The following is a 230,686-nucleotide window of genomic DNA, read 5'->3' as shown; positions in this document are numbered from 1 at the left end:
ATACGGAGGCAGGTTCTTCTCAACCGCCCGGACATTGGTTCTGGCAAAGGTAGACGGGAAGAACTGTTCGATTGCCTTCGGCGTACTTTCCGCAACAAAGCCGTGCGCATGCGCTGCAACCGGCAGCTTGGCAGGATCATGGCCGGCTGCTGCTGCAGCTTCTTTATACAGCTTCACCTGTGAGGCAAAATCCAGCGGCCGGACCGGGCCGATCATTGCCAGTGCAAACGGCAGGCCCAGTGCACCGGAGCGTACTGCAGATTCCGGGCTTCCCGCACTGGCAATCCAGACCGGCAACGGGTCCTGTACCGGACGCGGATATATTCCTAAATTATGTATAGCGGGTCTGTGCCTGCCTTCCCAGGTCACCCGCTCAGACTGCTGAAGCTTCATCAGGAGATCCAGCTTTTCATCGAACAGGCTTTCATAATCCTGCAGATCGCAGCCGAACAGCGGAAATGATTCTATAAAAGAACCCCGGCCAACCATAATTTCGGCCCGTCCGTTACTCAGCCCGTCCAGAGTGGCAAAATCCTGATAGACCCGCACCGGATCAGCCGATGACAGAATCATCACTGCACTGGTCAGGCGGATTCTGCTCGTCAGGCTTGCTGCCGCCGCCATAACCACTGCAGGAGAGGATGCCGCAAAATCAGGCCGGTGATGCTCCCCGACACCATACACATCCAGACCGACCTGGTCGGCCAAAATGATTTCTTCTACTACTTCACGCAGCCGTTCTGCGTGGCTCATTGTTTTTCCTGTGACCACATCAGGTGTAGTTTCCACAAATGTACTAATACCAAGTTCCACGGTTCTGTTCCCCCAAGCTGTTGTTAATCACTTTTTTACACTATTGCTATCAACTTCACTATTTCATTCATTCTATCTCTAAATTGCTGAATATTCAAAATTAATATTTTCTAGGCTCCCGGCCGCAGCAAAAAGCAGGTCGGACAGCCGTATGGCCGCCGAGCCTGCTTTTCATAATAATATCCTTATTTCTGGTTAGCCAGAATATCGGACAGCAGCTTCTCAGCCCCGTCAAAGATAGAGTAGCTATAGCCCCAGAACTGGTTGAAATCGATCAGGTAGATCGCTTTATTCTTGATGGCATTCAGGCTTTGCAGCGACGGATCAGCATAGAAGGCCTTCAGCGTCGTCTGCGGATCAACACCGCCGGTGTATACGGAGAGGAGCAGTACATCAGGGTTCGTGGCAAGCAGCTGTTCTTTGCTGACATCGCCTGTAACGTCGCCGAAGCTGTTCTTAAGACCAAGCAAACCAAGCACATCACCGGCAAAAGTATCAATATTTCCGCTGTATACGGCAATTGCCCCGTTTCCGCCGTCAGATACATAAGCGAAGGTTTTGGCGTTGCTGGCCGCAGATCCATCTTTAATCGTCTGTGCACGTTGTTTAAGTTCCTCGATATAAGCAGCAGCGTTCTCCTGTACATCAAAGATTTGGCCAAGCTGCTCGATGTCCTTGTACAGGCTGTCCAGAGTAGCACCCTTCACGCTGGTGTTCTGCAGGTAGGTTTTGATACCCAGCCCGTTCAGGCCTTCCACGGTTCCAACACCCCAGTCAGCGTCCGCGAACAGATCGGCACGTCCCAAGACCAGGTCAGGGCTTGCTCCGACAACCAGCTCTTTACTGGCATAATTCTCAGAGATTACCGGGATTTTTTTGAATTCTTCCTGAACAGAAGGGTCCCCTGCACCATACAGCGCAGCCACGCCTACCATTTTATCAGTCAAACCCAGCTTGATCAGCAGCTCGGCGGCGCCTTGCGTATTAGCTACAACCTTCTCAGGCGCTTTGTCAAAGGTCACTGACTTGGCTGTCCATGCGGTACCTTCACCGTTATTGGTGTAATTCTCAATAGTCAGCGGATATACAGTGCTTGTACTCGGAGCAGCAGTCGGAGCCTCGGTTGCCTCCGCAGCAGCATTGGTTGGCGCTGCCGTAGCAGCAGAAGCATTCTCATTCTGTGTACTGGATGAACAGGCTGAAAGTATCCCTACCAGCAGCAAAACCGCCAGCAGCGGTGTAAATATTTTAAATACTTTTCTCATTATTCCTATCCCCTTTTCTATATTTCTGGTAAACAGCCTTGCTTGGATTAGCTTGGGTTGGTATAACCTTCCGTCCTGCAAGGAATACAATCGTAGAATATAGAAAGCAGCATGATCTGTCAATGATAATAATTCTCATTGACAACGATTCTCATTGTGCGATATATTTTAAATTAAAACGTTATTATGAAGGAGCCCCTATGAACGTTATGCAAACCGATATAGCCGCTAAGCCGGCATCTAAGCAATCGATCATCAGCAGCCGTTACGGATTCACCGCGGTTATTGTCGTTCTGCTGGTCATCACTGTTCTGTCCGCAGGTGCTGCCGTCTCCTTTGGACAAGTCGAAATTCCAGTCTCCCAATCCTACCGGATTCTGCTCCATCAGATTACCGGCATTCAGATTGGAAATGTGCAGGATCTGACTTCCGGATCGTTTGTAGACATCATCTGGAAAATCCGCTTCCCGCGTGTACTCATGGCCCTGTTCATCGGTGCAGGCCTTACACTGTGCGGTACCATTATGCAGGCTGCCGTTCAAAATCCGCTTGCTGATCCATACATACTAGGTATTTCCTCAGGCGGGTCGCTTGGTGCAACCTTCGCTATTCTGATCGGCTTCGGCACGATGGGTATTCTCGGACAGACCGGTGTAGCCTTCTGGGCCTTCGCCGGTGCTGTCGGGGCTTCATTGCTTGTAATGCTCCTGGCTAATGCAGGCGGCAAAATGACCTCCGTCAAGCTCGTACTGGCTGGTATGGTCATAAATGCGCTATGTACCGCCTTTGCCAACTTTATCGTCTATTTCGCCAACAATGCCGAAGGCATCAAGACCGTTACCTTCTGGACCATGGGCAGCCTAGCCGCTTCAAGCTGGGATAAGCTGCCGCTGATAGCGGTGTCCGTGACGCTGGCGGCCGCATTTTTCCTGATGCAGTTCCGTGCCTTGAATGCCATGCTGCTTGGTGATGAAGCGGCGGTCACGCTGGGGATTTCACTTGGCGCTTACCGCAAGGCCTATATGATTCTCACCGCCCTGATTACCGGTATCATGGTCGCCAGCTGCGGAATGATCGGTTTCGTCGGCCTGATTATCCCCCATCTGGTACGCGGGCTCGTCGGCTCTGATCACCGCAGGCTGCTCCCGGCTTCTATTCTGTTTGGTGCCATCTTCCTCATCTGGACGGACGTTATTGCCCGGACTATCGTGCCAAATGTAGAGCTGCCGATCGGGATCATCACAGCCCTGATAGGCGCACCAATGTTCATGTACATGCTGGTCAAAAAAGGCTACGCGTTTGGAGGCAAATCTTAATGAATTTAAACGTTGAACATCTGGCTGTCTCTTTTTCCAATGTCAATATTGTCAAGGATGTATCGCTCAAGGTCCGCAACAAGCAGTTCGTCGGCCTGATCGGGCCGAACGGCTGCGGCAAATCCACGCTGCTGAAGAGCATCTATAAAGTCATCAAGCCTAAGCAGGGAGATGTCTTTTTGTCTGACCTTGATGTAATCAAAGCAAGCCCCAAGGTGGTTGCGCAAAAGCTGGGCGTCGTGGGCCAGTTCAACGAACTGAGCTTTGATTTCAAAGTGCGCGAGATGGTTGCAATGGGCCGGACCCCGCATAAAGGCATGCTGGAAACGGACAATAAGCAGGATCACGATATTGTAACCGGTGCCCTGCGCAAGGTAAATCTGGAGGGTCACGCAGAACGCAGCTACAATTCATTGTCGGGCGGCGAGAAGCAGCGTGTCATTCTGGCCCGTGTGCTAGCCCAGCAGCCGGAATTCATGATTCTCGATGAGCCAACCAATCACCTGGATATCAAGTTCCAGCTGCAGATCCTGAACATTGTAAAAAAGCTGGACATCGGCATCCTCGCCGCACTCCATGACCTTACGCTCGCCGCCGAATACTGCGATTATCTGTATGTAATGAAGCAGGGGCAGGTTGCCGCAAGCGGCAAGCCTGAGGACATTCTGACCAAGGAGCTGATTGGCCAGGTGTTTGATGTGGCCTGTGAAACCTACCGCAATCCGGTTACCGGAGCGCTTGGTTTTGCTTATCTGGAGACTAGATGACCTGAATCTGTGTATAAAAAAGAGCGTCTCCCTTCGCCTGAACGGAGACGCTCTTTGAATATGTAAATGAACAGCAAAAAAACGGCATCGCTGCCGTTCTTTGTGTGATGGACTCTCAGGGGCTCGAACCCTGGACAAATAGATTAAGAGTCTACTGCTCTACCAACTGAGCTAAGAGTCCATATTATGTTGGTTGTTATGATCTTTGCTCTCAAAAGGAACTCTTATAATATACCTCGCAGGAGACACAATGTCAAATGTTTTTTTATTTTCTCCGGCTATAGTAAACTTGAAGTGTCATTTAGCTTGGGGAAAAGGGGCTGTTGTATATGCAATTACGCATGAACTGGATAACATTAAGAGTACGTGATCTTGAGGCTTCTTTGCAATTTTACCACCGGATTCTGGGTCTTCCGGTTGAACGCCAATTTGAAAGCAGAGGCAGGCAGATCGTTATGCTGGGCCGGCAGGGTCAGCCCAAAATTGAGCTGATTCAGGGGAGCGAAGCTGCGCTGAAGCCCGAATGCGGTGTATCTGTCGGCTTCGAAGTCGCATCGCTGGAGGATGCGATCGATGAATTAAATAGCCATGGCATCCCGGTAGCACGCGGGCCCGTCTCGCCGAATCCGCATCTGCGGTTCTTTTATGTGCTGGATCCGGACGGGTTTGAGGTGCAGCTTGCGCAGCACAGCTAGGTTTCGGTTCGGCTAGCAGCCCGAAGCCCTCAAGAGAATAACTGTCTGAAATGGCTGCCCTCCTTTTCAAGGAGCAGCCTTTTTGCATAAACTGTAACCTCCCGCTGTTACAGATCAGCTTATTTTTAACATATACAGCTCTTCACCATCCTGAATCTTACCTGTATTGAGAAATCCCGCACTCTCGTACACATGCTTCCCTTTTACATTCGCAGCTTCTGTAGACAAAAATATTTCCTTACAGCTGTATCGCCCCCGCATTTCTTCAACGATCAAAGACAGGGCCTGCTTTCCGTAGCCTTTCCCCTGAAACCTTCTGTCAATCATAAACCTGCGGAGCTCGTAAGCGTTACTGCCTTCCGGGAATCCATACATTGCGAATCCGATCATTGTCCCGTTTAGCTCGATCGCTCTCACGATCCAATTCTCTTCATAAAATGACTCCACCAGCGAGTACGCATTGGAGGCAACAAATTCCTCATCCAGCGTCAGCTGATTATGCTCGTTTGTGGAAAGAAGAATAACGTTCTCCCAGTTTTCTTTTGTTATATCTATAAGTTTCATGATATCATCCCTCTCCATTGGTCTTACCCGGCTTCTTCTACTATAGCACTTTTTTGGGTATTTATGGTATGAAAGGAGAGAATGCATAAAAAAACAGGGAGCATTCAGCCCGCCAGGCTGATACTCCCCGTTTGAGAAATTTACCGAAGATCCAAATCCGGAACCGGAACCTTGGACCAGTTCATATCCGTGCCCAGATAGAAACTCGTGTAGCAAGGCTGATTGTATACCACATTCTGCCAGGCGACCCCTGTCCGGTACTGGGGATCATGCATCAGCGTGTACAGTTTGCGGTCTGTTACCTCTGTGTTCATGTAGATGCGTATAGCCGAGCTGTCCGCCAGCCGGACGACCAGCTCCTCCCGCCAGTCACCGAACAGGTCTGCCACCAGACAGGGATTGCCCTTGGTGCCGTTGTTGGAACGTGTACCCTCCGCCATCAGGAGTGTGCCCTGCTTCCAGTCTTCAATGGTAACCGGTTCTTCAAATGTGCCGCTGATGAACTGGGTCGTCATGTCCGCCGCCCACTTGATATTCATATTCGTTCCCGGCGCCCGTTCATCCAGCTTCTCGCCCTTGGCTGAGCGAAGTCCCCGTGACGGCTCATGAGCCAGGTGGCTTTCGCTGCACCAGGTCTGCAGGCCGGGCACGGCCGGTTCTACTTTGCCGATCATGCCCCGCCCTACATCCTCCTTGGCAAAGCCGCCGTACAACACCTCTCCGGTCGCTGCATCCCGCAGCGAATATCCATATGGTCCATGGATGCCCTCTTCGTGAACCATATAAATCTGCAGGCCGTCCCGTTCAGGATCGACTACGGCTACATGCAAAGCGTCTCCATGGCCCAGCTTGGCGTATTCCCCCGGAGCTGCGCTTCCTTCCGGCAGGATTCCGCCTGAGCTGTACAGGAGACTGCCGTCATGGTCGATCGTAGCCGATCCGTAGATGATCTCCTGGCAGCCGTCTCCGTCCACATCAGCCGTGGACAGAGCATGGGCCCCCTGCTTGGCCAACCCGCCGAAGCCCGGATTCCGTCCGTCCTGCAGGTGCAAGGTGTCGGCAAAAGGATTGTTCATGGTAACCCATCCGCTGTCAATGTACCAGGTCTCTGTCAATTCCTGTCCGTTCCAGCTGTAGGCGGCCATGGTGGCACGGGTATAGTATCCGCGGGCAAACAGCGCATACGGCTTCTTTCCGTCCAGATAAGCGACTCCAGCCAGGAAGCGGTCAACCCGGTTGCCCGGCTCTATCCGGTTCCAGGAGTAATCCCCCCACATCAGCCCGTCGTCATGGCGGCCCGGCTTGTAGCGGACCGTCGCCAGCTCCTCTCCCGTTTCTCCGCGGAAGACGCTGAGGTACTCCGGCCCTTTCAGAATAAACCCTTCGAATTCACGCAGCTTGTTGCGTTCACTTCTGGATGGCGCATATACATCCAGAAAATAATCCGCAAGCCGGACCGCATCCTCCCTGGACAACGGGTAGGAATATTCGGAGGCAATTCCGAAGCACTCCTCCAGCGTAGCCGGCCAGTGTCCCGCCAGGACCTCCTCATGGCTGTGCCAGCCCTCGAACAGCTCTGCGACATGCTCCGCATACGCTTCACCGTTCATGCGGTAATCATCATTATGGCTGTACCCGGCAGCCTCATCTTCGGGCAGCAGCGTAATGAATGCTTCAGTTAACGGAGCACCTTTCTCGTAGCGAATCACCTTGGTACCCGGTGCCGTTTTAAACATCAGCTCCGCTTTGCCATCACCGTCAAAGTCATACACCAGGAACTGGGTGTAATGCGCTCCTGCCCGGATATTGACTCCCAGGTCGATCCGGTACAGAAGTGTGCCGTTTTGCTTGTAGCAATCCACATACACATTGCCCGTATAGCCTACATGGGAGACATCCTTGGCATTCAACGGGTCCCATTTGACGATATACTCATATTCCCCGTCACCGTCTACATCCCCTACACTCATGTCATTGGCGCTGTAAGTATAGGATTGACCTGCGGGTGTAATTCCGTCCGCCGGCTTCTGCAGCGGAATCTCCAGATAGGGAGTTTCCCAAGGCCGGGTTACAGCGCACTGCTCCTGTTCCTTCCCGTTAATCACTGCAGCTACCGCATATTCCGCTTCCAGGCTGCCGGACCGGTCCAGGTAATTGGTACTGTCTGTGACCTCCGCAATCATTACTCCGTTACGGTACAAACGAAAGTCTGCTGCCGTCAGGCCCTGCCCTGTAGATGCGGTCACTTCTTGCCCCAACAGCCGCCAGCTGATAAATATTCCTTCCGAAGTGCCGACTGCCGCCAGCCCCCGGTCCAAATGCTCCATTTGAATGCTCATTATCGGTTCTCCTCCAGTACATTCCAAATCCAGTACATTCCAAGTAAAATCAACAACTGTAGCATACTTATCCCCGGCTATTCCGGCAATAGGACATTTTTGCCCTGCCTGTTACGCGGTTTTGGACTATTTCGCCCGGATTGCACTATCTTGCAGCGCAGGCTGATTGTACGCAAAAAGACCACCCCTTTGCAGAAAGGAATGGTCTTATCAAGCAGATTACGATTTTTTACGCGACAAAATATAATACACCGGCAATCCGGCCAATGTAATCCCGATTCCGGTCAGCGAACGCAGCGGGTCACTGACAATGGTGCTGCCCAAAATGTAGAGTCCGCCAGCAACCCCGATTATAGGAGTAACCGGATAAAGCGGCACACGGTAGCGACCCTGCACAGGCGGTATTTTTTTGCGTAACAGAAAGACTCCAAACACACCCATCGTGAAAAAGATCCACAAGACAAACACCAGCAGATCCGTCAGCGTATTAAAGGTGCCAGAGAAAATGTAGATTACCGCCAGCACACTCTGAAAAATAAGTGCATTAGCCGGGGTCTGGAACTTGGGATGAATACTGCTCAGCACCCGTGAAAATGGAATCTGCTGCTTCTCCCCCATCGCCTGCGGCACCCGCGCTGCCGTCATCAGATAGCCGTTCAGCGCACCGAGCACGGATATAATAATGCCTGCCGTAATAAAAGCTCCGCCCCCGTTGCCGAACAGCGCTTCTGCCGCGTCCGCTCCCGGCGTCGGGGAACTGATAATCTGCTCATAAGGCAGCGCCTTGAACACAGCCACATTAAACAGCACATACACAGCGATCACAAAAATAACCCCGATCGAAATGACCTTGGGCAGGGTCTTCGCCGGATTGTTAATTTCACCTGCCATATTAGTTACACTGATCCAGCCGTCATAAGCCCATAGCGTACCCAGAACTGCCACTCCAAAGCCCGCGCCCGCCGCTGGTGCATCTATTCCCGAAAAGCCGGGAGCCAGATTCGAAAACAGGCCAACGCCGATGATGCCCGCAACCGGAATCAGCTTGCCCACCGTCGCAACCGTCTGGATAATCCCGCCGAATTTGGTGGCGATCACATTCATAATCAGAATAAACGCCAGAATGGCTACTGCCAGCAGCTTCTGCTGCCAGCCGTTCAGCGGCACGAAATACCCGGAATAGGTGGCAAAGGCAATCGCCAGCGCTGCTACAGACGCCGGATAAGAAATCACCGCCTGCACCCAGCCCAGCAGATAACCGAATACGCCGCCGTAAAGCTCACCGAGGTAAGTATACAATCCGCCGGATTTAGGAATCGCAGCAGCGATCTCCGCCACAGTCAGTGCTGACGCCAGCGTAATGATCCCGCCGACACTCCACGCCAGAATACTCATCCACGGCGTACCGGCATTGCTTAACACTATCCCCGGCTTCAAAAAGATCCCCGACCCGATAATCATCCCAACTACAATAGCCAGGGCCTGAGTGGCCGTTACTGTTTTGCCAAGTGATTTTGTTGTTGCCTTCTTTGTGCTCATAATGTATTTCTGACCCTTCCTGTCTCTGTACTTACGGTAATTTCCGCCTGATTATCTTACCACGTTGTGTGAGATTTGGAAGTGGGGAAATTCATTTCGTTAAGATCATTGTCATTGCTTCCATCTTTGATCAGGATATAATGGAGATATAAGCCGTGAAGCACACGCCGTTTTCATACAATCGCCTCCTAAAGTTAATTAGCTGGAGGAATTGTATGGGAGCGGCTTTTTTGTGCAAAAAAATCGTTGATGAGGAGTATGATGGGATGCCTAGATTCGACCAGCTGTTCGAGGAATGGTTACAAAACAGTATTAAAAACGAAAGTAACCACAGACGCAGAGAGTTGCTTGAGAAAGGACTAGGGCATGGGACAATCGAGTTTCTTCGCACCGTATGGTTCCCTGCAATCGGCAATTTAGATCATCTGCTTCCGGAATGGGAGGTGCGTGACTTCAATAACGGTTACCGCTATCTTGATTTGGCATATATGCCTGGAGGAGTGAAGGGCGGTATTGAGATTCAGGGCTACGGACCGCATGCCAGGGATCTAGATGTCCGGAGATTCAAGGATTTATGCCGGCGTCATTGTCTGCTGGCTCTCGATGGCTGGACTTTTCTTCCGGTTGCCTATCCTTCTATTGTAGAGGAACCTAAGCAGTGTCAGCAGCTGGTGCTTTCATTTATCGGCAAATTCGTAGCGACTGATGTTTCTTCTACACTGACTTGGCTCGAAGCGGAAACGATGCGGTTTGCCAGACGTCTGCTCAGGTCATTCACTCCTCAAGAGCTCGCAGGCCATCTACATGTAACGGACAGGCATGCCAGACGCATCCTGCATCAGTTAGCCGAACAAAAGCTGCTTGATATCTCAGGTGGCGGACCCCAGCGTTATCGTACGTATTGTTTAAAGGTGTAGCGACCCAAGCCGCATAAATGAATTGATACAAATCTCCCTATACTCTAACGGACCCAGGAGTCCTTATTTCCGCTAAAACGAGGGTTTTCCCAGGCTAACGGACTCAGATGACGTTATCTTCGTTCCAACTGCTGAAATGGGCAACATATGGAGGGAATAACGTCATTACAGTCCGTTAGCCTGTGCAGGTATACCGAATGGCAGAAATAACGGCGCTACGGTCCGTTAGAATTCGGGAGTCGAAGTATAGTTTGAGTAAAGGAGTATCCGCTATTCGTTGGTTTACGAGATGGGGTGAGAAGAGCTACTGGAGTTCTGGAGTTCTGGAGTTCTGGAGTTCTGGAGTTCTGGAGTTCTGGAGTTCTGGAGTTCTGGGGTTACTAGGATCGTCGGATAGTAAGTATAACTGGTGTCTTGGTGTCTTGGTGTCTTGGTGTCTTGGTATGTACAGGGTATTGGCACTGTTAGTATAGTTGGCGCAGCTCGGAAAATGTCATTAGTGAGCCAAAGGAATGTTTGATGCATTCGGTGTTAATCACATAACCTTGGCCCCCTCCCCTACTTTCAACACACAACAAAAAAACGGCATCTCTGCCGTTTCTTCTAAGATGGACTCTCAGGGGCTCGAACCCTGGACAAATAGATTAAGAGTCTACTGCTCTACCAACTGAGCTAAGAGTCCATGTTGGTATAAAATTATGGTGGAGCCAAGGGGGATCGAACCCCTGACCTCATCGCTGCCAGCGATGCGCTCTCCCAGCTGAGCTATGGCCCCATGTTACCGATTTAGAACTACAATATGTATTCTAAAATCATGTGTGAGCTGAAAGCTCACTCCGTCGTGTTATTTCGTATTTCGTAGCCGACTTCTATATAATACAGAAATCTATTCCTCATGTCAACACTTTTATAAAAAATGTTATTTGCTTTTTGTTTCCCTAAAGAAACGAGAAACGATACAGCACCTCTACAAAGCTCTACATCAAACGGAGCAATTTTTGCACAGGTGCTGCAGCTCATCTAAAGGCCCTCCAGCTCACCATCATTTTTAGACAGCAGCCCCTTCAGTTCCTTCATGAACATATTGATGTCTTTAAACTGCCGGTATACAGAGGCAAAACGAACGTAAGCCACCTCATCCACCGGATATAGCTGCTCCATCACGAGCTCGCCGATCTGCCGGCTCTCAATCTCCGCCAGTGCGATACCGCGCAGTGTCTTCTCCACCTCGGAGACGATGGATTCCAGGCGTTCCACGGACACCGGCCGCTTCTCACAGGCGCGGATGAGCCCGCGCAGGATTTTGTCACGGCTGAACTCCTCACGGCTTCCATCCTTCTTAATGACAATCAGCGGGGTTTCTTCAATCATCTCGAATGTAGTAAAGCGCTTGCTGCAGCGTTCACATTCACGCCTGCGCCTGATCGACTTGTTCTCATTGGCCGGACGCGAGTCAAGCACTTTGGTATTAGTGTGATCACAGTATGGGCATTTCATAAGCTTGGCCACTCCTTTTTGCTGTTATAGTAATTGCTGCTGCAGGCAGCACACCGTCTTGCCGGGCTCAATATTTTTTTCCAGAAAACACCGTTTTATTGTTGTTATGAATCTGGCGGGTCCGGCACATAATACAGTTACCAACCGATAGGAGGTGAACAGAAATGAGCCAAAACAGCAGCAATAACCTGGTAGCTCCAAATTCACGCGGTGCCTTGGAACAACTGAAATATGAGGTTGCCCAAGAATTAGGTATCACTCTTTCCCCGGACGGATACCAAGGCAATAAAACATCTTACGAAAACGGTTCGATCGGTGGTTACATCACTAAACGTCTTGTAACAATCGCTGAACAATCCCTGGCAGGTCAATACAAATAACCTGTCCCCATAAGCTTGCCGAAGAAGTATTAAACGGCTGTAAGCCGTTTAATGCTTCTTTTTTTACATACGATAACATTAGAACTCACTGTAAATCTCCGTATACTGATTATAGTAATAAATCACGCGCTGCACGTAGTGCCGGGTCTCGCCGAACGGTATATCCTTCACCGCAGCCTCTGTGCCATCCCAGTCCCCTCCATCAAGCCAGCTCTGTACTTTGCCCGGGCCCGCATTGTATGCGGCAATCACAGCTGTCCGGTTGCCGTCAAATTGGCGGGACAGCGAGGAAAGATACCAGGTGCCCAGCTCGATATTGGCCGACGGCTCCTCTTTAAGCTCATCCAGCGATACGTCAGGCAGCTTGGCCATTTCAAGCGCCCATTTGGCAGTATCCGGCATGAGCTGCATCAGTCCAAGCGCACCCTTTTTGGATTCACGGCCCGTCTTGAAGTTGGTCTCCACACGGATAATCGCCGCGACCAGAAACGGATCGGTCTTATACGTGCTGCTGTGTTTACGGATTTCGTCTTTATAATGGATTGGATAAAACCAGGACATCCAGTTAGTGCCGAGAAACAGAATGGCGGTAAAACCGATGAACAGCAGGAGCAGCACTCTTTTTTTACGCAGCCAGCTCATAATAACCCCAGCCTGTCCCACATAACGGCAACCTGCTGCTCAGTCCCGGCAAGCTCACCGCTGTTATCAATGATATAATCTGCTCTCTCACGTTTCTCTTCAATGTCCATCTGGGCGTCCAGCCTTGCTGCAGCCTGTTCAGGGCTAAGTCCGTTACGTTCCATCAAGCGGGCAAGCTGCACCTCCCGGGGTACATATACGACCATAACCTTATCGAACAGGCTGTCCAGCTTGGATTCATACAATAAAGGAATGTCTACAATAACCAGACGCTGCGAGTCTTCCTCTTCCAATGCATACATCTGATCCTTGATTTCCCGACGGATTGCCGGATGTGTCAGACTGTTCAATACCCGCAGGGCAGCGGGGTCGCTGAAGACAATCTCCCCCAGCGCAGCCCGGTTTAGGGTGCCGTCAGGCAGCAGGATTCCTTGGCCAAAATGTTCTACAGCAGCAGCCAGCACGGGATGTCCCGGGAGCATGACCCCTCTTGCGATGACATCGGCATCGACGAGTCGTGCTCCTTTTTGCACTAGCATTGCGGAGACGGTGCTTTTTCCGGATGCAATACCTCCGGTTAAGCCCATAATCATGTACTCACCTCATAACAGCTTCATTATTCCCATTGCAATTAATAATAACGCAGGCAGAGCGGCAGCATGCTTCATCCAGAAGCTTCCCGACAGCTTGAGGCCGGTCTTCATTCCAAGCAGCAAAAAGGTACCGCTGAACAGGGCAATCATCAGTGAGGTCCAGACCGGGCTGAAGCCAAGCAGCGCAGCACCAAGCCCTGCGCCGAAAGCGTCCAGCGACAGCGCAATCCCCAGGATCATCGCCTCCATTGAAGAGATGCTGCCGGAAGCATCCATGTCGGCAGACGACGGCGTCCGCAGAATCTGAATAACAACACCCAGATGCCGCAGCTCCAAGGAGAAAACGGCGGACTTCTGCGGGCCGGCTTCTCCGGCATCTGCCGGCAGCTCAGTTAAGACGCCTGCTTCAGTCACAAGGCCGGATGCCGTAATCCCTGCCGATCGCTCAAGTGCGGCTTCCCTCTCCTCATCCTGCGGGCTCCGCTCCTTCTGAGTCAGCATCTGAATCAGCGACCAGCAGCCCATTAAGACGAGAATAACCGCTCCAATAATGGAGGCGGCATCCGGAGAGACAACCTTGGCTAAGAGTACACCGACCTGCATCGAGACACCAATGACGATCCCGGAACAGAGCGAGATAATCAGGATGGAGAGCAGCGGTATTTTCATTTTGCGTAATCCATATGTAATGCCTACACCAAAACCGTCCAAACTAAGCGCAAAAGCCAGAAGCAGCAGTGAAAACAATGGGCTGATCACCCGCAATCCCTCCCGTGAAGAAACGGAAGCCTTGAGGATGAAACCCTCCGGCTCCGTTTGCTTGTTTCAGCATTCTTCACACAGTATATGGGCGGGACCGGCAGTCGGTTCCTGGGCTTTTGTGTCAGGCTGGACAGCTATGGTGCATTTAAACAACGAAACGGATAAATCTCATTTCTAACTTTTGCTTATAATAACGGTTAAAGGCTGGCAGTTCGGGCAGATATGCGTGCCCCGGCCGCCTACGACGCTTTTCTCGATCAGGGTGCCGCAGGTTCTGCAGGGCTGGTCCTTGCGGCCGTAAATGAGATGCTGCTGCTGGTAGCTGCCGCTCTCGCCCTGGCCGTTGACATACGATTTGACCGATGAGCCTCCGGCGTTAACCGCATCTGTCAGTGTCGCCACAATCGCTCTGTGCAGCCGGTTCAGCTGCTCGTCCGAAAGTGACTTCGCCGTCTCCTCCGGGTGAATCCCCGCACGGTGCAGCGCCTCATCTACATAGATATTGCCGATGCCGACAATAAATTCCTGATTAAGCAGCAGCGGCTTGATTTTGGTACTCCGGCCTCCGACAATTTCCTTAAACCGCTCCGGCGTAAAAGAAACATCCAGCGGCTCCTGACCCAGCTTGTTCAGCGGCTTCAGCAGCAGATCCTCACCCGGCTGAAACAGATGCATTGTACCGAACTGGCGCACATCCGTGTAACGCAGCTCTGTGCCATCGGTAAAATGGAAAATAACGTGAGTATGCTTGTCCAGCAGCTCATCCTGCCGGTACAGCCCGTAACGGCCCTCCATCCGTAGATGGGAGACCATCACGAGTCCGTCCAGCACAAACCGCAGGAACTTGCCTCTTCGCTCAACTGTAACAATGCTATGGCCCGCCAGCATGTTGGCAAAGGCCTGGGTATCGTCCGGTCGCTGGATAATCCGCGGCAGCCGGACGGTGACGTGCTCTATCTGCTTGCCTGTAATTAAATCGTTAAGGGTTCTTCTGACTGTTTCAACTTCCGGTAATTCCGGCATAATGACTCACCTCAACTCCATTATAACGGATATAGGCAAGCAGCGGGGAGCCTATTTCGCCTCGTACCAGTTACTTCCATAACTTACCTCTGCCTTGAGCGGTACAGACAGCTTGAGTGCACCAGCCATAACCTCAGGCACCAGCTGCTTCATCAGCTCCAGCTCATCCTCAGGCACCTCAAACACAAGCTCATCGTGCACCTGAAGCAGCATACGGCTCTTCAGCCCGCGATCAAACAGCGCTTTGTCCATATGCACCATAGCCAGCTTGATAATATCGGCTGCTGTTCCCTGAATCGGTGTATTCATCGCAGTACGTTCAGCAAAAGACCGCAGGTTGAAGTTGCTGGCATTAATCTCCGGCAGATAACGGCGGCGCTCCAGCAAGGTCGTAACATATCCCTGCTTGCGTGCTTCCACAACAATCTCGTCCATGTAACGGCGGACACCGTTGAAAACTTCCTTATATTGCTCAATGAACTGAGCCGCTTCCTTACGCGGAATGTTCAGGTTTTGGGACAGCCCGTAATCACTGATGCCATATACTATCCCGAAGTTAACCGCTTTGGCGGAACGCCGCATATTGCTGTCTACCTGATCAGCTGTTACGCCGAATACATCCATCGCTGTCTTGGTGTGAATATCCATATCCTCCAGAAAAGCTTCCTTCATCCGCTCATCGCCGGAGATGTGGGCCAGTACGCGCAGCTCAATCTGCGAATAGTCAGCCGCCAGGATCGACCAGCCGGGCTCAGACGGCACAAAAATCTTCCGCAGCTTGCGGCCTTCCTCCAACCGGATCGGAATGTTCTGCAGGTTCGGGAACTGGCTGCTGAGCCGTCCGGTTGCTGCAATCGTCTGCCGGTAGAAGGTATGCACCTTGCCGGTTTGTTCGGAAATTTCCTTGAGCAGTCCTTCCACATAGGTAGACTGGAGCTTGGCAATTGTGCGGTACTGCAGAATCAGGCGCACCACATCATGATAAGGAGCCAGTTTCTCCAATACTTCTGCATCTGTGGAGTAGCCTGTTTTGGTCTTCTTCACGACAGGCAACCCCAGCTTCACGAACAGAATTTCGCCGAGCTGCTTAGGAGAGTTAAGGTTAAATTCAGTGCCGCAAATTTCATAAATCTCTGCGACGAGCGACGCAATCTGCGCCTCGAATTCTTTGCCCAGCTCTTTAAGCTCCTCTTTGTTGACGGCAATGCCCTGCTTCTCCATATCAGCCAGAATGCGTGACAGCGGCATCTCCAGGTCCTCGAACAGCCCGGTCATTGCCGTCTCCTTCAGCTCCTGCTGCTGCTTCTCCACTATACCAAGCACCGTGGCGCTCTTGCGGGCTACGTGGTTGCCCAGGATTTCAAGCTCCGGAATTTTGTATTTGGCTCCTTTGCCGAATACCTCTTCATCCGGTGACAGGCGCGGCAGCCCGTATTTGGAAGTAAGATCATTCAGGTTCTGGTTCGCTTCCGTCGGGTCCAGCAGGTAGGCGGCAAGCTGCACATCATTGGCGGATCCGGCAAAAGCAATCCCCTGCCAGTGCAGGGCCAGGTCAGCACGGTGCAGGTCGTATCCGCTCTTAGACGCCTTGCTGTCGCCCAGCCAGTCCCGCAGCGGTGCCGCAGCCGGGCTCTGCAGCAGGGCAAACGGCACGTAGTAATGACGCTCCGGCGAGGAGAGGCCGAGGCCGATTACCACTGAGCGGTGCGGATTCTCGCCGTTCGTCTCCACATGCAGCGCCGAAATTCCCGGGAGTGCGGCAATCAGCGCTTCCAGGTCAGCTTCACCGACGATTGTAATATCCAGTTCAGCCGCTTCAACAGCTTCGGCTTCGGAACCTTCACCGTCAGAAGCGGAATACGCGCTCAGCGACAGCCGCTCCAGCAGCGATTTGAACTCCAGCTTCGCCAGTGCAGGCCCGGCCGTATCCCGGTTAATCCCCGTAAAGGACATATCCTCCCAGGCATGCTCCAGCGGAACCTCACGGTAGATCGTCGCCAGCTTTTTGCTCATAACCGCACTGTCCGCATGCTCTTCCAGCTTTTCTTTCATCTTGCCCTTGAGCTCACCGGTTCCGGCCAGCACGCCTTCTACTGAACCGAACTGGTGCAGCAGTTTAAGCGCGGTTTTCTCACCCACACCGGGTACACCCGGTATATTATCACTCGCATCGCCCATAAGTCCCTTCAGGTCGATAATCTGCTCAGGTGTCAGGTCGTATTTCTCACGGATCTGCTGCGGCCCGTACAGCTCCACCTCTGTTACGCCTTTACGCACAAGTGCAATGGTTGTATGCTCCGAGGCCAGCTGCAGCATATCCTTATCCCCGGATACGATCATCACTTCTCGCCCGGCCGCATCGGCCTCGCGGGAAATACTTCCGATAATATCGTCCGCCTCATAACCGTTGATCTCAAACTGCGGCACGCCCAGGTCACGCAGCAAGCCTTTCAGTAAAGGAAACTGTTCGGACAGCTCAGGCGGTGTTTTTTGCCGGCCGCCCTTATAGTCCTCATAGCCTTCATGCCGGAACGTAATTTTGCCTGCATCAAATGCCACAATCATATGGCTTGGTTTATGTTCTTCAATCAAACGAAGCAGCATGGTTGTAAAGCCGTATACGGCGTTTGTCTGCTGCCCGGCTGTATTCGTCAGCGGCGGCATCGCAAAAAACGCGCGGTAAATAATATTGTTTCCGTCTATAAGTATCAACTTGTCCACTGTAGCACCTCGCCTTTTCCTTGCTTACTTCTTACATCTTACCATATGCCCTGCACCAAAATGAACCAAAGCGCACGATTCGCGCTGTCGCAAGGCATATTCCCGCATGAAATGCAGGATTGCCAATCTTCACCTGCTTGAAACCGATCATATCTTATATTCCTATCAAAAAAACAGCAACCCGCCAAAGGGGGTTGCTGTTTGGGCATTGCTTCATCACTACTGATTCAAATCCGGACGCTTGCCGGTTACGAGATAGACTACGCTCTCACCGATGTTGGTAGCATGGTCGGCAATCCGCTCGATATAGCGGCCGACCAGAGTCAGCAGCATCGCTTGGTTCAGGGATTCCGGCTTCTCAACCATATAAGCGTACAGCTCATTAATGGTAGCGCTATACAGGCCATCAACCTGATCATCATCCTGGGCCATTTTGTAAGCCAGATCGGTATTTTCATCCAGGTAGGATTGAATCGCTTCGGTGATCATCACCGATACAATCTCAGCCATGCGCGGAATGTCAACCAGCGGCTTAATCAGTGTCTGCCCCTGAATACGCATCGTTACCTTTGCCACATCCAGTGCCAGATCGCCCATACGCTCAAGGTCACTGGAGATTTTGAAGGCTACAATAATACGGCGCAGGTCCTTGGCTACAGGCTGCTGGGTAATAATCAGCCGTGAACCTATTTCCATAATCCGGTCTTCCATTGCATTAAGGCGCAGATCCGCCTTTACGATTTCCTGTGCACGTACAGTGTCCAGCGTCTGAAGGGAAACAATTGCACCTTCAAGAGCATCAATTACGTGTTCGCCCATTTGCTGCAGCAGGCTGCGCAATTCTTCCAGATCTTTATCGAATTCTTTTCTGCGAATCATAAATAATGCGATCCTCCTCAAAAACGTATGGTCAGCCCTGATAATCCAGGAACGGGTCCCCTAAGGGTATTAGCCGAAACGTCCGGAGATGTAGTCTTCCGTCCGGGAGTCCTTCGGATTGGAGAACAGCATTTCTGTATCTGCAGCCTCTACGATTACACCATTCAGGAAAAATACAGTGCGGCCAGAAACACGTGCAGCCTGGTGCATGTTGTGTGTAACCATTACAATCGTATATTTGCTGCGGAGCTCCTGCACCAGCTCCTCAATCTTGAGGGTGGACACAGGGTCGAGGGCAGAGGTTGCCTCATCCATCAGCAGAATATCAGGCTGTACAGCAAGCGCTCTGGCAATACACAGACGCTGCTGCTGTCCGCCGGACAAGCTGAGTGCAGACTTCTTCAGGAAATCCTTGACTTCCTCCCAGAGGGCGGACTGGCGGAGACTCTGCTCCACAATCTCATCCAGCTCCTGCTTGGAGCGGGTGCCGTGCAGACGCGGGCCGTAAGCCACATTGTCATAGATCGACTTCGGAAACGGATTGGGCTGCTGGAACACCATGCCTACCTGCTTGCGCAGGCTTTCCACTTCCACTTCGTCGCTGTAAATATTTTTGCCGCCGATGTTCACTTTACCTTCAATGCGTGTTCCGGGAATCATGTCGTTCATACGGTTTAGGGTGCGCAGGAGGGTGGATTTACCACAGCCGGATGGACCGATAAAGGCGGTCACCTGTTTCTCCGGAATCTGCAGATCCACGTTCTTCAATGCGTGAAATGACTCATAGTAGAGATCAAGCTTCTCTATGTCAATGATGGATTTCATGTGTTTTGGCAGTCTCCTTCTCATCATCTTCGTTCCCAATGATAAGCTTTTAGTGTAAATAGAGTTGAAGAGAAATGTTAACGCAGTGTAAAATCACGGAGACCTATTATCGTTCATCTAACAAAACTGTAATTATATTGTTTATTTATCTTTCAATTTTTATGTACATTTTTCAATATGGAAAAGAACACCGTCATATTAAATGACCGGTGCTCTTTTTTTGTTGACGACCAGCTTGTAGCCTACGCCGCGGATTGAATCAATATGGACGGATTCCGGATCGAGCTCCAGCTTCTTGCGCAATGAGCTGACATGGACGTCCACCGTACGCTGCCCGCCGATATAATCAAACCCCCAGACGGCATTCATCAGGTCATCGCGGGTCAGCACGACTCCCGGCTTACGTGCCAGATACAGCAGCACCTCAAACTCCTTCGGCCGCAGGTTAATGCTGTGTCCGCCCAGTGAAACCTCATACCGTTCGGGATAAATTTCGAGCTGTCCCAAAATGATAGTCGATGCAGAAGCCGGTGTTTCCGTCTGAATCTCCTCCGTTACCCCGGAAATCCGGCGGAGTACAGCGCTGACTCTGGCGAGCAGCTCCGATACGCCAAATGGCTTCGTAATGTAGTCATCAGCACCGGATTTCAGGCCGCGGACAACATCCTCTTCGGCATTTTTGGCTGTCAGCACAATAACAGGCGTACGGATGCCCTGACCGCGAAGCTTGTCGAGGATATCGATCCCGTTCATACCGGGCAGCATCAGATCCAGTACGATCAGATCAAAAGGTTCTCTAGTCGCACGGTCGTATCCTGCCGTTCCATGATCCTCCACTGTCACTTCATAGCCTTCCTGCGTCAGATTATAGGACAGCAGACGGGCCAGCGTCGGTTCGTCTTCAATGACCAGCAATCGTTGTGCCATAGTTTCCCCCGTATTCACATGTTTTTAAAATTTACATAAAAGCAGCAAACCCATCATATCACCGGAATGTTAACTTGGTGTAAAATATCTACAAATTTCGCAGATGTCTTTACAGTTCAATATTATCGTCCGCAGCTGCCGCTTGCAAATCCATTATGCTGCTGAGCAGCCGGAATCCGGAAGACTTCCTGTTATTTGTCATGCTCCTGCAGCAGCGGCAGCTCCAGTATGAACGAGCTTCCGATACCAAGATCGCTCTCTACGGTAATGGTTCCCCGGTGGAGCTCTACCAGATGCTTCACGATGGACAGGCCCAGCCCCGTGCCGCCGGAGCTTCTGGAGCGGGCTTTATCCACCCGGTAGAAGCGTTCAAAAATCCGCGGAAGGTCTTTGCGGGGAATCCCCATGCCGGTGTCGCTGACTGTAAAAATAACCGTTTCCGTCCCATCCGGCTTATGTCCGTCGGCCACTGTGATTTTGACATTTCCCCCGTCATGGGTGTAATTAATCGCATTGGACAACAGATTCATAAAGATCTGCCGGAGCTTGTCCTCATCCCCTTCCATGAAGAGCTCATCAGGCACAATCGCGTTGAGTGTGATTTTTTTCTTTTCGGCCACCTTGCTGAGCGTCCCCAGAACAGAATCAAAGAATTCGCTCAGATAGACCGGTGAGCAGTCCAGCTGTACCCGCTTGGATTCGATTTTGGACAGCTCCAGAATATCTCCGATCAGCCGGTTCAGCCGCTCATTCTCATCGTAAATGATCTGCAGAAAGGACTTTGCCGTCTTCTCATCGTTTACACCGCCGCCGAGCAGAGTCTCGGCAAAACCTTTGACCGCCGCTACCGGAGTCTTTAGCTCATGCGAGACGTTCGCGACAAATTCGCTGCGCATTTTTTCCAGCCGGCGGATTTCGGTAACCTCCTGCAGCAGGAACAGCATGCCCCTGTGCGAGCTGTCCTGAGTCATCGGCACACCGTCCAGCCGGACAATCCGCTCCGCCGGAGTGTAGATACTGCGCTCCTCATGAATCGGCTCGCTCGAAAGCACACCCTCTTCAATCAGCCGGCTCAGCTCATAATGATGCTTCAGCTCTTTATAGGAGTGACCGGCCAGCTCGCTGTTCTTTACATCCAGCATACGCTCTGCTGCACGGTTAATCAGGGCAAATTCCCCGTCTGCATTAACCATGACAATTCCCCCGGTCATATTATCAAGCACGCTCTGCAGCAGATCTTCATTGTCCCGTATGGTCTTGAGCTGGGCCTGCAGGCTGTCCGCCATCGCATTGATCGCTTTAGCCAGCTGGCCGACCTCATCCTTACGCTGTATCGGCACTCTGGCATCATAATCCAGGTCGGTAATCCGGCGGGCAACCCTGGTAATCTGCTCTAGCGGCGAGGTCATGCTGGATGCCACTTTATAGCTCACGAAGGTAGCCGCCACAAACAGCAGCACCAGCCCCACAGCCATAATCATCCACGCTCTGCTCAGCCCCTCGGTTACTGCGTCCAGGCCCATCGACAGCCGGATATAGCCGTCGAAACCGTCATCTGAGGTTACGGCACCGGCGACATAGAGCATCTCGCGGTCCAGCGTATCGCTGTAGCGGATAGCCCGGCCGATCCCTTCTTTTGCCGCGAGCACTTCTTCTTCACGACCCAAGTGGTTGTCCATTTCGAGCGGATTCCGTTCAGAATCGCCGATTACCTTCCCTTCCTTCGTAATAAAGGTGATGCGGGAGTCTGTCAGACCGGCAATATGTTTAGCATGCTCTGTATAATAGCTGATTGCCTGCGGACTGTTCATATCCATAAATTGAAAGGTGCCGGAGAGCAATTTTATTTCCCGGGACATGTTTTCCTCCAGCGCCGAGATATGAGAATCCTTGAACAGCTTGGCCATTGTAAGGCCTGCCCCGATCATGGAGATTCCGACCAGGGCCATCAGGATGAAGGTGAGACGGATGCGAAACGGTTTCATAGCAGACTGTCCTCTTTCTTATCATATGTCTTTGGGTCTTTGAGAACATCCTAACTCCATTTTCGTGAAAATACCAGTTCCTCCGCCAATTATCAACGCAGTGTAAAATCTGCAGCAGGCCGCAGGCCGCTGGAATCAATGTTGACAGTCGAATAAGACGCCGCAAAATGATAAACTATTAGATAATACCTTTTACTCTAACTTTTTTGTGAGGGATCCCGATGAAAGTAACGATTTCGGATGTCGCAAGGGCAGCAAATGTGGCAAAGTCCACCGTATCCAAGGTGTTGAACGACTCTCCCAAAATATCTAACGATACCAAGCGGCGGGTCCGCGAGATTATGAAGCAGATGAATTACATACCAAGCAGCATTGCCACCGGTTTAGCCAGGCAAAGCAGCCAGACAGTAGGGCTGCTCGTTGACATGTCCAAAGAGAGCGAGTTCCTGAACCAGTTCTTCTACAATATTATCGGCGGGATCGAAAGTGTGATGGGTCCCCTTGGATATGAGCTGACTCTCTGCAACATCCAGCATCATGCTGCGGAGGATCATTTCCTGAACAGGCTGGTGCTGAACCAGCGGGTTGACGGAATCATTGCCAACAATTCGGTTCTGACAGAGGAGCTGGCCAAAGAGCTGGACCGGCTCAAGTTTCCTTATGTCTCCATTGGAGAGATGGAGCCTGCCGCGAGCTGGGTAGACTTTGACAATGAAGCAGGCGGAAGAATGCTGACCCGCCATCTGCTGGAGCAGGGGTACGGCAGCCCCGCTTTCATCGGCGGACAGCGGAATGAGCGCATTTTCAGCCGCCGTCTGAGCGGCTATCTGCAGGCGCTCAAGCAGTCCGGCATCATCGTCCGCCAGGATTGGATCATCAACGGCCAGGCCGATGAGCATGAGGGCTACCGCTCTGCCCTCCGGCTGCTGATGCATGAAGACCGTCCTGATTCAGTTGTATGTATGACCAATTACACGGCGTTCGGGGTTTTGAAGGCAGCCCGCGAGCTGGGGATAGATGTTCCCGGACAGCTGGGCATTGCTGCTTTTGATGAATACCCTTTGTCCCGCTATACCACACCGCCGCTAACCTCATTGAATATTGATACCTTCAAGCTGGGAGTCACCTCCGGCCAGTGGCTGATGGATCATATCCGGGAAAACTGTACGGCCTCCCGGCGTCTGCTGCTCGAACCCGAGCTGATTGTGCGCGAGTCTACAGCAGGCCCTGCACGCTGAAATCATCCATTTCGCAAAATAACAAAAAGAGGGGCTATCTGACTTGCAGATAACCCCTCTTCTTGTCTTGACTTCATCCATTAATATGGAAGTCCCAGGAAACAGAAACGAATGATGTCCACGATGCCATGTGCCAGCATGGCCGAAGTTATATCCCGCTTTTGCTGGAGGACAGCAAACGGCAGGCCAAATAGCAGAGCTAGCATTATAATGTAGATCATTCCCTGAACGATGCCTCCGTTAATAAAGCTCTCCGGAGTATTTATTAACACATGCGGGATAATCATCATAAACCATGCAGTAAATTTACGGGCCCTGGTATCGATCCTTCCCTTCAGCAGAGACAGACAGAAGGCGTAGAATAGTGCACGCAGTACGATCTCCTCAAAAATGGCCGGACTGAGTGCAATTTTGAAATACATAAATTCAATGCTGTAATGGCTCAAATCTTGGCCGCTAAGCATCAGGTTGACAATACCCAGAAAGGTGCCGACTACTGCTCCGGTAACGAGACTGATAGCGACCGCTTTCTTGCTGGCCGTATTCAGAAAAATAAGCTTTCCTTCACTGTACCTGTTGAACGTACTGAATAGGGCAAGCGAAGCCAGCAATGTTAAAGTGCTTGCTGTGATCATGGAGAAAAGCGAAACATTAATATAAGCGGCCGCAACAGCAGCTGCCAGCAGCGAAGAGATCAACATTTGCCGCTTTGCAGGCAGCTTATGCTTAACCAGGAGCATTACACTTATCAGCAAAGCCCATAAATCAATCAGATTCCACATTCTCTCTGTCGGTCCGGGACTGTTACTGTGACCGAACAAATTCAGCACAAAAAGCAACAGAAAAACAAAAAACATGATCCATACCATCTTCAGGTTAGTCTTGATAGCCACAACTTGACCCCTTCCAGCTGACAATCAGATTTGTAATTTAATCCAATAAGAGTACCACCCGCTACTTTGTGAATAAATGAGCTAAGTCACTACTGAACGGTTGGATTGCTAAAAATAAACAGCGCTGCCCCATCCGGAGCAGCGCTGTGAAGACATTCTGTAGTGTTATTGATCCTTCCAGCGCTGCACAGTCAGATTAACTGTCTGTGCTCCGCCGGCTGGTGTGAGGGTACGATTGGCAATCTCGGCGCCGCTTGAGCTTGTTTCAACCGTTGCCCAGCTGCCGCGTGTCACTTTATACTGCACTGCTGTTCCCGCTGGCAGGCTCAGGGTGATGGAATACACTCCGTCACTGCCTTTGGTCAGCTGATAGGCCGGGTCAGCCGCATTCCAGCTGTTGAAGGAGCCGCTGAGATACACTGGTCCGGAGGACGGAGTGGTGCTTGGGACAGTAACTCTGAAGGTTACGCTGTCAGCCTGAGGCACGCCGGATGTCAGACTGCCGTTCACCAGACTCCAGGTACCGGCTGTCAGGCGATAATTGCTGCCGCCGTTATTATCCCAGGTACCGCTGCCATTGTTGAACGCTGCCGTCAGACCGGCGGCTGTGCCAAGCTGGATGGTAGCTGTCTTGTATCCCGAGTATGACGAAGCCTGCAGCTGCTGTCCCGGTGAGGTGGTCCATACCCCTGAGCCGTCCACACTGTAATGAATATAAGAGTTCGTAAATGTTGTATTTTTATAATAAATGGTTACTGAATTGCCACCAGGAGTTGCGGTTGGTACAGGCGTAGCTGTCGGAGTAGCAGTAGGCGCGACGGTTGGTGTAACAGTCGGTGTTGGTGTCGCGGTTGGTGCTACTGTTGGTGTTGGCGTAGCGGTCGGTGCCACGGTAGGTGTAGGAGTGGCTGTAGGTGCTACCGTTGGTGTGGCTGTAGGACCTGCTGGTCCACCTGCCTGGATATTGCCGGTCGGTGTATAGGTCCAGGTGCCGGTACCGAACAGGTAATTGCTGCCGCCGTTGCTGTCCCAGGTGCCGCTGCCGTTATTGAAGCAGGCTTCAAGCTGGGTGGCGGAGCCGATATTAATTGTAATTTTGTTATAACCGGATACTTCCGCTGCCGGAATGGCTACACCCGGTGCTGTCGTCCAGGTACCGCCCGCAGGCCGGTAATGGATATATGGTGTAGTATAGCCCTGCTTGTAGTAGATCGTCACACTGTTGCCGGCCGGGGTGGTGATTAAAGCAGCCGCACTAAGGGCGGACAGGTTCCCGGCCGCATCAAAGGCTTTTACCGTATAGCTGTAGCTGGTCTGGGCTGCAAGCCCGCTGTCCGTATAAGAAGTGGTTGCAGAGGTGCCCACCTTGACTCCGTTACGGTAAATTTCATAGCCGGTTACTCCCACATTATCAGTGGACGCCGTCCAGTCGATCTTAGCACTGGAAGCATTCTGTACCGTTGCTGTAACGTTTCCTGGAACTGTTGGTGCTGTTGTATCGGATACCGGCTGCGTCTTGGCATAGATTTTTGCCGAGTTGGCACCGACGGATACAGTAATTTGCTTGCCTGTAACGCCCCCTGCCTGCACGGTCACCGTATCGGAAGTATTAAGCTGATTGATCAGAACAGTACCTGCAGTCAGTGTGCTTTCGCTGCGCAGCGGAATGGTTACAGTCTGCGTCCCGCCGGATGCGTTGCTGAATACCGAGATGGCTTCCTGTCCGATATTAGTGCCGCTGTCTATCCGCCGGGAGAACGCATAGAGGTTCTGCGCAGACCACATTTCACGCTGGGTTCCTGTGCGCAGGGCCGGATTGTTTTTGCGGATTTCGTTCAGCTTGGCTACATGCTTGTAGGTGCTGGTATTTTCGTTAAAATAATTTTCCAGCACATTGCCGTTTGCATCCCGCTTCACCATGGACCAGCGGTTCCAGGTATCGGCAATGCCTCCGGTCATGATCTGGCCGTTACCGTTGCCCTTGTTCTGTTCAGTCCCCTGGAAAACTACCGGAGTTCCGCGGACCGTAAAAATGAAGGACAGGGCATTCTGCAGCTTCTCAACACTGCCCCCGGCTTCTGTCAGGAAGCGGTTCCGGTCATGATTATCGATAAAGTTGACCATATGGTTCGCATTGCCGTTGTAATAGGAATCCTGGGCCAGTGTACTCTTAACATTTGCGTCAAAAGACTGCCCGTAAGCAAAGCTGTTCAGTACCGAGAAGAACAGCGGGAAGTCCAGCATCCCCCACTCCTTGTTCGCTCCGACCCAGCGGGAGACAAACTCGGCGTTGCCGTCAAAGTTCTCGCCAAAGGTATTAACCCCCAGCAGGTTCTGAAGCTCGCCGATGTCGGTCGGCTTCATCAGCTTGGCAGCATCCACGCGTGCGCCGTCTGCGCCTGTATAGTCAAACCAGGCTTTGATGGAGCTGAAAATGGCCTGCTTGGCGGCAGGTACATCAAAATCAATATCATCCAGGCCGCCCAGATCATGATTCTCAAGATAATCCTGTGCCCATTGGTCATATCGGCCGTCGGCCAGTGACCAGTTAATGTCCCCGTTGTGATGGTACCAGGCCGGATTATTGAACGGTGCAGCAGGCTGCAGACCCGGAATATCATAATAGGCCTGAGTTCCGAGCATATAGTCGCCGATATGATTCGGCACTACGTCAATAATGACCTTAATACCGAGTGCATGTGCGGAATCTACCAGCTCCTTCAGCTTCTCCTTGGTTCCAAAGTACGGGTTGGCCGCATTCGGGTCTTTTACATTGTAGCCGTGATAAGCCGTGTTCTTGCCCGTGCCGTTATTGTCACGGTTCGTCATCTGCGGCTCGGCTACCGGGGAGATCCAGATTGCTGTATAGCCCATATTGGCGATGTAAGGGAGCTTGCTGATAACCCCCTGCCAGTCTCCGCCCTTCATGTAGCGGAAATCCTCCTCAGAGGTTTCACCATAGCGGATTGCGGCACCGGTGGCATTGTTGGAGCTGTCCCCGTCATAAAAACGGTCGACCATAATCTGATAAATCGTGTCATTCTCAGTGATCGTTCCGATGCTGGCGGCCTCAACCTTGGTTGGTGCCACTACAAACAAATTCATCATAACGGACAGAACCATAGACATGATCAGAACCGGGACTAGCCACCCTTTACGTTTCATTCCTCATCTCCCTCTCCTTATTAAACACATAAGAAATCTGCTGCCTGTGAACCTGCATCACATCACTTGCAAATCTGAGGTGTATTCAAGGAAACCGGTTTCCCATGTAAAAATTACCATGTACATGTATGCGCTGTCAAGCTAAATTAATGTCAAAAAGCCTTCTTTCAGTAATTTGAAAGAAGGCTTCCCCTAACATCTTTATTGAGTTCCATACAGGCGATTTATTTGAACACGGGTTCCTTGAATTGGGCGAGCTTGGCGGCCGAATCTTTTTCTACATCCGCATGCAGGCTGTTGCCGTGTGAATCCATTGTCACGATAGCGGCAAAGCCCTCCACCTGCAGATGCCACATTGCTTCCGGAATTCCGAATTCCATGAAGTCAACCGCGTTAACCTTTTTGATGCACTCCGCATAATATTGTGCCGCTCCGCCAATCGCATTCAGGTAGACCCCGCCATGCTCCTGCAGCGCCTTAAGCGTTTTGGGACCCATTCCGCCTTTGCCGATTAAAGCGCGGATGCCGAATTTCTTGATGATGTCACCCTGGTAAGGCTCCTCCCGGATACTGGTTGTCGGGCCTGCGGCCTTGACGTGCCAGCCTTCGTCGTCCTTCAGCATAACCGGACCGCAGTGATAGATAACCGCACCGTTCAGATCGACCGGTGTATCATGATCCATCAGGTATTTATGCAGCGCATCACGGCCGGTATGCATTTCCCCGGAGAGAATAACAACATCGCCGACCCGCAGGCTGCGGATATCCTCCTCGCTGATCGGTGTAGTCAGCCGGATCTCCCGCGAACCTCCGGATGCTGCAGAATCAGATCCGGCCTGAGCCGCAGCATCAGCAGCTGCAATAGCAGGAGCGGACGGGATGACCGAATCTCCGGGAACAACCCCTGCTTCGGCAGCAGCAGGATGGTGGGCAGCTACAGCCACAGGAGCCGGCACATCTGCTTCCTCTACAGAAATGCCTGTACCGCGCTCATAGAGCCAGTCTCCGATATTGCCCGTTGCTGGCTCCACCAGAATGCCCTGGCGGCGGAAGGCCCAGCAATTATAGGCTACCGAGACGAAGAAGCTGGCCGGCAGCCGGTTCATCACACCCACCTTGCAGCCGAGCAGGGTAACTTCCCCGCCGAAGCCCATCGTGCCGATGCCCAGCTTGTTGGCGTTCTCCATAATGTAATCCTCCAGCTTGGCCAGATCGTCTACCGGATTAACATCCTGGGCCTTGCGGAACAGCTGTTTTTTGGCCAGCTCATAACCCGTTGTCCGGTCACCGCCGATGCCGACGCCGATAAAGCCGGCGCTGCAGCCCTGGCCCTGTGCCTGATACACGGCATGCAGAATGCATTTGCGGATGCCATCCAGATCACGGCCCGCCTTGCCCAGCCCTTCGAGCTCAGCCGGGAGGCTGTACTGGATGTTTTTGTTCTCGCAGCCGCCTCCCTTAAGGATCAGCCTTACATCTATATTGTCTTCTTCCCATTGTTCAAAATGTATAACCGGTGTGCCTGCCCCCAGATTATCGCCGCTGTTCTCTCCGGTCAGCGAATCGACTGAATTGGGCCGCAGCTTCCCGTTCTTCGTAGCCCGGATAACTGCACTGTGAATGTCCTTCTTCATCTCAATCTGATTAACACCGACAGGTGTATGAATGATAAAGGTCGGCATCCCCGTATCCTGGCAGATCGGTGATACCTGAAGCTCGGCCATGCCGATATTCTGTGCGATCGTCGTTAAGGCAAGACCCGAACGTGTGGCACGGTCTTCCAGCGCCCGGCCCTTGGCTATAGCCCTGCGCACATCACCAGGCAAATTGGTGGAGGTTTCTACGATCAGATTATAAATGCTTTCTTCAAAATTCCGCATCTTCATTCCGGCTCCTCTCATCAGTCCCAGGTTGTCTGAATTCTGCTACAATTAGTTATTATCATATCACACTCAGCCGTGCATGAAAGGGGTTACTTTAAAATTGAACTACCATTTTCCGGCCTATTTATACCGCCTGCAGTATATCCGCCGCTGGAGCCTGATGCGCATCACTGCTTCCGAGAGCGTTGCACAGCATTCCTTCCAGGTGGGCCTGCTGGCCCATCTCCTGTGCTCGATCGGCAACACCTGCTTTGCCCGGTCGCTGAATGCAGACAGGGCTGCGGCGATGGCGCTGTTCCATGACGCCACCGAGGTATTCACCGGCGATATCGCCACGCCGGTCAAACACAACAACCCGCGGCTGCTGTCCAGCTTCCGCGACATGGAGCGGGCCGCTGCGGAGCGCCTTGCGGCCATGATCCCGCCGGAGCTCGGCGATATATACGCCCCGCTCCTGCAGCCGCAGGACAGCCCTGCCGGCTCCGAAGACGCCGGCCTGCTCCTGTACGTGAAAGCGGCGGATGTACTCGACGCCTATCTGAAATGCGTCCTGGAAACCGCCGCCGGCAACCGCGAATTTGCCGCTGCCAAAGAGCAGACGCTTGCCAAGCTGCATGCACTCTCCCTCCCGGAGATCGGTTATTTCCTTGAGCATATGGCCCCGGGCTATGAAATGTCGCTGGATGAGCTGTCGGGTACAACCTGACCGCAAATGCGTAAGGCCGCTTATCCGTCGGCAGCATTACGCTGCTTCAGGCTAAGCGGCCTTACATACGTTCTCATCCGTTCTCTTCCGTTGTTTTCTTGCTCCTTTTAGACAGTCTCAAGAATTTCCCAATCCTTAAATACCGGCTGCAGGCTGTTTGCTCTAAGCATCCCGCTGATTTCCTGCACGCTCCGCCCGTCAGAGATTTCAAACTGCGGCGTACCGCCCTGCAGGGTATGGCCTCCAACCTCTGTGGATACTCCGGCAGACATTTTGGTTACCCCCAGATGGATAAGGCGGTCTCTTAAAGCAGACGGCTCGCGTGTCGACAGCGTAATCCCGGCCCGGGGCAGAAAGAGCCGGTAAGCCAGAATAATCTGCACCAGAGCCCGGTCGGTGACGATATGCTCCGGATTGTATTCTCCGAGAAAAGGCCGAAACCGCGGAGCAGACACGCCGATTTCACATTCCGGATACTTGTCCTGCAGGTATCTCGCATGCATAGCAGTAAAGAAAGCCTCCTGCCGCCAGTCATGCATCCCTAGCAGGGCCCCGATATTTACCGTCCTGAAGCCTGCCCGGCAGCCACGCTCTGGTGCGTCCAGCCGGTTGCGGTAGATTTTCTTAGGCCCCTTGATATGCAGCTTGCGGTAAGTCTCCTCATGATAGACTTCCTGGTACAGGGTGAGTCCGTCCACACCAGCTTCCTTAAGCTCCTTGTATTCGTCTTCAGACAACGGATTCACTTCAATGCTGACAGAAGAGAAAAACTCCTTCAGTATATTCACGCATTCCTTAACATAAGAAACAGGACTTTCTGTGCGGGATTCACCCGTCAGAATCAGAATGTGCCGGATTCCTGTAGCCGCTATCGCCTTGGCTTCCTGCCTTACCTCGTCCGGACTGAGCTTTTTTCTCGGGAAATCGTATATGGAGCTGAAGCTGCAGTACGTGCAGTGATTGATGCAGAAATCGGCAAGATACATCGGTGTAAAGAGCTGCATGACATGCCCGAAATGCGACCGGGTCAGCCTTTGGGCACACCGGGCCATCTCTTCCAGACAGTCTGCTGCTGCAGGAGACAGCAGAATCTGCAGATCATACTCATCCAGATGCTCTTTACGGAGCGTTCGCTTAACATCCTCTTTTGTATAGCGTCTCCAGCTTTCGGTATCCGCCTGCTGTCCGAGACGTTGTGCAGTCTCATAAAAACCCATATTACTCCTCCTTTTCCCCGCTCCCTGTCACTGTCAGCCTAGAAAACCCGTCAATGGCGAAGACGCCGATGCTGTCTCCTCTACGGGCCCAAGTCCCGCCAGGTAAGCCTTCCGGCCTGCAGCTACGGCATCACGGAATGCCGAGGCCATCAGCAACGGATTGTGTGCCGTAGCGATGGCCGTATTCAGCAGCACAGCCGCAGCGCCCAGCTCCATCGCTTCCGCTGCTTCAGACGGCCGGCCGATTCCGGCATCTACAATGACCGGAAGATCAACCTCCGAAATCAGAATACGCAGCAGCTCCCGGGTTCTCAACCCCCGGTTAGTGCCTATAGGCGATCCAAGCGGCATGACTGCCGCAGCTCCCGCTTCTTTCATGTGAAGGGCTGCTGACAGATCAGGGCTCATATAGGGGAGCACCACAAAGCCTTCGGAGGCCAGAATTTCTGTGGCACGGATCGTTTCCGCATTGTCGGGCAGCAGGTATTTCTGATCATTGATTACTTCAATTTTGACCCAGTTGCCAAGACCCGAAGCCTTGGCCAATCTGGCAATCCGGACAGCTTCCTCTGCGGTGCGTGCGCCGGAGGTATTGGGAAGCAGAGTCATACTGCTTGGGATATGGCTGATGATATTATCATTGCTGCCCGGGTCTACGCGGCGGAGCGCAACTGTAATGACCTGTGAGCCCGAAGCCTCCACTACCTCCGGAATAAGGGTATTGCGGCTGTATTTACCGGTTCCGATAAACAATCTGCTCGTTAAGGATCGGCCTCCAATTATTAATGGATCTGACATCTGATACGCCCCCTGCATTTATATTTGTAACCCTGGCGAAATAACTCCCGAAAGCGGTGCCTTAACATGAAGCTGACCCAGGTGCTTTGCGGGGACTCCGGAATCCGGCTGCGTTAATAACGCTTAATTCAGCCTCCTCCCACAAAATGCACGACCTCAATCCGGTCTCCATCGCCCAACAGAGCCGTAGTATAGTCCTCCCTGGCAACAATTTCGCCGTTCAGCTCCACAATAACCAGTCTCCTGTTCCATGCAGGCAGATTAAGCAAATCCGCCACGGTCCGGCAGTCCTCCTGGTATATTTCCGCCTTGCCGTTAACGATCAGATTCATGCTGTGTCACCTCCTTTGGCAGCAGCCCTCATCACTGCGTTTCTGTAGGCTTGTGCAGCAGAGAGCGGATCATCCGCACTGCATATGCCGGACATCACCGCTATTCCCCCTGCACCGGTCTGCAGCACTTGCGGTGTATTGTCCGGTGTGATGCCCCCGAGTGCAATGACTGGAACACTTCCGGTTAGCACTGCCTCTTGCAGCAGAGTCAAACCGCGCTCCTTCCGGCCGGGTTTGCAGACTGAAGGAAACACATGTCCAAACAGGCAAAAGTCTGCGCCCTGGCACCCTGCTTCCATGATCTCTGCAAGGGAGTGCACCGATGCGCCAAGCCGCAGGGAAGCGCCCGCTGCCAGCCGGGCGGCAGAGACCGGAAGACTGTTCCAGGCAAGCTGCACCCCTGCAGCTCCGGTAGCCATTGCAACATCCAGCCGGTCATTAATGATCAGCTTGGCGGCAGGTACACCCGCACGCAGCAGGACCAAAGTCATATTAAGCACCTCCCGCGCAGATAGCCTTTTTTCACGTATATGTATATAGTCAAGCTGCGGATGAACAGCAGCTGCAAGGACAGCGAACTGGTCCGCATCTAGCTTCCCGTCCGAGAGCAGATGTATTTCGGCCACTTTCGGCCACCTCCCTTTCCTTCTGATTTCATCTGCACAGAAATACGCAAAAAAACCGCCCCCAGCAAGGAGGCGGTTAAAAATAGTATACAGAAAACAGCCGGGTTTCCGGACCATTTGCGCTGCAATACAACGTTCATCCACTTTCCTACGCTGGTATAAACCAGATCAGGTTCAAAGGGTCCGAACCAAAGTTCGTCTCAGCCTTGCGGCACCCCTAGTGACAGTTCATATGCTGTTGCTAACGTCGTATATAATAACACTATTTTACATGGAAAATCCAGTTTAAAATATCAGCCGTTAATAATCTCGCCGCCGTTTACGTGAATGACCTGGCCGCTGACATAAGAAGAGTCACTGGAAGCCAGATATACATAGGCAGGCGCAAGCTCCTCGGGCTGTCCGGGACGTTTCATCGGCTGTGTGCCGCCGAACTCGCTGACCTTCTTCGCATCAAAGGTTGAAGGAATGAGCGGCGTCCAGATTGGACCTGGAGCTACCGCGTTAACCCGGATGCCTTTTTCGGCCAGATTCATCGACAGCGAGCGGGTGAAGCTGAGAATCGCACCTTTGGTAGACGAGTAATCCAGCAGCTGCGGGTTTCCGCGGTAGGCTGTAATCGAAGTTGTATTAATGATTGTTGATCCTTTTTTCAGATGCGGCATGGCCGCTTTGGTCAGATAGAACATCGAGAATATATTCGTACGGAACGTCCGCTCCAGCTGTTCAGAAGTAATGTCTTCAATTTTATCCTGCGGATGCTGCTCGGCCGCATTGTTGATCAAGATATCCAGCTTGCCGAGCCCCTCCACCGTCTTGTTGATCAGATCCTGGCAGAAAGCTTCGACACCGATATCTCCGGCAACCAGTATACATTTGCGCCCTTCCTGCTCCACCTGGCGTTTCGTTTCTTCAGCGTCACTGTGTTCATTCAGATAGGAAATGACAACGTCGGCACCCTCTTTGGCAAAATGTACCGCCACCGCCCGGCCGATGCCGCTGTCTCCCCCTGTAATAAGCGCTGCCTTCCCGAGCAGCTTGCCTGCCGCTTTGTAAGCAGAGGTTTCAAACTCTGGTAGCGGATTCATTTCACTCTCGATTCCGGGCTGCTGGTCCTGTACCTGCGGAGGCATTGTTTTCTTCGTTTGCTGATTGTCTGGCATGATCCATTTCTCCTTTCGCTTTCACACTTTTCGAAGATGTTCATCGTCTTAGGATGGCTAAGGATAGCTGGTTTATGCGCTGGTCTTTAGGCGCTTTTTCGCTTACGCTATGTTACTTACCACAGTTAAAAGCCCGCCAAACAAAAAATTCAGTCCTTGCCTGCCCGATCTGCGGATATAATGAATCAGGATGTATAAAGAACTGACGCAAGAAAGAGTAATAAGGAGGCGCATGAGTCATGACCAGAAATTCACGGAGCATTATCGTAGCTGTCAAGGGTGTCGTTCTGCATCAGGGAACAATCCTGATTGTCCAGCGTGCTGCGGCTGATGTGATCGGAGCGGGAAGCTGGGAATGCCCGGGAGGCAAAATTGAATTCGGAGAAGGGCTTGAGGCTGCGCTGGAGCGGGAGATCGCCGAGGAGACAGGGCTTAAAGTCACTGTAGGGGAGGTTTTGTATGCTGCCTCCTTTCTGACCGATCCCGGCAGACAGGTTGTGATTATCACTTACCTCTGCAGGAGCGGAGACAATGCCGTGCAGCTCTCTGAGGAGCATGCTGCCTATAAATGGTGTACCCGGACCGAGCTTCAGGAGCTGTTGCCTGCGGGAATTTTGGCTGAATTTGAACGGAGCGGCGTGTTGTCTCTGGCGGAGCTGACATGACTGTTCGCCGGCGGATTTTAAAGCAATAATTTTGGCAGCATCAGAATATTAGGATTAGTTAAATCGGGAGCCGGTTCTGCATTCCTGCTGAAATAGTAATCGGGACGATGAGTCACTATAGGTAGAGTCTCTATATGTACGCAAACACAAATAGCCCCGGCAGCCGCAGCCCCCGGAGCTATTTCCCGATTCTTCAATTAAATAATACGTCTGTAAACCATGAAAAAGATCATGGCAATCAGCACAACCATGAGCAGCAGGCTCATGGTCCGCAGCTTGGCAGTGTAGTTCGATACGTCACGGTTCTCGCGGATTCCCGCAGCCGCCAGACGCAGAGGCTTACCCATGATTCCACCGAGCGCAAACATGGCCAGGAGCAGCAGAACCACTACAATCATCCAGGCTACCGAGTAATCTCCCTGACTCATCATGTAGCCGCCTGTCAGCAGCTGAATGACCAGTCCGTATTGGGCGAAACGGTTGAAGCCGGTAATTGCGCTGAGCGTGCCTTCTTTGGCCGGAGCCGAGAGCTTCTGCGCTCCGCTCAGGATAAACGGCAGTACCAGATAGAAGCCAAGCGCCAGGGTCCCGATCATATGTAAGAAATACAGAAAACGGTCCATCCTTTACCTCCTCTGAAAATCGCTGTGATATAAGTTACACTTTAATTATAACTTACTCTGCCGCATAAGAAAAGAAAGCCCATTCTTTGGCACAAAATCAAACGGGTCTTGCCGGGTTATAAGGATCAGATATTCACTGCGGATGTAACTGCCCGTACGGAATCTGCCGACTTGTCCAGTGCCGCCTGCTCTTCTGCTGTGAGCTCCAGCTCATAGATCTTCTCAATGCCGTTTGCGCCCAGCAGCACAGGTACTCCCATGAAGAGGCTGTCATAGCCGTATTCACCTTCAAGCAGGGCAATAACCGGAATAATCCGCTTCTTATCCTTCAGAATAGCTTCAGTCATCTGCACCAGGGAAGCTGCCGGAGCATAGTAAGCGCTCCCGTTGCCGAGCAGACTGACGATCTCTCCGCCGCCTACACGGGTACGCTGCACGATCTCGGCAATGCGCTCCTCCGGAATCAGCTTGTCCACCGGAATGCCACCCACACTGGAATAACGTACAAGCGGAACCATATCGTCTCCGTGTCCGCCGAGAACGAAGCCTCGCACATCCTCTACGGAAACATTAAGCTCCTGGGCGATAAAGGTGCAGTAGCGGGCAGTATCCAGTACCCCGGATTGTCCGATCACACGGTTTTTCGGGAATTCCAGGGCATTATAAGCCACATAGGTCATCGCATCAACAGGATTGCTAAGGATAATGACAATAGACTCAGGAGCGACACGCTTGATGTTCTCGCATACAGACTTCACAATCGAAGCATTGGTATTGACCAGATCATCGCGGCTCATTCCAGGCTTCCGGGCAATACCTGCGGTAATAATGACGATATCCGAATCGGCCGCATCCTCGAAATCGGAGGTTCCGGTGATCTGGCTGTCAAACTTCTGGACCGGACCCGCTTCCAGCATGTCCAGCGCCTTCCCTTTGGTCGGGTTCTCCAGCTGCGGGATATCCAGCAGGACGACATTGCCGAGCTCCTTCTGGGCAAGCATTAACGCCGTAGTCGCACCAGTAAATCCGGCGCCCACGACCGTGATCTTATAACGTTTGATAGCCAATGGTAGACCTCCTGAATTTTATATTAATTTTTATTTATAGCCCTTCTCGCACAAAACGGGCCTCGGAAGCATGCAGCTTCCTCCGGCCCGAGTATTTCATCTTACAGCTTACAGGTTTTTGATAATTTCGTCAGCAAAGGCGGAGCATTTCAGCTCTGTTGCGCCTTCCATTTGACGGGCAAAGTCATAAGTTACCGTCTTGTTATTGATCGCGGTGCTCATGCCTTTGTAGATCAGATCCGCAGCTTCCTGCCAGCCGAGATGCTCAAGCAGCATAACCCCGGAAAGGATAACGGAACCCGGATTTACAACGTCCTTGTCAGCGTACTTAGGCGCCGTGCCGTGAGTCGCTTCAAAGATCGCATGTCCGGTCACATAGTTGATGTTCGCTCCCGGCGCGATGCCGATACCGCCAATCTGTGCAGCCAGGGCGTCAGACAGGTAGTCCCCGTTCAGATTCAGTGTAGCGATAACATCGAAGTCTGTCGGGCGTGTCAGCACCTGCTGCAGCGCGATATCTGCAATAGCGTCCTTGATGATGATTTTGCCGGCAGCAATTGCGTCATTCTGGGCTGCATTGGCCGCTGCTTCGCCATCCTTCTCTTTAATCAGATCGTACTGGTTCCAGGTGAATACCTTGTCGCCGAACTCCTGCTCAGCCACCTCGTATCCCCAGTTCTTAAATGCGCCTTCTGTAAATTTCATGATGTTGCCCTTATGCACCAGGGTAACGCTCTTGCGTCCGTGTTTGATTGCATATTCAACTGCAGAGCGCACCAGACGCTTCGAACCTTCTGAGGATACCGGCTTGATACCGATACCGGAGGTTTCCGGGAAGCGGATTTTGTTGACGCCCATTTCCTTCTGAAGGAATTCGATCACTTTCTTCACTTCTTCAGAGCCTTCTTTATACTCAATACCGGCATAAATATCCTCTGTGTTCTCACGGAAAATAACCATATCCACAAGCTCCGGATGCTTCACCGGTGAAGGCACACCGTCAAAATAACGTACAGGACGCAGACACACATACAGGTCCAGCTCCTGGCGCAGCGCCACGTTCAGGGAACGGATACCACCGCCGATCGGCGTTGTCAGCGGGCCCTTGATCGCTACGATATACTCACGGATTGCTTCCAGCGTATCATTCGGCAGCCATTCACCATATGTATTGAAGGCCTTCTCGCCGGCAAATACTTCGTACCAGGCTATTCTTTTCTCCCCGCCGTACGCTTTCTCAACAGCAGCATCCAGCACCCGCTTGGATGCTTTCCAAATATCGCGTCCTGTGCCGTCGCCTTCGATAAACGGAATAATCGGATTAGCAGGAACCACCAGTTTGCCATCTTCAATCGTAATTTGTTCGCCTTCAGTCGGCAGATCATATTTCTCCAGTTTCAACATGTGTGGGGATTCCTCCTAAAAAAGTATAGTAGCGGCAGACGCCTTCCGTAAAACCTTCGCCCATCCAAAAGACAGGGCGCTTCAGAATACGTCTGCCGGGTTCACCGGTACTGCAAAGTGCTAGCTCTAATTCTACTAAGGGGGGCTTCAGGCTGCAAGTCCCCTTATTATCTCTCGTCTACCGGCACATATTTCTGCTCAAGCATTCCTGTATATTCCGCACGCGGACGGATAATGCGGTTGTCCTCGTATTGCTCCAGGATATGTGCAGTCCAGCCCGAAGTGCGGCTGATCGCAAAGATCGGGGTGAACAGCTCGCGTTCGATACCCAGCTGTGTATACACAGAGGCCGAGTAGAAGTCTACGTTCGGCTTCAAACCTTTTTGCCCGGTGATCAGCTCTTCAATCTTCACAGACATATCATAGAGTGTAGTATCATTCTTCATGGTTCCAAGCTCCTGGGACATCTTCATCAGGTGCTTGGCGCGCGGATCGCCGTTCTTGTAAACGCGGTGTCCGAAGCCCATAATCTTCTCACGCCGCTCAAGCTTGCCGTTGATATACGGCTCCACAGCATCCAGACTGCCGATTTCCTCCAGCATCTTCATGACCGCTTCATTCGCACCGCCGTGCAGCGGGCCTTTCAGCGCACCGATGGCAGAGGTTACACCGGAATAAATATCCGATAGTGTAGCCACAGTCACCCGGCTGGCAAAAGTGGACGCATTCAGCTCGTGGTCGGCATGCAGCACAAGCGCCGCATCCAGTGCTTTGACGGACACAATATCAGGCTGTCTGCCCCAGAGCATATACAGGAAATTCTCGGCGATCGTAACGCCTTCTTTGGGGGCTACAGGCTCAAGGCCCTTGCGGATGCGCGCCAGCGCTGCTACAAGGGTAGGGATCTGCGCCTGCAGCTTCACTGCTTTTATCTCATTGGCTTCACGGCTCATATCATCGGCGGCTTCATCGTACAGCGCAAGGCTGGATACGGCGGTACGCAGCGCGGCCATCGTGTTCGTTTCCTTGGGATAAAGCTTCATCTGGGCAATGACCTCATCCGGAACCTGCGCAAAGGCGCTGAGGTCACGCTGCAGAGTCTGCAGCTCCGGAGTTGTCGGCAGATTGCCGAACCACAGCAAATAAGCAGTCTCTTCAAATGTCGCGTTTGCCGCCAGATCATCAATATCGTATCCGCGGTAAGTGAGTACGCCATCCACAATCGAGCTGATCGAGGAAGTCGTGGCGACGATGCCTTCCAGGCCTTTAGTAGCTGTCATAGTATATCTCTCCTTTGCCAACGAGGGTGTACAAGCCGTTCCTGACATCATGAAAACATTTACAATTTGAAGGATAATAATCATGAAAAAATAGGCGGTAATACCCCTTCCAGGGATTGCAACTAACTTTCGAAACAGAAGCTTTAATTATCATACCGGATTTTGACGGTTATGTGAACAACGTGGAAGCTTTGTTCGGCATCAAATGATTTTATCGGAGGGATAGAAAAAAACATTCCGCTTCATTGTTTCATGATTGCGCTTTCAGTGTATATGTAATGCCCTGTTTTGAGGGTTCCGTCTCATTTCTCCGCAATTCATAGTCTGCAAATCTGTCAGCTGAATATACATTAGACGAGCTGTTATTCAGCCTGAATTCAGCCTGACGGGAGGAAATGGACAATGGACTCACTGCTTGTCAAAAAGGTGCTGCGCGGCCTGTGGGTCATATTAGCCGGAGCAGGCCTGCTGCTGGCCGTATATATACTGCTGCCTCTGCTCTATCCGCTGCTGCTTGCCTGGCTGCTGGCCTATCTCATTCATCCGCTGGTGCTGATTCTCAAGGGCTTTAAGCTGCCTGGCTGGCTGGCTGTGGTGCTGTCTCTGCTCTTTTATATTGGGGGAACGGCACTGGTATTGACAGCACTGATTACCCGTCTTGTCAAAGAGCTTATCGTGCTGCTCCAGACCTTCGACCTCCATACGGATGAATGGCGTGAGCTGCTGCTGTCACTCAGCCGCAATGCCAGTATTCAGAATATTATTAACCAGATCAACCAGTTTTACCACGATAACCCCGGCTACCACGATACAATTGACAGCAATATTAACCGGACCACAGAAACCGTCGGCCAGTTTGTTACAGACCTGATAACCGGATTCTTCAATATGATTCTGAAGCTGGTGTCGGCGCTGCCGAGTCTCGGCACAATTCTGGTTGTCATTTTGCTGGCCGCCTTTTTCCTCAGTACCGGCTGGGAGCGCCATAATGCCAGGCTGACCGGACTGCTGCCCGCCCCCCTGCTCCGCCCGGTGACTAACATTTGGAATGATCTGCGCAAAGCGCTGGTCGGCTATATACGGGCCCAGGCAGTGCTTATATCCGTCACTGCATTTATTGTCATCATCGGACTCCTGCTGCTTGGCGTCAATTCTGCCTTTGTCATCGGACTCACCATCGGCCTGATCGATACAATCCCTTACCTTGGTGTAGGCATCATCATGCTGCCCTGGGCGCTGTACTCCTATATGACCGGCAATCTGGCGCTCGCAATCGGCCTGCTGGTGCTATACGGCATTATCCTCATCACCCGGCAGGTGCTGGAGCCGAAGGTGCTGGCCAGCAGCATCGGGGTAGACCCGCTCTCCATGCTGATCGGCGTGTTCGCCGGACTCCAGCTGTTCGGCATGCTCGGCATCCTGATCGGCCCGGTCGTGCTGGTTGTTCTGGGCGCTTTCAACCGCGCCGGCGTCTTCCGGGCGCTGCACAGCTACATCATGAGCGGCAAATTGCATTAGCCGGCTGTGGTGCGGCATACGCGGCAACAGGGGTGGTCGGCTGGAATGCCGCGTTGGGCCGGATCAGAGGCATTTCTGCCTCTGATTTATTCGTTCCGGCTGTTTGCGGCGGAATCAAGGGCATTTTTGCCTTTGATTGGTCCGTTCCAGCTGCTTGCGGCGGAATCAAGGGCATTTTTGCCTTTGATTGGTCCGTTCCGGCTGCTTGCGGCCAGATCAGAGGCATTTTTGCCTCTGATTTGTTCGTTCCGGCTGTTTGCAGCGGAATCAAGGGCATTTTTGCCTTTGATTGGTCCGTTCCGGCTGTTTGCAGCGGAATCAAGGGCATTTTTGCCTTTGATTGGTCCGTTCCAGCTGTTTGCAGCGGAATCAAGGGCATTTTTGCCTCCGAATGACTTAGTGTCTGCGACTAACGGACACAGATGACCTTATTTTCGCCATAATCGGGTCTTTATCAAGCTAACGGACTCCACAGCCTTTATTTGCAGATATTTGAAGCAAAATCAGCAATTTCAGAGGAAATAAGGGCTCTTCCTCCACAGCCCCCTAATGTAGTTGGAGTCCTCCCCCATAAAAATGTAGACTTTATACATGAGGAGGATGAGCACAATGGGGAAAATGTCCGAACAGAGAGAGAAGGCTGCACAGGAGGTCTTGTCTGGCATTAAGGCAGCGGTTGTTGCTAGAAAATATGGTGTTACCCCGGGTACGGTGAATCAGTGGGTAAGGGATTATCGGGAACAGCATGGCGAACAAGAGCATCCCTATCCCCAGGAGCAGGCAGAAGAGCTGAAGCGCCTTCTTGAGGTCGAGCAGAAATACGAGAAGGCCGTCAAAATGCTTGGAGAAAAAGATCTGGAGATCGAGATTCTACGTGAACTGCTAAAAAAGCCAACCCCTGCTTATCCGAGAAAATCAAGGTAGCCGAGCGGTTCATTAAGCAGGGGAATTCAGCAGTCCTGGTGCTGCGTATCATTGGGCTGGCGGAGTCCACATACTATGACCATATCAAGCGCAAGTTGCAATCCCCGCAAGCAGCTCAAGGTGGGCGCGGGAGACCTGTACCGGGTTATTCCCTTACGGAGTCAGGGGAGAAGATTAGCGACGAGCAAATTCAAGAGTGGCTTCTGGAATTGATTTCTGGAGAAGAGCACGTGTACGGGTACAAGCTGCTTGCGGAATGCTTGTGGAATCAGTACAGGTTAAAGCTGAACCATAAGAAGAGCTACCGGCTGTGTAAGGCACTAGATATCCTGCAGCCACAACGTCAGAAGCGCTTCAAGCATCCCCGGAAGCTGCCAGAGAACCGAGTCATCACCGGATGTAACCAGCTCTGGCAGATGGACATTAAATATGGTTACGTCGCGGGTCGCGACAGGCATTTTTTCGTCCTTAGCATTATCGATGTATTCACCCGTGTCATCGTCGGCTACTACAGAGGATCGTCGTGTGAGGCGAAGCATGTCTGTCAGACGCTTTGGAGAGCGATGGACTCTCACTGTACGAATCACAGCGAACGCCCAGTGATACGAACCGACAATGGACCACAGTTCGTGAGCCACCTTTTTGGAGATATGTGCGAAGGTTGGGAGATTACACACGAACGGATTCCGCCTCGAACGCCGGATCTCAATGCTTTTATTGAATCGTTCCACAGCAACATGGAGAGAGATCTATTTGGCAAGGAAGAATTCGCAACGTTTGAAGACGCCTATGAAGCCGTAGACGGGTACATGGACTTCTACAACAACCGCAGAATGCATACCAGTCTTCGCAGAATGCCACCGGCCAAATTTTCAGAGTGGGTCATGAGCCTAGAAGACCGATCCGCCTTCTTCTGGCCGAGGAAAAAGGCGAAATATAGAGTAAGCCTACGACAAGAGTCGATTTTAAATAGGAGACTCCGGAATTAGGGGGTCGCACCGCTTCGGTCCGTTAGTTTTGCACAGTGTCTCATACATATCAAATAAGGTCGCCTCGGTCCGCCAGCCTGCTGCCTGTGTTACTTTTTCAAACAGCAGTAAGCACTGGACATTTGCATACACTATTAATCCATCAGTCTCACAATTGTTTAGCCGGCGCTTTGTGACACTGTTCAGGTTTGTCCGGTGCTATTCAAGATTGTATGGTTCTGTTTAGTATTGGTCTGTGCTATTCTGTATTCTCGGTGCTCTTTAGCATTGACCTTGTACTATTCAGGATTGTCCAGTTGCTATTCAGCATTGGCCCCGGCGCCATTCAGGATTGTCCGTGCTCTTCAGCATGGTCTGGTATTGTCTGGTATAGGTGAAACGTCCATTGTTGATGTATTGTCGAGGTATTTGTCAAGGTATTTGTCAAGGTATTTGCTGAGGTTTTGCTGAGGTTTTGCTGAGGTTTTGCTGAGGTTTTGCTGAGGTTTTGCTGAGGTTTTGCTGAGGTTTTGTTGACGTAATATTTAGCTTTTTCCATACTGTCCACCAATGCCCCTGCTTACTCCACCCCGAGCATGTATTCCCGTTCTCCGGAACAAAAATGGCCAATCTGTTTTCAGAACTCACCCGCTCCTCGCCAGCTGCCCCACCCCCTACCCTTAACCAAACAAAAAGCGCCCCTGCCGCATTGCGGACAAAGACGCTACAATAATAACCCTCAACTAATTGCAACTAGGTTCAACTAACCCGGCTATCTATCCATTCCAAACGGCAGCTTCGCCCTTACCTCCGGTAAAAAGTGAAGGTGCCGTTTTTCATTTTTTTCTCAATCCATTTCAGCAGAAAAACCCGGTAAAGCGGCCGGGTCAGCGGAAACACCAGTGAAAAACCGATTATATCCGTAACGAAGCCGGGCAGGATCAGCATCAGGCCGCCGAAAAAGATACAAAGTCCGTCCAGCATTGTCCGTCCAGGCACCTTGCCTTCCTGCATTTGCACCTTACTGTCCTGCAGCACCTTTTTGCCTTCAAATTGCATCATCAGAAAACCGATTACCGATGTAACGACCATGATGAGCAGTGTTTTGGGCGCACCGATAAAACCCGCCACATAAATAAACCCGAATAATTCCACGGCCGGGATTACAAACATAGCAGCCCACAGCCATTTGCTTCTAATCATTATGTTCCTCCTTCTTCCCTCAGCGCCCCGGTAATGGCATTGTACAGCTCGGGCAGCGCCCGGTCCAGCCTTACCGGCTTCCAGTCCTTGTTCAGCCAGACATGAGAGGTTGAACCGCTGACCAGAAGCTCGCCCGCAAGCGGAGCATCCGCCGGACCAGACGCAGCACCTGATCCGGAACTATAGCCGGAACCGCTGCCAGTGAGGTCCGCCAGCCGGCGGATTTCGTATTCGTATACAACCCTCAGAGGCGAAAAGACGCTGAGCCGTGCATACACGGCGATAAGATCATCATAGCGTGCCGGACTTTTAAATTGCAAATCTGCAGCGGTCACGGGAAGCATTACACCCATTTCCTCAAGCGAACGATAGGCAAAGCCAAGCCCGCGGAACATTTCGGTCCGCCCGCTCTCAAACCAGCTCAGATAGTTGGCATGGTAAACCACGCCCATCTGGTCCGTCTCCTGATATCTTACGCGGAAAGCGGTGCTGTACCAGCGGCTGGCCGGCACCGGTTCACGTGATTTCATAACAAATCGCCCCTTTCAGTAGTCAATGGCAGACACAGCTGCAGCCTGAAGCCTGAACTCACAGGCTCAGGCCGTTCGAAGACGCCGGCAGCTGCACCTTGCGGCGCGAGCTTCTGGCCACATAGAGCAGCAGCACCGATCCGACAGCAGCACTCAGCATACAGGCCAGATTCATCAGCCCGACACCCCCGCTACTTAGCAGCAGGCCGTTCAGCAGATTTCCGAGAATTCCCGCAAACCCGGAGAAGACAATATTAAAGACGCTTTGGCCGGTCGCCTGAATTTCTGAGGATGTAATCTGGGATACATATTCAACCGCAGCAATATAGAAAAGTCCGAAGGATAGGCCATGCAGAACCTGTACTCCGACCATAACCGAAGGATACGGAAAAGCTACCTGTATGCCCCAGCGCAGCACATAAATAAGCGCTCCGATCAGCAGCGTGCGTTCACGCCCCAGCTTGCGGATAACCTTTGAGGCATAGAGCATGGAAGGCACATTGGTAAAAGAAGCGATAAACAGGGCAATCCCGGCGTAGCTCGCCGAACCCCCCACAGACTGAAAAGCCACTACAAAATAAGTGCCGAACGCAGCCATCGTCTGGTTCACCAGAAAGCATCCGCCGAGAAAAGCGAGAAAAATCCGGTTGCTGAGCAGCTGCTTCACACCCTGTGAAAAGGATTGGGTCATCATATGGTTTTCTTCCGCCTGTCTGGGCAGCGTCAACGCGAATATTACAGCTACTGAGCTCAGAAGCAGAAAGGGCAGCCAGATGGTCGATACCGAAAACAGCTCAATATACTGCCCGCCCGCATAGGCCCCTACGGCCGCCCCTATGCTCATCATCATCCGGATGCTGCCGTATGATGACCCGGCCTTGTTCGCGGCTGCAATGGCGTAAGAATCGGCGATAGGCGCCTGTGTAGCCGAGAAGATGGTAGACACCGTGTAGATCAGCAGCATAACGACAAAATAGTCGAACCGGTAAAAGCCTGCCAGCACTGCAGGTACAGCCACACTGAGGATCAGCACAAGACGCGCCTGGTTGTATCTGTCAGCAATCAAACCCCACACCGGTTGAATACAAATGGCAATCAGCGTACCGGCCGCCATCATCATACCGATCTGGCTGACAGCCATGCCGTTATTCTTCAGCAGCAGGGTCAGATATGAGCCGAAGGAGCCCCCGGCCAATCCCAAAAAAAGATAGAAGCCGCGCAGCTTCATTAGTTTGTTCATAGGTGCTAGTAGTCCTCTCCATTCCTTTTTAACAGATAACCCATACTTTACGAGACTCCACTGCATTAGATAGAGCAGAACCTTATAAAAGGCGGTGGACAAGTGAGCACAGTTCATAGATTTCAGCGCAGTCGGCCCTGTCTAGCTGACAAATCCAATACAGGCCGGACCCGGAATACCGGCTTCGGCTGGACGTCAAGCAACTGGAGCGGATATGCCATTACCGGCAAGAAAGGCGCCTTCCGGCGGATCTCGGCCGAGTGGACAGTCCCCTACGTAAAACCTACGGCTAAGCCTACTTATTCTTCGGCCTGGATCGGAATCGACGGTTTCAAAAACAGCAGTCTGATCCAGACAGGCACCGGCCATGAATCCATGAACGGAACCGTTCATTATTATGCCTGGTGGGAGATTCTCCCCGAGGCCGAGACCGTCATACCGCTTCCCGTGTCCCCAGGAGACCTTATCCGGGCCAGCATTGTAAAGCTCAGCCCAGGTAAATGGTGCATCCGGCTATGCAACCTGAGCAAGCACTGGACCTTCCGCATCATCCGGCGCTATAACGGCCCGCAGTCCTCTGCCGAATGGATCATGGAAGCGCCGCAGGTCGGGGGAACCGTTGCCAATCTCGCCAAAACCTCATCTGTGAACTTCCGCTGCTGCCAGGTCAACGGGATTAGCCCCAGGCTTAAGCCTGCAAACGGCGGCATCATGATCCAGAACAAGGTTACAGTCGCCGTACCCTCGAGTCCCAATGCCAAGGGTGATGCATTTACAGTAAAACGTCTATATCCAAAAGGCCTCTCGCAAGCGTACCTGAAAAGCCCTGTTTTTATCCGCACCAAAGCAACAAGCGCTCTCAAAAAACCCTCAATCAAATATAATCATTCAAAGCCGTGATATCAAGCAAAAAAGCAATGGCGAATTACACCATTGCTTTTTTGCTTATCTCTTTTATCCGTTATGGAAATGAAGCCTGTCTTAGTCGGCAGGAATCGTATCCACTTTCACGAGGTTAGTGGAACCGGAACGTCCCAGCGGGATACCGGCAGTGATCACAACGAGATCTCCTGCTTTTACCAGACCGGAAGCTTTACCGCCTTGCAGTGCAGTAGCCAGCAGTTCGTCAGTAGAGGTAGCTTCTTTGCCGAATACTGGAGTTACGCCCCATACCAGAGCCAGCTGACGCATAGTTCTTTCTTGAGTCGTAACAGCGATGATTTGGGATTTAGGACGGTATTTGGAAACCACGCGTGCAGTGTGGCCGGTTACAGTCGAAGAAAGAATAGCTTTAGCATTCAGGTCCAGAGCGGAGATCGCTACGGATTGGCTGATAGCTTCAGTAACAGTTGTTTCTTGCGCGATCTGCTGCTTCATGAAGATTTCACGGTGGTTCAGGGCAGATTCTGCTTTTTCGGCAATGCGGGACATGGTCAGTACGGATTCTACCGGATATTTCCCGGCAGCTGTTTCACCGGACAGCATGATTGCATCAGTACCGTCGAAGATAGCGTTAGCTACGTCACTCGCTTCAGCGCGGGTAGGACGCGGGTTGCGCTGCATGGAATCCAGCATTTGGGTAGCTGTGATTACCGGCTTGCCGGCAATGTTACATTTTTTGATCATCAGCTTTTGAGCCAAAGGTACATCTTCAGCAGGAATTTCTACGCCGAGGTCACCGCGGGCAACCATCAGACCGTCAGATACTGCCAGGATTTCATCAAGGTTGTCGACGCCTTCCTGGTTTTCGATCTTGGAGATGATTTGGATGTGGGAAGCATTGTGCTTCTCAAGCAGTGCACGGATTTCCAGAACGTCGCTGGCTTTGCGAACGAAGGAAGCGGCGATAAAATCGATGTCCTGTCCGATCCCGAAAACGATATCGTTGGTGTCTTTTTCCGTAATACCCGGCAGGGAGATGGAAACTCCTGGTACGTTAACGCCTTTTTTGCTCTTGATTGTACCGCCGTTAACAATACGGGTCTTGATTTCAGTGCCTTGAATGTCTACAACTGTAAGTCCGATAAGACCGTCATCGATCAGGATTGTTGATCCAACCGAAACGTCGTTAGGAAGGTCGCTGTAAGTGATAGAGATACGGTTTTGATCGCCAAGGATTTCTTCCGTAGTCAATGTCAGGTACTCGTCCTGAACCAGTTCAATCGGTTCTACTTCCAGCTTGCCTGTACGAATTTCTGGTCCTTTGGTGTCAAGCAGGATAGCAACGGTCTTGCCCAGTTCCTGGGAAGCCTGACGAATCGTTTTGATCCGGTTGCCGTGCTCTTCAAAATCGCCGTGGGAGAAGTTCAGACGGGCTACATTCATACCAGCCAAAATCAATTTTTTGATGTTCTCCAACGATTCACTTGCAGGTCCGATCGTACATACAATTTTACTTTTCCGCATTAGGTTTTCCTCCGTTTTTTCGTTCTCTCTGTCTCACTTTTTCCAACTACAAAATCTACTATAAGGCTTAATGTTTGTATAGGAACTATATCACATGCACCTTTTACTGCGCCCTAATGAATATTACTGCAACTTGGACACAAAATCAATGTTCCAGCGTGTTTACTCTGTAAATTTACGTCGAATTTACGCAATCTGTCACCAAAATAAAAATCATCCCGCGAGCGCTGCGGGATGATTCCTATGGAAACAAATGTATAATCCAGTCTTCCAGGGCTCCAGACCGGAAAGAACTTCCATATGTGTGAAAGTGCAAATGAAATTGTTACTCTACTCCACGTTCTGGACTTCTTCTTCAGGTAATAGAGACTCTTGGGTACCTTCGGCAAACTCGCCGATTTTGCGGAATTTGCGGTAACGGTCCTCCTTGAGCTCAGCGGCATCCAGACTGGACAGTTCCTGCAAATGGCGCCACACGGCTTCCTTGATGTTGGCCGCAGCATTCTCGTAATCCTGATGCGCGCCGCCCCGCGGTTCCGGGACGATCTCCTCGATGACTTCCATCCCAAGCAGATCCGCTGCGGTAATCTTCATCGCTTCGGCAGCCTGCTCCGCTTTGGAGGCATCCTTCCACAGAATGGAGGCTGCGCCGTTCGGCGAGATCGCCGAATAGATGGCATGCTCCAGCATCAGTACACGGTTGCCCACAGCCAAAGCCAGAGCCCCGCCGCTTCCGCCTTCGCCGATGACGACACAGATGACCGGCACAGCCAGCTGGGACATCTCATAGAGATTGCGTGCAATGGCTTCAGACTGCCCGCGTTCCTCCGCCGTATTCCCCGGGTAAGCTCCCTTGGTGTCGATAAAGGTAATGATCGGGCGGCGGAATTTCTCCGCCTGCTTCATCAGCCGCATGGCCTTGCGGAACCCCTCCGGGTGCGCGCTGCCGAAAAAGCGCTGGATGTTATCCTTCGTATCCTTGCCGCGCTGCTGTCCGATTACCGTAACCGGCACGCCGTTCAGCTTCGCAATGCCGCCGACAACGGCCAGATCATCCCCGAACAGGCGGTCGCCGTGCAGTTCCAGGAAATCCGTAAAAATCAGCCCGATCAGATCAAGCGAGGTCGGACGTCCGTGATGCCGGGCCAGATGCATCTTCTGGGAGGCGGAAATATTGCTGTAAATTTCATCCGCAAGCACGCGGTAACGTTCTTCAAGCCGGATAATTTCATCCGTAAAATCAATGCCCTTCTCTTCACCGAACTGCTTCAGCTCGGCAATCTTCTTGCGCATTTCTACCAGAGGCATTTCAAAAGGCAACTCTCCCGCCAACCTAAAATCCCCCTTTCACATCATGCAGCTCCAAAATCCGGGTCAGCGTAGACCGCATTTCCTTACGGTGCACCACCAGGTCGAGCTGGCCGTGCTGAAGGTTGAATTCAGCCGTCTGGAAATCATCCGGCAGCTTCTGGCGGATTGTCTGCTCAATAACGATTCTCCCGGCGAAGCCGAACACGGCACCGGGCTCGGCAATAATAATATCGCCAAGACTCGCAAAGCTCGCGGATACGCCGCCGGTAGTAGGGTCAGTAATGACCGAAATATATAATCCTCCGGACTCGCCAAAACGGGCCAGAGCCGCGCTTGTCTTGGCCATCTGCATCAGGCTGAGGATACTTTCCTGCATCCGTGCTCCGCCGGAGGTGGAGAAAATCAGCAGCGGGAGTCTCTTCTCCGTCGCTTCTTCCACCGCACGGGTAATCTTCTCCCCTACTGCGGAGCCCATGCTGCCTGAGAAAAATTCAAAATTCATCACCGCAACAATGACAGGATGGCCGCCGATGGCGCCCTGGCCGGTCACTACCGCCTCAACTTGTCCGCTTTTGGAGCGCTGCTGCTCAAGCTTCGAGGCATAACCCGGGAACTGCAGCGGGTCCACTGAAGACAGCTCGCTGTCAAACTCGATGAAGTTCTCCGGATCAAGGGTCATGGCGATCCGTTCCAGCGCATTCAGCCGCATATGGTGGCCGCAGGCCGGACATACCTTCAGGTTCTTCTCCAGCTCCTTGCTGTACTGGATCGTACCGCATTTACTGCACTTACTCATAAGCCCTTCGGGAATCTCCCGCTTCGGGCGTTCGCCTTCCGCCGGTCCGCCGCTCCGCTCCAGACGTTCTGAAGGAATAGTCGCGTACTTCCGTTTTTTCTGAAATAAATCTTTGAACAAGGGTCGCACCTCTTCAGCCGTTTATTTGCGCATTCAGCAGCTTGCCGCTGTCAACTACTGCACTTATACATATTTAATTAGGGATGTAAAATCAGATTCAGGGCTTCCTGTACTTCCTCAAGCTCCCCTGAAGGGACCAGAATCTCAAACTGCTGCTTGGACATATTAATCGGACGGCACTTTACCAGAAATCCTTCTTCCGTAAGCTTGCTCTGAATCATATCCGCCACTTTGGCGGTTGGCGCTATATAAATTACCGTCCACATGCCCTGCAAGGCCTCCCTGATCTCAATTCCCAGCCGTATCCCGCGTATAATGGAATCATGATAACACAGTTTTCTTTTTTCCCGCAACAGGAGTAAAACGGAGGAGGCGGGACCAGGAGGCCGCATTCACCAGCTATCAGGTGATCCCTTATGGCGTACCGGTGACATGGGGGTACACCTTTGCGCCTTCATGTCGGTGGGCGATCCGGGCAGAAGCGGCTGCGGCAATTCCGGCAACCAGGTCATCCAGGAATACATGGATTCTGCCCGGCTCATCATTGAGCGTGCCGATCACGCCAAGCTTGACTTTGTCCAGGTAGCCGAAGCTGGTCAGCCCGATCATCCCGTACACCCCGGTAATCCCCAGCGCCAGCGTCTCGTCCGCGCCGTACAGCGATTCATCCGCCTCCATCACCGCCTGCAGCGGCTGGGGAAGCGCCCCTTTCTCTGCCAGCTCATCCAGGGCAACGCCTGTCATGAGCGTGTACTGCACCTCTCTTTTGCCGAGCACCGACTTCACGCTGGACATACATTCTTCCTCTGTTAAATCCTGATAATATTTGGATTGCAAAATATATACGATCTCAGCAATGGACGATAACGTAACTCCCCTGCGTTCCAGCAGTTCTGTTGCCATTTGATAGGACATGTTGTCAATCCCCTTTCCGCACGGGACCATTCCCTGTGGTTTCCTAATGTATGCGGAAAAGGGCGAAAATGTTCTTATTTTATTCTTACTGTACCGGCTCCCAGCATGTCTTCGACCGCTGCGAACAGCTCCGGCGAGGGCTCAATCCGGTAGCTGTCGCTGAGCGCCAGCACCCGCTGCTCGCGCTCGTAGAACAGCAGGGTGGCTGCAGGCCCGGGATGGGTCTGCAGCAGTGCCTGCAGGCGCGAGAGCAGCGCCTGGTTCTCCGCGGCCGGCGTGATCTTGATAAAGACACGCTGGCCGCCTCCCGCCGCACCCGCAGGTGCGGCGGGAGGGGCTGCAGGCGCTGCTGCGCCGCCTGCGGCAGTGCGCGGTGCGCCGGTGCCCCCGGCGCCGCCCCGCGGGGCAGGAGCGCTGCGCGGCGCTCCTGCAGAGGCCGTCCGTCCGCCGGACGGACGGGAGGCAGCTGCGCTGCGGCGCTGCAGCAGGCCATGAAGAGCGTCCGCGCCAAGCGGCGCGACCTCCTCGGCCAGCAGCTTGAAGCCCTCGTCCTCCTGCTGCACCTTGGCGCGCAGGGCGAGCAGCGCACCCTTCTCGACCAGGCTGCGGCTGCGTTTCCACACCTCAGGGAACAGCACGACCTCGCAGCGCTCGATCTGGTCCTCCCACTGGATGAACGCCATCGCCTTGCCGGCCTTGGTCGTAATCTCCTTGATGGAGACGACCATTCCCGCCGTAACCGTCTGGCTCTCATCCGCAGCTTCGCCAAGGTCCATCAGCCGCTGGATGCCCGGCTCCTCAAGCAGGGCCGCACTGTCGTCCAGCGGATGGCCGGACAGGTACAGCCCGAGCAGCTCACGCTCCAGCTCCAGCTGCTGGGTTACACTGAACCTCGGGATATCCGGGTAGCGGATTTCCCAGTTCGGGGTTTCGATCAGATCGTCGAAGAGCTGAATCTGCAGCTCGTCCCGCTCCTTGCGCCATTTGGCGGCTGCATCCACGGTTTCATCGAGCATGGCCAGCAGCTGGGCCCGGTGGCCGGGCAGCCGGTCAAAGGCGCCTGCCTGGAGGAGCGATTCGATGACGCGCTTGTTGCAGACGCGCAAATCGACACGGCGGCAGAAATCGAGCAGGCTGTCGAACGGACGATCTTTACGGACAGCCATAATGTTCTCTACCGCCAGCGTTCCGACATTTTTCACGGCTCCCAGCCCGAAGCGGATATGGCCGCCGCCCCCTTCCCCGCCGGGAACCGGAGTAAACAGCACGCCGCTCTCGTTGACATCCGGCGGCAGAACACCGATGCCGGTGCGCCGGCATTCCAGCACATATTCAGCCACCTTGCGGTGGGTGCCCATGACGGCCGTCAGCATCGAGGCCATGAACTGCACCGGATAGTGAGCCTTCAGATAGGCGGTCTGGAAGGCCAGCACGCCGTAAGCGGCGGCATGGGCCCGCGGGAAGCCGTAATCGGCGAACCGGACGATCATATCATAAACGGCATTCGCATCCGCCTCCTGATAGCCCTGCTGCAGGCTGCCCTCCACGAAATGACTGCGTTCCTTGTCCAGTGTCTCGCGCTTCTTCTTTGACACTGCGCGGCGCAGCAGGTCGGCTTCACCAAGCGAGAAACCGGCCATCAGGGAAGCAATCTGCATAATCTGCTCCTGGTACACGATAATGCCGTACGTATCCGCCAGAATCGGCGTCAGGTCGGCATGCGGATAGTCCACCGCTATATCTCCGTGCTTACCGGCGATAAATTTTGGAATGAACTCCATCGGGCCCGGACGGTACAGCGCCAGTACCGAGATGACATCCTCGAAGCCGGAGGGCTTCAGGTCCTTCAGCACACGCCGGACGCCTGCAGACTCCAGCTGGAAGACGCCGGTCGTCTCGCCGGCCCCGAGCATTTCGTAGGTCAGCGGATCATCATCGGGAATGGTGCGGAAATCGGGAGCCGCCCCGTCCATCTCCCTGATCCAGCTCATGCAGCGTTCAATAATCGACAGCGTCCTTAGTCCCAGAAAGTCCATCTTGAGCAGTCCCACGCTCTCCAGATGCTCCATGGAATACTGGGTCAGTGCCGTGCTCTCATTGCCCGCCTGCAGCGGCACCGCATCGGTCAGCGGGCCTTTGGAAATGACAACACCGGCAGCATGTGTGGACGCATGGCGCGGCATGCCTTCAACCTTCATCGCCATGTCGAGCAGTTCCCTGGTCTTGCTGCTGGTCTCGTACAGCGCCTTCAGATCAGGGCTGCCCTCAAGTGCGCGTGCAATGCTGATCCCGAGCTGTCCGGGGATCAGCTTCGCTGCCTTGTCCACCTCATTGTAGGGCAGGTTCAGCACCCGGCCGACATCACGGACCGCCGCTCTGGCTGCCATTGTTCCAAAAGTAATAATTTGTGCCACATGCTCCCTGCCGTATTTCTCGACCACATAAGCGATAACCTCATCACGGCGCTCATCGCTGAAGTCAATATCAATATCCGGCATCGTAATCCGTTCAGGATTAAGAAAACGCTCAAAGAGCAGGTTATATTTCAGCGGATCCACATCGGTAATCCGCAGGGTATAAGCGGTCAGACTGCCTGCTGAAGAGCCGCGGCCCGGGCCGGTAGCGATGCCTTGGCGGTGGCAGTAGGCAATGAAATCCCAGACGATCAGGAAGTAATCGCTGAAGCCCATGCTCTCAATGACGCCCAGCTCATAGTCCAGCCGCTGCTCGGCAGCAGCCTTCCGCTCGGATGAATTCCACAGCGGTGTATTCTCATAACGCGCTTCCAGCCCGCTGCGGCAGAGCTGGCGCAGATAAGCTGCTGCATCCAGCCCTTCCGGCAGCGGGGAATATTCGGGGAGAATATGCTGCCCGAACGTCAATTCCAGATTGCATTTATCGGCAATCTCCTGCGTATTGGTGATCGCCTGCGGCACATGCGGAAACAGCGCCGCCATCTGCTCTCCGCTCTTCAGAAACAGCTGGTCCGTGCCGATCTTCAGCCGGTCCTCATCGTCCACCGTCTTGCCTGTGCCGATACAGATCAGCACATCCTGGACCTCGGCATCCTCCTTGGCCAGATAGTGCACATCATTCGTTGCTACAAGCGGAATGTCCAGCTCCGCTGCCAGAGCAATCAGCTGCGGATTAACCCGCTTCTGCTCGGGAATACCGTGATCCTGCAGCTCCAGATAGAAGTCGCCGCCAAAAATCTCCTTGTAGCGCAGCGCCGACCGGCAGGCCTCCTCCTCACGCCCGTGCAGCAGATGCTGCGGGACTTCCCCGCCCAGACAGGCGCTCAGACAGACAATACCCTCCGCATGGGCGGCCAGTGCCTCCATATCAATGCGCGGCTTATAATGCTGGCCCTCCAGATGGCCGATGGAGACAAGCTTCATCAGGTTTCTGTAGCCGGTTTCATTCTTCGCGAGCAGAATCAGGTGATAGATCGGCTGATCCTTGCGGCTGCCCCGCTCACGCCGCGAGCCTGCCGTCAGATAGGCTTCGCAGCCGATAATCGGCTTAATGCCGGCGGCTGTGCATGCTTTATAAAAGGGGATTGCCCCATACATCACTCCATGATCCGTCAGCGCCAGCGACTTCATGCCGTATTCGCCGGCCCGGCGCACGAGATCCGTAATGCGCGCGGCGCCGTCCAGTAAACTGTATTCGCTGTGCACATGCAAATGCACGAATGGGCTCATGATCCCCACATCCCTTCTACTCTTCAAATCAAAACATAAGATGAAACTATTTTATCATAATACCGGGGGAACCGCCCATAGAATGGATTAAGTGCACAGGGACAGGCGGGACTTGTCCGGAAAGGGGCCTTGTATGAGTATTTTTATGAGCAAAGCCGTTCTTGATTTCTTCATCGCCTTCGGCATTGTCCTGGGCGGCGCCATGCTTGGAGGGATCGGTGCGGTCGTCTCCCTGCAGCCGCCGACGCAGACGATGCTGGACATCGCCGACCGGATCAAAATCTGGGCGCTCGCCGCCGCAGTCGGAGGCACTATCGACCCTATGCGGGTCATTGAGAGCAATATGATCGGGGGCAATCTGTCTCCCGCCATCAAACAGATCCTATATCTGGTATTCGCCTTTTTAGGCGCCCATATGGGCAGCGAGCTGGTCAAATGGGTGTGCGGCAAGGGGTGAGCGGACCATGAGAATCCCCCCTTTTCAGCGCTACCGCCGCTTTTCACAAATTTCCGCTGTCTTTGTGCTAGGCATGGTGGTGGGGGCCGTTATGTACAACGCCATTTTTCATTTGAGCTATAATGTGCTCTGGCTTAACAATCAGGAAATGAGAGTGGAGATTGAGCAGTACCGGAACGATATTAAGACCCTGAAAAAATACAACAACACCTCGACCGTGATCCGGGAAATCAAGCTGCGCACTGAGGAGAACAAGACTAGCGGGGGTAGCGGCGTGCTGGATCAGGTAACCTTGAAGGAAATTATCAGCCGGATGAGCGAAGACCTGGAGCCGATGCGCGGCCGCAGCATGTTCGACATTGATACGGACGGCAAGCTGGCGCGGCTGCTGCTGGACGGAAAAATCTACATCGTCCGTGAAAAAGAATACTCCGTACGGATCCGGACCATGCTGGTCATGGAGGGCGTGCTGCAGATCTGGGTAGAGGTCAATCCTTATAAACGCAGCTGAGCCGCAGATTAGACGGGCGTGCCGGCGTAGGCCGTGCTACAATAATGGACAGGTATATAGGCAAACGGAATTCATGCAGAGGGCTTAACTTTTTTGAATGATCTTCTGATAAAGGAGCTGCCTGTCCATGATTATGCTCATCAAGTATCTGCTGTTCATCCTGCTCGTTGTTTTTATGATTGGTGCCGCCGCATACAGCCTCTCCGCTCGCCGGACCACTAATCCGCTTGAAAAAGGCAGACGGCGCTCCATCATGAACGTGCTGCTCGGGGCCATGCTGGTTACCCTGTCGCTGATGTCAATGTTTCTGTTCCGGGGCTCGACGCTCAGTGTGATTGTGGAGGCGGTGTTTCTCGTCATCGGGGCGTTTAATATTTTCTCCGGGCTGCGCAGCTACGGGTATTACAGCCGGAGCGGGGGCAGACGCAAGGCTTAGGCGATTGTTTTTACAGCCTCATTGAGCGGTATGCAACAGCCCTCTTCTCCGCCCGGTATTCCTGAGAAATGCTAAGTGGAAAAATGCCATCTATTTTTTATAAGGATAGGATTCTGGCCAATTTAAGTGTCAAAAATCCAACTATATGCTTAATGCGCATAGTCCTGTTGAACGGCAGCAGTGTGGTAGCGGATCATACCAGTATTCCCCAACTTTACTTCAATATAATAATAGTAAAAAAAGAGAGACTGCCCGTATAGAGCGGTCTCTCTTCATGTAGCTCAACTTGCGTCCGTGCACCTCACCCGTGATCAATCGACTGCAGCATCAGTACCGCTTTGGCGACCATCGTGTCATTGTGGCTGATCTCGATCTCCAGCTTGCAGGTTCTGCGGCTGATCTCCAGCAGCTTGGGCATCACGATAATCGAATGCTCAATCTGCACCGGACGGATAAAATAGGTGGACATGTTGTCCAGCACATAATCGTTGCCGGTAATATCCTTGGCCGCCTTGAAGGCGGACAGGGTCATCAATGTGGACAGGACACCTTCGGAAATGGTACCCAGATCCGTCGCCATCTGCGGGGTGATGAAGCCGTGGAAGAACAGCCTCCCCTCCTCGTCCCGTTCCTCGGCAAATCCGTTCCAGATCAAATGATCGAACGTTTCGCCCATCTGAGGCTGGTTACTGACATCCCGCAGGCTCTGCAGAACCTCACGGCGGGTCAGCGATCCGACCAGCTTGCGGTTGCGGTCCACAATCGGCAGGAAGTCGATCCCCTCCCACATCATGATCTGCGCCGCCGAAGCCAGCGAAGTCTGCAGGGCCGCTGTAACAGGGCTGCGGACCATCGCTTTTTCGATGCTCTGCCCCTCCTGCAGCTCCTCCACATCGCGCCGTCCGACAATTCCGATGACCCGGTTCCATTCATCCGTTACAGCAAAACGCTGTTCCCCGCTGGAGAGTGCCAGCTGGCGCAGTTCTCCGACCGTGCTGGACGTTTTCAGCGTGTGCAGCCGCGGCTTGCTCTCCAGTATGTCCTCTACCAGCATGATCTTTTTCTTGATCAGCCGGTCAAAGATCGCCCGGTTTATCATCGAGGCCACGGTAAACGTATCATGTCTTGAGGAAATCACCGGCAGGTCCAGCTCGTCCGCCAGCGCTTTAACCTCACGGCTCGTACCGAAGCCGCCCGTCACCAGTACCCCGGCCCCCTGCTCCAGTGCCAGTGAATGCACATCGTCGCGGTTCCCTACGATCAGCAGGCTGTCAGCGTCAATGTAACGGATCATGGCATCGACCTTCATCGCGCCGATTATATATTTATGCAGGTGCTTGTTCAAACCGTCAGCTCCGCCTAGCACATGACCTTCCACAATGTCCACGACATCCCCGAAGGTCAGCTGATCTGATATGTTCCGCGGCTTTTTTTCGACACGGACAGTGCCGATCCGCTCCTTCGTGATGACGATACCCAGGTTCTCGGCCTCCTTTACCGCCCGGTAAGCCGTCCCCTCACTCACTACCATTTCCTTAGCCAGCTTGCGTACAGAAATTTTGGTGCCCACCTTGAGACCTTCGATATGCTGCAGCAGTTGTTCATGCTTTGTAATGTTATCGCCTTGTCCTTCCAACTGTTACACCCCCATGCCCCAATCTGTACTATTCTGTACTCATTATACAGCCGGAAATTGCAGAGTACAACCGCCCGCAGGAGGTCAAATAAGTTAAGTCCGTGAATGACCGGACAGCTAAAATAACCCCGCAAAGCGGGGCATTTACAAGGATATTACCCGGTTATGTGAGGGGATACCGGAAAGTCTTCATCAGCCAAAAAGCCCGGACGCCGTTTCCGGCAGCCTGGCCCCTGGATCTTCTGTATCAGGTGTTGTTTGCAGAGGGACTGAACACCGGGCTCCTGTCCTCTGTTCATATCCCCCTATAAACGCTGCGACATTCTGGTTTCCTCGTTCCACTTGCCCTGCCACTGCTCCAGCTTGTGCTTGCGGACCGCATCCAGCCGTTTCTGCTTCTCCTCGTCCACTCCGATGATGAAATGCAGATGCGCCGCAATAATCAGGAAAGCAAATACGCACCAGACAACCCCAAAGCCCAGCACCCAGCTTGGCCCGTTCTGGAATGACAGCTGCGGGAGTGCATAGAGCAGCATGGCAAGTGCAATCAGCAGGTATAAGCTGTGCTTGAACTTGTTTCTTTTTTTCATCACAAACAGCTCCTTCAACTGAATCTATATCTCTACTCTATGAACCGCCTCCGGAAATTATGAGACAAGTCTGCAAAAAAATATGCCTGAGCACAAAATGATATAGCACTGCCCGCGGTCATATGAGATGATATATACAATTATTAGGAGGCGATTATTTGAATCAGGCTTACGGGTACACGGAATATACGATCCGCAAAAAGGTTTTTTCGATTATGAGCACCAAACTGCATATTTATAACAGCTCTGAGGAGCTGGTGCTTTATTCACAGATGAAGGCGTTTAAGCTAAAAGAGGACATTGCGCTCTACACGGATGAGTCGATGGAAAAGGAGCTTCTGCGGATTAAGGCACGGAGCATTATCGACTTCAGCGTCACTTTTGATGTGGTTGACTCTGAGACCGGAGAGCATGTGGGCGCGCTCCGCCGCAAGGGGCTCAAATCGATTTTGAAGGATGAGTGGCTGATTCTGGACAGTCATGACCAGGAAATCGGTCTGGTGAAGGAGGACAGCACCTTTATGGCACTGTTACGCCGGATAATCAGCTTTATTCCGCAAAAATACAGTGTCGAGCTGCAGGGGGACCCGATTCCGACCTACAGCCAGAACATCAACCCGTTCGTCACCAAAATTACCGCCGACTTCTCCGGCGACCGGACCGGCCGTCTCGACCGCAGGCTAGGGCTGGCCGCCGGCATTCTGCTCTGTGCCGTTGAAGGCAAGCAGGATTAGCCGGACCTCAAGTAGATACGGCGATGCCGTCCTTCAGATAAGGCGGTAACCGTTTCTGCGAAAAATATAAGGATTATTGATAGCGTAAAACATATGAATTCTTATATTTGAATACAACAAAAAGGGGATTCTCCAGCCGACCGGCCGGGGAGTCCCCTTTTTGTTAACCCTGCTCCTGCCGGAGCGGGAATAATTAGTGACCGCCGTACATCTGCGACAGGCTGTCCGTAATAATCTTGTTCACATCTTCAATAACTACACTTAGGCGGCGCTCTGCGTCGAACAGACGGCGGATGCCGAGATTCAGGTTCAGCACCTCGAACAGCTTCTCCATTTTTTCCATTTCCTCCTGCGGAGGCATTTCCCCGTTCATCATCCGCTGCTGCAGCTCAATCTGGTTCTGGCGGAAATTGTCCAGCATCTGCTTGCTCTCCGGATCGGCTTCAATCACCTTCATTGCACTGCTGATGTCGGAAAATTCAGTGCTTTCTTTAATGGCTCTGGCCAGCTCATGTGCCTTGTCGATTACGTTCATTTGTGTTACCTCCTGAAATTTGATGTTGGGTCTGCGGTCTGCCGCCTGCAGCAATAGCGATTTACGCCCGGCACGGCTTTTTACGGAATAGGTCAATCACCAAGGGTCAGATGTCTCCATATGATGAATGATATGTAACCCTTATGATTCATAATTGCCGGCATCATGCTGCCTACCGGAAGGAGATCCACGATGTCTAAGTTCAAGATCCCGGTCCAAACGGTCCACTCGGGCATCCTGCAGGAAAACGCGATCATGCTTGGCGACAAATCCATGAAAAGGCTCAAAATCCCGGCTCACGGCATCATCCATCTGAGCTTCGGCTCATTCAGGCAGGAGGTTACTGTCATTCCTGTCCCAAAAGCCGACAGCCTGCGCGTAAGCGAAGGGCTGGCACGGCGGCTCGGCTGGAGAGGCCGGCCTGTGCTGAATGCCTCCTACAGTACCGGCAGCCGCATTCTGCGGCTCGGTCCGCTGATCGGTGTGCTGGTGAGCCGGGACCATCCTGACCAGCCGGACCGGGTGTTCGGCCAGATCACGATGTTCTGCCGGGAACTTACCAACGCCTGCCAAGCACAAGGTGCCTATGTATATTTCTTTACCCCGGAAGCGCTGGAAACGCGCAGCTCTTCCATCCAGGGCTGGGTATACGACGAGGGCTGGCGGAAGCTGAGTCTTCCTGTCGCCGATGTAATCAACAATCGGCTTACTACGCGCAAGGTAGAGAACAAACCTAGCGTACAGCATTTTCTGGCGGATGTAAAATCCCGCTACGGAACCCATTTCTTCAATGAGAAGTTCCTTGACAAAACTGAGGTATTTGAGGCGCTGGCCCAGGATACCGCCCTGCAGCGGTATTTGCCGGAATCCCATGCACTGAACGGTTTTGCCGTCCTCAAAAAAATGTGCAACAGCTACTCCAGCGTTTTTCTGAAGCCCGTACGCGGCAGCCTTGGCAAAGGCATCCTTCGCATTTCACGGGAAGAAGGCGGAGGCTACCGGCTGCTGTCCACGACACCGATGGGCACGCGCAAGCAGAGCTATCCCAGTCTTGCAAAGCTGTTCCAGTCGATTTCACCCAAAATGAAAACCACCCGCTTCCAGATTCAGCAGGGGCTTAACCTGATGGAGCTCGGCAAACGGCCGGTTGATTTCCGGGCACTGGTGCAGAAGAACGGCACCGGCAAATGGGGTGTGACTTCGATTGTTGCCCGTACCGCGGGGAGCAACCACTTCGTCTCCAATCTGGCCCGGGGCGGCACGCTCAGCACGGTGAAGGAAGCCATCGGCAAAAGCAGCCTTCCCGCCGGAATGAAGGAAAGCTCGCAGGTTCAGCTGCCCCGGGCGGCACTGGCCATTGCCCGGGGGGTCGAAACCTTTATCCCCGCGCACTTCGGGGAGCTGGGCATTGACCTTGCACTGGACCAGTCGGGGCGGATCTGGCTGCTGGAGGTCAACTCCAAGCCGTCCAAGAACGACAACACCCCGCTGAATGACCAGAAGATCAGACCGTCCGTGAAACAAATGATTCTATATTGCCGCTACCTGGCCGGGTTATAAGGAGGACACCATGACAGAACCAGCACAGGGATTCCTGGGTATAATGACCGGCCGGCGCCAGGGACATCCGCCGATCGCAGAGCCGGAGTTCTGCAGCCAGCTAAGCGCAGCTGCCCCGCTGTTTGATCTGAAGGTGCTTGTGTTCCATCCCGAAGATGTCGCGGAGAACGGCGAATCCATAACCGGTTATGCCTGGAGGGAAGGCCGGTGGCAGCAGACAGTAGCCCCTGCACCTGACATCCTGTATAACCGCTGCCTCTATTCGAGCCGCCAGGAGAAAAAGTCGGCAGCGGCAGCGCTGGCGGCGCTGTCCCGCACCGTTCCCTGGTCGCGGGGACTGCCTGACAAATGGAGAGTATATGAAATACTCCGCCGCAGCCCGGCTGCTGCACCGCTGCTGCCGGAGACCAGACTCTATTCCGGTCCGGACGCGCTTGGCTTCATGCTTGCCGAGCGGGAATACGGCGTATTTCTTAAGCCCAGGGCAGGCTCCCACGGCAAACGCACGCTGCATGCAAGGCTTACCAGCACAAGGGAAGGCGGCGGACTAAGCATCCGCGGCCGGAGCGGAGCCAACGAAGCCTTCCGCCATCACTTCAGCACCTCCGATGAAGGGCTCCGCTGGATTGACCGGTTCATCGGCAAGCGCCGCTATATCATCCAGCCTTATCTGCAGTTAACCGGCAGCCAGGGCCGGCCCTTCGATGTCCGGGTGCTGATGCAGAAGAACGGACGCGGCGCCTGGACACTTACGGGCATGGCTGTGCGGCTCGGCGGTCAGGGCAGCCTCACCTCCAACCTTCACGGCGGGGGTACAGCAGCAGCCGTGCTGCCCTTCCTGCTTGCAGAGTATGGTCCAGCCGGGGCTGAGCTGCAGGATGAGCTTGCTGCTGCTGCAGCGCTCCTCCCTCCCCTGCTGGAGGAATCCTGCGGCAGGCTCGGAGAGCTGGGCCTTGACTTCGGCATCGACCCCGGAGGCAGAATCTGTCTGCTGGAGGCCAATTCCAAGCCGGGCCGCTCGGTATTCAGGCTGACGGGTGACATCCGGGCGGCAAGACTCGCCGCCGAGAACCCGCTGCGCTATGCACGGCATCTGCTTCAGCACTCGCCGGCCGGCCGCAGAATACCCGCCAAGATGCTCCGTTACAGACAGGAGAATGAAATCAATGGTTCCTAAGGAGGATTCATCAATGGGTCTCACTTTTTGCAATGTCCATTTCACCAAGCAGCCCCAAAGAGTTGTCTACGTCTCGGGTGAACTGATGAAAAGCCTGAAATTATCCGGTAAAAAAAATATCCGCCTGCGGCTCGGCAAGGATGCCATTCCGGCCATGATCAAGCCCATCAAACGGGCAGGAAAGCATCTGTTCCTGGCTTCAGGCGTAAAAAGCGCAATCAAGGTACCTAAGACGGGCGGCGTTTATCTGCGTAATCTGCAGAATGATGAGGTGCAGCTCGGGCCGCTGGTCGGCATTTTGTCCGACGGGCCTACCTCATCAAGCAATCCTTTCGGCTCCCGTACCGGCTTCATCAAGCAGCTGCTGCGCGAGGGCAGCAACAAATGTTATATTTTTGCCTTCACTCCGAAAGATATTGACTGGCAGAAGGAGCAGGTCAACGGCTTTTTTCTGAACGCAAGTGACAAGTTCGAACGCAAGCTGGTGCCGCTGCCGGACGTCGTATACAACAGGCTGCCAAGCCGCCGCGCCGAAACTTCCCCTTATATCAACCAGCTCCGCGAACGGTTCGGGCGGAAACGGATTCCCTATTTCAACTGGAGCTTTTTCAACAAGTCGGATGTCTACCGGCTGCTGGAGAACGACAGCGCAGCCTACCGCTATGTGCCTGAGACGGTCACCAATCCAAGCTCGGAAAAAATGCGTGAAATGCTGGACCGTCATCATTTCGTATACTACAAACCGTCTGCCGGCAGCCTGGGACACGGAATCTACCGGCTGACTTACCTGCCCAAGAAAGGGTACTTTGCCCGCTACCGCAAAAGCGGCAAAAACGTACTGCTGCGCTTCACCAGCTTCGACAGCCTGATGCGCATGCTCCGCTCCCGCCACGGCCAGCACCTGCAGAACTATGTGGTGCAGCAGGGCATCCGGCTGATCGAGATCGACGCCTGCCCGATTGACTTCCGCTTCCATATGCACAAGAACGGCAGCAATCAATGGGTAGTCGTCGGCATCGGAGCCAAAAAAGCCGGCCGGGGCAGCGTCACCACCCACCTGAAGAACGGCGGAGCCCTGCTCACTCCCCAGCAGGCACTCGGCCGGGTATTTGGCGCAAGGTCGGACGAAGTGCTGCAGCGGGCCAAAACGACTGCCGTCAAGCTGGCTGAAGCGCTGGAAGTCCAGCACCGCCACCTGCTCGGTGAAATCGGCTTTGACCTTGGCATTGACCAGGATGAAGATATCTGGATGTTCGAGGCGAATGCCAAACCGGGACGTTCCATCTTCCGCCATCCTTCCCTGCGTGCTGAGGGCAAAGCTTCCGTCGAGCATATTCTGGAGCACTGCCTGTACCTCAGCAAATTCCGCAGGAGGGATGAGCTGTGAATACCCGTTCCCCTGACTCCCTCAAACCGGTAATTGCCATATTGACAACCAGTGACAGGCTGAAGCAGTTCCGCGGCAACCGGAACAACTTCCGCGACATTATCCGCACCGGCAAGGAAATGGGTTATCTCGTCTATGTCGTCACCGTCCGCGACCTGAAGTTTGAGGAGCAGACGGTGAACGGCTTCATCCCTTCCCCCAGCGGAAAGCTCTGGTACAGCACCCCCATGCCCCTGCCGCAAGTGATCTACAACCGGATTCCGAACCGCCACGAGGAGGAAAAGGCTCCGGTCGCCCGCAAAATTGCCGAGTGCCTGGAGCATGAGACCATCCAAATGTATAACCCGGGCTTTTTCAACAAATGGAATCTGTTTGAGTGGCTGAAGGAATCGAAGGCTACTGTCCGGCATGTGCCCAAAACAAGACGCCTGAAAAGTGCAGCCACGCTGGCTGCCATGCTGAAGCACCATGACAGCCTCTACCTCAAACCGGAAAACGGCAAGGCCGGCAAAGGCATCATGCGGATCAAATACGCACCGGAGGCCAGCCTGCCCTTCCGGCTGCAGATCCAGGGCGGCAAAAAGAATGTAACCTACAAAGCCGCTTCGATCGACCGCCTGTGGGCCCGGCTCAGAAGAGAAAAGGGCATCTCCCAGTATATCGTGCAGCAGGCCATCGGGCTGGCCACCCACCGTGGCCGCCCCTTTGATCTGCGGGTGCTGCTGCAGAAGAACGGGCGGGGTGCCTGGGCCGTGACCGGCATCGGCGCAAGGCTGGCCGGTGTCCGCAGCATCACAACCCATGTCCCCCGCGGCGGCAGTGTGGAAGAGCCGGCGAGCATGCTGGAGGGAACCTTCGGCACGGAACGGGCGGCAGCCATCCTGAAAAATGTCCCGACCACCGCCCTGCTGATTGCCCGCCAGATCGAGCGGGCTTCGGGGGCTATGCTCGGTGAGATGTCGATGGATCTCGGCGTCGATGAGGAAGGCGGCCTCTGGTTCTTCGAGGCCAATTCGCGGCCGATGAAGTTCGATGAACCGGCCATCCGCAAGCTGTCGCTGGAGCGGATCTTTCAGTTCAGCCAGCATCTGGCCCGGCAGGGTAAGTAGAAACGGCTACGCCGTCCTAAACAGGACGGTATCCGTTTCTGCGAGAAAGATAAGGATAAAGGATAGCGTGAAATATATACTTTCTTATCTTTTAAGTAGAAACCTTCCAAGGAAGTGAACCCCATGCAGATCTCTTCTATATATGACAGCAATCCTGAGCGCTGGAAAGCCAGGATTGCCGGGCTGCTGGATTTCCTGCGGGAATACGGGGACCGGCGGATCACACTTCGCGGCTGCCGCCAGCTGGCCCGGCTCACGCCGGAGCAGCTGGCGGCGCCCGGTGTGTCTCTGCTCGTCGCTACGGTGCGCGGACAGAACGGCCGGCAGCTGGCAGGTGTAAGCTTTGTCTCCGGCTACGGCCAGGAAGCCTGCCTGGTCGCCGTTCATCCCTTGTACCGGGGCCGCCATACCGGAACGGCGCTGTTGTCAGCACAGCTGCAGCGCCTGGGCCGCCTGGAGTGTCAGGTGGCCTGTGACAATCCGGCCAGTCTCAAGATGTGCTTCAACAGCGGTCTTGCCGCTGTTGACCTGATAAGCGGACCGACAGGCAAGCCCACGCTGCAGCTCCGGTCGCAGCCGGACCGCAGCGCGGCAATTCTCCCACAAGAAGGTGAACTTTTGTGCCAGAACCCGTCTTAGGCATCCTGACGCTCTATCTGAACGACGCCAAGCAGCTCGAGGAAAGAAGCATCTACCGGAGGATGATCATTGAGGGCAAAAAAATCGGCCTGGATGTCTTTGTGTTTACCCGTTCATAATAGACATTACTTGGTTTTTATTGCATAGAGGGTTGAGCTATAATCTATATAGAAGCACCAATGGGATCGTCAAACCCCAACCTCCTCATTCGCCCTATTTTAGGAGATGTTTCCAAAACAGATATATGTAAACGTCAAATAGCCCCATCTTAGTCAAGGTGTGGGCTATTTGACGCTTACGTATATTTCAACTTCAAATAAAATATTACGCTTTAAACTTTAAGATACTTTACTGTATAAATACCGTCCTGTCTAATAGCCTACTCAGTTTCTGTAGCGAATTTCTTAAAAGCTTTATATGGCACTTTAATCAAATTAAAACTGTCTGTAGGTAGCTTATTAATAAGTTGCCGTGTATCACTGTCCCTTATCGTCATTCCAATGATAACCTGACAATTTTTAAGCTTAATGATGTGATTAAAAAACTCCTCTACGTCACTACTAACGATACTATGTTGTGCAGGTTCATCAAAGATAAGGGTTCCTGGATGATTTCCTGACTTTTCATTAGATGTTTCTAATAAGGATAGCACAAATGACCATATCGCTCTTATATTGTCACTCGCTGAGGAGTCAAACTTCATATCAAATTTCTCTATAACAGGGAGATATGAGTCCATTGAAATGTCAATTTGGTTTAAATTCGGGATACTTTTATAGCCAAATCGCGCAAGATTTCTGATAAAATTATTTCTTAAAATCTTAATTTTTTCTTCGTCTGAAGTAGAAAACTTCTTTTTGGGAAGGTCAGCTTTGTCTTTTAAATACTCTTTCCATTCATCAGATAGCTCTCGAAGCTTTTGCTTCTTCGTTTTAAAATAGTCGACTAATTGATACAGACTATTCATTTCAGCATCTAACTGTAACTTCTTATGAATAATGGATTCCGCTATATTTTCATTAATAGAATACAAGTCATTCCGTAAAGATTTCGCCAAACTCCGAAGTGTATGTAAGCTATTCTCTAGTTGTTTAATTCTCTCTTGTATCTTCCCCATATTTCTTGTATGACTACTCTGTGCAAATTCCAGCATCTCTTTTTGAGCATTCAAATGTCTTATGTTTTCATCAATGCTCATGACTTGCATATGACCAGCATGGGGTATTAGCGTATCCTGGATGGGTTGATTGCACACAGGACAAGTATCTTTTGAGGTTGCAAAATCCAGTTCCGAACCAAGGGTACGCAATCTCGCAGCGTCTTTATTATTTTTTATATCGGTCTCAATGATTTCAAGGTTATTCGTTAATTTGTCAATGCTACTCCTTTCTGAGTGAAGTAACCCTCTATTTTTATATAGTTCGCGTTCAAAATCTAAAATAGAGTTTTCAGTTGCATTAAGTTCTTCTTGAATGTCATCAAAATTATCTGCAACTCTAGGCTTTAGAAGCTTTAGATGACTATACTGTACTTGAAGCTCTTCAATATATTCCTCTATCTCCAACCCTTCTTTTTTAATCAGGAGGTTTGATAAATCTTCTTCTGACAGTATCTGTGGCGTCAATGGCAACCCATGGGGAGAGCAACCTTCTCTATACGCAAGAATATTTAATTCTTTTATTAAAGAGTCCCATTGAAACTTTATACTGCTATCTCTTGTTCTCAAAGAGTCTTTCTTCTTTTCATTTTCCAAAGTATCCAGGCGCAATAAAAACTCTAATACACGCTTCTTTGACTCTCTGATGCCCAAAAACGGCATCCCTGACATAATATTAGACCAACCATTCTTCTGCTCGATAAACATTGCAGAAAAGATCAACTGTAAATATAGTTTTCTTGTCCCATCATCGGCAGCTGGCACCAAGGGAAGCTCAATGTGTAAAAAGCGTTCTAAAAAAGTGTGAAATCCCTTTTCATTTACCGTTGAGTTAGGCATATGAACATACAAGTCTTCAATTAATACACCTGTTTTTTTGATATTATTCATTCCACTGTGGTAGACAGTAACGAGCCAACTATCTCTACCTTCCATCTTAGCAGCACGGTAAATTGTAATGGTTTCTTTTCCATTACAAATTTCAAGATAAGCTCCTGACTCTAGAACTGGCCAAACTTCTTCTCCCTCTTCAATAGCTGTCTTATAGACTGCTGTAAGAACTTTCTCACCCTTCCCACCAATAATTTCTTCGAAACCTAAACAATAATAAATAGCAGCAATAACGGAGCTTTTGCCACTCGTGTTGTCTTCGCTTGCTATTATATTTAATCCATCCGTAAATGTACCATCGTACCCGTATGCACCGTTACTTGTATTAATTTGAATTTTCAACCGATTAATTCTCAGCACTAGAATACCTCCACAAAGATGTAAGAGCTTTTATTTTATCTTCAGTTAGCATCGTCGATAACGAGGATAAATACCGTTTTTCATCCTTCATTAATTGCTTATCTTTAATGATTTTTTTCACGTAACTCTTTCCTGATTTAGTAAGTTTATATAAGCCATTTTGTTGTTGAATAATTATCCCATCAGCAACTGCAAATCGTATTGCATGATTAACTGCTGGGTCAAACCGAACTACTGTGTAACTTGCAAGTCGGTCGTATGCCAAATCCTTTAATTTTTCCATATCTTGCTTTGTACTAAGCCCAACTGAAATCATATGCAACTTTAATAAGGAAGACCCCCCACGACTACATGTCTCCAAAATTAAGCATAATTGAGCCATCTTATAGCTAATACGATAGTTATAAGGTACTGCGTCTGGTTTGGCTTCAAATACAATTTCGTCAGCAATGACATAGTTTTTATCATTCACCCTTGCTCACCTACTTCTAAATTGCATAGAACAATCAGCAAGCCAACCGCTGATAAGGTCTATTTTCAATTCCATGATGGAAGCCCTATTTAGATATTTAAACTGCTCCAAGTTTTTTTGGAAATCATCTAAAATTTCATTGAAAAGTTGTGCGTTAATAGAACTATTCGTATTCATCCTAGTTTTGGAAAACACTTGCTTTTTGTATGATTGCTCTAGCATAAATATTTCTTCATAAATTTCGGAATAGGAAACTCGAAGTACCTTCATAATTTCGATTCCATTGATGTACGAATTGACATACATATTAACTAGATCATTATAATCTTCATCCGAATCATCAACATCACCCATAACAGCCTTCACTTTTCTCTTGATGTTGTTAACTTTTTCTGAATCACATTGAGACCAATCCGGAGCAACGGTTGTATGGTGAATTGCAATGTTTAGCTGCATATCCGTCAAGGTTGTTCTAACAATCTTGGATATTTCAACCTTAAAATCTTCTGCCTGCTTGATCACAATAATAAAATTGTCATCTATGTATTTATAGGTGCTCGGATCGGCACTTTTTAAAGCGATAACTTCTTTACGCTTGGTTTCCGCATGAGAGATAATTCTCGAATCTCTATAGTGTGGAATAACAAAATGCCATTCTTTTATTACTGGAACACCTAATTCTTTTAATCTATTCGCATATTTAGGTGATGTTAGCTTACCGATATCTTTAGTCATTTTATCTCTTAAATGTCCATGTAACTCATCATCTGTATATTCACGCTCTGGGCAGTAACATTGATATACCCTTCCTTTACGTGTAAACCCTTCAATACCAGCATCGCCCCCATGAACAGCCGGTATTTCTGTGAAATGCTCATCTTGAAATTTCATTCTATAACATGAGTTCATCAATGTTTCCCAAGACTTTCCGTCTAACGGAGTGTCTATAAAATTCAAAATCATAAGACCCCACCTAATAATGATATAGATAATGAACTTCGTTCATCTGCGTATGGTTGCAGTACCTGGAAATCCACCATGAATGTTTCCAATGAACTAAGGTAACGAACTTTTGCCAATTGGAAACTTGGATATACTTTTATAATTATCACCTCTTTATCGATAAAGAAAAGCTGGTCATTTTCACGAGGCCCTGTAGTAGTCATTGTCTCAGCTCCTCACTCGAAAAATTACCTATAAATCCTCATATCACCATTTAGCAGATCATAAGCACATTGAACTATTAGTTTTTATTTTCCAAGACTTAATTTGATTAGGGACTTAGGGAAATCACCGAGCTCCAACTATGGTTCCGACTCTTATCAGCGTTCAACCACTACCTCAGTTCATAATATCTGTCTCCCTAATTAATTGATCATCTTTGCTTTCACCCTCACAAAAAAATCGCCCTGTCGACTTAAGCCTACAGGGCGATTTGCCGATTCTTTCGGACTACACGCCGGTACTTCCGGATCAGTGTAGTTCCACATTAACATGATTGTAACAAACTGTAAATCAACAATTTAAAGTTAAAGAACGACCATGATCACTAGTAGCCCCAAAGTTAGAAATGGTGCCAGCGGCACAGAACACTGAAACTTTAAAGACAGCAGCCGCCTCCTTCCCAAGTGAAGAAATACAAAAATACACATGAACAAAAGAGCTACTACCGCTCGTTCTAACCCGATGTCTATTCCAAGCAATGCTATCAGCTTCACATCACCAGCTCCCAGGGAACGAGGACTAATCATGAAGACCAGGAAGAGCAGCACACTCGGGATCAGCCCCCACAAGTACTCCGGACTAAACAGAATCCGAAAAACAAGCAGACACAAAATCGCAGGATAAATTAGCTTATTGGAGATTCGCCGCTCCGTAATATCAGTGTAACTGAACCAGCAGCAAAGGATCAGTACTCCCACAGTCAACACCATGTCTACAATGGCCATTTCTTTATCCCCCTAGTCCCGGGAATAACAGCTGCAATCCAAAGATAATGATTGCCTCCAAGAGTGTACATAAGTTAGATATCATGATTTCCTCCTTCAGTGAGCCCTCTCGGTGCTCATAAGCAAAACCCCACCGCAAACGATGGGGTTATCACCTTCTTTGTATTAGTTTGTCCGTCTCACATTCTGCACATCATCATACATACTGCCGTAGATTTCAACTTGCTTCGTAATACAGGTCACCAAGCCATTCATTCCTGCAGGATCGGTTGAGATTTTGATCCGGTAATAGCCATCGGAAGCATTTACTGAGGTCATGTATTTGCGGCTCTGATAGGCTTTGCCAGAGTCAGAAGTGATCTTGGTCAGCGGTAATTCCCAGGTGGCGTTATTACGATCACCGCTCGTCTTTTCGAGTTTGACCTGGCGCTCCATCTTCCAGTTTGGATCGTAGAACGTAGCGTATACCGTATCTGGTCCGTAGTAAACTCCTCCTAATGGATATGCCGTTCCTTCTAGTCCAGCAGGGATTTTGGTTTCCCAATTTGTCGTGTACGTTGTATTTACTTTCAGCTCGATGCCATAACCTGCCCGGGTGATTTCGTTGGCAGTCTTCCCGTTCTTTTTGGCATAGGGTATGATCTCCCAAGACCCACGGCTCTCTCTATCCGACTCTTTGGGGTGATTGAGATCTGTCGCTATGCCTTGTTTGGTGTTTACTTCGGCAGAGATTTTCAAATTCTCCTGGTACTTTACAGGAGTGCTGCTCCAGTTGGGATCACTATAATCCGTATAGGAATCTGTAAAAAAATGAGTTTTCCCATCTGCTGTAGTGTAACTTGAAGTGTAATATTTCGTTGGGTAGCCTGTGATTACCGGATAAGAGACTGACCACTCCCCTGCAGCTTCAGGTTGATTACACTCACTCCCACTACTAGCACCGCCGACCACACTACAGCCAGTCGTTACAATATTATTGCTCCGGTTCTGATCAGCGTTTTCTTTATCAGGATCTACGGAGAGCGTAAGATTATGAACACCTGTCGAGTTCCCAGTCCAATTAAAAGGACCCACGGTTACAGTCTGACCTGCTGCAAAAGATTTCCGCGTTTCATAAATCTTACTGGCGTTGTCATACAAGCGAATGAGCACATCATTCTGCCCTGCTTCACTATCATTCTTGACCTTTCCGGTGATGCTGGACTGACCACCTTTGGTTATAGAATCCGGCGTGGCTGTGATTGATACGGCAATCAGATCAGCTTTCGGAGCCACACGTTCGATCAACCATTCTCCATGTAGGGTATTGTTATTGTAAGCCACTGCCGGTGACTCCAGCGCCCGATCCTGATGGACCGGATTGTTAATCGTAGTGTCTACTTTGATGTAGTACTTCCCTGGATTATCACCAATCTCGATTTTGCCCAGCATGTAGTTGAATTCTTGACCATTCACTATCGTCGCTGGAAGAGAATCATACATCGAAGCCAGCGAAAACTCTGCGGTAAGTACTCCACCGATCTTAACTGCAGCATTCATCGGTATCCCCCGCGTATTCACATAGTCGGAGGCTATGATATCATCGCCGTCATATCTGAACTTCACCCAGAGCTGCCCACCATCCGTGAGCGTCAGCTTCGTAGGCACAAAATCCAGTGCCTGATCATCCGGGAGCGTAATGCTCTTAATCGCTGTCCGTCCATATCCATCATCCACGATGATATCTACGTCTCTACCAAGGACTTTGGAGATATCCTTCGCATTCACACTTACATTGCCGTTATATATCGGTTCGGCAGTATGGATTAGTTTTCCATCTGTAAGGCTGACCACCTTAGACAAATCCGGAAATGCTCCTTTGGGAGCTGCAATTACCCGAACGTCTCGTTCCGAATAACCATAGGAAGAAAAAGCGATATTAAGCGCATTTCCCTGGGATACAGTTAACTTAGGCCATGGGGAGACATCGTAGAGCGCACGGTAGGAGTCTTCATTTACCTTCTGAGTGCTATTGAACTTAATTCCCATGCGCGGAACTATGCCAGATGTACGGAGAAATTTATAAGCATATTGTATTGTGTAGAAATACTCATGACCTGTCGTAAATATAGGATCATTAGCCGTTTGAACAAACTGGTTACGAAAGTATAACCGCTGTATTTCTTGAATAGGCTGTCCTGACCAAATGGAGTCAAACAAATCACCCAATGCTGCCTCGCTTTTGTAGACCAAGCCAAAACCATTCTCTTTGTTAAAATTCTGATCAACTTGAGTTCTCTTTACGTTAAAAACATCATAGTTGGAAACTACTCTTGTCTGCCCATCTGCAAATGTGAACAAGCCAGCCCATTGATATAACTGCCAAGGGTTATTGTTTACTCGCTTATCAAGGGCCGGGATAAATCCTGCAAACCCTAAACTTTCTTGTTTTCCATAATTCCACTCGACATATTTGTGTAACATCGGAGTTCCCGCTGCCGACACTCCTTGAGAAAGCAGAAATATGCTAATCACAACTAATAGAAAAGCTTTGTTTATCCTAAGTGCTTTCAATTCGCTTTCACCCTTCCAAAAAATGTTAGACTCTGCATAAAAAAAGAGCCTGCCGCAATACGCGATCAGACCCTCAACAATTATGCTCCATTGCTCGATACTTCACTTGAGATTCGCTAATAAATACTACTTCAAGGCTTTTGACAACCGGATTACTTCTGATAGTGTGGAACCACTATTCCCTTCACCAAACACGATTACATCATTTTTAATACTACCAAATAATTTATCCATATCTTCATTAAAGCTCGTATCCAGAAATATACCATAACCTTCCCATCCACTTCCTCTTGACTCGGGTTTAGAAATCGTAATGAACCCTGCTCCCTTACCAATAGTATATGAATAAGTTTGACCAGGAACTAACTTTACAGAAGTACCATCTGAAGCATATTTACTCCCGCCTTCCGCGATCTTTGGCAATGTAAACGTTAGTTTTCCGTTTGCAATCTTCATATTATCAACAAAGAGCGCTTTGCCCAGTTCGGTTTCTCCCCCCCACTTAAGCCCTAAAGTATACATATTATTGCCACCCGCAACAGGCGTGGCCGAAGGAGACGGGCTCGCTACTGGTGTTGAAGACGCTCCTGTAGTAATTGTCACCAGACGCTTTTCTTGATTCCAGCCCACCTGTGCACCGAGCGCTTCCGAAACGAACCGCAAAGGCACAAAGGTACGGTTCTGCTGGAGACGAGCAGGTACATCCAGTTTCTGAATGACAGAATCAACCGTAACAGTATCGCTGTTAATCTTCATCAGAATTTTCTTTGCGCCTAACTCAATGGTTACCGATCGATCAAGGCCATAGCCTACCTTGGCTCCCAACGCTTCGCTTACGAACCGGATCGGTATCATCACCCGGTTATTCTCATAGTACGGCTTAGCGTCCGGGAACTTCACCGCTGTTCCATTGACTTGTACGGTAACGGTGAATTGAGCTGCGGAAGCAAAGCTTGCCATCAAGCCCAGCAAAACAATCATTGTTAAACACAAACTACCTATTTTCAATTTAATCCGATTCATTTGCTTCACTCCCCGTTTTGGTCTTCATTTGTTGTATTAGCTGCAGCAGCATATTTATCGTCCCTTGGAATTCTTCCGATATATTAGTGATGTTCTTCTCATTATCGGCTAGTAATTGTCTCCACTCCGGACTCCAGAAATAGCGTGTTTCATCTTCATTCAGACGATGTATCGCTTCACGAATAGCTTCCGCTCTGTTGGTGTTATGTTTATCGCAGTAGTCCTGCAGGATTTTCTCTGTGGCTTCATCGAGTCTAATAGGAATCGATTTGCTTTTTGGGTTTTTGGAGGGGGGTCTACCCATTCTTGAATGATTCAGAACAATCACCTCATTTAATGATATACGTATAGTTTAATATAACGAATACCATTTGTAAAGAAATATTTTCCATTTTGCATATTAATCCCCTCCCTCCTCTCCCCCACCGCGTCATATGACTGAAAAAAGACAAAATAAAAAGCCCCTCGTAGGCACTTGTGTCGTGATTCTATTCATATTTTATTTAGTACACTTGTTGTTGGACAAGGTATAGGTACCCGTATAATAAGATAGGCTGTGAATAGGTTTTACGACCGAAATAGACCGTATTCCTTGTCACGGGGAGCGGTCTATTTCTTTGTGTTTCGGTTGCTGAACGCTACAACGATAGTTACAACCAGCGTCAGAATGGCTACAATAAGCAAGCCAAAGCTGATCATAATCGTCTAACAAATGATTAGATCCCTGAAGCCAACGTGAACGTAAACTGTGAACGATACGTTCCTACCCTTAGCCCCGTTTTGCTTCCGGCTTGGTATTCACTACCGTTTCCTGCAGTAACGATCTCTACTTTGTCTGGTACCCGAAGTGTAAAACTCATCGGAATCTGATACTGGCCCATTCCATGAAATTCACTTGCGCTTGCCAATATCACTGGTTCCTGATTGAAAATATAATTGCCATTCAGGCTCAAATTACTATCCTGACCGGCTAGGGTAGAAGATTTGGTTACATCCACGCTTAGTGCAGTGGATGGCATTTTTACTACTAAATCATTAGTGCCCAGACTATTATCGACTACGGGATCACTAAAGAAGTCAGTTACTTTGAGAGAATAATTCCAACCGGCACCTGTTCCCCGGCTATCCTCGATCACAGAGTTTGTTACGGAGTTGAGTATCTGATATTGATTGGTTGTACTAATTGTAATTGTATCCAGCTTGAGTCCATTAAACTGAGAATTGAAGCCCCCGCTCAGCACTGTAAAGGACACATCTTCAGAGCCAATTGGACTGCCCCAACTCGGGTCCATCGTGGGTTGTGGCGTGGTGGTTGGCGTTGGCATACCTGTGGGGGCCACTGTTGGTAATGGTGTCGCTGTAGGTGCTACTGTCGGTGTTGGTGTAGCTGTAGGCGAAATTGTCGGTATTGGTGTTGGTACCGGTGTAGGCCCATTAATGGTTTTGTTGCCAGTTGCTAATTCTTCTCCTCCAGCATTGACGAGTCTCACATCCACCACATGGCTACCTTCAGGTAGAGTAACCGGCCCCTTATACTCGCCCCACGTCCCATTATCCATTCTAATCTCAGTTCGAATGATGGGATGTGTAGTTCCGGATTCCACAGAGTAACTTCCCTTACCGTTATCTATAATCTTCGGATATCCAGGTGTAATCAGGATCGGATCATTAGTCACCTCAATTTCCAGAATCTCACTGTAGATCCCACTCGCGCCGGAACGAGCTTTGAAAGACAAAGTTCCGGTTGTGGTCAACGCCACCGGTGCCGTGTAGGGCAGCCAAGTCGTACCGCCATCCAAAGAGTATTCCTTCGTGGTAATCATTGGCTCATTACCGAATTCAACCGTCACAATTGATCGATTATACTTATCCAATGTCAGAGTACTTGTAGGTTTATCAAGGGCTACATAATCCGCAGGAAATACAGTAGGGAAACCGGAAACTGCTGAACCGTATGGCAAGCTCTGGAACACTCCCGTCTCTGTAATCCCATATACCGTATATACACCGTATCGATCAGGCAACGAAAATAGAGAAAGATACTTCTGCGTTGATTTGGTAAATTGACTTGCGCTATTCCAGTAAATTAGTTCGTGCGTATCCTTCAGAGCGTACGTATAGCCACCTGAAGCAGAGAGCTGTTTCACATTAGCAATTTCATTGCTTGTCCCTGTTACTTGTACTGGAGTATTGAGTACACCACCAGATACTCCAGACCTTGAATTCAAGTTCGTCCCAAATGAATAAATCTTGCCAGCCTTCAGATACCAGAATGTGCCCTGGCCGTCGCCAACAACTGACTCAACATCCGCAGCAATGTCTGAAGTAGCCTGAATCGCACTGCTTCCACTGCTCCAGCCGCTGAATGGAGTACCCCAATACTTTAGAACCCCGTTCTTAATCGTTGTGTAACCATTCAACAGGTAGTCCGAGGCCGACACCCTTAAAGTTTTGGTATAGCGGTGCACGTTGTTTACATCAACATCTGAGGGTATAGGGATTAGAGCAGGTGCAGCACTATCAAGTTCAGTAGTTGTGGATAAAGGATCGCGATATGTTTTCCAGTTCGTCAAGGAATAGCTTTGACCATTAATAGTAAAGATACGTGAACCTATATCGGCTTTGACCTCACTCCAGTTTGCCCCCCCTGGTCGGGTTGCGATCAGACTGTGGTTGTTATCATTTAAGAAGCTCATTTGAAAGTTCTCTGCTGAAGTAAATGCAGGAAAAAGCGAGGTGACATCTACTGCCTTCGATGATGCACCTCTTGAAGTTAGTCCAAATGCTGAACCTATTAAGTAGACGGCATTATCACGTACAGCCAAGAATGCATTGGGGGATAAATAGTACAGCTTTTGTACTCCTGTAAGCACTGAGCCCGATGGATCAAGGACTTCTGTAGGAACCGACTTGTCTCCGCTTGGGCCAACGGCAAGTTGACCATATGCCCCTGCTCCCCAAGCCCACACACTTCCGTTTTGCTTCAGGATAAAATAACTGAATTTATCGATATTGCTGTACTCCGAATTTGTGAGCACTTGAAAGTCGATCACGTTATCCGCTTTTTGAATCGGGCTTGCGTCAATTTTCTGAGTGAATAGCTTACCGTTTGAAATGTACACATAACCAATTTTTGTACTTCCATAGGAATTATAGAACGGCCGATATTTCTCCGAAACGACAGGAGAGACGATAACCCCATATTGACTTAAGAGAGCTTTATAACCATTATCCAGACTGAGGGCGACTTGACTGGTGTCATACTCATCAAATGTCTCTTGTCCAACAATATGGGTATACGCAGCCCCTTCAACGATAGAAGACCCGCCTGAGATAAATAGTCCAGGAATCAGTAGCACTAACGATAGCGCTAAAGCTCCCCAGCGCTGATGTTTCTTGTAAATGGCTTGTTTAGGTACTGTTGTCATTCGTTTTCCTCCTTATAGTCCTGCTGTCGCGGTATAGGTGAATGTCGAGGTATATGTTCCCTGCAGCAGCCCGACCTGCTGGCCGTTGCTGCCGGTAATCAGCTTGGGAACGTTCAAAATATAGGAAACCTCAAATTGGTGCGTCCCCGCTCCTTCAGAAGGAATCACACCGACGATCCGGCTGTCCTCTGAGGAGAGAACCTGGTGACTTGCCAGTTCTCCCTTCGCTGCCTGGAAATCAATAGGTGTTCCCACGAGAGCACTCTTGTACTGCGCTGTGAACGATACCGATGAAGCCGGAATAACAAACTCAACAGTCTGTCCAGCAACTATTTTGGTCAATTTGAAATCAGAAGCCCTGAGGACGATCCCCCAGCCCGCAGCCGTTCCCCGTGCATCCATGACGTACAAGCTGCTGTCGGCGGCTGACGTTTGGCTTTGTTTTAAATCCAGTGTAATATCGCTAAAGGCCGGCTTTGTTTGTGTCATTTGCAGGCCTGCACCGGTGACCACCACTTCCGATTCATCGACTTCCGCTGCAAAGGCAGAAGAGACCGGAAGCATAAGAACAAGTGCGGCCCATAACGCGAATATCATTTTTCTCATTTCTTTTTATTCCTCCCTTATTTACTATTCATATGGATCGTGCATTGCTATGGCAGCTGCTGTACAGCCCGGCATCGCCTCCTCTCTGGCTCAACTGGCAACCCAAAATAAAAATGCAAACCCCATTGCTGGTGTCTGCATTTTGAGCTAATCATCTCGATGGCGAAGCAGTATTCCTCGGGAAGTAACCGGGACCTTCCCCTCTTTCTGCACTTTCTGCACTTTCTGCTCTTTCTGCTCTTCCGGATCTTTCTTCTCTTTTTTACGTCTCCATAGCAATAACAAAAGCCACAAGAACAACAAGAAGATCAGTACAATTAACACTACAATAAGCACCAGAACCCCCATATGTAGCTCTATCCACTCTCCAACGGTCTGGTTAACTTCAATCTTCCCCGCTTCGGTCAACGACTCCTTAGAAGCATTGGACTGCTCCGGAGTAACCTGGAATGTAAACGTCCGGCTAATGGTTTTACCCGAAAAGCTTGCGGTATAGGTCACTTCGTATGCATCCGGCAGCAGCAGCTTGTCATTTACAATGTAGACCATATCAGCGGTCGTCCCCGCATAGATGGAATCAGCGGTGTACTCTTGCTGATATATCACCTTTCCCTGGTTATCCCGGACCGCTATGGAGCCTTTTGGTTTCTCCAAAATCGTTCCTCGATCACTGAGCTTGATCGTCAGCCGGGAATGGCCTGTACTAACATAGTCATGCTTGAAGCCGTCGATGCTCATTTCATGAGTCGCCTGATCTGTCTGGTATTCCAGAACCATCTGAACGCCGCTGCGGTTAACCACATCAATAGCTACCGAAGCTTGCTGCCCTTGCGGACTAGTCTGATGATCTTCGGCCTGGATCAGTTCTTCGGCCGCGATCACACCCACATACTGACCAGGTGTAGTCTCGCTTGGAACTGTAACCCTATAGGTGAAGCTTCGCTCCTCTTTCGGCTTCAGCGTGACATTTTGAACACCTTGGGGTTCTACCCACGACCCTACCAAGGAGAGCTTCTGTTCCTTTTCCGAAAAGCTGCGCCCCCCATTTTGAGCAGGAAGTGCATCTGCAGGATACAATCTCAACTGTATAGGTGCGTCTTTCGTGTTCCTCACAATAAACGTATACTCATTGGAATCGCCAGGTTTCACCTCGTCCTTATAATATCCCCTTCCCTCCTCGACGGCCTTCACCGGGGACAGCACAAAAGAACTGTCCGCACTGGCTACACCGGTCAGCCACAAACAGCCTATCCATAACAAGCTCATTAAGCTCATTATCTTTCTAAAGTTTGGCCTCTCCATGCATCAACCTCTATTCTTTATTCTCATAGTCCTGTAACCAAGGTAAAGGTCAGGCTTGCCCGATACTCTCCAGCCAGCAGCCCTACCCTCTCACCAGGAGAAATCACATCTGTACCGCTCACTTCGGCTACCTCAATTAGTGAGGGCAGATCCACCTGCAGCAACAGATCAGCGCTATAGTTCCCACGCCCTGATCCTTCAGCAGCCTCCAGAACAACTTGAGGAGCTCCAGGAGCAAATACACCCGAACCTGTATTAATCCTTCCAGACGATTGCTCTGAGATTACATCAGATACCTGGTACGAAGCGTATCCTGCCGGAATTCTCGCCAGTATAATCCCTTCTTGTACCTTGTGCCGAATGGTGAAATCATTCAACGATACGGCATACTGCCATCCAGAGTCTCCTTGATGTTCAATCATAAGATTTAAGCACTGATTAAATTGAAGTTTCCCGGAGAGATCCAGCGTAAGCTGCGCCGAACCTCCGGCAAGACGCAGGCTGCCCATAGGTTCGGCATAGACAGCATAGGTGGCCGACATGACCGTTTCCCCGGGACTCTCCGTATCCGGTCCGGTGTTCTCGGCATGGGTCACCGGGGAGCTTCCTATACCGATAAGCCAAACTACACCTAACCACACCAATAATCGCTTCATAAGTTCCTCCTCTATGGCTGAAGCGTTCCTGCCGGTAACAGGTAAACCTTCCCCGTCTCTTGATATTCCATCAACAGCGCGGCTTGCTTCGGCGTCACTTCCAGTACAATAACCGCCGGGATGAGGCTGCCGCCAGATGCCGGATCAGGAACCTTCCCCTCCGAATTTAATCGTTTGACCACCTTCAGACTAGACAGCTCCGGTAAAACCATTTGTTTGGATTGGCCGGTTGCCGTATCGGACACGAATGCATACGCATCAACAAGGATACCTGGCTTGACTTCATCCCCGGAGGACAGGACCAAATCTGTCTTCACCCCGATCTGCCGCATGCCCTCTTTCAAAGAAACCGCTGTGCCTATGCCAGAAGCAGCTGCCGTGGTCACAAGTGACTGGCGGATCGGAGTTCCTTTAAGAAATCCATATTGGGATGCATAGGCATCGTTGAAGTCCAGTGTCTCTACCGAAGTGATCGCATCCCCAGGCACTTCACTAAGCACAATCTCCCGAAATTCAAGCTGTTCTTTGGACAGGGCAGTGAACGGGGGAATGTCTTCTTTCGCCACAATAATTTTTTCAGTCTGCACTTGCTCTGCAATGTTTTTACGATTGAGCTGAAACGCAACCAGCCCAAGAATCAGTCCGAGCACGATGATCAATGCGCTGCGAGTATATTTATTCCATAACTTTTTCAAAGGTATGATCCTCCTCCCTCTCTATTTATAAATACTTTCATAGGGAATATTGCGGTGAATGGTAACCGGATATTGGACACCCGGCAGAGCAAACGAGACATGTGTGCGAAAGACTACATCGATCCATGGAACGTCACTTGAGTCATAGATCAGCTTCAATTCAAAGCTACTGTCTTTCATGATTGGATTCTCCATTGCAGTACTCAAACGCTGTGACTGAATGAACGCTTGTATTGTTGCCGCACGCAGTGTGTTTTGCTCCAATTGAATCAGTCCTTGCTGTGCATCCGTTACGATACCAGACCGGATGATTCCCGAGTCAATAGCATGCTCGATGGCCCGGCCATTCGAGTCATACACACTGTCTAACACAAGTAAGTCCATTACAAGCACAATGAGAATTAGACCGAACAAAATAGCTCCGCATACCTTAATCCACATGCTATTCCCCCGTTCGGTAGAACTTATGAGCCAGTCCAGACACATGAACTTGAATGGGTACCGTATAGTTCACACCGACCACTTTCAGGGCAAACACGTTGTACTCCCGGATCGCAGTCACTTCCAGAAGATCACCGCGCTGGACAGGTTTCGGCGTAGCTGTAAAAGAAACCTTAGCCGGATTCATCCCCATACTTTGAAGCAGACCGTCAAATCTAGTACGTGTCGCTTGGTCTGCCCCATTCTCTACCTTCATGACCTGCAGCACCTCGTTAGCCGCTGTGCGGAGATTAGAGCGAATCATTACATACTGGATTATAGAGACTGTAATTAAAGAAATAATGAGCACAATGAGCAGCAGAAAGAAGATGGAAATAATCCCATCTCCCCTCTCGCTTTGGTAGAACTGTTGCCATCTGCGACGCATGATATTTCCCTTAATCAAGCGAATTCATTTTGCCGAAAATTTTATCCACGACAAAGGTGTTAATTTGTGCCTTGAACAGCAGATACACGGCGATGAACAGCAGTAGCGTGATCAGAATACCAATCACCCATTGCATCGCATCTCCACGTTCTTCTGTCCGGAACCGGTTCAGCCTTACCGCCAGGACGCCTGGAGCGTTCACCACTACCTGCTTTGTACCTTCAACCATTCTCTTCATTAGCTTCTTCATTCGTTAATCATCCTCTCATTTCATGTTTATAGGGAATTAAATGCACCGAACATTTTGATCAGCATCATAAAAAAGAACACCACCACATGGACAATGACCATTCCGTAGAATAGATTCATCTTTCCCGGCTTGCCCCGGGTGCGTTCGCGCAGGGCAAGCTTGCTCAGATTACGCAGATCGTTTTTGACACCATTCAGATCGTCCTCGGCTTCATGAAATCCTTTCTCCGCGACGACATTGACTACCGACACAAAATCATACACCACAGGCACATGGACCTCTTTAGCGAACCCTTGCAGGGCATCCTTCTGCGACATCGTCCCCATGTTGGCAACGAGACGCTTAAGTAGTGCTGAAAGCGTTGGGCCACAGCGGGTACTGACTTCCTGAAAAATCACGTTTAACGGCTTGCCAACCTCCAGCGCAGTGATCATTTTGCTAATTAAAAACGGCAAGTCCGCAATGAGCAGATTTTGCCGTTTTTGATACGCCTGGGGAATTTGCCGCATTTGAAGCCAAAAGAATAGAAAAGACAGAATTGGTCCGGCGATGGCAAAAAAGACTTGCTGCACCATACCCGCCAGCACGAGGGCAAATCCACCCGGCAAGAGGGCTTGGATGATCGCCTTGGCGAGATAGATTTCATAACTCACCGGGTATCCCAGCATGCCGTACATTTCACGCTGCTTACTACTCTGCCTTTTTCCTTGCCTAGCAGAGAGCCTGTCCGCTAGGGACCGGACCACGGCATTCTGCTGTAGCCGTAGCCGCTGCGCCTCGGACTGGTTGACCAGAGCCGCCAGATTCATGAGCTGCTGCTGCCGCCGGAAGCCAGGAATGGCGATCCGCAGAACAGGAATGACGATACAGAGTGCGGCAAATCCAAACAGTAGGGATGTAATCATGTTTCACCTTCCTTACAAATCATCTAGATTCAGGCGCAGCAGCGAATCCTTCTTCCAGAGTCCAATTATCACGCTGACAATCATGCTCGCCAGCAGCAGCTTGCCGAATCCTGTCTGCAGGGTCGTCGCTGCCTTGAATTCCTGCACCAATTGACTTTCTAGATAACCAAACAGGAACGGGAAGAGCAGACTGATGCCGAACACCACGAACGGTTCCATCCGCTTTTTCTCATTCTCAATATCAATTTCCTGCAGCAGATGCATGTCTGAAGCAATATCTGCGATACTTTCCCGAATCCCTTCGACCGAACGGGCATGGAATCCGTCCTTGTTCCCGGCCATCACTTTTTCGCAGAAATCATCGAACTTTTTAAATTGAACCGCTTGTTTCATCTGCTCCAGTACCGTGGGGACATCGATCCCGATCCGCAGCGAAGCGTACATCTGCTCAAACAACGGAACCGTCACACCGCTCATCACCGGCAAGGACATCTCTAGCGACTTCTGGAGCGATTTGCAATCCCGGAACTTGGAGGACAGCAGCCGAAGATTCCCGGGCAAGTTCAGGAGAACCTCTTTCCTGCGTTTGAACTTCACCGCTGAAATGATCATCCTGGGCACAATCACCCCCATCGCGCCCCCTACGCCGACAAACCAGATGTTCGCCGTCCAGTAAGCCACCCCCGCACCTATCGCAAGGGAGATGCCAAGGAGTTGCACATAGTTACGCCACTCCAGGTGAATACCTGCCGCCTTCGCTTCTGCTTGTGTTTGCTCAAATCCAAAGGCGATACGCAGCTGTCTGGAACGACTGCCGGCCGCTGGCAGCAACGAGAACACGCCAAAGGAGACCAGGAGTCCAGCAGCTAACAGAAGGATGGGTATCATATGGCCTTCAGCTCCTTCCCTTCACACCAGTGCCGGACTTCTTCCTGCGTTGGGTCTTTCAAATAAATTTTCTCCATCAATGACTCGGACTGGATCTTGCCGACCCGAATATGCCGTTTCCGGCTGTAATCATACTTGAAGATCGGATTGAGCACCGGCTCCTCGGTTCCCCGGTATCCAATGAGCTCCGACAGCTCGGTCACGACCCGGGCTCCATTCGGCAACTTCTTCTGAAACAGGATCAAGTCAATTGATCCTGAGATCTGACTGGCCGCAGCCATCGTGTTCCCGTTTAGTTGCAGGAATCGGGTCGCCGCCTCTTTCGCGCTGTTCGCGTGAATGGTCGTCCAGACGGTGTGCCCGGTGTTCATCCCGATCAGACTTTGCTGTGCTGCCGGTTCATCCCGGATTTCCCCGATGCACATCACTGTTGGCTTGAGCCGCAGACAGGCTTTGATCAGCTTGGCGATGCCATAGCTCTTCTTCTCATCCTCCACTTCCTTGACCAAAAGTGAAGGTAAATTCGGGTAGTCGAGATATTGCCGTTTGCTGGCCAGCATCATTTCCTCGGAATCCTCGATTGAGATAATGCGGGTAATCGGCTCCATGCACATCGGCAGGCGAATCAGCTGTGTGGTCTTACCACTGTTGGTTCCCCCGCCAATGACGAGATTGGCTCCCTTGGGGACAATGAAATGCAGGAACTCGGCAATCTCCGGCGAGATGTTCCCGTACTGGATACACTGCTCATCGGTGTACACATCCGGAGGGAACTTCCGGATACTGATCAGCGGTGCATTGGCGCTAATCCCTTGATACTCTTTCGTATCCGCGACTACACAAATCCGGAAGCCCCGGTAATTGGCATCCACAATCGGATCGGTACTGGAGATCGGTTTACCAATAGGCATGAGCATTTTGTTAATCACTTCATACAAGTGAGACACACTCTGAAACCGGATATCCGGCCGGTGAATGTCTTGCCCGCCCTGTTCAATGATCACTTGCTCCGGACCGTTGATCTCAATCGAACTGACCGTAGGATCATCCAAAATGCCCTGCAGCACCCCAAGCTCCGTGATTTCCTTCTGCACCCATTCCACCACTTCATTCAGGGGAATCGACAGGGCATATTCATTCTGTTCCCGGATCAAATCCGAGATGTAATAACGAATCTTTTGCCGTGAAGGTTCATGGGTTAGGGACTGTACATATTCGTCCAGGTGATCCTCCTGCAGCCTATAACGGACAAAGTTCAGCAGCCCCTCCAGCTTTTTGGCATCCCCCTCCGACCATTCACTGTTGACCGGCTGAATGGAAATCTGAACGTCCAAATATTCCAGCGGTTCAATAATTCCTACCGTTTCTTTGTCACGCCCGGCAGCTTGTCCTTCCCGCACCGGCATGTTGTTCGGTTCAAGTGCCTTCCAGCGCTTGATTAGGTCACTGAATTTGGTATACACAGGCGCTTCGTCTATTTTGACATAGGTATCCGCACTGAACAGATAAAGTCGCTCCCTCTTCACACTGAACACTTCAATCAGTCGGCGGTAATGCGTATAATTGCCGACAAAATCAATGGCATCTGCACTATACAGTACAGCAGCATCTGAAGTCCGGAGTGCGAAGTGAGTCGTTGGTTGAATCAGCGAGCCCTGTGTGAGCAGAATGATCACATCATAGTCAGCTTCGAGCTGTTGCCGCAGCACTATGGATGCCGAGATCAGTGTTTGATTTGAAGACAATTTACGAATCACGGGTGCTTCCGGCTGAGAACGCGGATTCACCAGCAAATAGTCCACTCCACTCCGCTGAACCATGTACTCCTGGATTGGCTTCAAGGCTTGCCGGTCCAGATCGAGCAGGAATTGATCCATAGTGCGCTCTTTGTGGAGTTCGGCAATTTGCTGATCGAAGGTATAGGCAATGCGAGGTAAACCGACACAAGGCAATTCAGCCACCGCCACGCGCTGATCTTTGGGATAGGCGCGGATCAGTTTCATGACCCCTTGAACCGCATCCCCGCCGCCCAGATTGGCGAAGGCGATCACCTGCGCTTTGCTGGTCATGATCTACCCTCCGTCTCGCCCCGGTGGCAATTGCCCCGGTACACCCAGCCTTGACTTGTTTTTTCTAGTGTGGCGTAGGTAGCTTTGCCTCCCACATGGCTATTCGGCTCTCCGATCTGGATGATCTTCGCCGTCCAACAGGCCGGAGGCAGCACATTCAGAAAGTGATCGGCCATCTCTTCATCTACCACATCACCGATCTGGAGGTAATCCTCCAAATCTCCTTCCCAGTTTGCATAGGTCTTTATCATTTCATGTTCACTCCTTATTGTGCCTGGTACGTATCTACGATGTTCCACTTACCATTCGAGAAAACTTCCACTGTGACCTGATTGTTGTAGGGCATACCATCCGCAACGGTCAATCGGGACAACCAGACCCGTTCATTTCCGGTGTCCTTCTTCAGATTATCCGTGTGTGATTGTTGTAGCGTAGGCATGGCCTTCAGCTCAGCAAGGCTGTACTTATTATCCAATGTTATTCCCTCCCCATCGTCTCCTTGAGTGCTCGCCAAGCCGTAAGTATAGTGCTCACTGCCTGTTCCTGACCGTGCCAAAACAAGTTTTCTGTCAGGCTACTTATTTGGGAGTCAAAGGCTTCCCATTCGCTTCCCTCGATCACAGGCTGTGATTCCTGTTGATCAGGTTCTTCCTGCGTAACCACAGATGAAGAGATAGCTTTCTGAATCGCCTCTTCCAGCGTCCCTTCCTGGAGCCTGAGCTTGACCTCCCGCAGCACACCTACATCCTGCCAATCCAGCTGCCTGCGCTTGCCGCCCCGGTTGAAGGTGTACCCTTGCTCCTCCAATAAGACGACCCAACGCCGCAATGTGCTGACCGCCGTATCCAACATTTCTCCTGCTTCTTTGAATCCAACTTCCTGCATAGCACTCTCCTCCCTCAACGCAAAGGCCGCCCCTTGGATTGCCTGGGCGGCCTCTTTTTTGTTTTCTTGCATGATATAAGATTAACTAAATTTTTCAAGGGAAACATGTTCGAAAAGTACGTAAAAAGTATGGGATTCAGGATTAACGAATGCGAGTCGCGCAAGCTGTTTTTAAAGATGGTAATGTTTTGAGAGTTATAATATCTGCTGCCAAGCTATTCCTGGATTCCTGGAGTCGTTCAGAGATACCTGCTCCAATTCCTCCTCGCCTGATATCTATAGTTTCCGCTTTTAGTTCCCGAACCTATGGAGGTATAGAAAACAAAAAAAAGCCTATAACCACGAGGGTTTTCGACTTTCGAACTTGGGAACTTTAAACGGGAACTATAATTAAAACGGATAATATTAAAGCGGAAATAAATCATTTTCACCAGCTTTCAGGTCATTCTAAAATCGTAACAAATAGTAAACATAAAGCGAGGAAATCTTTCGCCATAAAATTTATTCATACTTTGAAGAGTTAATAATAACATTATTGTTTTACTATATAAGCTGAACTTAAGAATAATGTCAGGATGATTGACGGTACCCTTGTTCTGCAAGGATACCGTCAATGCAACAGTTTAGATTCTTAAGTTTACTCTATATAGGTATTAATTAAGAGTTGTTAGGAAGGCTGCTATCTTTCCTTGTAAAACTGACGCAATCAAACTTCCTGTGACACCCTCAGCAATATTTCTTATTGATTTTAATGCTTCTTTAATAATACCTTGCTTCGGTTTTGGGGAATTAGATTGTAATTCTAGTACATCTATGTCTGCTTTCAGTTCCTCTTTAATATTCCTATCTTCTAATTCTTCATAAAACCTTTTTATATCATCAATAATAGAACTAAGTTCGAGTTGAACTGCCTCCGATTGAATAAGTTGAGATTGATTTGACTCAATCGCCTTTTGTTGAAGTTGAGAGTTCACCATACTCCCAATGTTATTAATGATAGTATCTCCAACTCTTGAAGCTTTTTCTTTTTCATCACTATTAAATGTCAACCCTTCACCCATAATTCCTGCCTCCTCAAGTTCAATTGTCCAATCTAATATAATATTTCTAACTTTATCTAGTATTTTCTGTAGCTGAGTAGTCGGAAAACGGAGGGAGACTTGAAAATCAAGTCCACTTAATTTCATTAGTTTTATTTGAACCTCCGTCGGAAAATTATAGGATAGGACCCCATCACTATTTTCACCTAATCTAATTTGATCTTCAACTTCTGTTATGGGACTGTAAATATCTCTCTTTGAAAGAGTTGCTCCCAATTCTCCGCCTAGGTATGCTGGTATTAGCCCATGATAAGGATTGAGAGCTTTTAATTCACCGTGTATGACCCTATAGTCAGGCGTAACGTTTGTTCCGAACTCATATCCATTTAATTCTAAATGGGACCACTTTTGAAATTCTGTAATCTGTAGTTTTCTAGATACAGTATAGGCTTTTCGCAGCAAGTCAGAAACAGATACATTTTGATTAAGTGCATCCCTCTGCAATTCAAGAATAATGGAACTCATTGTCATTCCCCCTAAATACTTTACTTCCTACTTATTGTAACACCACCAATACTAGGAATCACCATATGAATATTGCAGGGATATCCTATAAACTTCAAGTCATTCAATTCATTTTTTATTCAAAAACCTTTGAATTTGCGCTTCATTCCAAGCAATGGTATATCCTGCCTTAGGGCTTAAGGGAGGCAGCAAAAATCCTAGTGCTACCAATTGACTCATTAACTGCAACACCTTCTCTTTACGTATACCAAGTTCTTGCTGTAGTTCAGCAGATCTTGCGGTGCCTGTCTCGCAAATTATTCGTTGCATTCGTAGCAGTAATTCTTCACCACTCTGCCGGCTATCTGCCAGCCAGGGCTTCAACCCCGTTTCCGGATCATACTCAGGTTCGACCTTCCCTTCTTTGCTGAGTCGTTCCACATAAGTAGCTGCCGTCACATAATCAACATTAAGCGCATGCTGCAACAGTCTTCCAGATACACCATGATGCTCCCGTGCCAAGCGAATAACCTGATCGTACACACTCTCATTTATAGGTGGCACTTCCTCTTCCTCCAGATCAGTCCACTCCACTAATGGAGCCACGCTTAGTGGTGATGGTCCGATAGTCATCCTCACCACCAATTGACTCATGGACTTCCTTACCGGCTATTTCTCTAAGCAAAGAAGAATCCCCGTCCGCTACAGTTCCCGGCTCTACTTTTCGTAGCCGTAATCCATTTTTCCAATAACGCTTTAACTCCTCAATATACCGGGTCGTCTCATCATCATCTGCACTGATCGCTGCCGACTGGAATCTCTTCTGTCCACCACCATTCAACATGTAGATTCCATCCCCACCCCCAAGCAAATGCGGCCCACCTGAGTCCATGACGGTTTTGAAATCATAGACACTCAGCAAATGAAAAGCTACCCGGGACGGCAGATTCGACTTAATCACGCCAGTCACCACATCCACGCTGGGTCGCTGAGTCCCCAAGATCAGATGGAGACCCGCAGCTCGTCCCATTTGGGTCAGACGTTGCACGGTTTCCTCCACATCTGCACGGGCAATGACCATCAGATCGGCATATTCATCAATTACAGTGACGATATATGGTATCTGATCCTGCGGATGATTTCGGTTATATTGCAGCAAGTTACGTACACCTTCATCCGCAAAATGTTGATACCGGTTTTCCATTTCTACGACAAGCTTTTTGAGCGTTAGTGCCGCACGTTTCGGATCAGTGACTGGCGGCGAGATCAGATGCGGCAACCCGTTATACATCGTAAACTCGACCATTTTAGGATCGATGAGCAGAAACTGGACTTGCTGTGGTGAACGCGTGGAAGCTAATGAAGTCAGCAGCCCATTAATAAAAACAGACTTTCCAGAACCGGTTGCCCCAGCCACGAGCAAATGCGGTAATTTGGCTAAGTCCACGAGAATCGGTTTGCCCTCCATATCTTTCCCAAACACCATAGGCAGCTGAGCTGTTTGAGCAAACACCTTCAGGTCCTGGGCCATATCACTCATATATACAAATGCCCGTTCGGTATGAGGCAATATAAAGGCTGCTGCACTTGAAAACGGGGATGAAGTCACCGCAAAACTCCGGTCATGCCCGATATGGTTCGCCAGATCATCTCTCTTCTTGACCAGATCACTGAGCTGTAGCCGTGCCGGTAATCGAAAAGAAATGGTTTGTAGCGTTGGCCCGGCATCAATAGAAAGAATTTCTGGCGATTCCTCCATTTTCAGTCCCGCCAACTGGACCGTATTGAAGATGAGCTCCGATGCCTGTTCTGCCGATAATGTAGAAGAGGAAAACGGCCGAGGGTTCGGTGGAAAAAGCGCATAGGGTCCCGATTGAACACTCTGTTCGCTTGCAAGCACAACTGGCCTATGATTAGTTTCTCTCCGCTCAGGTGCGGAACACATAGTTTCCACACCCCCGGTATTCGGCAGCTTACTCTGCGAACTGTCTGCTGGCGATGGCCCCGGTCTCCATACTCGGTTTCGAATCTTTTGCCGCAACTGGATAAGCCATGGCCACATGCGTTCCCGATGCTTCCAAGCCACTCGTGCAATATGAGGTACACCCACAATGCATAGCCACAGCGTTACTGCATACCGGAGTACTAATTGTGCCAATTGGCTGAGTTCTGGCGCTGGCTCCAGAAACAATACGATTACACTCCCCATCGCAGCCATGACGGTCAGGCGATTCACGAATTGTCCAAAAGATTCCTTTGGCGGTGGATCTGGAGTGCTCACTATGGCCTCAACTTCCTTTCATCATAGATTGGATTAGATCTCTCAGCTGCTGATTAAACCGCGCCGCATTCTCTTTCACGAGAGGCCACCACGCATCCGACTCGTCGAACACAAAGTGATAGGCTTCATTCAAATTGCGCAGCAGCATAATCACCAAAAATACACCCAACGCTTTGACGAGCCAGGTCGGCAAACCATTGCTGCCTTTCTTGTAAAACACCCATAGCAATATGGCGATAATGACAACTGTTAAATTCATTTCAACCACTCCCCGCTACTAACAATTTGAAGTACTTGGATACCCCGATCCACCATCCGTTATCTGCAGCATAGTAACCACGCGGATTATCTTTAGCCGACAACCACTGGATCGGATCTCTTCCGGCAGGAAGATCCTGAGACAGCTTAACGATCGTGTTCGCCGCAATCTGCGCGGACTCTCCGGTCGAGAGCTGCGCACCTTTCCCCTTGCACCAGCAGCCAAATACATTCCAAGGGTTGCGGATAATCTCCGAGGCATGGTTATTGTTTCTCGGCACAAAAGACTGCTCTTGACCGGTAATGGCAATCAGCAGATAGGGAGAGACATTTTTGCTTCGCCCTGCGTCATCGATCATCTGCAGCAGGCTGCGATCTGCCAGCGCTGATTTCCGTTTCTCCAGAAACTGCAGCACATACTCAATATTTAAAGACTGGTATCCCAGCTCTCTTGGCAAAGTAGGCAGCTCCGTACCTGGAGCAAAGACATACTCCAATGGATCAACAGGCACCCCGTTCAGTTCCACTTGAAAATGTAAATGGGGTCCGGTAGAACGCCCGACAATGCCCTCCCCAATGGTTCCAATCAACTGCCCTTTGCTCACCACATCCCCCACCGTTACGTTCATCTGAACAGATAAATGTCCGTAAGTGGTCACCAGCCCATTACCATGATCGATCATAATCGCTTGACCATAACCACTGGCAGCTCCAGCCAGCGTCACTGTTCCTGCAGCCATGGAATAGACCGCCTGTAGCTCAGTATTCGCTTCACCATTCGCAATATCAATTCCCTTGTGCATTCGGGTGGTGCCAAACAGATCACGCAGTGCAAATGGGGATGAGACCCGGTCTATGGTCGGCACCGGCCAGATGTAAGCCGTTCCGTCCACGTCCAGCTGCACGGGAGCCATCCAGGCATACTGGCCTGTTGTTTGTGGCTTATAACTGTCGGTATCCGAAAAAATCATGAACGGCAAGAAGACAAACAACATGATCATTGCTGCCAATCCAACAAAAATCAGTACTAAACCTATTCCGGGAGAGCTCAGCGCCGAAATCAGCCCGATGATTTTCTTCATCTCTTTGGCCTTTTTAACAACTTCCACTTCTCCTCCTCCTCTAACCAGCGGTTTTCAGTCCTCGCGTTTTGTACAGGACATGTTCTTCCGGAGGGACATGCATAATCAGTTCATCGTAGCGTTTGTGGTTCTCCAAAATGTAGCGCTGCGTGCCTTCATTCTGAGTAATGAGCTCCTGAATTTCAGGTGGCAGATCCGCGTGAGAGGAAAGTAAACGTACCGCTGATTGCTCCATGTAAAAGTACACGCGCACGCTGGTGTTCTCCCACATGCCCACGCCAGCTGCGGTATCCAGCATAATGGCCGGGGAGTTGCCAGCCAGGATCATCATACCGTTCTGCTTGCGAATAGCCGTGTACCAGGTGAAGACATAACTGCGCAGCTCAGGATTTTGCAGCTGCCGCTGACCTTCATCCACCAGTACGGCAGAAAAGTCGGCACCGGCAATTTTGAGCAGATGAATGTTAGCATTGACCTGTTCAAAAGCCATCGACATCTTGATCTGTGCTTGCTTGGCCGATTCATCCTTCTTGGACTCATCCTCTTCACCGGAGCCGACCCGGTAGACAACCAGAGGCGCTTTGTGATCAAAACTGGAGGCCTCTTCGATTTGGAAAATATCATCGTAAATCCCGATGAAGTAGATCTTGATTTTGTCATACAGGCTTTTGGCATCGGCATTGCTGTGAGCCGCCTCTTCGATTTCACGAAATACCGCATGAATCGTCGGCTTCGGTCCGGTAGGTGCATTCCACGTTTCCGGCTGCTTCTTCTCAATCCCTGCCGCACGGTAGACTTTGCGAATGGCTTCGCCTACTTCAAAGATTTCCGGACGGGTTAAATTCTCACCGAGCAGCGAGAAGGTGCGCACGCCACTTTTCTCGGCCATTTTGTACCGAGCGCGGTTATACTGTGCACATTCCTCATCGATCTCGGTGATGGCTGGCATAATAGTCAGCGGTTCAAAATAGCGCCCTTCTTCGGTGGTGTGGTCAATATAGACACCGCCCACATACTCACAGAGCTTCCTCCATTCACCGTCCAGGTCAAAGACAAATACATGCACCCCCTCTTCCAGCAAGGAGACCACCAGCGCCTTCAGAAAGTAACTTTTCCCTTCGCCGGTCTTGCCAAATACAGTCACGTTCTGCGCCCGGGGATCATCCGGATCACACAAATTGACAAAACAAAAGCCGCCGTCCTCGGTCCGGCGACCAAAATAGAGTCCTTCGCTATCCGAGAACGAGCCTCGGGTCATGGGGTAGGTGCGTGCAGCGACAGAATCTGTCGTGACCCGCCCATAATGGGTCTTGTTGAAAAATTCACTGTGATCACTGTAGGGGTCAAAGGCCGGGGTTGTTTGCCGCATCGCCTCTTGCTGCTCACGCTTCAGTTCGTTAAGCTTCCCGGACATGTTATCGAACCACAGCTTCATCCCCGCCTCTGCCGCCTCAATCTGATGAAGCTTCGGCGCGGATATTGTTAAGAAGGTCTGCACTTCGACCAGCTTGTGATCACTGGATAACGTAGAATCTCGTAAGGCCAAGATGGTCTCTTTCGCAGCAATCTCTGCATTCCGCGCCGGATCGGTTTCACTCTGATCATTAATACTGGCCGTTAGCCGGTTCAGCTTGTACTTCATTCGGGTGTTGAATTTAATATCGCTTTGCGCATACCGGATCGTCTTACGCAAGGTGGCCCCGGCATGAGTCACGATGCCATCCAGCTGATCCAGATATCCGGCGATAATCTCCGGCGGATACTCCTGGACCATGAACACCCGCACATAATGGCCAGTCTTCCCATCCTTACCGTCCACCATGTTCACCACCAGTTGCCGGGGCTGCTTCTTCCACTGTTTAACTAACCGCTTCGTATGTTTGAGCAGGCTCATGGGTGGTCTCCTCTCTATTTATGTGTACGTTCAGTAAGCTGCGTTTGTCGGGATCAAGTGCCAGAGGCCGGCCCTGATACAAGCTGTAGGCCGCTGATGGAAAATACGGATAAACCGCTGTATACGCCTGCTGATACTGCTCCTTGAGCAGAGTGTCCATCCGGGGAGCCATGTCTGGAGTACTCTGATTCAGCCAGAACTCCCCTTCCCAGCGCGGGGCTGCTTCAACGAAACGCAGCCAATGGTGGTAATCACAATCGAGCACTGCAATGGAACGATATCGCTGCAGCAGCGTCTCCCGTTCAGGATAGTTCCAGGGGATTTCAGCAATAACGAGTCTATCTTCCGCCGCCCGGTGCTGAAGCAGCTGCTCCACTTCCTGCAAGGTGGTATAACGTGTAGGGGTAAATAGCATCCAGTCAGCTGCTTTCCCGGACCAGCCATTCCAGGCGTCCAGTTCCGAAGGTTGCTGCAGCGGATTCAGCACCGTACGGGCCCCCTGATCCGGCGATAGATCTACGATGCTCACGGTAGTACCGGATAGACTTGCCGCCACCCCAAGATTCGCAGCCAGAAAAGACTTGCCGCTGGGTATGGGTGAGGTCAGTAATATAATCCCTTGAAGCTGATTGGCTCCGTATGTTGGAAGCTTTGGCGGTAGAATCCCTTCTTCCGTTAGCTTATCCGGCGTGTACTCTAGCTTGGCTGCTGGAAGTTTAACCTTTCGGACTCTAACCTTCTGCCAGTCCACACGGCAATTCTGTATCCACCTGCCAAACCAAGGGAGAAACCTTGTACTCCCGGTTGTTCTAAGAAAGGAAATCCCATGTTTACCGCTTTGCATCCATCGTGCTATAGGCCATTTCCCGAGCTGCAATGCGCTTCTCCATGATGACTCGCGGACCACATCCTCGATCAGCAATGGTGTGGGGATCTTTTCCTTCTGAATGTCTTGCATGACTTCATTCTCAGCGTGGTCTTCCACCGGAGGACCGTCCTGAATGAACTTGACTAGCGATGGACTGAACAGCGAACGCCTTTCATCTCGTTCTTCGCCTTGCAGTTCTAATCCCTCCTGCTCATTTAGTGGGTCCGAGTCTTCGGACACTTCATATGGACCGGGTTCAGCCCATGAGTCTCCATTCATCTTCCAAGCCTCCCATGCGGTCCGGTCCCACCAACGCCCCACAATCTCCGGCAGTGAAAATCCGGATAATAACGATGTGCTATGCCCACCATGCGAAGTAAGTGTGTGGAGCACGCGATCCTTTTTCTCCTGCAGCTCACTCAGCAGGCGGAAACGTTTCAGCGCTTCCGGATTTAGATCTGATGGTTCATCTGCCCGTTCCCTGATCTTGATTTTCGATTCCGAGGTCGTGAGGGTCAGTGTATATTCACTGCGCAGCGTTTTTCCCTCTCTGGCCAGCCGCTCCCACATCTCGATGCGGTTCAACTTCATCGCTTGGATACCTGGACTCTTCGCCGGATGGTTTCGTTTCTGATTCCACAGCTCCAGGCGAACATCCGGGATCTGCTCCGCTGAGATTTGTGCCGAGAAGCCTTCCTGCACCATGGCACGAAGAAACTGTTCAAAGCCGCCAATCCGCGTCCGTTTCTGCGCATACACCGCTGTTTTCCACGGGAATGCCGATAACGAAGACACCACATGCAAGGTTTTCCCGCTGCGGTAGAGCCAGCCATCTTCCTCTACGCCAAGAAAGGAACCGAGGTCTTCCCCGGCTCCTTCCTTCTTTTGCTGTGCATCATGTATGTAGCGCTTCAGACGATACGGCCACTTGAGCCATTGCCCCAAAGTGCTACTCATGAAGATGGCTACAATCCAGGTCATTTTGAACAACACCGGGAACGGAAGCAAAAAGGGGAAGCCCCCGATCATGAGCGTGGTTCCTACGATCCAGCCAATATCTCTTAGCGACAATCCTAGAAACTCTACATCCTCACGGATATCGCCCATAAAGCTTGCACGCAGCAGCTCCTCTTCCCGTTCCTGCTGTTCCTGATTCATTTACTTCACCTGCCCTTTACCTTTCGTTTTTTCAGCATCTTGTGCTTTCGCCGTGCTCGCCTACTGAGTTACCTTGGTCCGCTGCTGTTCATGCCGATGGAGCATTTCCTTCTGCAACTGTTCAAAGCTGCCCATATCCAGACCATCCAGCGGCGGTTGTCCATAGTTGACCGGCACGCGGTCTTTAATGACATAGACTGCGCCATCTTTCGCACGCCAGTAGGGAATCCGGCCTTTTCGGTAGCTGTCATACGCCTTTTGGAATTCACTAAAATGTTCTTCGGGAATAAAGGCATGCGATTCATCTTTAGCCAGCTCCAGCACTTCCACCAGCGCCTCCGATGTACCGGTACGCTCCCAATCGGCGATCATACTGGCCGCAAATCGGGAGTGACGCGGGAAGTTCACCCGGATCTTCCGGGTCGTTTGGGTGAGCATTCCCTCCAGCACTTCAGTAGCCTCTTCCAGGTGATCATCCGGCAACCATAACACGCCCTGCTCCAGCAGCAGCTCCTTCACCCATGGGTATTCATCGGCCCGTTCCTGCAGCGCATGGTAAGCCGAAGATGCTTTGCCTTGGGGCAGCTTCGCCTGTGTGTAGAGGGGTAAGGCTTCTTTGATCTGTTCTGCCGCGTGCTCCGCTTCCGAGGATTCAGTCAGCAGTGAAATCTTCGGTGTACTATTCAGATCCACAAAGGCTCCATCCTTGTACATGCCCTCACGTACAGCAGAGATATCGAATCCTTCCTGCTCCAGCTGGGGCAGCATATCGAGGGTCGGCCCGGCCAGAATCAATTTACCGGTACGCTCATCCCACTGGACATCTTCCTGGTACTCTTTCCTCAGGGTACTAAGCTTCTTGGTCAGTTGTTTACGCTGGGCCGCAGGAGCCTTCAGCAAAGATACACTCCGGAACCCTTCGTCTCCCAGTACTTCTGAAATATACAGCGCCGAGGATTTGATTTCCGACTCTCCCAGCGCCAGCTCATGCGGAGCATCCACATGGATCTGACCGCCCTCTTGAAGCCATTCTTCCGGCTCATGGTATGCGATACCCTGCATCGATTCGGACAGCCCGCCACTAAGTGTTGAGACCAGCTTGTCTTTGCCTACACTGCGCTGGGTACGCATACGATCTGCTGCTTGTTGCATCCGTTTGCTGGCTTCCTGCATGCTCAGTGCCTTCTTCTGCACACCTTCCGAGCCCATCCGCTTGCCCATGGAATCCAGAGACGATGACGTTCGTTCTCCCCATTTCCCCATGGAATCGAGCACCTGTGCTCCATTTAGTGTCAATGGATGCTGCACAGCTCTCATCAGGGGCTTCAGCCATAAAAAGAAGAAGAACACGAGTAACGCCAGCGCACTGAGAATCGCAAAAATGATGGGTGGTATACCTATAGCAGCACAAAATCCTTCTCCCTCGCCGTAGTCCGTCTGCATTTTCACAAATATCGCCCAATGCAAACCACAGATCAGGCCAACGAGTAGCGTCCGCAGATACAGATTGGCAAACCCCAGCAGCGTCTCCATTTTTCCGGTATAGGCTGATTGCGTAATCCACAGATTGACCATGATAGTCATAAAGATGAGTACCAGGGTCTTGAGTACGGCAACCACATATAGTGGCAATACGACCAGTAGCAAATAACTGAGCAGATTAAAAATCCCGCCGCTAGTAGACACGGTCAGTTCACCGAGAGTTTGGGCAGCATACGCGGCATCTGTAATTCCATCAGCACCGACAATCATCGCTTTCAGAATCTGCTGCCCCTCTAAGCCTTCATAGGCAATGCCGCTGGTTCCAATAATCCCCTCAAACATCTTGCTGGCGATCCAGTTGATACCGACATTGGCGATATTTAGCGCGGTGAGCGAGAAATACGTGGCGACAAAGCACACTAAAAAGACCTTGAGCAAACTGCCCAGATCCTTTTTGCCTTGAATGATTTTAAAGGTTAACCACGAGATCCCGATAAAGAGCAGCACCAGGCCAATGATCATAAAGAGTGACCAACCTGACTGCACCATAGCGATTTCTGCAATTTGCGGCGTGAACAAGTAGCTTTTGGCAAAGGCATCATAGAGTGGGGACATGAGCTCATCCACCAGCAGGACGATGAGTCCTTCAATCGCATCCTTGATCAGCTTGCCGGACATTAGATCCTTGAAAGACTGGATCATGTCATCAACTTTTTGAATCATATCGTCTACCCAGCCGGGAATGTACCAGCTCGTTTCCCGTTCAGCAGGCACCTCTGTACTGGTCGGCACAGTGGTTGGTGTTGGCAATGCAGAGGCCATCTTCACATCCGCTTGTTTTGAAGTTACGATCCTGCTGGGGGAAGCCTGTACTGTTACGGTCAGAGGATTGTTTGTGAAACCTAGCAACAGTAGCAGCAGAACGGTCACCACCCGAATTCGTTGTCTCAACCTCCCCACCCCCATATCGCCATATAATCATAAAACTGTGACAGCAGGGTAAATACCGAGCCGGTCATGAATAACAGAATCAGCCCCAGCGCTACCGCCATCCGCTTCCAGAATTTTGTATCTTTCAGGCTTTTTACCCCACGGCTGGCGGATAACAGGAACGCAAAAAAACAAATCAGCCAGTACGCTAAAGCGAGCACACACAGTATTGTCCCTGCGGCACCTGCCAGGACTAAGAACCAGTTCAAATCATCCACTACCCCTGGATCAACGGTATACATTTTTTTCATTTTTGAGATATAATCGTTGTCCATACCTGTACTAGCCCCTTAACTTGCGAAAGTCCGGCTGGGTCCACAACGCTGACTTTTCACCTCCAAGATCCTGTGTGGATGTCCAGTTATAGATATTTTCCAGGAAGCTGAAGAAGGCTCCACTGATGAACAGGAACACGATAAATACAATGAGGCCTGCTTCAATCCAGAACCATTTATCCTTGATAGTGCCTTTCCCGGTACTGATCTTGACCAGCTTGATGATCACCCGGACGACCACAAACACCAGTGTAGCTATTGTCAGTAAAGAGATCACGAGGCCAATCGGGGTAAATACAAAATCCAGGCCGTCTAGCACCTTCCAGTTAAACTTCATTTTCTCCTTGATCTTGGTGATCGGATTATCATCGTCGGCATAGGCCAGCATAGGTAACATGAACATGCTAAACAGGACCATCATGATGAGGGTCCCGGTCTTTTTGATTTTCATTTTTCTCTTCCCTTCTGTTTTCAATAGAATGTCATCAGCCAAATTACGATACTGCAGAGCCAGCAGCTTCTTGCAATCCACCGCTCGGCAGCCCCGCCATTTCGCAGCAGATTCAACGCCACCTTAAGCCGTGGGAGAAGTACGGAACGAATGCCTTCCACCGTTACAGCATCCCCCACTAAATGCGACCACCAGCCCGTCATCAAGCCAAAACCGAGCGCCTGGAACAGAACCGGCTGTGTCGCGGTAAAAGAGACTACTCCAAGGCTCAAGGCACCGGCGAACTCCGGACTATGAATGATCCCGCGATGTTTAACGAAAGGCATTACCAGCAAGGCAACGCCAGCAAGCAGGGTAAGCCAGTGGAGGCTATATAGTTCATATCCAGCAAGCAGCAACAGTCCAAGTCCACTTAGGAGGAGCATGCGTAGTCGAGAGGCTAAGGCAAAGATTAGGCCTGCTGCTGCCCATAGCCAGGGCATTGGTTGCTGCAGGACAAACCACAAGATTCCCATCCCCAGCGATAGAACGGACAATCCTTTCAATTTCTTTCGTGTATTTGTCGAGAACTGGAGCTTATTACTGACTGTGCTGGTTTTATGGTCCAGATCCGGCAGCAGCCCGCCGATCCCCGCAGCGGCAATCAATGAGGCAGCAGGTACGATAGGCAGGGCTGGCGTAAAATAGAGCACTGCCGAACCTGCCAGAATCGCCATCCCTATATGTCCTTGTCGATTCACTTAGAATTTCACCCCCTTTCCGGACAGCACAAAATACCGCTTCAATGCTTGAAGCAGTTCAGGTCTTTGCAATGATTGAATTGTACCTTCTGTTAGAAAAAACGGCCAAGTCCCCGCTTTTTCTGTTTTTGCAAAATCGGAGATAGGAGGCCTTCAAGTAATTCATCGGTATCCGCCTGGGAATGAAAAGGATCTGGATGATTCGGAACCGCAAATACGGGCCTGCCGCTTAAGCATCCCGCCACCATCTCCCGATTCGGTTCGTTTGCCAATGGCAAAGCAATGCGCCAGTATTCCTGCGGCACTCGGCTATGCTCCCTGCAGAAGGAGATCAGTTCCTTCACCCGCCATTCACTGCCGGAACCCACCAGTACAGGAACGCTGGCTTGTACAAATAGGTCAGCCTGCTTGCTGTTCTGTAAACCCCCTAGATCCAGAACCGTATAGCGGTAGTCGCTCATCAGCGATCCGATCCAGTACTCGGATACCTCAGCCTTATAGAGAGCCACATTATTCAATTCATAACGGGGATGATTCGAGAAATCGCCTTCCTTAACGTATTCCAGGAAAGAGAAACACGGATGATTCCCACCTTCCCACACCGCTACTTTGGTTTTTGCATACCGGGCTAAATAGTGGGCGATGAGCAGCGCGGTATGCGTGCTGCCAGCCCCTTCATACACACTGCCTACAGCGATAACGATCCTTTCCCCTGTTCGACTGAAGTTCATTTCAGGCATTTCGGTTAGCTGCGGCTTCACCTCCACCAAATGATGGGCTTCGAGCAGCTTCTCTTGCCAGCTCCCGTTCAGCCATACGTCCGAAGCGCCCAATGCGGTCCAACTTCTTACCGCTGTTGATGATAGGCTGGTTGCCTCACTAATCACAACAAACTTCACGGGGATCTCTTCCGCTAAGGGTAAGAGGCTACGGGCCTGATCCTCGTGGATCAGGACGTATTCTGGCATGAGGATCAAGGAGCTTTCTTTGACCTCTTCAAACGTACCACATACATGAAATTTAAAATGGGGATCACTGATTTCTGGCTTTATGCCAACAAGTACAATATGCAATGATGTCCTACCTCCTCTGAGCAATATGTCTACTGTATGATCATAGCTCATGGAGGCAAGCCGAACGTGCGAAGAATGTTCTAAAAAAGTATGGGTTGTATAGCAAAATGAGGACAACTTAATCCATCAATGAACACTATTCATTATTAGAATAACCGCTCGCCTTCACAATCTTTCGACTGGATAGATTTGTAATAACACCTCACCTTTCGAGCTTATAGAGCGCCTCTTTACGGGTTCAAAAAAATAAAGCGTGCAGGAGATGGTCTCTACAGTTCAATGTATCCTCTTTCATACCATGGCCAATCCCCCATACGCCCGGAGGATTCCTCGCTGTCGCTCCAAGTTCAACACAGCTTCCTTGGCCTTCATCCATGTCTACGAGACTCGGCTTCCTCTCTTCCCTCTTGCGAGGCCTTTTTGACGACGCGGCAGGATTCACTTCATGTTACGGCCTGGAGTGTCGCTCTCCCTGTCTCTGACAGGTACTTTCGTTGATACGCTTTACGCACAGATTTCGCCATACGCAAGTATCCTAGCTACACGGGGGCTTGGCCCCTCACGTGACCAGCATTCACCGGTTAGAAAATGCGTGCTTAGCTGGGTACGCTGGACAGCAAAAAACCGCTATAGCAAGCTATAACGGATTTCTGCCAAATCTTTAAAAAAGAAAGTTCATGTGCGACCTGAATCGCCGCTAAAGGGAACGGGGTGGAAATCTTGTCCATTCAGAGGAATGAAAATCCCGAGAAACCCCTGGAGAATCAAGGGATTTCTGAGTTTCAGGCCTACTTTCCTAGCGCCATAAGGTGTCACCGTAAATCATCAAAAAGCACAAAAAATAGGACGTTTGAGAGAACTCGGAGAGAATTTAACCACACCCTCTGCCACACTGCCATCGACAAAATTTTGCGTAGCAGATAGTTCTTTTCAAAATTCTTTAGTACTTGGGGACCAAAACTATCTTATAGCAGTCTAACTTGCGAAACGTTCATACTACTCGGCGCTCGCTTCCGTCAACGAAAGTGAGCGCCAACAATTCCCCCCAAAGATTTTTCAAGAAATTCAAGAAAAAAATATACTTGCTACATAAACCTTTGAGATGTTGATGCTTTTTGCGAACTTTAATTGACACTAGCTAAAACATTTTCATAGCTTGAATCAAGAATTGTTTTGGGGTTTTGATTCCAATCATGTTTGTTTTTAGCATATTGGGATACATTAAGAGACAAGTAATCTCCCAGCTTTCTATCTGTAATATATTGATTGTTAAGAATTACTTCATCTACCGATTCAGTTATCGCTTTAGTTAAAAAATAAGTCCATATTCCATTTTTTAATTCATCACAAGAATATGAACTTTGTCCAGGATTACACGATAGAAATATTGAATAGCTCTCAAACTTACTTGAAATAATTTTAAACTCATCTTCATTAATATTGGCAATATGACTTCTTTCATTTTTATTATCAAAACTTTTAGCACATGCATCTATAAAAATAAATGCATTTTTACAACTAGATTGTTGCAAAGGATCTAAAAGTATTTTACGTAAAGAGATTGCTGTTTCAGCTATATTAAATGGATGTATATCATATGTTGACAAATAATTTGTCACACCATCATGAAAGCCATGCCCTACATAATAAAAAATCAACCTATCGTTTTCAGTTAAACTATAAAACAAACTTTTAAGCTCGTAATCAAGGTTACTTTTTAAAGCTTCTTCATTTTTCCATTCATAAATATTTTCTTCACTTATACCCATTGAGGATACTAGCATTTCCTTAAACCGTGAAGCATCTTTAATGGCAAACTTTACATTATCTACTTGATTATCTGTTCTTACTGCATAGTTCTCAATTGCTATAATAATTGCAAACGTTCTTTCAATTTTCGGATTATTTATGGTATGGCTTATCTTAGAATTAATTGATTCTAGCTTAGTTTTATTTGATTCTCTAATATATTTTTGATTATTTAAAAGTATATTCTCATTTGCCTTTTCTGTTTCAATAACAAAGACTAATTCTGAACCTCTTTTAAGCCAATCAAAACTTACAATAGGAATAGGATTAAGCATGGAGATTGCTTTGTTTGCTATATCAACCACATTAAAGTCTGTACTTAATCCAACAATTTCATTTTCTGTAGGGGATAATTCTTTTATACCAAATAGAATAGTGCCTCCTTTAGTGTTAGCAAACGATGAGATTATCTGAGCTGTTTTTTCAGGTGAAAATGGCACTGCATCAAAATCTAAAATTTCAGATTTAGGGTTGTTTACTTCAATATCTTTAATATCAATTTTTTTAATTGGTATTTTATTAATTTTTTTCATTTTTAGAAGCTGGCCAAGTGTAAATTGCTTAGGGGGTGTAACTCCATCCTCATACCAAAGTTCTGCATCTACATATTCAAGGACATCAAATTCGGAATCATAAAAAATTCGAATTTTATCATTATCTGATGGCCTAGCAACCACTTTTATATCATTTCCATTTTTAGTTATGCCACCTATAATACTTTCTGAAATCACATATGCAGATGTACAGTCATATTCAGATAATGTACTAAGATGTTTAACTACATTATCTACCGCTCTTGGAATAAGCGATTTTATGTACATTTTCTTATTCTGATCAGTAGATGAATCCTCAAAAAAGTCTTCGCCTAAATTCTTTTTTAGGGCATCATCATGTTGTAATGAGGTAGTTGTATCGGCATCTACTATTAAATACTCTTCTGGAATTGCAATATCTTCTTGGGAAAAATATTTTCGAATTTCAATATTTTCGGCCCGTAATAGAAAATCAAGTTTGTTACTATATCCTTCTAAACCAAAAAAGGTGCTAAGAACTTCCGCCAATCTTAATAGAACACTATTTGAATTCCATGGGTTAGTTACATAAAGTATATCATTATCAAAATGTAAATTAACATTTTTCACAAAGTTCATTTCATCATATGCTATTTTGAGTTCTCCTGATTGATAAATTTCTAAAACATTAATTTTATCTTGCATTTGCAATAATTTTTCTTCAATACTATCATCATTTTCATCATGTTCTATCCATATTTTCAAGTATGGAGCAATGTTATTCAACTTTATTTTTAATTCTTCACATTCCTCTTCAATATCACATACTAAATCAAACTGATTTTGACTTAATAATTTCACTTGGAAATAAGCTAACATTTTTTTGAGATTCGGATGACTTTTATTCTTTGCATTCAATTTTATAAAATCATATTGTCCCTGAAAAATGGATTCGTTCCCATCTAAAAAACAATGCAAAGCGTTACATTCCGTAAATGAATCTTTACTATTTAGTAGAGAGTTTTCATTTGACCAACTCTTAATTATTTCAATGTTATCTAAACTCCAATTAGTAGAGTTATCCAAAAAAATTGAATATATTAATTGTATTCTTTCATAGTTTTCGCTTGTTATATTATTATCATCATATTGATTTTTCAATGAAATTTGTGCGAGTATATTCAAATAATCTTCAAGTTCGAGTTGAGTTTTAAAGTTGAAAAAGGCTTTCCATTCTTGTGATAATTCCGGACCGCTAAATACAGGTAGATATTTTCCTGCGACAACCTTAATTTCATCTGTGTTTAAAAATACAGATGAAGAAACTAGTGTTTGTCCTGAAAGTGTTGGGATACAATCCATGTTCTTTATTAACCATGGTATATAATTACCAACTATATTACCACTGGTACGCCCAGCCATCCCATCATTGCCCCAATATGCAGTTGCACCAACCCCAATTTCATTAGGCTGATTGTTTTCAATATAATCACGCCAAAACATATTAGAGAACTTATAGTTTCCTAAAGCATGATTAATCAGTGATAAAGTATAAATATCTATAAACTCATCCGCCCTAAATGAACTCATATATGGTTTAAACACCATATCAGATGTTAAAAAATAATCTGAATTTAGCCCTGTATTCACCAATAAAGATTTATTGGTTCTCTTACTATAATGTATGTTATTTACACCATAATTTACTCCTAGTATCTTAAAAAAACGTCTCCATTCATCTTTATCATGTGTATTTATACAATATTTTTCACTAACAAATATATCTTCTCTAAGTATTTTTTCGATTTTTAATCTTGGATTATAAAAATCAGATAAATAGCATTTAGAGGCTTGTACCAATGTATTTTTTGTAGTCATAAGGTTTATCTCTGATAATTGATGAAGAAGGTTTTCTTGAAGATCACCTTTTCTATATAATGAGAATAATTTTTGAATTTCAGATATTGCGTTGCCTTTATTCACATAGGTACTTGCATAAGGTAAGATTTTTTGCGTTATGTAGGTTATATCAGTTTTTTCTTTTACTCCAAGGCTTTCTAACCAGTTTTTTATTTCCAAATTACGTAACAACCACTCCAGTATATCTTTATGCACAAATGATAATTCATTATCCACATTATCCCAATTGTCATCACTGGCTGCTGGATAACAAACTTGTTTGGGATAGTTAATTTGATTTTTATGATCCCAAATGAAAGGAAGATTACTTACAAATTCATCGGTAACATTTCTAAATTTTTCCGAATTACAACACAAGTTCAAGAATTTTATTAACTCAATATTTTTTTGAATGGAATGTGTCTCTTTAAAATATACAGATCTCAAAAAAGCCCCAAAATCCTTCCATTCGAAGCATGAAACATTATGTTTTTTTAACAAACCCCAAAATTCGCATTTCTTAGCATAAAATTTATTAGAAGCATTGGAATTTTGTTTTACAATAAATTTTTTAATAGGCTCTTCACCAATAAAGTCCTTTTCTGATAGGTTTGTAAAATCTATCAAGGCATCGCTAATCTTAATGATTGTATTGTTACGAGATAAAATGAAAGCAATGTCCTCTTTTGCTTTTTTAATTCCCTTATTATATGATTTCGCCAAATCATCACCATATAAGCAGTCATCTGGTATCAATTTATATGCCTCAAATGAAATATCAGAGGTCACTAGCTTAGATATCCATTTGAAAATTTCATAAGAAATGCATTCAAACAACCACTGGTTCCACTTTGAATCTTTGTGAACACTTTCTCTGTTAGCCGATATAAGAAAATTCGAGTTTACTAACACTGGAAATTCATATTTTGTTTCACCAGTAGGTAAATATGAATATAATACTCTATCCTTTTTTTCTAAAGCAACTATGCCAGTATTATCAATTTGTGCTGCAAAAGTCATCTCAATAAAGTTGGTATCTAATAATTTTGGAGGGATATGCCGTTCTCCTGCAAGAGTCTTTCTCAACTCATCTGATACATCTAAATTTATATTATTTACCAGCCATTCTTTTTGGGAATCTTCTCCTCTATTTAAAACTATTCTATTTATGCGACTCCTATCAATTGTAATAACTTTATCTTCAAAATGAATTTCTGTGATATTTTTTAAAAATATGAACATATTGATATTTTGAGATAAGTTTTTAATTGCATGTCTTGTTTCATCTATATGGTTTATTTTAAGTACTGTTGCAACACCCGCACCAATTTCAGAAATAAAATTTCTTATCTCTGCTCTAACCTCCACAACTTCTGTGTATATAGGGATTATTTGCCAAGGATATTGAAAATTTCTATTATTCTCCCTTTCCCACTCATCCCGGGTCATTTCCCATTTCCATTCAAAATCATAAGAACTATCGAACCTAAAAAAATCGCCGTTAGTATATATTAAAACATTATTTGATTGACCAAATACTGATTTAAATCCAATCCCCTTATATCCAGTCTTTTTTAAGTCAGATTTTTTTGTCCCGTTGTTAATATTACAAATACCGCGAATATCTTGTTCATCAAACTTTTTACCCGAATGTGCTACTACCAATTCATCATTAAATACTTTTATCCAAACTTTAACCCCTTCAGTGTCGCTAGATGAGTCATCAGCATTTTGTAGAAGCTCATATATAAATCTATTTGAATCTGTATAAAGATCTACCGATAAAGCAGCTATAGAATCAGCTTGATTTGCTGCTTGTGTTGGATTCATATAACTTGTATTATCATGGGAAATTCTTTGTATTGCTGTCATCAGTTTTCTACTATCCACAAAATCACCTCGAAATCGATATAAATATAGTCTTTATGATATATTCTTCTATTAAGAACCTGTTCAAAAAGTTTATACTAGAATGAATATATGAAAACACACCAAAAGCTATGCTCCATAAATACACAATTCGAGTTTTTTCACCCAACTCCTTCCAAACAAGCGTTCTATTCCTAGTTCATTCTACTTAAAGAAATTGCCTCTTAAGACTCATGAACAAATTATAGACCCATAAAGCGAGATTCTTAACAAGATTGACTCCAGTCACTTCAATGAAATAAAGGATCTAGTACGATGTGCCGATGAGTTTTTGGATGCCTTCTTGTTCTTCTTCACCAGCAACCGGTCACCACGGACAAAGTTTGCTTGTTCTACAAACGCGCCACTGACGATTTTCTCCTCGGAGATGACTTGATCCTATAAATTATAATTCACTTGGGTCTCTGTATTACCTTTCGTCTTCATGGACCGTAGGCTTTCGTGGCCAGATTGATGAGCTTCCAATGTTGAATTACTGGCACAAAAAATATTTCCTCAATCCATGTAGCCAGCTCCACCGAACTTAGCACCGGAAGTTCATGAAATTCATAACTCATTTAAACCTCTATCCAAACTAGACCCTAATATTAAGCATTACTTGTACTAAAGCGAAGGATTTCATGAGCTGAATAAGAGCTCCAGTATCTCCCTAATATCAGCTCAAGAATCTGCTTCCTAAATAGCCATTTTTCATAATAAAAAGGTATTACTAATACCTATATTCGGTTATAATGAGGGAGTAACGTTACTTTTACCAACTCTAACTGGTCGGTAATATGGTAATAGCAGGTATGAGACTACAAAAAACAGAACCCTAATCTCGCCAAAGATCAGGATTCTGTTCAGTTGAACGTTGGCCGGCTCAGCCGGGATTGCAAAAAACACATATTACGAAAAAAGCACTGTTGCTGTGGAGGTGATTAGTGCTTTTTTCGTTTATCTCGCATTAAACCTATGACTTCTCTTGCAAATTGGATAATAGCTGTAAGTAGCAAGATCAAGTTCATGAGCATCCCTCCTTCCATCAAGAGGGAGCCGGTCCAAGTTCTGAATTAAGAATACCACACATGCAACAGGCTGTAACTTACGTAGCACAGCGATTTCGGGGCCTTATTCGTATTTCGGTCTAGCCCGACTTTATAGATTCATAAAGAATTCACATTCCACTCCCATTTTTATAAGAACTAAGCCCTAAATTAAGCAGAATCCTACGTGGGCCTGATCGAATGAAACATATCCTCCTCCGCCGAATTTACCGCCTTGCATGCAGGACAGGCAATACAATATGTCTGTACGTTGCCCTCTGTGAGATGCAGTGATTGGCTGCTTTGAACTACTAAGATATGGTGATGGAGCAGCGCGGAATCTTGATGGCGACAGGATACAGCTATGCGTTAATGAGGACGGTTAGCACAAAGCGCCGGAGTCATGATTTACGTGATCCCCTCATGAACTGCGTTCAAACCACCACCCGCTGCAGCGGGTGGCAGACATAAAAGCTCTGCTTCAGATTGTCGGGAAATCCAGGTCATTTAAAGAACTTGGGTTTCTTTTGTGTTTCAATGTCGAACTGCGAACGTGAAAAAGAGGGGATTATCCCTGTTTTTCACGGCGATCCAGTGGGTCGCCGTCTTCTTCATGTTCTGCACGGTTGTTGTCATCAGCGCTTGTCCCCTGGCGTTTGGCAGCCCGCGCAAACGGCAATAGCGAAACTCATGGAGCTCTTTAACATCTGCGAAGCTTCGCTCAATCGTTTCTTTTCGTTTGCGGTACAGCTGTTTACCCGACTTGCTGAGTCGGTTGTTCCGGACCCATTCTTTGCTCTCCTCCCAGACATGCCGGGTTACCACTCTCCTGTGGTTTTTGGTCTGCGCACACTCGTTTAAGAGTATTTCGTTATCCAGGCAAACATGTCCGTGCCGATCTCTCGCGTAATATACCGCCACTCCGTTTTGATACCGTCATAGCCTCTACCTAGCCGATCCAGAGCACCTACGTAAACCAGATCACCTTTCCAAAGCATGAGCCGCATTGCCTGATAGCCCGGACGATCAAAATCTTTACCACTCTGCTTATCCACAAAAATAAATCGCTCTTCAATCCCTAATTCCCGGAACTTCAAAAGCTGTCGCTCTACATTTTGCTCCTTTGTAAAAACTCTCCCGTATGCAATCTTCAATGAGACCCCTCCTAATAGAAAAAACGTCTCAAATGATCCCTTGAATCACTGAGACGTTCCAAAACTGATTTTATGGCTTTTTGAAACGAACTATTGACCAGTCATTCGGCTGTCTCAAAAAGCATGCTTTTTGGAACTGTTCCTTCATCTAGTGTAGAAGGTGACCGAGGTCGTCTCAAATGAAAAATCATAAATGAAAAATTATTTATAACGTTTACCCACGAACTCTAATTGCTCAATTATGCGTATGAACTCTCTCTCCATTTTCTCGTAGAGCTCCAAATCTTCTTTCTTTATTGCTTCCTCCATAAGATCGCTATAATCTGTAAGTTGCTGCAATAAAGTGCGTCGCCGTTGCAGGTGTCCTTTCTGTAATTTAAAGTTCATCCAATCACGCTCCTCATTTATATATAGAAGTCCATTAGGATTCTGGAACCACTTCATAATAAACAGCTTCAATACTCCCCTTAATTGGAAGGACACTGGTTCCAGTTCTTTTTAGGCTTGAAATTATTTTTCTGGCCTTATCCTTGTTCTCGTACCCCTCTATTTCTTCAAGTGTTGTATAACATTCAAACCGTTTTCCCATACCCGTAATTCCGGTATACACAGCGATCTTCATTTCAATCACTCCTCGGTTATAATAATGTTGTCTTTGCCAGCGTAACTAACACGAGCGATTTTATTGTCCGCATCTTTTATCTTCACGGTGTAAGTATCAACTAGCTCGATTTCTAGCAACTCCGTTACGAAATTTGCTTCCAGCCATTTCAAAATATAAAACTGCTCTACGGTTTCAGCTTGATCATCTCAAATTCTCCCCTGGCTTTGTGCGGCTACCGACCAGTGTCTTCAAATTGCGTAATAAGCACTATGACTCTCGATGAAAAGCTTCTTTAAAGTAACGCAACTTCGCTACAATCCATTCGTCTTATAGTAAAGAGAAAAAGTTATAAGACTGGAGGTTTTTACATTGCTGAAAAGGATTATATTACTCATCCTCTCATCTATTTCATTATTTTTAACTGTCTCTTGCAGTCAGGAAACAAGCATAGACATAGATGATGCAGTCGCGAAATCCGAGAAGTATTTCAGGCAACTTGATGAAGTATCTACTACAGCATCTTCATACGATGGTAAAAAAGATCTTAAATTCAGGTTGATGGTTGAAGGGAATCCTACTGAAACTGAAGCAACTATTTTTTTCAATCGCATATTGGACGTTATTGCTAATTATTCAAATCATTCAGATGTCTGGGATTTTTACAATGGATATTTTGATATCACGAATTATGACCAGGGAGTTATTTATGAAGGTACGAAGTTAATTGGTGAAGATTTATTAGTCCAGACCAAGTGAATTTTTCATCCTAACTATCATAGAACATCAGTTAATAACACAGCTGCAGCCTATGACTTTATTTTCTCTTCAGACTGCCGCGATAGGCTGGTTTTCTCACTGTGCTATCCCTCCCTCATTGCGCAATATTCGTCAACGGTCCAGTACTCTCGTACTGTTCATTACCTATTGGGAACATTTATATATAATAATGTAAAAGAATAGTGCGCCCACATTAAGCTAACAGACAAAACCCTTCCAATATATGCTAATATAACGGCATGCTTAGAAAACAGAAATGGGGAAACGAAATGAAATTTTACATAGCATCCAGTCTCAATAATATAGAAAACGTGCGGCAAGTCGCTGAGAATTTGAAAGCGCGTGGTTTTCAACATACATACGACTGGACAACAAATTCGAACATAGACTCTATCACCAAACTTCGTAAAATTGGCGAGGAAGAGGTTTCAGGTGTTTTGGCTGCAGATGTAGTAATTGTAATGATCCCAGCTGGGAAAGGGAGTCATGTTGAGTTAGGAATTGCTCTGGGAGCAGGAAAGAAAATCTATTTATACTCCGCAACTAATGAACTAAATGAAATTGAAAACACATGTACGTTTTATCATGTAGACTCAGTAGAACAGAGGATTGGCTCCTTAGATGACTTGATATATTCAGTCTGTTTTGAATACAAGCATCATTAAGCTATCGGGACATGTTAGTCCAAAAACCAGCAGTAGTCTAGAATTCAGTTTTCCAGTTTAAGACAACTGTTGGTTTTTATATTTTGCCCCTTAAAACGTGCTCTTTTGGAAATGGCTAGTGAGCAGTTTGCGTAAACCGTGCATCAATCCGTCTCATCGAAACATCTGTTTATATTCTTTGGAATCAAATTTACCCGTTTCCCGATCTATAGCGACCAGACCGATATCCGTATGAAAAACATGGCATCTATCATTTGAATGTGCATAATGGACTTCTTTATAATCTGCTTCTGTTAATACACGACACAGAATCATTTGTTCAAACAGACCCAGCTGCATAATTCACTTCCTTATCAAATTGCCGAACTGCTGCTGTGATAACTGCACGAGTCGCGCTATCTTCCGGGAGCTCCCAGCCTCGATCATAGTTGGCTAGATGTTTGCTGAACTCTTTGGTTGATTCGGATATATAGGTCCTACTGATTCGACGCTCGGATATGCCATACGAGGATGGTTCTCAGAATACATGTGCATGTACATATAGACCTAGCACCTCGCCTTCAAATCTGTCCCCTGCGTACAGGGGACGTTTGTATTCCAGTGGCCTTAGTGTTTATCTCCCTTTTTGGCATATAACTCATACTCATCAGTCATGGCGGTATCCTCCAATACATTTCCGTTAAACAAGACTTCTAATGCTGTCTCAGAATCATGCCCTTTTTTCAAAAGATCGGCATACATCCATTTGAGATAAGCATCCTCATTTACAAATCTGAGCATGTGCGCTGCATTGAATACGGGATAATCTGATTCCATACGACTCATCCTTTCTGTCCTGAAGTTGAGATCTATTAGAGTCCTGAACGGTCTCTAGATAATTCGCAGGGACTGGGCCAGTAAAATAAGTGCGGTTTTCTTCACCTGATAATACTTCGCACGGTACCAGTTGAATTTGTTCATGAGGTACTCATCTAACTCTTCCTCCCGGCAAAAATACTTCGCTTCAATCAGCATGAGTTGATCAGGATCAAGGCTACGCAAGGCCTTTTCCATCGGATATATCTGATCCTCAACCTCCCATATTTCATCCTGGAGCCGTTCGGCTTTATCATACATACTCATGACGGCTTGCTCCGTTGATGAGTGAGGGATTCCTGATCGTCCACTGACTCCGGTAAGTTCCATACCCGCCGTGACCTTAGGCTCTTTCGGTTTCATCTGCATCAGCTGTGATTTCAACCAATTGATCCGTTTATTTGCCTGATAATATTGCTTCAAGCGGTACTCTACGATAGATACGTATTGCTGCCGGATAGCTACAGGAATATTCATTTCAATCTGTTCCACTTCTTCATCGTAAGCTCGGGCAGAAGATTTACCCGTTTTCTCCAAATGCTCCTTAATGATCAGCAGTTCTTGCTCCACCGCAGCTGTTATCTTTACTGACTTCTTCAACTTTTGGTACCTTGCAAATAACCAATCCACCGGTACCAATGAGATGTTGAGCTCCGTGACCTGAAAGTTCTTCAATCCCTCACACTCCCCCCTGGGTAAGCCCTCTGTCTCTTCCAACTCGAAATCCCAAGAGCTTTGTTCAAATCCCTTGTTACAGACAATGCACTGGAAGGCGTACTCTCCTACTTCCTGGCACCTATTGCCGCAATGAAGGCAGATCAATCACCTTCCCCCCCCTTCGCTTGCTTGGTACATGTTGACGATTAGACTCTCATCATTTCCCATGGCAGCAGCTTATCCTTAATCTCCTGGTAGGCATCGGTACGGTCGTACAGTGCAACATACCGGTGCTGCGTATCCGCTGTGCCTGCGCCAGCATTGGCGCTGTAGAGAAAAGCTGATGGAGCTTCAGCATGAGCTGTACCCAAGATAGGCACGCCAAGCTTTTGACAACGCGTCTTGGTTAGCAGGATGGCAAAAGAATAACCCTTGCCTTCCCAGCGCTTGGAACGCGGAATGTAGTACGGTAGACCGGATTCCAGCACTTCTTGTTTGGTATAGCGCCCCTGTGTATTTGGCATTGTGCTCCTCCTTCATTCTCGAATGGTTCAGCCTTGACGAGTCACCCAGGCAAAACCGATCTCGCCCCGTCCCGGATCTTCCACCACATAAGCCACACCTTTCGTGATGTACGGGTTGGTAGTGATCCGCAGTGATCCGAAAGAGGTCTTGACAGACTCATACTTAGCAATATCCGCATCCGGACACACACACATTTTCAGGCGGTCAATGCTGCACCCCTTACTTGGAGATAACAGTGGGCGGATTGCCCTGTTAATCATGTCCATGGCGCGAGGATGAATCGGCTTGGCGGAGAATTGACTCATAATCCCGCCCCTCCTTCCCACACATCAGAATAGTTGTAACTGACCCGCCTGCTCGGTAGTTGTAAACTGAGCACTTCCTATCTCAAAAGAGATCGTATGTTCTGATTAATATGCATGACTCTCCCTGTCGGAAGCCCCACACTCTTCCAACCTTCGCTCCGTCTATAGCTTTTTCTAGCAGTTCAACAAACGTGTCGTTCCCTTCTTTTTGTGCACAATCTCCATCTGCCCAGGAGTAGCACGTAATACCAGCCAGTTCTCTGGTGCCAACCGGTGTAGGCTGATCACTCCCTTTTGCTTCCGCGTGGGACGCACGGCTCTACTCTTCTTTTCCCGGGATTTCACATGAGTGCTCATCTGTTCCGTCCTTTCAATTCGTTGTTGGTATTTAAATTTTCATCGTTGACGCACTGCGGTTCGTTCCAGGGCTTTGGCTTCCTTGATCTCTTGTGCCTTACGCATCATCTCAGCCATTTCATTCGGGTTAGGCATCGTCCCACCGCCATCACCGGTCGAGATTGGGATCTGCGGCTTTCTGCTTCTTCCGCCCTGGCTGCGCGAACCTTCGTAGCTCCTTGAAACATGCTGCGTAACTGAAGGCCCTGCGGGTTTCCTGGTTTCCGGGTTGTCTATGCCACCCCGCTCACGATATCCCCGGAGGATGCCTTGTACATAAGCCAGGTTTCGCTTATCCGACCCGAGCCGGTAGGCCGCTCTCATGGCGGTATGCAGCCACTCTCCCCCGTAGGTGTCGTATAGGGACTCCAGGTCATTTTCATCAAAAGGGGTTAGCCTGCGACCTGCGATAAAGTTATTTTTGTAGTCCAGCAAGTTGTTCTGAAAAGAATAGGGCTCCTGATCCGTCTTCACCATGTCCGCGCTGGTTCTAGTTGTTATTGTTGTGGTAGTAGTTCTTTTAATTCTTTTAAATCTTTTAATAGCTTTAATACTAGCTTTAGAAACGCTGAAACCCTTGATACGACTAGAATAATTGCGTGTGACGGTTCCCTTTTTGGGAACTATGCGGTTCCCCTTTCGGGAACTGGCTAGTTCCCTTTTCAGGAACTCAATTCCCTTTTCAGGAACTCGGTCCCCTTTTGGGGAACTCGGTTCCACTTTCGGGAACTCAGTTCCTCTTTTGGGAACTCGGTCCCCTTTCGGGGAACTCGGCTCCTCTTCCGGGAACTCAGTTCCCTTTTCGGGAACGGTAAACTTCAGTAAATTAGCTGAAGGCCTCGCCAGATTGAGATTGATTAGCTCCTTGAACCTGTTGGGATTCGCACTGATGACTGACTCCATGGTCCAGAGATCGTAATGCTTATTCAGCTGAAAAGTATTCAACTCCTTATCCCAAAGAATGACATTCCCTTGAAGAAGCTCTTCTAAGACACCACGGATATGATTTTTACCTATCCCTGTTTCAGCAAAATCCTTCAATTCCGGAATGATCGCCGATGGCTTCCCGCACCCCCAGCTCAGCGTCAGGATAAAATCTATGACATTACGCTGGCGCTGAGAAAATTTCCGCCGGATCAGCTCTCGGTGTATTTCATGCGATATTCTGATGTGACCATCCGTTGGCTGAGGATTAACACTGGAATCCACGGCATCGCCTCCTGTATTCTGTCGGGCCTAGATCGCCCTGAATCGCTTGGTTCTCTCCTGCCATTCCCGGTTCAGACCGCAGCCCTTGGCGGGGAACTCATAATGCCTGCGTCCGCATACAAACGACACGAATAAGCCGGTTGCCTGCTCGTAGTACATCCCGTTCAAAACTTCTGGCGGCTGCTCGATCTCAACATCGATTAGATCAAACAGATCCATTTGCTCGACATGCTTCATCGCACGCCCCCCCCCTTGTCACTCCGGTCTACTGAACGCAAAATTGCGCTAAGTGAGGAAATTGCATTACTGAATGTTTTATGAGATAATAGCCGCGCGTGTTGGACCAGGTACGTAAGCATTTGCGGTGCTTATGTACCTTTTTTGTTGTTCACTCCGCATAATGTTCTTAACTAGCACATGATGCTGCAGCGGATTACGTTCAAACCATATGGTCGCGAGTAAGGGTAATGTCATCTCTTCCTGCAAAAGTTCCTCACCTCCCTCTAGTCTCCGGCACTGAGCGCAAAATTGCGTTCAGCCCCTCTGCAAAGCTCAGCGCAGAAATGCGTTCACTGACCTGTAGCTACTGAGCGCAATGCTGCGTTTATCCCAAAATGTACAAGAAACACTTAACGACAGACTGCGTTCAGTCCAATGGACGCATAGAATCGTTCATTAGATGGATTGAAACTCAACTGAGCACAGAACCGCGTTAAGTTAGCGGTCTCCAGCCTTCCACATATTGCAGTGCCTTCTCAAAGTCTTCTTTCCGGATATCCCTGTAGCTGGCAACCTCAAACTCGGCATAGATCGCCCGGTACAATTGCCGGTAGAATCCCGGCCTCCGGCTTGCCTGATTCGCCAACAAGATCACCCTGCGGCCTATAGCCGCATGCAGCTTCTTCTGCTCCACGGTCTTGAGTGTGACTTCCTTGACTACATCGCCCAGCCGTTGCTCTACTTCCTGTACGCGTTCCTTCATTTGAGTAAAAATCGCTTCACTAATGAGCAACGGATTGGGTGGTGCGGAAGCAAGCCGGCCTTGTTGTTGTAGCTGGTTCTCCATTTGATTGAAGGCCGCAATATAATCTTCCTTGAATCTCGCCGCTTCACGGCCGGTAAAACCCGTAATCAGGAACACAAAACCGTCCCGGGTCACCTTGTAATACGGATTTTTGCGTCCCGACCTATCCGAATATTCACTAAGCGCAAAATTGCGTTCAGTAAATTCGGGACTGCATTCCAGTGTCTTAATGCTTCTCAGAATATCCGCATGACGTTTGCCGAACTTGTCCGCAATGCTCCGGCTATCGGTCATGGCTTGTCCATTCTCCACGTAGACAAAATGGCCGTTCTCATCCTGGTTTGTTGCAAGCGATGGAACTGTAAGTCCGTTTGTCATTAACATCCACCCTTCGTTATGCCGTTCTGATGAATCAAATACATTACTGTACATAGGGGATGGAGTAGCCCTTCCTCTACGGCGGATTCCGCGACCTTCCCGGCACTGACCGGTAGGTTTCGGCTGGTATCCCTCCAGCCATCATCAGGCGGTTATTCATCATAAGAAGCTATAAGCGCAGCCATAATGCCTGGATCGGCTCCGTCAGCCCATCCTCCTTACTGAGATCGCATCGGCCCACTCCCACTCTTCCGGTTGCTCGGAATTTGAAGTCCGTTCATAAATGTTGTGATAATCAGCTTCAGCTACAGTCTCCACACGATATTCCATCCGTCTTCCGATCTGATCCTTGCCTCTGAAATAGAGATGCTTCCGGTCGTCTGACACTACCTTCACAATTGCAGAGATGTGCAACCAGTCCTGCAGATATTCTGCAGCAGCCCTGCCAGTGATCACCGGCAATGAGTTTGCATTCCCCACATACATTCACTCCTTTGGTTGTTATCTGATTTCTCTTATTTCATTTACGAGAAATCCCGTCGCTACTCTAATGTGCCAGTTAATCAAATGATCTTTCATACAGCTGGGCAGCTTCCTCTATGGTCTTGAAATCAAATTCATAATACACCGCACGAACGACTTCTCTAATCTGTTCCTCATCCCAGCCTTTGCGTGATAATGCCGCACGGATATACCCAAGGCAGGCATTATTGCTCCACTCTTGCATATGGTCTTCCTCCTTTGATTGGTGGGGCGTTCAGAATCAGCCTCTTGAATCCCACTGATAAACTCTAGCTGGCCTGCATCTACTTCGTTGTATTGGCATATCGTTTACTAGGGATTTCACCTCTCCCCCATTCTTATGATTGGACTTAACGCATTTTTGCGTTGAGTACTTAAGCACTCAGTAATCCTTCCTTTATATCGAGCTGAGCGCAAAATTGCGTTCAGTATACGGCCAGGGCTTGTCCTATTTCTCTACAAGGAAACATGCAGCCGCACTAAGCCCAGAATGTCTTCCGGAAGATCCAGAATAATGGTTCGCAAGAGGTGAAGTTCTTCACCTGCCTTTTGGCGATCCGATTCTGTGATTAAAGTGTTGTTAGCATCAGACAAAACGGCAAGCTGCATGTATCGGATGGAGAGTGCTTCGGCAAACTTCAATTTGTTCCACTCACTCATGGGGGATGCTCAATAAGAGAGAATTTTTGTGAACAATTTCACCTTGAATCACACATCCCTGAGGAGATGGTGGTGGACTTGCTTCTATGTAATCTTTAACAAGCCCCCGCCTTTTCAACTCTTGACCATAACCTCCTTCAAAGAGACGTTTGAGTATAGATGAGATACATCTTTCTGTTATGGCTTCCATACGCTTGAGTTGTTGCTGGTAGACCTGCGCGTCATAAACATCCGTATGATTCTTCCATTCCTTGATTTGCTCTAACTTCAAATACATGCATTCAAGCCTTTTAAACTCCATTTCGTAATGCGATTGTATGATTTGCTCTTCATTAGCCTCTATTTTTGAGAATAACGAATGTCTCTCTTCTTTAATTGCGTCAATCTCTTGTGTTCTCTTCACCAGCCGCTGGGCAATGCTTATTAATTTCCTCATTACACTTGCTCCTGTCTTCTTCCGAATGACTTCTAGGCTCTGCCCAGAATATTTGAAATTGAATGAGTTCAAATTATGAATTAGCTCCTTATATAAACGCTTTATAAAGGCTATAATGATTATGTTTGCTTCATTCCGGATCTGCTTTGTCTTGTAGGCATGCCCAAGCAGCATCAGCAATCGCAATCTCCACTCTCTCCCGTTCTTCCGGGTCTGTAACAAGATGGTCATCGCAGATATAAACCTTTGTCTCACCAAATGTATAGGTTGCAACAATCATGCCAGCATCCCCCCTGGCATTATGTGTATGCCGGGATGATCGAGGGACAACCATGATTTCTCACCTCATTTCTGTAAATGTTTTAATAAAATCAAGATCTAAACTTATGACTATCCACCGTTATTTGCCGAACTACCGTAACACACTTGAGACACTTTTTCTAAAAAAAATATGTCTTCAAATGATTTATCGGGGAAATTCTTAAGTATTTTTGCCATTACATCCTGTCCCAAAGAGAATCTACTATCATCTACCGGGAGCTTAGCTCTCCATAAAGAAGATCTTGATGCGCCTATGAAATCTGCAAATACCTGCTCAGTCATTTTTTTATCCTCTTGAAGTTGATTAAGAATTCCTGGCTTTGGAATGACTCTCAAATTTCTTCACCTCCTGTATCAACCTTGTTACAAAAACAATATACCACCGTTGTAACACGCTTGCAACAACAAATTTCAAGGATGATACATAATATTGTTTCATCCTTGAAACACTTTCTGTTAAAATGGGAATGGGTGATACAAAAATGAATTTAAAAGAGTTTGGGATCTATTTTGCAAAGTTAAGAGAACTGAGTGGATATAGGAGTCAAAGAGAGCTTGCTTTGAAATCTGGTGTTAGTCACTCCACTGTTAACCGAATAGAAGCAGGTACACACAAAGTTACTCCTGAGAATTTGAAGGCATTAGCACCATATTTAAAAGATGTGGACGCTGATGATTTAATGAGGGCTATGGGATATCTAGACAATGAAGAATCCGTAACTTCAAATGAATCAAAATATTACAATCTCACTGCCAAAGACGAAAAGGACATCGGCAAAGACCTGGAGCGCATGCTTGCTGATCTCCAATCAAACGAGGCATTAGCTTTTAATGGGGAACCCATGGATGAGGAAACCAAGCGGTTATTTGCTATTTCACTTGAAAATTCTTTGCGATTGGCCAGAGAACTGTCTAAACAAAAGTTCACTCCCAATAAGTACAGAGATTAATCAGGAAAGGGATACAGCATGATCAAATCCACTGTAGCCCAACTGATCAAGAAGCACAGAACCAATGCCCCATTTGAGATTGCATCCCAGAAAAACATCCTGGTTCTTTTTGAATTGTTGGGTGACATGTTAGGCTACTATAATTCCAGTCGTCGATTACAAATGATACATATTAATAACGCTGCCTCTGAGCAGGACCAACGTTTTACTTGCGCTCATGAATTAGGACATGTCATTTTGCACCCGAATGTGAACACCCCATTTCTACGAAGACACACTCTTTATTCTGTGGATCGGATTGAACGGGAAGCGAATCAATTTGCTGTGGAGCTTTTGATGCCTGATGAGTTGCTTTATGAATCTAAACATAAGAATTTGACTGTGCAAGAAGCTGCGGCAATTTACGGGGTTCCTTCTGGGTTTGAACGTTTAAAGAAAATTCCTGATTTTGAATTATAACTATGTCTGATTGTTATCACTAGGTTAGGCATATTTTTATAAAAAACAGGCTATGGTAGCGACTTCCGTCTCATACCATAGCCTGTTTTTCAAAAGAGATTGCCTAAAATCCAGAGTATTGAAGAACCTGGTATTGGGTTAGTGATCTGTTACACTACTTCAATTGTTTTAATATGCCGGCATTTGGGAAAGCTGCTGCAGCCATAGAATTGACCTTTAGAGCTATTTCTTAGGACAAGTTTGCTTCCACACTTTGGACAAGTGTATTCATCTACCGGCATCTCCGCAATAACTGCTTTGGGTGAAGGTGCTGCTCCCGGATTCATGGCAAGAATCATCTCAATTAGGGCTTCGCGGTTAATTAGCTTAACCCCGTTGGATTTCGCCAGATCATAGGCAGCCGTTGTATAATTACTGTTCGATACAACCCAAGCTTCTGACGCTCCATAGTGAGCAATAGATGCTTGCGCCTCCTGCACAGCCTTGATTCCAACATTTTTGCTATAGCGTTTGGCTTGAACAACAATCTTTTTATTATTCTTCTGAATAATGAGATCCGCCCCATAATCTCCAGCAGCCTTGGTTACTTCAGCCTTATACCCTTGTGCTCGGAAAAGATGCCCTAAATACTTCTCAAACTGAACACCTTCCATTTTGTCAATGTCAATAATCCCTGACTTCTTCAGGCGTTCAGCTCGTTTTTGTCCAATAATAATCATTATGACGATTACTATGGCAATCCCAATAATTGCTCCGACTACAGCACCTTGAATAGATTTTGTTACATAATATCCCCCAAATGCCAACCCCATTGCCGCCAAGCCAACCAATCCTTGAAAAAACTCTTCCTCCTGCTTTGCTTTACTTTTTCTTCTTGCCATTAGAATCCCCTCCGCTAACAAAAATGTCATAATTCAACATTCTCCGTCAAGGAAGGAATTCCCTCTTTTTCTATAGCACTTTAGACCCAGTGGTTAGAATCTCAAAACAAGGAATCCTGAATTTCCGGTGTCAGGAACATATCCAAATTCATTACACGAATCCGGCCAAACGGATCAATGAAATCTTTAAGATTATAAGTCACAATGATATCAGCGTTATGTATAATAGCGGCAGCCATCACAGGGTAATCATCCATATCTTTAAGCGGCTTTTTACGTCCCCGTTCCTTCTTCGCTTCCTCCTGTAACATAGCAATTGTCTTTCCCAAATACTTCTCTATCACATCCTGGCCTTTATTGCTCCATCCGTACTCCTTCTGTAAGATCTCTTCTACAATCAATTTATAATCATCTGAAAATTCAGGCCAAGCAATGTATGCCAATGAATCCAGAAATTCCACATTAAAAATTCCATCGAACATTTTGAAGAGCGGCATAAGTTTATCATGTTCAAAAGCCACCGGTCTCATCGGTCCATCCTTTTCCGTACGAATGGCTATACCTCCTGAGCGCAGCAAGCCATAGAATTCTGCCTGAACCGCTTTGGGCAGGCAGAATTCCACAAGACCGTTGATGTGCAAATCATATAACCGGTCGAATTCCTTACGAACCCTATGGTTACGGTAAATGAACCGATCAGCGAGTATGCAGCCATCCCAGATTACAATTTTAGTCTTCATCACGGTATAGATCCTTACGATTAACGAGTTCCATCTCAACAGCTTCATTGAAAATGGCTTTTTCAAGCACTGACACTTCCGCCTCTGCAGGAGGACTTTTAAATTGCTTCTTTGGAATTCGGATGTCCCTGCTATGTTGACTGGTACGTTCCCACTCAATTTTATTGTGCTTAATCCATTTATACACTGCTTTATCCGTCACATTAAAGCGATGAGCAACCTCTTGAACCGTATAGAAATCATCTGATTGGAAAGCATTACTCAAGGCCGGAGTGAATTTAATCTGGTGCCTTTTATGAAATCCCGGTTTACCCCTACGCAACACACTTCTTGAGGAAATGATTACAGAAGACTCTAAAATAGTCTGCGCATTGTGAATATCCTGAGCAGTAACACTGCCTGACTCAACCTTTTCCAGAAAATGAAGCAAATTCTCTTTAACCTTTGACATAAGTAGCACCTCCTTAGCTTTAGTATATCACAATAGAATATAATTCAACCATAATTCAACCTAACCGAACATAAAAAGAAATGGTTATTTGATGCGTCACCCATTATAATACATCCATAAATATTTCCTTATAACACAAAGGGGATGTACATAATGAATGTAGCTCTTTACTTGCGAAAGTCCAGAGCAGATGAAGATGCTGAGCGGCGTGGCGAAGGCGAGACTCTGGCCAAACACAAAACAGCGCTGCTCAAACTTGCTAAACAATTAAAATTAAATATCATTCGTATCCGCGAAGAGATTGTCAGTGGTGAAACCTTAGTACACCGTCCGGAAATGCTGCAGCTATTAAAAGAGGTCGAATCCGGTGAATATGATGCAGTTCTGGTTATGGATATTGACCGTTTTGGACGCGGCAATATGCAAGAGCAAGGGTTGATCCTGGAGACCTTCCGCTCAGCTAAGACTAAAATTATCACTCCACGAAAGACCTATGATTTGATGGATGAATTCGACGAAGAATATAGTGAATTTGAAGCTTTCATGGCCCGTAAGGAACTTAAAATCATTACCCGTCGTATGCAGGGAGGCCGGAAGCGCTCTGCAGAGGAGGGTAATTTTATTGGTACTCGTCCACCATTTGGTTACCAGATTGAGAATCTTCCAGATGGTCGCGGACGCACCTTAACCCCCCATCCAGAACAAGCTGAAATCGTAAAACAAATTTTCGCCTGGTATACCCATGAAGATCCTGAGCAACAAAAAGGCGGAAGCAAAATTGCCTCTGAATTAGAACGGCTTAAAATTCCATCCTACAGGGGCGGCAGTTGGTCTGCTTCCTCAGTCTTAACCATTCTCAGGAACGAAGTATACATCGGAAGAATTCAATGGGGTAAGAAAGAACTGAAGAAAAGCAAGGACGGAAGCAAACACCGTACCTCACGCCATAGGAGCCGCGAAGAGTGGGTTGATGTTCAAGGTAAGCATAAACCTATTATCGACAACGAAACCTTTCTGAAGGCGAACCGGAGGCTCTCAGAGCATCACCATTCTCCACACCAATTCAATTTAGACGGCAAACCACGAATGACTTCAGCACTAGCCGGTCTTGTAAAGTGCTCCGAGTGCGGACTGACCATGGTTTATCGTCCCTACGGCGAACGACCAGCTCACTTTCGTTGTAATACAATCGGTTGTCCTACCCGCAGCAGCCGATACGATGCTGTGGAGGCCAGGATCGTTGAAGGACTTGAAATTTGGCTAAACGATTATAAGATCAAATGGGGAAAACGAAATCAAATTACACCTCAGAGCGAACTCAAGCTAAAAGAACGAGCTCTGGCTTCACTGCAGAATGAACTAAAAGAACTTGAGAATCAAAGAGGAAAATTATTCGACTTCTTGGAACGAGGTATTTATACAGAAGAAGTGTTTATGGAACGATCCCAAGAAATCTCTAAACGAATAGCTGCAACAAACGAGGGGATCACCAGAGTACAAAAAGATCTAGATCTGGAACTAACCCGCAAAGAAGCCAAAAGCAAGATCATCCCCATTGCAGAATCTGTTGTGAAGTCATACTACCAGACCAACAACCCCATGAACAGGAATGCGTTATTGAAATCTGTGCTTAACAAAGTGGTTTATAAAAAAGGGCCTACCCAGTCTAAAGAACAGTTTGAGCTGTTCCTGCACCCACGTCTATGATGTGGGTGTTATTGTTCATGGAGACAAAATTAATATATGGAAAAGGTGGACATTCGATATAATAGACCCATACAACAAATCACTTCAAGATTCACTGTCTTTTGGAAGAATTATGTATATTACTGATGTTAACATGTCGAATATTAATCCATGGATACAGTGAACAAGTGACACCATATAGAATTAATTGCGAGTAGCCATTTTAGATCAAGGAGTTAAAGAAGATGAATAAGAAGCGTATTCCCCAGATGCATAATAACAATCTCTTTCCAAATGTTTCAACCGTAGCTATGTACAGCCCTTTTAATCAAATGATTGGATTTAATAATATGAGTCAACGAGCATACAATGAAATATTCAAGCAAAATCCTTATGATATTAAATGGCGTGAGGAGACGAAAACAATTATACATGAGGCATGTCATTATGTTGATCATCTAACAACTCTTAGGGGACAACAACTGTTGGCAACAGTGTATGACTCGATAAACGCCAGAGTATCCAACAACGAACAAAACTTCAATCGTATGATAAAATATCATAAAATTTCCAAAGAATGGCGCTACGGGGATTATTATAAAACATCCATTCCAGGTGACTACGAATCTAGTGTCGGAAAATGGTCTTGGAGTACATCCTGCGGTTGTAGATTCGATCAATATGGAAATATAGATGAATCTAAACCAATAATATTTATGCGATTCGACTATGAGAACAAAGGTAGTATTGCACGTATTCCATTATCAACTGAAGCATTGTGGGAAACAAGTACAACAGCTGAGGAAATCAAATATCATCTTTACTCAGTATTTAAACAAAATCCAGATCAATGGTCACTAGAATTAGCCCTTTGGAAAAAAGAACTATTAAATCAAACTTACAATTCAGAATTACTTGTTTATTCCGCTGCAGCACATTTAGTATCAAAATATACTGCTGGAGAAGTTTTTTTAACATTCTTGACTTCAAAAGTTTTAGCAAGACTAAGTTTGAATTTACCTATTAAATATTGCAAACATATAAAATTCCCTAATAATAATTTCTTTGCCAAACACAAAAAGAGAATTGAGGGTTTTAGGAGGAATGGAGAACCAAGTTTTATTTATTTTTTATTATCTGTAAATCTTGAAGAAGAACTATTGAAGCAAGGCAAAACTATTTTAGATATAACAAATCTGAATATAAAGGAAACAACCATTGAAGATTTAATGAAAGTTGAATTGGACATCGAGAAAATTTTATCGATTAATGGGTTGCCTTCAAAAAAGGTTCTTGAAAGTGAAATAGTGGATGAAATGCTTTCTTTTGAAAGAAAGGTCTTTGACGGTCCTTATAATCAGTACTATAAAGATCAAATGAAATTAGGAATCGAACTCTTTGATAATATAGGAATTGAAGGACCTCAAAACAATCCATTATTTTATTTGGATATTATGAAACAATATGGAATGCCAGTTTTTTTAAACGATGATAATGAACCAGCACTTGAAGATCGCTATTTGAATTTTTGGGATAGAGAAAGGGAAGTGGATGAGTTTATAAAAGCATGTAACTATTGAATAATTCTTCAAATAAAGCCAAGGAACTTGGACATGTCAGGATTTTTATTTTAGTTTCACCGGTATCATTTCTTTAATTTAGACTCATTAACGAAACGAAATTAAGTCAGTGACAATGAAGTTCAAAAGAGGGATACTCATATGAGATATCCCTTGTATGTAATTCATTACTGCTGTCGTACCAAAATAATCGATTGAGGCTGTATCATTGACCATCAAGATACTCTTCGCTCCTGTGACCTAAAGAATCGTAAACGATCAACATCAACCTCCTTACCCATCAACTTTTGCATTCATAGTCCAAACATTTCGAAATTAGTTAATATCATCCTACTTTCTTATGGGAGTGACAGGTGTATCTCATCAGAATAATTGACATGCGCCTCGGGCAATCCTAGATCGGCGGTTAAACGAACAGTTAACTACCTGCCTCATATTGAATGCCCAAAACATGCTCATCATTCAGACCGAAGCAACGCGGCTCACAGTAGACCTCATCAGATACTACAAACTTTTCATGAACTACCTTATGCATATAAGGACCGTTAAGGCTGCTGCTACTATAAACCCCATATTGATAAAGCTAAATTACTGCTCTCACTTTGTTAATATCCTTTCTACACCAACGTCGTCTATGATGTAGGTGTTATTGTGTTTACACCCATGGATGTCAATACGGGGAAAGAGCTGATCCATGCCATGATCTATGACCCGGTGAGCGGCAAATGGTCGCGCAAATGGCGGTCTTTCCCCAATATGATCTACGACCGCTGCCGGATTCAGCGCAGCTCCCGCTTCGAGCAGCTGCTGCGCTTCCGTTCACGCTACAATCACCTGACCTTTCTGAACCGTCCGCTGCGCAACAAATGGACGATCCACCAGACCTTTTCACAGAAGACCCGCTTCCGCCAGCATATGCCCGAGACGCTGCTCTATCAGTCTTCGTCCGACCTGCTGCGGATGCTCAAAACAAGTCCGGTGGTCTATGTGAAGCCGATTAACGGTACAGGCGGACGCGGCATTTTGCGGATCGAACGGCTCAAAGAGGGGCAGAGCCTCTACGATATTCAGGGCCGCCGCCAGAACCGGCAGATCATCTCCCCGAGGAAGGTGACGCTGTCGAAGCTGGAGGCCATTGTCCGCCAATGGTGCGCCGGCGGGCGTTTCCTCGTCCAGCAGGGCATCCCGCTGCGTCTGCCAGGCGGCCTCTTCCATGACTACCGCATGCTCGTACAAAAGAACGGGCAGGGCGTCTGGGAGCTGACCGGCATCGCCGGCCGCGTCGGTGCCGCCCGCAGCGTCACCTCGAACCTACACGGCGGCGGTCATGCCGTCCGTGCGGAGGTGCTGCTGAAGGAGTGGCTCGGCAGCGCGGAGAAGGCCGACAAAGCGATGAAGTCGGCTGAGAAGCTCGGCCTGGAGGCCGCCGCCTTCCTGGAGGAGAGCTTCGGCACGTTATGCGAGCTGGCACTCGATCTTGCGATCGACCGGCAGGGCCGGATCTTCGTGCTGGAGGTCAACCCCAAGCCGGCCCGCGAGGTGTTCGCCCGCACCGGCGACAGCAACACCTACCGCACAGCGCTGGTGCGCCCGCTGGAGTACGCGCTGTGGGTGCACAAGAACAAGAGCACGCCTGCGTCCGCTAAGGCGGCGGAGGAATAGCCATTACCACCCTGTACATGTACAGGGTGGTTCTCATGAGTGCCCGGTGAGCGGCTGATGTGCTGTGGTGCAGGGTGCAGATGTGCTGAGTGCTGATGTGCTGATGCGCAATTCGGCTGATCAGCTGCTCGACTGCCCGGCTACTCGATCGCCCAGTTCTCTGAATCAGCTGCTTATTACTAATTTAGTTGGATTTTCGGCACTTAATTCCATACTTTTCCGCAGATTGTCGCCACTAGTTGGAAAAATGACACCTATTTCAAATGAAAACTCTTCTTTGGTGCGAATCTGCTGGAATTAAGTGTCCTTTTTCCAACTAATATTGAAATACCGTTGTTTTACGAAGAAATAGATGACGATTTTCCACTTAGTTTGCTGAGAGTACGCTCTGAAGAGAAGATTTTTCAAAGAAAATAATCAGCAAGCTCCGACGACCAACCTATGATGTAAGGCGCCAAGAAAAAACATACAACTGTTAGGAAAAAACATGCAATTCTCAGTTTCGGCTTGTTAAATTTTACTGTAAACAGTATGAAAAGTACGTAACCCACCGCAATAGCCGCTAACACGCTTACAGGAATTGCCGGGTCATTGTAGCTGGGGTTTAACGTAAAAAATACAAATCCGTCCTCTTCTTCACCGCCATACTCCAGGCCCTGCAGCAATACTAAACAACACGAACAATATGCTCACCAGAAGTACCAGATGCGTCCCCCCTTACTATTTTGTATGAATAAAGCTTACCCTTAAGCTTATATAGCTGTGAAAGCAACAATCAGCGACTCCCGTATCATCCTTCTATTAAGCTGTAGAACCTGACTTCCCCATCAGCAGTTTCAGCAATTATAATATCATTCCGTTCTTTTGCACTGAATATTTTTGTACCTGCTTCCAGCTTATTTGCGGTTCCATTCTTGAATTCCTTTCCGTCCTTCCTCTGTTCTATTACCTCTGTTATTTCTTTATCTTTGGTAAGCATTAATTCGTCGACCCAGTCGATACCTGCGCTATAAATGATATCCTGGTACATAAAAATGTTGGCATCGGGATTCGCGTTTAAGACATCGTTGGCTGTTGGATTGCCGGTTGTGTCTGATTCTGAATTTAGAGCGCATCCGCAAAGGAACAATAACAACAGCAAGGCAGCTATCAAAATTTTACGCATTACACACGCTCCTTGATCATTTTTATAAGATTGCGGATCAACCTCGCCAGCCGTCTCATATAAAACGTTCGCGATATTCTGCAACTTTCCTGCCAATTGCTGCTTCTACTTTTTAAAGGAACCAGGCAAATTATCTGTAACGGACACAGATGACCTTACTTTCGCTAAAACCCGGTTTTTGAGACGCTAACGGACCCTAGTGATCTTATTTACCTCTATTTCTCCTCTAACAGACTATTTATAGGAAAATAACGGCGCTACAGTCCGTTAGCCTAGCGGATTGTCCTCTGCAGTCGAAATAAGGTCACTCAGGTCCGTTAAAAGTTAGTCGGTAACGTTTGGGAGTTGGCAATTGGCAGGGAACGTTTACAACAGGGAGCAGACAGTAGTGGGTAATTTATTGGCGGGTACGGGTTGGCTTCGTGGGGCGAAGGTTCTGTTGGCGGGTCAAACGTGGGGGGTTGGGGGTTGGGGGTTGGGGGTTGGGGGTTGGGGGTTGGGGGTTGGGGGTTGGGGGTTGGGGGTTGGGGGTTGGGGGTTGGGGGTTGGGGGTTGGGGGTTGGGGGTTGGGGGTTGGGGGTTGGGGGTTGGGGGTTGGGGGTTGTTTAGGGTCAGCGGGTCATAGGTACTTGTTGACGTTTGTGGTTAGCAGACGGTGGATAATAGCTTGGTGTTTGAATGATTAGCGTTTACAGTTGGGGGCCGGAAGGGCACGGATGGCGTTTACGGTCGGCGAGGCGGAAATGCGACATTCGGGGTCGGCAGTCGGTGGGTCCCGTGAGCGGCCTTTAGCGTTTTCGATCGGCGCGGGGAGGCGTAAGCACCTTGCCTAACTCAATAAAACAAACAGCCGCTCCGTTAGGAGAGGCTGATGCGCAGCGTATAATCCAGCGGCGTAATAAGCGTTACAATGACCTTCTGGCAGCCGTCCGGGTAGCCCATGCCCCGGATTTCAGCCAAATGATGCTCGTGGCTGCCATGCTCAAGCTCCATCCAGTCTCCGCCGGAGCTGTAGCGCAGCTTGCCGGATTTCCAGAAGGAGGCCTCCTTCAGTCCCGGAACCGGCGTCAGCGCCTCTCCCTCCAAGGTGCCTTCACTGCCGAAGAGCAGCACGATCTGGGTCAGCACATCCGCCGGTGACGGCGATGTGAAATGCAGATCCCAGCCTCCGCTGTGCTCGCTCACCTTGACGGAGACTTTACTGATCTGGGAATGGGTAAGCGGCCTTTCGCCGTGCGGAAGCAGATACCATGGACTGGCGGGCAGCCCTGAAAGCGGCGGCAGCTTGTCAGCGGGAATCGTGCCGTAATAGCCCTTCTCCCCGGCGGACTCCAGCAGGAAACCTGCTTCGGTCTCCACCAGGGACTCCATAGTGATCAGCCCCGGCTCGAAGCTGGAAGCCAACTGAACTCCTAACAGCCGCGCCTTTCCGTGCCTCAGCGAGAACAGGGAGGACGCCTCGGTCATCACGCTCACACTTGTGGAGCCGCTGCGGACCCGGGCTACCGGAGCCCCGAATTCGGTATGCTGCTTGCTGTGGCGGACAGGGCCGCCATAGCCATCGTGTCCCATCCGGTCCAGCAGCTCCCGGCGGTTAAATGCGCCGTTGATTACCTTGCGGTACTGGCCGGGCAGCTCTCCCGGCTGCACCGCAGCCGATTGCAGCTGCGGGTACAACAGGAAGCCAAGCATGATCTGATTCGGCAGCGAACCGGGGTGAGTAACAGATCGGCCGGCCAGCTCGGCCAGTGCAGCAAACTCGGCATCCCCGTCAAGCTCAGCCATCAGCTTATAACACAGATAGTAGTCCGCCAGCGAGAAGACACTGCCGAAGTCCTGGCGTCCCGAATAATCGGTCACTACCTCCCCGTCAGGGTGGACGAGATATTTCATCATCCGCAAATTCCGGCGGACGGGCTCAAGCAGCTCAGGCCGGTTCAAGTCCTGGGCGGCATAATAGAGCATGATGTCACTGACCGTGTTGTAGATTCCGTTGCTCCGCTCTGTCCACTCTCCGTCCGGGGTGATGTCCATCCCCTCCTGCAGCCATTCCTCCGCTCTGCGCTTCAGCCCATTTTCTCCGAAAATCCGGTACAGGGAACCGAGCGCAGCGGTCAGTACCCAGCGGTGGTTGGGCGTATGCACGCCGCCGGTCAGCATCGCCGGAAATGTCCGCTGCAGAAACATGCCGATCATCTCCTGAACCGTGCCGGCAGGCTCCCAGGCCTGCTGTTCCAGCAGTGTATAGATATTGGCTAGCCCTACTACCACAAAGGCCGTATCCGGCGGTGAATGGTAGTTGGTCCAGCCCGGAGAGATCGTGCCGTCCTCATGCTGGAACCGCAGCATGAAATCCGCCGCCTGGTGCAGCTGCTGAAGCAGCGCCGGATCGCGGTAATACTGCGACTGCGGATTACAGAGTGCGGCAGCCCAAGCCGCAATGTACTGGGCGGTGCCGGTATGATTCGGCCAGGCTACGCCGCTTAACGGATCACGCACGCCTCCGAAGTAGCGGCTATCCCGGTCAGCTATTTGCATTGCCAGCGACTCCTGTGCCCACTTGTCATTTATAGCCGTTATCCTGTTGAACATGTGCTATTCCCCTCCAACTGTCCGCGCAAGCCGTCCCCCGGTGCGCCGGGCTATCTTTGAAACAAGCATCTGATGACTCTGTTCAATATCCGCCGGGGTGCAGGCCGCTTTCAGCTCATACACCTTCACCGGAGCCTGCGCAATTATATCGAGGAAGGAATCGAAGCCTTCCGCATCCCCGCTGTGCACATATGGACACCAATGATCCGATAGTCCAATCGTTTCATGTATATGGACGCCTACAATATCTTCTATCATTGCATTCGCTTCGTTCACATTGTCATAAAGCCCCATCCGTCCCATCATCATGCCGTGGCCGATGTCGTACCACAGGCCGAGCGGTGCCCCCTTCAGGCCTGAGATAATGGTCCTGGCCTCCTCCAGTGTCGGCATCTGATTGCAGCGCGAACGGGTCTCAATCCCGAATTTTATTTTGTACCCGCGTCTTGCCGATTGCTCGCACACGTCGTCGAGGCTGCTTATAATGCGCTGAATATAGCCGTCGCTCAAGGCTTCCCGGCGCTCAATCATTTCAGCCCAAAGCCGCTGATACGCGGCGGACTCCCGTCCTTCTGTGCTGTAAATCTCTTTAAGCTGATGGTCAATATCCCGGTCAAAAGGCACCTCGCCGGGATGCACCACAACGGCCTCCGCCCCATAGCGGTGGGCGTATTCCGCCGACTGCAGCAGCAGCTCTACCGCCCTGTTCCGCCGCTCCTCGTCCTCAAAGCCAAGCAGGATTGAATCCGTACCGTAGTCGGGATCGGCTATATGCGGGAATGTATTGTGTACACTGGAGATGCCGATCTCGCCTCGCTCAATTAGCGGCTCAATCGTCTGCAGCATTTCACGGGTTACATTGTAGTTCAGTTCAACTCTGGAGAAGCCCAGCGAACGGATTTCCTCTATCATCCGGTCACCGGATTCATGCCTTCTGATATTCCAGCAGGTCGAGAAGGAGTATTGCTCTTTTGATGTGAATTCCACTCCGTTACACCTCCTCAATTTTGATTGTTAGCAGAAGTTTTCTTGCCATAAACTGTTTTGACTGCTTTAGAATACTTTAAATTTCCAAGATTTCTTAGATTCCTCCGATTCCTAAGGCCCCTTAGATTCCTTTGATCTCAGATCCCACAATCCCAAAGCTCCCCATACACCGTCTTATCCCTTAACAGCCCCGGTCATTACACCGGACACAAAATATCTCTGCAGCCAAGGATACACCAGCAGAATAGGCACTGTCGCGAACATTACCGTTGCAGCCTTCAGGCTTTCCGGCACTACTGTACTGATGGCGTTGCCCTCCATCCGCATCAGATCTGACACCTGGCTGTTCTGGATCATCTGGTACAGCTTAAGCTGCAGCGGGTACAGCTCCGGCTTGGTAATATACATCAGCGTATCCTGGAATCCGTTCCATCGGCCAACCGCATAGAACAGGCTTAAGGTGGCAAGCACCGGCATGGACAGCGGCAAAATAATCCGGAGCAGTGTGCCGAACTGGCTGCTGCCGTCAATCTCAGCGGACTCTTTTAACGCATCCGGAATACCGGCGAGAAAGGAGATCAGAATGATCATATAGAACGGGCTGATCAGCCCCGGCAGAATAAGTGCCCAGATCGTATTAAGCAGGTGCAATTCACGCGTAAGAATGTATTCGGGGATAATTCCGCCGCTGAAGAACATCGTTACTACAATGATGAACATAAAAACTTTGCGGCCCTTCAGGTCCTTTTTGGATAACGCATAGCCGGCGGCAACCGTCATCATCATGCAGAGGACCGTAAAAAGCACAGTCAGAAATACAGTGAACCCCAGCGAACGGATCATTGCAGCATCACTGAACACTTTTTTATAAGCCTCAACATTGAAATCCAACGGCAATAAAGTGACTTTCCCCGATGCGATCGGCACAGTTCCGCTGAAGGATACGGCCAGAATATGAATAAACGGAATCAGACATGCCAGCACCGATAGAGTCAGACAGACGATAATGACCACATCAAATGCATTGTTAGTTGCTCTTTTGTTTATTGTGTTAGTCGCTTTTCTGCTCATTATGTTAACTGCTCTTTCACTCATAATGCACACTCCCTGTCACAAGGTTGTTATAGGATACTCTCGTCCGTGAGCTTTTTGGAGATATAATTGGCCGCCAGCAGGAAGATCAGTCCGACCACCGCCTGGAACAGCCCGACTACTGTAGCCAGCGTATACTGCCCCGATTCCAGACCGATCCGGTATACGAAGGTACTCAGTACATCCGAGTATTCTCTTACAGCCAGGTTGCCGATAACAAACGGACGCTCAAAGCCGATCGAAATCATATTCCCCAGATTGATGATAAGCAGCGTAACAATCGTCGGTTTGATTCCCGGAATTGTTATATGCAGAATACGCTTCAGCCTGCCTGCCCCGTCCACTTCAGCCGCCTCGAATAACTCCTTATTGATGCCGGTAAGCGCCGCCAGATAGAGAATCGTCCCCCAGCCCGCACTTTGCCAGACCCCTGTCAGGAGATAGGTGATCAGCCAGTAATTTTTATCAGAAAGGAATGGAACAGCATCGAAGCCGAGGCTCATCAGCAGATTGTTGATCATACCGGACTGAGTGCCGAACAATTGATAGACGATTCCCCCGATGATTACCCAGGAAATAAAATGCGGAATGTACAGAATGGTCTGGGACAGCTTTTTGAACCAGGCCACTTTAAGCTCAAACAGCATGATAGCCAGAATTAACGGTGCCGGAAAAGATACGATAAGATCGAGAAAGTTCAGCATCAGCGTATTGCGCAGTGTCAAGAAGAAATCATGATTGGCAAAAACCTCGCGGAATCCGTCCAGGCCGATCCATTCACTGCCGCCGATTCCCCTGAAAAAGTTGAAATCCTTAAAAGCAATCTGCACACCGTACATAGGGCCATATTTAAAAATAATGAAAAAGGTTATAGGCAGCACCAGCAATGCGTACATCTGCCAGTTTCTGCGGAAATATCGGGCGTACCCCATGGGCGGCTCCTCCTTTGCTGTGCCTTGGATGTTAAGGGGAGCAGCACGGCGCCAAGCCGCACCGCTCCGTCAAGATCTGTTATTACTGCTCGCTATACGCCGCTTTGCGCTCATCCAGAATCGCCTGTCCGCCGCTTCCCATATAGTCCTTCAGCATGCTCTCATAGGTTGCGTCGAATTCTGCCGGCGACACCATCGCCGATTTAACAATCAGCTGCTTGGCCTTTTCACTGAGAGTGGTGCCGTATTTACTCTCTGCTTCAATCGGACGGCTGGTATACACTGGCTCAATGGCATCGATGTTTGAAATATCAAGTGATTTGGCAATGATATCCTGATACTCAGGCTTGAAGCTCTTCACAAAAGCCTCATTGTTCTTCTCCTGGCTCTCGAAAATCCGGCCGTTAGCGATAATCCCGATATCCCCGCCGCCCATCAGCTTGTTTGTGGACTCAGCTGACAAATTCGGAATGGCAACCGGCACGCCGTCTTCCAAGGTGTAGTGCTCGCCCTCAATCCCGTTCTGAATGTACATCAGATGGTCCTCAGAGGCCATCCAGTCGAGATATTTGATCGCTTCAACCGCATGCTTGCTGGATTTGGGAACCATGATATACATCCCGTTCGGGGCAGCCACCGGCTTGGCGTGCTTGCCTTCACTGTTCGTATAAGGATCAATCGCGGTCAGGACCGCATCCGGATGGTTCTGCAGCAGCAGATCATAAGCGCCGTCCGGATAAAAAATATTGTCATTGTCCTCACTAAACGCACCTACGAGTCCGGAGCCGACATTCTGCTTCAGCGTTTCTTTATTTTCATCCAGGGCAAAATCCTTGCTGATCAGCCCTTCGTTATACAGCTTGTTCATATATTGGACGGCATCCTTGAAGCCCGGCAGCAGAATCGGATAATCTCTGGAGCTCAGTGTCTGGGTCAGCTCGAATCGCTCCTGCTCAGTCACCGGCTGGATAAACGACCAGATCAGCGACTCATATTGTCCAGGGGCAATCGTCATACCGAGCGGAATAACCTTACCTCCGGTCTCACCCGGATCCTGTTCTTTGAATGCTACCAGGGTGTTATAAAGCTCCTCAGTTGTTGTTGGAACCGGCAGCCCCAGTTTATCCAGCCAGTCCTGGCGTACAAAGGAGGCGTATTTCCCGACGGTAGAGCGTTTGGCAGGGATGCTGTATTGGACGCCTTCATATTGGCCGTATTTCAGTGTATCTTCACCAAGGAAGGTTTTCAGGTTCGGCCCGTATTCATCCAGAAGCGGAGTCAGATCCGTTAAGCCGCCTTGCTCAGCATATTTATTGAAGGTACCGGAATCGTAGGTGAACACAATATCAGGGACATCTGTGCCGCTTGCCATCAATACGTTCAGCTTGGTTACTTCCTCCGAACGGGGAATAGGAACAAATTCAACATCGATGTTGTTCGGCTGGCCAAAGCTTTCTTTAACATAGTCGGTCAAAAAGTTATCCGATGCCGTAAGTCCTGCCGGTGCGTTGCCGCGGTCAAATACTTCGATCTTTAAGCTTCCGGCCTGTTCTGATCCGCCGTCACTCGCACTGGTACTGTTATTCTGCGAACACGCAGATAATAATACTGAAGAAGCAAGAACCGCCGAAAGACCCAAAGCCATTTTCCCTTTGCTGTGACCGTTTGCCATATTCCCTCACCTTACCCTTTCGAATGCTGGTATTAATCCAGTCGTCTCTGTCTCTGCTATGCTATCGACTTGATCATGGGATGAATTATTACATCGTTTTCGAGAATGTACAATATACATGTTTCTTTGCGTATTTTCATGAAAATCATAAGAGTTTACGTCATTTTTCATGACATAATATACAGTTTTCCAGTGAATTTAGGGTGTTAAATCGTTGAAAACCAAAATACATAACATATAAATAACATGAAATGTTCTAGAAGTGTTAGTTGTTTCCGATAAAAAAGCGTAAATTCCGGCAACATGGCTTCCGGAATTTACGCTTGCATTTGCTCTTCTGCATCTTACGGATGATTCAGCTTCCGGTAATCGCCGGGAGTCATTCCGGTAACCCGCTTGAAGACCCTTCCGAAGGTTATAGCGTTAGCATAACCAACCTGCAGGGCAATATCCTGAATGCTGACCTGCGTGTCGTCCAGCAGCTCCTTCGCCTTGTTTACCCGCAGTTCCGCCAGAAAGTCAACAAATTTCATATTGAACTCTTCCTTAAACAGATAGCTGGCATATTTGCCGGATATCTGGAACCGTTCGCTCAGATGATTTAAGGAGAGATCCGGATTGGCGTAATTATCCTCTATATAATGCTTAACTTCCTTGATCATGACACGGTGACTCTTGAGCTCATTCACCGAAACATAGACATGGTAGGTTTCATTCAGCCATCCGGTCAACAGCTCCCTGATCTCCTCGAGATCGGTACTTCTGCGGATTTGCTCCTGCAAACCTGCAGTGCCGGTTAATGCGAGCTGCCGGTCCAGTGTTTCCGAGATGCCTTTAAGCTCCTGCTCCAGTGCCTGCAGCATGACCTCCAGCAGCATGTAAATCTCTTCATCCTTCAAGCGGTCCTTACGGAAGGAAGCAAAAATCTCCTCCAGCCTGCTCCGCCAATTCTCCCCGGATAGCCGGAATTCACGGACAAGCTGGGTGAAATTCCCGAAATATTTATAGCTCTGCAGCCCGGGCTCCTCCTGCCGGTCCATATGAACCGCAGCAATCTCAGTTCCGAGCGCCAGCCTGTGGCTCAGCACACCGGCAGCTGCTGTATAGGACAAGTGAATATCCTGCAGTCGGTCAACTGTGTGACCGACACCAAAGGTAAGGGAGAGCCGCAGATTCTCCAGAATCCAGCTGTGACAGCCCCTGGCCAGCTCGAGCAGCAGCCGGGAATCATCATCTGAAGCACGGTGCCGGAGGCCGATCAGGACAGCAATCCTTTGTCCGCTTACCCATTCCGACCATGCCTGAAGCTGTTGCTCGGCCATCAGGTCACTGATTACACTCGTCAGGGCGAATTTAAGCAGATTCTGCTCCTGCCGGGAAAGAACCTTCAGCTCATCCGCGGCATTGATTTCCGCCGCAAATACAGCAAAGGCGGCAAACTCTCTTTTTCCCTCAAAAGGATCAAGCGCTGTTAGTCTTTCAGGTACATCCTTCAGACGTTCACCGCTGATGATATCCAGGAACAGCTGCCTGCGCCGGATCAGCAGATTTTCATAACGTTCCCGCTCATAGTCGGTTGTCAGCTGTACCAGACTGTCCAGGGCGGTGTGCATCAGGGCCAGCTCATCCGGGTTAGCAGCAGCGGCCGGCTCATTTTTGCCATGGGGCTGCATGGACTGAATCCGTACCATCAGCTGCTGGATCGGCCGGTAGTTGCGCCGGGTGATATAAATGATATACAGCACTCCCAGGGAAATCGTCACCAGCCCGATCACAATCCAGACATAGGAAATGACCGAAATCCAGTCGAACAGCCGCCCTGCCCGCAGTCCGCTCTCAAAGGTCCAGCCCAGCCTGTCCGCCTGAATGGTGGATAGCTTGCGGAGATTGTCATCATCTGAGGTCTGCGATGAATCATACAACAGGGTGCCTGCGGAATCTTTTATCCGGACAAAAGAAAGCTCGCCGTTCGTTAAACCGTCCACCAGACGCTCCAGTCGGTATACGCTGATATTGATCACGATGTAACCGTCTGAGCCCAGGGGAATCGGAAGCCTTCTGGCAAGACTGACCACCGGATAATCGGCCTTGGCATTTCTTGGATGGTACATCCGTACCGGACTCCATCCGGTCTGCACCTGCTGCTGTGAAATCTGATCGATGTATGCTCCCTCATGCGTTAAATCCAGGTCCACGTAGCCGCTTTGGCTGAGAATCTGCCTGTCCTTGCTGCGGTAAATGTAGATCGAGTCGATAAGGCTGATGCGTTCAGCCAGACGGTTCATGCTCTGGACAATCTCGTAGGAGCTGTCACCCGGGTAGGCTGCACCGGACTTATCAAAAAAATCGTTGTAGGAATAGTTATTCTCTATCTCATCCAGCACACTGAGCTGCACATCACTAAATGTCCGTTCCACGGTATCTACAATGTAGCTGGTTGAGATGTAATTCGCTTTTTGCGTCTCGCTGCGGGAGAGCTCTGTAATGATCATAAAGGCCAGAAAAATAAGTACAGACACGACAAGAAGAAAGACAGGGAAGTATGAAAATAGCATCCGACTGTACCAACTGCGCTTCATAGCTCCTCCCCTCCCTTTTTCGAAATGTTAACGACTTGAATGCGAGACAGCCTTAACCCTGTACAGTAATAAAGCACCGGCCGCAGCGCTGACCGTACAGGCAAAATACATCAGCCCCGGTCCGCCCGTCTCCAGCAGATAACCGTTCAGCAAATTCCCGGCGATTCCGCCGAGGCCTACAAACACCATATTGAACAAGCTTTGTCCTGTAGCCTGCAGCTCCTTGCCTGTTATCGAAGCTACATATTCCACAGCAGCAATATAGAAAAAGCCGAAGGAAAGTCCGTGCAGCGCCTGGACACCTATCATAACACCGGGAACCGGAATGAGCCATTGTATGGCCCAGCGGAGCATGTAAGCAACGGAAGCCAGCATCAGTGTTTTTTCATAGCCGTATTTGTTCAGCACTCTGGATGCGGCCAGCATTGCCGGAACACTGGTAATAGAAGCAATCAGCAGCGCAATGCCCGACAACGAGAAGCTGCCTCCGGCCATCTGAAAGGTCAGCACGAAAAAGGAATTGAACGCAGTCAGCGTCTGGTTGACCAGAAAACAGCCGGCCAGAAACAGCAGAAACACCTTGTTGCCCAGCAGCTTTCTGATCCCCTGTGAGAAGGTCACGCTGGTGCTTCTCCGCTCCACACTAGTTGGAATAGTGATTACCAGCGTAAGCGCGAGCAGGTTAAAGATCAGGAACGGTATCCAGAGCTCCGTTACTCCCAGCCAATTGAGATACATTCCGCCAAAATATCCGCCCAGCGCCGTCCCGGCACTGCCGAACAGCCGGATTGTGCCGAAGGAGGTGCCTGCCGCCTGGGCCGCCCTTACCGCATAGGAGTCGGCAATCGGCGTCTGTGTACTCTGAAATATAGTGTACAGGCTGTATACCAGTACTATAACCATCAGCCATCCCAAATTATAAAAATAAACGATGGTTCCGGGAATAATCAAGGTGAGCATGAGCACCAGCCTTGTCCGCTGATAGCGGTCTACCAGAATCCCCCACAAGGGCTGGAACAGAATCGCCAGCAGGGTGCCGAAGGCCATCATAACCCCGATTGCCTGGCTGCTCATGCCTTGATGAACCAGCAGTGAAGTGACGTACGGATTGAAGCTTCCCCCCGCCAGACCCGTGAACAGGTAGAGTCCGCGCATTTTCAGCAGTACCTCGGACTCCTTACTCTTGACCGAAAATCTTGTTATGCCCAGTTCACGTTTCATGATCTAACCCTCGTTTCTATTTAATTACCTGAAGTGATCCTGCTTCTTACAGCCGCCGCAGCTCCGATCGCCCCCGCCCGGTTGCCGAGCACCGCTTGCCTGATTACCGGCGGCTGATGCGGGGTATACCGGCTGACACGCTTGATAATTTCGTCTATATATCCGGGATTCTTCTCCACCACTCCGCCGCCGAGAATGACGAGCTCCAGATCGAGCGTGAGCACTATATTCTTGATAACAGCCGCCATGTGCTCGTATGCCTGATCCAAAAGCTGCAATGCCGCTTCATCCTCACGCCGGGCGGCTGCAAAAACATGCTCGGCCCGGACCGGTCCGCCCTGCGCCAGTTCGCGGATTAAAGATTGGCGGCCGCTGCTGTGCAGGTAATCCGCTGCCTTTGCTCCGATCCCTGTGCCGGACGCCTCCATTTCAAACGGGCCGAACTCGCTGTACTCCGGATCAGCTGCCGCAGTGTACTCGCCCGGCTTAACAATGAGATAGCCGATCTCGCCGGCGGCGAAGCCGGCTCCCCGGTACAGCCGCCCGTCCAGGAACAGGGCGCTCCCGACTCCGGTTCCAACCGTAATCATGATGAAATGCCCGGAGCCGGCAGCCGCTCCTGCCGCATGCTCGCCCAGTGCTGCCATATTGACATCGTTGTCGAGCACGACAGCTCCCGGATAACGTGCAGCTATGAGCGGACGGATATCAACGGCAGGCCAGTTCAGCGCTGGTGCACTGGTAAGGGTCCCTGTACGTTCATTCATCACTCCCGGAAAGCCGATGCCTACTCCCTTAAGCGATGATAGTGTACCGCCGTTTCGGATACAGCCTTGCTCCAGCTCATCGAACAACCAGTTGAAGAACCTTTCGGGATCACGGCTCAGCTGTGTCTCCAGCTTATGTTCCTCCAGAATATTGCCCTGCTCATCTGTCAGGCAGAGCAGTGTTTTGGTTCCGCCGACATCGATTCCTGCGCTAAATAGATTCATTGTGAATTCCTCCGCATGTTATGGTTTCTTATTCCGGCCTACTGTCCGCGAATACGGCGAAAAGCAGCCTGTAGGGCAATCTGCATGGCACCGAGCACAACATCCTTATCCCCGCGGCCGGATACGGACAGCTGCGGCTTGCGCTGCAGCTGCGCCAGCTCCGCTTCCAGCCTGTGCAGCAGCAGGTCCCCGTTTCCGCCGATCCCGCCTCCCAGCACTACCCGGTCCGGAGCGATTACTGCACAAATACTGCCAAGTGCTTCTGCCAGCAGGCGGCAGTATGCATCCAGAACGGATTCTGCGAGAACATTGCCGCTGCGGGCTTCATTAAATATCTGCTCTGCAGATACTCCCGGCACTGCCAGCAGTGGAGCTGCCGCCGCTGTTTGCTGTGCAGCGGCTATGCCGGAGGCGAGCTGCTTCAGTCCGCCCGCAGACAGAATATCCTCCAGCCTGCCCGCGCCAAGCACCACATTGGCTAATTCACCGGCACCGCCGCCCAGCCCGCGGTAAATCTCCCCGCCGATAATCAGCCCGCCCCCGGTTCCTTCACCGATGGAGAAGTACAGCAGGGAACGGTTTTTTTCCGCTCCGGACAGGGTATACTCGGCCAAAGCAGCCAGATTGACGTCATTCTCGGTGACCACGGGCACCGGGAACAGCTGCGCCAGATTCGCCAGCTTCAGCGCAGCTTCGCGGCCACGCAGCGGCAATACCAGCTCGGACACTTCGCCGTCTGCAGGATTGACAACACCGGGAATACCGAAAGCCGCCGCCTGGATGCTGTCCCAGTTTAACCCGGCTTCGGCAAGAAGCCCTTCAAGGCCCTGCACCAGAAAGTCCTGAAACTCCGGCTCTACCAGATGATCTGCCGGCATAGCCAGCTGCTTGTAATGGCAAATCTCTCCGCCCATATCCGCCAGAGCCATCCTGATCCGGGTCGCCCCCAGGTCCGCGCCGATGACATAATAGCATTTCCGGTTAAATTCAAGCAGAGTGGCCTTGCGGCCCTGGGCGTTCTCCGCCCGTCCTGTTTCTCTGACCAGTCCCCGTCCGATTAACTGGGTTACCGCCGAGGATACGGTCGGCTTGCTCAGTCCCGTTTCACGGCTAAGATCCGCTCTGGATTGCGGTCCGCCGGCAATAATCCGGTTCAGGATCAGCATTTCATTCATATTGCGCATCGCTTTCGGCGTTCCTGCAGATGACATGTTCATCGTTCGCCCTCTACTCTCATAATTTGCCTCATACTCTCTTATATTCCCCTGAACCTTATAATTAGTAAAGTTTCTTAACTTAATATACAGATTGCCTCAAGATTTTTCTAGTCTTTTGTAAGGTTTAATTACATCCTCAGGCAGAGAAAAATTTTATTAGTAATTGCGATAGTAAAACTATTATTAGGTAATACCCGGCTTTTAAAATCACCAGATATTCCGCCATGGTTCTGCTCCTGCGGTTCAAAATCCCCCTCTGCTTTGTCTGGTAACAATGGACCTTCTAGTATTATTATGTCCGTTCACCTGTCGGAGCGAGAGTTACCGTTTCCTTTTCCCCCTTACCTTGGGCTATAATTATAGGTAAATATGCTTACGGGGTGTACTAATGAACGAAGACAGGTATAACAAAGTAGACGGCCTTATGGGGGCTTTTCAGCAATTTTCCCGGCTGAACTGGCAAAAGACGACAATGTTCGGGCTAAAGCCGAGTGAAATCCGGGTACTGATTACGATTCGCATGGGCAAAAAAAGAACGGGAAAGGACACGCTTACCGTCTCGGAAGTCAGCAAACTGCTGCGTGTAACCTCTCCCACCATCACACAAATGGTGAACAGCCTGCTCAGCCAGGGACTGGTCGTGCGTACCAGCGACTCCCAGGACCGCAGGATCAGCGCGATCCAATTGACGGAGCAGGGCGAGCAGCTCGCCGACCAGGCTATTGCCAAAATCCGTGAGACGTTCAAGGGTATGATTGACCATCTGGGTGAGGACAAAAGCGCTCAGCTCATCGAGCTGCTGGATGAAGTCCACGCCTATTTCGAGCAGCTGAACGGACAGGCGGATTACTCTTAATTTGGTGTAATATCACTCACCGACGTCCGGCCGCACCTCTTCGTCACACTACCGGGGAGAATTAACGGGAATTTCACCTTTGATTCCGCCACTCCGCCCGTTTCTCGCCAAATCAAAGGCATTTTTGCCTTTGATTTCGCCACTCCGCCCCTTTCTCGCCAATTCAAAGGCATTTTTGCCTTTGATTCCGCCGCTCCGCCCGTTTCCCGCCAATTCAAAGGCATTTTTGCCTTTGATTTCGCCACTCCGCCCGTTTCCCGCCAATTCAAAGGCATTTTTGCCTTTGATTTCGCCGCTCCGCCCGTTTCTGCCCGCCCCGCCGTCTTCTAATAACTAAATACCTTCAGTCCCCCACTCATATCACCATCCCACCTATCTCCAACGCCAAGGCGTCCCCCAACATAAATAAAAAAACACCAAGTGCAGGATTTCACCCACACTTGGTGCTCATTCTACTCCTATTTCATTACTCCCGTTACTCCAGCCATGTCTATTTCTCCGTCTGATCCGCCCGGTCCGGCAGCTGCAGCAGGTAGCTGTTCGACAGGCTCAGCAGACGCTGGACTGCGGTGAACTGCGATTCCGTCGAGCCGCCGGCCAGACTGGAGTTATCCAGCAGGCTGTAGTTGGTACCGTCAGCATAGCCGTCACCAGTGACGTAAATGCTCTGGTTATTAATGAAGGAACCCGTCGGCAGGAAATGCCGCACCGGCAGCAGATTACTGTCCTGATTAAACAGGTCTTCGCCAAAATGCAGCTGCCCCGCTACGGAAACTCCCAGCAGATTAGCAACTGTCGGCAGAATATCAACCTGGCCGCCCGTTCCGCTCATGACAGCAGGCAAGCCGCCGCTTGGCGAATGGACAATGAACGGAATGTTGAACATATCCGTATAGCCGTAGTCATGACCGACCAGCCCGTTAATCAGCTCCTTCTCCCCGCTGTCCAGCGTATACATCGGCACCCCCTGGTGGTCCCCGTAGAAGACAACCAGGCTGTCATCCCACAGGCCGCCCGCCTTCAGCTCCTCCAGAAACTGCCCCATGGCATAATCGGCATAGTTCTGGGCCTGAATATAATCACCGAGCAGCGTTCCCTTGTAGCGGTCAGGCAGCACCATTTTGTATTTTTCCTCAGGAATCCTGTAAGGATGATGCGCACTCATAGAGATCACCATCGCGTAGAACGGCTGGTCTCCGGTATCCATTTTGACCAGCTCGGGTACAGTCTTCGCAAACAGCACCTCATCTGAAGAACCGAAGGCAATGTGATCGTCATCCCCGTAAAAGGCCTGATCATAATACTTGTCAAAGCCAATCGCTTTGTACAAGGCGGTGCGGTTCCAGAACTCCACGCTGTTCGTATGGAACGTCGCTGTCACATAACCATTGCTGCCAAGCAGCTTCGGCAGGCTCGGTACCGCTTTTCTCATATAGTCAGAGGAGGTCGCCGGTTCGTTCTTGGGCACATAAAAAGAGGTATTTACCGCAAACTCGGCATCCGAGGTTGTCCCCTGCCCTGCATTGGTGTAAAAGTTGTTGAAGTACGTATTTTCGCGTACCAGCCTGTTGAGGTTAGGTGTAATTTCCTGCCCGTCAATGCTCAGCCCGATCAGGAAATTCTGGAACGATTCCATCTGCACCACAATCAGATTCCGGCCTTTGTCGGCTCCGAAGTAGAGCGGCGCTGCCGGCTCCTTGATCCCTTTAACCTCATTCACCGCCTGCTGCGTGATGTCCTGAGGGGCAATCAGTGCCTCATCCTCTGTCGTGTCAGCAAACAACGTGTACAGCTCGTAGTTCAGGATCCCCATACTTTCCGCTTTTTTAATCTCGTTCATGCTTGCATGGTTAGGCCAGATGTTAAAGACACACAGGCCAATAGAAACCGCAGACAGGATCAGCAGCGCGGGCCGGCTCATCCGGATTGCCCCCCGTTCCTTCCACTTGGCAATATATTTGGGACGGAACATGAAGAACAGGAAGAAGATGATATCGACAAAAATAAACAGGTAATACGGTGTAATCAGCGAATACGTGCTTTCCCCGACCTTGGTCACTTTATCCGCCTGCTGAAGCGCGTGATAGGTAGCAATGACCCCGTAATATTTGTAATACATCAGCACAGCAAAATAGATAATGGTAATCAGCAGGTTTGTGATCATGTAATAAAGAATTTTCCGTTTAGAGGCCAGCCATTCAATCAGGCTGAACACAATCAGGAAAAAAGGAATCTCTGTGAATGCCATGCTCCAGCTCGGGCCTCCGCTGAAGACGACAAACCAGGCTACGGCACTTTTGATCAGCAGCACAATGCTGAATAGTATGATAGGTCTGCTGAACAAGCGTTTTATCGCAGATTTTTGGTACATTTTGACTCCCCCTAGATTTTCAGAAAAAAATCATTTTTATTTCAAATTTTGACAGCAGCATTCGTCACCAGCCCGATGATCCACTTTATATGTCTTACTTCAGATTTGGGGAGGATCTGATCCGGTAACGGACAACTCTGCGTTTCAGCATACAAATGACCACTACATCCAAAAGTTTGGTAACAAGCTGTTTGCCGGGCGGACGTTTGAAGCTTTTCCGTTTTCTTTTGCGATAGGTAACAGAGACCTCAATGACGGAAAAGCCGTTCATCCGCGCCAGTGTCGGCAGATAGCGGTGCATCCCGTTGTATAAATGAAAGCTGTCCGCCACCTCACGCGTCATCAGCTTGAGCGGGGATTCCGAATCACGGATCTGTTCTCCGGTAAGCCAGTTGCGGAGCCGGTTGCCTAGCCGGGCAGGAATCCTGGTTAGCAGGGATGCCTTGGAATCCGTCCGCCGCCCGTTCACGAAATCCACCTTGTTGATAAACGGCATCAGCCGGACAATATCCCGCGGATCGCCCTGCAGTCCGCCGTCCATCAGCACAATCAGCTCACCGCCGGACTGCTTCAGTCCTGCCGAGACCGCTGCCGTCTCACCGCAGTGACGCTCGAAATGGATGACCTTAACCGCCTTGTCCCCTGCGGCCAGCTCATCGAGAATAGCAGCGCTCCGGTCTCTGCTGCCGTCATCGACCATCACGATTTCATAGCTGCCCGCCTTGTCTTTAACTGCAGCTGTTATACTCCGGTACAGCTCTATAATCCGGTCTTCTTCATTGTAGACGGGTACGACAACAGACAAGTTGATCAAAGGGGGTCACCTCATGCCAAGTATTTATATTCACATCCGGGAGAAAGAGTTACACAAGCAGCAAGAAGAAACGGCTTACCGTCTTGCACCCAAGAACACCCGGACGGATTCCGTTTCTGCGGAGATATATTGAATTAAATCATAATTTAGATAGGTTATCAACCTATTTTTTTGAATGAAAGCCTCACACAACTTTACTCTATCCGCATCAGTCAAAAAAAGCCCTCTCTCCGCAAGCTGCGAAAAGAAGGCTAGTCTATTGATACTGGAGCTTACCCATTAACTATTCTGCACTGTCGTACAGTCCGATCAGTTCATCGAACGCAGAAATAATGACATCGGAGCCCTTCAGCTCCTCCTGGCGTCCGAATCCGGCATAACCGCAGCCGATCACGGTCTGTCCGTTGCCTTTGCCTGCCTCCACATCGGAAGACCGGTCGCCGACCATCCAGGCGCTGCTTACCCCATTGTCCTTCAGCAGGAGGCCCAGGAGCTCTGTCTTCGTTGCCGTTCCCTGGCCGCCTGCACTGTACAGCCCCTCGAACAAATCCTTGAGCTCATGCACAACGACTATGCTGTGTATGTAATCCGCCAGCCCGTTGCTGGCGACGAACAGCCTGACTCCCCGTTCATGCAGCGCGCGCAGCGTCTCCACGACCCCCGGGTACAGCAGTGTGCCGCCGGCCTCCAGCCCTTCGATCTCCAGCTGCAGCAGCAGCTCATCCGCTCTGCGGTGCACCGCTTCATCCGCTTCCGGCATCACGTTCTTCCAGATCTGCGCAAGCAGCATACCCAGACTGCCCAGAATACGCTCCTCCGGCGGTGTGGGACCGGCATACAGCCCTTCCTCGCGAAGGATATCGAACATTTTATGGTAAGCAGGCAATAACAGGCTTTCCGTCTGGAACAGCGTTCCGTCCATATCAAATACAATCGCTTCCGGTTTCTTCAGCTTCGTCATCAAAGCGGCCCTTCCCTTCATGTTGTTCTGCACGCCTTAATGATATAGGATTGCAGCACACATTGTCTACGCAACGGGGACCCGGGCATTAAAAAGACCGGAGCGTTCACTGTTAAAGTGTCTGCACTCCAGTCTTTCTGTCCAACTGAATTCTCAAATTAAAAATAAAGGATTAAATCCGGTCAAAGCTGGCGATCAGCTCATCAAGGACATCCTTGCTGACCATTTTGCCTCTGAAGTTAATCAGGTTTTCTGCGCTTCCGGAGAAGATGCAGGTAGGCTCATATTTTCTGAGAATGATTTTTTCTCCGTCAACAAAGATTTCAAGCGGGTCTTTTATGTCGATTCCCATTGTTCTGCGCAGTTCAATCGGAATTACAATACGTCCCAGTTCATCAACTTTTCTCACAATACCAGTTGCTTTCATTAATATGCATCCTCCCTTGAAATAAGCACTTTATATAATCATTTGTGTTAAAAGCTATCAAGGCTTCTAAATAGTAGTAATGATTACGCTCATATTTGCATTGTAAAGTGCTATTTCTTCCCTGTCAAATTTATTTCTACATCTTTTGATATTTATCGACATAATATTCGACAAAGTTTAGAGATGATTCGACAAAATATAAAAATTCTTTCAATTAGCAATATTATGATTTTTAGATAGTTTTACATGAATAATAATATTTTTTTGCGAAAATAGCAAAAACACCCTCCGCAAGCACTGGTCAATGATTTCCAGATTGCGAAGGATGTCTCTATTCGTACGGGGTCCTTAAGACCTTGTTTACCCTCTTAACTATGCAGTTCAAACAGTCTGGCCGTTCTTCCGGCGGGAACAGATACGGTCAGGCTGCCCTCCGCCTTGTTCCAGCTCCATTCGGAGTTATGCTGCTTGGGATAAGCGCAGCTGATCCGTACCTCCCGGCCGGCAAGCTCCGGCAGCGGCAGCGTTATTCCCTGCTCTTCCCCGGCAATCCGCCAGACTGCCAGATAGCGGATATTACCGTGCTGCAGACCATAGCTGACCCACTGTCCCCGGCTGTCCGGCAGGCCAAGCGGCCAGAACGGCATTGCCTGCGGGATTTGAGCGCGGACCGATTTATAGTAATCCAGCGCTTCACGCACCAGCTCCCTGCGGCCGGGCGCAAGCTCTGCCAGATGGCCGCTCTGATGCACACGCAGCAGGAGGGCGTTGATCATGTTAAAGATGACCTCTTCATCATCGCCTTCGCGCAGTGGATAAGACCAGACCGCCGATTGCTCCGGGGTCAGCGCCAGCGGGGAAGAGGCGGCAATCGCCGCATAGCTCACGTAGTCTTCCTGGTCACTCGTGGACTGGATACTGTGGCGGCTCAGCATGGCATAATCCATCCTCATGCCGCCGCTGGAGCAGTTCTCGATGACCAGCTCCGGATAACGCGCAAAGATGCTGTCGAGCCAGGCCAGATAGGCCCGGTTATGCTGCAGAAGCCCGTCTCCAAAGCTGTCTGCATCCGTCTCGGTGCCGATACCCGCATTAATGTTGTAGTCCATTTTGATATAGCCTACGCCATACTCCTCGACCAGACGGGCAATAACACCATCGGCATGTTCGATAACCTTGGGACTGCGGTAATCCAGCTGATAACGGCTGCGGTCCTTGACCCGCTTGCCGTGCCGCATGAAGAACCAGCTGTCGTCCGTTACGGCCAGCTTCGGGCTGTTGATCCCCATGACCTCCAGCTCCAGCCACAGTCCCGGAATCATGCCTTTGCTGCGGATGTAATCCAGCACATATTTGATCCCCTCCGGAAAACGCTCAGCCGAAGGCTCCCACTGGCCGACACCATCCCACCATTCTCCCGGCGCATACCAGCCGGCATCAATGCAGAAATATTCACAGCCGACATCTGCAGCTGCATCAATTAGCGGCAGCAGCTTCTCTGTTGTCGGGCTGCCCCACAAGCAGTTCATATAATCATTAAAAATAATCCGCAGCAGCTCATTGTCCTCATTCGGTCTGCGGATAATCCGGCGGTAGGCCGTCAGCTGCGCGGCCGCCGCTTCTATTCCCCCTTGCACGGAGCCGGCGCCAACCGGCACGGAGTTGAATTCTTCATCCGGCGCAAGCTTCAGCCACCAGTGGTTGTCATGCTCTGTCGGTCCGCTGACCAGGAGAGTTAGCTGATCGTACTGGTCGGTCAGCTCCCAGTGCCACGAGCCGTTATGCTCAATCTGCCAGAACAGGCTGCTTCCGCTCTCCTTGTTATGCAGCACCGCCATCGGCAGCAGCTCCGCCGCAGACCAGGAGCCGGTATTGCTGGCGGCAATCCGCTTCGAGCCCCTGTCAGCCAGATGATACATGCCCAGCTCCGGCAGGCTGTAGGTCCGCCACTGCAGCTCGCTCTGCCAGCCGCTGTGTCCCAGGGTAACTTCTATCTTGTCCCCCCTGTCACCGCTCCCCTCCTTGTCCACACCTGTGAGGGCAAAGGAAGAAACATATTCTACAGCAATATCACTGTCTCCTTCATTCTTCAGCACCGTCCAGGAACGGACGATCTGCACCCCGCGGTAAAACTGAAAATGCTGCACGGCCTTCAGCGCAGTGAGGGGATCTTTCAGAGTAAACTCAAGCTTACGCCCCAGCGCATTAACAGTATCGCTATGTCCGTCATATTCCATCCGCAGCCCCGGATAAGAGGCACGGTGCGTCCGGCCGTGATACTCTGCGCGGTCTTCACCGGACAGCTGCAGCTCCAGCAGCCGGAAGCCCGGCTTATGCTTGTCCGCAATCGCTCCCGGCTCAAGCGGCGCCGCCCCGAAATGCAGCAGCCGCACATCCAGCTCCTTTGTAATTTCGATCGTAAGATATAATCCGTTTTCATTTATCTCTAGCAGCTTGCTGGTCATAAGTGTTGAAGCCTCCTGACAAATGATGGTGTCTTCCTTCTCTCCTAATTATAAAGCCTGTCTTTGTATTCGTAACTTTTGATTTTTAGAGCATTTGCGTTAGCGGCGAAGCAACGGAGGGGAAGTTTGGAATTGGAGGAGCGGCAGCGTCCGCCTTTATGTTTTGGATTTCTACTGCGGCCAGCAGATATATTCAGGAAATCCAAACATTCCCCGCAGTTGCGGCTAGCCGCCGAGCAATCCGCTTTAAAAAACTCTGTTACATAACAAAGACGGCCCCGCCGGTAAGAACCTTACCTTCGAGACCGTCTCGGATTATCACTTTCTGTTATTCAGCCGAACCGAATTGAATCCATGCCTTCTGAATTTCGTCGATCGCCTGGTCTTTAGTCTTGCTGCCGCCGATGTAGGCCTGCATCAGCTCGCCGAATTTCTGGTGGAAGGTATCCAGCGAGTAGTTGACGGACAGGTCGCCGGATTTTTCGGTTTTGAGGATTTCATCCATTTCCTTCGGCATCTGCAGGTCAGGCATTGGAGCATCCTTGATTGGCGGAATGACTTTGGCTACAGTAGAGAACCAGCTTTTACCGTAGTCGGAAGTGTACAGCCAGTTGAAGAACTCGATGGTTTCGGCAGCTACTGCGGAATCCTTGTTAATGCGCAGCGCCTGGTCAGCACCGGTAATAATCTGGGATTGCTCAGCCTTGTCACTGACCGGGTAGCCTGCGATGCCAAGGTCGAAGTCTGGAGTGATCTTCTTGATCGCTTCTTCATCCCATGCGCCTTTACCGGTCATGAACGCTGCTTTGCCAAGTGCAAAATCGCTCACTTCAGCATTGCTGTCACGTTCCAGCGGCTTGTCTGTTCCGTGCTTAACGGTAGTATCGATAAAGTTGAAGAAATTATCGTACAGCACCGGATGATCCTTGAAGGTGGTCTCACCGGCGATGAAGTTGGCTACCAGTGTCTTCGCATCGATACCGGCATCCATAGCCGCTGCATCTACAAAGTGCTGGAAGATGTGCTTCCATACCCACCACTCTTTATAAGCATTGGCGAATGGCGTGATGCCTTTGGCTTCCAGCTTGGTGATGGCATCATCCAGCTCGGCGGTTGTTTTCGGAACATCAGTGATACCGGCATCGGCCAGCAGTTTTTTGTTATACATCAATACGAACAGGTTGCCTTTTACCGGAAGCCCCAGCACCTTGCCGTCAGTAGAGGTCATGTTGGCCCGTACGGCGTCTGTCATGGCTGCAGCCAGCGGTTCATTGGTCAGGTCAGCGCTGTATTCGGCAAAAGTATCGATATCCCCGCCGGCAGTTGTCTGGAAGACGTCAGGCGTGCTGCCTGCGGCAATTTTGGATTTCAGTACGGTATTATAGTCGGCTTGCATAATTTCCAGGTTGATGGTCACGTTCGGCTTCACTTTTTTGTACTCGGCAATGTATGCATTGAAGGCGTCCGTGTACTCCGGTGATGCGGTGAACATATTAATCGTTACAGGCTTGGAGGAGTCTGTTTCGGTTGCTGCGTTATCCCCGCCATTTGTTCCAGCTGTGTTGTTAGCGGCATTATTGTTATTGCCCCCGCAGCCGGCCAGCAATCCCCCTGCGAGCAGCAGGCTCGCTGAGACTGCCATGAATCTTTTTAACATGATGTTGCCCCCTTTTCCTCATGTATCTTGTGTTCTTGGTGTTTATTCTAAATAAAAAGAAAAAGGATAAGAATGTACATAAGTGAACTTCTAAGGGTAAAAAAGTGGGCTAATGTAACCGTTTCACTTTTCTGCCTCCAAGGCCCGGGCCCGGAATTCAGAAGGCGAGCATTCATAGTAATTGCGGAACGCCTTGCTGAAGTAATTCTTGTCCTTATAGCCCAGCATTTCGGAAATATCCTGAACCTTGAGCGCCGGGTCGGCCAGCAGATCCCTGGCTTTGTCCATTCTCACCTTTTGCACATACTCATGAATGCCGCAGCCGTATTTGCCCTTGAACAGCTTCATCAAGTATTCTCTGCTCAGGAAATACTTATCCGTGAACATCGATATTTTAATATTCTCAAAATAATGGTTATCAATGTATGCTTTAATATTTTCCAGCACACCGCTGCGGTTGCCGGCAAGCGATCTGCTGATTTCACCGGCATAGGCATCCAGAAGCTCATTGAGCAGTCCTTCAAACTGGCTGAACGAAGTATAATCGCCGCTGAGGCCAAGTGCAGCCAGCCCTTTATTCTTGACAGCACGCAGCGCAGCCGGCACCTCATCCAGCTCTCCGGCAATATCACCGAGCAGAATCAGGAGCTCGCGGAGTGTCCGGTCCGCATCTCCCAGGCTGAAATGGGCCGAGGACTGCCATCTCTGGGTGAATTCGTTCAGAATGCTTTTGGCATGGGCGGCATTCCCGCTCTCCAGGATGCTGCGGATCTGCGGCATCCGTCCGGTCAGGGAAGGGCTGTCCTTGAATTCCTGCACGGGGCCCCCCCCGCCGGAAACCACCGGCCCCTTCAGTTGCAGCAGGTCAATATCATCCAGCCTAGCTTTAGCCATATCATAAGAGTCCGCCAGCTCCAGATAATCACCGTATGTAGCGCCGAGCGCACCGGCACACAGTATGCCGAACAGCTCCTTCAGCGTCGCGGCCGCTTTTTTCAGCTGGTGCATGGAGTGGAAGACCGCATCCTCCTCATAGCCTTTTTTCATCGTAAAGATCGCAATCAGTTCCCGCTCATTCCTTGGGTTCACGAAGCTGAACGCTTCAAATGCTCCACCGCTGTTCTCATTAATCACATTTGTCACGGCAAAATGCATCAGATCACGGTCCTCATGGAACCGCCCCTTGCGTACCTGTTCCAGATTAAGCAGCCGCAGAATGCCGGCCGTAAACTGGTTGCCGGCTGTATCCCCGCCGATCAGCGGCAGAAAGGCCTCGTTCGACTGGTTCTTGAAGCTGCGGTCCAGAATGGACAGATACATCTTTTCCTTGAGCTTGGGCACAGACATATTGAGCGTGATGTTCTGCGCAATGAACTCGCTTCTCTTCCGCTTCCTGGCTTCAAGCAGATCTACAGCTTTGCGCAGCGCACTGTTAAGATCGCCGCGGTTCACCGGCTTCAGCAAATAATCGACCACCTTGGAGCGGATCGCCTGCCGGGTATATTCAAAATCATTATAGCCGCTGATCACAATCAGCAGCAGCTCCGGAAATTCCTGCTCCGCAATCTGCAGCAGCTGGCTGCCGCTGAGCTCCGGCATTTTCATGTCAACAAGGGCCAGATCGAATTTGTCCTTGCGCAGCATGTCCAGTCCGGTCTTGCCGTCGCTGGCTTCCAGCACCTCGCCGACACCCAGCCCCTTCCAGTCGCCCAGAATATGAATCGCTTCGCGCAGCGGCTCCTCATCATCAATGATCAGCACTCTATACATGTTGTTATTGGCCTCCCCGCGGTAAAAGAATATCCATTTGCGTTCCGTTTCCTTCACTTGTTATCAGCAGACCCGCTTCATCACCGTACAGCAGCTTCAGCCGGGTATTCAGGTTTTTGAGGCCTATGCTCTCGTGTCCTTCGTCCTCACCGGATGCTTCAGCACCGCCGGCCTCCTCATCCCACTGAATCTGCAGCGAGCCCAGCACCTCTTCCAGCCGCTCCGCCGTCATTCCGGGCCCGTCATCCATCACCGAAATCACACTGTAGGCCGGCGTCACATGCGCCTCAATCCGGATAGTCACGGTGGTCGACACCTTTTCCAGGGCATGCTTGATACAGTTCTCCACCAGCGTCTGCACGGACAGCTTCGGAATCCGCAGCGTAAGCAGGCTCTCATCCCATTCATAGACCACCTGCATCCGGCTGCCGAACCGGGCTTTCTGCAAGGCCATATAGCGTTCAATATGCCTAAGCTCCTCGCTCGCCTGGACAACATCACGTCCGCTGATGCAATACCTGAGGGTAAGCGCCAGATTGTCCACCATCTCGACGATATCATCATTGTTGTTCTTGAGCGCCTTGGTGGAGATTGCCTGAAGAGCGTTATACAGAAAATGCGGGTTAATCTCCGCTTCGAGTGCTTTGAGCACCGCGTTTTTCTCAACAATCTTCATCTTGTAGCGTTCATTGATCAGCTCGTTCGTCCGTTCCACCATTTTGTTAAAATGCCGTGACAGATAGGCAATCTCATCATTGCCCTCCACCCTCGCCTCCGCCTCAAAGCTGCCGGCGCTGAAGCGTTTCATCTGCAGGGACAGGTTTTTCAGCGGATGGGTAATCCGGTTGGACAGGAAGCCTACCAGAATAACCGAGGCAATCAGAAAGAGCAGCCCGATCGAATAGCTGAGCTTGCGCGTCGTGGTCGCCGCTTCATAAATCTGCTTGTAGGGAATCGGCTTGACCAGCTTCCAGCCCTCTTTTTGGCTGATATCGTAGATGACCAGGTATTTCTCCTGATCGTCTGACCAGGTCACCTGTCCGCCTTGCTCCGCTGTAAGCTTATTCAGCAGATCCGCCTCTTCTGTCCGTTCATAGAACGCCTGATCATCCACCACGTAAGGCTCATTGTCCGGGCTGATATACATCAGATGCTCCCCTTCCGCGAAGGGAATGTCCTTCATAATCTCATCCGCCACACTGGAGTTGAAATACAGCGACAGCACCGCCTGGGGCTCACGGGAAGCAATCGAGCGCAGCAGCCGGTGATAGCCCATAAAGCTTGCATCTGTATTGACCTTGTAGTCGCCCTTCTCCGCATGATCACTGACAAAAGACTGATAGGACCGGTTATTCGGGCTGGCCAGCGCGCGCTTATACCAGGTCAGATGATCAATCGGCGGATGCTCGGTGACCCGGACCGTAATATTATAGTTCTCCTTGGTCACGTAATAATATTTCTGCTCCTTGATGATATAGAGATAGATGGACTCCAGATCCTTGCGTGAAAAATAGAGATTTTTCAGATAATCCTCCACATACATCTTGGAAGCATAATCCTGTGATTCATGCGTAATGGCGTAAGCAAATTCATCATAGGAGATCTGCGGCAGGGACAGCTGCTCAATCCCGTCAAGATAGCTCTCCAGATTGCGGCCGACCAGCAGCAGATTGTTGCTTGTGCTCGCTATGCTGTTGTTCACCGATTCCTTGCGCAGCATCCCGTAGGAGATGAACGTCAGCGACGTGACCACGAGGATGATAATAATGGAGAACAGCAGGATCAGCTTGTTGGCCAGACGGCGGGAAACCCGCTCCAGGAGCGGCTCCAGAAGCTTTTGTATGTTGTTTTTTATGATGGCCGCAGCCTCCCCGCCTCTAATTTTGTTTCCGCTTTCAGTTCACTTTTTTACCCCTAACTGTCTTCTTAAATCCATTTCTGAGTATACGGCGCTGCCCTATAATACACAATATAGACTAACCGGAATGGTTAAGTGTGGCAAGCGGGGTCCTTAACTCCCACCCTATAAATAGCAGAAGAGGTGCATCCATGTTAAAATCACTCGGCAGAAAATGGCGCGAGAAAACGGAGTTCGGGCTCTTCACCCTCCCCGTTCTGATCTGTATCGCAGTAGCCTTCTATGTTCCGTTTATCATGACCATCCGTTATTCCATGACCAAATGGAACGGGATCTCCAAGCATCCGAAGTTCGTCGGGCTGGATAACTTCAAGCAGATTTTTACGGGAGATACCAATTTCTCCGATTCGGCCTGGTTTACGATCAAATATGCGGTTCTCTACATCGTTATCGTCAATGTGCTGGCTATTCTGCTGGCTGTGCTGCTCGATATGAAGCTGAAATCTACCTCCTGGCTGAGAGCGGCCTTCTTCATTCCTTACATTCTCAGTCTGGTTATCGTTGGTTTCATCTGGAAATTCATCTTTATGCAGGGCTTCAACTCACTTGGTGAAAGCACCGGCTGGGGCATTTTCGGCCTGAGCTGGCTGGGGACGCCGGGGCTGGCCTTCATATCCATATTAGGGGTATCCATCTGGCAATCCATCGGATTCTATCTCGTTATCTATATCGCCGGCCTGCAGTCCGTGCCTGAGGATCTTAAAGAAGCCGCAACAGTTGACGGTGCCGGAGCGCTGAGAAGGTTCTTCAGCATTACGCTGCCGCTGCTCGCACCATCTATTACCATCTCAGTCTTTATGGCGCTGACCAACTCCATTAAAGTATTCGACGTGATCCTGTCGCTGACCGGCGGCGGTCCGGGTGGAACCACCTATAGTATCGCCTATGACATTTACCGTGACACGTTCCAGAATAACCTGTACGGCTACGGTACGGCGAAAGCGCTTATCCTGTTCGTTGCGGTGCTGATCGTTACCGTGATCCAGCTTACATTCTTCAAGAAAAGAGAGGTGGAGGCATAATGAAAACCAACAACAAGACCGGCAAAATTATACTCGAGATTGTGCTTGTCCTCCTCTCCCTGCTGTTCCTGTATCCGCTGTTCCTGACCATTATCAACTCTTTCAAAAGCTTCAGCGAAGTCATGACCGACGTGATCGCCCTGCCGCAAAAGCTGACCTTTGCCAACTACTCTTATGTATGGGAATTCATCAACTATCCGCGGCTGTTCCTGAACAACTTCATCATTACCGGGCTCGGGCTGCTGGGGATTGTGTTCGTCTCCTCCATTGCCGCTTACAAGCTGGCCCGGACCAAAACAAAATGGAGCGGCGTCATCTACTTCCTCTGCATTATGCCGATGCTGATTCCGTTCCAGTCCATCATGCTGACCGTGCTGCAGACCGCCAAGAACCTGAACCTGTCCGAGAGCACCTGGGGCCTCGGCCTGCTCTACTGGGGCTTCGGCGCACCGCTTGCCGTCTTCATCTATCACGGCTTTGTTAAAGGGATTCCGCTGGAAATCGATGAAAGCGCCACGATCGACGGGGCTTCCGGCTTCCGCCTGTTCTTCAGCGTGATCTTCCCGCTGCTGAAATCGGTAACGACTACCATCGTTATCATCGACGTAATGTGGATCTGGAATGACTTCCTGCTCCCGCTCCTCATGGTCAACGGCTCACCGGATACCAAGACACTGACGCTGGCCGCCTACACCTTCGTCGGACAGTACACCTCCGACTGGCAGTATGCAATGACAGCTATGGTAATGGCCGTACTGCCGTCCATCATCGTGTTCATCTTCCTGCAAAAGTATATTGTTAAAGGTGTTGTCGCCGGGGCGGTTAAGGGCTGATCAGCTTGGTTGGCCGTAAGGGTTCAGTGTAATGAACACAGTGAAACACCTTATGCCGGATGACTGGTACAACGCAACACTACTATAGCCGTATGATAGACACAGCAAACACCCCATAGCCGCGATGGCTGTGGGGTGTTTGCTGTGCTTGCAGTGTTTGTATGCAAATTTGCTGCTGCCAATGTTAGAAAACCAGATGGCTGAATTTCCTGATGAGTGCACGTTTTACCTTAGGCTGCTCCATAGCGAGACGCTGATTAAACTAAGTTATGATGAACGAAAGGCAGCTCCTGTTCGCACACCGTAGGTTAAAATGGAAGTGAGAAACCACCATTTCAGAGCTACATGCGAAAGGAGCTGTTACTATGAAGAATACCATAAAATACGTCGGTTTGGATGTGTCTAAAGAAAAAATTGTGGTGGCGATTGCAGACGAGGGCCGGGAACCTGCCCGGTATCATAGTGCCATTGCCCACACGCCCGATGCGGTGGGACGTTTAATTCGCAAACTCCAAAGCCAAGAAGTCACGCTAGAGGTCTGCTATGAGGCGGGACCTACCGGGTATGACTTGTATCATTGGCTGACGAAAATGGGGATTTCCTGCACCGTTATCGCCCCTTCACGCATTCCACAGCGCCCAGGCGATGCGATAAAAACCGACCGGCGGGATGCCGAGCGATTGGCCCAGCTCCATCGTGCCGGGGAATTGACTGCGATCCATGTGCCAACTCCAGAAATCGAAGCCTTGCGAGACCTCATCCGGGCCCGGGAGGCTGCCCGTGGCGAGTTACACCGAACCCGGCAGCGGCTCATCCACTTCCTGCTCAGGCACCAGATTCACACACCGGAAGGAATGAAACGGCGCTGGACGAAGAGATACCGGCAGTGGCTAACCACCCTGACGTTTGCGTTTTCAGCTCAAGAACGGGTATTCGCCGAGCTTCTGCAGGAGCTGCGGGAAGTGGAGGAGCGAATCAAACGGTTTGAAGCCGCCATGCGGGAGGAAGCGGAAATCTGTCCGTACGCCCCCGTGATTCAAGCCCTCCAGGGCCTGCGGGGAATCGCGCTGCTTACCGCCATGACGCTGGTCGTCGAGATTGGGAATTTTGAGCGGTTCCGTTCGCCAGCTCAGCTTATGAGTTATTTAGGTCTGGTCCCAAGGGAATATTCCTCGGGAGCCAGCACGAAACGTGGACGTTTAACCAAAACCGGCAATGCAGCAGTACGGCGTACACTTGTCGAATCAGCCTGGAGTTACCGTCACCGGCCAGCCGTCAAAGGGGAGTTAGAAAAGCGTCTGGAAGGCCAGTGTGCGCATGTCCAGGAAACCTCGTGGAAAGCACAGGAACGGTTACACCGCAAATATCTGAAAATGGTCAAACGAGGGAAACACCGAAATCTGGCGATGGCAGCTGTAGGGCGGGAATTAGTGGGATTCATCTGGTCGATTGCCCGAAATGCAGAACAAAGAATGGCGTAGCGTAGAAAGGCAGGTTCCCGAAAATTGAATCCTTAGGGCGTGGAGACAAAGAGAAAGGTTCGAGGAGAAACCGTGATTTTCCACTGCACAGGATCTGCGGATCTGACGTGCGAAACTAAGTTTACGGCAGCTCCTTCGACGTAGGCATAACATGTGGTAACCAACCCACGGATAGCAGTGTGCCAGCCGACGACTCGCATTTTGTCTCTACGCCCAAGGGATTGAACCCCTTTGGTTTAAAGGGTGAAAACAGGAGAATTGACAAATTCGTTCATAGCAGTGGAAAAACGTCACCTAATTCCGGGCAGAACGCCTCTAAGCGCAGACTAAGTGGAAAAACGTTACTTATTATTGCCGGTTCTGCTTCCAACGTGGATTATGACCCAAAATAAGCTGCATTTTTCCACCTAATCGCTACATATTCCGGAAATTCAGAGATTTAAGTAGCGAAAATCCAACTAGTTGCTGGAGAACAGCAGAAGGAGTAATAGTACAAAGCCGTAACATGTGCTAAAGAATCAGACTGCGCAGACGGCCAGCATCAGCGGGCGATCTATTAAAGGACTCCTTCGCCTTCACCCTACAGTCAAATTCATTCCCTCCCCGCCGCCTGCTCCCGGCTCCCCGTTCACAGCTTCTCACTAACCGCTCCATCTGCAGCAATCTTCGCGTTGAACGACAGCTTGTTCAGCTTCATGATCGCTTCCTTATTATAGGCAGCGCCCATAAAGTTCGGCTGTCCGCCGATGATCTTGAGCGGAGTAATCCGGCTGGTGATGCCAGAATCCGTAATGGTGAAGTCGGCCAGCATCGTATGCACGGTCTTCTCTCCGCCGCGCGTGGATTTGTTGAACACAAAATTACCCAGCGAATAGTAGATCGGCTTATGCTTGTAATACTCGATCCCCATCAGACAGTGGCTGTGTGCACCGAGAATGATGTCCGCACCGCTGTCGATCATCTGCTTGGCCAGCGTACGGGCGTACTTCTGAGGATAATCCGCGAACTCTTCATTCCAGTGCAAATATACAATCGTATAGTCATTGTCTTTGGCGGATTTCTTGATGGCGCCGAGCAGCGGCTCCGCCGTGTAGGCTGAGGCAGCACCTGATGTAGTCTTCCCGGCATGCCAGGAAGGTCCGGACAGCACCCGGCTTGCCCCAAGCACGGCAATCCGCTTGCCTTTGACTGTTTTAACATACGGCTTGAAAGCCTGCTCGATATTGCTGCCGGCCCCGGTGTGGCCGATTTTGAACCTGTCCAGATGGACCAATGTGTCAAGCATCGCATTCTGGCCGTAATCGAGGATATGATTATTCGCCAGTGTTACGCCGTCAATGCCGGCATAGCTTAATCCGCCGAGCGTCTCCGGTTTGGAGCGGAAGGCAAAGGTCTTCTCTGCCGCCTGGCCGCGCACCGATACAGGCGTCTCCAGATTGGCGAAGGCCAGATCGGCTTTTTGCAGCACAGGAGCTACCTTCGCAAACGGGAAATTAACCCCGTACCTCGCTATTTGCTCCCCTACGAAGCCGTCCAGCAGAATATCGCCGGCAAATGTAAGAGTAATAGGGTCTGCCGGCTGCGCCTTGGACGCTCCGCCCCAAACCGCCGGGGCAGGAATCAGCAGAAAAAATAATAGAAGAAGTAGGACTGCTCTGCGCACTTATTTGACTCCTTTTGATAAGATATCTATCAACTATAACGGATAGCGTCGGTTATCTAAAAGAGTAAAAAGTCCCGGCTAAAGAAGGTGGAGATAAAATGGTTAACAGGCTGCTGCCGGGCCTGAACCTTCGGGTTCTACAGCAGCTCCACTATCCGATACTCAAGTTCAACTATAGCTTTGCGCTTTCTTCAGCACTGCCCGGAAGCAGCTCAGCCCGCCCCACTGCTCCGTCCGCAGCGCATCCTCCGGAAGATTGAAATCTGTCTCACCCCAGTACTGGAAGCCAGCCTGCAGCAGTACATCGTTCATCACCGGCAGATTGACGGTCGGATAGTCGAAGGTCAGCACCAGCAGCCCCTCACCGTTCAAAGTCCTGTGGAATTCCCGTATGGTCAGGATCGTATCATTCAGCGATAAATGCTCCAGTACCGAAATACAAAAAATCGTATCAAAGCTCTCATCCGCATACGGCAGCGAGGTTAGCTCCGCCTGGGCCAGATGCAGGCCTGTCGTTCTCCTGGCCATGACCTGACGGGCTGCCTCTATGCCAATGTCATCTTCAATATTCCGGATGATCGCTTCCTTTGATAGGATCCGGGCATCCCTGTCACAGGCATGCACCTCGGCGCTGAAGCCGGCAAGATAGAACTTGAGCGGATGGGAAATGCCGCAGGCGGCATCCAGCACTACATCATGGGGAGAGACAAAGTTGGTACACCATTCATATTCATAAGGCCGGCTCCACCAGGACTCCGGCAAGTCATAAATCAGCTTGTCACGGCGGGCATCGGAATGGACAAAAAAACGGGATACATAAGGATGTGTCGGCATGACCAGGACTCCTTTTTTACAGGTTTCGGTAGGTAGTGAGAGTATATTCACCATTCCCTGATTCATGCCACATCCGTGTTACACGTAGTATGAGAGCAGCTTGGCGTCAACGCCATGTCTGCTGATCAGCATGTCCAGCATTTTAGACCATTCTGTATCCACGGTGCAGAGCTGCGGCCGGGCTTCGAACCATTCAACCGACTGTCCGATTCCTTCGGCAAAAGGAACCTCAGCGCTGAACCCCGGCACCAGCCTTTTGAGCTTGCTGTTGTCGAACACACTGCTTACCCCCTGGTCGCCGATCAGGCCGTCGGCTGTTCCCGCCGGCGTATGGGCGGCGATGAAATCTGTCGAGATATGCACCACCTTGGGTTCTCTCCCCGCAGCTTCACCGATGGCCGCATAAATCTGGTTCCAGTTCAGCGACTCATCGGAGGTGATGTGGATCGCCTCACCAATCGCTTCGGGATTCCCGAGCAGGCCGATGAAGCCGTTGGCAAAGTCCGTATTGTGCGTCAACGTCCAGAGTGAAGTGCCATCACCATGAATGACCAGCGGCTGGCCCTTGCGGATGCGTTCCACCAGCGACCAGGGATGCTGCCAGCTGGTAAGCGCTGCCGGAATTGCCGTAACGCCGTAAGTGTGCGAAGGCCGGACAATGGTGACCGGGAAGGCACTGGTGCGGTGCACCTCCATCAGCAGCTCTTCACAGGCGATTTTGTCACGGGAATATTGCCAGTACGGATTGGCCAGCGGTGTTTCTTCCGTAATGAGGTAGCTCCGCTGCGGCTTCTGATAGGCCGAGGCAGAGCTGATGAAGATATACTGCTTCGTCTTGCCGGCGAACAGCTCAATGTCGGTCTGCACATGCTGCGGTGTAAAGGCAATCCAGTCTACAACAGCATCAAACTCGTAGCCTTTCAGTGCTTCTGCCGCCCCCGCCGCATCGCGGATATCTCCCCGGATTACCTCTGCCCCGTCAGGTACGAATTCACTGCGCTCCCCGCGGTTAAACAGATACAGCTCAATCCCCTGTTCGACTGCAAGCCTGGATACGGCCTGGCTGATTAATCCTGTGCCTCCGATAAAAAGTACCTTCATCTGTATCTGCTCCTCTCTCTTTAGGCAATAATTTCGTCAATCCGCGACAAGACTTCACCGCTCAGTTCGACACCTGCAGCCTTCACATTCTCCTCCACCTGCTCCGGCCGGCTTGCACCGACAAGCGCGCTTGCTACATTAGACTGCCGCAGGATCCAGGCGAGAGCCAGATTGCCGACCGAAAGATCCAGCTCTGCTGCAATTTTACCCAGCTGCTGCACCTTGGCGATCTTCTCTTCCGTGACCCCTTTGCGCATCCATTCCAGCCTGGAGGCCCGGCTGCCCTCAGGAATGTCCTCCGCCGAGCTGTATTTTCCGGTCAAGAGACCTTGAGCCAGCGGCGAGAATACAACCTGTCCGATTCCTTTGCGTTCGCCGAGCGGAATAATTTCTTTTTCTATATAACGTTCGAACATATTGTAAATCGGCTGATTGACCACAATGCGGTCCAGCAGATACCGGTCCGCAACAGCCAGCGCCTCAGTCATCTGGGCAGCCGTCCACTCGCTTACGCCTACGTAGAGCACCTTGCCCTGACGGACCAGATCATCCAGTGTGCGCAGCGTTTCCTCAATAGGTGTCTCCGGATCGTAACGGTGGCAATACATAATGTCCACATAATCTGCCCCCAGCCGCTTCAGGCTGGCATGGCACTGCTCTGTAATATGCTTGCGCGACAGGCCGCGGTCATTCGGACCGTCTCCCATAACGCCGTATACCTTGGTGGCCAGGACATAAGATTCGCGGGGAAATCCGCGCAGCGTCTCACCGAGCAGCTTCTCGGCCGCACCTTTTTCATACACATTGGCTGTATCAAAAAAATTCACGCCCAACCCGTAAGCGGTTTCAATAGCTCTGACAGCATTCTCCTGTTCCACATATCCGCCGTACGTCAACCAGCTTCCCAGACTGACTTCACTAACCTTCAGCCCCGATCCGCCTAATCTGCGGTACTTCATTCCACACTTCTCCTCCCAGTTCCTCTTTATCCGGCCCGAGTGTGAACCGGTATTTCAATTGCACATTGTTATTTTAGACCAGTTTGCTAGGAATTTCTATCTGTTTGAAAAAATAGCCCGCCCTATGATAGAGAATGTAATCTGCAGACGGGAAATCGGGCATAGCTATATATGAGAATAGCGGGTTAGCCGGAATTCAAAACCACTCTATACATCAGTCACTTAATCAGTTTCAAAATTACACTTGCTTTATAAAAGTAATATGCTATAATAATTTTCATAAAGGTCAACACGAAATCCAATACACTTACTTTAGGAGGAATTTCAAATGACAACATTGAACATCGGTATTATTCTGGGAAGCACACGCAAGGGCCGCGTAAGCCCGCAAGTCGGGGAATGGGTGAAAGGCATTGCAGATGCCCGCGGAGACGCCAACTATGAGATCGTAGACATTGCCGACTTTAAGCTTCCGCTGCTGGGCGAAAGCGATGATTATGGCCCTGCCGCAGCCTGGGCCGCCAAGCTGGCTACTCTGGACGGCTTTGTGTTTATCGCCCAGGAGTATAACCATAGCATTACAGGAGCACTCAAGAATGCGCTTGACTCCGCCCGGGAAGAATGGAACAACAAGGCTGCCGGGATTGTCAGCTACGGTTCGGCAGGCGGAGCACGCGCAGCTGAGCATCTGCGCGGAATCCTCGGTGAGCTTCAGGTAGCTGACGTCCGGGTACATCCGCTTCTCTCCCTCTTCACCGACTTTGAGAACGGCACAGTCTTCAAGCCGGCGGATCTGCACAAAGCGAACGTCAATGCGATGCTTGATCAGGTACTGGCCTGGAGCGGTGCCCTGAAGACACTGCGCCAGTAAGTAATATCATCGTAGCCCTAACAAATACAGCAAACAGCCGCTTCTCACCAGGAGCGGCTGTTTGCTGTTATTAACAACGTTAAATGAAAAAATTCTCATGAAACCTTAATCTAATCATGGCGTACTTAAGGGTAATAAAAGAGTAAGATTATATTATAAGCACAATATATCTTATAAGGAGGAAACATGATGCTTAGAAAACTTCTTGGCAAGGTACTGCATTCTGTAGAACATTCCAGGCCGGGCGGACACCGTAAATACTCAAGCAGTCACAAAGGGAGGTCATATTACGGCAGACATTCAAGCAGCAGCCGCGGATATAAGCGGTATTCGTCGTCCGATGCGCACCGCGGCGGAAGCGGTCATAAATATTATAAAAACCGTTACGGCAGTTCCAGCTGATAGCCGGCTGCCGGAATGGTCCAAGAGGCGCCTTCATGCTCAAGCTGAAGGCGCCTCTTTATTGTTATTTCAGCAGACTCTGATATATTGCCTTAGCATCCAGGACAAAGTCCGCAGTATCCGCATAAGGTTCGGCATGTTCTCCAAGCAGCCGGTTGAGGAGCCTCAGCATGTCCGGCGATACCTTCAGCTCCTCCCGCCAGCTCCGCTCTTGCTTCCCGCGTTCAGGCACATAAGCAGAATACAGCATAAACAGCATCAACTGGCCCATATCATACAGATCCGAAGCAATAACCGGCGGCATTCGTTCAGGCAGCACCACTGCCTGCAAGGCATCCTGACCACTCGAATCCTCCTGCTCCCCGATCCTTTTTGCCAGGCCGAAATCAATCAGATACAAGTCTTCCTCCTGTAAAATAACATTAGGAATCCGCAGGTCCAGGTGGACGTATCCCCGCGAATGGACATGCATGACCAGCTCTGCCAGCTTTAGAATGACAGCCAGGCTTTCCCGCTCCCCGTAGATACGCTTGTCGTCAAAGATCAGGTCCTCCAGCGTTTTCCCTGTAATGTAATCAATGGCCAGCCAGTTCGAGCCTTTAAACTCCAGATAATCCCGGCATGCGGGGATCCTGGGATGATCCATAGCCTTTAGGATCCTATACTCCTTCTCAAGCAGCATCCGTCCCGCGTCTTTTTTGCTCGGTCTGGACTGCTTCAGCGCATAAAGCTCCCCGTCTTCAGTATCACGGCAGCAATAGGTAAGCCCGTAGCTGCCCTCACCGAGCAGATGCTGTATTACGTAACGCCCGCCGATCAGCTTCCCCTCCGGGAGCGGGTAATCCTGCCAGGCCTTTATAAATCCGTTCAACCACTTAAATACCATAGCTTTGTTTTTCTCCCGTCCCTGAAGTTTTAATGCTATTATCACATAATTTGCTGCAGAGAGGAATGTCCCCACTTGTAGGAGATATGCAGGAAAACGAACATAACAAAAAACAGGTCAATTACGGTGGTATCTGACCATAATTGACCTGTTTGATGTAACGCAGTAGCACTTGAAATCAGCCATCCGACTCATTCGACACTAGTAGTAGGTCTTCTTCATCTTCCTCCCTGGTTTATCTCTTTGATATGAATCTTCCATAATTACTCTTAAACCACAAAATAAATAATGTAGCTATAGCAGTACACGCCAATGTTAGTTTTATTGGTCTTTGTTCCATATTGTTCATCTCACAATACCATTATTGGACAAAGGGTATGTTCAAAAGATACTTCGTCTCCCCGTTCCATTGGGTTGAGGGAGTTCTCATAAAGATCATAATTGAACTAGATCTTTTCCAGCCTGTTTTAGGAAAGATTAGCGCCGTGACATCCCCGATATTTTTTTGATACACATATCCAGTAGTCGCTAACCCACCGTTAGAAGTGATAGTTCCTTTAGCATCCAAACCGAGAATAGTAAAATCAGCATGTGCATCTTTGTGAAATTCAGTATGTACAAATATTGTCTTAAAATAGATCAGGTAACTGTTCATAGATTTTGTTACTGGGACACCATTCTGATATAAATAGTTTTGCCATTTTAATGTAGATACAGGAGGGATAACTTTTAAGTTCGGATCATTCTTATCCGATAAATCAATCACTATCACTTCCTCGACACGTTCAATGAATCTTTTATCTCTAGTAGAGATCTGATAATTCTCTTCCTTCCAGCGTTCTTCAATATTGAGATCTATTTTTGGATCACCGGATAATAAAATCTCCCCCATCATCGTAAAAATATTCGTCTTATGCCAAGCCAATTCCGCGCTGCTGACAGCATATTTATCTACCTTGAGCTTGCCTCCGCTGTTTACAGTCAGAACACGCTCTACGGCAGCTACAGATTGGGCTCTTGTGGTATGTTCCTGTTCGCCAAGCTTGCCTGCACCCAATCCGGAGATCAAGCCCGTTTTTGCAGCCAAATACATCCATTTATTGTCTTCTTTTGTTTCAAGTCCTGCGGCCCGGGCAACGATGCGCGCCATCTCCCGGCGGGTAATTTTCCGGTTCCATTCCAGCTCCGAATTGGCAAAATCACCTGCGGCATACAGGCCCGCCTGCTGCGCAGCACCTACATAGCTTTCGTACCACTTTCCTTCAGTCGCTTCTACCGGCTGCCCGGTTGCGGTCACAATCATTTTGATAAATTCAGCCCGGGATACACTTGCATCCGGCTTGAATAAGCCCCCCGGATACCCCTCCACATAACCTTTATTTACAGCGGTATCAATTCCTGATTTCGCCCAGTGGGCAGCGGGAACATCGTTAAATGAAGCAGTTGCCGCTTCAGCTTCAGGATGGGATGGAACGGCCAGGCTCACAGCAAACAACAAACACAATATAACTGCCCTCTTATTAAATTTTTTCTTGTAAGTCTGCACAAGTACACTTCCTCTCTTAGTTAATACAGATAAGTACAATCGGGTTCTTTGTACCTGATTGGTCAGCATTTCTTGTAAGCTCATTTTTTTCATCACCACTTGGATATTACTTATAATTGTTAGCAGCCTGTCCATCCATCAGGATGATAAAGGCAGCCTTCCCTTCCGCATCATAAGCTGTTGAAAGAAGTTGTGTGGCTATAAGTTCATCCCCGGAGAGCGAATTCAATTTTACTGCAGATCTTTCCAGCATCTTCCTGGTATTAGTATCGTAGTAATATTCCATAGATAAATCACTCTCTTCTATTGCATACTTTTCTCCATACAACGCTTTGATAGCCGATCTGGTCATGCCCGCTTCAGCTCCTCTTGCAGTTCTGTATATCCCCCTTGTATCACCCCGCAACGTTATTGCAACTACCTTATCTTCCCTATAGAGCACACTTAGTCCGGAATCATATGTATACGAATTGGGCAAACCTTCATTTCCAGTTCCCAACACCTTCTCCGCATCTTTACGGCTCATACCATAGCTGACCTGCTCTTTTCTGTTATCTGCTTTGTATATAGCCATATCCTGTTCGGAGAATGTGTCTGGCTCCATTTTGGCTGAACTGACAACTTCAGAACTGCTGCTGCAACCTGCCAGAATAAGAAGTAGAATGGCTGGCGCTAAGAAAATACAAATCCATTTAAATTTCAATGTTTTCCCTCCTGATATAGATTGAACTTATAGCTTTTTATTTGAATCTTTGCGGTGACTCCAGAGTTTGTTTGACCTTCCGGCCGCTGCCCTTCTGCAAAACACTTACTTTAGCACCCTCCTATGATGTAGTTAACCCAAACTTAAAATATGTATATTTTAAAAATAGGATTTATAATTAAATTTAGAATAATAAATCTTAATTGATTATAATAGTTTTAAAATATATTTTTTTCCTTTTTGATTGAATTATCGGATAACCACCACTTAATATGTATATTTTTTCAAAAATATTAAGGAAACTGTACTAAAAAAACACACCGTCGGTAACGACGATGTGTGAATACGTTATGATTCTAAAATTTAGTGTCGAATAAACATGCTTACTTTCTAGAAGACCCGCTTCTTGTCCTTCTCCTCCATCAGGATCTGCACAGACTCCTTGAACCGGATCGCGTGGATAATCTCCCGCTCGCGGAGGAATTTCAAGCTGTCCTGCAGGTCCACATCATCCGTCATGTCAATCAGCCACTGGTATGTAGCCCGGGCTTTTTCCTCGGCGGCAATGTCCTCATACAGATCCGCGATCGGATCACCTTATGTACTGTGAGACACAACTTTTCTTTAACTCCATTTAATCATATGTGTGGGCATATCATAAAGCTTAGCTAACTTTGCAGCTGCTTGAACCGGGACTGTTTCGGGGTTCTTCTCAAAGAATCTAAGCGAATCTTCGGCAATACCCAGCATAAAAGAGGATTCAGCTAGGCTGTATCCAATTTTCTCTCTTAACTCAGATAAGGTAAATTTATTTTTTGTATCAACTGTGTTCATATTTGTCACTCCTTGATTCACAATAGTAAGATAATTTTTTTCGAAAAATAAAGTTATAATTTTTCTGCATTGGATGTTAGACTAAAGACGGATAATTTCAAAAGTCATTATGTAGGGTGCGTCTGCCAGGACGCGCCCTTTTTCTGTGTTGTAAAACATGCTATAATTCAAAAAATATAATCACCTCTTTCCTAATACATTGTTATAGGGAGCGCATATGGGCACACTCATCTTAGGGGAGTGCCAACTACGTAAGATTCGCAAAGCCAATAAATTGACTCAAGTCGAGCTGTGCGAAGCTTTAAAAACAAAGTACGGAATCGTTGCTTCTGACACCTTGATCTCCGAATATGAAAAGGGATATAAAATACTGAATCCACTTATCAGTCGGGCCCTTTGTGAAATCTTAGGATGTACAGAATCCGATCTTTACGAGTTTATTACAACGTAGTGGCACGGAGTAGTTTTCTACTCCCCATAAGATAAAATCCCGCAAAGTGGTGGAACGTTTTTTTGTCAATAAAAATTCGCAGCGCGAACCCCGTATTACTATTTAATCCCATAATGGGCTGATTGTCTAACATCATTCAATAGACGAACAAATTGGTTCGACAGCAAAAAACGACACAAATATCATTCATTTCGTGTTATAATTTACAATTGAAGTAAAAAGGCCGCTCAAAAGAGCGACCTTTTTTTTGGGATTTGCAGCGCATATCGTTTCACCATTTCTGGATACTCACCGGCAAACATTTTGTACTTCGCTTCCGACATTAAGCACCTTATCGTCTTTTCATCATCAAAGTAGATAATCTTTAGCAACGTATCAATACTGTATATTTTATCAACATTAACGGAGTTACTTCTATCAACAATGCGGAACGTAAATCCACTGGCATTAAGGATGTGAGTTACATATTCCATGCTGCCCATCGTATAAAACATGCCTTTCCACGTTGTAAAAATAACCCGATTAATCTTCGAATAATAAGACAGGTACAGTATTTCGTTGATCGGGAGTTGTACAACTCCCGAGTTACCTTCAGGATCGGTGGTCGCCGATATATTCATTCAATCAACCCCGGAATTTATTGAGTAGGTTTTTTGGTGGTTCAGGATTGTTAACGAACACCAAACTTGCTGGAACTACGGAAATGACAGCCAGCATAGCCAAGCTACTTGCCAGCACGTAATAAATCTGTTTTTTCATAGGCTCTACACCTCCCTTCGTTGATTACCAAAGTCAAAGATTGCACTAAATAGGCAATCGCTGCGGTGGATGATGGGAACAGAAAATTCAACATGACTAAGAGCATTGCAGCTATTTTTAAAACAGGATAGTACTTTTTTGGAATGATCGTTTGCTTTTCAATCCCTGATGGCGCAAGAATGAAAACAATTACTATACTCACCACGGAAAGCGAAGAAACCCAAACATCAGGCAAATGTATAAATGATAGAGCAGATGCTGCAGAAGCCGTTAATAAAGCACAGCCCATGCTAGACTTTATGTGCAGGCCACCGGTGAGCTGTCGTAGTATCGCAAAAGACTTCAGCAGAAGCAGCGCTTCAATTGTATTGCCGGTAAAAAGAGATACAACTATAGTGAGTCCTAGAACAGTAAAGAAATTCAATATGATGATTAATGAATGCCGTAAATTTTCGACCGGCGCTGGATGATCCGGGACAACCGACTTGATGTGAAGAGCTATCTTAGTTGCAGCTGTTTCGATCATTTATTGGTTTTCGGCTCCTTTTTTAGAGAATAGTAAATGAATAACGCTGCTGCTGCTCCAAAGAAAACAATATTAATCCGAATGTCTCGCTGATACATAATGAAGGCCGTAAAAATGAAACTGCAGGCAATTGCCGACACTAAAAAGATATGTTCTTTTTGAAAGCGCAGCTTCTCAAACGGGGCACTAAATCCGTATCCAAATTTGTAAAGCAACCAAGAGAGCACAAATACTGTTATAGCCGTAATTAGCTGTAACTTTTCCCCGTTGCTTGTACCGCCTTGATAACCCTCCCCGTTCGAGTAAAGCGCAGTAATTAGTACTGCTTGTATAGCTGCATATACAAAGAATCCAGAGCAGGCAATAATCGCAGACCATAAAATGGGTATTCTCACCACTGCCGCCAATAAAAAAACAAAAAATAATATATTCACTACTGGAGCCAAGTAACCCAAATCTAGTTCATTGCGTAAGAAGAAGCTCTGTAAGCCCATGAGCAAAGCCGCCACGGATGCAGGCCAAACATATTCGAGAGCGTTTAGCCTAAAAATAGCCATCATAAAAACGAATGCAGCAAACATTTCAAGCGTAGAAAAAATTAAGAATGTAACAAAATTCCAGACTTCAAAATTGAGCACAACAACACCCCTGACATAATTTTCATCGAACGCAACCATTATACAACTCAAGCACTATTGGAGCATATCAAATTATGCAACATTTACTCCGACCATCGTCAGGCGGTGAAGTGGGCCGCATTACCCAGCGGCCCCGGGTAAACCATCAGCGCTTCTTTACTTTTACCAGTGCGGCGATTGACAGGACCAGCGCCGCCATACTGATAATCCAGGTGATAACATTAAGCATTCAATCCCTCCTACTGACTTATTGTTTCATTATTGCCTGTTATGGTAAGATTGGGTGGAGAGTAAGGGCGGCTACCCTTACCCTCCGGGAACCTATTTACGTTTGCCAGGGCGGCGGCGTTTTTTGGTTCCTTTTTTCTTTTCCTTTAGCAGCAGGTAAGCCGTATAACACTGAATGGCTGCTGTCAGGAGTTGCACCCAATCCTTCATCCAACCTCTCCTTTCCGGAAGTTTTTGTTTCACTTCCTGTATTTAATATATCACTTAATGTACTAATAGTCAAACGAAAAGTTTGACTTTCTGTATTTTATTTATTACTATAAGCACATAAGGATAAGGGAGGTGTAAGAATGCCGTTTTCTTATAAACCATTGAAGGTACTGCTGGCACAAAATGATCTAAAAAAAGGCGATTTAAAAACCCTCTTAGGCTTTGGCCCTTCAACAGTAGCAAAATTTGATAAAGGCGAGAATGTATCTATGGATGTAATTCATAAGCTTTGCACCTATTTCGATGTACAGCCTAACGATATTTTTGAATATGTAAAGGAACCCCCGCCCGAATGACGGCGGGTTGTTTATTTTAGATCATCCTTTAATGCAGAACCAAGTTCAGCCATATACTGAGTCAGCCTTTGGCTGATTTTTGTTCGAGTAATGTCCCTTGTCATACCGAATTCCTCTTGATAGCCGCGATAGTAAATCATGTAGTACAACAGAAAATCTTCTTGTCTGCCCGGCTCCACCCTTATGTTTCGCCGCTTAAACTCCATCTGGATTGTTTGTATGTCCTGAATAATTCGCTGCTGTATGTAGTGACCGGCTGTTAAGTACAGCTTTTTAAGCACATTGCCGGTATGCTCGATCTCCTCCACGCTCCGGTTAACCATCGCGTCTATATGCCTCAGCAGTATTAAATCCCGGGCCATTGTCCTTTCTTCAATAGACAGCATATTACTTGGTGCTTTATCCATGCTACCCCTCCGCGATATAAGAACATTTGTTTGTATTATAACCAGCAAAGGGATTTTTAAGCAATGTCTTAATTTGCCACACTCGCCATATTCGCATATTGTTCATAGTAAAATCTTCCTAATTCTGATAGACTAAATTTTGTTAATTATTATCAGATTTAGGGGGAACTTAATTGAAAAAGCCGCTTTATAAAAAATGGTGGTTCTGGGTGGTATTAATCCTTGTTATCGGTGCAATCGGTAGTATGGGCGATGACACAGAATCGGACGCTTCTGTCGAACCGCCAGTTGCAACCGAACAAGCTCAAGCCGTAATCGCAGAAAAGACCGAAGCTCCTGCTGCAACGCCATCCGCCGAAGAACTTAAAGCAATTGAAGAAGCAGCAAAAAAGGATGAAGCAGAGAAAAAGGCCCAGGATGAAGCCGATGCTAAGGCTGCTGCTGAAGAATTGGCCAAACAGGAAGCCGAAGCCAGTATTCCTCGTGAACATAAGGCAGCATTAAGAACTGCAGAGTCATATGCAGAATCCATGCACATGTCAAAGGCAGGCATATACGATCAGCTTACATCTGAATACGGTGAAAACTTCCCCAAAGAGGCAGCTAAATATGCTATCGACAACATCGTATATGACTGGAAGGAAAACGCACTTCTAACTGCACAATCATATGCTGAAATGAATATGTCAGATAAAGAGATTTACAATCAGCTAATTTCAGAATATGGGGAAAAGTTCACCAAAGAAGAAGCTCAGTATGCAGTAGATAACTTGAAATAAATAACCAAGCCCGTCAACCTTAACTGGTCGGCGGGCTTTTAAATTCCCATGCGTTTGGGATTTTACCTTTTGATTGCAGCCAGGCCCAGGCGATACAAAATCGTAATCAGCCGTGCCTCTGTATATGTCGCCTTATCCGGAGTATCGATAACCGGTTTACCATTAAGTACGGATGGAGTATTGGCCAAAGCCTTCAGCGCATCCTTGGCCCATTCCGGCGGTGTGGTATCTGTCAGCTCAAGCAATACCGTACCCAGCTCCTTGATATCGACGGCTTGCTGCAGGACCTGCTTTTTGAGTGTATCTTTACTGTTGACCAGGCTTTCCACGGCAAGCGCCAGCTCCTTCACCTCAGACCGCAACGTAACCAATTCTTGTTTTTCTGCTTGGGACAATTCGTCCGCCTCCTCTGCCTGCGCATCATATTGCGTCAGGTTATTTGATTGGATAATGCTCATAAGCTTGCTTGCATACGCCGGATCGGTAGCATAGCCGCAGGCGTATAACGCCGCTGTCTGCGCCTCCGGCGTGGTGGCGGCACATACACGGTCATAACGGGGCTTTGCAAATAACAAGTCCTGGTCCTTGTAAAAGTTGTATATGCTGCTGTACTTCCGCCAGTTCGCCGACGTATTAACCCGCACCCCGTTGTAAACCTCCCAAGTGCCGGTATTAATGCTACTGCCGTCCCAATAGGCGGTCGGCTTACCGCTGCCTACCTTATAACCGCCGAGGTTGTTCCAACTGTTAACCGTCCCGCCAGTCTCTAACCAGTTTTGAGCCAGCCGGACGCTGGGAAGCATTTTGCTCCCCTCTTTCCACACCTTAACGACAGTTGGAGCTAGCAGGGCAAAAAATGCCGCTTTGCTATATTTGGTCACTGTCCATCAACTCCCTTTCGTCCAGCTGCACGCTGAATCTTCTTCTCCAACTCGCTGCCGACCCATTTCAGCACTACCTCCATAACCGACAACGGCAACCAGTCACCCCAACCCGCACGAATCGAATTCGCCGTCATACTCTGCAGCACATGATAAAGGATACCTACCGCCAAAGCCCCGAAGATTACACCGGGCAGGCCGAACACCAAATCCAAGAAATGCCCGCCTGCTGGCAAGAGCAACATGAAGAACGTCCGAAAAATGCCATCAATGCCGTACTTGCTGGCATAGGTATTGTCTTTTTTAGCCGCCCTGATGCCAGACAGCCAATCCATTACGATAAAGAACACCAGCGCAATCATTGCGGTAAATACAGCGTCTGCCTCCCCATACATAAAATCAAACACCGGTAAAAGCAAAGCGCCTATCGTCGATGCTGCAAACTGCGGTTTTGTCAATTTCGTTCCCCCTCAAATTAAAAGCCCCCGGGTATCCGAGGGCAAAATAAAAACGCCTCAGTGGGCGCTTCCGGTTATCTATTCAACTTCCAGCAGAGCAGCTACTTCCGCCCGGATCACTTCCGGCACTTGGTCAATCGTCTTCAGGCCCTTTTTAATGAGGGATGCATATACCTTAGCCATTGTCTACTTCACCTCCCTCTGCAGCAGGCTGCTGCCCGGCCAGTACCAGCTCGTACAGCTCCGCGATTGCCAATTGAGTATCCAAGGTTTCGGATTGGGTAGCCTCCAGCGTCTGCTTGGTTGTCTGCAGTTCCTGCTTCGTGTCCTGCAGCTCATTCTTTGCCGCTTGCAGATCCTTTTGGCTGGCGCTAAGGGCTGACTTGGTATCGCCGAGCGCCGTCTCAGTCTCCAGCAGCCTGACCTGCGTGTCAGCGAGTACGGTTTGTGTATCGCTGAGCTGTGTGGTTGCTTCAGCCAGTTGATTTGCCGTATTCCGGCTGCTAAGTTCCACTTCGGACAGCCGCTGATCCAAGACGTTCATTTTGTCGTCAGCATACGTGAACTTCACTTCCCTGGTTGCCGGATCGACCCGGTAACTCTCACATTCTGCAAATTCTTTGCGGTATTGCCCATAATCCAGCTTGATCAGCCCGACCGTTTCCCGGACCCGCTCAGCCAGCTGCTTGTAACTGGCAAAGTCCTGGTCCTCTGTGGTTTCTACTGCACCCCGTCCGACTTGCTCTGGAATCAGTTGAATCACACTGCCGGTTGCCTTATTATAGTAAATCTTTGTTCCGATGTTCATATTCATTCTCCTCTACTTAATTTATGATTGCCTTGCCTTCGTCCCAACGGTTGTAATAAAAAAGCTACGGTTATGAGGCCTTTCTTGGTACTTTATTACGCGTATGCCGAATAAGTGATTAAGAAAATATCAGAAAACGTCGTATTTAGTGCGAACCCGCCGGAAGGCCAGGTGCTGGTGAATGCCCCGGTTTCCTGCAGCGCTCCCGTAGGGCTGCCATAACGTACACGATAAATCCATTCCCCGGCTACTCCCATGTATTGATAATAGAAGTCCCCGCGACTGAAGCTCAGGGATACAATCCTTACGGTAAAGCCAAGACCCGACACTGAAAAGTTTGCAGGCGGGGAAACAACCGCGTTAGTAGCGTACCTTGCCCCCTCGATCAGCGTACCAACAACACCAAAAATATTGACACCACTACGAATGTTGTTTGCCCTTAAGTTTCCCTCAACCGACTGCATCTGTGCGCTTGTTACCATGATTTCTCCAGGTCCAGCACCACCCTCGCGGTATCCCTTGCGCGGGTAAACCGCTAAGTTTCTGCTAGGCCACAACCCAACACCTTGAGCCACATCATCTCCTGCAGAGATAACGGGCATAGCGCCTTGCTTTCCAAAGATCATTCTGTCTGATCTCCAGTTACTAGCATCAGCCAATCCACCGTCCCAACTATGGATTGAAGAAACACCGTTATAGTATCCTTCTGGAGGATTGAGGAATAAATCCCCTCCGTTAACCGTTATGCCTATAGCGTCTTTGGTTAAACCCGCATGGTTGGGTATCGATCCCGAAACTGGCCCGTTTTCCTGCCCAACCGTGTAGCCGACCAATACTTGTGCAGGTCCCGCTGTTCCGTACTCACCCCCTTCACCCTGTAAGATAAAAGCCGTTCCGTCATAAACCAGCGTGTACACACCGCCGAGCGCCAAAGTCGGATTATTACCGTTTGGCTTTTTAATCGGCTTAGGTTCCAAGCTATTAACGCTGAGTGTATTGGGGCCTGTACTGGCTGCGTGAGTTTTGATCGTTACTCGAAGGCCGGGAGTCAGAGTAGCAACGGCCGGTGTAAAGTTTGCTCCGTAGCCACCAGCAGGGGCATTAAGTGTCCAAGCAAACATTAAAGCGCCTTGCACCACATCAGCCAAGGTCTTCCCCGCGTGCAGTTCAGTATTCAAATTAGTGACCATAGTTGATGATGTAACCTGAATTGGCGCTGTTCCAGTGGGGACTAATGAGTAAAAACGATTGGCGCTTAAAACACCATTTCCGTCCCTATATGGAATAGAATTCGGTGTTGTTCCATCGGTTCCGACATGATATCCATCCACCATGTCGGCGTTCAGGTTTGCTACCTGCGTAGTTGAAGTTACTTCTAATGGCGTTGTGCCTTGCGGTGCAGAAGAAATGAATCTCGCAGCGCCTACCCATCCGTCAACGTCTAATTCATAAATTGGATTAGTTTTCTTAATCCCTGTGAAACCACTTGGTAGAATGTAAACCCCCTTTCCACTAGCCCATCCGGTAGCGCTTGGGGAAAGAAACATTTTTGTTACTGAGTTACCATTTCCTAGTATACCGATAGAACCGAACTCGATTGAAGCGTCCAAGTTGTAAAAGAAGGTCCCACGCGCCCAATCGTTGCCGTCTGTCGGCGCTGAAACAAGCAGGTTTCCTCTGCGGACAGTAAGATTATTAAATTCCGGGGAAGCTGCTGCGCGAACGTCTTGGTTAAGATGGAATCCGTCTACCATGTCAACGTTCAGGTTATCAACCTTCGTCGTAGAATTTACTAGGAATGGTTGGTAACCTGCTGCCACTTCCGATATGAAGATATTAGCCACTACGTTTTTACTACCATTCCGCAGAACTACCGTGTTAGGGTCAGACGTAAACGAAGCGTGATACCCGTCCACCATATCGGCGTTCAGATTCGTTACTACCGTGCCGCTTGATACGACAAACGGTGCAACGCCAGGCGTTGCCCAAGATATTAATTGTCCCCCGCGAATGTTACCCGCTACGTCAAGGGCTTGTGTGGGGGAAATGGTTTTAATGCCTGTGTACCCGTTTGGCAATACATAAATTCCATAACTACTATCCCACGGGCTTGCTCCGTGTGCCATATATAGATGGGTCATGGTGGCCGCGCTATCTACGCTTTGCCCGAGAATGCCTATCCCCGCGAATGCGGACGCTTTGTCCTCACTCAGGTAATAGAATCCCCTTGCATAACCACCAGTCCCAGCAGTAGGCAAGGCATAATTAATGTGTGCGGTATCTATTAAAACTGTATTGGAACTCCCTTTTCCTACTATCAACCCCGAAAAGCTAGGAGCTGCCGTTGTTCTCACATCTTGATTAATTGAGTTTAATTTACCATTCCAGTTTGTGCGTTCGGCAGCTGTGATGTGAACGGTTGAATCTGCTGCATGATTGTTCAGATTTGACTGCACTGCATTGGCTTTTGTTGTTGCATCCTGAGCACCCGCTGCAATAGCCGCAGCTTGAGCACCTGCTGCTTTGTTACTGGCATCAGTCGCCGCCGCTGAGATTGCAGCTGCTTGCGCACTGTCTGCCTTTGCCTGCGCCCCTCCCGGTGTTTCCTTGCCGTTCCAGGTGTTGCGCTCGGCTGCAGTGATATGTGCAGTGCCGTCAGCCTTATGCGCACTTAATACAGTTCTGATTTCGGCCAGTGCTTTAAACGTGCGGGTAAAAAGCCAGTTCAACCAACCAGCAGGCGGCTTATCATTAACCTGCCAGCCCGTACTCTTTTTGGACGCGGGCGGCTCAATGCCCGCCTGCTGCCATTCTGGTAATTGCTCGTTAAAATCTGCCAATGCTGTTCCCCCTTAAATCGGCAGTGGATAATCCTCGCCGGGCACGTAAACCTCACCCAGCTCCCCGCCTGTTGTCATATCTGGATCGGCCAGACCCAAAGGGCTTGTCTCAAGTTCTCCATAAACTGAAGATAGAGCGAACGTCCCGGCCAGCTCGATTTGCGCCACCCGCACGCCTGCGGCGACTGTCTTCTGCACAATCCGCGCAAATTGAAAAGGCGACATGCCCACTTCGTTCAGCCGCCTTGTTGGTACTCGTATTAAGTTGATTGCCGCAGGCTCCGGCTCCATTGAATCATTGTATTTTTCCTGGATTCGTATGTCTGAATAGTCACAGTCCAAAGCAATAGCCAGCACCCGGATGATGGTATTAATGTCCGTCTTGGACAAGTTCCGTGCAATCTTGGATTTAAGCAGTACCCGGTACACCTCATCCGTTGCCGCTCCGCGCGGCTGCACAATGTTGGTGCCGATACGGTCCAGCGTCGTGCCCTGCGCAGCGTCGATGCTGCGCCAATCCCGTATCCGAGTGAACGTCTCGTCCAGAGAAGCCAACTCGCTGTGCAAAATGCCGATCAGCTTCCCCAAGTTGCTTTCGGGGCTTTTATTGTAGGTGTCGGCAAAGCGCCGGAGCATATCCTTTACGCTAAAAATGGCTGCTCACCTCAATCAGCGCCGCTGTTGTCTGCGCTACCTCATAAGGCTGTAAAACCACGTTTCCGCTCCCCAAGCTACCAGCAGCCTTGCCAACGGTCAGAGTTATATCCTCAACGCCCTCCACGCTGTACACCGCGCTGATGTTACGTGTATAAATGACGGAAGCACCCATGCTCAACCCGTTGTAATAGGAGCCTGCCGCGTCAGTGCCTCCAATGTAACGGATAAGCGCTCCACGAATCTGCTCATCACCATCTGCTGGATACTGGTCATTTTTCGTGACAGACACAGATACTCTTATCAGGACTTCTGCAGCCCGCGAAAACTTGACGATATGCATCTGCTTGCCCAAATCCTCCACCTGCTTACTAATAGAGCCGTGCGGTTCGATGCCACCCGATTTAGTGGCAAAAATGGTTTCGGCTATCTCCTGCTCTTCGCCGCCCAGCACGTATGCTTCGAATGATTTCGGCGGTCGTCCGGCGCTGTCCGGTGTCATGCTGTTATTCTCGATCACTGTCGCTGCTCGAACTGCAGGCATACGCAGCAGCGCCCCCCGGATGGCATCCACGGATGCCGCGCCGCCTCCCGCTACCGACTGGTCAAAGCGATTACGAAACTCCGCGTCCGTCTCTTTTTCCCTTCCTCCAGTCGTCGGTGCTGGATTCGAAATACTGAAAACGTCCGGCACTGGGTTTACTACTACCGTAATCATTCCAGCTGCCAAGTTGCCCCCGGAGCCAGCGTCCAGCGCTTCAATCCCTACAGTGCCGCTCCCATTGGTAAGCGTCACAGCCGCTGTAGTCTCAAATGTGATGCCAGAGCCGGTTGAGCCTCTGAACCCAGCCGCCACGGTGTAACCAGGTGTCCCGGTAATCCTCAATTGCCCCGTTGCCCATTGTTCAAGGGTACGGGTGATGCCGACCTGCGGCCCCAGCCGGTCCAGGTTGTTGCCGGTTGCCGTCGGAATGTAGCCGCTGTTATATACGTCCTCGGCTGTTCCCCAAATTATTGCCAGGAACCAAGCGAAAATCCGCAGGATAATGCCTAAAGGAGACCGGACAGAGGTATTGACCGTATCCCCGAATGCTTCCTTCGCCTTGGCCTCCATCTGCGCAAACAGATCATCAAAGCGCAGTCGCTTAAATCCGGTGCTATCCAACAACGGTCTCAACCCCCTCTATCGTTACAATGTCGCCATTCACCGCCGTTGCGGTAAAGTCCGCTGTAAACGTTCGTTTCGCCCTGTCGAAAGTGACTGTTACCGTGTCCACGGTTTGGATTCGCGGCTCCTGCAGGACTCCAGCAGTAAGTTCGTCGCGGATTTCCTCCTCCGTCACTCCCTTTCCTGTAATCCGAGCAAAATCAATGCCCATATCCGGGTCAAGGAACCATTCCCCCTTATTGGTTCCTGCGGCCAGCTCGCCGCACTGAGCTATTTCCTTCGGGCCGGTTAGCAGCTGCAGCTCCCCGCCCTCAATCACCAAATCCCCGGAAGCATCCAGTTTTAAAGACTGCATGGCATCACCCCCACAATCACGGCATCATTACGGCTGTGTCGCCGTCCGCTATCCGGCGCGGCGACTTGCCCGCTCAACGTATTTTTTATTTCCGCATCGGCACAGACAATATAAACGGTGTCTCCCCGATCCAACTGCGGGCGCAAGATAGCAACAACCTCCTGCAGCCCGCTGCCCAAATCTATTTCAAATTTAACTTTATGGCCCATGACTGGCACGGACATAATTTGTGCCGGTTGTGCGCCGGACAGTTTAAGCAAGGGCTGCACATCAGCAATCAGCCGTTCCGCGTCGAAGGAAATGACTCTGCACGGCATGGCGACATTGATATTGTCACTGCCCTTTAGCCGCTGCTCAAGTAATATCTTAGCCAGTGTACCTGCTGGATTTTTACTCACATAATCGCCTCCATCTCAGTGATAAAATCCCCTGCACGGGATAACGAATGGGAGCCGCTGCGGACATACAGTTTCCCCGACCACTCTCTGCAGGTCAGATTTATGACGGATGCCGTTGTTATCCGGTGCTGAAGTTGTGCTTGGATTTTGTATCCCTGGATGCCGTTATCCTCAAAATATTCCGGGCTTCCAATCAGGCCCGTTTCTGGCGACAAATCAAAAACCCCGTCAGCGCCGCTGCGGAGATTACGTACATATAGTTTGCTCTTATTGATATAACAGGAAGTGCCGCAGTCCTTGCAAACCTCTGCGATAATGTCCGTAACCGGACCCTTTGCTGAATAGCCCTCCTGGTATCGGTAATCCTGATTCAGCGTCATTTGAGCAACCGGCAGGCCGATGTACCCAGCCATCTGCTTGATAATGGCGCTGGCAAGCGTTCCCTTGGCGAACGCAATTTCGGTTACCTCTCGTTTACTCAGGTCCTCGCTGTCCAGCACATGAATGGTCGTTACCTTGTCCACACCTTCCCATTTGGTTCGTACGTTAGAGATTCGGCCATGCAGGACTAAACCAACATCCCCGGTATACCCCGCATTGACCATGATAACGGCATTGCGTTTGATGTTGTTTATGGTGGACTGAGACAGGTTCCAGAGCCGCAGCTCCGCTTCATTGGGCAACGCATCGTTATCAAATGGAATATTCCCTTCCATATTGTACTTCGCCAGCGCAAAGGACATGTTGTCTGTCATAATCTCCGCGATACGGCCATAATTGATTTTAGCCATCAGAAGCACCGTCCCACAGATAGAGAAAGACGCTCACACCGAGCGTCTCCCATGTTACATCTGAACTTTGCTCCGACTGGTCATAAGCCACAATGGGCACTTTGGGGTATCGGTGATCCTGAACATCATAAAAGAGCGTCTGCCCGTAAACCAGCTTCTCCCCGTAAACTAATGCCGCTCCGTCCCGGTACAGATCGACCGTGAAAAAGTCATAGTCCGGGTTGTAATGGATCTCCCAAGAAAAAACTTCATCGGCAATGGAAATATCAAAGCGATACGGGATAAGGTCTTTCTCAATATTGATGTATTCCATCGTTACCCCCATTTGCTCCCTGGCACAAATTTCACCTTTTCAACCTTCTCCTTTTCCTTAGCCTTGTCCTTCGTCTTATCCTTTGTTTTAGAAGAACCACTTTTACTTGAAGAAGATTTTTCCTTAGTCTGCTTTGTGCCGCTGTTTACAATCGGCGCGGCCTGCGCCTTGATCGGCGGCGGCAGCGTCTCGACAAAGGATGATGTTGCAATGCGTATTTCTCGCAGCTCCATCGTAAAAGTCATGCCGTCTGCTGTTTTGTAGCTTGTCGGCGTTGAAAATGCGGTGATGATACCCGTAAAAGCATTGCGGCCCGTGTAACGCACGGTTTGGCCCTTGTCCTTAACCGCAATCAGATAAGCCCGGGTTTTCGCCGCATCCGGCCCAGCGATAATGCCGGATAAGGAAAGGGTGCGGGCTTGCGGCTGAACATGATCGACGGTGTTAATGCCCTTCTCAATCGGCTGCTCTGTTACCACAACCGGAAAATCAGGAGTTTCATCCTCCACCGTGATGTACTTCCCATCAATAAGCGCCATTGATTTCCACCCCCAGGATTCGGGCAAGCGCCTCAACTAGACCCTGCAGCTTTTCGTCCACCACTTCACCCAACTCCAGCGCGGTTTGCTTATCTGCGTTTCCTTCAATTTTGATATTAATAGGAGGCAGGTTAAGCGTAATTCGCTGGTTATTATTTGTTCTGGCCGGTGCTGATTCTGGCGTATAGCGCTGAGGTTCCGGTGCGACTCGCTCCGCTTGTGCTACAGGCTGCGGGAAGGTCTCCTGTCTGACGAATTGTTCCACCTGGACAATAGGCGCAGGAAAGACAAAATCCTTCGGACTCCATTGCGGCATTTGGGAAAAAGCTTTATTTTCCTTGGCTGTCAGGACTCTTTCATTCTTGTGCAGCTCCGCGATATACCCATCCCTCGGAACATTAGCCAGCCCTTTTTCATGGCTTCCGTCAACCCTCGGAATTAATGGGATGTTGATACCTGCTATTTCTTCACCATTAATCGGGTTTTTTATAGAGACCTTATTAAGCTTACCTATCAGCCCGTTGAATTTATCAATGATCCAATTGAGCGCGGATGAAAAGGTCGATTTCACCGAATCAAATGCACTTGACAGTTTCGATGCAATCCCACTACCGACACCAGAGGCCGAATTTACAAGCCATTCCCAGCCTTTAGATACTACTGTCTTCACCGAATCCATGGCTGAGCCAATGACCGTTTTTACATTTGTCCAAACCGAAGACACCGTGCCGAACAGCCTGCTGCCTGCTCCAGATACCGCGCTGACGATGTTATTCCAGATTTGGGTAATAGCCGACCACACGGCAGTTAAAACCGTTATCGTCACAGCTTTCATTTTGTTCCAGCCGCCAGAAACAACATTCCAGATCATGGACAGAGCGCCGGATATGGTATTCCCAATCCAGCTCCAGGCTGATTTCAGCCAGTTCCCAATCCCAGTAAATACGGCCATGGTCACGGCCTTGATTTTGTCCCAGTTTCTATACACCAGTAAGGCAATCATCGTAATCGGACCACCGAGCACGGCCAGTATAGTAACGCCCCACTTTTTCACGAATCCCGTCACTGCATCAAAAGCGGTTTTGAATGCCCTCGGAACAGTGATTTTGAAAAAGTCGATGGTTTCTGTGACGCTGTCCTTAATGCCGGTCCACATCTTGTCAATGACCGCTCGAAACTTGGCTGACCTTTTGTAAGCGACGGTCATTGCTACGCCCAGCCCCACAAGCGCCAGAACCACAAGCATAATCGGATTCATCGCCAATACTGCATTAAATGCCGTTTGTACGGCGATAAATCCTTTTGTTACTGCTCCCCATGCTTTTGTTGCCAGTCCCGCTATCTTTGTTGCTGTCGTGACTGCGAACATTATCGTCTTATAAGTAAGTAGCGCGGCTGTAATCCCAGATACGATGGGAATAAACGGCCCCCACTCAACCACGGCCTTTCCGACATCGTAGATTGTGCGGACAATGTTCTGTAATTCAGGCCAAAGTGATTTTGCAGCTCCCAGCAGCTGCTGCCCGATCATCACGACGATAGGCTGCAGGCTGGTCCATAGCTCCTTGCCATTTACCACCAAGTGCCCGAAAGCAGCCGCAGCCTGTCCACCAAACTGCTTCAGGTAAGGCAATGCTGCCTGAACCCAGCCGCTTACCTTGCCAAGCGCCGCCCCTAAACCTTCGCCGATGGCATTCCCTGCCGCCTCGATCTGCGGCCTGTGGTCAGATAGCCATTGCCCGAATTTGTTCATGTAGGGCAGCAGCTTTTGCCCGATTGGTATTAGGATTCCGACTTCAACCTGCCTGCCGAACATCCTCATTGCCTCTCCAGGCTTTTCAAACTTGATTTTGTTCAATTCGTCCATGGTCTTAGCCGTCATGTCGAATGACTTGCCCGCTGCGCCCATGGCCGATATAACGCTGATTTCCAAGTCCTCAAACTGTGACCCCATCAATGCCACACCGATGTTATTTCGGGCTACCGGGTCAGCAATGTCGGAGATCATAGAGACAATATCACTAAACGCCTGTTTCGCATCCGGCCCGCCCCGGGCAAATACTTGCATCATGGCTTCGGCGTTAAGGCCAAGCGCGGTAAAAGCATCCATTGAGGTCTTACTGGCATCCTTCGAACGGATGTTGAATTCTTTAACCGCATCCCCCACTTTATCAACTTGAAATACCCCTTCGGCAGAACCTGCAGCAAAGAGGTCAAACATTTCATTCGCGGTAAAGCCCAAACTCTTAAACTGGTTCGCATATTCATTCGCAGAATCCACCAGTTCGCCGGACTTATCAAGCCCCCGCTGCGCGCCCTGCGCCAGCAGGTTATAAGATTCCTCCGATGTGGTGCCGAACTGTTTCATCATGGTGTCCACGGCTTTGATAGATTCCGGAATTTCAAACTTAAATTGATCCCGCATCAGCATCGCGTATCGGGTAGTGTCTTCCAGTTCCGCACCGGTTTGCCCAGTAACCTGTTGCACATTGGCAATCGCAGAACCTAAGTCGTCCCAACTCTCACCGAAATTATTGGCGTACAGGTCCTTTGCAATCCCGCGCGTTTCTTCCATCTGCTCAGCTGCTGAACCAGTTGCACCCTGGACCTGCTTCATGGCCGTCTCAAATTTGCTTGCCGCATTAAAACTGGCAGTTGCAATGCCAGCCATCGCAACAGTAGCCGCAGTTCCCAGCCCAATAACGCCTTTTGTTAGCTTGCTGACCTTTTTGTCCGCATCATTGATGCCTTTGGAATTAAACTTGAAGCCAACGGCATACATGAGTGATCCAATAATACCGCCTGCCATATATCTCCTCCTTTCCAGCAACAAAAATAAGCGCCCTGAAAGGAACGCTTATTTGCTGCCTTTATTCGCTTTTTTCAGCTCGGCGATATGAATATCCAGGGCGGCATTCGCTTCCGCAACATCATCATCATCCATGAGCAGCAAATCGGCATAGGTGATACCCATGTCAGAGAGTAACAAACGCCATTGACCCCAGTTTTCAAGCGCTCGGCGTTTGGCTTTCTTTTTACTGATTGTCATCTTCCGATTCCTCAGACGCTTCGTCCGGGTCCGGCGTGCCAGTAATGAAGGAGTATGCTTTCATTGCTACATCAATCATTTCCGAATAATCCTCGAAATTATCTATAGTCACTTTAGGCTCCACTACAACCAATTTAAACATTTCGTCACAGATTTTCTCCTCAGAGTTCACGCCATGTTTATTTTTAACACGGTCGTTGATCCGGGAGACGTTACGCACGCCTGGGTGCTGTAGTACATAGTTCGTACCGTTAACTGTAATGTTTTTTTGCTTATAATTTATATTAGCCATTGAAAAGGCTCCTCTCAAATGTTGGATTATTTTGAACTAATTCATGCTCATGTCAAGGCATTGGAATTCATATGTCCGGTCCCCGGATTCAGAGCCGTATTCACGATCAGCAGGTTTTTTCAAAAATGCCTGAGTGACCGTTGTCGTTTCTTTAGGTGTTCCCGCATACACAACGGATACTGGAACCAAAGCGCCGCTGTTTGCCAATCCGTCCAGATAAGCGCACTGCGGGCTAGTACGCTGCAGTGTAACCGATATAGTACCCAGAGGATTGTTAACTTTGCTCCGAACAACATCGCCCTGAGCGCCTACAGTAACGCTATAGTTCTCCTCATCCTTTACAACGGATACCAAGTCCTCGCCATATCCGGTCAAATAAACGCCGTTCACGATGGTCACAACGTCGAGTGCATCATAAGTCTTTACTTCAGCCACATTTGCCGCCCCTCTCTATACGAATTTAATAGTGCCTGTAAAGGCACCTCTTTCAATCGCACCAGCAATTACAAAATCAAACTTGCCATCTGGATAATTGCGCGCTGCAATCTGCCCAGGATCAACTTGGCTGCGCGGCGCGAACGTCGTGTTATACATCGGCACATTGTCATCATCGACAGCGATAATGCCCTGCAGGAAAGCCCGCTGCAGTACAGTTCGTACAACACTCTCAATCTGCGCAATACCTCGATTGTCAAAAGGAATCTTCTGTAAAGCATCCTGCGCTTTATTGAACAAATCCTGAACCCCGTATTGCACCGAATTAACAATGTAATCTTTGCAATGGGTAAAGTCGATAAATTCACCGCTCACAGACTGTCCGGCACTGGTAACATTAGTTCCGGCTTTCGTTACGTAGGTGTTTGCCCCAAGCGCATGAATGGCGTTAAGCTCCGTCGCATCTATATCCAATGGTGTAATGCCGTTAAGAGTCCAGCCTTTCCAAATCACATTACCCACCGGAAGACTGCCAACAGCCCCCACCCAACATGCTTCCGGGTAATTGGTGACTATTGGAAGATACATGTATTCTGTTCGCACGTAATTCTTTGCTTTCAAGGCTGCAGCATCATCTTTGCTCGCAGTTCGTGCAAAGAATTGCCTGGAGCCATTCGCTTCGACGGCATCCGCGATTAAGATCAAGTCCGCAAGTGTCGTCGTGGTTGTGATGAGAAAATACCAATCCTTGAGGAACAAAGTCGGCAGCAACTCTTCCAGCGTCACCGCTGTAGAACCCGTTTTACGGGAGATAATAGCAATCTCAGCAGGTGGGTTTTTTTGACCGAACAAAGCAAATGCGGCCTTGTATTCTTCAGTATTTGTCCCATAATCTGCGAGCACCGCCGTAAGGTCGGCATAATTTTTAAATGGCTTGCCTGCCGTACTGGCTCCAAGAATCAACGGTTTGCCGAAGCCGCCCAATACCGGTGTTGGCCTTTGGACGGAAATCGTTACTGTAACGTCGCTAATGCTCAAAATGATCACTCCTTTGTATTTGTGCTGTCTCAATCCAGCCGGACAAGTCGGTAACAACACGGTCCGTCGCTCGAAACTCAATGTCAAACCCCCGCCGCCGCTCCCATTCCTCACCGATGTTGATGTCCCGATTCATAATGTCCCCGATACTGACCACAACCACATCCAGCGTATTCTTGAGCAGCTCACGGCCCGCCGTTTTAAACCAGTCCTGCGTCAGCATGGCATTTTCAATGCTGTCTTCGGTCAGATCGGCATACGAATTAAAGGAGACGGTGAAAGGAGCCGCCCCCCATCTGTATTCCTTATCATTTTTCTGGATAATAACTGGCTGCCCTTCGCCAACTCCGAATCCATCCGGGAAATCATAGGTAATGAAACAACCTTCAGGAACATCCCCACCGCTATTCATCTCTATTACCGGGATGCCGAGTGCAGTGTTAAGTCCTTGGGCGATTGCTGACCGAATTGCTTTGAACGGCAGCATTGGCAACCACCTTCCTGAGTAAGTATTGGTTAATATCGCTGTATTCTCGTTCCGGTGTCTCCACTACGCGGTACTGTATGCCCTGATGGTCAATTACATCGCCTGCATAGTGGCTGCTGTCCGTATAAAGCATCCGGTCAGACTCTACGTAATCGCCGCCCTCAGTTGCCCTCAGACGGGCGCTCAGAGGCTGTATACTGCCGTGCCGTGTTTCCCGCTCCGGCTGAACAGCTACCCACACCCCGTCCGCATTGTACCCCCCTCCTGCAGGGCGTATCTGAACGTAAGGGCGAAAGTATTTGCGGACAATGCTTTTAAAACGGAATTGCCTCATCATTACCTCCCCTTCGGCACAACATCGTATGTCAGGGAGTCGCGCAGCTCGTCTTCCCGGTGCAGCAGTTTCCTGGAACCTTGCTTTCGGCTGGCGTAGATCGGCGATAATGGCGGCTGCTTGATCCGCTCAAAGTTCTTCTTCATGCGGTCCAGCCCAGTTTCACCGATTTCCCTAAACAATTCATCCACCCGCTTGCGACCATATGCAATTTCCGTCACTCCTGCGCGGACCAGCTTGCCGATTGGTGTCTGCCCCTTCTTTTTACCGGAGCCGATGAAGGAACGGGCAGGAATCTTCATCTTGATGCTGCCATATTCGTGAACCCCGGCAATCATCGCCAACTCCGCATCGCCCTGCATCCCAATGCGGACCTTCTTCGCTGTCAATGGACGCAGCCGCTCGGCCAGTTGCCGCAGGTTATCTTCACCGGTGACCTGAACCCCGACCCGGCGCGCCCTTGCTCTTTGATTTGCCATCTATTCACCTCACAATCGTATAAGCGCGGCAACGGCAGGCGGCAAAGCTCCAGCTGCCATCGTCGCATAGGTAACCGATATATCCCCGACTCGCTCTGACGTAACGCCAGGTGTCTGCAGCAAGATTTGAGCAAACAAGAGACAGGCCAGTTCATATTTTCGCGGCAGTGTAGCTTCTGGCGCGCCCTCTGTGCCGCTTGGCAGCACGTACCCTGCCGAATATTCCACTTCGACATTGCGCGCCCCACAAGGCCAACAATCGCGCTTAAACAGCATCCCGTTTTCAGATTCAATCTCATACGCGGTTTCGGATAACGTGTCATTTCCTGTTTTGACCTCAGAAACAGCGTGAATTGGATAATTTCGAAGTCGAAGGAACTGCGTTCCCGGTCCATCCAGGCGCTGCCGATGCGTCTTCAGCTCAAAGGTGCGGTTACATTCACGCTCAATGGCTTCCGACGCTGCGGCCAGGGCCAGCTCAAGGGAAAAATCATGCTGGGTGTCCGTTTCGGCAATCCCCAGCGCTTCCTTAGCCCGCTTTACCGTTGTCAGCATCGGGTTCACCCGCCTTTTGCGCGGCCTCAATTTCTGCTTTCGTTGCTTCCTTCCCGATTACCTCCGCTGCCCGAAGCAGCACCAGGCGTTCTTCGTCAGCCTCGAACAGTGAACCGGCAGGAACATCCTCCCCCGTTTCTTTGTCTACAAAATCAGCGATTACATGATAATGCTTCTTTGCCACTTTAACCCTCCCCCTTCCGTGTTAAGGCCCCGCAGGGCCTGAATTAAACTGTGGGCGCTCCCAGCTTGATGAACGGCGATACCTGATAACTATTAGGCAATGTGAACGGACCGGTTAACCATGGCTTACCGTCCGTATTCCAGAACGCCTTAATCATTGTTTTGTTATTCTTGAACAATACATGTTCGGAAGCCTGGATAAAGATGCCCGCGCCGTCTTTGATGACATAATACTGCCAGTCTGCCAGCACCAAATCGCCCACCGTACCGAGAAGTGGCCCCCGCTCCGAGAAGCGCAATGGATAGCCCAGGAGTGTGCCTTTCATTTGATCATTCGCGTTAGGAACAAAGATCAAGTGCCCTGAATCGTCTGTCATGGTCAGCAGCTGCGGCAAAATGGATTGTGATGCGATCCAAACCAAGCTACCGCCCATTTTTGCCTTAGCCAGCATCTGGACGATATCAATGTAATCAATCTTGTTCGCTGTAGCCCGCGGAACACTGATTGCCGCCGCTGAATTGATGGCACCGGTTGGTTTCGCTACTCCGTTACCATACAAAAACGCGGTATCTTCAGCTGCAGCAATGGCAGCGCGGAACAGGCGATTAATCAACGTGTTAACTACCGGAGCATTCCGAAGCAGTTTATCCGTCACAACCAGCGTTCCCGCTACTTCCTTCGGAGAAAGATTGAGGTCCTTCAGTTTAATGTTAGTGTCCGGCTTTTCCTCACCTTCTCCAATCCATTGAACTTCAACACCGCCATACAGATTAGAGCCTGCCCCTTGATCCAGTGCCGGGAACGTAATATCTGCATCTGGATACACATCATCAGCAGGAATAACCAGCGCACGCGGGCGGACAATTGCATCTTCCGGTGTCACTTCAAAGAGTTGCTTCGACAACTGATGAGGCACGAAGATACCCCCGGATGTTTTGGTGCCCATGGTCATTTCCCGGTACTCATCCAGACGCTGGTCATGCGGCATGAAGCGCACCGAATGTACAAAGTCCGCCAAATCCCGGAATTCCGTTTCGTGCTTTGGATCGTCAACGGTTCTTTTAGTTGAAGCCCCGCCCATCGCAAGTTGCTGGGCACGTTCCTCCAGCTTGATTTCATCTTCCAGCGCGCGGGCTTCGTCCTCCATTCCGGTAAACTTGGTTTCTTCTTCATCCGAGAAGCCGCGTTTCTCCGTCTGCGCCAAAGTAATCAGTGCCCGCATTTCATCTTTCTTTTCCTTCAGCTTTCTTCTCAGCTCAATCAAATTTTTCAATCCATTCAGCTCCTATAGGTTCAATTTTTTAAGTCTCATTTCCAGTGCCCGCATGGCCTCCTCGTTCTGCTTTTCGGCTTGTCGGTTCTCTAAAGCCTGGTCCCTCTGCATGAACGTTTCTTCAGCAGATCGAATGCCGACACTGGACTGCGGATAGGCCGGAGTTGTAACCGGACTTACCTCAAACAGTTCCGCTTCCCTAATCGTGCGAATCGGCATATCCGGGTTACTCTCGTCCCATTCCTCCCCGCCAGGAACAGCGCGAAAAATAAAAGACGATCCTCGCACGTCGCCGCGCTCAATCGTCTCAATGTACTTTTCCGCCCAGCTTGGCGGCGTGATTTCATATCTCAAACCCATTTCATCTTCCGTCAGTAACAACGTGCTTGGTGTGCGGCCAAGAACCTCGCGGCTGTCATGCTGCCAAGATGCGTACACATCCGGGTTAATCAGACTGGCCGAGAATGCCCCGCGCATAAACCGTTCCTGGAACATTCCAAATATCGGTTTGGAGAGTTGATCCCATCGGACCGCATAACCAATGATCTTGGTAGGTTGTCCATCCTCGCGCCTAATCTCAAGTTTGCTCCCCTGTAGCAGCAGCTCCCTTTGTTCCTTCGTCGTCTTCATTCTCTTTTTCACCTCCCCCGCTTGGTATCGGCTCCGCTGTTTTCCCTTTGGACTTGTAATACTCGTCCAGCATATCAAGGGGCAGCATATTTAAAGGCACGAAATACCGGTCCCCTCCTTCAATCGGGTTGTCATTCTCCTTCTCCCGAATATCATTCTGAGAATAGACACCGATGTTGAACATTTCCTTGTAAAAGGCAGCGCGGGCCTGCGTGTCTCCCCGCAGAAACCCTTCTACCAGGAACTCCGAAAAGTATTTCCGTTGATCCTTCTCACTGTACAATTTCCAGTTAATCGTTTGCTCCCAGCGAATGAGCCAGGGCCGAACCGTATGAATGATAAAATCAATACCCTGCTGCTCAATATTGGAAAAGGTCGCCCGCTCCAGATCCGCCAGCATGTGCGGCGGAACACGGTACAAGCGCGCAATTTCAAGAATCTGAAATTTTCGCGTCTCCAGGAACTGCGCATCATTCGGCGGTATCGTGTTTTTACTAAAGGTCATGCCCTCTTCCAGCAGCATCAGCCGGTGTGATTTTCCCAGCCCCTCATATTTTTCCTTTAGCGACTTGCTCAGGCGCTCATAAGCCGGGTCGGTCAGTGTGCCCGGATGGGTAGCGACAGCGCCCACGTTCGTACCATTCATAAAGAACTCCGTACCGAATTGCTCGGTAGCCAGGGCAAGCTCTACCGCTTGCTGTGCCCAGCGAATAACCGAAATTCCTTTCTTTCCGTCGAACCCCAGCCCAGGAATGTGAAACATGGCATAGAAGGGTACGTTATGCTGCTGGCCGTCGGTTGTCGTCACCCGGAAAAACGGATTTCCTGCCGCTGTTTCCATGTGTTCGACCCGGTGCGGCGGTATCGGCCACAAGGCAGAAATTTCACCTTCCACGTTGTACTCAATTTCAGCGTAGCAATTCCCCCAAAGCAGGATGTGAGCCATCATCGTTTCCCGGAACGTGAAAGCTGTCATGCGCGGATTCGGCGCACGCTGCAATATATCTCCGATTGGATGATTTGCCCGCGCCTTTCCGCGCGGATTCAGCCGTTTATAGGTAGGCAAGGGCAGCGACGCAATGGTTTCGGACAGGATGCGGACACAAGCTAAGACGGCTGTAGACCGCATGGCTGTGGACTCTGTTACCCTTATCCCTTTCCCGAAAGGAATGCCCAACGCATCGTATACCCAGCGCTTCGGGTTTGATAAATCGCTAGATTCGCTTCTTTTCTCAAAAAAACCAGAAATAAACGGGATTTTCAGTGTTTTCACCTCCTAATCGGGATAAATTTAAATCACTCTCACATCCCGGTCCTCATAAACGGATTTCTTATTCTTGGCGAGCTTGGAAAACAGAAGTTTATGACTGTCAATCACGGCATCCACCGGGTCAATCCGCTTTGTTTTGGCATTCGGCTCTTTGTCGATCTTGATTTCCCCGAAACTATTGCTGGTTGTCTTGGCATTTGCCATGCTCCAGGTCAATAGCTTGTTTCGCCGGTCATAAATGATGTTGCCTGCTTCGACTTCCAGCCGGAAATCAACCGTCGCATCGTTCAGGCTCCGGGCGCTTTGGATAATCTCCACCGTATCGACTCCGAATTCCTCCAGGTCAGATAAAAAAGCATCTGCATTATGTGGGTCATAAGCGATGCCTTTCAACTTGAGGTTGTATTTTTTTATGAGGTCCCGGTAATAAGCAATGATGTATTTATAATCTGTCTTCACGCCGCCCATGGTTTCGGTCGGAGTGAGCAATTTTTCCAAAATCCACATATCATAAGGCGCATTGTCTGACTGCACATGTTCCGCGACCCGCGCCGCTGGAATCCAACTGTGTGAATCAACGAAAAATTTGCACTCCCCTGTTTCATCAACAAGAGGAAATTCCAAAGCACCCGACGTTAAGTCGCCTCCGCTCGAAAGGTCAAGGCCCAAGTAACATTCTCGGCCCGCCATGTCTTCGATGGTCATGTCCGAAGCACAGGCTTTCCAATGTTCCCGATTCATGTACTGGTTATCCGCAAACTGAACCCATCTGTTCAGCCATTTGGTCAGGAAATTGCGAAGCTCAGAACCTTGCATCGCCTTTGCTGTCTTGGCCGCTACCCGCAGGCTCTTAAGCGTCTGCTCCGTCCAAAGTGGGCTTGCCTTCGGCCAATTCGCTTCATCCCAAACATCATCATCCTTGTCCAGCTCACAAATAAAGACGAATTGCGTTTCGTCCTCATGAATACCGTCCAGGATCAATTTACAATGCTCGTAAAGCTCGAAGCACGGGCCGTTGATGTCAAACCCAGCCGTCGTAATAACCGAAATCAGACACTCTTTCAGCTTAACCGTACCGTCAGCCAGCAGCTTGTACATTTGGTTATCCTTGTGTAAATGGTATTCATCCACACTGGCAAAGTAAGGGCGGAAACCGTCAATGGACTTTGTATCCCGGCCAAGGGTTCTAATCTCCCCGTTGGTCTGCATACAAAGGATAACGCCTTTGTATTCCTTAACGTCGAACAGACCATCTTCGTAATCGGAACCGGCCAGCTCGGGGTCGGCATTTATAAACTTGATGCATTCCTTTAATACAATCTTCGCCTGTGCCTCTTTGGTCGCCGTGCAGTAGACTTGCGGATAGTTGTATCCGTCAAAGTTACCGTAATAAAGGGATGGCACGGCATTGCCCAAGGACTTACCATTCTGCCGGGCCATCTGTACATAGGATGTACGGAAACGCCGGTAACCGTCCAGTGTAAGCCAGCCGTTCCATGAACCGAAAATGAAATCTTGGAAACCCCACAGTTTAAGAGGCTCCGGGTCCGATCCTTCGGCCAGCGTTAAGGCTTCGGCAAAATCAATAATGTCATGTGCGCGGTCCGGGTCAAAGACGTACGGAAAACTGTCAGTGCCTTGCCGCTCCAAATCTCGCAAGTGCCGTTCGCAGGCTTGACGCTGTGTCCGCCCCGCTATGATCCGGCCTGAAACTACCTCATGAGCAAAGGCGGTAACGCGGTCCAGCTCCGATACAGCGTTGTACGGATAAATCCGAACACTAGCCACTGCGGTTCCCATTGAATCGGCCAAACTTGCCCGGCGTCTCCTGTTTCTTCTTTGGAGCCGGAACATTCTTCACTTTGGATGAAGGGTTCAGGAATAACCGGTCTTGCATTTTCAGCAACATGTCCATTTTTTTATTAATGGCCGTCTCGATCTTCAGCACACCTTCCAGGGATGCCAGCTGAGACAGATACACCAGCGCTTTCAGTTCGATGCTTTCTACTTCTTCAGCCTTGTCGAAATACTCCTCAAAAATATTGGTGTCAATCTTGATGTTCTCAATCGTCTGATATTGGATAAGCAGCTTCTCATATTCGGAATACGTCCGGCAGTACATCGCCAAAAGGCCGACATCCGAACTGGTCAAAAGGTTGACTCCATTCTTGGCAGCTTCCTTGTATTCCTTAAGAGCCTGCTTCCAGTGACCGAGCGCAACCGCGTCTGTCTTGACTAAAGCCGGTGGCCTGAGTCTATCCAGGTCCGTTTTACCGAGCTTTACCTCTGCCTCTTTCCGCTGCCGGATTTGCTCCTTAGTCAAATTATTCGGATTGCCCTCAGCAATATGCAGAGCAACGGGTTTCGCATTTCTGCTCATTCGGGCCACCTCCTGAAATCTTCAAAAAATTCATAAAACGAGTTTTTGCGTAATTAAAGTCCGATGCGGTCTCGTATTGAAAAATTTTTTAGAAATTTTACCCCCCTACCCCCTGGCAGGATTTCCAAAACCGCCGTCTTCCTTCGCAGTCTTTACACTGTGACAGGACGCGCACAGCGCCTGCCAATTTTCCACATTCCAGAACAGCACTATGTCGCCCTTGTGAGGAACAATGTGGTCAACTACCGTCGCCTGGTTGACCAGGCCAGCGTCAAAACACTGGACGCACAAGGGATTCTTCCGCAGGAACCGGATGCGGGCGACACGCCAAGCGTTGTTATAACCGCGCTCGGCTGCAGAGCCTCTTTGCTGTTCAAGTTGCCGCGCAGCATCGCTGTGAGCCTTGCAATATCCACCGGCAACCAGCTCATTACACCCGGCTTTCTTGCAGAACTTCTTCAGTGCCACGGCTTCACATCCCCCATGCATAAAAATTCATAGTCGATTATGAGAATGCAACATCAAAAAACCCTTATAGAAAAGGGCTTGTTTCTGCTGCTATTCAATTCATAACTGACATCCGAAACGGCCAAAACTGCATACTTTGCATAGAAAGGCAGTTCCTCATATCTTATTATTCTGCATAACTCGATAACCGGCTGCTTTCCCTTATTCTACAAGGCTTTATCCTTCATTCCCCGGCTCAGTTATACACTCGTTAAATATGAATAACTTATAGGCCAAAACGATTCATAGCAGTGTTCATCATGTCCTGATCCATGCCAATGTACCCCATTGTGATACTCTCATTCGAATGATTCAGCAGACGCTTCACAAGCGTGATGTCCTTCGTCTTCTGGTACATGTGATACCCGAATGTTTTTCTTAAAGTGTGAGTCCCAATGTCCACAAGACCAAATTCATCAGCAGCCTTGCGCATGATCTTGTAAGCCATATCACGCTTGATGGGTTTGTTTTTCCCGCCTTGTCGTGATGGAAACAGGCAGTCATCCATGCCCATGTCGGCAGTATATTTTTTCAGTTCACGCTTAAGGGTCGGGTTAATCTGGATAATCTTTCTTTTACCCGTTTTCATTTCATACATTATAATTTGATCCCCGATAACATCCCTTTTGCAAAACTTCAAAATATCCTGAATTCTCAGCCCCGTGTTAATACCCAAGACAAACATCATGCAATTCCGTTCGCCTTGCCTGCCAAATTCCTTCCTAAAGAACCTCTTAATATTATCAATGGTTTCCTGGTCGCGTATCGGCTGAACAAAGTTCATACTTCGTCACTCCTACCGGTTCACCCTTTCTTGTCCATTCGCGCTTGAATCTGTCGCTTGGTCTCCTGCAGATACTGAATGTAATCCTCAGTGCTATTTTCAAGGCGCTGAATGGATTTTTCGTAACGCTGGTTAAGCTCTGCATTCTTAAGTCCGGTTCTAATATTTAAAGCCAATGATATTGCAAGTAAGAGCAGCAAAAGAATGGATACAGCATCTTTCGTCCTGTTCAAAGCTTCATCCCCTTATTAGGCTTAATGCAAACTGGTTTAGAACAGAATTGAACTGACGCTTCCCACTTTCCCCAGATGCAGCCTTTACATTTAACCGGCTGTTTCGGTGCCGGTGGTTCCTTGCGCCTTTTCACCATTGCTGTTCCCCCAATATAAAAAGCCGCCCTGTTTAAGGACGGCTTAAAATGTTTAAATTTAATTTAATTGGTATTTATCCCGTATTTGCGCCGGCTTGGAAACAGCGCCAATATTCCGCGCCCGGGTGGAGCGCGTTGAGAGCATCTTCAACTCTCATTCCCCGCATCCATACCGCCGCGAACACCTACTTGCTACTTGTGCTACAGCTCCACTCCCTTTGCGTCTTGCGCTTGTCAAAGGTGCTTCATCACTGATTCAGCATGGCCGAGTCCTGCTGGGATAAGGGGTAGCAGGGACACCCGGGAATAATAAAGCAAATTCCCTATGTCCCAACTATAAAATCTTTCAGTCATTTTTTGCCCGTCGTAAAACTGTCTCAAAACTGATGATTAGCAGACGTTTTACAGACAGATTACAGACACGTTTTAGATAATACCGAGCATTTTGAGCGTACCAGCTACCGATTCTGTTCCCTCTTGAATTTTCCTGTCAAATGATCTCTCCGTAAAAACAGACCATTTAATCAATGCTGCTTTCCTTGGATTTCTATCTATAAATCGGTATTGCATTATCTCTCTTATTTCTGAATCCAAAATAGCATGAATTGCCAGTTCTATATTCTTGATTATAGGGTCCCATTTTTTTAAAGTGGATTTCTCTTTTGATAAAAGCGAATCCCTTGATTTTAATCCGTTGACGGTGACTGCCATTTTGGGATATTTGCGAAGCAGTACTTTTGTTAACTTGACATCCACCGCACTAGCACTAGGAAACAATTCCCCTTGCTCCCAAACCATTGCCATACTCCCTCATTCCCCTTTTATGATATAATGGGTAGAGGTTGTATATATCACGTTCGACCCCCGGACCGGCCAAGGAACAGGGGGTCTTTTTCTGCATTTTATCGGCTATCGAAAAGTATCTTCGAACTGCACATCAATCAAGTTCTATCATTTTCGTCATGGTGCGCCGTTCCATACCTTCCATCATGAAAGACAGCCTCAATTCCTCTTCATGTGACAGAACCTTTCCGGGAGTTGCTGGCTTAGGCTTTTCATCAGAAGGAAATAACTTGTTTTTGTTCATGAATGCGCTATAGAATAGCTTCAATTCTTCCTTCATCGCCCGTTTGTAGAATTCGAAATTCAGTTCTATCTCTAAACGTTCTGCAGCCGTGCAATAAACGCCTAAGACTTTATGCTTCCTCTTTGAAGCTCCTAACTTGTTATAAACATCACAATCTCCAAGCACCATATAAATGATCTGATTAAGCAGCCGAAATTCTGAATCGTCATGATGTCTGAACCATGCAATATCTACCGTTTCGGCAGCGATGTCAATTTCTTTGATTTCGTATTTCTCCATGAGCTTTTCAAGCATCTTTTGTGCGGATTCCTTTTCTCCGGCAACTCCGCGCTCAGCCAAAGCCTTTAGCCCTTTTAACTTTTCCAGCATTTTCTCTTTATCGTACATTCGGTTCCCGCCCTTCTTAATGCCCCGTATGCGTTAATCACAAACATTCTCTCCATACTTCCAGCTGATAAGTTCGTCTTCTTCGTCTGAAAACCCGTTCAGCTCTCGGAATCTTTCAATTTCAGCTTTACGGATTTTTTCTTGGTTAGCTTCTTCTTCTCTTTGGCAATCCAGGCACAAGCCCGGTTGAGGCAGATCACAAAAGCAAACCACACAAAATGGTTGAAAAGTCTCGTTAATACCTTCTTCACCAGTTGCATAATCAATATCTGACATCATGCAGAACTCGCATTGATCGTCTCCGGCTTGCAAATGCCGTTCTTCTCTTTCCTCCTTACAGACTGGACAAATCATGCTAACCCCCCCTTATTACGCCGTATGCGTCTTATATTCATTAAGCATGTTTTTTATCTTTTCTATTTTCGAAGATGTTCGCAGTTTTTGGATAACTGACCCAGGAAAAACCTAGTTCTTCGCAGGCCAAATCTTCACGGATATAAGAATAGCCTTTTGACAGGTAATCACTTGTACAAATCCGCAAATACCCAAATGCCGTTTTTATCGATTGATATTTCGCCAGCTCAGAGTGCGGCCATACATACAACTGCATACTTTCGGCCCTTCTACCTTTTCGTACTACCTGGGCAAGAGCCATATTGATCATGTTCATCGCCTTTGGATTTATGCTCATAGCAGCCTCCCTCCGGCAGCTTAACCCATATCACTGCGCCCTGTGGGTGAATGTAAGGAAACGGCTCCGTGTAGATAACGGGATTTCCTATTACCCATGCATATGGGGTTTTGTAATTTATATCTGCGTACGGTACATGGTGCTTTTCCTTATTCGCTTCCCAGGCGTGCATCGTTAATGGCACATACCCCAAAAGTTCTACCGTACCGAATACAAGTCCGCTGCCACTCTTGATAATTCCGATTGTTCCGCGCTTATTCGTCCGGCTACCTCTTATTTCCCAGGTCTTTGCCCCGGAAAGTATTAAATCCGCCCATTTCGGTTTAATTATCAGCCCGTCCACTTGTAGGCCCTCCCTTGGCTATGACGCAACATGCGCCCGTTCGTAATTTACGAATTTATTGAATTGCTTCAGGAACACAAGTTCAACCGTACCCACCGGGCCGTTACGCTGTTTGGAAATGATAATTTCGATGATGTTCTTTTTCTCGCTGTCCTGATTGTAATAATCGTCACGGTACAGGAAAGCCACAATATCAGCGTCCTGTTCGATGGAGCCGGATTCCCGAAGGTCACTCATCATAGGGCGCTTGTCCTGACGCTGCTCGACTCCCCGGCTGAGCTGGGACAATGCAATTACCGGAACGTCAAGTTCACGGGCTATTTGTTTGAGCGTCCGCGATATTTCGGAAACTTCCTGCTGTCTGTTCTCGCTGCCGCGACCTGCGATGAGCTGGAGATAGTCAATGACGATCAGGCCGAGACCTCTTTCCTTTTTCAATCTCCGGCACTTTGCCCGAATCTCATGTACATTTATGACGGCTGAATCATCAATAAAAATGTTCGACTCTCCCAGGATTCCGGCTGCAGTAGCCAACCGGTTCCAATCATCTTCCCGCATAGTTCCTGACCGTAGCGTTCCTGCATCTAAATTCACTTCCGCGCTTACCATGCGCTGGACGAGCTGCGGCGCGGACATTTCAAGACTGAAAACGGCGACCGTCTCTTTGGAACGAACAGCCACATTCTGAGCGATATTTAAAGCGAAGGCCGTTTTACCGACTGATGGCCGGGCCGCAACGATTATAAAATCCCCGCCTTGGAAGCCTGATGTCATTTGGTCTAAGTCTGTGTACCCGGTGTGAATCCCTGTAATCTCGCCGTTAATAACACTCTCTGCCTTTTCAGCAGTGTTTTCAACGACCTCTATAACCACATCTTTGATAGACTTGAAATCGGCTTTTGAGGATGCTTGATCCGATAGAACAGCAGAATCATTCAACATGCTGCTGACAACCAATCCAGCGTCGTCACTTTCATAAGCCAGCTGCATCTGCCGTTCAGCGGCAAAGATGGCTTTTCGCAAAGTATGCTTGTCCTCAAGGTCCTTGATGTAATAGCTAACATCTGCTGCAGTAGGTACAGCATGAGCCAACTTAGCCAGATAGCTAACACCGCCGACTTTCTCAAGCTGCTTCATCCCGTTCAGCTCATTTACGAGCGAGGGAAGCTCAATCGGATTACCCAATCTGTACAGATTGAGAATGGCCTTAAATATCTGCTGGTGTGCCGGATTAAAGAATGCTGCAGGCTCCAGCATTGTCAAGCTATCTGCGGTATCCCCTGACTTGTCGATGAGAACAGCACCCAGTACCGTTGCTTCCGAAGCCGGGCTATTTGGTAGGACGCGCGTTGATTCCGAGTTTTGCATAAAGGGCCTCCTTGTATCCTGCAGGTGGCAGCACCACTTCTGCGCGATTATTTACTCTTTCCGCCAGCAGGTGCGCGGCCTCTACTTTGCTGCGAATATCCTCTTTCATGTCTCCCTGTCCGCCGCGAATCTGAGCGATTTTCGGGGGCCATGCGTTTGTCAAAATATGCTGCCGGACGTTCTCCATGGCTTTGTCAAAAGGGAAGTCTTTCAGGGCTTTATAAAGCCGCAGCTCCTCTTCTTCACTTGTATTGATCTGGTGCGTATATTCCTGCTTAAGTTCAATCAGCAGTTGAATGACTTGCGCTCTTTTCAAGTGCTTCGGCCTCCTTTAAGCGTTGCTGCAGGGCTTCTTTTTCCTGCTGTTGCTTTGATATGCGCTTCGTTTCCGTCCGAGCTGCCGCAGAGTTAGGAGTGATGCCCAACTCTTTTTTGGGCTTTTTGATTGCCTGAGTATTCTTCCAAGCTTTCTTAATGCCTTTTTCGTAATAGGAAAAGCTGTTAGCCGGTTCAAAGTCTTCACCTTCTCGCGCTTGCTTTTCCTTGTACATGGTTTTCATGGCTTGGATGGTAAACGGAATTGGAATACCTCCGGTGACTACCGCGTCCATTGCGTCAAGCTCTTTCGGTGAGACATTTATGTCTACGCGGTTGTGTAAATCGCAATAGGCTTTCACAAGAACGGCTATGTTATCATTTGCCGGGTTTTGATCTATCTCTTCTTCCCACCACTCTTTTTTAAAATTAGTAGTAGCAGTAGTAGTAATAATAATATCTTTTGCATCGGACATTTTTGTCTGATCACTGCCCAAATCACGCTCATGATCGGACATTTCTGTCTGATCGCTGTCGTCGTGAACGGACAAATATGTCTGATCACCTTCGCTGTGAACGGACAAATATGTCTGATCACCTTCGCTGTGAACGGACAAATATGTCTGATCACTGTCGGACTGATCGGACAAAATTGTCTGATCATTTTCACCATGAACGGACATTTCTGTCTGATCACTTATCTGTGAACGGACATTTTTGTCCGATCTCTTTAAAAGCCCTTTTTTCGAATGTTTGACTTTGATAATCAAACCCCGGGGCGCTCTGGTGATATGTAGGTATCCATGCTCCTGTAAATCAGCAATCCACCTACTGACTGTCTTGTCGTTTACCCCGAAGTTCGCACCAATTTCAGACAGTTTCATAGGCTTGCCGCCAAGGACAATCCCCCATATGATCCCGTCTTCTTCGACTTCGGCGGTAGTGGAGCTAATGCACCAGACAAATAGCCACAGAGCCGAGCCAATTTTTTCAAAGTGACCCGGTGTAATCAGCCCCGAGAACATCGGAAAGGGAAAGCTATCCGTGGGCATATCTTCACCTCTGCTGCCTCATCGTTTTTTCTTTTTTGTAGGTGGTGGGCGCTTTAGAATCTCGGTAACGTCTGTACGCAAGATATATGCTAAACTTCCATCAGCCTGCAGGAGCTTAGCCCATGGCCGGGCTAAACCCCAAATCTCCAAAACTTCCCCGGTCTGGCCGGAGCCTGTCCGAACTGTATCGCCTTTCATAACACGCAAAGGCTGCAACCCATTAGTCTGCATACCGCAGCCTCAAGGCATGTAGAACAACTTCAAGATGCTTGTCCTCCAGCCGATCTGCTTTAGAAAGATCGACCGGTTGAATGCCGTTGAACATATGCAGGGCAACTTCAAGCATGAATTTTTCGCTGACGCTCCATCCCTTTGAAGCCTCCAGCAGGTTATCGGAACGCAAGGTAAGTTCGTCAAAATCAAAGTATTCGGGATTGGATAAAAACTGTTTGAGTTTGCTATGATTCATGAAGATATACAGCAAGCCCTTCCAGTATTTGTCCTCGAATAACTGACCCGGGATTGTATTCAGTTCGCCCGGCTTAACTAATCTCAGCATTGCGTTCACCTCCAGTCGATGGTAGACTGGACTTAATTGAAATTTTCCAAGTTCTTGACGACCGTCCGGGGTAGGAGCCGGATGGTCGTTCTTCGTTTCTCACGCGGTCAAGCAATTCCCGATTGATAAGGTATTGCCGGTGAGCAGCATCTGCTGCGACAAAATCCCCATTTGCTCTTGCGACATCTTCACGCGTTAAGAAAAATGCACAAGCATTCCACAAATTGCTTTTAATACTCATCTCAAACCCTCCTTTTGAAGACTTGTCCAATCAAGTCAGCCCTAAACGCGGGCTGATTTCACCTAACTGGTTAGCTTTAACTCGCAGCGCTCGCCAGTCATCACTTCTGTAAGCGCAAGCTTACAGCGATTGGAAATCAATGTTTCGTCTTCTTTGCTAAGCTCCCTTAACGTTCCATCATGTTGTTTAACAAAATGGCCCACACACCGGATTTCGCATTTTTTCATTATGCAGACACCTCCGCTTTTAGTTTATTCTGGATGGATTGTCCGACTTTACTTGTTTTTTCTCTCATGAATCCAAGCTTTAAACTAGGATTGTTTTCAAAAAAAATGATTTCATGAGCCTCGCACTTAAAAACCTTAGCCAAACGTTCAATCTCACAAACTCTTATTCTTTCTGGAGATTCTTCCCACTTAGCATAGGTGTTTGGGTGAATTTTAAGCAATTTAGCTACATCTTTCTTATCTAGGTTTAAGTATGCTCTCCATTCACGCAATGTTCTTCTTTGCAACAGTTTCACCCCCTTTTGCAACCTTAGTTTAACCTAGTTTAAAACTAGGAGTCAATATATTTTTCACTTTTGTAAACTTCCCTATGTTTAAACTAGATTTTTTATGGACACTATACATTGAGGATGGTAAAATTGTATTCAATATAACTAAGTGTATTTAAAATAACTATGTGAAGAGGATGCGGAAATGACTGAAATCAATTTTGCCGAAAACCTAAAGAGGTTGAGAGAAAACAAAGGCCTCTCTAAAGCAGAATTAGCACGTCGAGTCGGAGTGTCCGATGTTACAGTTGGCGATTGGGAAAAGGGCAAAATTAGCCCCCGGATGGGAAAAGTTGAATTAATTGCAGATGTATTAGGCGTAACTACGGACGACCTAATTTTTGGAATGAACTCAAATGATAGTAAATCAGTTCCGCTTTACGGATCAATTGCTGCAGGCACGCCGTTAGAGATGATCCCGGCTGACGAATTTGTGGAAATCCCCGAATACATAAGCCAGAGATACCCAGGATCATTTTTATTAAAAATCAATGGTGACAGTATGAACAAGATTGTTCCCCAGGGTTCATATGCCCTTATTTCTCCTACTCAAGAAGTATCTAATGGTGATGCAGCTGTCATTTCAATAAACGGTGAAGACGCTACTCTTAAGCGGTTTTATAGATTACAAAATACTATTGTCCTTGAACCGGACAGCTATAACCCCGAATACCAGGCAGTCTCTTTTCAATCCACTGATAACCTGCAGCTTAAAATCCTTGGTAGAATGGTTTGGTTTATGGCCCCTTACAATCAGAAGTTTTAGGAGGATGGATTTGTGAGAGTTGCAGCATACATACGAGTCAGCACTGACGAGCAGGCCGAGAAGGGTAATTCGCTTTTTGAGCAACAAGAAAGAACGACAGCCTATTGTAAAGCTATGGGATGGGAGTCGCCAACTTTTTTTATTGATGACGGATATAGCGCTAAGAATCTTAGCAGACCAGCTGTAACAAAACTCTTAAAAGAAGTTGGAAAAAAGAAATACGATGTAGTGCTAAACACTAAACTTGATAGACTATGCAGAAATCTTTTGGATTTACTCCAAACCGTTGAACATTTCCAAAGATATGATTGCGCCTATGTATCCGTCTCTGAAGGCTTTGACACCTCAACCGCTGTAGGTCGTATGACTATGCAGGTGCTTGGCGCGTTTGCCGAGTTTGAGAGAGAACGCACCAGTGAGCGCGTAAAAGATAACATGATCTCAATTGCTAAGAATTCAGATAAAGCTTTAACAAAACCTTGCTTTGGTTATGATGTCATGGACGCGCGCTATGTAATTAATGAAACCGAAGCTCCTTATGTTCTTTACATGCGCGATCTGCTTTTTGAGGGCGCCGGTCTAAGACGTATCGCAAAATTATTAAATGATATGGGTGTGCGAACAAAAAGGGGCGCTGACTGGGATTCCGTCAATGTGAAACGATTAGTTTTAAATGAAACTTTACACGGCACGAGAATTACGAATAAAAGAATGACGAAGAACGGAAAAACTGTATTTCGGCCAGAATCTGAATGGATTATTGCTGAGAATAATCATCCAGCAATAATATCCAAAGAAGACTCTGAGAAGATCCGCTCAATTATAGATAGAAATACCCGAGTCAGGAAGCACGCGGAAAATGAATCCTACATTCTTACAGGTCTACTAATATGTGACCATTGCAAAAAACTGATGGTTGGTTCAACCAGTAGAGTTAGACGAGAAAGAGACTATGATTACTTTAGATACACCTGTTCAAGTTATACAAGAAAAGCAGGTTGTAAATATCATGCGTATCATCGTGATGAGTTAGAGAAATCTGTTTTGCACGAAATATGGATGTTGTCACAGCAATCAGATGAAGATATTACTATTGTAGGGAACACAAAAAGCAGGGAGGAAGAACGCCAGGCGCTTATGAGCGCATTGCAAAAAACGGATAAAAAAATGCAGAAACAAATAGAGGCTTATGAATCGGAGCTTATATCTGGAGAAGATTTAAAAAAAGCGCGTTTTCGAGTCGAGGCAGAGAAGGAAATGTTAATATCAGAATTACAAAAGCTTGATAACAAAAAATCTGACGTGACAAAGTTAAAGCAGACTGCTAACGATCTATGGCCGGACATTTCTGGCATGGATCGCAAACGTGCAAAGGCTGCTATTGCCCAAATAATCGACCACATACCGCTAAAAGACGGGGATTACCACATCGTTTGGAAGTCATGACTTTGTTGTGCCTCACAGTACAATAGGATCACCCTTAGCTTGGATATAGCTGGCAGTCCACGGAACCCCGGCTGAATTCTGGTAGAACAGGGCGTGGTCACGCTGCGCATAATTCGGTCCAAGACCTGCCGCTTCCAGCTCCTGCACGGATGCATCCTTGGTCAGCTTGTAGATCATCGTGGCAATCATCTCGAGGTGGGCAAATTCTTCTGTCGAAATATCGTTTAGCACGCCGATCACCTTATCGGGAATCGAATACCTCTGATTCATATAGCGCAGCGCCGCGGCCAGTTCCCCGTCTGCACCACCGTATTGCTCCGTCAGGTACCGAGCCATTCTTACATCGCATTTGCTGACACGAACCGGGTATTGCAGCTTCTTCTCATAAATCCACATCCGGGAGCCTCCCTCCTATACGTTGTGATAACGCTACACTTGCCAGGGCCATGGGCTCTGGTTCCATTCCCATGGACATTTGGAGTACGCCCGCCCGAAATTCTGCAGCGGCCCGTACAGCTCCTGAAACTGGTTAGCCAGCCGGGTCCGCTCCTGGGTCAGCTGATTAAACTGCTCAATCGCCTTAAGGTCCTCCGGATGGGTATTTAAATACAGATTCAGCTCGACCAGTGCAAAGTCGAGCACCTGCAGCTGCTCCAGCATTTCATAATAACGCGGCTCACATGCTTTTGGCTGCTCCATCGGACTAGATGCCCCCTTTCCCTTTTCCTGCTTTGGATTCGTAGGGACTGTAAAAAGCCGGCCATAAAGTCCCTGCCCTCAGGGCTTCCGGCAGCGGATACTGCGGCAGGCCCGGCGGCTGAAAGTTAATATACTGGTTCGGCGGCACAACGTACGTTTTGAACGGCACCGGCGGGCAAGGATCAAACGGTCCGCGGTAAGTGGCCCATACACGCTCCTGGGAGTTCAATAGCGTTCCCCTCCTCATTGGTTGATACCTCAATTCTGGCTATGATCTCTTCGTAGCTATTGTATGAGAGTCCACCAATCAATCAGAACGTTCACGACGAAAAAAAACCGCACCGCCGCACCAGGTCAAAACCTGTGTGCAGCAGTACGGCCTATTCTTACCGGCAGCGGCTTCATCCGAATCCGCTCTATTCTATTCCCTCATCCGCAGCGCTGTCTGTATCTTCCGCCTCGGGCCGATTCTCCCGGTGGATTTTGATTCTTGTAATCCGCAGCCGGGTCGATTCCTCCACCTCAAAGGTTACATCGCCTACAACAATATTTTTACCCTTCGACGGGTTGCCCTCCAGCTCCTTGAACAGCCAGCCGCCGATGGAATCAACTTCCTCGTCTTCAATAATTACACCAGTCAGGTCATTGACATCTTCAATCAGCATCCGCCCGTCCACGGAGATATATTCCCCGTTACGTTCAACGTCTGGACGCTCATTCTCGAATTCATCATGCAGATCGCCGACGATTTCTTCGAGAATATCCTCGGCAGTCAGCAGGCCGGCCGTTCCGCCGTACTCATCAACCACCAGTGTCAGCTGGGCTTTATTCTTCTGCATCAGCCGCAGGGCATGGCTAATCTCCATCGATTCCGGAACATTCAGGATCGGACGTACCAGCGACGCCAGATCATTCTGCTGATCGAGCGGGGCAAACAGCAGGTCGGTGATGTGAATAAAGCCGATAATCCGGTCTTTGTCCTCATTGGCTACGGGATATCTGGAATGCTTGGTTTCCGTTATAATCCGCATATTTTCTTCCAGCGATAGATTGCTGTACAGCACATCCATATCGGTGCGCGGCAGCATGACTTCACGGGCCAGCAGGTCCGAGAATTCAAAAATATTGTCCATCAGCTTCATTTCATCCTGATCAATGACCCCGCTCTTGGCGCTCTGATTCATCAGGATGCGTATTTCCTCCTCCGAGTGGGCGGCTTCCGCTTCACTGGCAGGCTCCACGCCAACCAGTCTAAGAAGCGCATTTGCCGAAGCATTCAGAATCCAGATGAACGGAAGAAACAGATTATAAAAGAACATCAGCGGTGCTGAGAGCAGCAGCGCTGAGCCTTCTGTTTTTTGAATCGCCAGGGATTTCGGAGCCAGCTCCCCCAATACTATATGTAAGAAAGTAATAATGGAAAATCCGACTATAACCGACACGGTAGAAATTAAAGTATGATCGGTAACGCCGAGCTGAAACATCAGCGGCTCTACCAGCAGCTCCGAGATCGCCGGCTCCCCGATCCAGCCCAGCCCGAGGGAGGCAAGCGTAATTCCGAATTGGGTAGCAGACAGGTACGCATCCAGCTTCTTGTTGACCTTCAGCGCGTATCCGGCCATCTTGTTCCCCTCACTCACCAGCTGGGTCAGACGGGACTGTCTGACCTTCACCAGTGAAAACTCCGCAGCAACAAATATACCGTTTAACAAGACAAGCACCAGAACCAGAACCAGATTAAGCAATAAGCTTCCTATGTCAAATTCCGTATGCACAATAACAACGCCTCGATTCTACAGTGTGATCGCCTTTCTTGATTTGAAATCGACCTTGGGGTAATACATATCAGCCACCAGCAGATTCGGACCGCAGCAGCCCGCAGCATCACAGAAGCAGTTCACCTTCTGGTTAAGCGGATGACTGTTCTGCCAGTCGGCAAAGATATCGTCCAGCCTGCTTGAGCCAATGTTACCGAAAGCGGAAATATCGGCAAAATCGGTCACAAAAACATCGCCGGTAAACATATTCACATTTACCCGGTTACGTCCGTCCGGATCATTGCGCAGCGTCACATTCTTCTCTGTCCGCAGTCTGCGCAGCAGCTGCTGGTCCTCTTCAAGAGAGCTGCAGGCGAAGAACGGAAGCGTGCCGAACAGCATCCACATTTCCGGATCACGGGCGTCCAGCAGGGAATGAATCGCATCGCCCATCTCCTTCAGCGATAAGACCGGCAGTGAGGAGGCAAAGCTTGAGGCATACATCGGATGAACCTCATGGCGTCTGGCGCCCATGTCACCGATCAGCTTATGGATTTGCGGCAGCTTCGTATGGGTACGGTAGTTGATCATTGATTCTGCGGAGATCAGCATGCCATCCTCACTGAGCCGGCGGGAATTCTCAATCATTGTGTCATATAGCCGGTACGCGGCTTCCCTGGCGACAGGATGTCCGCTGTTCGCGAAGCCGACCTCATGGAAGTCATCGCCGTTTACATAATTAAATGAAATATGCATCACATCCAGATAAGGCAGCAGCTTTTCATACCGGGCGTACGGCATCGTCAAATTTGAATTAATCTGTGAGCGGATGCCCCGCTCATGTGCATATTTCAGCAGCGGTACAATAATGTTATCCACGGTAGAAGCGCGAAACATCGGCTCTCCCCCGGTAATGCTTATGGTTTGCAAATGCTCCACTTCGTCAAGGCGCTTCAGCATATTGGCAAGCGGCAGCATTTCCCCTTCCTTCATGGTGAGGCTGTCACCGACTGCACAGTGTTCACAACGCATATTGCACAGATTAGTAACCGTCATCTCCACACTGGTCAGTACATGCTGTCCATGCTGGCGCAGTGAAGTAATCGGATCCCAAGGATCATAGCTTGGCGACAGCTCCCTTATTATTCTTGATGAAGGTTCTAATATACTCATTTTTGCTTGCTCCTTTAATACGTATTCCTTATTATTAACCCAAATAAATGAAAAAGATAGGCAGCTTACCCTTTATCATACCACGCCCGGCCAAAAAACTGCATATTCTGAACCTGCTGGATGACGGTGTGCCGCGAAACCACTCCTAATGAAAAACAGCGGGGCGATAACAGGCATTGTCAACCGCACTACTGCGGCTGCCTGTTATTCGCTCCTCGCTGCTAGGAGGCAGATGGCTTCATGCGAAGCCTCCTGCCGCAATTTCTGCAATTCAGGTGGACTTCGTCTGCTCTTCGTCATCCGAGACATCGGAAATCACTACGGAAAGCGCGGTACCCAGATCAATCTCATACGGCGTAACCGGTTCACCTTCCTGACCTGTAATCACCCGCACTACCGGCCTGTGCGGTATGCTGGGGTCTATCTTCACAACAATACCGCTTTCTCCTGTACTCAGCTTGACAGTCAGCCCAAGCGGATAGATGGCCACCCGGTCTCTGAACAGCTCAAGCTGCTTCTGCTCGTACAAGGTACCGGAACCGACATACAGTGCTTCAACCGCCTGGTGGGGCAGCATCGCTTTTTTGTAGATCCGGTTAGAGGTCATCGCATCATAAGAATCAGCGACACCCAGCCATTTGGCGTATTCATGAATCTGCGGGCCGGTCAGCCCGCGCGGATAGCCTGTGCCGTTAATACGTTCATGATGCTGCAGTGCGCAATGCGCCGCGAGCAGCGGGATATTAGGCTCATCCTTGAGAATCCGGTAGCCGATCTCCGTATGGGCCTGCATATGGCGGAATTCTTCATCGCTGAGCATGCCGGGCTTTTGAACGATTTTGACCGGAATCTGGGTTTTGCCGATATCATGCAGCAGCGAACCGAGACCGAGCACGCGCAGCTCTTCTTTGCTGTAGCCGTGAGCAATGCCAAGGACAAGTGTATAGAGACATACATTAAGCGAATGGACATACAGATAATTATCCGCTGTGTGCATATCCGCCAGCATAATCATCGGATCTTCCTGGGAGGACATATCGTCCAGAATGGAATCCATTACCTTGGAGAATTTTTTGTCCAGATGATAAAAGCCTTTGGTAATACCGGACATGCTGGACATCTCCTGAAACTGGTTACGGATTACCTTGAGCGCCTGGTTACGTGTTTCATCATGCAGCAATGTGGTGATCACGACATCATCTGTATTGGCGTCCTCTATATAGACATAGCCGATGTCGATCCTGGCCAGCCGCTTGATTAACGCATCCGATAGTTCCACCCCGTCAGCGAGCAGAACCAGCCCTTCATCATTATAAATCTTTTTTCCCAGCTTCATCCCCGACTGAAGCCGATTCACGGATACTAAACGCACCTTGGCTCACTCCTGCCTTTAACGGTAAATTGCTATTCTGTTAATAAAGTTATAAATGCATTCTGTGCCTATACCGTTATCTTCAACGAACCTGGGCTAGCGCATAATAAACAGCCAGAAAACGGCTGCGAGTATAAACCGGTAAATGGCAAAATGCGTCGGTCTGATCTTCTGGATCAGCTTCATAAATAATACTACCACCACATAAGCGACCACAAAGGCAATCACGAAGCCGATCGCAAAATCCCAAATGGTATCCTTGGTGAAATATTTGTAAGAATCCAGCAGCTCATAGCCGGATGCAGCGCACATAATCGGAATGGCAATAAGGAAGGAGAAGTCGGCTGACGCCTTATAGCTTACCCCGCTCAGCATACCGCCTGAAATCGTTGAACCGGAACGCGAGAATCCCGGCCAGAGCACTGAAATAATCTGGTACAGACCGATGGACAGCGCCTGGCCGTACGACAAGTCATCCAGCTCATGCGCAGTCACGCGCGATTTGCGCTTGTTCCACCACTCCGCCACAATCATCAGTATCCCGCCGGCAACGAGCGCCCAGAGCACCGTAGTGGCTCCGAACAGGCCTTTAATAAAGTCCCGGGCAAAAAAAGCCACAGCCAGTGCCGGAGCAATCCCAAGGATTACGTGAATCAGATTGAGCCGTGAGGCCGGCATGACGCCGCCTCTGCCCCGTTTACTGCGCCCGATGCCGAGCAGATCCAGCACACGTTTGCGGTAGACCAGTGCAATGGCCAGAATTGCGCCAAGCTGAATCACGATTTCATAGGTCTTCATGATCGGCGACTGTTCATCAAAGCCAAGCAGCTTGGTAGTGAGAATCATATGGCCCGTAGAAGATACCGGAATAAATTCGGTAATTCCTTCTACTATAGCTAGAATGATTGCTGTAATTGTATCCATAGCTTCCTCCTGATAGAAAAATGAACACTGCTTTTGGTTATTGCCTGTGCTGTTATGTGCTTATGTAAGAAAAGCTATAAAGCGCCTGTGTCTGCCCAGCGGATACCGGCGCTATCTTCCAGGCTTCCAGGACGCTGCAGCTCCATCCGCAGCAGATCACGCAGAAAATGCGGCACCAGATACACCGGATCGCGTCCGTTCGCAATACTCTCATAGCCGGAACGGAAGGTGAACATATCCAGGGTACCGACCTCATATTCCGTTTCGTCCTCCAGCGGCTCCCCTTCGACAAAAACTGCAATACTGTTATCATAAGGCATCACAGCAGGGTCGTACAAGATTTTTAATCCGTCGACAGCCAGGCTGCCGAGCACCTTTCCCCTGAAGCCGTAACCGAATATCGGCTTCATGCAGAACGCTTCTGTCAGGCTCTGCGCAAGAGCGGTCCGGATGTCTCTACCCGTAAGCTTTACAATGCAGGGATTGATCGGTGACGGGCACAGCGCATGCAGCATACCTACCGTTATGTTGCCTTCCGGAAGCGGACCGAGCAGCTGGCCCGAATTGACCAGCGACAGTCTGGTGCGTGTAAACCGGCGCACTGCCTGGGCCAGCAGATTGCCGAAGGGCGATTCACCAAGCAGATTAAGCGGAAGCTCATGCCCGGTGATCGCTACAGTCTCCTCAAGCGCCTCACGCCCTTGCTGCAGATGGAGCGCAGCCGCCGGAGCGATCACGGACTCGGTCAGTTGCTGATCCAGTTCAATGCAGCCGCCGCTGACCAGTCTGAACGGCCTGCCGGCTTCAGGCCGCTCAAACTGCAGTCTGCCCAGATAGCGGCCGAATTTTCCGGCTCCGCAGACCGCTGTTCCGTTAATCAGGAGCGGCTGCTCCAGCAGATGATGGGTGTGGCCTCCGAGAATGGCATGGACGCCCTCCAGACGCTCAGCCAGCAGCTTATCTGCCGGCAGTCCCAGATGGGAAAGGATGATCACAATATCTGCCTGCTGAGCCAGCAGCCGGCATTGCGTACGAAGTGCTTCCTCAGGCTCCGTAACTTCCCATCCCAGCAGTGCATAAAAGGAGGTAAACGCAGCGGTAGCCCCGGTTATGCCGATCCTGATGCCGTTCTTCTCCACAATGGCATGCTGCCTCATCCATTGCGGAGGCTGCCCGGTGGCGGCATCAAGAAAATTACAGCATACTACGGGGCACTGCAGTCCTGAGAATATGGCGGCCAGCGTCTCTGGCGAAAAGGTCAGGCCTTCGTTATTGCCGATGGTTACCGCGTCATACCCGGTCAGATTGATGATGTCTATATTCGCCTGACCCATAGTTCCTTCCGTCTCTACAGCAGCACGGTCCATATGGTCACCGATATCCACCAGCAGCACTGCGTCTTCACCTGCTGCAGCTTTAAACCCGGCTATTCCGGCGGCAATGGGACTCATCGTCTCAAAATGGCTATGTATATCATTGGTATGCAGTATCGTCAGTCTTTGCGGTGCAGACTCCATGAGCACTAGTTCCCTTCCTTCTGTAAAGCCGTTCCGGCAGAAGCGGCAGGCATGTAATCTTATGTAGCCTAGCATAACATTTTCAGGGGCATTATGGTATATTGGAATCATTATTAGAACCCCGAGGTGAAATGAACAATGCAGATCAACATTCGCCTGTTCGCCGGCCTGGCCGAGCTGTTCAGTGCATCCACCCTGAAATTCCAGGCACCCGAAGCCCCGTTGTCCGCAGGCGGACTGAAGGCGCTGCTTGCCGCTGCTTATCCTGAGGCTGCACAGCAGATCCATACTTCACTCGTAGCTATTGACCACGAATATGCGCCAGATGATACACCTGTTACTGAGAATTCCGAAGTAGCACTGATCCCGCCGGTATCAGGAGGGGAACCTGCAGATACGGACGGAGAGACAGCCGACGGACTGTTTATCATTACCGGCCAGCCTCTGAATGCAGAAGCACTGCTGGACAAGGTGCTGGATCAGAATCACGGCGCTTCCCTTGTATTCGTAGGTACGACCCGGGAAATGACCGGGGACCAGCGGACTACCGCCCTTCATTATGAAGCCTATACTCCCATGGCGCTTGCCAAACTGCAGGAAATCGGCAATGATGTCCGTAGCCGGTGGAATGCTAATTGCGCAATTGCACACCGGACAGGCCTGGTAGGACTTAAGGAGGCCAGTGTTATCATCGCCGTCTCCGCCGCCCACCGTGACATCTGTTATGAAGCAAGCCGATATGCCATTGAGAAGCTGAAGGCCGATGTACCGGTATGGAAGAAGGATATCAATGAATCCGGTGAGGCCTGGCTCGGCTCTGACCCGAAAGCCAAAGCGTATAAATCCCTGTAAACCTTACGGTAAAACCATTGAATAATTCCGTCTTTGTTGCTATGCTGGGTACAAATTACTATTAGTAAGGTGGCATAGCATTGAGAGTACACGTCATGGATCTTAAAGCCGGTGATTACCTGCAGTCGGATACCTTTAGTTCAAGAGGCCTACACGTATTATCCAAAGGATCGCGCCTTCGGCTTGAAGAAATCTCCAGGCTGATACAGCACGGGGTTGATTACGTTGATATCAATGCCCGGGAGCACACGGTTATCAACACCAGCGGATCTCCCGTCATCGAGACTGTAAATGCAAACTTTGACAACAGTATAGAAGGCTTTGAGTCACTGTATCTGGAAGCGTTGACCAAAGGGAGCTTCAACCAGTCCGTGGTTGATGACATCCTCCAGCCTACCCTGCACGCGCTGGACAAGCACAAAGATGTAGTGACTCTGCTGCTGCTGCTGGACAGGGATGATAATTATACCTATAACCATTCCCTGCAGGTTGGCATGCTTTCCTATTATATAGCATCATGGCTCGGATATTCCAAGCAGGAGTGTTATGAGATCGGACGGGCCGGATATTTAATCGACATCGGCAATTGCCAGATTTCTCCGGCTATCCTTCAGAAGCCTGGTAAGCTTACCTCTCAGGAATATGAAGAAGTCAAACTACATACGCTTTACGGCAATGAAATAATCCGCAGCTCCATGGATGACCCCTTTACGGCGCTTATTGCCCTGCAGCATCATGAACGGGATGACGGCACCGGCTATCCAAACAACCTGACCAAATCCGAGATCCATCCCTATGCGCAGATTGCAGCCGTTGCCGATACTTACAGTGCGATGACCTCCCAGCGGGCCTACCAGTCGAAGCAGGAATTCATCTCCGTTCTGCGGGAACTTAATTCCCTCAGCTTCGGCAAGCTGAACGGCAGTCATGTACAAGCCTTTATCCAGCATCTGATGCCCAATTTCATTAACAAAAAGGTGCTGCTCAGCACCGGTGACATGGGTGTTATTATTATGAACAATCCCCTTGATGTCTTCCGTCCGCTGGTTCAGATTGAGAGTAAATTTGTTGATCTGTCCCGTGAGCGCCAAATTACCGTAGTAGAAATTTACATGGAATAATCCCAAGAGGCTCCCTAAGCTGCTGCCTGCGGCTGGAGCCTCTTTTTTTATCTTCCCCCGCCCCTTAACTTAAAATTGCAGGTCCAGCCTAGATACTGATTCAGTTCATCAGGCAAATTACTTTGTATGGCTTGTCCAGCCGTTTGGACTCCCGTTTCTCTGGCGAGGCTGTTAAGACAGCTGCACAATAACCGGAGGTGGAGTGATGCTACTGATTCATCAGCGGCTGGCTGAGCTGTATACGATAAGCCGCATGCGTCCGCTTACGCCGGCAGAGCTTACAGAACAACAGCACTGCCTGCACGCTAATAGCGTCTACTGCTGGGAAATAGGCCGGCTGAATATGGAGGGGAAGCTTGCAGCCCAGACTGGCGATACCGCCTGGCAGCAGGAGATCCATACACAGCTGGCTGAAGTGCGGACAAGCGGAAAAGCAGGCAGGCGCCGTAAATAGCAGTGGTTTGAAAATACGGCGGTCTTCGTTTTATTGTAAAAGCACACATTGACGTAATAGGCATCCGGGAGATGAACACTATGATTACAGGCCTTTACGAAGCAGCAGCCCGTAACCTGGCAATCAGGAACGGGCTGCTGCTGTTTATTGCTATAGGAAGCGGAATTGCGCTTCAATTAATCCGTTATAAATACCATCGCGTTCGGTGAGCTCGGCATGATTGCCCTCTTCCTTGATTTCACCGTGATCAAGCACGACAATCTTGTCGGCATGGCGGATCGTCGAGAGCCGGTGGGCTACGATGAAGGAGGTCCGACCCTGCAGCAGGATTTTGAGCGCATCCTGGATTTTGATCTCTGTCTCGGTGTCGATGCTGGCTGTTGCTTCATCCAGAATCAGAATCCGCGGGTCAGCCAACAGCGCCCGGGCAAAGGAGAGCAGCTGGCGTTGCCCCATCGACAGGGCGCTTCCCCGTTCCTCTACCTCAGTGTCATAGCCGCGCGGCAGCTTCGTGATGAACTCATGCGCATCGACCGCCTTGGCGACCTCTTCAACCTCCTGGTCGGTGGCATCCAGCCGTCCGAAACGGATATTGTCGCGGATCGTCCCGGAGAAAATGAACGTATCCTGCAGCACGATCCCGATCTGCTCGCGCAGACTCTGCAGCTGCACCTCACGCACATCCTGACCGTCAATTGTCAGCTCACCGCTTTTAATATCATAGAAACGCCCGATCAGGTTGATGATGGTGCTTTTCCCTGAGCCGGTATGCCCGACAAGCGCAATGGATTGGCCTGCCTTGACGTCAAGCGAGATGCCCTTCAGCGCCGCCCGGCCTTTTTCATACTCGAACACAACGTTCTTGAAGCGGATATCTCCTTGAATCTTCGGCAGCGGCTTCGCATCCGGCTTATCCTGAACCGCAGGCTGCTCATCCAGATATTCAAATATCCGCTCGGAGGAAGCCATGGCCACCAGCAGCTGGTTGTACATCTGGCCCAGCCGGTTAATCGGGTCCCAGAAATTGCTGACATAGGTGCTGAACGCCACCAGATAACCGACGGTCAGGTCGCCTGACTGAATCAGGTAAGCCCCGAACCAGAACAGAATCATGGTGCCGATGCCCCCGGTAACCTCGATGATCGGACCAAACGCCTGGTTCATCGCCGAAGCCTTGTTCCAGGATTTGCGGCTGTCCATATTCATCGCGTCAAAATACTGCATGTTCTCCTGCTCCTGCGTATACGCCTGGGTAACCCGGATGCCCTGAATCGACTCATTCAGATGGGAGTTGATCCGCGAATTTTTCATCCGCACATCCTGCCAGGCGATCCGGATTTTTTGGCGCAGCTTGGTGGAAACAAAAAACATGATCGGTACGGTAATCATTACGGCCAGTCCGAGCTTCCAGTTAATCAGCAGCAGAATGACCATAATCCCGACAAGCTGCACGCAGTCGATCATCAGATTGACGACCCCGTTCGTGAACAGGTCCTGCAGGGAGTTAATATCATTGGTCACCCGTACCAGTACGGAGCCCGCCGGTCTTTTATCGAAGAAGTTAAACGACAGCTTCTGGATATGCCGGAACAGATCTGAACGCAGATCGTAAATGACCCGCTGGCCGATCACATTTGTATATTTGATCCGGTATACCCCGGCGATCCACTGGATCAGATAGAGCACAATTACGCTCGCCGTCAATGTATACAACAGGGTCAGGCTGGGGCTTCCTTCCTTGGGGGCAATCGCCTTATCAATCGCCATACTGGTCAAAAAAGGAACGGTCAGCTTGGTTACTGTACCCAGAATCATCAGCACCGAGACGATCGGCAGCATCTGCCTGGCATAAGGCTTCATGTAGCCGAACAGCCGGGTGAACTGCTTCCAGTCAAACGCCTTGTCGATCTGGTCATCATCCTTGTATACAAAACGTTCCTCAAGGAGCTGCCCTGCAGCAGCCTTTCCCGGTTTACCCGGCTTACCGGCAGGTCCTCCCGCCGCCTGTTTCTTTTCAAGCTCCATGCTCCGTTCCCTCCCCTCTATCCTGCGTCCTGGCCAGATAATCGGCATACTGAATCCGGTATACATCCTGATAAGGCCCCGGGATCTCAATCAGCTCGTTATGCGTCCCCTTCTGCACCATCCGCCCCTGATCCATCACAATGATCTGGTCGGCATGACGCAGCGAGGAAATCCGGTGGGCAATAATCAGCGTGGTCCGCCCGCGCATAACCTCCTGGAAGCCGGCCTGGATTTCATGCTCCGTTTCCATATCGACGGCACTGGTCGCATCATCGAGGATCAGAATCCGCGGATTCTTCAGCAGTGCCCTGGCAATGGCAATCCGCTGCTTCTGGCCGCCGGAGAGGCCCATTCCCCGCTCGCCGACTACCGTATCATAGCCTTCCGGCATCTCCATAATAAAATCATGGGCCTTGGCAAGCTGCGCGGCCCGGATAATATCCTCCATGCTTACATTTTTGAGGCCGTAGGCAATATTGTTGCGGATGGATGAGGAGAACAGGAACGTCTCCTGGAACACGGTAGAGATCTGTGAACGCAGACTGCGTACATTGAATTCCCTTATATCTGTGCCGTCAAGCGTGATACTGCCCTGGTTCACATCATAAGCACGCATCATCAGCTGGATAATCGTTGATTTACCGGAGCCCGTACCGCCGAGGAAGCCTATCACCGCCCCCGGCTGTGCTTCGAAATGAATATCCTTGACCGCCGGCATCTTGTTTCCGTAAGCAAAGGTTACATGATTGAAAACAACCTCACCTTTCACTGCGGAAGCTTCCAGCGTAAGGGCATCCGCCTTATCCTGCACATCAATCCGCTGGTTGAGCACCTCGAGCACCCGTTCTCCGGAGGCTTTGGACTGCGTATAGTTATTGATATGGAAGCCAAGCCCCCATACCGGACCAATGATATACCAGATCAGACTGAAAAAGGCTACCAGCTCGCCCAGTGACATATGTCCTTTAATAACCAGCGTACCGCCTACACCGAGCAGGATCGCAATACTGACCGAAGCCAGCAGCTCCATTACAGGAAAGAACTTGCTCCATAGCTCAGCAGCAAAAATCTGGTTATCCTTATAACGTTCATTACGGTGGGAGAACTTCTCAACCTCATAAGCCTCTCTGGCAAAAGATTTGACCGTCCGCACACCGGTAATATTCTCCTGAACAGCCGTGGTCAAGGAGCTTAAGGCTAGCCGCATCTCCTGAAAGGCCGGGTGAATCCGCGATTCGAACTTGAAAGCTACTGCTGCCAGAAACGGCATCGTAATCAGCGTAACCAGCGTGAGCTGCCAATTGATGCTGAACATCATAATAGAGCCGAACAGCACCATGAAGAATACGTTCAGCAATTGGGCGAAGCCGAATCCGATAAAGTTACGGATTGCTTCCAGGTCCCCGGTCAGCCGGGACATCAGATCGCCTGTCTTGGCGGTATCATAGTAACGGAAAGACAGGAATTGCAGCTTCTCATAACAGGCATTGCGCAGGCGGTAGGCCAAAAAGTTACCCAGTCGTCCTCCAAAAAATCCGTGTGCAAACTGCAGGCAGGCTTTTACAAATACTACAGCTACAACGCTGAGTGCCAATACCGGCACCTCGGCAAACTTCAGGGGAACAATTACATCATCAATCAGCCTTCTAAGTAAATTGGGGGTTATAAGCCCCACTGCAGTTGCGGCGGCCAAAGCAATAATCGAAAGAATCAAATAATGCAGCTTCTCCCGGTAAAAGCCCCGCAGTTGCCTGAGAACATCCATGTCTCTCCTCCTTAAAGCTTTACAGGGTAAAGCTTTATTCCGTTTGTGCACCTGGCTGTACGAAATAACGCCTGCTCTGTAAGCATACTCTTCGTTCCTGCAATCTCGGCGCGGTCTGTAAGATACAGTTGGCTTGCGATGCAAACCTCACATCGCAAGCCATATTTTTTAGCGCTTTCAATTTAGGGACTTTAAGCAGTTTATCACCCATGTTTTAATGCGGCAAAGGGGAGAAATGAGCATATTTCAGGTTTTTTCCGGTTAAATCAGGCTTAACCCGGGCCATTATAACTCCCGTATCTTTAATTGCTCCCGTTTCCTCCCAAATGCTGCTCAATTTAGCTTTTACAAAATTCAACGACTGATTAATAGCAAATCACAAACGATAACCACCATATTTTCCCATAATTTCACTCCAACAAAATGTTAATAGGTATGTTTCTTTGGCAAAATGATCAAAAGTAATGCCTAACACTATTTTGCTATACCTTCAGTAGTGTTGAAATAGCGATTAACCATACGTATGACCACCGTTATTTCCTCGGCAATATTCCGGAAAATCCGGCGCTTAAACTCCGTTTCACATCCGTTAACGGTCAACTTTCATCAGCTTAAGAAGGCGATAACGCAAACTCATCTCTTATCAACCAATAACAAATGGCGTTCTAAACTTGTACACAATAAAAAAGTGTCCGCCGTCTCAGACATAAGAATGTCAGAGTACAGCGGACACTTATTAATGAATCAGGTGCGAAAACACGGAGTCCTGAAAGACAGGATTACCCGATGCTTCCTTCCATTTCGAACTTGATCAGTCTGTTCATTTCAACCGCATATTCCATCGGCAGCTCTTTGGTGAACGGCTCGATAAAGCCCATGATGATCATCTGTGTAGCATCGGCTTCGGTCAGGCCGCGGCTCATCAGATAGAACAGCTGCTCTTCGGATACCTTCGATACCGTAGCTTCATGCTCAAGAATAACATTGTCATTCATGATCTCATTGTACGGGATCGTATCCGATGTGGACTGGTTATCCAGAATCAGCGTATCGCACTTGATATTGGCCTTCGCGCCTTCTGCCTGACGGCCGAAGGAAGCAAGACCGCGGTAAGTGACCTTGCCGCCGTGCTTACTGATCGACTTGGAGACGATCGTCGATGTTGTGTCAGGTGCCAGGTGAATCATCTTAGCGCCTGCATCCTGGTGCTGGTCTTTACCGGCAACCGCGATCGACAATACCGAACCCTTGGCTCCGCGTCCCTTCAGGACAACCGCAGGATACTTCATAGTCAGCTTGGAGCCGATGTTGCCGTCAACCCATTCCATAGTGGCATTTTCTTCGGCTACTGCACGCTTGGTTACCAGGTTATAGATGTTCGGCGCCCAGTTCTGGATCGTAGTATAACGAACACGTGCGTTCTTCATACACAGGATCTCAACAACTGCGCTGTGCAGGGAGTTCGTGCTGTAGATCGGAGCTGTACAGCCCTCAACATAGTGCACGAAGCTATCCTCATCCGCAAGAATGAGCGTACGCTCGAACTGTCCCATATTCTCGGAGTTGATGCGGAAGTAAGCCTGCAGAGGCACTTCGCATTTCACGCCTTTTGGAACATAGATGAAGCTTCCGCCTGACCATACTGCACTGTTAAGCGCGGCAAATTTGTTATCAGCCGGAGGAATGATCGTGCCAAAGAATTTCTTGAACAGCTCAGGGTGCTCACGCAGCGCGGTATCCGTATCGGTGAAAATAACGCCCTGATCCTCAAGGTCCTTCTGCATGCTGTGGTAGACAACCTCGGATTCATACTGTGCCGAGACACCGGCGAGGAACTTCTGTTCCGCCTCCGGAATACCGAGCTTGTCAAAGGTTTCCTTGATTTCGGAAGGAACCTCTTCCCAGGTCTTGCCCTGCTTCTCGGAAGGTCTTACATAATATTGAATATCGTCAAAATCCAGTTCATCCAGATTACCGCCCCATTTAGGCATCGGCATTTTACGGAACTGCTCCAGCGATTTCAGGCGGAAGTTCAGCATCCACTCCGGCTCATTTTTGATTGCAGAGATTTCGCGGACGATTTCTTCCGTGAGTCCTTTACCAGACTGAAATATCGACTTGTGCTCATCACGGAACCCGTACTGGTACTCCTCCATATCAGGCGCTTTCTTAGCCATGGTGTCAGCCTCCTTGTTCTAATGTTGTTGTTGCCCTTCTTCTGTTTCAATCCCTTTGCGCAGCGCGTTCCAGGCCAGGGTGGCACACTTGATCCGCGCCGGGAATTTATTTACACCGGACAGGGCTTCTATATCTTCGTAATCTCCGAAATCTGCATCTTCACCCTTCATCAGTGAGGAAAAGCTGTCAGCCAGCTCAAGTGCACGGCCAATCGTCTGGCCTTTGACCGCTTCAGTCATCATGGAAGCAGATGACATGCTGATCGAGCAACCTTCACCGCTGTACCGGGCATCCTTGACGATGCCGTCCTCTACTTTGAGCTGCAGCGTAATGCGGTCGCCGCAGGTCGGGTTGTTCAGTTCGATCTTTAGTGCATCATCTTCAAAAGAACCGCGGTTCCGGGGATTTTTATAATGATCCATAATAACGCGTCTATACAGGTCATCCAAGTTCATAAGAGAAGTACTCCTTTGCCTTGATTAGGCCTTTAACCAGCGCATCTACATCCTCTTCGGTATTGTAGAGATAGAAGCTGGCACGGGCAGTTGAGCTGACCTGCAGCCAGCGCATAAGCGGCTGGCAGCAATGATGTCCGGCCCGCACGGCGATGCCTTCGGCATCAAGTACGGTAGCCACATCATGCGGATGGACGTCGCCGAGATTAAAGGTGACTACACCAACCTGGCGGTTGCGCGGCCCGTAAATCGACAGGTCGCTGATCTCCGAGAGCTTCTGCTCCGCATAAGCGGCAAGCTTCATTTCATGGGCATGGATGTTGTCCAGCCCAACCTCCTGCAGGAAATCAATAGCAGCCCCAAGACCTACAGCACCGGCAATAATCGGTGTGCCGCCTTCGAACTTGTACGGAAGCTCTTTCCAGGTCGAGTCGTACAGGCCGACGTCGTCAATCATCTCGCCGCCGAACTCAACAGGCTCCATCGCTTCCAGCAGTGCTTTCTTGCCGTACAGGGCGCCGATGCCGGTGGGAGCCAGCATTTTGTGGCCGGAAAACGCATAGAAGTCGCAGTCCAGATCCTGGACATCCACCTTCATATGCGGAGTGCTCTGTGCACCGTCCACTACAATTACTGCACCATGGCGGTGGGCAATAGCGGCAAGCTCTTTTACAGGGTTCGTAACACCCATTACATTGGAAACATAAGCAATGGCCACAATCTTCGTCTTATCCGTGATTGCTGCCTCTGCATCCTCCAGCCTTATTGTTCCGTCCTGCTGCAGCGGGATGAACTTCAGGGTAGCCCCTGTCCGCTTGGCCAGCTGCTGCCACGGAATGAAATTGCTGTGATGCTCCATCTGGGTGATAACGATCTCGTCACCTTCGCCGACTGCAGCAGGACCATAGGAGGAAGCTACAATATTCAGCCCGGTTGTTGTTCCGCGGGTGAATATGATCTCCTTGATGCTGCGGGCGTTAATGAATTTCGCTACCTTCTCGCGTGCGCCTTCGTAAGCATCCGTAGCCCGGCTGCCCAAGGTATGAACACCGCGGTGCACATTCGAATTATCCCATTCATAATAGGCTTTTACGGCTTCAATGACCTGGCGCGGCTTCTGTGAAGTCGCCGCGCTGTCCAGGTAAACGAGCGGATGCCCGTTAATCTTCTGGTTCAGGATGGGAAACTGCTCCCGGATACTGCTGCTGATCATTGGCCTAACTTCCTTTCCACAAGAGATTGGAGCTGGTTGCGCAGTCCCTCCAGTGGAATTTGCGACACGACAGGTGCCAGGAAGCCGTATATGATAAGTTTCTCTGCGTCATGCCGTGTAATCCCGCGGGACATCAGGTAATACACCTGCTCCGGATTGACCTGTCCTACGGAAGCGGCATGGCCTGCTGTTACATCGTCTTCGTCTATGAGCAGGATCGGATTGGCGTCTCCGCGCGCTTTCGGGCTCAGCATCAGTACTTTTTCAGTCTGCTGGCCGTCCGCTCTTGTAGCACCCTTCTCGATCTTAGTAATTCCGTTAATTATGGAATTGGCTGATTCGCGCATAACCGCACGGGTGATCATGTCACTTGGCGTATGCTTGCCGAAATGCTGTGCCTGGGTAGTATAGTTCAGCTTCTGGGAGCCGGAGCCTACTGCAATCACTTTGGCGTCCGAGCTCGAACCGTTGCCTTTGAGCACCGATTTGGTATCGCTGGCGGTATCACCATAGTTCATCTCACCGACAATCCATTCGATCGTGCCGTCATTCTCAACAACTGCCCGGCGGTAAGTGACATCCGTTGTGTCTGCACCCAGCTGATGAACAGTGGCATAACGCACTGTGGCACCAGCGCCCACGAAGACTTCAACCGCACCGTTGTGCAGGCCTGCTTCGGTCTTGTCAGATACATAGTTGTCAACATAAGTAACAGAGCTGTTGGTATCAGCAACGACAAGAATATGCGGAACAAACGCTGCTTCGGCATCATCGGTAAGCAGAACAGCCTGCAGCGGAGTATCAATAACCACATCTTTGGGAACATAGAGGAATACTCCGCCGTTCCACAGCGCTGCATGCAAAGCGGCAATGGAATGCTCGCCCGGCAGCACAGCCTTGTGCAGATAACGCTGAACAAGATCGCCATGCTCTTTGGCCGCAGTCTGCAGATCGGTAAAGATTACCCCCTGTGCAGCCAGCTCAGGCGCCAGCCGAGTGTAGACCACACCTGAATTCTGCTGAATAATCAGGCTGCCTTCCTCCTGGTCCTTAATCAGTGCAGCAATTGCTGCAGGTGCTTCATTAAGTGCCGCAAGCGGTTTGCTTGCCTTGTAGCTTCCGTAGTTGTTCACGTTCCAGCGGTCAATCCGCGTCTTCTCCAGTTTTGGCAGTTCCAGTTCGGCTGCCAGCGCCAGCGCCTGCAGGCGGCTGTCCTTCAGCCAGCCCGGCTCGCCGCTGCCCTGCGATAATTCGCTGAGCCGCTCGGCATCCACCGGAAGAATGGTTTGCGTCGTCATAAGTGGTTTTCCTCCTTCCTGGTGTTCTGATTAAGCTTCCTGTCCTACAGTCTCATCTTCAATGCCAAGCTCTTCCTTAACCCATTCGTAGCCTTCTGCTTCCAGACGCTCAGCCAGCTCAGGTCCGCCGGATTTAACGATACGTCCCTGCATCATAACATGCACGAAATCAGGCTTGATGTAGTTAAGCAGGCGCTGGTAGTGGGTAATGACCAGGAAACCGCGTTCCGGGCTTCTCATGGCATTTACGCCTTCAGCTACAATCTTCAAAGCATCAATATCAAGGCCGGAGTCAATTTCGTCAAGAATGACGATCTTCGGATCCAGCATCATCATCTGGAGAATTTCATTACGTTTCTTCTCACCGCCGGAGAAGCCTTCATTCAGGTAGCGGTGGAGGAATTCCGGATTCATTTCCAGTTCCTTCATCTTCGCTTCCATCTGGCGGATGAAGCGGATCAGGGAGATTTCATTGCCCTCTTCACGGCGGGCATTGATTGCGCTGCGCAGGAAGTCGGAGTTGGTTACTCCGGCAATTTCACTCGGATACTGCATAGCCAGGAACAGGCCGGCGCGGGCACGCTCGTCTACCGCCATTTCCAGCAGGTCTTCACCGTCAAGAACGGCTGTACCTTCAGTAACCTCATACTTGGGATGACCCATGAGTGCGGAAGCCAGTGTACTTTTACCGGTACCGTTCGGTCCCATGATGGCGTGAATTTCGCCGCCCTTCATCTGAAGATTGATCCCCTTCAGAATTTCCTTTCCTTCAATCGTCGCTTTCAGTCCCTCAATGACAAAATCTGCTGCCATAATTAATATTCCCTCCACTCGTCAATTTGCGAAATCAGAAAGTTGTATTGTCACAGGATTTCCCTGATTGCCAGCACAATTATATTTTATATCACATTGTAATGATTATAAACAGAATCATAATGATTATCAATGATTCTCACTAATTTTATTACAAAGGATGCCTTTTTACAAATGTTGCTTTGCAATTTTCACAGCTATTTTACATGAGCCGACAGTTAACAACAGCATGTCAACTGCCTAACGCGGATAGGATTTCCGACCTCCGGCGCTCAAATTCGCTGTCGCTAAGAACCGGCTTCCATTGCTGATCCGTCGGCGCCTCCTTCAGTTCAATCCAGGAACGGCAGCCCGAATATTCAGGCAGCACAGGAATGGTTGCCTGAGCCTCGCTCACATAAACCCGCAGAAGCAGGACATGCAGTGGTTCCTTGGCTTTCCAGCGGAGACGTTCGGCGGCTAGCTGTTCGCTCCAGATATGGAACGGATACAGCAGCTCCAGCTGTTCCAGATCGCGGACCTCAATATCATCAGCTGCTTCTGCATATGCAGCCAGCGGCACGGTTCCGCCCCCTCCGGCAGCCTCATCGGCCAGCGTCTGCGCGACCAGCGGACGGTAAGGTTCTTTAAGCAGCTCTTCACGCTGATGCTCGTAGGTGGGGTACAGGAAGAACGAGTGGCTCTTCAGCTCAAAGCGTCTGGTTTCCTCCGCAATACCCCCTTTGCGCAGCAGGATGATCTGCTGGCCTCCGGCCAGGGCATGTACAGCGGAAGCCCATTCCTTTAACGCTACAGGATTAATATTCAAGTACAGTCTCCCCTTTCCGTCTACGTGTACTTAACAGCAGGTTTACTATGGATTATATAACTTGCAGCAGCCATCTACAAATTGCTTGGATCACACCTTCTGCAGAAATATCTGCGGGATATGGGCTTCATTTTATTTTACCGCAAAAAAATAAAGCCTCCGCACGGGCTGTGTCATTAAGGAGCTTTAACTTAATAACGGTGCCCGCGTGGGAGGCTCTATTTCATTATCCAGCCTTTATAAAGCCGCTGTGTTAAGCTCCCAGAAAGGAGCGGAGCATCCACTGGTGTTTTTCCAGATCGGTGCGGATTCTGATGAACAGGTCCGCTGTCGGCTGGTCGCTGCTCTCCTCTGCCAGCTCGATGCCTTCAGTCAGCTCTTCCGCTACTGTGGCAAAATCCTCGATCAGGCTCTGCACCATGCCGCGGGTATCCTCTTTGCCTGTAGCTTCCTGAATGGTGCCGATTTCCAGATATTCTTTCATTGTAGCAGCGGGACTGCCCTTAATGCTGAGCAGGCGTTCAGCTACCTCGTCCATTTTCAGTGTAATATCATCGTACAACTCTTCAAATTTCACATGCAGGGAGAAAAACTGCTCCCCTTTGACATACCAGTGATAATTGTGGAGCTTTACATACAGTATGTTCAGGTTAGCTACCTGACGGTTAAGTACTTGTTCCAGTGAAGCTGTATCAACTTTGTTCGTTGCTTTAGCCATTTCAGATCCCATCCTTGTCCATAAAATTTGCCGGCTGCATATCCATCCTCCGGCAGCAGTTGTCTATATTCATTGTACCCCTGAAGCCCCGGTACGAAACAACAGCATACCGGCTGCTACAGCATGCGAAGGTAAGCGGACATGCTTTTTCCTCTTTGTAGGATGACCATGTATTACAGCCTTATCCGCTTTGATTCAGATAGCATAAAAAGGGCCGCGAAGGCCCCTGCAAGGCTGTATTTTAAAGGTAAACTCTTACATCCTAGAGCATTAACAGCAGTGCTTCTTCACCGGTCATTCCGGGAACAATCCCCAGCTTCTCAGCCTCAACAGTAACAGACTCCAGCGGAGCAGCAAGCAATTGGGCCAACGTACGCACACCCACTGCTCTGGCTGCAATGATCTTGCGGTCACCCAGCTTTTCATTAAGCAGGCCTACATCAAGGGCTCCGCACATAATATACCCGCGGTCCGTGCTTATAGTCAGCAGGGTTGTTTTGGGCAGCTTGACCTCGACACCAACCAGCGTATGACCGCCTACCTGAACAGGCTCCAATGTTACCACTTTGCATTTCCTCCTTATAATCACATTCACGCTGTATGTGTATGCGTACCAAAGGCCCGGCGTGTGGACGAATGGACTAGGTCCGTCTATAGAATATCTGATTCCCAAGTCCTTCCTCCGGACAAAGAAGTATATGCTTATTAGAATTTTAATGGTATAGTTTATTTGGCTTACGAATTGATTTGATGAAAAAGCTGGGGGATTTATGGACAAGAAACTGCAAAATACGGACGGTAATTATTTGTTTAACGTCGACATCCTGATTAACGCCCGTACCAACCCGCTTGCTCTGCAATATCTGCTTGAAATGCTGAACAACAGCGATAAGGTTACGGACTTTAAAATCATTTCGGGTCTTGAGATGGGAAGAAGCATCGATACGCTGCTCCGCTCAGCCAAAGCGGCTCTGAATCAGGAGTCACCACAGCCGGTACCGTTTAAATTGCCGCCGAAGCCGGTGAATGAGAAGCCAGTCATTGAGAAGCCGTTAATTGAAAAGACAGATAAGCCAAATGCTGCCAAATCCGCTTCCGAAGGGTCTGTAGACGCTTTTGCCAAAATCCGTCATTATATTAAAAGCAATCAGCTGGTCCGTCTGCGGACTAACCGGCCAGGTAACCAGGTCTCCATGCCCTGCCGGATTTTGAATTTTGATGAAGCGTCGTCTACCATCAGTGTCTATCATGTCGACGAAAAACAAGTGTATACCTTTAAAATTTATGAAATTGATGAATTTATGTAAGGGTATTCCTTACTGTAAAGAGCAAACAGGCACCTCCCGCGGCGCGGGCAGGTGCCTGTTTGCTTATGGTGACATCAGCTTTTGCGCGACAGGGCCTCCCAGGCCAGGCTGACCCATCCGGCGATGAAGCAGACACCGCCCAGCGGGGTAATGGCGCCCAGGATAGTGATTCCGGATATACTGAGCATATAAAGGCTGCCGGAGAACAGCACAGTTCCCGCTATAAGCAGCCAACCGGCCCAGCGCAGCCGGGCACTCTCCCCCCATTGGCCTATCAGTACCGCAATCACAAGCAGGCCAATCGCATGAACCATGTGATAATGAACGCCGGTCTCATAGACTGCCAGATCGTCGCTGCTAAGCACCGATTTCAGCATATGGGCTCCGAATGCGCCAATCATCACCGACAGCATGGCCAAGATTGCGCCCCAGGCCATAAATTTTCGCTGCATTGCAGTCACAACTCCTCTTCATTAAGCTCACCTTATCTTAACTTATTGGCACCTGTGAATTCCAGCCGGAGGCAACTTCCGGAATTTTCACCGTTAAACCTTGCTTTTACAGCTATGTTGTGAAAAAGTGGAAGGTATAGAGTCTTCATCCCCATTTACGAGGAGTGCTGAATATGGATCACCAATATCCGCCCAAAACCGATCTTCAGGGCAATCTGCCGGAGTCCTCTCCGGCCGCAGCTGGCATGCAGCCGGAAACAAACCCGGGATATGTCTATCAGGAGAACAAACGCGATTATAAGCATTCGGGACCCGGGATCGCTTCCTTCGTGATTGCCCTGGTTACAGTTGTCGGCTATGCCATTTCCTTTGTTTACGCCGGTATGCAGGCTACCTCTATCCTCAGCAGCAGCAATGATGTAATCAATGATTCTTCGCAGGCTATCATGCTGCTCGGACTGACGGTCCTTATTCTGGCTGCTGTCAATGTAGCCGGTGCAGTTGTTGGTATTATCGGTCTTACCCTCCGCAGGCGCAAGAAGGTATTTGCCATTATCGGTACCGTTATCAATGCTGTGATTCTGCTCCTGTTCATGCTGATGATCGCTACTGTGCTCGTAAATGCCGGTGCCTGATCCACAGGCCTTTTCCGGTATGCTACAGGTTTGGTGCTGTAAAAAGGCCGCTGCGGATTTATCCGCAGCGGCCTTTTTGGGCCATTCTCAGCTGTTAACGGTTAACCAGGGAATCCAGTGAAGCATATACATGCGGCCCGAACCCTTCCGAAGCTTCGCGCTGCGGGATATTCAGCCGGATGATATAGCCTTGGCCGTCAATCTCTTTGACAATGTACTGGCCGGTAAGCCCGGAGCCCATCGCTGTAAGATAGAGCCTTACGCCGGACATCCGGCGATCCTGCTCCTCCTGGCTCAGCTTCGTAACCTCTCCCACGGCCGAAAGTGCTTCACGGCCTTCCTCTTCCAGCATGTCAAGATTGAAATCGGAAGGCAGCTTGGTGATGTCAGCATAATACCCGGGATCCACCTTCATCGCCAGCCTGCCCGCTGCCGGGTCAAAGGTGAAGATATCAAAGACATACAGGGAATAGCCGTCTCCTTCGGCCAGACTAGCGGTCTTCTCCTCCTCCATACCTTCAAGGGTAAGCTTGATTACTTTGGTGGCGGGCAGCGCCGCTTCAGAGGAAGCTTCCCCGCCGGCAGCCTTCTCCAGTCTGGATAGCACCCGCTGAACGACCGCAGGATCGCCTTCCACCGGTTTTTCCACGTATTCAATAATGACGGTGTCATCCATTTCAAGCGCTGCAGGCGCATCTTCAGTACCTGCTCCCAGCTCAAATGCAGTTGGGCCTTCTTCTGTCTCTATCTCCACGGAATGATTGTCAATCTGGCCGATATAGGTGCCCGTACCCTGAATGGTCTGCTCAGGCTCCGCAGTAGGTGCCGGTGTAGGTGACGCTGCTGCGCTCTCCGTCTGGACCGGGGCAACGGTTGCCGAGGGTTCGCCGGGAGCTTCTGCCGGGCTCCGGCCGCCGCATGCCGTAATGGCCAGCATCAGGACAGCAACGGCTGCGGCTGCCGGTAATGAACGTTGTGATCTCATGTTGACGGCCTCCTTAGGTTTGCAGGTTTAGTAATGTCTACCCTTATTAACGTTTAACCCGCCGGCAGGGTTGCATAAACTTGTTCTGTTCCTGACCGTATACCCTGTTTCCGGTTGAAGCCTGCTTAACCGGCACTATAAGCCACAGCACCGTTGATTATGGTCATCCGCACTTTAGCCTCAAGAAGCTCCTCCGCATCCGTAAGGATATCACGGTCCGCAACTGTGAAATCTGCCCGGTAACCGGGCGCTATGCGCCCCCGTTCCAATGATTCCCCTGCTGCAGCGGCGCTGCCCTCCGTGAACAGCCGGAGCGCTTCCTGCGGACTAAGCTTCTCTTCAGGCAGATAGCCTTCATGATGCTCTCCGGGTCTGCAGCGGGTAACGGCAGCATGCATCCCGAGGAACGGGCTCAGCGGCTCGATCGGGGCATCGCTGCCTCCGGCGCAGGGAATGCCCGCTTCCAGGAGCTTCTTCCATGCGTAGAGATATCCGGTTCTGGCCGGGCCGACCCGGTCCAGCACCCATGGAAAATCGCTCGCCACAAACCGCGGCTGAATATCGGCAATCAGCCGCATGCCGCGCATCTGACTGACCAGACTGCTGTTCAGCACCTGGGCGTGAATGAAGCGGTCCGGAAGCGCCGCATCCGGCTGGAGCGGCACATGCCGCATTGCGGCCAGCGTCATCCGGGCCGCCGCATCGCCGATGGCATGCACCGCCACCGGATACCCCAGACTGCGGGCTGAGCTGACGATGTCATTCAGCGCCTCCTGGGTATGGATCGCGATGCCCGAGGTCTCAGGCGCATCGCTGTAGGGCTGCTCAAGCAGGGCTGTCCGCCCGCCGATCGCCCCGTCGGCGAACAGCTTGACCGCGCCAAGCCGCAGCCACTCCTCTCCGCTGCCTGCGGCCAGCCCCAGCTGCTCCACCTCCTGCAGATAGGCATAATAGAGCAGCTGATGGGTACGGAACAGCAGCCCTTCCTCCCGCAGCTCACGGTGAATGCGCAGCATCGTCTCCACGCTGCCCAGGAAACGCAGGTCCTCCGTGTGGACCGCGGTCAGCCCGAGCGAGAGCGCATCCGTGATGCCGCGTCGCACCGCCTGCTTCAGGGCGGCATAATCCGGCGCCGGCTGCACCGCATTGAACGGCTGGACGGCATCCTCGTAGATCCAGCCGTTCAGCCCGCCCCCGCTGTCGCGGCCGTAAGCGCCGGAGGCACAGTCAGGCGTGGAAGGCGTGACGCCTGCCCGCCGGAACGCCTCGCTGTTGCCCAGAAAAGCGTGGAAGCAGGTCCGGGTCAGGAACACCGGATGCTCCCGGGTCACGTCGTCCAGCTCCGATATATGCGGAGCGGCTGCAGGATTGAATTCATTCTCGTTCCAGTTGAGGCCGAGAATCCATTCCCCGGGCGGCGTGACTGCCGCCCGTTCCTTAATGGCCTGCAGCATCTCCTCCTTGGAGGTCATGCCCGTGAAATCCAGCATGTCCAGCTTCATCCCGTGCATGCCCAGATGCACATGGGCATCTACAAGTCCGGGCAGGACATGCCCGCCGTCCCAGTCGATAACTGCCGCCAGGCGCCCGGAGAGCTGCAGGAAGAGCTCACTCCCTTTTCCGACAGCCCTGATGAAGCCGTCCTCCACGAGTACAGCATCATAGCCGGGATAGCCGGCTGCGGCCAGGTTTCCATTTTTGAACAAGGTTAACGTCATTTATAGCGGCTCCTTTATTATTGGAATCTTTTGCTTATTAATAGGAAGAAAAGCTCTGTAGTCCGCTTTCTTTCCCGCATCATAGGCATCTACCGGAAGCAGGAGCCTGCGGAAATAATACTATAGTGAAGAGCCTTATTTATCCCCCC

Annotated in this window: 235 protein-coding genes, 3 tRNA genes, 5 pseudogenes and 1 riboswitch (1 of these 244 cut by a window edge); of the genes and pseudogenes, 46 read left to right on the top strand and 197 right to left on the bottom strand. The window is 49.5% G+C overall.

All coding sequences use genetic code 11. The features are described 5' to 3' along the window. Positions 1-813 carry the 5' portion of an LLM class flavin-dependent oxidoreductase gene (locus AC4G46_RS10985; RefSeq protein ID WP_491127961.1) on the bottom strand. The gene continues 240 nt to the left of window position 1, outside the view, so only the first 813 of its 1,053 coding nucleotides appear in the window; it begins with the start codon at positions 811-813; its stop codon lies off the left edge, out of view. Between the two features lie 185 nt (positions 814-998). Beyond that, entirely contained in the window at positions 999-2,078 is a 1,080-nt protein-coding gene (locus AC4G46_RS10980) for an ABC transporter substrate-binding protein (RefSeq protein WP_491127960.1), read from the bottom strand. A gap of 200 nt (positions 2,079-2,278) precedes the next feature. Here AC4G46_RS10980 and AC4G46_RS10975 point away from each other — a divergent pair, with 200 nt between their 5' ends. Then, positions 2,279-3,394 carry a FecCD family ABC transporter permease gene (locus AC4G46_RS10975; RefSeq protein ID WP_491127959.1) on the top strand — a complete coding sequence of 372 codons (1,116 nt, stop codon included), beginning with the start codon at positions 2,279-2,281 and terminating at the stop codon, positions 3,392-3,394. Further along, positions 3,394-4,161: an ABC transporter ATP-binding protein gene (locus AC4G46_RS10970; protein WP_491127958.1), complete on the top strand. Its 768-nt coding sequence runs from the start codon at positions 3,394-3,396 to the stop codon at positions 4,159-4,161. The genes AC4G46_RS10975 and AC4G46_RS10970 overlap by 1 nt, the downstream gene beginning before the upstream one ends. A 108-nt stretch (positions 4,162-4,269) precedes the next feature. Here AC4G46_RS10970 and AC4G46_RS10965 read toward each other — a convergent pair. Beyond that, positions 4,270-4,342 (bottom strand) — tRNA-Lys (locus tag AC4G46_RS10965). 160 nt (positions 4,343-4,502) lie between these two features. Between AC4G46_RS10965 and AC4G46_RS10960 the strand changes: the two genes are divergently transcribed. Beyond that, complete coding sequence (locus tag AC4G46_RS10960; protein ID WP_491127957.1) at positions 4,503-4,856, top strand: VOC family protein; 354 nt, start codon at positions 4,503-4,505, stop codon at positions 4,854-4,856. Positions 4,857-4,970: 114 nt separating this feature from the next. Here the strand turns inward: AC4G46_RS10960 and AC4G46_RS10955 are convergent, their stop codons facing one another. The 3 genes from AC4G46_RS10955 to AC4G46_RS10945 form a co-directional block, all read right to left on the bottom strand. Continuing rightward, positions 4,971-5,438, bottom strand: a complete 468-nt coding sequence (locus tag AC4G46_RS10955; protein ID WP_491127956.1) for a GNAT family N-acetyltransferase — start codon at positions 5,436-5,438, stop codon at positions 4,971-4,973. Between the two features lie 122 nt (positions 5,439-5,560). Further along, positions 5,561-7,759 (bottom strand): rhamnogalacturonan lyase, encoded by a 2,199-nt coding sequence (locus AC4G46_RS10950; protein WP_491127955.1) that lies wholly within the window; start codon positions 7,757-7,759, stop codon positions 5,561-5,563. A 219-nt stretch (positions 7,760-7,978) separates the two neighbouring features. Beyond that, the gene (locus AC4G46_RS10945; RefSeq protein WP_491127954.1) at positions 7,979-9,298 is read right to left on the bottom strand and encodes an APC family permease; all 1,320 of its coding nucleotides are present in this window, start codon (positions 9,296-9,298) and stop codon (positions 7,979-7,981) included. A 266-nt stretch (positions 9,299-9,564) separates the two neighbouring features. Between AC4G46_RS10945 and AC4G46_RS10940 the strand changes: the two genes are divergently transcribed. Then, positions 9,565-10,215, top strand: a complete 651-nt coding sequence (locus AC4G46_RS10940; RefSeq protein WP_491127953.1) for a transcriptional regulator — start codon at positions 9,565-9,567, stop codon at positions 10,213-10,215. 609 nt (positions 10,216-10,824) lie between these two features. On the opposite strand, the gene AC4G46_RS10935 is transcribed toward AC4G46_RS10940, so the two are convergent. From AC4G46_RS10935 to nrdR, 3 genes are all read right to left on the bottom strand, one after another. Beyond that, a tRNA-Lys gene (locus AC4G46_RS10935) sits at positions 10,825-10,897 on the bottom strand. Positions 10,898-10,914: 17 nt separating this feature from the next. Beyond that, positions 10,915-10,990, bottom strand: a tRNA-Ala gene (locus AC4G46_RS10930). A 245-nt stretch (positions 10,991-11,235) separates the two neighbouring features. Continuing rightward, positions 11,236-11,712: a transcriptional regulator NrdR gene (gene nrdR, locus AC4G46_RS10925; protein ID WP_068721252.1), complete on the bottom strand. Its 477-nt coding sequence runs from the start codon at positions 11,710-11,712 to the stop codon at positions 11,236-11,238. 164 nt (positions 11,713-11,876) lie between these two features. Here nrdR and AC4G46_RS10920 point away from each other — a divergent pair, with 164 nt between their 5' ends. Further along, entirely contained in the window at positions 11,877-12,092 is a 216-nt protein-coding gene (locus tag AC4G46_RS10920) for an alpha/beta-type small acid-soluble spore protein (protein ID WP_042175036.1), read from the top strand. A 78-nt stretch (positions 12,093-12,170) separates the two neighbouring features. On the opposite strand, the gene AC4G46_RS10915 is transcribed toward AC4G46_RS10920, so the two are convergent. The 9 genes from AC4G46_RS10915 to pnpS all read right to left on the bottom strand — a co-directional run bounded on the left by AC4G46_RS10915 (position 12,171) and on the right by pnpS (position 22,449). Further along, the gene (locus AC4G46_RS10915; protein ID WP_491127952.1) at positions 12,171-12,734 is read right to left on the bottom strand and encodes a lytic transglycosylase domain-containing protein; all 564 of its coding nucleotides are present in this window, start codon (positions 12,732-12,734) and stop codon (positions 12,171-12,173) included. Next, positions 12,731-13,327: a dephospho-CoA kinase gene (gene coaE, locus AC4G46_RS10910; RefSeq protein ID WP_491127951.1), complete on the bottom strand. Its 597-nt coding sequence runs from the start codon at positions 13,325-13,327 to the stop codon at positions 12,731-12,733. Before coaE ends, AC4G46_RS10915 begins: the two co-directional genes overlap by 4 nt. Positions 13,328-13,336: 9 nt before the next feature. After that, the gene (locus AC4G46_RS10905) at positions 13,337-14,086 is read right to left on the bottom strand and encodes a manganese efflux pump (protein WP_491127950.1); all 750 of its coding nucleotides are present in this window, start codon (positions 14,084-14,086) and stop codon (positions 13,337-13,339) included. 177 nt (positions 14,087-14,263) lie between these two features. Then, positions 14,264-15,112, bottom strand: coding sequence for a DNA-formamidopyrimidine glycosylase (gene mutM, locus AC4G46_RS10900; protein WP_491127949.1), 849 nt, complete (start codon positions 15,110-15,112; stop codon positions 14,264-14,266). A gap of 51 nt (positions 15,113-15,163) precedes the next feature. Beyond that, positions 15,164-17,833 carry a DNA polymerase I gene (gene polA, locus AC4G46_RS10895; protein WP_491127948.1) on the bottom strand — a complete coding sequence of 890 codons (2,670 nt, stop codon included), beginning with the start codon at positions 17,831-17,833 and terminating at the stop codon, positions 15,164-15,166. Positions 17,834-18,052: 219 nt separating this feature from the next. Continuing rightward, complete coding sequence (gene phoU, locus AC4G46_RS10890; RefSeq protein WP_491127947.1) at positions 18,053-18,712, bottom strand: phosphate signaling complex protein PhoU; 660 nt, start codon at positions 18,710-18,712, stop codon at positions 18,053-18,055. A 69-nt stretch (positions 18,713-18,781) separates the two neighbouring features. Next, complete coding sequence (gene pstB / locus AC4G46_RS10885; protein ID WP_039871790.1) at positions 18,782-19,537, bottom strand: phosphate ABC transporter ATP-binding protein PstB; 756 nt, start codon at positions 19,535-19,537, stop codon at positions 18,782-18,784. Positions 19,538-19,735: 198 nt separating this feature from the next. Beyond that, positions 19,736-20,464: a response regulator transcription factor gene (locus tag AC4G46_RS10880; protein ID WP_277473052.1), complete on the bottom strand. Its 729-nt coding sequence runs from the start codon at positions 20,462-20,464 to the stop codon at positions 19,736-19,738. Positions 20,465-20,655: 191 nt separating this feature from the next. Further along, positions 20,656-22,449 carry a two-component system histidine kinase PnpS gene (gene pnpS, locus AC4G46_RS10875; RefSeq protein ID WP_491127946.1) on the bottom strand — a complete coding sequence of 598 codons (1,794 nt, stop codon included), beginning with the start codon at positions 22,447-22,449 and terminating at the stop codon, positions 20,656-20,658. A 221-nt stretch (positions 22,450-22,670) separates the two neighbouring features. Here pnpS and AC4G46_RS10870 point away from each other — a divergent pair, with 221 nt between their 5' ends. Beyond that, entirely contained in the window at positions 22,671-23,687 is a 1,017-nt protein-coding gene (locus AC4G46_RS10870; RefSeq protein ID WP_491127945.1) for a LacI family DNA-binding transcriptional regulator, read from the top strand. A gap of 80 nt (positions 23,688-23,767) precedes the next feature. Here the strand turns inward: AC4G46_RS10870 and AC4G46_RS10865 are convergent, their stop codons facing one another. The 3 genes from AC4G46_RS10865 to AC4G46_RS10855 all read right to left on the bottom strand — a co-directional run bounded on the left by AC4G46_RS10865 (position 23,768) and on the right by AC4G46_RS10855 (position 29,625). Next, positions 23,768-24,580 (bottom strand): hypothetical protein, encoded by an 813-nt coding sequence (locus AC4G46_RS10865; RefSeq protein ID WP_491127944.1) that lies wholly within the window; start codon positions 24,578-24,580, stop codon positions 23,768-23,770. A gap of 165 nt (positions 24,581-24,745) precedes the next feature. Then, a complete protein-coding gene (locus AC4G46_RS10860) occupies positions 24,746-27,745 on the bottom strand; it encodes an alpha-amylase family glycosyl hydrolase (RefSeq protein ID WP_491127943.1) in 3,000 nt (999 codons plus the stop codon). Between the two features lie 224 nt (positions 27,746-27,969). Further along, positions 27,970-29,625 (bottom strand): fumarate hydratase, encoded by a 1,656-nt coding sequence (locus AC4G46_RS10855; RefSeq protein ID WP_491128842.1) that lies wholly within the window; start codon positions 29,623-29,625, stop codon positions 27,970-27,972. 103 nt (positions 29,626-29,728) lie between these two features. On the opposite strand from AC4G46_RS10855, the gene yfbR reads away from it, so the two are divergent. Beyond that, positions 29,729-30,334 carry a 5'-deoxynucleotidase gene (gene yfbR / locus AC4G46_RS10850; protein WP_491127942.1) on the top strand — a complete coding sequence of 202 codons (606 nt, stop codon included), beginning with the start codon at positions 29,729-29,731 and terminating at the stop codon, positions 30,332-30,334. Between the two features lie 107 nt (positions 30,335-30,441). Here the strand turns inward: yfbR and thiH are convergent, their stop codons facing one another. The 5 genes from thiH to AC4G46_RS10825 form a co-directional block, all read right to left on the bottom strand. Then, a complete protein-coding gene (gene thiH / locus AC4G46_RS10845) occupies positions 30,442-31,551 on the bottom strand; it encodes a 2-iminoacetate synthase ThiH (protein ID WP_491127941.1) in 1,110 nt (369 codons plus the stop codon). 33 nt (positions 31,552-31,584) lie between these two features. Then, positions 31,585-32,349, bottom strand: coding sequence for a thiazole synthase (locus AC4G46_RS10840; protein WP_491127940.1), 765 nt, complete (start codon positions 32,347-32,349; stop codon positions 31,585-31,587). A 128-nt stretch (positions 32,350-32,477) separates the two neighbouring features. After that, the gene (thiS, locus tag AC4G46_RS10835) at positions 32,478-32,681 is read right to left on the bottom strand and encodes a sulfur carrier protein ThiS (RefSeq protein ID WP_090715244.1); all 204 of its coding nucleotides are present in this window, start codon (positions 32,679-32,681) and stop codon (positions 32,478-32,480) included. Then, positions 32,678-33,307, bottom strand: a complete 630-nt coding sequence (locus AC4G46_RS10830) for a thiamine phosphate synthase (RefSeq protein ID WP_491127939.1) — start codon at positions 33,305-33,307, stop codon at positions 32,678-32,680. Before AC4G46_RS10830 ends, thiS begins: the two co-directional genes overlap by 4 nt. A 128-nt stretch (positions 33,308-33,435) precedes the next feature. Then, a riboswitch (TPP riboswitch) is annotated at positions 33,436-33,536 on the bottom strand. Positions 33,537-33,600: 64 nt separating this feature from the next. Then, entirely contained in the window at positions 33,601-34,470 is an 870-nt protein-coding gene (locus AC4G46_RS10825) for an SDR family oxidoreductase (protein ID WP_491127938.1), read from the bottom strand. A gap of 239 nt (positions 34,471-34,709) precedes the next feature. Here AC4G46_RS10825 and AC4G46_RS10820 point away from each other — a divergent pair, with 239 nt between their 5' ends. Then, positions 34,710-35,135 carry an NUDIX hydrolase gene (locus tag AC4G46_RS10820; RefSeq protein ID WP_491127937.1) on the top strand — a complete coding sequence of 142 codons (426 nt, stop codon included), beginning with the start codon at positions 34,710-34,712 and terminating at the stop codon, positions 35,133-35,135. Positions 35,136-35,332: 197 nt separating this feature from the next. On the opposite strand, the gene AC4G46_RS10815 is transcribed toward AC4G46_RS10820, so the two are convergent. The 4 genes from AC4G46_RS10815 to citZ form a co-directional block, all read right to left on the bottom strand. Continuing rightward, on the bottom strand, positions 35,333-35,758 hold the full coding sequence (locus AC4G46_RS10815; protein WP_491127936.1) for a hypothetical protein: 426 nt from the start codon (positions 35,756-35,758) through the stop codon (positions 35,333-35,335). Positions 35,759-35,883: 125 nt separating this feature from the next. After that, positions 35,884-36,825, bottom strand: a complete 942-nt coding sequence (mdh, locus tag AC4G46_RS10810; protein ID WP_491127935.1) for a malate dehydrogenase — start codon at positions 36,823-36,825, stop codon at positions 35,884-35,886. Positions 36,826-36,933: 108 nt separating this feature from the next. After that, positions 36,934-38,229 carry an NADP-dependent isocitrate dehydrogenase gene (gene icd / locus AC4G46_RS10805; RefSeq protein WP_491127934.1) on the bottom strand — a complete coding sequence of 432 codons (1,296 nt, stop codon included), beginning with the start codon at positions 38,227-38,229 and terminating at the stop codon, positions 36,934-36,936. 167 nt (positions 38,230-38,396) lie between these two features. Further along, the gene (citZ, locus tag AC4G46_RS10800) at positions 38,397-39,509 is read right to left on the bottom strand and encodes a citrate synthase (protein ID WP_491127933.1); all 1,113 of its coding nucleotides are present in this window, start codon (positions 39,507-39,509) and stop codon (positions 38,397-38,399) included. A 402-nt stretch (positions 39,510-39,911) separates the two neighbouring features. On the opposite strand from citZ, the gene ytvI reads away from it, so the two are divergent. From ytvI to AC4G46_RS10780, 4 genes are all read left to right on the top strand, one after another. Then, positions 39,912-41,027, top strand: a complete 1,116-nt coding sequence (gene ytvI, locus AC4G46_RS10795; RefSeq protein ID WP_491127932.1) for a sporulation integral membrane protein YtvI — start codon at positions 39,912-39,914, stop codon at positions 41,025-41,027. Positions 41,028-41,059: 32 nt separating this feature from the next. Further along, positions 41,060-41,422 carry a hypothetical protein gene (locus AC4G46_RS10790; protein WP_491127931.1) on the top strand — a complete coding sequence of 121 codons (363 nt, stop codon included), beginning with the start codon at positions 41,060-41,062 and terminating at the stop codon, positions 41,420-41,422. 214 nt (positions 41,423-41,636) lie between these two features. Then, positions 41,637-41,951: a helix-turn-helix domain-containing protein gene (locus AC4G46_RS10785; RefSeq protein WP_491124359.1), complete on the top strand. Its 315-nt coding sequence runs from the start codon at positions 41,637-41,639 to the stop codon at positions 41,949-41,951. 38 nt (positions 41,952-41,989) lie between these two features. Then, positions 41,990-42,940, top strand: a complete 951-nt coding sequence (locus tag AC4G46_RS10780) for an IS3 family transposase (protein ID WP_491127930.1) — start codon at positions 41,990-41,992, stop codon at positions 42,938-42,940. Positions 42,941-43,265: 325 nt separating this feature from the next. Here AC4G46_RS10780 and AC4G46_RS10775 read toward each other — a convergent pair whose 3' ends face one another. From AC4G46_RS10775 to AC4G46_RS10760, 4 genes are all read right to left on the bottom strand, one after another. Further along, the gene (locus tag AC4G46_RS10775; protein WP_491127929.1) at positions 43,266-43,487 is read right to left on the bottom strand and encodes a hypothetical protein; all 222 of its coding nucleotides are present in this window, start codon (positions 43,485-43,487) and stop codon (positions 43,266-43,268) included. 236 nt (positions 43,488-43,723) lie between these two features. Then, positions 43,724-44,122, bottom strand: coding sequence for an FxsA family protein (locus tag AC4G46_RS10770; RefSeq protein ID WP_068729664.1), 399 nt, complete (start codon positions 44,120-44,122; stop codon positions 43,724-43,726). Beyond that, on the bottom strand, positions 44,122-44,652 hold the full coding sequence (locus AC4G46_RS10765; RefSeq protein WP_491127928.1) for an acyl-CoA thioesterase: 531 nt from the start codon (positions 44,650-44,652) through the stop codon (positions 44,122-44,124). The genes AC4G46_RS10770 and AC4G46_RS10765 overlap by 1 nt, the downstream gene beginning before the upstream one ends. 58 nt (positions 44,653-44,710) lie before the next feature. Then, the gene (locus AC4G46_RS10760) at positions 44,711-45,892 is read right to left on the bottom strand and encodes an MFS transporter (RefSeq protein ID WP_491127927.1); all 1,182 of its coding nucleotides are present in this window, start codon (positions 45,890-45,892) and stop codon (positions 44,711-44,713) included. 102 nt (positions 45,893-45,994) lie between these two features. On the opposite strand from AC4G46_RS10760, the gene AC4G46_RS10755 reads away from it, so the two are divergent. After that, positions 45,995-46,792 carry a G1 family glutamic endopeptidase gene (locus AC4G46_RS10755; protein WP_491127926.1) on the top strand — a complete coding sequence of 266 codons (798 nt, stop codon included), beginning with the start codon at positions 45,995-45,997 and terminating at the stop codon, positions 46,790-46,792. Between the two features lie 81 nt (positions 46,793-46,873). Here the strand turns inward: AC4G46_RS10755 and pyk are convergent, their stop codons facing one another. From pyk to AC4G46_RS10725, 6 genes are all read right to left on the bottom strand, one after another. Next, positions 46,874-48,298: a pyruvate kinase gene (gene pyk / locus AC4G46_RS10750; protein WP_039871757.1), complete on the bottom strand. Its 1,425-nt coding sequence runs from the start codon at positions 48,296-48,298 to the stop codon at positions 46,874-46,876. A 330-nt stretch (positions 48,299-48,628) separates the two neighbouring features. Continuing rightward, positions 48,629-49,630, bottom strand: coding sequence for an acetyl-CoA carboxylase carboxyltransferase subunit alpha (locus tag AC4G46_RS10745; protein WP_491127925.1), 1,002 nt, complete (start codon positions 49,628-49,630; stop codon positions 48,629-48,631). 1 nt (position 49,631) lies between these two features. Next, complete coding sequence (gene accD / locus AC4G46_RS10740; RefSeq protein WP_491127924.1) at positions 49,632-50,525, bottom strand: acetyl-CoA carboxylase, carboxyltransferase subunit beta; 894 nt, start codon at positions 50,523-50,525, stop codon at positions 49,632-49,634. A 77-nt stretch (positions 50,526-50,602) separates the two neighbouring features. After that, the gene (locus AC4G46_RS10735; RefSeq protein WP_039871751.1) at positions 50,603-50,791 is read right to left on the bottom strand and encodes a hypothetical protein; all 189 of its coding nucleotides are present in this window, start codon (positions 50,789-50,791) and stop codon (positions 50,603-50,605) included. 148 nt (positions 50,792-50,939) lie between these two features. Then, entirely contained in the window at positions 50,940-51,440 is a 501-nt protein-coding gene (locus AC4G46_RS10730; protein ID WP_491127923.1) for a phosphatidylglycerophosphatase A family protein, read from the bottom strand. A 74-nt stretch (positions 51,441-51,514) separates the two neighbouring features. Beyond that, positions 51,515-55,144, bottom strand: a complete 3,630-nt coding sequence (locus AC4G46_RS10725; protein WP_491127922.1) for a DNA polymerase III subunit alpha — start codon at positions 55,142-55,144, stop codon at positions 51,515-51,517. A gap of 133 nt (positions 55,145-55,277) precedes the next feature. Here AC4G46_RS10725 and AC4G46_RS10720 point away from each other — a divergent pair, with 133 nt between their 5' ends. The 3 genes from AC4G46_RS10720 (at position 55,278) to AC4G46_RS10710 (ending at position 56,548) form a co-directional block, all read left to right on the top strand. After that, complete coding sequence (locus AC4G46_RS10720; RefSeq protein ID WP_068728693.1) at positions 55,278-55,601, top strand: YtrH family sporulation protein; 324 nt, start codon at positions 55,278-55,280, stop codon at positions 55,599-55,601. Between the two features lie 7 nt (positions 55,602-55,608). Continuing rightward, positions 55,609-56,112: a sporulation membrane protein YtrI gene (locus AC4G46_RS10715; protein WP_491127921.1), complete on the top strand. Its 504-nt coding sequence runs from the start codon at positions 55,609-55,611 to the stop codon at positions 56,110-56,112. A gap of 127 nt (positions 56,113-56,239) precedes the next feature. Further along, positions 56,240-56,548 carry a YtpI family protein gene (locus AC4G46_RS10710; protein ID WP_491127920.1) on the top strand — a complete coding sequence of 103 codons (309 nt, stop codon included), beginning with the start codon at positions 56,240-56,242 and terminating at the stop codon, positions 56,546-56,548. Between the two features lie 301 nt (positions 56,549-56,849). Here the strand turns inward: AC4G46_RS10710 and AC4G46_RS10705 are convergent, their stop codons facing one another. Beyond that, entirely contained in the window at positions 56,850-58,184 is a 1,335-nt protein-coding gene (locus AC4G46_RS10705; protein WP_491127919.1) for a DRTGG domain-containing protein, read from the bottom strand. A 305-nt stretch (positions 58,185-58,489) separates the two neighbouring features. Next, on the bottom strand, positions 58,490-58,774 hold the full coding sequence (locus AC4G46_RS10700) for a hypothetical protein (protein ID WP_491127918.1): 285 nt from the start codon (positions 58,772-58,774) through the stop codon (positions 58,490-58,492). A 158-nt stretch (positions 58,775-58,932) separates the two neighbouring features. Between AC4G46_RS10700 and AC4G46_RS10695 the strand changes: the two genes are divergently transcribed. Then, the gene (locus tag AC4G46_RS10695; protein WP_491127917.1) at positions 58,933-59,508 is read left to right on the top strand and encodes an LURP-one-related family protein; all 576 of its coding nucleotides are present in this window, start codon (positions 58,933-58,935) and stop codon (positions 59,506-59,508) included. Positions 59,509-59,701: 193 nt separating this feature from the next. Here the strand turns inward: AC4G46_RS10695 and AC4G46_RS10690 are convergent, their stop codons facing one another. Further along, positions 59,702-60,043: a YlbF/YmcA family competence regulator gene (locus tag AC4G46_RS10690; protein WP_068728702.1), complete on the bottom strand. Its 342-nt coding sequence runs from the start codon at positions 60,041-60,043 to the stop codon at positions 59,702-59,704. 192 nt (positions 60,044-60,235) lie between these two features. On the opposite strand from AC4G46_RS10690, the gene AC4G46_RS10685 reads away from it, so the two are divergent. From AC4G46_RS10685 to AC4G46_RS10660, 6 genes and pseudogenes are all read left to right on the top strand, one after another. Beyond that, positions 60,236-61,603, top strand: coding sequence for a YheC/YheD family endospore coat-associated protein (locus tag AC4G46_RS10685; RefSeq protein WP_221802428.1), 1,368 nt, complete (start codon positions 60,236-60,238; stop codon positions 61,601-61,603). A gap of 10 nt (positions 61,604-61,613) precedes the next feature. Further along, positions 61,614-62,780: a YheC/YheD family endospore coat-associated protein gene (locus AC4G46_RS10680; protein WP_491127916.1), complete on the top strand. Its 1,167-nt coding sequence runs from the start codon at positions 61,614-61,616 to the stop codon at positions 62,778-62,780. 13 nt (positions 62,781-62,793) lie between these two features. Continuing rightward, a complete protein-coding gene (locus AC4G46_RS10675) occupies positions 62,794-64,167 on the top strand; it encodes a YheC/YheD family endospore coat-associated protein (RefSeq protein WP_491127915.1) in 1,374 nt (457 codons plus the stop codon). Beyond that, positions 64,164-65,276 (top strand): YheC/YheD family endospore coat-associated protein, encoded by a 1,113-nt coding sequence (locus tag AC4G46_RS10670; RefSeq protein WP_491127914.1) that lies wholly within the window; start codon positions 64,164-64,166, stop codon positions 65,274-65,276. The genes AC4G46_RS10675 and AC4G46_RS10670 overlap by 4 nt, the downstream gene beginning before the upstream one ends. 123 nt (positions 65,277-65,399) lie before the next feature. Then, positions 65,400-65,915, top strand: coding sequence for a GNAT family N-acetyltransferase (locus AC4G46_RS10665; RefSeq protein ID WP_491127913.1), 516 nt, complete (start codon positions 65,400-65,402; stop codon positions 65,913-65,915). Continuing rightward, a pseudogene (locus AC4G46_RS10660) lies at positions 65,897-66,025 on the top strand (YheC/YheD family protein); the annotation flags it as partial. The gene AC4G46_RS10665 and the pseudogene AC4G46_RS10660, both read left to right, overlap by 19 nt. 269 nt (positions 66,026-66,294) lie before the next feature. Here the strand turns inward: AC4G46_RS10660 and AC4G46_RS10655 are convergent. From AC4G46_RS10655 to AC4G46_RS10460, 40 genes and pseudogenes are all read right to left on the bottom strand, one after another. Next, positions 66,295-68,322 (bottom strand): hypothetical protein, encoded by a 2,028-nt coding sequence (locus AC4G46_RS10655; protein ID WP_491127912.1) that lies wholly within the window; start codon positions 68,320-68,322, stop codon positions 66,295-66,297. Beyond that, positions 68,309-68,794, bottom strand: a complete 486-nt coding sequence (locus tag AC4G46_RS10650) for a hypothetical protein (RefSeq protein WP_491127911.1) — start codon at positions 68,792-68,794, stop codon at positions 68,309-68,311. The genes AC4G46_RS10655 and AC4G46_RS10650 overlap by 14 nt, the downstream gene beginning before the upstream one ends. A 6-nt stretch (positions 68,795-68,800) precedes the next feature. Continuing rightward, positions 68,801-69,685, bottom strand: a complete 885-nt coding sequence (locus AC4G46_RS10645) for a hypothetical protein (RefSeq protein ID WP_491127910.1) — start codon at positions 69,683-69,685, stop codon at positions 68,801-68,803. A 68-nt stretch (positions 69,686-69,753) separates the two neighbouring features. Continuing rightward, positions 69,754-69,960, bottom strand: coding sequence for a hypothetical protein (locus AC4G46_RS10640; protein ID WP_491127909.1), 207 nt, complete (start codon positions 69,958-69,960; stop codon positions 69,754-69,756). 363 nt (positions 69,961-70,323) lie between these two features. Next, positions 70,324-70,743 carry a prepilin peptidase gene (locus AC4G46_RS10635; protein ID WP_491127908.1) on the bottom strand — a complete coding sequence of 140 codons (420 nt, stop codon included), beginning with the start codon at positions 70,741-70,743 and terminating at the stop codon, positions 70,324-70,326. 165 nt (positions 70,744-70,908) lie between these two features. Further along, the gene (locus tag AC4G46_RS10630) at positions 70,909-73,296 is read right to left on the bottom strand and encodes a CARDB domain-containing protein (protein ID WP_491127907.1); all 2,388 of its coding nucleotides are present in this window, start codon (positions 73,294-73,296) and stop codon (positions 70,909-70,911) included. 126 nt (positions 73,297-73,422) lie between these two features. After that, entirely contained in the window at positions 73,423-74,319 is an 897-nt protein-coding gene (locus AC4G46_RS10625) for a copper amine oxidase N-terminal domain-containing protein (protein WP_491127906.1), read from the bottom strand. Then, on the bottom strand, positions 74,306-74,623 hold the full coding sequence (locus AC4G46_RS10620; RefSeq protein ID WP_491127905.1) for a hypothetical protein: 318 nt from the start codon (positions 74,621-74,623) through the stop codon (positions 74,306-74,308). The genes AC4G46_RS10625 and AC4G46_RS10620 overlap by 14 nt, the downstream gene beginning before the upstream one ends. A gap of 305 nt (positions 74,624-74,928) precedes the next feature. Next, on the bottom strand, positions 74,929-75,018 hold the full coding sequence (locus tag AC4G46_RS10615; protein WP_277469926.1) for a putative holin-like toxin: 90 nt from the start codon (positions 75,016-75,018) through the stop codon (positions 74,929-74,931). 17 nt (positions 75,019-75,035) lie between these two features. Beyond that, positions 75,036-77,747, bottom strand: a complete 2,712-nt coding sequence (locus AC4G46_RS10610; RefSeq protein ID WP_491127904.1) for a hypothetical protein — start codon at positions 77,745-77,747, stop codon at positions 75,036-75,038. A 12-nt stretch (positions 77,748-77,759) separates the two neighbouring features. Further along, positions 77,760-78,353 (bottom strand): hypothetical protein, encoded by a 594-nt coding sequence (locus tag AC4G46_RS10605; protein ID WP_491127903.1) that lies wholly within the window; start codon positions 78,351-78,353, stop codon positions 77,760-77,762. A 147-nt stretch (positions 78,354-78,500) separates the two neighbouring features. Then, complete coding sequence (locus tag AC4G46_RS10600) at positions 78,501-79,628, bottom strand: WxL protein peptidoglycan domain-containing protein (RefSeq protein WP_491127902.1); 1,128 nt, start codon at positions 79,626-79,628, stop codon at positions 78,501-78,503. A 50-nt stretch (positions 79,629-79,678) separates the two neighbouring features. Further along, positions 79,679-80,311, bottom strand: a complete 633-nt coding sequence (locus AC4G46_RS10595; protein ID WP_491127901.1) for a hypothetical protein — start codon at positions 80,309-80,311, stop codon at positions 79,679-79,681. Between the two features lie 11 nt (positions 80,312-80,322). Further along, on the bottom strand, positions 80,323-81,006 hold the full coding sequence (cpaB, locus tag AC4G46_RS10590) for a Flp pilus assembly protein CpaB (protein WP_491127900.1): 684 nt from the start codon (positions 81,004-81,006) through the stop codon (positions 80,323-80,325). A gap of 21 nt (positions 81,007-81,027) precedes the next feature. After that, positions 81,028-81,378 (bottom strand): hypothetical protein, encoded by a 351-nt coding sequence (locus AC4G46_RS10585; protein WP_491127899.1) that lies wholly within the window; start codon positions 81,376-81,378, stop codon positions 81,028-81,030. 70 nt (positions 81,379-81,448) lie between these two features. After that, the gene (locus AC4G46_RS10580) at positions 81,449-81,874 is read right to left on the bottom strand and encodes a DUF4320 family protein (RefSeq protein ID WP_491127898.1); all 426 of its coding nucleotides are present in this window, start codon (positions 81,872-81,874) and stop codon (positions 81,449-81,451) included. Positions 81,875-81,884: 10 nt separating this feature from the next. Continuing rightward, a complete protein-coding gene (locus AC4G46_RS10575) occupies positions 81,885-82,124 on the bottom strand; it encodes a hypothetical protein (RefSeq protein ID WP_076162361.1) in 240 nt (79 codons plus the stop codon). Between the two features lie 26 nt (positions 82,125-82,150). Then, positions 82,151-83,029 carry a hypothetical protein gene (locus AC4G46_RS10570; RefSeq protein ID WP_491127897.1) on the bottom strand — a complete coding sequence of 293 codons (879 nt, stop codon included), beginning with the start codon at positions 83,027-83,029 and terminating at the stop codon, positions 82,151-82,153. Between the two features lie 12 nt (positions 83,030-83,041). Further along, positions 83,042-83,917: a type II secretion system F family protein gene (locus AC4G46_RS10565; protein ID WP_491127896.1), complete on the bottom strand. Its 876-nt coding sequence runs from the start codon at positions 83,915-83,917 to the stop codon at positions 83,042-83,044. Then, entirely contained in the window at positions 83,914-85,986 is a 2,073-nt protein-coding gene (locus AC4G46_RS10560) for a TadA family conjugal transfer-associated ATPase (RefSeq protein ID WP_491127895.1), read from the bottom strand. The genes AC4G46_RS10565 and AC4G46_RS10560 overlap by 4 nt, the downstream gene beginning before the upstream one ends. Then, a complete protein-coding gene (locus tag AC4G46_RS10555) occupies positions 85,983-86,237 on the bottom strand; it encodes a hypothetical protein (protein ID WP_081389395.1) in 255 nt (84 codons plus the stop codon). Before AC4G46_RS10555 ends, AC4G46_RS10560 begins: the two co-directional genes overlap by 4 nt. 14 nt (positions 86,238-86,251) lie before the next feature. Beyond that, positions 86,252-86,461 (bottom strand): hypothetical protein, encoded by a 210-nt coding sequence (locus tag AC4G46_RS10550; RefSeq protein WP_491127894.1) that lies wholly within the window; start codon positions 86,459-86,461, stop codon positions 86,252-86,254. A gap of 2 nt (positions 86,462-86,463) precedes the next feature. Then, complete coding sequence (locus AC4G46_RS10545; RefSeq protein WP_491127893.1) at positions 86,464-86,943, bottom strand: hypothetical protein; 480 nt, start codon at positions 86,941-86,943, stop codon at positions 86,464-86,466. Positions 86,944-87,524: 581 nt separating this feature from the next. Then, complete coding sequence (locus AC4G46_RS10540) at positions 87,525-88,436, bottom strand: AbiTii domain-containing protein (protein ID WP_491127892.1); 912 nt, start codon at positions 88,434-88,436, stop codon at positions 87,525-87,527. A gap of 108 nt (positions 88,437-88,544) precedes the next feature. Further along, positions 88,545-89,021 carry a hypothetical protein gene (locus AC4G46_RS10535; protein WP_491127891.1) on the bottom strand — a complete coding sequence of 159 codons (477 nt, stop codon included), beginning with the start codon at positions 89,019-89,021 and terminating at the stop codon, positions 88,545-88,547. Further along, on the bottom strand, positions 88,996-90,174 hold the full coding sequence (locus AC4G46_RS10530; RefSeq protein WP_491127890.1) for an FtsK/SpoIIIE domain-containing protein: 1,179 nt from the start codon (positions 90,172-90,174) through the stop codon (positions 88,996-88,998). The genes AC4G46_RS10535 and AC4G46_RS10530 overlap by 26 nt, the downstream gene beginning before the upstream one ends. Before the next feature lie 529 nt (positions 90,175-90,703). After that, complete coding sequence (locus AC4G46_RS10525; protein ID WP_277469900.1) at positions 90,704-90,955, bottom strand: hypothetical protein; 252 nt, start codon at positions 90,953-90,955, stop codon at positions 90,704-90,706. A gap of 1 nt (position 90,956) precedes the next feature. Next, a complete protein-coding gene (locus AC4G46_RS10520; RefSeq protein ID WP_491127889.1) occupies positions 90,957-92,063 on the bottom strand; it encodes a M23 family metallopeptidase in 1,107 nt (368 codons plus the stop codon). A gap of 13 nt (positions 92,064-92,076) precedes the next feature. After that, entirely contained in the window at positions 92,077-93,930 is a 1,854-nt protein-coding gene (locus AC4G46_RS10515) for a VirB4 family type IV secretion system protein (protein ID WP_491127888.1), read from the bottom strand. Continuing rightward, positions 93,896-95,956 (bottom strand): hypothetical protein, encoded by a 2,061-nt coding sequence (locus AC4G46_RS10510; RefSeq protein ID WP_491127887.1) that lies wholly within the window; start codon positions 95,954-95,956, stop codon positions 93,896-93,898. Before AC4G46_RS10510 ends, AC4G46_RS10515 begins: the two co-directional genes overlap by 35 nt. Positions 95,957-96,016: 60 nt before the next feature. Then, a complete protein-coding gene (locus AC4G46_RS10505) occupies positions 96,017-98,389 on the bottom strand; it encodes a hypothetical protein (RefSeq protein ID WP_491127886.1) in 2,373 nt (790 codons plus the stop codon). Next, positions 98,386-98,703 carry a hypothetical protein gene (locus AC4G46_RS10500; RefSeq protein ID WP_491127885.1) on the bottom strand — a complete coding sequence of 106 codons (318 nt, stop codon included), beginning with the start codon at positions 98,701-98,703 and terminating at the stop codon, positions 98,386-98,388. The genes AC4G46_RS10505 and AC4G46_RS10500 overlap by 4 nt, the downstream gene beginning before the upstream one ends. 7 nt (positions 98,704-98,710) lie before the next feature. Continuing rightward, entirely contained in the window at positions 98,711-99,154 is a 444-nt protein-coding gene (locus AC4G46_RS10495; RefSeq protein ID WP_491127884.1) for a hypothetical protein, read from the bottom strand. Between the two features lie 20 nt (positions 99,155-99,174). After that, a complete protein-coding gene (locus AC4G46_RS10490) occupies positions 99,175-99,894 on the bottom strand; it encodes a metal-dependent hydrolase (protein ID WP_491127883.1) in 720 nt (239 codons plus the stop codon). 92 nt (positions 99,895-99,986) lie between these two features. Beyond that, a complete protein-coding gene (locus tag AC4G46_RS10485; RefSeq protein WP_491127882.1) occupies positions 99,987-100,967 on the bottom strand; it encodes a hypothetical protein in 981 nt (326 codons plus the stop codon). Positions 100,968-102,091: 1,124 nt separating this feature from the next. Beyond that, a complete protein-coding gene (locus tag AC4G46_RS10480; protein WP_491127881.1) occupies positions 102,092-107,059 on the bottom strand; it encodes a sacsin N-terminal ATP-binding-like domain-containing protein in 4,968 nt (1,655 codons plus the stop codon). Between the two features lie 1,616 nt (positions 107,060-108,675). Next, positions 108,676-109,005, bottom strand: a pseudogene (locus AC4G46_RS10475) (transposase); the annotation flags it as partial. After that, positions 108,999-109,238, bottom strand: coding sequence for a recombinase family protein (locus tag AC4G46_RS10470; RefSeq protein WP_491128841.1), 240 nt, complete (start codon positions 109,236-109,238; stop codon positions 108,999-109,001). The pseudogene AC4G46_RS10475 and the gene AC4G46_RS10470, both read right to left, overlap by 7 nt. 258 nt (positions 109,239-109,496) lie before the next feature. Then, complete coding sequence (locus tag AC4G46_RS10465; RefSeq protein ID WP_491127880.1) at positions 109,497-109,682, bottom strand: hypothetical protein; 186 nt, start codon at positions 109,680-109,682, stop codon at positions 109,497-109,499. Between the two features lie 34 nt (positions 109,683-109,716). After that, positions 109,717-109,917 (bottom strand): hypothetical protein, encoded by a 201-nt coding sequence (locus AC4G46_RS10460; RefSeq protein ID WP_491127879.1) that lies wholly within the window; start codon positions 109,915-109,917, stop codon positions 109,717-109,719. 351 nt (positions 109,918-110,268) lie between these two features. Between AC4G46_RS10460 and AC4G46_RS10455 the strand changes: the two genes are divergently transcribed. After that, positions 110,269-110,655 (top strand): IolE/MocC family protein, encoded by a 387-nt coding sequence (locus AC4G46_RS10455; RefSeq protein ID WP_491127878.1) that lies wholly within the window; start codon positions 110,269-110,271, stop codon positions 110,653-110,655. A gap of 290 nt (positions 110,656-110,945) precedes the next feature. Then, entirely contained in the window at positions 110,946-111,341 is a 396-nt protein-coding gene (locus tag AC4G46_RS10450; RefSeq protein ID WP_491127877.1) for a nucleoside 2-deoxyribosyltransferase, read from the top strand. A 153-nt stretch (positions 111,342-111,494) separates the two neighbouring features. Here AC4G46_RS10450 and AC4G46_RS10445 read toward each other — a convergent pair whose 3' ends face one another. The 16 genes and pseudogenes from AC4G46_RS10445 to AC4G46_RS10370 form a co-directional block, all read right to left on the bottom strand. Then, positions 111,495-111,680: a hypothetical protein gene (locus AC4G46_RS10445; RefSeq protein WP_491127876.1), complete on the bottom strand. Its 186-nt coding sequence runs from the start codon at positions 111,678-111,680 to the stop codon at positions 111,495-111,497. Further along, positions 111,661-111,846, bottom strand: a pseudogene (locus tag AC4G46_RS10440) (DUF7678 domain-containing protein); the annotation flags it as partial. The pseudogene AC4G46_RS10440 and the gene AC4G46_RS10445, both read right to left, overlap by 20 nt. 101 nt (positions 111,847-111,947) lie before the next feature. Then, positions 111,948-112,157 carry a hypothetical protein gene (locus AC4G46_RS10435; protein WP_491127875.1) on the bottom strand — a complete coding sequence of 70 codons (210 nt, stop codon included), beginning with the start codon at positions 112,155-112,157 and terminating at the stop codon, positions 111,948-111,950. Positions 112,158-112,211: 54 nt separating this feature from the next. Further along, positions 112,212-112,871 (bottom strand): hypothetical protein, encoded by a 660-nt coding sequence (locus AC4G46_RS10430; RefSeq protein ID WP_491127874.1) that lies wholly within the window; start codon positions 112,869-112,871, stop codon positions 112,212-112,214. A 188-nt stretch (positions 112,872-113,059) separates the two neighbouring features. Next, entirely contained in the window at positions 113,060-113,377 is a 318-nt protein-coding gene (locus AC4G46_RS10425; protein ID WP_491127873.1) for a hypothetical protein, read from the bottom strand. A 27-nt stretch (positions 113,378-113,404) separates the two neighbouring features. Then, positions 113,405-113,683 carry a hypothetical protein gene (locus AC4G46_RS10420; protein WP_491127872.1) on the bottom strand — a complete coding sequence of 93 codons (279 nt, stop codon included), beginning with the start codon at positions 113,681-113,683 and terminating at the stop codon, positions 113,405-113,407. Positions 113,684-113,857: 174 nt separating this feature from the next. Further along, on the bottom strand, positions 113,858-114,040 hold the full coding sequence (locus AC4G46_RS10415) for a DUF6906 family protein (protein WP_491127871.1): 183 nt from the start codon (positions 114,038-114,040) through the stop codon (positions 113,858-113,860). A 39-nt stretch (positions 114,041-114,079) separates the two neighbouring features. Then, positions 114,080-115,288, bottom strand: coding sequence for a replication protein (locus AC4G46_RS10410; RefSeq protein ID WP_491127870.1), 1,209 nt, complete (start codon positions 115,286-115,288; stop codon positions 114,080-114,082). Between the two features lie 27 nt (positions 115,289-115,315). Continuing rightward, positions 115,316-115,525 carry a hypothetical protein gene (locus tag AC4G46_RS10405; protein ID WP_491127869.1) on the bottom strand — a complete coding sequence of 70 codons (210 nt, stop codon included), beginning with the start codon at positions 115,523-115,525 and terminating at the stop codon, positions 115,316-115,318. Positions 115,526-116,000: 475 nt separating this feature from the next. Continuing rightward, the gene (locus tag AC4G46_RS10400; protein ID WP_491127868.1) at positions 116,001-116,690 is read right to left on the bottom strand and encodes a Rha family transcriptional regulator; all 690 of its coding nucleotides are present in this window, start codon (positions 116,688-116,690) and stop codon (positions 116,001-116,003) included. Between the two features lie 204 nt (positions 116,691-116,894). Further along, a complete protein-coding gene (locus AC4G46_RS10395) occupies positions 116,895-117,170 on the bottom strand; it encodes a hypothetical protein (RefSeq protein ID WP_491127867.1) in 276 nt (91 codons plus the stop codon). A gap of 79 nt (positions 117,171-117,249) precedes the next feature. Next, positions 117,250-117,417 carry a hypothetical protein gene (locus tag AC4G46_RS10390; protein WP_277469828.1) on the bottom strand — a complete coding sequence of 56 codons (168 nt, stop codon included), beginning with the start codon at positions 117,415-117,417 and terminating at the stop codon, positions 117,250-117,252. Positions 117,418-117,668: 251 nt separating this feature from the next. After that, positions 117,669-117,872 carry a hypothetical protein gene (locus AC4G46_RS10385; protein WP_491127866.1) on the bottom strand — a complete coding sequence of 68 codons (204 nt, stop codon included), beginning with the start codon at positions 117,870-117,872 and terminating at the stop codon, positions 117,669-117,671. Beyond that, complete coding sequence (locus tag AC4G46_RS10380) at positions 117,865-118,308, bottom strand: hypothetical protein (protein WP_491127865.1); 444 nt, start codon at positions 118,306-118,308, stop codon at positions 117,865-117,867. Before AC4G46_RS10380 ends, AC4G46_RS10385 begins: the two co-directional genes overlap by 8 nt. Positions 118,309-118,438: 130 nt before the next feature. Next, positions 118,439-118,588 carry a hypothetical protein gene (locus tag AC4G46_RS10375; protein ID WP_491127864.1) on the bottom strand — a complete coding sequence of 50 codons (150 nt, stop codon included), beginning with the start codon at positions 118,586-118,588 and terminating at the stop codon, positions 118,439-118,441. Between the two features lie 110 nt (positions 118,589-118,698). Continuing rightward, positions 118,699-118,965: a hypothetical protein gene (locus AC4G46_RS10370; protein WP_491127863.1), complete on the bottom strand. Its 267-nt coding sequence runs from the start codon at positions 118,963-118,965 to the stop codon at positions 118,699-118,701. A 131-nt stretch (positions 118,966-119,096) separates the two neighbouring features. Here AC4G46_RS10370 and AC4G46_RS10365 point away from each other — a divergent pair, with 131 nt between their 5' ends. Beyond that, positions 119,097-119,579: a helix-turn-helix domain-containing protein gene (locus AC4G46_RS10365; RefSeq protein WP_491127862.1), complete on the top strand. Its 483-nt coding sequence runs from the start codon at positions 119,097-119,099 to the stop codon at positions 119,577-119,579. Between the two features lie 18 nt (positions 119,580-119,597). After that, the gene (locus AC4G46_RS10360; protein ID WP_491127861.1) at positions 119,598-120,038 is read left to right on the top strand and encodes an ImmA/IrrE family metallo-endopeptidase; all 441 of its coding nucleotides are present in this window, start codon (positions 119,598-119,600) and stop codon (positions 120,036-120,038) included. A gap of 149 nt (positions 120,039-120,187) precedes the next feature. Here AC4G46_RS10360 and AC4G46_RS10355 read toward each other — a convergent pair whose 3' ends face one another. From AC4G46_RS10355 to AC4G46_RS10345, 3 genes are all read right to left on the bottom strand, one after another. Beyond that, complete coding sequence (locus AC4G46_RS10355; RefSeq protein ID WP_491127860.1) at positions 120,188-120,919, bottom strand: restriction endonuclease; 732 nt, start codon at positions 120,917-120,919, stop codon at positions 120,188-120,190. A gap of 101 nt (positions 120,920-121,020) precedes the next feature. Next, entirely contained in the window at positions 121,021-121,659 is a 639-nt protein-coding gene (locus tag AC4G46_RS10350) for a hypothetical protein (protein WP_491127859.1), read from the bottom strand. Continuing rightward, positions 121,649-122,110, bottom strand: coding sequence for a helix-turn-helix domain-containing protein (locus tag AC4G46_RS10345; protein ID WP_491127858.1), 462 nt, complete (start codon positions 122,108-122,110; stop codon positions 121,649-121,651). Before AC4G46_RS10345 ends, AC4G46_RS10350 begins: the two co-directional genes overlap by 11 nt. Positions 122,111-122,263: 153 nt before the next feature. On the opposite strand from AC4G46_RS10345, the gene AC4G46_RS10340 reads away from it, so the two are divergent. The 3 genes from AC4G46_RS10340 to AC4G46_RS10330 all read left to right on the top strand — a co-directional run bounded on the left by AC4G46_RS10340 (position 122,264) and on the right by AC4G46_RS10330 (position 127,038). Next, positions 122,264-123,817 (top strand): recombinase family protein, encoded by a 1,554-nt coding sequence (locus AC4G46_RS10340; RefSeq protein ID WP_491127857.1) that lies wholly within the window; start codon positions 122,264-122,266, stop codon positions 123,815-123,817. 224 nt (positions 123,818-124,041) lie between these two features. Beyond that, positions 124,042-125,376 carry a hypothetical protein gene (locus AC4G46_RS10335; RefSeq protein WP_491127856.1) on the top strand — a complete coding sequence of 445 codons (1,335 nt, stop codon included), beginning with the start codon at positions 124,042-124,044 and terminating at the stop codon, positions 125,374-125,376. A gap of 663 nt (positions 125,377-126,039) precedes the next feature. After that, entirely contained in the window at positions 126,040-127,038 is a 999-nt protein-coding gene (locus tag AC4G46_RS10330) for a YheC/YheD family endospore coat-associated protein (protein WP_491127855.1), read from the top strand. A 404-nt stretch (positions 127,039-127,442) separates the two neighbouring features. Here AC4G46_RS10330 and AC4G46_RS10325 read toward each other — a convergent pair whose 3' ends face one another. From AC4G46_RS10325 to AC4G46_RS10275, 11 genes are all read right to left on the bottom strand, one after another. Then, complete coding sequence (locus AC4G46_RS10325; protein WP_491127854.1) at positions 127,443-127,703, bottom strand: hypothetical protein; 261 nt, start codon at positions 127,701-127,703, stop codon at positions 127,443-127,445. Positions 127,704-127,828: 125 nt separating this feature from the next. Next, entirely contained in the window at positions 127,829-128,203 is a 375-nt protein-coding gene (locus tag AC4G46_RS10320; protein WP_491127853.1) for a hypothetical protein, read from the bottom strand. Positions 128,204-129,061: 858 nt separating this feature from the next. After that, entirely contained in the window at positions 129,062-130,795 is a 1,734-nt protein-coding gene (locus AC4G46_RS10315) for a prenyltransferase/squalene oxidase repeat-containing protein (protein WP_491127852.1), read from the bottom strand. A 3-nt stretch (positions 130,796-130,798) separates the two neighbouring features. After that, positions 130,799-131,782: a sugar phosphate isomerase/epimerase family protein gene (locus tag AC4G46_RS10310; protein ID WP_491127851.1), complete on the bottom strand. Its 984-nt coding sequence runs from the start codon at positions 131,780-131,782 to the stop codon at positions 130,799-130,801. Between the two features lie 174 nt (positions 131,783-131,956). Continuing rightward, entirely contained in the window at positions 131,957-132,829 is an 873-nt protein-coding gene (locus tag AC4G46_RS10305; RefSeq protein WP_491128840.1) for a carbohydrate ABC transporter permease, read from the bottom strand. A gap of 74 nt (positions 132,830-132,903) precedes the next feature. Further along, the gene (locus AC4G46_RS10300; protein ID WP_491127850.1) at positions 132,904-133,806 is read right to left on the bottom strand and encodes an ABC transporter permease; all 903 of its coding nucleotides are present in this window, start codon (positions 133,804-133,806) and stop codon (positions 132,904-132,906) included. Between the two features lie 82 nt (positions 133,807-133,888). After that, complete coding sequence (locus AC4G46_RS10295) at positions 133,889-135,478, bottom strand: extracellular solute-binding protein (protein WP_491127849.1); 1,590 nt, start codon at positions 135,476-135,478, stop codon at positions 133,889-133,891. Positions 135,479-135,822: 344 nt separating this feature from the next. Beyond that, complete coding sequence (locus AC4G46_RS10290; RefSeq protein WP_491127848.1) at positions 135,823-137,997, bottom strand: helix-turn-helix domain-containing protein; 2,175 nt, start codon at positions 137,995-137,997, stop codon at positions 135,823-135,825. 87 nt (positions 137,998-138,084) lie between these two features. Beyond that, the gene (locus AC4G46_RS10285; protein ID WP_491127847.1) at positions 138,085-139,278 is read right to left on the bottom strand and encodes an MFS transporter; all 1,194 of its coding nucleotides are present in this window, start codon (positions 139,276-139,278) and stop codon (positions 138,085-138,087) included. 20 nt (positions 139,279-139,298) lie between these two features. Continuing rightward, the gene (locus tag AC4G46_RS10280) at positions 139,299-140,270 is read right to left on the bottom strand and encodes an ROK family protein (RefSeq protein WP_491127846.1); all 972 of its coding nucleotides are present in this window, start codon (positions 140,268-140,270) and stop codon (positions 139,299-139,301) included. A gap of 38 nt (positions 140,271-140,308) precedes the next feature. Next, positions 140,309-141,487 carry an ROK family transcriptional regulator gene (locus AC4G46_RS10275; RefSeq protein ID WP_491127845.1) on the bottom strand — a complete coding sequence of 393 codons (1,179 nt, stop codon included), beginning with the start codon at positions 141,485-141,487 and terminating at the stop codon, positions 140,309-140,311. 388 nt (positions 141,488-141,875) lie between these two features. On the opposite strand from AC4G46_RS10275, the gene AC4G46_RS10270 reads away from it, so the two are divergent. Further along, positions 141,876-142,343 (top strand): MarR family winged helix-turn-helix transcriptional regulator, encoded by a 468-nt coding sequence (locus AC4G46_RS10270; protein ID WP_491127844.1) that lies wholly within the window; start codon positions 141,876-141,878, stop codon positions 142,341-142,343. Positions 142,344-142,391: 48 nt separating this feature from the next. On the opposite strand, the gene AC4G46_RS10265 is transcribed toward AC4G46_RS10270, so the two are convergent. The 9 genes from AC4G46_RS10265 to AC4G46_RS10225 form a co-directional block, all read right to left on the bottom strand. Continuing rightward, on the bottom strand, positions 142,392-142,607 hold the full coding sequence (locus AC4G46_RS10265) for a hypothetical protein (RefSeq protein ID WP_491127843.1): 216 nt from the start codon (positions 142,605-142,607) through the stop codon (positions 142,392-142,394). 226 nt (positions 142,608-142,833) lie between these two features. Then, entirely contained in the window at positions 142,834-144,714 is a 1,881-nt protein-coding gene (locus AC4G46_RS10260; protein WP_491127842.1) for an LTA synthase family protein, read from the bottom strand. A gap of 94 nt (positions 144,715-144,808) precedes the next feature. After that, positions 144,809-145,528 (bottom strand): glycosyltransferase family 2 protein, encoded by a 720-nt coding sequence (locus tag AC4G46_RS10255; RefSeq protein WP_491127841.1) that lies wholly within the window; start codon positions 145,526-145,528, stop codon positions 144,809-144,811. A 283-nt stretch (positions 145,529-145,811) separates the two neighbouring features. Further along, entirely contained in the window at positions 145,812-146,489 is a 678-nt protein-coding gene (locus AC4G46_RS10250) for an HAD family hydrolase (protein WP_491127840.1), read from the bottom strand. A gap of 172 nt (positions 146,490-146,661) precedes the next feature. Further along, complete coding sequence (locus AC4G46_RS10245) at positions 146,662-146,916, bottom strand: AbrB/MazE/SpoVT family DNA-binding domain-containing protein (RefSeq protein WP_241781935.1); 255 nt, start codon at positions 146,914-146,916, stop codon at positions 146,662-146,664. A gap of 368 nt (positions 146,917-147,284) precedes the next feature. After that, positions 147,285-149,381: a glycoside hydrolase family 36 protein gene (locus tag AC4G46_RS10240; protein ID WP_491127839.1), complete on the bottom strand. Its 2,097-nt coding sequence runs from the start codon at positions 149,379-149,381 to the stop codon at positions 147,285-147,287. A 328-nt stretch (positions 149,382-149,709) separates the two neighbouring features. Beyond that, the gene (locus tag AC4G46_RS10235; RefSeq protein ID WP_491127838.1) at positions 149,710-151,038 is read right to left on the bottom strand and encodes a type 2 periplasmic-binding domain-containing protein; all 1,329 of its coding nucleotides are present in this window, start codon (positions 151,036-151,038) and stop codon (positions 149,710-149,712) included. Between the two features lie 123 nt (positions 151,039-151,161). Continuing rightward, positions 151,162-152,808 (bottom strand): response regulator transcription factor, encoded by a 1,647-nt coding sequence (locus tag AC4G46_RS10230; RefSeq protein ID WP_491127837.1) that lies wholly within the window; start codon positions 152,806-152,808, stop codon positions 151,162-151,164. A gap of 4 nt (positions 152,809-152,812) precedes the next feature. After that, positions 152,813-154,561, bottom strand: a complete 1,749-nt coding sequence (locus AC4G46_RS10225) for a sensor histidine kinase (RefSeq protein ID WP_491127836.1) — start codon at positions 154,559-154,561, stop codon at positions 152,813-152,815. A 296-nt stretch (positions 154,562-154,857) separates the two neighbouring features. Here AC4G46_RS10225 and AC4G46_RS10220 point away from each other — a divergent pair, with 296 nt between their 5' ends. The 3 genes from AC4G46_RS10220 (at position 154,858) to AC4G46_RS10210 (ending at position 158,062) form a co-directional block, all read left to right on the top strand. Beyond that, on the top strand, positions 154,858-155,748 hold the full coding sequence (locus AC4G46_RS10220; protein WP_068720454.1) for a carbohydrate ABC transporter permease: 891 nt from the start codon (positions 154,858-154,860) through the stop codon (positions 155,746-155,748). Next, complete coding sequence (locus AC4G46_RS10215) at positions 155,748-156,581, top strand: carbohydrate ABC transporter permease (RefSeq protein WP_068720456.1); 834 nt, start codon at positions 155,748-155,750, stop codon at positions 156,579-156,581. The genes AC4G46_RS10220 and AC4G46_RS10215 overlap by 1 nt, the downstream gene beginning before the upstream one ends. Positions 156,582-156,946: 365 nt before the next feature. Beyond that, positions 156,947-158,062 (top strand): IS110 family RNA-guided transposase, encoded by a 1,116-nt coding sequence (locus AC4G46_RS10210; RefSeq protein ID WP_491125419.1) that lies wholly within the window; start codon positions 156,947-156,949, stop codon positions 158,060-158,062. Positions 158,063-158,690: 628 nt separating this feature from the next. On the opposite strand, the gene AC4G46_RS10205 is transcribed toward AC4G46_RS10210, so the two are convergent. The 4 genes from AC4G46_RS10205 to AC4G46_RS10190 form a co-directional block, all read right to left on the bottom strand. Further along, positions 158,691-159,689: a CapA family protein gene (locus AC4G46_RS10205; protein ID WP_491128839.1), complete on the bottom strand. Its 999-nt coding sequence runs from the start codon at positions 159,687-159,689 to the stop codon at positions 158,691-158,693. Positions 159,690-159,893: 204 nt separating this feature from the next. Beyond that, entirely contained in the window at positions 159,894-160,559 is a 666-nt protein-coding gene (locus tag AC4G46_RS10200; RefSeq protein WP_491127835.1) for a class I SAM-dependent methyltransferase, read from the bottom strand. Positions 160,560-160,637: 78 nt separating this feature from the next. Next, entirely contained in the window at positions 160,638-161,660 is a 1,023-nt protein-coding gene (locus AC4G46_RS10195; protein ID WP_491127834.1) for an SDR family oxidoreductase, read from the bottom strand. 20 nt (positions 161,661-161,680) lie between these two features. Next, positions 161,681-162,619 carry an aldo/keto reductase family protein gene (locus AC4G46_RS10190; protein ID WP_491127833.1) on the bottom strand — a complete coding sequence of 313 codons (939 nt, stop codon included), beginning with the start codon at positions 162,617-162,619 and terminating at the stop codon, positions 161,681-161,683. 328 nt (positions 162,620-162,947) lie between these two features. On the opposite strand from AC4G46_RS10190, the gene AC4G46_RS10185 reads away from it, so the two are divergent. Together AC4G46_RS10185 and AC4G46_RS10180 are read left to right on the top strand one after the other, a co-directional pair. Further along, positions 162,948-163,490 (top strand): NADPH-dependent FMN reductase, encoded by a 543-nt coding sequence (locus AC4G46_RS10185; RefSeq protein ID WP_491127832.1) that lies wholly within the window; start codon positions 162,948-162,950, stop codon positions 163,488-163,490. 189 nt (positions 163,491-163,679) lie between these two features. Next, positions 163,680-163,892, top strand: a complete 213-nt coding sequence (locus AC4G46_RS10180) for a hypothetical protein (protein ID WP_491127831.1) — start codon at positions 163,680-163,682, stop codon at positions 163,890-163,892. Positions 163,893-163,956: 64 nt separating this feature from the next. Here the strand turns inward: AC4G46_RS10180 and AC4G46_RS10175 are convergent, their stop codons facing one another. The 5 genes and pseudogenes from AC4G46_RS10175 to AC4G46_RS10155 all read right to left on the bottom strand — a co-directional run bounded on the left by AC4G46_RS10175 (position 163,957) and on the right by AC4G46_RS10155 (position 167,861). Beyond that, a complete protein-coding gene (locus AC4G46_RS10175; protein ID WP_491127830.1) occupies positions 163,957-164,778 on the bottom strand; it encodes a serine/threonine protein kinase in 822 nt (273 codons plus the stop codon). Between the two features lie 361 nt (positions 164,779-165,139). Beyond that, positions 165,140-166,459: an S-layer homology domain-containing protein gene (locus AC4G46_RS10170; RefSeq protein ID WP_491127829.1), complete on the bottom strand. Its 1,320-nt coding sequence runs from the start codon at positions 166,457-166,459 to the stop codon at positions 165,140-165,142. Then, complete coding sequence (locus tag AC4G46_RS10165; RefSeq protein WP_491127828.1) at positions 166,431-167,027, bottom strand: hypothetical protein; 597 nt, start codon at positions 167,025-167,027, stop codon at positions 166,431-166,433. The genes AC4G46_RS10170 and AC4G46_RS10165 overlap by 29 nt, the downstream gene beginning before the upstream one ends. Positions 167,028-167,417: 390 nt before the next feature. Beyond that, a pseudogene (locus AC4G46_RS10160) lies at positions 167,418-167,624 on the bottom strand (manganese catalase family protein); the annotation flags it as partial. Between the two features lie 27 nt (positions 167,625-167,651). Next, complete coding sequence (locus tag AC4G46_RS10155; RefSeq protein ID WP_491127827.1) at positions 167,652-167,861, bottom strand: helix-turn-helix domain-containing protein; 210 nt, start codon at positions 167,859-167,861, stop codon at positions 167,652-167,654. A gap of 217 nt (positions 167,862-168,078) precedes the next feature. Here AC4G46_RS10155 and AC4G46_RS10150 point away from each other — a divergent pair, with 217 nt between their 5' ends. Then, positions 168,079-168,312: a helix-turn-helix domain-containing protein gene (locus AC4G46_RS10150; RefSeq protein ID WP_491127826.1), complete on the top strand. Its 234-nt coding sequence runs from the start codon at positions 168,079-168,081 to the stop codon at positions 168,310-168,312. A gap of 227 nt (positions 168,313-168,539) precedes the next feature. Here the strand turns inward: AC4G46_RS10150 and AC4G46_RS10145 are convergent, their stop codons facing one another. From AC4G46_RS10145 to AC4G46_RS10135, 3 genes are all read right to left on the bottom strand, one after another. Then, positions 168,540-168,932, bottom strand: coding sequence for a LytTR family transcriptional regulator DNA-binding domain-containing protein (locus AC4G46_RS10145; protein ID WP_491127825.1), 393 nt, complete (start codon positions 168,930-168,932; stop codon positions 168,540-168,542). 104 nt (positions 168,933-169,036) lie between these two features. Beyond that, complete coding sequence (locus AC4G46_RS10140; RefSeq protein ID WP_491127824.1) at positions 169,037-169,597, bottom strand: accessory gene regulator B family protein; 561 nt, start codon at positions 169,595-169,597, stop codon at positions 169,037-169,039. Then, positions 169,594-170,274 (bottom strand): hypothetical protein, encoded by a 681-nt coding sequence (locus AC4G46_RS10135; RefSeq protein WP_491127823.1) that lies wholly within the window; start codon positions 170,272-170,274, stop codon positions 169,594-169,596. Before AC4G46_RS10135 ends, AC4G46_RS10140 begins: the two co-directional genes overlap by 4 nt. Before the next feature lie 560 nt (positions 170,275-170,834). Between AC4G46_RS10135 and AC4G46_RS10130 the strand changes: the two genes are divergently transcribed. Further along, positions 170,835-171,029: a helix-turn-helix domain-containing protein gene (locus tag AC4G46_RS10130; RefSeq protein ID WP_491127822.1), complete on the top strand. Its 195-nt coding sequence runs from the start codon at positions 170,835-170,837 to the stop codon at positions 171,027-171,029. 11 nt (positions 171,030-171,040) lie between these two features. Here AC4G46_RS10130 and AC4G46_RS10125 read toward each other — a convergent pair whose 3' ends face one another. Next, positions 171,041-171,436: a YhjD family protein gene (locus AC4G46_RS10125; protein ID WP_491127821.1), complete on the bottom strand. Its 396-nt coding sequence runs from the start codon at positions 171,434-171,436 to the stop codon at positions 171,041-171,043. Between the two features lie 173 nt (positions 171,437-171,609). Here AC4G46_RS10125 and AC4G46_RS10120 point away from each other — a divergent pair, with 173 nt between their 5' ends. Further along, a complete protein-coding gene (locus tag AC4G46_RS10120; protein WP_491127820.1) occupies positions 171,610-172,215 on the top strand; it encodes an Ltp family lipoprotein in 606 nt (201 codons plus the stop codon). Between the two features lie 62 nt (positions 172,216-172,277). Here AC4G46_RS10120 and AC4G46_RS10115 read toward each other — a convergent pair whose 3' ends face one another. The 41 genes from AC4G46_RS10115 to AC4G46_RS09915 form a co-directional block, all read right to left on the bottom strand. Beyond that, positions 172,278-173,096, bottom strand: coding sequence for a glycoside hydrolase family 73 protein (locus tag AC4G46_RS10115; protein WP_491127819.1), 819 nt, complete (start codon positions 173,094-173,096; stop codon positions 172,278-172,280). Then, positions 173,093-173,554 (bottom strand): phage holin family protein, encoded by a 462-nt coding sequence (locus tag AC4G46_RS10110; RefSeq protein WP_491127818.1) that lies wholly within the window; start codon positions 173,552-173,554, stop codon positions 173,093-173,095. Before AC4G46_RS10110 ends, AC4G46_RS10115 begins: the two co-directional genes overlap by 4 nt. Before the next feature lie 78 nt (positions 173,555-173,632). Continuing rightward, positions 173,633-173,737, bottom strand: coding sequence for a CD1375 family protein (locus AC4G46_RS10105; RefSeq protein ID WP_491127817.1), 105 nt, complete (start codon positions 173,735-173,737; stop codon positions 173,633-173,635). Further along, a complete protein-coding gene (locus AC4G46_RS10100) occupies positions 173,730-174,362 on the bottom strand; it encodes a hypothetical protein (protein ID WP_491127816.1) in 633 nt (210 codons plus the stop codon). Before AC4G46_RS10100 ends, AC4G46_RS10105 begins: the two co-directional genes overlap by 8 nt. Positions 174,363-174,457: 95 nt before the next feature. Then, on the bottom strand, positions 174,458-177,202 hold the full coding sequence (locus AC4G46_RS10095) for a hypothetical protein (RefSeq protein WP_491127815.1): 2,745 nt from the start codon (positions 177,200-177,202) through the stop codon (positions 174,458-174,460). Positions 177,203-177,214: 12 nt separating this feature from the next. Continuing rightward, positions 177,215-177,838: a hypothetical protein gene (locus AC4G46_RS10090; protein ID WP_491127814.1), complete on the bottom strand. Its 624-nt coding sequence runs from the start codon at positions 177,836-177,838 to the stop codon at positions 177,215-177,217. A gap of 10 nt (positions 177,839-177,848) precedes the next feature. Further along, entirely contained in the window at positions 177,849-179,024 is a 1,176-nt protein-coding gene (locus tag AC4G46_RS10085) for a baseplate J/gp47 family protein (RefSeq protein WP_491127813.1), read from the bottom strand. After that, positions 179,014-179,379, bottom strand: coding sequence for a contractile injection system sheath initiator (locus AC4G46_RS10080; RefSeq protein WP_491127812.1), 366 nt, complete (start codon positions 179,377-179,379; stop codon positions 179,014-179,016). Before AC4G46_RS10080 ends, AC4G46_RS10085 begins: the two co-directional genes overlap by 11 nt. Beyond that, a complete protein-coding gene (locus AC4G46_RS10075) occupies positions 179,367-179,777 on the bottom strand; it encodes a Gp138 family membrane-puncturing spike protein (RefSeq protein WP_491127811.1) in 411 nt (136 codons plus the stop codon). Before AC4G46_RS10075 ends, AC4G46_RS10080 begins: the two co-directional genes overlap by 13 nt. Continuing rightward, positions 179,774-180,568, bottom strand: coding sequence for a phage protein (locus AC4G46_RS10070; RefSeq protein ID WP_491127810.1), 795 nt, complete (start codon positions 180,566-180,568; stop codon positions 179,774-179,776). The genes AC4G46_RS10075 and AC4G46_RS10070 overlap by 4 nt, the downstream gene beginning before the upstream one ends. Beyond that, complete coding sequence (locus AC4G46_RS10065; RefSeq protein ID WP_491127809.1) at positions 180,561-180,881, bottom strand: phage baseplate plug family protein; 321 nt, start codon at positions 180,879-180,881, stop codon at positions 180,561-180,563. The genes AC4G46_RS10070 and AC4G46_RS10065 overlap by 8 nt, the downstream gene beginning before the upstream one ends. 2 nt (positions 180,882-180,883) lie before the next feature. Continuing rightward, on the bottom strand, positions 180,884-181,420 hold the full coding sequence (locus tag AC4G46_RS10060) for a phage baseplate protein (protein WP_491127808.1): 537 nt from the start codon (positions 181,418-181,420) through the stop codon (positions 180,884-180,886). After that, positions 181,407-184,229: a phage tail tape measure protein gene (locus AC4G46_RS10055; RefSeq protein WP_491127807.1), complete on the bottom strand. Its 2,823-nt coding sequence runs from the start codon at positions 184,227-184,229 to the stop codon at positions 181,407-181,409. The genes AC4G46_RS10060 and AC4G46_RS10055 overlap by 14 nt, the downstream gene beginning before the upstream one ends. Positions 184,230-184,277: 48 nt before the next feature. After that, the gene (locus AC4G46_RS10050) at positions 184,278-184,469 is read right to left on the bottom strand and encodes a hypothetical protein (RefSeq protein WP_491127806.1); all 192 of its coding nucleotides are present in this window, start codon (positions 184,467-184,469) and stop codon (positions 184,278-184,280) included. After that, positions 184,456-184,761 (bottom strand): hypothetical protein, encoded by a 306-nt coding sequence (locus AC4G46_RS10045; RefSeq protein ID WP_491127805.1) that lies wholly within the window; start codon positions 184,759-184,761, stop codon positions 184,456-184,458. Before AC4G46_RS10045 ends, AC4G46_RS10050 begins: the two co-directional genes overlap by 14 nt. Positions 184,762-184,797: 36 nt before the next feature. Beyond that, the gene (locus tag AC4G46_RS10040; RefSeq protein WP_491127804.1) at positions 184,798-185,196 is read right to left on the bottom strand and encodes a phage structural protein; all 399 of its coding nucleotides are present in this window, start codon (positions 185,194-185,196) and stop codon (positions 184,798-184,800) included. A gap of 15 nt (positions 185,197-185,211) precedes the next feature. After that, complete coding sequence (locus AC4G46_RS10035) at positions 185,212-186,234, bottom strand: DUF3383 family protein (protein ID WP_491127803.1); 1,023 nt, start codon at positions 186,232-186,234, stop codon at positions 185,212-185,214. Further along, a complete protein-coding gene (locus tag AC4G46_RS10030; RefSeq protein ID WP_491127802.1) occupies positions 186,224-186,721 on the bottom strand; it encodes a phage neck terminator protein in 498 nt (165 codons plus the stop codon). Before AC4G46_RS10030 ends, AC4G46_RS10035 begins: the two co-directional genes overlap by 11 nt. Continuing rightward, a complete protein-coding gene (locus AC4G46_RS10025; protein WP_491127801.1) occupies positions 186,675-187,058 on the bottom strand; it encodes a hypothetical protein in 384 nt (127 codons plus the stop codon). The genes AC4G46_RS10030 and AC4G46_RS10025 overlap by 47 nt, the downstream gene beginning before the upstream one ends. Then, on the bottom strand, positions 187,058-187,534 hold the full coding sequence (locus tag AC4G46_RS10020; protein ID WP_491127800.1) for a hypothetical protein: 477 nt from the start codon (positions 187,532-187,534) through the stop codon (positions 187,058-187,060). Before AC4G46_RS10020 ends, AC4G46_RS10025 begins: the two co-directional genes overlap by 1 nt. A gap of 9 nt (positions 187,535-187,543) precedes the next feature. Next, positions 187,544-188,089, bottom strand: a complete 546-nt coding sequence (locus AC4G46_RS10015; protein ID WP_491127799.1) for a hypothetical protein — start codon at positions 188,087-188,089, stop codon at positions 187,544-187,546. After that, positions 188,064-188,273 carry a hypothetical protein gene (locus tag AC4G46_RS10010; protein WP_491127798.1) on the bottom strand — a complete coding sequence of 70 codons (210 nt, stop codon included), beginning with the start codon at positions 188,271-188,273 and terminating at the stop codon, positions 188,064-188,066. Before AC4G46_RS10010 ends, AC4G46_RS10015 begins: the two co-directional genes overlap by 26 nt. A 43-nt stretch (positions 188,274-188,316) precedes the next feature. Beyond that, complete coding sequence (locus tag AC4G46_RS10005) at positions 188,317-189,546, bottom strand: phage major capsid protein (RefSeq protein ID WP_491127797.1); 1,230 nt, start codon at positions 189,544-189,546, stop codon at positions 188,317-188,319. A 12-nt stretch (positions 189,547-189,558) separates the two neighbouring features. After that, positions 189,559-190,176, bottom strand: a complete 618-nt coding sequence (locus AC4G46_RS10000) for an HK97 family phage prohead protease (protein ID WP_491127796.1) — start codon at positions 190,174-190,176, stop codon at positions 189,559-189,561. Beyond that, on the bottom strand, positions 190,124-191,449 hold the full coding sequence (locus AC4G46_RS09995) for a phage portal protein (RefSeq protein ID WP_491127795.1): 1,326 nt from the start codon (positions 191,447-191,449) through the stop codon (positions 190,124-190,126). The genes AC4G46_RS10000 and AC4G46_RS09995 overlap by 53 nt, the downstream gene beginning before the upstream one ends. 18 nt (positions 191,450-191,467) lie before the next feature. After that, positions 191,468-193,192: a terminase large subunit gene (locus AC4G46_RS09990; protein ID WP_491128838.1), complete on the bottom strand. Its 1,725-nt coding sequence runs from the start codon at positions 193,190-193,192 to the stop codon at positions 191,468-191,470. A gap of 34 nt (positions 193,193-193,226) precedes the next feature. Beyond that, positions 193,227-193,826, bottom strand: coding sequence for a P27 family phage terminase small subunit (locus AC4G46_RS09985; RefSeq protein ID WP_491127794.1), 600 nt, complete (start codon positions 193,824-193,826; stop codon positions 193,227-193,229). Positions 193,827-193,931: 105 nt separating this feature from the next. Then, on the bottom strand, positions 193,932-194,315 hold the full coding sequence (locus AC4G46_RS09980; protein WP_491127793.1) for an HNH endonuclease: 384 nt from the start codon (positions 194,313-194,315) through the stop codon (positions 193,932-193,934). A 244-nt stretch (positions 194,316-194,559) separates the two neighbouring features. Continuing rightward, positions 194,560-195,117: a site-specific integrase gene (locus tag AC4G46_RS09975; protein ID WP_491127792.1), complete on the bottom strand. Its 558-nt coding sequence runs from the start codon at positions 195,115-195,117 to the stop codon at positions 194,560-194,562. 20 nt (positions 195,118-195,137) lie between these two features. Further along, entirely contained in the window at positions 195,138-195,350 is a 213-nt protein-coding gene (locus tag AC4G46_RS09970) for a hypothetical protein (RefSeq protein WP_491127791.1), read from the bottom strand. Between the two features lie 563 nt (positions 195,351-195,913). Next, entirely contained in the window at positions 195,914-196,291 is a 378-nt protein-coding gene (locus AC4G46_RS09965; RefSeq protein WP_491127790.1) for a hypothetical protein, read from the bottom strand. 133 nt (positions 196,292-196,424) lie between these two features. Continuing rightward, entirely contained in the window at positions 196,425-196,961 is a 537-nt protein-coding gene (locus AC4G46_RS09960; RefSeq protein ID WP_491127789.1) for a DUF2786 domain-containing protein, read from the bottom strand. Between the two features lie 33 nt (positions 196,962-196,994). Next, on the bottom strand, positions 196,995-197,315 hold the full coding sequence (locus AC4G46_RS09955; RefSeq protein WP_491127788.1) for a hypothetical protein: 321 nt from the start codon (positions 197,313-197,315) through the stop codon (positions 196,995-196,997). Between the two features lie 40 nt (positions 197,316-197,355). After that, a complete protein-coding gene (locus tag AC4G46_RS09950) occupies positions 197,356-197,652 on the bottom strand; it encodes a hypothetical protein (RefSeq protein ID WP_491129029.1) in 297 nt (98 codons plus the stop codon). Then, entirely contained in the window at positions 197,585-197,995 is a 411-nt protein-coding gene (locus AC4G46_RS09945; RefSeq protein ID WP_491127787.1) for an ASCH domain-containing protein, read from the bottom strand. Before AC4G46_RS09945 ends, AC4G46_RS09950 begins: the two co-directional genes overlap by 68 nt. An 18-nt stretch (positions 197,996-198,013) precedes the next feature. Further along, a complete protein-coding gene (gene dnaB, locus AC4G46_RS09940) occupies positions 198,014-199,363 on the bottom strand; it encodes a replicative DNA helicase (RefSeq protein WP_491127786.1) in 1,350 nt (449 codons plus the stop codon). Beyond that, positions 199,326-199,679: a replicative helicase loader/inhibitor gene (locus tag AC4G46_RS09935; RefSeq protein ID WP_491127785.1), complete on the bottom strand. Its 354-nt coding sequence runs from the start codon at positions 199,677-199,679 to the stop codon at positions 199,326-199,328. Before AC4G46_RS09935 ends, dnaB begins: the two co-directional genes overlap by 38 nt. Continuing rightward, entirely contained in the window at positions 199,645-200,730 is a 1,086-nt protein-coding gene (locus AC4G46_RS09930) for a hypothetical protein (RefSeq protein ID WP_491127784.1), read from the bottom strand. The genes AC4G46_RS09935 and AC4G46_RS09930 overlap by 35 nt, the downstream gene beginning before the upstream one ends. A 220-nt stretch (positions 200,731-200,950) precedes the next feature. After that, a complete protein-coding gene (locus tag AC4G46_RS09925; protein ID WP_491127783.1) occupies positions 200,951-201,289 on the bottom strand; it encodes a hypothetical protein in 339 nt (112 codons plus the stop codon). Further along, positions 201,273-201,530 (bottom strand): hypothetical protein, encoded by a 258-nt coding sequence (locus tag AC4G46_RS09920; RefSeq protein WP_491127782.1) that lies wholly within the window; start codon positions 201,528-201,530, stop codon positions 201,273-201,275. Before AC4G46_RS09920 ends, AC4G46_RS09925 begins: the two co-directional genes overlap by 17 nt. 226 nt (positions 201,531-201,756) lie before the next feature. Continuing rightward, a complete protein-coding gene (locus AC4G46_RS09915) occupies positions 201,757-202,044 on the bottom strand; it encodes a helix-turn-helix transcriptional regulator (protein WP_491127781.1) in 288 nt (95 codons plus the stop codon). A gap of 187 nt (positions 202,045-202,231) precedes the next feature. On the opposite strand from AC4G46_RS09915, the gene AC4G46_RS09910 reads away from it, so the two are divergent. Further along, a complete protein-coding gene (locus AC4G46_RS09910; protein WP_491127780.1) occupies positions 202,232-202,852 on the top strand; it encodes a LexA family protein in 621 nt (206 codons plus the stop codon). A gap of 12 nt (positions 202,853-202,864) precedes the next feature. Beyond that, positions 202,865-204,298: a recombinase family protein gene (locus AC4G46_RS09905; protein WP_491127779.1), complete on the top strand. Its 1,434-nt coding sequence runs from the start codon at positions 202,865-202,867 to the stop codon at positions 204,296-204,298. A 21-nt stretch (positions 204,299-204,319) separates the two neighbouring features. Here AC4G46_RS09905 and AC4G46_RS09900 read toward each other — a convergent pair. From AC4G46_RS09900 to AC4G46_RS09865, 8 genes and pseudogenes are all read right to left on the bottom strand, one after another. Beyond that, positions 204,320-204,694, bottom strand: a pseudogene (locus tag AC4G46_RS09900) (manganese catalase family protein); the annotation flags it as partial. Between the two features lie 33 nt (positions 204,695-204,727). Then, positions 204,728-204,997 carry a spore coat protein CotJB gene (locus tag AC4G46_RS09895; RefSeq protein ID WP_090713718.1) on the bottom strand — a complete coding sequence of 90 codons (270 nt, stop codon included), beginning with the start codon at positions 204,995-204,997 and terminating at the stop codon, positions 204,728-204,730. Positions 204,998-205,001: 4 nt separating this feature from the next. Beyond that, positions 205,002-205,226, bottom strand: coding sequence for a spore coat associated protein CotJA (locus tag AC4G46_RS09890; RefSeq protein WP_241781541.1), 225 nt, complete (start codon positions 205,224-205,226; stop codon positions 205,002-205,004). Between the two features lie 187 nt (positions 205,227-205,413). Then, positions 205,414-206,772 carry a hemolysin family protein gene (locus tag AC4G46_RS09885; protein WP_491127778.1) on the bottom strand — a complete coding sequence of 453 codons (1,359 nt, stop codon included), beginning with the start codon at positions 206,770-206,772 and terminating at the stop codon, positions 205,414-205,416. Between the two features lie 18 nt (positions 206,773-206,790). After that, on the bottom strand, positions 206,791-207,927 hold the full coding sequence (yfkAB, locus tag AC4G46_RS09880; RefSeq protein WP_491127777.1) for a radical SAM/CxCxxxxC motif protein YfkAB: 1,137 nt from the start codon (positions 207,925-207,927) through the stop codon (positions 206,791-206,793). Positions 207,928-208,198: 271 nt separating this feature from the next. Next, the gene (locus AC4G46_RS09875; RefSeq protein WP_491127776.1) at positions 208,199-209,299 is read right to left on the bottom strand and encodes an HD-GYP domain-containing protein; all 1,101 of its coding nucleotides are present in this window, start codon (positions 209,297-209,299) and stop codon (positions 208,199-208,201) included. A 96-nt stretch (positions 209,300-209,395) separates the two neighbouring features. Beyond that, entirely contained in the window at positions 209,396-210,223 is an 828-nt protein-coding gene (locus tag AC4G46_RS09870) for an undecaprenyl-diphosphate phosphatase (RefSeq protein WP_491127775.1), read from the bottom strand. Between the two features lie 74 nt (positions 210,224-210,297). Beyond that, entirely contained in the window at positions 210,298-211,740 is a 1,443-nt protein-coding gene (locus AC4G46_RS09865) for a bifunctional metallophosphatase/5'-nucleotidase (protein ID WP_491128837.1), read from the bottom strand. Between the two features lie 138 nt (positions 211,741-211,878). Here AC4G46_RS09865 and AC4G46_RS09860 point away from each other — a divergent pair, with 138 nt between their 5' ends. The 3 genes from AC4G46_RS09860 to AC4G46_RS09850 all read left to right on the top strand — a co-directional run bounded on the left by AC4G46_RS09860 (position 211,879) and on the right by AC4G46_RS09850 (position 214,167). Continuing rightward, a complete protein-coding gene (locus AC4G46_RS09860) occupies positions 211,879-212,592 on the top strand; it encodes a molybdenum cofactor biosynthesis protein (protein WP_491127774.1) in 714 nt (237 codons plus the stop codon). A gap of 80 nt (positions 212,593-212,672) precedes the next feature. Next, positions 212,673-213,713: an HD-GYP domain-containing protein gene (locus tag AC4G46_RS09855; RefSeq protein WP_491127773.1), complete on the top strand. Its 1,041-nt coding sequence runs from the start codon at positions 212,673-212,675 to the stop codon at positions 213,711-213,713. 205 nt (positions 213,714-213,918) lie between these two features. Continuing rightward, positions 213,919-214,167 (top strand): DUF7667 family protein, encoded by a 249-nt coding sequence (locus AC4G46_RS09850; RefSeq protein ID WP_491127772.1) that lies wholly within the window; start codon positions 213,919-213,921, stop codon positions 214,165-214,167. 150 nt (positions 214,168-214,317) lie between these two features. Here the strand turns inward: AC4G46_RS09850 and AC4G46_RS09845 are convergent, their stop codons facing one another. The 10 genes from AC4G46_RS09845 to AC4G46_RS09800 form a co-directional block, all read right to left on the bottom strand. Continuing rightward, complete coding sequence (locus AC4G46_RS09845) at positions 214,318-216,192, bottom strand: ABC transporter ATP-binding protein (protein ID WP_491127771.1); 1,875 nt, start codon at positions 216,190-216,192, stop codon at positions 214,318-214,320. Further along, complete coding sequence (locus tag AC4G46_RS09840) at positions 216,182-217,957, bottom strand: ABC transporter ATP-binding protein (RefSeq protein WP_491127770.1); 1,776 nt, start codon at positions 217,955-217,957, stop codon at positions 216,182-216,184. Before AC4G46_RS09840 ends, AC4G46_RS09845 begins: the two co-directional genes overlap by 11 nt. A 779-nt stretch (positions 217,958-218,736) precedes the next feature. Beyond that, entirely contained in the window at positions 218,737-220,134 is a 1,398-nt protein-coding gene (gene sufB, locus AC4G46_RS09835) for a Fe-S cluster assembly protein SufB (RefSeq protein WP_068720503.1), read from the bottom strand. Between the two features lie 18 nt (positions 220,135-220,152). Then, positions 220,153-220,590, bottom strand: coding sequence for a Fe-S cluster assembly sulfur transfer protein SufU (gene sufU, locus AC4G46_RS09830; RefSeq protein WP_068720505.1), 438 nt, complete (start codon positions 220,588-220,590; stop codon positions 220,153-220,155). After that, positions 220,577-221,803, bottom strand: a complete 1,227-nt coding sequence (locus AC4G46_RS09825; RefSeq protein WP_491127769.1) for a cysteine desulfurase — start codon at positions 221,801-221,803, stop codon at positions 220,577-220,579. The genes sufU and AC4G46_RS09825 overlap by 14 nt, the downstream gene beginning before the upstream one ends. Continuing rightward, positions 221,800-223,101 carry a Fe-S cluster assembly protein SufD gene (gene sufD, locus AC4G46_RS09820; RefSeq protein WP_491127768.1) on the bottom strand — a complete coding sequence of 434 codons (1,302 nt, stop codon included), beginning with the start codon at positions 223,099-223,101 and terminating at the stop codon, positions 221,800-221,802. Before sufD ends, AC4G46_RS09825 begins: the two co-directional genes overlap by 4 nt. A gap of 30 nt (positions 223,102-223,131) precedes the next feature. Beyond that, positions 223,132-223,914, bottom strand: a complete 783-nt coding sequence (sufC, locus tag AC4G46_RS09815) for a Fe-S cluster assembly ATPase SufC (RefSeq protein ID WP_491127767.1) — start codon at positions 223,912-223,914, stop codon at positions 223,132-223,134. A gap of 232 nt (positions 223,915-224,146) precedes the next feature. Beyond that, entirely contained in the window at positions 224,147-224,722 is a 576-nt protein-coding gene (locus tag AC4G46_RS09810) for a DUF1802 family protein (RefSeq protein ID WP_491127766.1), read from the bottom strand. A gap of 253 nt (positions 224,723-224,975) precedes the next feature. Then, positions 224,976-225,440: a Dps family protein gene (locus AC4G46_RS09805; protein WP_491127765.1), complete on the bottom strand. Its 465-nt coding sequence runs from the start codon at positions 225,438-225,440 to the stop codon at positions 224,976-224,978. Positions 225,441-225,702: 262 nt separating this feature from the next. Continuing rightward, entirely contained in the window at positions 225,703-226,005 is a 303-nt protein-coding gene (locus tag AC4G46_RS09800; protein ID WP_068720510.1) for a YunC family protein, read from the bottom strand. A 205-nt stretch (positions 226,006-226,210) separates the two neighbouring features. On the opposite strand from AC4G46_RS09800, the gene AC4G46_RS09795 reads away from it, so the two are divergent. Then, complete coding sequence (locus AC4G46_RS09795) at positions 226,211-226,747, top strand: hypothetical protein (RefSeq protein ID WP_491127764.1); 537 nt, start codon at positions 226,211-226,213, stop codon at positions 226,745-226,747. Positions 226,748-226,821: 74 nt separating this feature from the next. Here AC4G46_RS09795 and AC4G46_RS09790 read toward each other — a convergent pair whose 3' ends face one another. Then, positions 226,822-227,199, bottom strand: a complete 378-nt coding sequence (locus tag AC4G46_RS09790; protein ID WP_491127763.1) for a DUF423 domain-containing protein — start codon at positions 227,197-227,199, stop codon at positions 226,822-226,824. 173 nt (positions 227,200-227,372) lie between these two features. On the opposite strand from AC4G46_RS09790, the gene AC4G46_RS09785 reads away from it, so the two are divergent. Beyond that, positions 227,373-227,834, top strand: coding sequence for a hypothetical protein (locus AC4G46_RS09785; RefSeq protein ID WP_491127762.1), 462 nt, complete (start codon positions 227,373-227,375; stop codon positions 227,832-227,834). Between the two features lie 94 nt (positions 227,835-227,928). On the opposite strand, the gene AC4G46_RS09780 is transcribed toward AC4G46_RS09785, so the two are convergent. After that, the gene (locus AC4G46_RS09780; RefSeq protein WP_491127761.1) at positions 227,929-228,819 is read right to left on the bottom strand and encodes a DUF8580 domain-containing lipoprotein; all 891 of its coding nucleotides are present in this window, start codon (positions 228,817-228,819) and stop codon (positions 227,929-227,931) included. Between the two features lie 125 nt (positions 228,820-228,944). Then, positions 228,945-230,537 carry an amidohydrolase gene (locus tag AC4G46_RS09775; protein WP_491127760.1) on the bottom strand — a complete coding sequence of 531 codons (1,593 nt, stop codon included), beginning with the start codon at positions 230,535-230,537 and terminating at the stop codon, positions 228,945-228,947. Between the last annotated feature and the right edge of the window lie 149 nt (positions 230,538-230,686).

The sequence above is a fragment of the Paenibacillus sp. fava2 genome (genome assembly GCF_058313675.1).
This window is presented reverse-complemented; position numbering and strand designations above follow the sequence as displayed.

Bases quoted from the DNA above. Each gene is read 5' to 3' on its own strand.
- AC4G46_RS10765 (WP_491127928.1), bottom strand. From the start codon at position 44,652: ATGAAATCACGTGAACCGGTGCCGGCCAGCCGCTGGTACAGCACCGCT.
- AC4G46_RS10100 (WP_491127816.1), bottom strand. From the start codon at position 174,362: ATGAACATCGGAACAAAGATTTACTATAATAAGGCAACCGGCAGTGTG.
- AC4G46_RS09795 (WP_491127764.1), top strand. From the start codon at position 226,211: ATGGACAAGAAACTGCAAAATACGGACGGTAATTATTTGTTTAACGTC.
- AC4G46_RS10825 (WP_491127938.1), bottom strand. From the start codon at position 34,470: ATGCCAGACAATCAGCAAACGAAGAAAACAATGCCTCCGCAGGTACAG.
- AC4G46_RS10685 (WP_221802428.1), top strand. From the start codon at position 60,236: ATGTCTAAGTTCAAGATCCCGGTCCAAACGGTCCACTCGGGCATCCTG.
- AC4G46_RS10530 (WP_491127890.1), bottom strand. From the start codon at position 90,174: ATGGAGGAATCGCCAGAAATTCTTTCTATTGATGCCGGGCCAACGCTA.
- AC4G46_RS10180 (WP_491127831.1), top strand. From the start codon at position 163,680: ATGCTTAGAAAACTTCTTGGCAAGGTACTGCATTCTGTAGAACATTCC.
- AC4G46_RS10415 (WP_491127871.1), bottom strand. From the start codon at position 114,040: ATGAGCACTCATGTGAAATCCCGGGAAAAGAAGAGTAGAGCCGTGCGT.
- AC4G46_RS10950 (WP_491127955.1), bottom strand. From the start codon at position 7,759: ATGAGCATTCAAATGGAGCATTTGGACCGGGGGCTGGCGGCAGTCGGC.
- AC4G46_RS10720 (WP_068728693.1), top strand. From the start codon at position 55,278: ATGAGTATTTTTATGAGCAAAGCCGTTCTTGATTTCTTCATCGCCTTC.
- AC4G46_RS10355 (WP_491127860.1), bottom strand. From the start codon at position 120,919: ATGGCAAGAAGAAAAAGTAAAGCAAAGCAGGAGGAAGAGTTTTTTCAA.
- AC4G46_RS10555 (WP_081389395.1), bottom strand. From the start codon at position 86,237: ATGATAAAGACCTATGCAAACTGGGAAGGAGATTTGGAGGATTACCTC.
- AC4G46_RS10915 (WP_491127952.1), bottom strand. From the start codon at position 12,734: ATGAGCTGGCTGCGTAAAAAAAGAGTGCTGCTCCTGCTGTTCATCGGT.
- pyk (WP_039871757.1), bottom strand. From the start codon at position 48,298: ATGCGGAAAAGTAAAATTGTATGTACGATCGGACCTGCAAGTGAATCG.
- AC4G46_RS10375 (WP_491127864.1), bottom strand. From the start codon at position 118,588: ATGATTGTTGCAACCTATACATTTGGTGAGACAAAGGTTTATATCTGC.
- AC4G46_RS10860 (WP_491127943.1), bottom strand. From the start codon at position 27,745: ATGAAACGTAAAGGGTGGCTAGTCCCGGTTCTGATCATGTCTATGGTT.
- AC4G46_RS10560 (WP_491127895.1), bottom strand. From the start codon at position 85,986: ATGACCAGCAAAGCGCAGGTGATCGCCTTCGCCAATCTGGGCGGCGGG.
- AC4G46_RS10215 (WP_068720456.1), top strand. From the start codon at position 155,748: ATGAAAACCAACAACAAGACCGGCAAAATTATACTCGAGATTGTGCTT.
- AC4G46_RS10785 (WP_491124359.1), top strand. From the start codon at position 41,637: ATGGGGAAAATGTCCGAACAGAGAGAGAAGGCTGCACAGGAGGTCTTG.
- AC4G46_RS10300 (WP_491127850.1), bottom strand. From the start codon at position 133,806: ATGGGGTACGCCCGATATTTCCGCAGAAACTGGCAGATGTACGCATTG.
- AC4G46_RS10080 (WP_491127812.1), bottom strand. From the start codon at position 179,379: ATGCAGTCTTTAAAACTGGATGCTTCCGGGGATTTGGTGATTGAGGGC.
- AC4G46_RS09845 (WP_491127771.1), bottom strand. From the start codon at position 216,192: ATGGAGCTTGAAAAGAAACAGGCGGCGGGAGGACCTGCCGGTAAGCCG.
- AC4G46_RS10260 (WP_491127842.1), bottom strand. From the start codon at position 144,714: ATGTACCAAAAATCTGCGATAAAACGCTTGTTCAGCAGACCTATCATA.
- AC4G46_RS10065 (WP_491127809.1), bottom strand. From the start codon at position 180,881: ATGGAATACATCAATATTGAGAAAGACCTTATCCCGTATCGCTTTGAT.
- AC4G46_RS10815 (WP_491127936.1), bottom strand. From the start codon at position 35,758: ATGGACCGTTTTCTGTATTTCTTACATATGATCGGGACCCTGGCGCTT.
- AC4G46_RS10350 (WP_491127859.1), bottom strand. From the start codon at position 121,659: ATGAAGACTAAAATTGTAATCTGGGATGGCTGCATACTCGCTGATCGG.
- AC4G46_RS10105 (WP_491127817.1), bottom strand. From the start codon at position 173,737: ATGGCTAAGGTATATGCATCCCTCATTAAAAAGGGCCTGAAGACGATT.
- AC4G46_RS09785 (WP_491127762.1), top strand. From the start codon at position 227,373: ATGGATCACCAATATCCGCCCAAAACCGATCTTCAGGGCAATCTGCCG.
- AC4G46_RS10340 (WP_491127857.1), top strand. From the start codon at position 122,264: ATGAATGTAGCTCTTTACTTGCGAAAGTCCAGAGCAGATGAAGATGCT.
- AC4G46_RS10150 (WP_491127826.1), top strand. From the start codon at position 168,079: ATGGGCACACTCATCTTAGGGGAGTGCCAACTACGTAAGATTCGCAAA.
- AC4G46_RS10000 (WP_491127796.1), bottom strand. From the start codon at position 190,176: ATGAAGACGACGAAGGAACAAAGGGAGCTGCTGCTACAGGGGAGCAAA.
- AC4G46_RS10295 (WP_491127849.1), bottom strand. From the start codon at position 135,478: ATGGCAAACGGTCACAGCAAAGGGAAAATGGCTTTGGGTCTTTCGGCG.
- AC4G46_RS10170 (WP_491127829.1), bottom strand. From the start codon at position 166,459: ATGGACAGGCTGCTAACAATTATAAGTAATATCCAAGTGGTGATGAAA.
- sufD (WP_491127768.1), bottom strand. From the start codon at position 223,101: ATGACGACGCAAACCATTCTTCCGGTGGATGCCGAGCGGCTCAGCGAA.
- AC4G46_RS10960 (WP_491127957.1), top strand. From the start codon at position 4,503: ATGAACTGGATAACATTAAGAGTACGTGATCTTGAGGCTTCTTTGCAA.
- coaE (WP_491127951.1), bottom strand. From the start codon at position 13,327: ATGATTATGGGCTTAACCGGAGGTATTGCATCCGGAAAAAGCACCGTC.
- AC4G46_RS10285 (WP_491127847.1), bottom strand. From the start codon at position 139,278: ATGAAACGTGAACTGGGCATAACAAGATTTTCGGTCAAGAGTAAGGAG.
- AC4G46_RS09775 (WP_491127760.1), bottom strand. From the start codon at position 230,537: ATGACGTTAACCTTGTTCAAAAATGGAAACCTGGCCGCAGCCGGCTAT.
- AC4G46_RS10690 (WP_068728702.1), bottom strand. From the start codon at position 60,043: ATGAACGTAATCGACAAGGCACATGAGCTGGCCAGAGCCATTAAAGAA.
- sufC (WP_491127767.1), bottom strand. From the start codon at position 223,914: ATGGCAGCAGATTTTGTCATTGAGGGACTGAAAGCGACGATTGAAGGA.
- AC4G46_RS10155 (WP_491127827.1), bottom strand. From the start codon at position 167,861: ATGAACACAGTTGATACAAAAAATAAATTTACCTTATCTGAGTTAAGA.
- AC4G46_RS10975 (WP_491127959.1), top strand. From the start codon at position 2,279: ATGAACGTTATGCAAACCGATATAGCCGCTAAGCCGGCATCTAAGCAA.
- AC4G46_RS10030 (WP_491127802.1), bottom strand. From the start codon at position 186,721: ATGCTGCCGTTCAAAGCAATTCGGTCAGCAATCGCCCAAGGACTTAAC.
- AC4G46_RS10870 (WP_491127945.1), top strand. From the start codon at position 22,671: ATGAAAGTAACGATTTCGGATGTCGCAAGGGCAGCAAATGTGGCAAAG.
- AC4G46_RS10570 (WP_491127897.1), bottom strand. From the start codon at position 83,029: ATGATTACATCCCTACTGTTTGGATTTGCCGCACTCTGTATCGTCATT.
- AC4G46_RS10760 (WP_491127927.1), bottom strand. From the start codon at position 45,892: ATGAACAAACTAATGAAGCTGCGCGGCTTCTATCTTTTTTTGGGATTG.
- AC4G46_RS10365 (WP_491127862.1), top strand. From the start codon at position 119,097: ATGGGTGATACAAAAATGAATTTAAAAGAGTTTGGGATCTATTTTGCA.
- AC4G46_RS09805 (WP_491127765.1), bottom strand. From the start codon at position 225,440: ATGGCTAAAGCAACGAACAAAGTTGATACAGCTTCACTGGAACAAGTA.
- AC4G46_RS10540 (WP_491127892.1), bottom strand. From the start codon at position 88,436: ATGAGTTCCATTATTCTTGAATTGCAGAGGGATGCACTTAATCAAAAT.
- AC4G46_RS10135 (WP_491127823.1), bottom strand. From the start codon at position 170,274: ATGGTTGCGTTCGATGAAAATTATGTCAGGGGTGTTGTTGTGCTCAAT.
- AC4G46_RS10855 (WP_491128842.1), bottom strand. From the start codon at position 29,625: ATGCGGAATTTTGAAGAAAGCATTTATAATCTGATCGTAGAAACCTCC.
- AC4G46_RS10480 (WP_491127881.1), bottom strand. From the start codon at position 107,059: ATGACAGCAATACAAAGAATTTCCCATGATAATACAAGTTATATGAAT.
- AC4G46_RS10380 (WP_491127865.1), bottom strand. From the start codon at position 118,308: ATGAGGAAATTAATAAGCATTGCCCAGCGGCTGGTGAAGAGAACACAA.
- AC4G46_RS09920 (WP_491127782.1), bottom strand. From the start codon at position 201,530: ATGAGTATTAAAAGCAATTTGTGGAATGCTTGTGCATTTTTCTTAACG.
- AC4G46_RS10980 (WP_491127960.1), bottom strand. From the start codon at position 2,078: ATGAGAAAAGTATTTAAAATATTTACACCGCTGCTGGCGGTTTTGCTG.
- AC4G46_RS10605 (WP_491127903.1), bottom strand. From the start codon at position 78,353: ATGAGAAAAATGATATTCGCGTTATGGGCCGCACTTGTTCTTATGCTT.
- AC4G46_RS09860 (WP_491127774.1), top strand. From the start codon at position 211,879: ATGCAGATCAACATTCGCCTGTTCGCCGGCCTGGCCGAGCTGTTCAGT.
- pnpS (WP_491127946.1), bottom strand. From the start codon at position 22,449: ATGAAACCGTTTCGCATCCGTCTCACCTTCATCCTGATGGCCCTGGTC.
- AC4G46_RS10280 (WP_491127846.1), bottom strand. From the start codon at position 140,270: ATGAATCTATTTAGCGCAGGAATCGATGTCGGCGGAACCAAAACACTG.
- thiS (WP_090715244.1), bottom strand. From the start codon at position 32,681: ATGAATCTGATCGTTAACGGCAAGGCGGAAATATACCAGGAGGACTGC.
- AC4G46_RS10200 (WP_491127835.1), bottom strand. From the start codon at position 160,559: ATGCCGACACATCCTTATGTATCCCGTTTTTTTGTCCATTCCGATGCC.
- AC4G46_RS09955 (WP_491127788.1), bottom strand. From the start codon at position 197,315: ATGATTTGTCCAGTCTGTAAGGAGGAAAGAGAAGAACGGCATTTGCAA.
- AC4G46_RS10185 (WP_491127832.1), top strand. From the start codon at position 162,948: ATGACAACATTGAACATCGGTATTATTCTGGGAAGCACACGCAAGGGC.
- AC4G46_RS10145 (WP_491127825.1), bottom strand. From the start codon at position 168,932: ATGAATATATCGGCGACCACCGATCCTGAAGGTAACTCGGGAGTTGTA.
- AC4G46_RS10235 (WP_491127838.1), bottom strand. From the start codon at position 151,038: ATGTTAAAAAGATTCATGGCAGTCTCAGCGAGCCTGCTGCTCGCAGGG.
- AC4G46_RS10880 (WP_277473052.1), bottom strand. From the start codon at position 20,464: ATGGCACAACGATTGCTGGTCATTGAAGACGAACCGACGCTGGCCCGT.
- AC4G46_RS09895 (WP_090713718.1), bottom strand. From the start codon at position 204,997: ATGGAGCAGCCAAAAGCATGTGAGCCGCGTTATTATGAAATGCTGGAG.
- AC4G46_RS10445 (WP_491127876.1), bottom strand. From the start codon at position 111,680: ATGCAGCTGGGTCTGTTTGAACAAATGATTCTGTGTCGTGTATTAACA.
- nrdR (WP_068721252.1), bottom strand. From the start codon at position 11,712: ATGAAATGCCCATACTGTGATCACACTAATACCAAAGTGCTTGACTCG.
- AC4G46_RS10330 (WP_491127855.1), top strand. From the start codon at position 126,040: ATGGATGTCAATACGGGGAAAGAGCTGATCCATGCCATGATCTATGAC.
- AC4G46_RS09985 (WP_491127794.1), bottom strand. From the start codon at position 193,826: ATGAGCAGAAATGCGAAACCCGTTGCTCTGCATATTGCTGAGGGCAAT.
- AC4G46_RS10140 (WP_491127824.1), bottom strand. From the start codon at position 169,597: ATGATCGAAACAGCTGCAACTAAGATAGCTCTTCACATCAAGTCGGTT.
- AC4G46_RS10675 (WP_491127915.1), top strand. From the start codon at position 62,794: ATGGGTCTCACTTTTTGCAATGTCCATTTCACCAAGCAGCCCCAAAGA.
- AC4G46_RS10770 (WP_068729664.1), bottom strand. From the start codon at position 44,122: ATGATTAGAAGCAAATGGCTGTGGGCTGCTATGTTTGTAATCCCGGCC.
- AC4G46_RS09825 (WP_491127769.1), bottom strand. From the start codon at position 221,803: ATGATCAGCAGCAGTATCCGGGAGCAGTTTCCCATCCTGAACCAGAAG.
- AC4G46_RS09980 (WP_491127793.1), bottom strand. From the start codon at position 194,315: ATGCATGGGGGATGTGAAGCCGTGGCACTGAAGAAGTTCTGCAAGAAA.
- AC4G46_RS10735 (WP_039871751.1), bottom strand. From the start codon at position 50,791: ATGTGGACGGTAATTTATATAGCGCCAACCGCCAAAGTGGCGGATATG.
- AC4G46_RS10545 (WP_491127893.1), bottom strand. From the start codon at position 86,943: ATGCAAGAAAACAAAAAAGAGGCCGCCCAGGCAATCCAAGGGGCGGCC.
- dnaB (WP_491127786.1), bottom strand. From the start codon at position 199,363: ATGCAAAACTCGGAATCAACGCGCGTCCTACCAAATAGCCCGGCTTCG.
- AC4G46_RS09930 (WP_491127784.1), bottom strand. From the start codon at position 200,730: ATGCCCACGGATAGCTTTCCCTTTCCGATGTTCTCGGGGCTGATTACA.
- AC4G46_RS10580 (WP_491127898.1), bottom strand. From the start codon at position 81,874: ATGCGTCGCAGATGGCAACAGTTCTACCAAAGCGAGAGGGGAGATGGG.
- AC4G46_RS10725 (WP_491127922.1), bottom strand. From the start codon at position 55,144: ATGAGCCCATTCGTGCATTTGCATGTGCACAGCGAATACAGTTTACTG.
- AC4G46_RS09910 (WP_491127780.1), top strand. From the start codon at position 202,232: ATGACTGAAATCAATTTTGCCGAAAACCTAAAGAGGTTGAGAGAAAAC.
- thiH (WP_491127941.1), bottom strand. From the start codon at position 31,551: ATGGGTTTTTATGAGACTGCACAACGTCTCGGACAGCAGGCGGATACC.
- AC4G46_RS10420 (WP_491127872.1), bottom strand. From the start codon at position 113,683: ATGAGTCAATTCTCCGCCAAGCCGATTCATCCTCGCGCCATGGACATG.
- AC4G46_RS10945 (WP_491127954.1), bottom strand. From the start codon at position 9,298: ATGAGCACAAAGAAGGCAACAACAAAATCACTTGGCAAAACAGTAACG.
- AC4G46_RS10400 (WP_491127868.1), bottom strand. From the start codon at position 116,690: ATGACAAACGGACTTACAGTTCCATCGCTTGCAACAAACCAGGATGAG.
- AC4G46_RS09960 (WP_491127789.1), bottom strand. From the start codon at position 196,961: ATGTACGATAAAGAGAAAATGCTGGAAAAGTTAAAAGGGCTAAAGGCT.
- AC4G46_RS10220 (WP_068720454.1), top strand. From the start codon at position 154,858: ATGTTAAAATCACTCGGCAGAAAATGGCGCGAGAAAACGGAGTTCGGG.
- AC4G46_RS10510 (WP_491127887.1), bottom strand. From the start codon at position 95,956: ATGAATCAGGAACAGCAGGAACGGGAAGAGGAGCTGCTGCGTGCAAGC.
- AC4G46_RS10315 (WP_491127852.1), bottom strand. From the start codon at position 130,795: ATGTTCAACAGGATAACGGCTATAAATGACAAGTGGGCACAGGAGTCG.
- AC4G46_RS10070 (WP_491127810.1), bottom strand. From the start codon at position 180,568: ATGGCTAAAATCAATTATGGCCGTATCGCGGAGATTATGACAGACAAC.
- AC4G46_RS10620 (WP_491127905.1), bottom strand. From the start codon at position 74,623: ATGGGTAGACCCCCCTCCAAAAACCCAAAAAGCAAATCGATTCCTATT.
- AC4G46_RS10820 (WP_491127937.1), top strand. From the start codon at position 34,710: ATGACCAGAAATTCACGGAGCATTATCGTAGCTGTCAAGGGTGTCGTT.
- AC4G46_RS10970 (WP_491127958.1), top strand. From the start codon at position 3,394: ATGAATTTAAACGTTGAACATCTGGCTGTCTCTTTTTCCAATGTCAAT.
- AC4G46_RS10335 (WP_491127856.1), top strand. From the start codon at position 124,042: ATGAATAAGAAGCGTATTCCCCAGATGCATAATAACAATCTCTTTCCA.
- citZ (WP_491127933.1), bottom strand. From the start codon at position 39,509: ATGACAGCTACTAAAGGCCTGGAAGGCATCGTCGCCACGACTTCCTCG.
- AC4G46_RS10055 (WP_491127807.1), bottom strand. From the start codon at position 184,229: ATGGCAGGCGGTATTATTGGATCACTCATGTATGCCGTTGGCTTCAAG.
- AC4G46_RS10565 (WP_491127896.1), bottom strand. From the start codon at position 83,917: ATGATACCCATCCTTCTGTTAGCTGCTGGACTCCTGGTCTCCTTTGGC.
- AC4G46_RS10045 (WP_491127805.1), bottom strand. From the start codon at position 184,761: ATGGCTAATATAAATTATAAGCAAAAAAACATTACAGTTAACGGTACG.
- phoU (WP_491127947.1), bottom strand. From the start codon at position 18,712: ATGATTCGCAGAAAAGAATTCGATAAAGATCTGGAAGAATTGCGCAGC.
- AC4G46_RS10405 (WP_491127869.1), bottom strand. From the start codon at position 115,525: ATGAAGCATGTCGAGCAAATGGATCTGTTTGATCTAATCGATGTTGAG.
- AC4G46_RS10385 (WP_491127866.1), bottom strand. From the start codon at position 117,872: ATGAGTGAGTGGAACAAATTGAAGTTTGCCGAAGCACTCTCCATCCGA.
- AC4G46_RS10640 (WP_491127909.1), bottom strand. From the start codon at position 69,960: ATGACTACTACAGGGCCTCGTGAAAATGACCAGCTTTTCTTTATCGAT.
- AC4G46_RS10015 (WP_491127799.1), bottom strand. From the start codon at position 188,089: ATGCTGACAACGGTAAAGCGGGCTAAGGAAGCGCTGGGGATTGCCGAA.
- AC4G46_RS09850 (WP_491127772.1), top strand. From the start codon at position 213,919: ATGCTACTGATTCATCAGCGGCTGGCTGAGCTGTATACGATAAGCCGC.
- AC4G46_RS10175 (WP_491127830.1), bottom strand. From the start codon at position 164,778: ATGGTATTTAAGTGGTTGAACGGATTTATAAAGGCCTGGCAGGATTAC.
- AC4G46_RS10090 (WP_491127814.1), bottom strand. From the start codon at position 177,838: ATGCTCCGGCGCTTTGCCGACACCTACAATAAAAGCCCCGAAAGCAAC.
- mutM (WP_491127949.1), bottom strand. From the start codon at position 15,112: ATGCCGGAATTACCGGAAGTTGAAACAGTCAGAAGAACCCTTAACGAT.
- AC4G46_RS10610 (WP_491127904.1), bottom strand. From the start codon at position 77,747: ATGACAACAGTACCTAAACAAGCCATTTACAAGAAACATCAGCGCTGG.
- AC4G46_RS10020 (WP_491127800.1), bottom strand. From the start codon at position 187,534: ATGGCAAATCAAAGAGCAAGGGCGCGCCGGGTCGGGGTTCAGGTCACC.
- AC4G46_RS10575 (WP_076162361.1), bottom strand. From the start codon at position 82,124: ATGAAGAAGCTAATGAAGAGAATGGTTGAAGGTACAAAGCAGGTAGTG.
- AC4G46_RS10195 (WP_491127834.1), bottom strand. From the start codon at position 161,660: ATGAAGGTACTTTTTATCGGAGGCACAGGATTAATCAGCCAGGCCGTA.
- AC4G46_RS10920 (WP_042175036.1), top strand. From the start codon at position 11,877: ATGAGCCAAAACAGCAGCAATAACCTGGTAGCTCCAAATTCACGCGGT.
- AC4G46_RS10515 (WP_491127888.1), bottom strand. From the start codon at position 93,930: ATGAGCCTGCTCAAACATACGAAGCGGTTAGTTAAACAGTGGAAGAAG.
- AC4G46_RS10955 (WP_491127956.1), bottom strand. From the start codon at position 5,438: ATGGAGAGGGATGATATCATGAAACTTATAGATATAACAAAAGAAAAC.
- AC4G46_RS09870 (WP_491127775.1), bottom strand. From the start codon at position 210,223: ATGGATACAATTACAGCAATCATTCTAGCTATAGTAGAAGGAATTACC.
- AC4G46_RS10500 (WP_491127885.1), bottom strand. From the start codon at position 98,703: ATGGACAACGATTATATCTCAAAAATGAAAAAAATGTATACCGTTGAT.
- AC4G46_RS10275 (WP_491127845.1), bottom strand. From the start codon at position 141,487: ATGAACATGTCATCTGCAGGAACGCCGAAAGCGATGCGCAATATGAAT.
- AC4G46_RS10525 (WP_277469900.1), bottom strand. From the start codon at position 90,955: ATGAATTTAACAGTTGTCATTATCGCCATATTGCTATGGGTGTTTTAC.
- AC4G46_RS10450 (WP_491127877.1), top strand. From the start codon at position 110,946: ATGAAATTTTACATAGCATCCAGTCTCAATAATATAGAAAACGTGCGG.
- AC4G46_RS10680 (WP_491127916.1), top strand. From the start codon at position 61,614: ATGACAGAACCAGCACAGGGATTCCTGGGTATAATGACCGGCCGGCGC.
- AC4G46_RS10840 (WP_491127940.1), bottom strand. From the start codon at position 32,349: ATGTCAGATCCATTAATAATTGGAGGCCGATCCTTAACGAGCAGATTG.
- AC4G46_RS10595 (WP_491127901.1), bottom strand. From the start codon at position 80,311: ATGAAGCGATTATTGGTGTGGTTAGGTGTAGTTTGGCTTATCGGTATA.
- AC4G46_RS10665 (WP_491127913.1), top strand. From the start codon at position 65,400: ATGCAGATCTCTTCTATATATGACAGCAATCCTGAGCGCTGGAAAGCC.
- AC4G46_RS10190 (WP_491127833.1), bottom strand. From the start codon at position 162,619: ATGAAGTACCGCAGATTAGGCGGATCGGGGCTGAAGGTTAGTGAAGTC.
- AC4G46_RS10495 (WP_491127884.1), bottom strand. From the start codon at position 99,154: ATGAAAATCAAAAAGACCGGGACCCTCATCATGATGGTCCTGTTTAGC.
- AC4G46_RS09950 (WP_491129029.1), bottom strand. From the start codon at position 197,652: ATGAGCATAAATCCAAAGGCGATGAACATGATCAATATGGCTCTTGCC.
- AC4G46_RS09790 (WP_491127763.1), bottom strand. From the start codon at position 227,199: ATGCAGCGAAAATTTATGGCCTGGGGCGCAATCTTGGCCATGCTGTCG.
- AC4G46_RS10600 (WP_491127902.1), bottom strand. From the start codon at position 79,628: ATGAGCTTAATGAGCTTGTTATGGATAGGCTGTTTGTGGCTGACCGGT.
- AC4G46_RS10270 (WP_491127844.1), top strand. From the start codon at position 141,876: ATGAACGAAGACAGGTATAACAAAGTAGACGGCCTTATGGGGGCTTTT.
- AC4G46_RS10715 (WP_491127921.1), top strand. From the start codon at position 55,609: ATGAGAATCCCCCCTTTTCAGCGCTACCGCCGCTTTTCACAAATTTCC.
- sufU (WP_068720505.1), bottom strand. From the start codon at position 220,590: ATGAACTTGGATGACCTGTATAGACGCGTTATTATGGATCATTATAAA.
- AC4G46_RS10940 (WP_491127953.1), top strand. From the start codon at position 9,565: ATGCCTAGATTCGACCAGCTGTTCGAGGAATGGTTACAAAACAGTATT.
- icd (WP_491127934.1), bottom strand. From the start codon at position 38,229: ATGTTGAAACTGGAGAAATATGATCTGCCGACTGAAGGCGAACAAATT.
- AC4G46_RS10050 (WP_491127806.1), bottom strand. From the start codon at position 184,469: ATGACAATCAGTAAAAAGAAAGCCAAACGCCGAGCGCTTGAAAACTGG.
- AC4G46_RS10245 (WP_241781935.1), bottom strand. From the start codon at position 146,916: ATGAAAGCAACTGGTATTGTGAGAAAAGTTGATGAACTGGGACGTATT.
- AC4G46_RS09865 (WP_491128837.1), bottom strand. From the start codon at position 211,740: ATGGAGTCTGCACCGCAAAGACTGACGATACTGCATACCAATGATATA.
- AC4G46_RS10635 (WP_491127908.1), bottom strand. From the start codon at position 70,743: ATGGCCATTGTAGACATGGTGTTGACTGTGGGAGTACTGATCCTTTGC.
- AC4G46_RS10615 (WP_277469926.1), bottom strand. From the start codon at position 75,018: ATGATCAGCTTTGGCTTGCTTATTGTAGCCATTCTGACGCTGGTTGTA.
- AC4G46_RS10625 (WP_491127906.1), bottom strand. From the start codon at position 74,319: ATGAATCGGATTAAATTGAAAATAGGTAGTTTGTGTTTAACAATGATT.
- yfkAB (WP_491127777.1), bottom strand. From the start codon at position 207,927: ATGAGTATATTAGAACCTTCATCAAGAATAATAAGGGAGCTGTCGCCA.
- AC4G46_RS10025 (WP_491127801.1), bottom strand. From the start codon at position 187,058: ATGATGAGGCAATTCCGTTTTAAAAGCATTGTCCGCAAATACTTTCGC.
- AC4G46_RS10460 (WP_491127879.1), bottom strand. From the start codon at position 109,917: ATGAAGATCGCTGTGTATACCGGAATTACGGGTATGGGAAAACGGTTT.
- AC4G46_RS10210 (WP_491125419.1), top strand. From the start codon at position 156,947: ATGAAGAATACCATAAAATACGTCGGTTTGGATGTGTCTAAAGAAAAA.
- pstB (WP_039871790.1), bottom strand. From the start codon at position 19,537: ATGAAATCCATCATTGACATAGAGAAGCTTGATCTCTACTATGAGTCA.
- AC4G46_RS09975 (WP_491127792.1), bottom strand. From the start codon at position 195,117: ATGAACTTTGTTCAGCCGATACGCGACCAGGAAACCATTGATAATATT.
- AC4G46_RS10435 (WP_491127875.1), bottom strand. From the start codon at position 112,157: ATGGAATCAGATTATCCCGTATTCAATGCAGCGCACATGCTCAGATTT.
- AC4G46_RS10465 (WP_491127880.1), bottom strand. From the start codon at position 109,682: ATGAACTTTAAATTACAGAAAGGACACCTGCAACGGCGACGCACTTTA.
- AC4G46_RS10700 (WP_491127918.1), bottom strand. From the start codon at position 58,774: ATGAAAAAAAGAAACAAGTTCAAGCACAGCTTATACCTGCTGATTGCA.
- AC4G46_RS10345 (WP_491127858.1), bottom strand. From the start codon at position 122,110: ATGTCAAAGGTTAAAGAGAATTTGCTTCATTTTCTGGAAAAGGTTGAG.
- AC4G46_RS10230 (WP_491127837.1), bottom strand. From the start codon at position 152,808: ATGTATAGAGTGCTGATCATTGATGATGAGGAGCCGCTGCGCGAAGCG.
- AC4G46_RS10320 (WP_491127853.1), bottom strand. From the start codon at position 128,203: ATGCGTAAAATTTTGATAGCTGCCTTGCTGTTGTTATTGTTCCTTTGC.
- AC4G46_RS09840 (WP_491127770.1), bottom strand. From the start codon at position 217,957: ATGGATGTTCTCAGGCAACTGCGGGGCTTTTACCGGGAGAAGCTGCAT.
- sufB (WP_068720503.1), bottom strand. From the start codon at position 220,134: ATGGCTAAGAAAGCGCCTGATATGGAGGAGTACCAGTACGGGTTCCGT.
- AC4G46_RS10645 (WP_491127910.1), bottom strand. From the start codon at position 69,685: ATGAAATTTCAAGATGAGCATTTCACAGAAATACCGGCTGTTCATGGG.
- AC4G46_RS10240 (WP_491127839.1), bottom strand. From the start codon at position 149,381: ATGACCAGCAAGCTGCTAGAGATAAATGAAAACGGATTATATCTTACG.
- AC4G46_RS10360 (WP_491127861.1), top strand. From the start codon at position 119,598: ATGATCAAATCCACTGTAGCCCAACTGATCAAGAAGCACAGAACCAAT.
- AC4G46_RS10390 (WP_277469828.1), bottom strand. From the start codon at position 117,417: ATGCAAGAGTGGAGCAATAATGCCTGCCTTGGGTATATCCGTGCGGCA.
- AC4G46_RS10125 (WP_491127821.1), bottom strand. From the start codon at position 171,436: ATGGATAAAGCACCAAGTAATATGCTGTCTATTGAAGAAAGGACAATG.
- AC4G46_RS10250 (WP_491127840.1), bottom strand. From the start codon at position 146,489: ATGACGAAGCTGAAGAAACCGGAAGCGATTGTATTTGATATGGACGGA.
- AC4G46_RS10710 (WP_491127920.1), top strand. From the start codon at position 56,240: ATGATTATGCTCATCAAGTATCTGCTGTTCATCCTGCTCGTTGTTTTT.
- AC4G46_RS10730 (WP_491127923.1), bottom strand. From the start codon at position 51,440: ATGTCCTATCAAATGGCAACAGAACTGCTGGAACGCAGGGGAGTTACG.
- AC4G46_RS09925 (WP_491127783.1), bottom strand. From the start codon at position 201,289: ATGCTGAGATTAGTTAAGCCGGGCGAACTGAATACAATCCCGGGTCAG.
- AC4G46_RS10425 (WP_491127873.1), bottom strand. From the start codon at position 113,377: ATGCCAAATACACAGGGGCGCTATACCAAACAAGAAGTGCTGGAATCC.
- AC4G46_RS10060 (WP_491127808.1), bottom strand. From the start codon at position 181,420: ATGGCGCTTATTGATGGGAAGTACATCACGGTGGAGGATGAAACTCCT.
- ytvI (WP_491127932.1), top strand. From the start codon at position 39,912: ATGGACTCACTGCTTGTCAAAAAGGTGCTGCGCGGCCTGTGGGTCATA.
- AC4G46_RS09965 (WP_491127790.1), bottom strand. From the start codon at position 196,291: ATGGCAATGGTTTGGGAGCAAGGGGAATTGTTTCCTAGTGCTAGTGCG.
- AC4G46_RS09780 (WP_491127761.1), bottom strand. From the start codon at position 228,819: ATGAGATCACAACGTTCATTACCGGCAGCCGCAGCCGTTGCTGTCCTG.